Origin of the sequence: Pseudalkalibacillus sp. R45, from assembly GCF_052246725.1 — a bacterium.
Classification (GTDB): Bacteria; Bacillota; Bacilli; order Bacillales; family Fictibacillaceae; genus Pseudalkalibacillus.
In genome coordinates this window covers 171,777-402,462 of record NZ_JBQQCL010000001.1, presented here as the reverse complement: position 1 = coordinate 402,462, position 230,686 = coordinate 171,777, and the positions used below count along the sequence as shown (strand labels likewise).

The 230,686-nt window shown below is 41.5% G+C and carries 246 protein-coding genes, 1 tRNA gene, 5 pseudogenes and 4 riboswitches (2 of these 256 only partly in view); of the genes and pseudogenes, 189 read left to right on the top strand and 63 right to left on the bottom strand.

Annotated elements, in window-relative coordinates; all coding sequences use genetic code 11:
* A protein-coding gene (locus tag ACTWQL_RS02135; protein WP_443140780.1) for an aldehyde dehydrogenase crosses the window boundary here: on the top strand, positions 1–461 show its final stretch. The gene continues 910 nt to the left of window position 1, outside the view; the window shows 461 of its 1,371 coding nt (coding positions 911–1,371); the start codon falls outside the window, past its left edge; the stop codon is at positions 459–461.
* 243 nt (positions 462–704) lie between these two features.
* Here ACTWQL_RS02135 and ACTWQL_RS02130 read toward each other — a convergent pair whose 3' ends face one another.
* Complete coding sequence (locus tag ACTWQL_RS02130; protein WP_443140779.1) at positions 705–1,052, bottom strand: SgrR family transcriptional regulator; 348 nt, start codon at positions 1,050–1,052, stop codon at positions 705–707.
* Positions 1,053–1,171: 119 nt separating this feature from the next.
* Here ACTWQL_RS02130 and opp3b point away from each other — a divergent pair, with 119 nt between their 5' ends.
* Positions 1,172–2,098, top strand: coding sequence for an oligopeptide ABC transporter permease (gene opp3b / locus ACTWQL_RS02125; protein WP_443140778.1), 927 nt, complete (start codon positions 1,172–1,174; stop codon positions 2,096–2,098).
* An 80-nt stretch (positions 2,099–2,178) separates the two neighbouring features.
* Here the strand turns inward: opp3b and ACTWQL_RS02120 are convergent, their stop codons facing one another.
* Complete coding sequence (locus tag ACTWQL_RS02120) at positions 2,179–2,340, bottom strand: hypothetical protein (RefSeq protein ID WP_443140777.1); 162 nt, start codon at positions 2,338–2,340, stop codon at positions 2,179–2,181.
* Positions 2,341–2,477: 137 nt separating this feature from the next.
* Between ACTWQL_RS02120 and ACTWQL_RS02115 the strand changes: the two genes are divergently transcribed.
* Positions 2,478–3,353, top strand: coding sequence for a hypothetical protein (locus tag ACTWQL_RS02115; protein WP_443140776.1), 876 nt, complete (start codon positions 2,478–2,480; stop codon positions 3,351–3,353).
* An 8-nt stretch (positions 3,354–3,361) separates the two neighbouring features.
* Here ACTWQL_RS02115 and ACTWQL_RS02110 read toward each other — a convergent pair whose 3' ends face one another.
* Positions 3,362–3,646 carry a hypothetical protein gene (locus ACTWQL_RS02110; protein ID WP_443140775.1) on the bottom strand — a complete coding sequence of 95 codons (285 nt, stop codon included), beginning with the start codon at positions 3,644–3,646 and terminating at the stop codon, positions 3,362–3,364.
* A 260-nt stretch (positions 3,647–3,906) separates the two neighbouring features.
* Positions 3,907–5,409 (bottom strand): cardiolipin synthase, encoded by a 1,503-nt coding sequence (gene cls / locus ACTWQL_RS02105; RefSeq protein WP_443140774.1) that lies wholly within the window; start codon positions 5,407–5,409, stop codon positions 3,907–3,909.
* A gap of 243 nt (positions 5,410–5,652) precedes the next feature.
* Between cls and ACTWQL_RS02100 the strand changes: the two genes are divergently transcribed.
* Together ACTWQL_RS02100 and ACTWQL_RS02095 are read left to right on the top strand one after the other, a co-directional pair.
* Positions 5,653–5,808, top strand: coding sequence for a hypothetical protein (locus ACTWQL_RS02100; protein ID WP_443140773.1), 156 nt, complete (start codon positions 5,653–5,655; stop codon positions 5,806–5,808).
* Between the two features lie 16 nt (positions 5,809–5,824).
* Entirely contained in the window at positions 5,825–6,886 is a 1,062-nt protein-coding gene (locus tag ACTWQL_RS02095) for an HD-GYP domain-containing protein (RefSeq protein WP_443140772.1), read from the top strand.
* Positions 6,887–7,127: 241 nt separating this feature from the next.
* On the opposite strand, the gene ACTWQL_RS02090 is transcribed toward ACTWQL_RS02095, so the two are convergent.
* On the bottom strand, positions 7,128–7,550 hold the full coding sequence (locus ACTWQL_RS02090; protein ID WP_443140771.1) for a CBS domain-containing protein: 423 nt from the start codon (positions 7,548–7,550) through the stop codon (positions 7,128–7,130).
* 182 nt (positions 7,551–7,732) lie between these two features.
* Here ACTWQL_RS02090 and ACTWQL_RS02085 point away from each other — a divergent pair, with 182 nt between their 5' ends.
* The gene (locus tag ACTWQL_RS02085; protein ID WP_443140770.1) at positions 7,733–8,158 is read left to right on the top strand and encodes a MarR family winged helix-turn-helix transcriptional regulator; all 426 of its coding nucleotides are present in this window, start codon (positions 7,733–7,735) and stop codon (positions 8,156–8,158) included.
* 157 nt (positions 8,159–8,315) lie between these two features.
* On the top strand, positions 8,316–9,914 hold the full coding sequence (locus ACTWQL_RS02080) for a DHA2 family efflux MFS transporter permease subunit (RefSeq protein WP_443140769.1): 1,599 nt from the start codon (positions 8,316–8,318) through the stop codon (positions 9,912–9,914).
* A gap of 142 nt (positions 9,915–10,056) precedes the next feature.
* Here ACTWQL_RS02080 and ACTWQL_RS02075 read toward each other — a convergent pair whose 3' ends face one another.
* Positions 10,057–10,512 (bottom strand): hypothetical protein, encoded by a 456-nt coding sequence (locus tag ACTWQL_RS02075; RefSeq protein ID WP_221566729.1) that lies wholly within the window; start codon positions 10,510–10,512, stop codon positions 10,057–10,059.
* Between the two features lie 192 nt (positions 10,513–10,704).
* Here ACTWQL_RS02075 and ACTWQL_RS02070 point away from each other — a divergent pair, with 192 nt between their 5' ends.
* The 10 genes from ACTWQL_RS02070 (at position 10,705) to ACTWQL_RS02025 (ending at position 18,515) form a co-directional block, all read left to right on the top strand.
* The gene (locus tag ACTWQL_RS02070; protein WP_443140768.1) at positions 10,705–11,397 is read left to right on the top strand and encodes a phosphatase PAP2 family protein; all 693 of its coding nucleotides are present in this window, start codon (positions 10,705–10,707) and stop codon (positions 11,395–11,397) included.
* Positions 11,398–11,402: 5 nt separating this feature from the next.
* Positions 11,403–11,936, top strand: a complete 534-nt coding sequence (locus tag ACTWQL_RS02065) for a GNAT family N-acetyltransferase (RefSeq protein WP_443140767.1) — start codon at positions 11,403–11,405, stop codon at positions 11,934–11,936.
* Positions 11,937–12,179: 243 nt separating this feature from the next.
* Positions 12,180–13,022: an alpha/beta fold hydrolase gene (locus tag ACTWQL_RS02060; RefSeq protein WP_443140766.1), complete on the top strand. Its 843-nt coding sequence runs from the start codon at positions 12,180–12,182 to the stop codon at positions 13,020–13,022.
* A gap of 202 nt (positions 13,023–13,224) precedes the next feature.
* Positions 13,225–13,371 (top strand): hypothetical protein, encoded by a 147-nt coding sequence (locus ACTWQL_RS02055; RefSeq protein WP_443140765.1) that lies wholly within the window; start codon positions 13,225–13,227, stop codon positions 13,369–13,371.
* A 128-nt stretch (positions 13,372–13,499) separates the two neighbouring features.
* Complete coding sequence (locus tag ACTWQL_RS02050) at positions 13,500–14,075, top strand: copper resistance CopC family protein (protein ID WP_443140764.1); 576 nt, start codon at positions 13,500–13,502, stop codon at positions 14,073–14,075.
* Positions 14,072–15,154 (top strand): copper resistance D family protein, encoded by a 1,083-nt coding sequence (locus tag ACTWQL_RS02045; RefSeq protein WP_443140763.1) that lies wholly within the window; start codon positions 14,072–14,074, stop codon positions 15,152–15,154. Before ACTWQL_RS02050 ends, ACTWQL_RS02045 begins: the two co-directional genes overlap by 4 nt.
* Positions 15,155–15,291: 137 nt before the next feature.
* On the top strand, positions 15,292–15,846 hold the full coding sequence (locus ACTWQL_RS02040; RefSeq protein WP_443140762.1) for an NADPH-dependent FMN reductase: 555 nt from the start codon (positions 15,292–15,294) through the stop codon (positions 15,844–15,846).
* A 105-nt stretch (positions 15,847–15,951) separates the two neighbouring features.
* The gene (locus ACTWQL_RS02035; RefSeq protein ID WP_443140761.1) at positions 15,952–17,556 is read left to right on the top strand and encodes a sensor histidine kinase; all 1,605 of its coding nucleotides are present in this window, start codon (positions 15,952–15,954) and stop codon (positions 17,554–17,556) included.
* Positions 17,546–18,196, top strand: coding sequence for a response regulator (locus tag ACTWQL_RS02030; RefSeq protein ID WP_443140760.1), 651 nt, complete (start codon positions 17,546–17,548; stop codon positions 18,194–18,196). Before ACTWQL_RS02035 ends, ACTWQL_RS02030 begins: the two co-directional genes overlap by 11 nt.
* A 67-nt stretch (positions 18,197–18,263) precedes the next feature.
* A complete protein-coding gene (locus ACTWQL_RS02025; protein ID WP_443141445.1) occupies positions 18,264–18,515 on the top strand; it encodes a YusU family protein in 252 nt (83 codons plus the stop codon).
* A gap of 153 nt (positions 18,516–18,668) precedes the next feature.
* Here ACTWQL_RS02025 and ACTWQL_RS02020 read toward each other — a convergent pair whose 3' ends face one another.
* The 4 genes from ACTWQL_RS02020 to ACTWQL_RS02005 form a co-directional block, all read right to left on the bottom strand.
* Entirely contained in the window at positions 18,669–18,995 is a 327-nt protein-coding gene (locus tag ACTWQL_RS02020) for a spore coat protein (protein ID WP_443140759.1), read from the bottom strand.
* A gap of 12 nt (positions 18,996–19,007) precedes the next feature.
* Positions 19,008–19,289: a hypothetical protein gene (locus ACTWQL_RS02015; RefSeq protein WP_443140758.1), complete on the bottom strand. Its 282-nt coding sequence runs from the start codon at positions 19,287–19,289 to the stop codon at positions 19,008–19,010.
* Between the two features lie 97 nt (positions 19,290–19,386).
* Positions 19,387–19,548 (bottom strand): hypothetical protein, encoded by a 162-nt coding sequence (locus ACTWQL_RS02010; protein WP_443140757.1) that lies wholly within the window; start codon positions 19,546–19,548, stop codon positions 19,387–19,389.
* Between the two features lie 168 nt (positions 19,549–19,716).
* Complete coding sequence (locus tag ACTWQL_RS02005; protein WP_443140756.1) at positions 19,717–20,169, bottom strand: helix-turn-helix domain-containing protein; 453 nt, start codon at positions 20,167–20,169, stop codon at positions 19,717–19,719.
* A gap of 209 nt (positions 20,170–20,378) precedes the next feature.
* Between ACTWQL_RS02005 and ACTWQL_RS02000 the strand changes: the two genes are divergently transcribed.
* The 5 genes from ACTWQL_RS02000 (at position 20,379) to ACTWQL_RS01980 (ending at position 27,874) form a co-directional block, all read left to right on the top strand.
* Positions 20,379–21,296 (top strand): proline dehydrogenase family protein, encoded by a 918-nt coding sequence (locus ACTWQL_RS02000; protein ID WP_443140755.1) that lies wholly within the window; start codon positions 20,379–20,381, stop codon positions 21,294–21,296.
* Between the two features lie 326 nt (positions 21,297–21,622).
* Entirely contained in the window at positions 21,623–22,120 is a 498-nt protein-coding gene (locus tag ACTWQL_RS01995; protein ID WP_443140754.1) for a DinB family protein, read from the top strand.
* A gap of 363 nt (positions 22,121–22,483) precedes the next feature.
* The gene (locus ACTWQL_RS01990; RefSeq protein ID WP_443140753.1) at positions 22,484–24,880 is read left to right on the top strand and encodes a 3-hydroxyacyl-CoA dehydrogenase NAD-binding domain-containing protein; all 2,397 of its coding nucleotides are present in this window, start codon (positions 22,484–22,486) and stop codon (positions 24,878–24,880) included.
* 12 nt (positions 24,881–24,892) lie between these two features.
* A complete protein-coding gene (locus ACTWQL_RS01985) occupies positions 24,893–26,074 on the top strand; it encodes an acetyl-CoA C-acetyltransferase (RefSeq protein ID WP_443140752.1) in 1,182 nt (393 codons plus the stop codon).
* Between the two features lie 15 nt (positions 26,075–26,089).
* Positions 26,090–27,874 carry an acyl-CoA dehydrogenase family protein gene (locus ACTWQL_RS01980; protein WP_443140751.1) on the top strand — a complete coding sequence of 595 codons (1,785 nt, stop codon included), beginning with the start codon at positions 26,090–26,092 and terminating at the stop codon, positions 27,872–27,874.
* Positions 27,875–28,007: 133 nt separating this feature from the next.
* Here ACTWQL_RS01980 and ACTWQL_RS01975 read toward each other — a convergent pair whose 3' ends face one another.
* Positions 28,008–28,661: a LysE family translocator gene (locus ACTWQL_RS01975; RefSeq protein WP_443140750.1), complete on the bottom strand. Its 654-nt coding sequence runs from the start codon at positions 28,659–28,661 to the stop codon at positions 28,008–28,010.
* Positions 28,662–28,914: 253 nt separating this feature from the next.
* Here ACTWQL_RS01975 and ACTWQL_RS01970 point away from each other — a divergent pair, with 253 nt between their 5' ends.
* The 9 genes from ACTWQL_RS01970 to ACTWQL_RS01930 all read left to right on the top strand — a co-directional run bounded on the left by ACTWQL_RS01970 (position 28,915) and on the right by ACTWQL_RS01930 (position 35,245).
* Positions 28,915–29,271 carry an arsenate reductase family protein gene (locus tag ACTWQL_RS01970; RefSeq protein WP_443140749.1) on the top strand — a complete coding sequence of 119 codons (357 nt, stop codon included), beginning with the start codon at positions 28,915–28,917 and terminating at the stop codon, positions 29,269–29,271.
* Positions 29,272–29,365: 94 nt separating this feature from the next.
* Positions 29,366–29,749, top strand: a complete 384-nt coding sequence (gene gcvH, locus ACTWQL_RS01965) for a glycine cleavage system protein GcvH (protein ID WP_443140748.1) — start codon at positions 29,366–29,368, stop codon at positions 29,747–29,749.
* Positions 29,750–29,922: 173 nt separating this feature from the next.
* Positions 29,923–30,165, top strand: a complete 243-nt coding sequence (locus tag ACTWQL_RS01960; protein WP_443140747.1) for a YusG family protein — start codon at positions 29,923–29,925, stop codon at positions 30,163–30,165.
* Between the two features lie 198 nt (positions 30,166–30,363).
* Positions 30,364–30,723: a toprim domain-containing protein gene (locus ACTWQL_RS01955; RefSeq protein WP_443140746.1), complete on the top strand. Its 360-nt coding sequence runs from the start codon at positions 30,364–30,366 to the stop codon at positions 30,721–30,723.
* On the top strand, positions 30,720–31,793 hold the full coding sequence (locus ACTWQL_RS01950; RefSeq protein WP_443140745.1) for a PQQ-dependent sugar dehydrogenase: 1,074 nt from the start codon (positions 30,720–30,722) through the stop codon (positions 31,791–31,793). Before ACTWQL_RS01955 ends, ACTWQL_RS01950 begins: the two co-directional genes overlap by 4 nt.
* Positions 31,794–31,819: 26 nt before the next feature.
* Positions 31,820–32,143 carry a thioredoxin family protein gene (locus ACTWQL_RS01945; RefSeq protein WP_443140744.1) on the top strand — a complete coding sequence of 108 codons (324 nt, stop codon included), beginning with the start codon at positions 31,820–31,822 and terminating at the stop codon, positions 32,141–32,143.
* Between the two features lie 379 nt (positions 32,144–32,522).
* A complete protein-coding gene (gene sigI / locus ACTWQL_RS01940; RefSeq protein WP_443140743.1) occupies positions 32,523–33,293 on the top strand; it encodes an RNA polymerase sigma-I factor in 771 nt (256 codons plus the stop codon).
* A gap of 27 nt (positions 33,294–33,320) precedes the next feature.
* Positions 33,321–34,670, top strand: a complete 1,350-nt coding sequence (locus ACTWQL_RS01935; protein WP_443140742.1) for an anti-sigma factor domain-containing protein — start codon at positions 33,321–33,323, stop codon at positions 34,668–34,670.
* A 221-nt stretch (positions 34,671–34,891) separates the two neighbouring features.
* Entirely contained in the window at positions 34,892–35,245 is a 354-nt protein-coding gene (locus ACTWQL_RS01930) for a hypothetical protein (protein WP_443140741.1), read from the top strand.
* Here the strand turns inward: ACTWQL_RS01930 and ACTWQL_RS01925 are convergent.
* The gene (locus tag ACTWQL_RS01925) at positions 35,216–35,638 is read right to left on the bottom strand and encodes a TlpA disulfide reductase family protein (protein WP_443140740.1); all 423 of its coding nucleotides are present in this window, start codon (positions 35,636–35,638) and stop codon (positions 35,216–35,218) included. The two genes, ACTWQL_RS01930 and ACTWQL_RS01925, sit on opposite strands and share 30 nt — an antisense overlap.
* A gap of 214 nt (positions 35,639–35,852) precedes the next feature.
* A riboswitch (SAM riboswitch) is annotated at positions 35,853–35,966 on the top strand.
* Between the two features lie 109 nt (positions 35,967–36,075).
* Between ACTWQL_RS01925 and ACTWQL_RS01920 the strand changes: the two genes are divergently transcribed.
* The 18 genes and pseudogenes from ACTWQL_RS01920 to ACTWQL_RS01835 form a co-directional block, all read left to right on the top strand.
* Complete coding sequence (locus ACTWQL_RS01920; protein WP_443140739.1) at positions 36,076–37,116, top strand: methionine ABC transporter ATP-binding protein; 1,041 nt, start codon at positions 36,076–36,078, stop codon at positions 37,114–37,116.
* Complete coding sequence (locus ACTWQL_RS01915) at positions 37,094–37,762, top strand: methionine ABC transporter permease (RefSeq protein ID WP_443140738.1); 669 nt, start codon at positions 37,094–37,096, stop codon at positions 37,760–37,762. Before ACTWQL_RS01920 ends, ACTWQL_RS01915 begins: the two co-directional genes overlap by 23 nt.
* Positions 37,763–37,779: 17 nt before the next feature.
* Positions 37,780–38,601, top strand: coding sequence for a MetQ/NlpA family ABC transporter substrate-binding protein (locus tag ACTWQL_RS01910; RefSeq protein ID WP_443140737.1), 822 nt, complete (start codon positions 37,780–37,782; stop codon positions 38,599–38,601).
* Positions 38,602–39,235: 634 nt separating this feature from the next.
* Positions 39,236–39,562, top strand: coding sequence for a carboxymuconolactone decarboxylase family protein (locus ACTWQL_RS01905; protein WP_443141444.1), 327 nt, complete (start codon positions 39,236–39,238; stop codon positions 39,560–39,562).
* A gap of 235 nt (positions 39,563–39,797) precedes the next feature.
* Entirely contained in the window at positions 39,798–39,953 is a 156-nt protein-coding gene (locus ACTWQL_RS01900; protein ID WP_443140736.1) for a hypothetical protein, read from the top strand.
* A gap of 516 nt (positions 39,954–40,469) precedes the next feature.
* A complete protein-coding gene (sufC, locus tag ACTWQL_RS01895; RefSeq protein WP_443140735.1) occupies positions 40,470–41,258 on the top strand; it encodes a Fe-S cluster assembly ATPase SufC in 789 nt (262 codons plus the stop codon).
* A gap of 19 nt (positions 41,259–41,277) precedes the next feature.
* Positions 41,278–42,597, top strand: a complete 1,320-nt coding sequence (gene sufD, locus ACTWQL_RS01890; RefSeq protein ID WP_443140734.1) for a Fe-S cluster assembly protein SufD — start codon at positions 41,278–41,280, stop codon at positions 42,595–42,597.
* Positions 42,594–43,814 (top strand): cysteine desulfurase, encoded by a 1,221-nt coding sequence (locus tag ACTWQL_RS01885; RefSeq protein WP_443140733.1) that lies wholly within the window; start codon positions 42,594–42,596, stop codon positions 43,812–43,814. The genes sufD and ACTWQL_RS01885 overlap by 4 nt, the downstream gene beginning before the upstream one ends.
* Positions 43,804–44,244 (top strand): Fe-S cluster assembly sulfur transfer protein SufU, encoded by a 441-nt coding sequence (sufU, locus tag ACTWQL_RS01880; protein WP_443140732.1) that lies wholly within the window; start codon positions 43,804–43,806, stop codon positions 44,242–44,244. The genes ACTWQL_RS01885 and sufU overlap by 11 nt, the downstream gene beginning before the upstream one ends.
* A gap of 109 nt (positions 44,245–44,353) precedes the next feature.
* Positions 44,354–45,751 carry a Fe-S cluster assembly protein SufB gene (gene sufB / locus ACTWQL_RS01875; protein WP_443140731.1) on the top strand — a complete coding sequence of 466 codons (1,398 nt, stop codon included), beginning with the start codon at positions 44,354–44,356 and terminating at the stop codon, positions 45,749–45,751.
* An 891-nt stretch (positions 45,752–46,642) separates the two neighbouring features.
* On the top strand, positions 46,643–47,218 hold the full coding sequence (locus ACTWQL_RS01870) for a dihydrofolate reductase family protein (RefSeq protein ID WP_443140730.1): 576 nt from the start codon (positions 46,643–46,645) through the stop codon (positions 47,216–47,218).
* Positions 47,219–47,577: 359 nt separating this feature from the next.
* The gene (locus tag ACTWQL_RS01865) at positions 47,578–48,480 is read left to right on the top strand and encodes a helix-turn-helix domain-containing protein (RefSeq protein ID WP_443140729.1); all 903 of its coding nucleotides are present in this window, start codon (positions 47,578–47,580) and stop codon (positions 48,478–48,480) included.
* A gap of 16 nt (positions 48,481–48,496) precedes the next feature.
* The gene (locus ACTWQL_RS01860) at positions 48,497–49,069 is read left to right on the top strand and encodes a dihydrofolate reductase family protein (RefSeq protein WP_443140728.1); all 573 of its coding nucleotides are present in this window, start codon (positions 48,497–48,499) and stop codon (positions 49,067–49,069) included.
* A 308-nt stretch (positions 49,070–49,377) separates the two neighbouring features.
* Positions 49,378–50,505 (top strand): beta-propeller fold lactonase family protein, encoded by a 1,128-nt coding sequence (locus ACTWQL_RS01855; RefSeq protein ID WP_443140727.1) that lies wholly within the window; start codon positions 49,378–49,380, stop codon positions 50,503–50,505.
* A gap of 104 nt (positions 50,506–50,609) precedes the next feature.
* Positions 50,610–50,849 carry a peroxidase gene (locus tag ACTWQL_RS01850; RefSeq protein ID WP_443140726.1) on the top strand — a complete coding sequence of 80 codons (240 nt, stop codon included), beginning with the start codon at positions 50,610–50,612 and terminating at the stop codon, positions 50,847–50,849.
* Positions 50,850–51,134 (top strand): carboxymuconolactone decarboxylase family protein, encoded by a 285-nt coding sequence (locus ACTWQL_RS01845; RefSeq protein ID WP_443140725.1) that lies wholly within the window; start codon positions 50,850–50,852, stop codon positions 51,132–51,134.
* Between the two features lie 340 nt (positions 51,135–51,474).
* Positions 51,475–51,678: a hypothetical protein gene (locus ACTWQL_RS01840; protein ID WP_443140724.1), complete on the top strand. Its 204-nt coding sequence runs from the start codon at positions 51,475–51,477 to the stop codon at positions 51,676–51,678.
* 21 nt (positions 51,679–51,699) lie between these two features.
* Positions 51,700–51,951 (top strand): annotated as a pseudogene (locus tag ACTWQL_RS01835) (OsmC family protein); the annotation flags it as partial.
* A 248-nt stretch (positions 51,952–52,199) separates the two neighbouring features.
* Here ACTWQL_RS01835 and ACTWQL_RS01830 read toward each other — a convergent pair.
* Both ACTWQL_RS01830 and ACTWQL_RS01825 read right to left on the bottom strand, forming a co-directional pair.
* Positions 52,200–52,490: a CD3324 family protein gene (locus ACTWQL_RS01830; RefSeq protein WP_443140723.1), complete on the bottom strand. Its 291-nt coding sequence runs from the start codon at positions 52,488–52,490 to the stop codon at positions 52,200–52,202.
* Positions 52,491–52,926: 436 nt separating this feature from the next.
* Positions 52,927–53,868 carry a transporter substrate-binding domain-containing protein gene (locus ACTWQL_RS01825; RefSeq protein WP_443140722.1) on the bottom strand — a complete coding sequence of 314 codons (942 nt, stop codon included), beginning with the start codon at positions 53,866–53,868 and terminating at the stop codon, positions 52,927–52,929.
* Between the two features lie 314 nt (positions 53,869–54,182).
* On the opposite strand from ACTWQL_RS01825, the gene dctP reads away from it, so the two are divergent.
* From dctP to ACTWQL_RS01775, 10 genes and pseudogenes are all read left to right on the top strand, one after another.
* Positions 54,183–55,202 carry a TRAP transporter substrate-binding protein DctP gene (dctP, locus tag ACTWQL_RS01820; RefSeq protein WP_443140721.1) on the top strand — a complete coding sequence of 340 codons (1,020 nt, stop codon included), beginning with the start codon at positions 54,183–54,185 and terminating at the stop codon, positions 55,200–55,202.
* Between the two features lie 81 nt (positions 55,203–55,283).
* Positions 55,284–55,751 (top strand): TRAP transporter small permease, encoded by a 468-nt coding sequence (locus ACTWQL_RS01815; RefSeq protein WP_443140720.1) that lies wholly within the window; start codon positions 55,284–55,286, stop codon positions 55,749–55,751.
* Positions 55,752–55,771: 20 nt separating this feature from the next.
* The gene (locus tag ACTWQL_RS01810) at positions 55,772–57,046 is read left to right on the top strand and encodes a TRAP transporter large permease (RefSeq protein WP_443140719.1); all 1,275 of its coding nucleotides are present in this window, start codon (positions 55,772–55,774) and stop codon (positions 57,044–57,046) included.
* A 126-nt stretch (positions 57,047–57,172) separates the two neighbouring features.
* Positions 57,173–58,717 (top strand): class I adenylate-forming enzyme family protein, encoded by a 1,545-nt coding sequence (locus tag ACTWQL_RS01805; RefSeq protein WP_443140718.1) that lies wholly within the window; start codon positions 57,173–57,175, stop codon positions 58,715–58,717.
* A 20-nt stretch (positions 58,718–58,737) separates the two neighbouring features.
* The gene (locus tag ACTWQL_RS01800; protein WP_443140717.1) at positions 58,738–59,397 is read left to right on the top strand and encodes a TetR/AcrR family transcriptional regulator; all 660 of its coding nucleotides are present in this window, start codon (positions 58,738–58,740) and stop codon (positions 59,395–59,397) included.
* Positions 59,394–60,572: a thiolase family protein gene (locus tag ACTWQL_RS01795; RefSeq protein ID WP_443140716.1), complete on the top strand. Its 1,179-nt coding sequence runs from the start codon at positions 59,394–59,396 to the stop codon at positions 60,570–60,572. Before ACTWQL_RS01800 ends, ACTWQL_RS01795 begins: the two co-directional genes overlap by 4 nt.
* 91 nt (positions 60,573–60,663) lie before the next feature.
* Positions 60,664–61,429: pseudogene (gene fabG, locus ACTWQL_RS01790) on the top strand (3-oxoacyl-ACP reductase FabG).
* A 191-nt stretch (positions 61,430–61,620) separates the two neighbouring features.
* Entirely contained in the window at positions 61,621–61,818 is a 198-nt protein-coding gene (locus ACTWQL_RS01785) for a small, acid-soluble spore protein, alpha/beta type (RefSeq protein WP_443140715.1), read from the top strand.
* A gap of 155 nt (positions 61,819–61,973) precedes the next feature.
* Positions 61,974–62,095, top strand: a riboswitch (SAM riboswitch).
* A gap of 121 nt (positions 62,096–62,216) precedes the next feature.
* On the top strand, positions 62,217–62,687 hold the full coding sequence (gene msrA, locus ACTWQL_RS01780; protein WP_443140714.1) for a peptide-methionine (S)-S-oxide reductase MsrA: 471 nt from the start codon (positions 62,217–62,219) through the stop codon (positions 62,685–62,687).
* Positions 62,688–62,809: 122 nt separating this feature from the next.
* On the top strand, positions 62,810–64,042 hold the full coding sequence (locus tag ACTWQL_RS01775; protein WP_443140713.1) for an SGNH/GDSL hydrolase family protein: 1,233 nt from the start codon (positions 62,810–62,812) through the stop codon (positions 64,040–64,042).
* 143 nt (positions 64,043–64,185) lie between these two features.
* Here ACTWQL_RS01775 and ACTWQL_RS01770 read toward each other — a convergent pair whose 3' ends face one another.
* Together ACTWQL_RS01770 and ACTWQL_RS01765 are read right to left on the bottom strand one after the other, a co-directional pair.
* A complete protein-coding gene (locus tag ACTWQL_RS01770) occupies positions 64,186–64,431 on the bottom strand; it encodes a hypothetical protein (RefSeq protein ID WP_443140712.1) in 246 nt (81 codons plus the stop codon).
* A gap of 28 nt (positions 64,432–64,459) precedes the next feature.
* A complete protein-coding gene (locus ACTWQL_RS01765) occupies positions 64,460–64,714 on the bottom strand; it encodes a hypothetical protein (RefSeq protein WP_443140711.1) in 255 nt (84 codons plus the stop codon).
* 181 nt (positions 64,715–64,895) lie between these two features.
* On the opposite strand from ACTWQL_RS01765, the gene ACTWQL_RS01760 reads away from it, so the two are divergent.
* From ACTWQL_RS01760 to ACTWQL_RS01730, 7 genes are all read left to right on the top strand, one after another.
* Positions 64,896–65,741: a DUF72 domain-containing protein gene (locus ACTWQL_RS01760; RefSeq protein WP_443140710.1), complete on the top strand. Its 846-nt coding sequence runs from the start codon at positions 64,896–64,898 to the stop codon at positions 65,739–65,741.
* Positions 65,742–65,783: 42 nt separating this feature from the next.
* Positions 65,784–67,181: a bifunctional metallophosphatase/5'-nucleotidase gene (locus ACTWQL_RS01755; RefSeq protein WP_443140709.1), complete on the top strand. Its 1,398-nt coding sequence runs from the start codon at positions 65,784–65,786 to the stop codon at positions 67,179–67,181.
* A 67-nt stretch (positions 67,182–67,248) separates the two neighbouring features.
* Complete coding sequence (locus tag ACTWQL_RS01750; protein ID WP_443140708.1) at positions 67,249–67,557, top strand: YunC family protein; 309 nt, start codon at positions 67,249–67,251, stop codon at positions 67,555–67,557.
* A gap of 71 nt (positions 67,558–67,628) precedes the next feature.
* Positions 67,629–68,474 (top strand): sporulation protein YunB, encoded by an 846-nt coding sequence (gene yunB, locus ACTWQL_RS01745; protein WP_443140707.1) that lies wholly within the window; start codon positions 67,629–67,631, stop codon positions 68,472–68,474.
* A gap of 89 nt (positions 68,475–68,563) precedes the next feature.
* Positions 68,564–68,749: riboswitch (Lysine riboswitch) on the top strand.
* 107 nt (positions 68,750–68,856) lie between these two features.
* Entirely contained in the window at positions 68,857–70,437 is a 1,581-nt protein-coding gene (locus tag ACTWQL_RS01740; RefSeq protein ID WP_443140706.1) for a Na+/H+ antiporter NhaC family protein, read from the top strand.
* Between the two features lie 835 nt (positions 70,438–71,272).
* A complete protein-coding gene (locus tag ACTWQL_RS01735; protein WP_443140705.1) occupies positions 71,273–72,796 on the top strand; it encodes a sodium-dependent transporter in 1,524 nt (507 codons plus the stop codon).
* Positions 72,797–72,901, top strand: a complete 105-nt coding sequence (locus tag ACTWQL_RS01730; protein WP_443140704.1) for a methionine/alanine import family NSS transporter small subunit — start codon at positions 72,797–72,799, stop codon at positions 72,899–72,901. It abuts the gene before it with no gap.
* A 140-nt stretch (positions 72,902–73,041) separates the two neighbouring features.
* On the opposite strand, the gene ACTWQL_RS01725 is transcribed toward ACTWQL_RS01730, so the two are convergent.
* Positions 73,042–74,028 (bottom strand): M23 family metallopeptidase, encoded by a 987-nt coding sequence (locus tag ACTWQL_RS01725; protein WP_443140703.1) that lies wholly within the window; start codon positions 74,026–74,028, stop codon positions 73,042–73,044.
* Between the two features lie 217 nt (positions 74,029–74,245).
* Between ACTWQL_RS01725 and lipA the strand changes: the two genes are divergently transcribed.
* On the top strand, positions 74,246–75,145 hold the full coding sequence (gene lipA / locus ACTWQL_RS01720) for a lipoyl synthase (protein ID WP_443140702.1): 900 nt from the start codon (positions 74,246–74,248) through the stop codon (positions 75,143–75,145).
* Between the two features lie 487 nt (positions 75,146–75,632).
* Here lipA and ACTWQL_RS01715 read toward each other — a convergent pair whose 3' ends face one another.
* Positions 75,633–76,247 carry a YhcN/YlaJ family sporulation lipoprotein gene (locus ACTWQL_RS01715; RefSeq protein WP_443140701.1) on the bottom strand — a complete coding sequence of 205 codons (615 nt, stop codon included), beginning with the start codon at positions 76,245–76,247 and terminating at the stop codon, positions 75,633–75,635.
* A gap of 109 nt (positions 76,248–76,356) precedes the next feature.
* Here ACTWQL_RS01715 and ACTWQL_RS01710 point away from each other — a divergent pair.
* Positions 76,357–76,632, top strand: a pseudogene (locus tag ACTWQL_RS01710) (YutD family protein); the annotation flags it as partial.
* Positions 76,633–76,714: 82 nt separating this feature from the next.
* On the opposite strand, the gene ACTWQL_RS01705 reads toward ACTWQL_RS01710, so the two are convergent.
* Positions 76,715–76,954 carry a hypothetical protein gene (locus ACTWQL_RS01705; RefSeq protein WP_443141443.1) on the bottom strand — a complete coding sequence of 80 codons (240 nt, stop codon included), beginning with the start codon at positions 76,952–76,954 and terminating at the stop codon, positions 76,715–76,717.
* A gap of 285 nt (positions 76,955–77,239) precedes the next feature.
* Here ACTWQL_RS01705 and ACTWQL_RS01700 point away from each other — a divergent pair, with 285 nt between their 5' ends.
* Entirely contained in the window at positions 77,240–77,509 is a 270-nt protein-coding gene (locus ACTWQL_RS01700; protein ID WP_443140700.1) for a hypothetical protein, read from the top strand.
* Between the two features lie 165 nt (positions 77,510–77,674).
* The gene (gene tnpB / locus ACTWQL_RS01695) at positions 77,675–78,793 is read left to right on the top strand and encodes an IS200/IS605 family element RNA-guided endonuclease TnpB (RefSeq protein WP_443140699.1); all 1,119 of its coding nucleotides are present in this window, start codon (positions 77,675–77,677) and stop codon (positions 78,791–78,793) included.
* A gap of 80 nt (positions 78,794–78,873) precedes the next feature.
* Here tnpB and ACTWQL_RS01690 read toward each other — a convergent pair whose 3' ends face one another.
* Positions 78,874–79,146 (bottom strand): DUF3055 domain-containing protein, encoded by a 273-nt coding sequence (locus ACTWQL_RS01690; RefSeq protein WP_443140698.1) that lies wholly within the window; start codon positions 79,144–79,146, stop codon positions 78,874–78,876.
* 13 nt (positions 79,147–79,159) lie between these two features.
* Complete coding sequence (gene glpX / locus ACTWQL_RS01685) at positions 79,160–80,128, bottom strand: class II fructose-bisphosphatase (protein WP_443140697.1); 969 nt, start codon at positions 80,126–80,128, stop codon at positions 79,160–79,162.
* Between the two features lie 190 nt (positions 80,129–80,318).
* Between glpX and ACTWQL_RS01680 the strand changes: the two genes are divergently transcribed.
* The 4 genes from ACTWQL_RS01680 to ACTWQL_RS01665 all read left to right on the top strand — a co-directional run bounded on the left by ACTWQL_RS01680 (position 80,319) and on the right by ACTWQL_RS01665 (position 83,731).
* Positions 80,319–81,602 carry an EAL domain-containing protein gene (locus tag ACTWQL_RS01680; protein WP_443140696.1) on the top strand — a complete coding sequence of 428 codons (1,284 nt, stop codon included), beginning with the start codon at positions 80,319–80,321 and terminating at the stop codon, positions 81,600–81,602.
* A 24-nt stretch (positions 81,603–81,626) separates the two neighbouring features.
* Positions 81,627–82,073 carry a DUF86 domain-containing protein gene (locus ACTWQL_RS01675; protein WP_443140695.1) on the top strand — a complete coding sequence of 149 codons (447 nt, stop codon included), beginning with the start codon at positions 81,627–81,629 and terminating at the stop codon, positions 82,071–82,073.
* Between the two features lie 410 nt (positions 82,074–82,483).
* Positions 82,484–82,639, top strand: coding sequence for a hypothetical protein (locus ACTWQL_RS01670; RefSeq protein ID WP_443140694.1), 156 nt, complete (start codon positions 82,484–82,486; stop codon positions 82,637–82,639).
* Between the two features lie 324 nt (positions 82,640–82,963).
* Positions 82,964–83,731: a TIGR01457 family HAD-type hydrolase gene (locus tag ACTWQL_RS01665; protein WP_443140693.1), complete on the top strand. Its 768-nt coding sequence runs from the start codon at positions 82,964–82,966 to the stop codon at positions 83,729–83,731.
* 35 nt (positions 83,732–83,766) lie between these two features.
* Here ACTWQL_RS01665 and ACTWQL_RS01660 read toward each other — a convergent pair whose 3' ends face one another.
* Positions 83,767–84,273 (bottom strand): phosphatidylglycerophosphatase A family protein, encoded by a 507-nt coding sequence (locus tag ACTWQL_RS01660; RefSeq protein WP_443140692.1) that lies wholly within the window; start codon positions 84,271–84,273, stop codon positions 83,767–83,769.
* 327 nt (positions 84,274–84,600) lie between these two features.
* On the opposite strand from ACTWQL_RS01660, the gene yutH reads away from it, so the two are divergent.
* Together yutH and ACTWQL_RS01650 are read left to right on the top strand one after the other, a co-directional pair.
* Complete coding sequence (gene yutH, locus ACTWQL_RS01655) at positions 84,601–85,620, top strand: spore coat putative kinase YutH (protein WP_443140691.1); 1,020 nt, start codon at positions 84,601–84,603, stop codon at positions 85,618–85,620.
* A gap of 111 nt (positions 85,621–85,731) precedes the next feature.
* Positions 85,732–86,712, top strand: a complete 981-nt coding sequence (locus tag ACTWQL_RS01650) for a 2-hydroxyacid dehydrogenase (protein ID WP_443140690.1) — start codon at positions 85,732–85,734, stop codon at positions 86,710–86,712.
* Positions 86,713–86,766: 54 nt separating this feature from the next.
* Here the strand turns inward: ACTWQL_RS01650 and ACTWQL_RS01645 are convergent, their stop codons facing one another.
* From ACTWQL_RS01645 to ACTWQL_RS01630, 4 genes and pseudogenes are all read right to left on the bottom strand, one after another.
* Positions 86,767–86,922 (bottom strand): hypothetical protein, encoded by a 156-nt coding sequence (locus tag ACTWQL_RS01645; protein WP_443140689.1) that lies wholly within the window; start codon positions 86,920–86,922, stop codon positions 86,767–86,769.
* A gap of 395 nt (positions 86,923–87,317) precedes the next feature.
* Entirely contained in the window at positions 87,318–87,539 is a 222-nt protein-coding gene (locus tag ACTWQL_RS01640; protein ID WP_221566648.1) for a NifU family protein, read from the bottom strand.
* Positions 87,540–87,824: 285 nt separating this feature from the next.
* Positions 87,825–88,889 carry an NAD(P)/FAD-dependent oxidoreductase gene (locus tag ACTWQL_RS01635; protein ID WP_443141442.1) on the bottom strand — a complete coding sequence of 355 codons (1,065 nt, stop codon included), beginning with the start codon at positions 88,887–88,889 and terminating at the stop codon, positions 87,825–87,827.
* 411 nt (positions 88,890–89,300) lie between these two features.
* Positions 89,301–89,474 (bottom strand): annotated as a pseudogene (locus ACTWQL_RS01630) (TetR/AcrR family transcriptional regulator); the annotation flags it as partial.
* 193 nt (positions 89,475–89,667) lie between these two features.
* Here ACTWQL_RS01630 and ACTWQL_RS01625 point away from each other — a divergent pair.
* The 6 genes from ACTWQL_RS01625 to erpA all read left to right on the top strand — a co-directional run bounded on the left by ACTWQL_RS01625 (position 89,668) and on the right by erpA (position 93,690).
* Positions 89,668–89,904 (top strand): YuzB family protein, encoded by a 237-nt coding sequence (locus tag ACTWQL_RS01625; RefSeq protein WP_221566647.1) that lies wholly within the window; start codon positions 89,668–89,670, stop codon positions 89,902–89,904.
* Positions 89,905–90,292: 388 nt separating this feature from the next.
* The gene (locus ACTWQL_RS01620) at positions 90,293–91,510 is read left to right on the top strand and encodes a NupC/NupG family nucleoside CNT transporter (RefSeq protein WP_443140688.1); all 1,218 of its coding nucleotides are present in this window, start codon (positions 90,293–90,295) and stop codon (positions 91,508–91,510) included.
* Positions 91,511–91,888: 378 nt separating this feature from the next.
* The gene (locus tag ACTWQL_RS01615; RefSeq protein ID WP_221566645.1) at positions 91,889–92,119 is read left to right on the top strand and encodes a hypothetical protein; all 231 of its coding nucleotides are present in this window, start codon (positions 91,889–91,891) and stop codon (positions 92,117–92,119) included.
* A 15-nt stretch (positions 92,120–92,134) separates the two neighbouring features.
* On the top strand, positions 92,135–93,034 hold the full coding sequence (gene dapF / locus ACTWQL_RS01610; protein WP_443140687.1) for a diaminopimelate epimerase: 900 nt from the start codon (positions 92,135–92,137) through the stop codon (positions 93,032–93,034).
* Between the two features lie 48 nt (positions 93,035–93,082).
* Complete coding sequence (locus ACTWQL_RS01605) at positions 93,083–93,259, top strand: aspartyl-phosphate phosphatase Spo0E family protein (protein ID WP_261130455.1); 177 nt, start codon at positions 93,083–93,085, stop codon at positions 93,257–93,259.
* A gap of 77 nt (positions 93,260–93,336) precedes the next feature.
* Positions 93,337–93,690: an iron-sulfur cluster insertion protein ErpA gene (gene erpA / locus ACTWQL_RS01600; protein ID WP_443140686.1), complete on the top strand. Its 354-nt coding sequence runs from the start codon at positions 93,337–93,339 to the stop codon at positions 93,688–93,690.
* 858 nt (positions 93,691–94,548) lie between these two features.
* On the opposite strand, the gene ACTWQL_RS01595 is transcribed toward erpA, so the two are convergent.
* Positions 94,549–95,541: an NAD(P)/FAD-dependent oxidoreductase gene (locus ACTWQL_RS01595; protein WP_443140685.1), complete on the bottom strand. Its 993-nt coding sequence runs from the start codon at positions 95,539–95,541 to the stop codon at positions 94,549–94,551.
* 281 nt (positions 95,542–95,822) lie between these two features.
* On the opposite strand from ACTWQL_RS01595, the gene ACTWQL_RS01590 reads away from it, so the two are divergent.
* The 5 genes from ACTWQL_RS01590 (at position 95,823) to ACTWQL_RS01570 (ending at position 99,415) form a co-directional block, all read left to right on the top strand.
* Positions 95,823–97,022, top strand: a complete 1,200-nt coding sequence (locus ACTWQL_RS01590; RefSeq protein ID WP_443140684.1) for an NAD(P)/FAD-dependent oxidoreductase — start codon at positions 95,823–95,825, stop codon at positions 97,020–97,022.
* Between the two features lie 158 nt (positions 97,023–97,180).
* Positions 97,181–97,666, top strand: coding sequence for an NUDIX domain-containing protein (locus tag ACTWQL_RS01585; RefSeq protein ID WP_443140683.1), 486 nt, complete (start codon positions 97,181–97,183; stop codon positions 97,664–97,666).
* A 138-nt stretch (positions 97,667–97,804) separates the two neighbouring features.
* Entirely contained in the window at positions 97,805–97,942 is a 138-nt protein-coding gene (locus tag ACTWQL_RS01580; protein ID WP_221566639.1) for a YuiA family protein, read from the top strand.
* Positions 97,943–98,059: 117 nt separating this feature from the next.
* The gene (locus tag ACTWQL_RS01575) at positions 98,060–98,383 is read left to right on the top strand and encodes a YuiB family protein (RefSeq protein WP_443140682.1); all 324 of its coding nucleotides are present in this window, start codon (positions 98,060–98,062) and stop codon (positions 98,381–98,383) included.
* A 336-nt stretch (positions 98,384–98,719) separates the two neighbouring features.
* On the top strand, positions 98,720–99,415 hold the full coding sequence (locus ACTWQL_RS01570) for a 3D domain-containing protein (protein ID WP_443140681.1): 696 nt from the start codon (positions 98,720–98,722) through the stop codon (positions 99,413–99,415).
* Between the two features lie 185 nt (positions 99,416–99,600).
* On the opposite strand, the gene ACTWQL_RS01565 is transcribed toward ACTWQL_RS01570, so the two are convergent.
* Together ACTWQL_RS01565 and ACTWQL_RS01560 are read right to left on the bottom strand one after the other, a co-directional pair.
* Positions 99,601–100,422 (bottom strand): cobalamin-binding protein, encoded by an 822-nt coding sequence (locus ACTWQL_RS01565; protein WP_443141441.1) that lies wholly within the window; start codon positions 100,420–100,422, stop codon positions 99,601–99,603.
* A 12-nt stretch (positions 100,423–100,434) separates the two neighbouring features.
* The gene (locus ACTWQL_RS01560; protein ID WP_443140680.1) at positions 100,435–100,905 is read right to left on the bottom strand and encodes a divergent PAP2 family protein; all 471 of its coding nucleotides are present in this window, start codon (positions 100,903–100,905) and stop codon (positions 100,435–100,437) included.
* A 130-nt stretch (positions 100,906–101,035) separates the two neighbouring features.
* Between ACTWQL_RS01560 and ACTWQL_RS01555 the strand changes: the two genes are divergently transcribed.
* From ACTWQL_RS01555 to ACTWQL_RS01535, 5 genes are all read left to right on the top strand, one after another.
* Positions 101,036–101,413 carry a DUF309 domain-containing protein gene (locus ACTWQL_RS01555; RefSeq protein ID WP_443140679.1) on the top strand — a complete coding sequence of 126 codons (378 nt, stop codon included), beginning with the start codon at positions 101,036–101,038 and terminating at the stop codon, positions 101,411–101,413.
* Between the two features lie 57 nt (positions 101,414–101,470).
* Positions 101,471–102,967: a leucyl aminopeptidase gene (locus tag ACTWQL_RS01550; RefSeq protein WP_443140678.1), complete on the top strand. Its 1,497-nt coding sequence runs from the start codon at positions 101,471–101,473 to the stop codon at positions 102,965–102,967.
* 165 nt (positions 102,968–103,132) lie between these two features.
* Positions 103,133–104,455: a Na+/H+ antiporter family protein gene (locus tag ACTWQL_RS01545; RefSeq protein ID WP_443140677.1), complete on the top strand. Its 1,323-nt coding sequence runs from the start codon at positions 103,133–103,135 to the stop codon at positions 104,453–104,455.
* 264 nt (positions 104,456–104,719) lie between these two features.
* On the top strand, positions 104,720–105,316 hold the full coding sequence (locus ACTWQL_RS01540; RefSeq protein ID WP_443140676.1) for a sulfite oxidase-like oxidoreductase: 597 nt from the start codon (positions 104,720–104,722) through the stop codon (positions 105,314–105,316).
* A 15-nt stretch (positions 105,317–105,331) separates the two neighbouring features.
* Positions 105,332–105,796, top strand: coding sequence for a hypothetical protein (locus ACTWQL_RS01535; protein WP_443140675.1), 465 nt, complete (start codon positions 105,332–105,334; stop codon positions 105,794–105,796).
* Positions 105,797–106,078: 282 nt separating this feature from the next.
* On the opposite strand, the gene ACTWQL_RS01530 is transcribed toward ACTWQL_RS01535, so the two are convergent.
* From ACTWQL_RS01530 to ACTWQL_RS01520, 3 genes are all read right to left on the bottom strand, one after another.
* The gene (locus ACTWQL_RS01530) at positions 106,079–107,101 is read right to left on the bottom strand and encodes a C40 family peptidase (protein WP_443140674.1); all 1,023 of its coding nucleotides are present in this window, start codon (positions 107,099–107,101) and stop codon (positions 106,079–106,081) included.
* A gap of 46 nt (positions 107,102–107,147) precedes the next feature.
* Positions 107,148–108,314 carry a DUF819 family protein gene (locus ACTWQL_RS01525; protein ID WP_443140673.1) on the bottom strand — a complete coding sequence of 389 codons (1,167 nt, stop codon included), beginning with the start codon at positions 108,312–108,314 and terminating at the stop codon, positions 107,148–107,150.
* A gap of 102 nt (positions 108,315–108,416) precedes the next feature.
* Complete coding sequence (locus ACTWQL_RS01520; protein ID WP_443140672.1) at positions 108,417–108,734, bottom strand: DUF3870 domain-containing protein; 318 nt, start codon at positions 108,732–108,734, stop codon at positions 108,417–108,419.
* Positions 108,735–109,087: 353 nt separating this feature from the next.
* Here ACTWQL_RS01520 and ACTWQL_RS01515 point away from each other — a divergent pair, with 353 nt between their 5' ends.
* On the top strand, positions 109,088–109,909 hold the full coding sequence (locus tag ACTWQL_RS01515; protein WP_443140671.1) for an SRPBCC domain-containing protein: 822 nt from the start codon (positions 109,088–109,090) through the stop codon (positions 109,907–109,909).
* 51 nt (positions 109,910–109,960) lie between these two features.
* Here the strand turns inward: ACTWQL_RS01515 and ACTWQL_RS01510 are convergent, their stop codons facing one another.
* Positions 109,961–111,118: a CapA family protein gene (locus ACTWQL_RS01510; protein ID WP_443140670.1), complete on the bottom strand. Its 1,158-nt coding sequence runs from the start codon at positions 111,116–111,118 to the stop codon at positions 109,961–109,963.
* Positions 111,119–111,232: 114 nt separating this feature from the next.
* Here ACTWQL_RS01510 and ACTWQL_RS01505 point away from each other — a divergent pair, with 114 nt between their 5' ends.
* Together ACTWQL_RS01505 and ACTWQL_RS01500 are read left to right on the top strand one after the other, a co-directional pair.
* Positions 111,233–111,514 (top strand): hypothetical protein, encoded by a 282-nt coding sequence (locus ACTWQL_RS01505; RefSeq protein WP_443140669.1) that lies wholly within the window; start codon positions 111,233–111,235, stop codon positions 111,512–111,514.
* A 319-nt stretch (positions 111,515–111,833) separates the two neighbouring features.
* A complete protein-coding gene (locus ACTWQL_RS01500) occupies positions 111,834–111,980 on the top strand; it encodes a hypothetical protein (protein WP_443140668.1) in 147 nt (48 codons plus the stop codon).
* Positions 111,981–112,233: 253 nt separating this feature from the next.
* Here the strand turns inward: ACTWQL_RS01500 and ACTWQL_RS01495 are convergent, their stop codons facing one another.
* Entirely contained in the window at positions 112,234–113,103 is an 870-nt protein-coding gene (locus tag ACTWQL_RS01495; protein WP_443140667.1) for an alpha/beta fold hydrolase, read from the bottom strand.
* A gap of 198 nt (positions 113,104–113,301) precedes the next feature.
* On the opposite strand from ACTWQL_RS01495, the gene ACTWQL_RS01490 reads away from it, so the two are divergent.
* The 5 genes from ACTWQL_RS01490 (at position 113,302) to yugI (ending at position 118,528) form a co-directional block, all read left to right on the top strand.
* Positions 113,302–113,694, top strand: coding sequence for a hypothetical protein (locus ACTWQL_RS01490; RefSeq protein ID WP_443140666.1), 393 nt, complete (start codon positions 113,302–113,304; stop codon positions 113,692–113,694).
* Between the two features lie 153 nt (positions 113,695–113,847).
* Positions 113,848–114,129: a hypothetical protein gene (locus ACTWQL_RS01485; RefSeq protein ID WP_221566624.1), complete on the top strand. Its 282-nt coding sequence runs from the start codon at positions 113,848–113,850 to the stop codon at positions 114,127–114,129.
* A 75-nt stretch (positions 114,130–114,204) separates the two neighbouring features.
* Entirely contained in the window at positions 114,205–115,602 is a 1,398-nt protein-coding gene (locus ACTWQL_RS01480; protein ID WP_443140665.1) for a class II fumarate hydratase, read from the top strand.
* A 466-nt stretch (positions 115,603–116,068) separates the two neighbouring features.
* On the top strand, positions 116,069–117,982 hold the full coding sequence (asnB, locus tag ACTWQL_RS01475) for an asparagine synthase (glutamine-hydrolyzing) (protein ID WP_443140664.1): 1,914 nt from the start codon (positions 116,069–116,071) through the stop codon (positions 117,980–117,982).
* 150 nt (positions 117,983–118,132) lie between these two features.
* Positions 118,133–118,528, top strand: a complete 396-nt coding sequence (gene yugI, locus ACTWQL_RS01470; RefSeq protein WP_261130484.1) for a S1 domain-containing post-transcriptional regulator GSP13 — start codon at positions 118,133–118,135, stop codon at positions 118,526–118,528.
* A gap of 44 nt (positions 118,529–118,572) precedes the next feature.
* Here the strand turns inward: yugI and ACTWQL_RS01465 are convergent, their stop codons facing one another.
* A complete protein-coding gene (locus tag ACTWQL_RS01465) occupies positions 118,573–118,803 on the bottom strand; it encodes a DUF378 domain-containing protein (RefSeq protein ID WP_221566620.1) in 231 nt (76 codons plus the stop codon).
* A gap of 421 nt (positions 118,804–119,224) precedes the next feature.
* On the opposite strand from ACTWQL_RS01465, the gene ACTWQL_RS01460 reads away from it, so the two are divergent.
* From ACTWQL_RS01460 to ACTWQL_RS01440, 5 genes are all read left to right on the top strand, one after another.
* Positions 119,225–120,388 (top strand): iron-containing alcohol dehydrogenase, encoded by a 1,164-nt coding sequence (locus tag ACTWQL_RS01460; RefSeq protein ID WP_443140663.1) that lies wholly within the window; start codon positions 119,225–119,227, stop codon positions 120,386–120,388.
* A gap of 163 nt (positions 120,389–120,551) precedes the next feature.
* Positions 120,552–122,198 (top strand): SLC13 family permease, encoded by a 1,647-nt coding sequence (locus ACTWQL_RS01455; protein WP_443140662.1) that lies wholly within the window; start codon positions 120,552–120,554, stop codon positions 122,196–122,198.
* Between the two features lie 645 nt (positions 122,199–122,843).
* Positions 122,844–124,037: an MFS transporter gene (locus ACTWQL_RS01450; RefSeq protein WP_443140661.1), complete on the top strand. Its 1,194-nt coding sequence runs from the start codon at positions 122,844–122,846 to the stop codon at positions 124,035–124,037.
* A 99-nt stretch (positions 124,038–124,136) separates the two neighbouring features.
* Positions 124,137–125,489, top strand: coding sequence for a glucose-6-phosphate isomerase (locus tag ACTWQL_RS01445; protein WP_443140660.1), 1,353 nt, complete (start codon positions 124,137–124,139; stop codon positions 125,487–125,489).
* A 648-nt stretch (positions 125,490–126,137) separates the two neighbouring features.
* Positions 126,138–126,542: a YugN-like family protein gene (locus ACTWQL_RS01440; protein ID WP_443140659.1), complete on the top strand. Its 405-nt coding sequence runs from the start codon at positions 126,138–126,140 to the stop codon at positions 126,540–126,542.
* Here the strand turns inward: ACTWQL_RS01440 and ACTWQL_RS01435 are convergent.
* Positions 126,539–127,294 (bottom strand): ion channel, encoded by a 756-nt coding sequence (locus ACTWQL_RS01435; RefSeq protein WP_443140658.1) that lies wholly within the window; start codon positions 127,292–127,294, stop codon positions 126,539–126,541. The genes ACTWQL_RS01440 and ACTWQL_RS01435 overlap by 4 nt on opposite strands.
* A gap of 86 nt (positions 127,295–127,380) precedes the next feature.
* On the opposite strand from ACTWQL_RS01435, the gene ACTWQL_RS01430 reads away from it, so the two are divergent.
* From ACTWQL_RS01430 to ACTWQL_RS01350, 17 genes are all read left to right on the top strand, one after another.
* Entirely contained in the window at positions 127,381–127,689 is a 309-nt protein-coding gene (locus tag ACTWQL_RS01430; RefSeq protein ID WP_443140657.1) for a YggT family protein, read from the top strand.
* A 72-nt stretch (positions 127,690–127,761) separates the two neighbouring features.
* Complete coding sequence (gene chbG, locus ACTWQL_RS01425; RefSeq protein ID WP_443140656.1) at positions 127,762–128,469, top strand: chitin disaccharide deacetylase; 708 nt, start codon at positions 127,762–127,764, stop codon at positions 128,467–128,469.
* A gap of 60 nt (positions 128,470–128,529) precedes the next feature.
* Positions 128,530–128,602 (top strand) — tRNA-Ala (locus tag ACTWQL_RS01420).
* 233 nt (positions 128,603–128,835) lie between these two features.
* Positions 128,836–129,093 carry a hypothetical protein gene (locus ACTWQL_RS01415; protein WP_443140655.1) on the top strand — a complete coding sequence of 86 codons (258 nt, stop codon included), beginning with the start codon at positions 128,836–128,838 and terminating at the stop codon, positions 129,091–129,093.
* A 236-nt stretch (positions 129,094–129,329) separates the two neighbouring features.
* The gene (locus tag ACTWQL_RS01410) at positions 129,330–131,126 is read left to right on the top strand and encodes a GmrSD restriction endonuclease domain-containing protein (protein WP_443140654.1); all 1,797 of its coding nucleotides are present in this window, start codon (positions 129,330–129,332) and stop codon (positions 131,124–131,126) included.
* A 125-nt stretch (positions 131,127–131,251) separates the two neighbouring features.
* On the top strand, positions 131,252–132,313 hold the full coding sequence (locus ACTWQL_RS01405) for a hypothetical protein (protein WP_443140653.1): 1,062 nt from the start codon (positions 131,252–131,254) through the stop codon (positions 132,311–132,313).
* A gap of 42 nt (positions 132,314–132,355) precedes the next feature.
* Positions 132,356–132,961, top strand: a complete 606-nt coding sequence (locus tag ACTWQL_RS01400; protein WP_443140652.1) for a hypothetical protein — start codon at positions 132,356–132,358, stop codon at positions 132,959–132,961.
* Between the two features lie 688 nt (positions 132,962–133,649).
* Positions 133,650–133,802 carry a hypothetical protein gene (locus ACTWQL_RS01395; protein WP_443140651.1) on the top strand — a complete coding sequence of 51 codons (153 nt, stop codon included), beginning with the start codon at positions 133,650–133,652 and terminating at the stop codon, positions 133,800–133,802.
* A 13-nt stretch (positions 133,803–133,815) separates the two neighbouring features.
* Positions 133,816–134,283 (top strand): cytochrome c oxidase subunit II, encoded by a 468-nt coding sequence (locus ACTWQL_RS01390; RefSeq protein ID WP_443140650.1) that lies wholly within the window; start codon positions 133,816–133,818, stop codon positions 134,281–134,283.
* An 11-nt stretch (positions 134,284–134,294) separates the two neighbouring features.
* The gene (locus ACTWQL_RS01385; protein ID WP_443140649.1) at positions 134,295–135,980 is read left to right on the top strand and encodes a cbb3-type cytochrome c oxidase subunit I; all 1,686 of its coding nucleotides are present in this window, start codon (positions 134,295–134,297) and stop codon (positions 135,978–135,980) included.
* Positions 135,981–136,079: 99 nt separating this feature from the next.
* The gene (locus tag ACTWQL_RS01380; RefSeq protein ID WP_443140648.1) at positions 136,080–136,715 is read left to right on the top strand and encodes an SCO family protein; all 636 of its coding nucleotides are present in this window, start codon (positions 136,080–136,082) and stop codon (positions 136,713–136,715) included.
* Positions 136,716–136,718: 3 nt separating this feature from the next.
* Positions 136,719–137,276 (top strand): hypothetical protein, encoded by a 558-nt coding sequence (locus ACTWQL_RS01375; RefSeq protein WP_443140647.1) that lies wholly within the window; start codon positions 136,719–136,721, stop codon positions 137,274–137,276.
* A 46-nt stretch (positions 137,277–137,322) separates the two neighbouring features.
* The gene (gene cyoE, locus ACTWQL_RS01370) at positions 137,323–138,255 is read left to right on the top strand and encodes a heme o synthase (protein WP_443140646.1); all 933 of its coding nucleotides are present in this window, start codon (positions 137,323–137,325) and stop codon (positions 138,253–138,255) included.
* Between the two features lie 647 nt (positions 138,256–138,902).
* Positions 138,903–139,373, top strand: coding sequence for a hypothetical protein (locus ACTWQL_RS01365; protein ID WP_443140645.1), 471 nt, complete (start codon positions 138,903–138,905; stop codon positions 139,371–139,373).
* Complete coding sequence (locus ACTWQL_RS01360) at positions 139,297–139,827, top strand: ABC transporter permease subunit (RefSeq protein ID WP_443140644.1); 531 nt, start codon at positions 139,297–139,299, stop codon at positions 139,825–139,827. The genes ACTWQL_RS01365 and ACTWQL_RS01360 overlap by 77 nt, the downstream gene beginning before the upstream one ends.
* A gap of 13 nt (positions 139,828–139,840) precedes the next feature.
* Positions 139,841–140,044, top strand: coding sequence for a hypothetical protein (locus ACTWQL_RS01355; RefSeq protein ID WP_443140643.1), 204 nt, complete (start codon positions 139,841–139,843; stop codon positions 140,042–140,044).
* On the top strand, positions 140,044–140,730 hold the full coding sequence (locus ACTWQL_RS01350) for an ABC transporter permease subunit (RefSeq protein WP_443140642.1): 687 nt from the start codon (positions 140,044–140,046) through the stop codon (positions 140,728–140,730). The genes ACTWQL_RS01355 and ACTWQL_RS01350 overlap by 1 nt, the downstream gene beginning before the upstream one ends.
* A 39-nt stretch (positions 140,731–140,769) precedes the next feature.
* On the opposite strand, the gene ACTWQL_RS01345 is transcribed toward ACTWQL_RS01350, so the two are convergent.
* Positions 140,770–142,869, bottom strand: a complete 2,100-nt coding sequence (locus ACTWQL_RS01345) for a YhgE/Pip domain-containing protein (protein WP_443140641.1) — start codon at positions 142,867–142,869, stop codon at positions 140,770–140,772.
* 380 nt (positions 142,870–143,249) lie between these two features.
* Between ACTWQL_RS01345 and ACTWQL_RS01340 the strand changes: the two genes are divergently transcribed.
* The 8 genes from ACTWQL_RS01340 (at position 143,250) to ACTWQL_RS01305 (ending at position 150,553) form a co-directional block, all read left to right on the top strand.
* Positions 143,250–144,161 carry a helix-turn-helix transcriptional regulator gene (locus ACTWQL_RS01340; RefSeq protein WP_443140640.1) on the top strand — a complete coding sequence of 304 codons (912 nt, stop codon included), beginning with the start codon at positions 143,250–143,252 and terminating at the stop codon, positions 144,159–144,161.
* 72 nt (positions 144,162–144,233) lie between these two features.
* The gene (locus ACTWQL_RS01335; RefSeq protein ID WP_443140639.1) at positions 144,234–144,497 is read left to right on the top strand and encodes a zinc ribbon domain-containing protein; all 264 of its coding nucleotides are present in this window, start codon (positions 144,234–144,236) and stop codon (positions 144,495–144,497) included.
* Between the two features lie 12 nt (positions 144,498–144,509).
* Positions 144,510–145,133, top strand: a complete 624-nt coding sequence (locus ACTWQL_RS01330) for a hypothetical protein (RefSeq protein WP_443140638.1) — start codon at positions 144,510–144,512, stop codon at positions 145,131–145,133.
* Positions 145,134–145,314: 181 nt separating this feature from the next.
* The gene (locus ACTWQL_RS01325; protein ID WP_443140637.1) at positions 145,315–146,193 is read left to right on the top strand and encodes an RCC1 domain-containing protein; all 879 of its coding nucleotides are present in this window, start codon (positions 145,315–145,317) and stop codon (positions 146,191–146,193) included.
* Positions 146,194–146,544: 351 nt separating this feature from the next.
* On the top strand, positions 146,545–148,656 hold the full coding sequence (gene recQ / locus ACTWQL_RS01320) for a DNA helicase RecQ (protein WP_443141440.1): 2,112 nt from the start codon (positions 146,545–146,547) through the stop codon (positions 148,654–148,656).
* Positions 148,657–148,921: 265 nt separating this feature from the next.
* Entirely contained in the window at positions 148,922–149,347 is a 426-nt protein-coding gene (locus ACTWQL_RS01315) for a DMT family transporter (protein ID WP_443140636.1), read from the top strand.
* 18 nt (positions 149,348–149,365) lie between these two features.
* Complete coding sequence (locus ACTWQL_RS01310) at positions 149,366–150,064, top strand: Crp/Fnr family transcriptional regulator (protein WP_443140635.1); 699 nt, start codon at positions 149,366–149,368, stop codon at positions 150,062–150,064.
* A 21-nt stretch (positions 150,065–150,085) separates the two neighbouring features.
* Positions 150,086–150,553 (top strand): DMT family transporter, encoded by a 468-nt coding sequence (locus ACTWQL_RS01305; RefSeq protein ID WP_443140634.1) that lies wholly within the window; start codon positions 150,086–150,088, stop codon positions 150,551–150,553.
* 434 nt (positions 150,554–150,987) lie between these two features.
* Here the strand turns inward: ACTWQL_RS01305 and ACTWQL_RS01300 are convergent, their stop codons facing one another.
* The 6 genes from ACTWQL_RS01300 to ACTWQL_RS01275 form a co-directional block, all read right to left on the bottom strand.
* On the bottom strand, positions 150,988–151,710 hold the full coding sequence (locus tag ACTWQL_RS01300) for a hypothetical protein (protein WP_443140633.1): 723 nt from the start codon (positions 151,708–151,710) through the stop codon (positions 150,988–150,990).
* Positions 151,691–152,224 (bottom strand): RNA polymerase sigma factor, encoded by a 534-nt coding sequence (locus ACTWQL_RS01295; RefSeq protein ID WP_443140632.1) that lies wholly within the window; start codon positions 152,222–152,224, stop codon positions 151,691–151,693. The genes ACTWQL_RS01300 and ACTWQL_RS01295 overlap by 20 nt, the downstream gene beginning before the upstream one ends.
* A gap of 518 nt (positions 152,225–152,742) precedes the next feature.
* Positions 152,743–153,141: a VOC family protein gene (locus tag ACTWQL_RS01290; protein ID WP_443140631.1), complete on the bottom strand. Its 399-nt coding sequence runs from the start codon at positions 153,139–153,141 to the stop codon at positions 152,743–152,745.
* A gap of 57 nt (positions 153,142–153,198) precedes the next feature.
* Positions 153,199–153,396 carry a hypothetical protein gene (locus ACTWQL_RS01285; protein ID WP_443140630.1) on the bottom strand — a complete coding sequence of 66 codons (198 nt, stop codon included), beginning with the start codon at positions 153,394–153,396 and terminating at the stop codon, positions 153,199–153,201.
* Positions 153,386–153,880 (bottom strand): GerAB/ArcD/ProY family transporter, encoded by a 495-nt coding sequence (locus tag ACTWQL_RS01280; RefSeq protein WP_443140629.1) that lies wholly within the window; start codon positions 153,878–153,880, stop codon positions 153,386–153,388. The genes ACTWQL_RS01285 and ACTWQL_RS01280 overlap by 11 nt, the downstream gene beginning before the upstream one ends.
* Before the next feature lies 1 nt (position 153,881).
* Positions 153,882–154,631, bottom strand: coding sequence for a spore germination protein (locus tag ACTWQL_RS01275; RefSeq protein WP_443140628.1), 750 nt, complete (start codon positions 154,629–154,631; stop codon positions 153,882–153,884).
* Between the two features lie 283 nt (positions 154,632–154,914).
* Between ACTWQL_RS01275 and ACTWQL_RS01270 the strand changes: the two genes are divergently transcribed.
* The 4 genes from ACTWQL_RS01270 to ACTWQL_RS01255 all read left to right on the top strand — a co-directional run bounded on the left by ACTWQL_RS01270 (position 154,915) and on the right by ACTWQL_RS01255 (position 156,378).
* Positions 154,915–155,322: a RidA family protein gene (locus ACTWQL_RS01270; RefSeq protein ID WP_443140627.1), complete on the top strand. Its 408-nt coding sequence runs from the start codon at positions 154,915–154,917 to the stop codon at positions 155,320–155,322.
* 94 nt (positions 155,323–155,416) lie between these two features.
* Positions 155,417–155,857 (top strand): AAA family ATPase, encoded by a 441-nt coding sequence (locus ACTWQL_RS01265; protein ID WP_443140626.1) that lies wholly within the window; start codon positions 155,417–155,419, stop codon positions 155,855–155,857.
* 118 nt (positions 155,858–155,975) lie between these two features.
* On the top strand, positions 155,976–156,239 hold the full coding sequence (locus tag ACTWQL_RS01260) for a class I SAM-dependent methyltransferase (protein ID WP_443140625.1): 264 nt from the start codon (positions 155,976–155,978) through the stop codon (positions 156,237–156,239).
* Positions 156,223–156,378 carry a class I SAM-dependent methyltransferase gene (locus tag ACTWQL_RS01255; protein WP_443141439.1) on the top strand — a complete coding sequence of 52 codons (156 nt, stop codon included), beginning with the start codon at positions 156,223–156,225 and terminating at the stop codon, positions 156,376–156,378. Before ACTWQL_RS01260 ends, ACTWQL_RS01255 begins: the two co-directional genes overlap by 17 nt.
* A gap of 121 nt (positions 156,379–156,499) precedes the next feature.
* On the opposite strand, the gene pdxR is transcribed toward ACTWQL_RS01255, so the two are convergent.
* Positions 156,500–157,906, bottom strand: a complete 1,407-nt coding sequence (pdxR, locus tag ACTWQL_RS01250) for a MocR-like pyridoxine biosynthesis transcription factor PdxR (RefSeq protein WP_443140624.1) — start codon at positions 157,904–157,906, stop codon at positions 156,500–156,502.
* A gap of 110 nt (positions 157,907–158,016) precedes the next feature.
* Here pdxR and ACTWQL_RS01245 point away from each other — a divergent pair, with 110 nt between their 5' ends.
* Positions 158,017–158,763, top strand: a complete 747-nt coding sequence (locus ACTWQL_RS01245) for an aspartate/glutamate racemase family protein (protein WP_443140623.1) — start codon at positions 158,017–158,019, stop codon at positions 158,761–158,763.
* A 329-nt stretch (positions 158,764–159,092) separates the two neighbouring features.
* A riboswitch (TPP riboswitch) is annotated at positions 159,093–159,205 on the bottom strand.
* A gap of 205 nt (positions 159,206–159,410) precedes the next feature.
* On the opposite strand, the gene ACTWQL_RS01240 is transcribed toward ACTWQL_RS01245, so the two are convergent.
* The 3 genes and pseudogenes from ACTWQL_RS01240 to ACTWQL_RS01230 form a co-directional block, all read right to left on the bottom strand.
* Positions 159,411–160,682: a PucR family transcriptional regulator gene (locus tag ACTWQL_RS01240; RefSeq protein WP_443140622.1), complete on the bottom strand. Its 1,272-nt coding sequence runs from the start codon at positions 160,680–160,682 to the stop codon at positions 159,411–159,413.
* A 127-nt stretch (positions 160,683–160,809) separates the two neighbouring features.
* A complete protein-coding gene (gene pruA / locus ACTWQL_RS01235; protein ID WP_443140621.1) occupies positions 160,810–162,357 on the bottom strand; it encodes an L-glutamate gamma-semialdehyde dehydrogenase in 1,548 nt (515 codons plus the stop codon).
* Positions 162,358–162,379: 22 nt separating this feature from the next.
* Positions 162,380–163,293 (bottom strand): annotated as a pseudogene (locus ACTWQL_RS01230) (proline dehydrogenase family protein).
* Between the two features lie 773 nt (positions 163,294–164,066).
* Between ACTWQL_RS01230 and ACTWQL_RS01225 the strand changes: the two are divergent.
* Complete coding sequence (locus ACTWQL_RS01225) at positions 164,067–164,570, top strand: GNAT family N-acetyltransferase (protein WP_443140620.1); 504 nt, start codon at positions 164,067–164,069, stop codon at positions 164,568–164,570.
* Positions 164,571–165,265: 695 nt separating this feature from the next.
* On the opposite strand, the gene ACTWQL_RS01220 is transcribed toward ACTWQL_RS01225, so the two are convergent.
* The 4 genes from ACTWQL_RS01220 to ACTWQL_RS01205 form a co-directional block, all read right to left on the bottom strand.
* A complete protein-coding gene (locus ACTWQL_RS01220) occupies positions 165,266–166,585 on the bottom strand; it encodes a condensation domain-containing protein (protein WP_443140619.1) in 1,320 nt (439 codons plus the stop codon).
* A 15-nt stretch (positions 166,586–166,600) separates the two neighbouring features.
* Positions 166,601–166,957: a GIY-YIG nuclease family protein gene (locus tag ACTWQL_RS01215; protein ID WP_443140618.1), complete on the bottom strand. Its 357-nt coding sequence runs from the start codon at positions 166,955–166,957 to the stop codon at positions 166,601–166,603.
* A 24-nt stretch (positions 166,958–166,981) separates the two neighbouring features.
* Positions 166,982–167,728, bottom strand: a complete 747-nt coding sequence (locus ACTWQL_RS01210) for a DUF2087 domain-containing protein (RefSeq protein WP_443140617.1) — start codon at positions 167,726–167,728, stop codon at positions 166,982–166,984.
* Between the two features lie 640 nt (positions 167,729–168,368).
* A complete protein-coding gene (locus tag ACTWQL_RS01205) occupies positions 168,369–168,701 on the bottom strand; it encodes a winged helix-turn-helix transcriptional regulator (protein ID WP_443140616.1) in 333 nt (110 codons plus the stop codon).
* Positions 168,702–168,821: 120 nt separating this feature from the next.
* On the opposite strand from ACTWQL_RS01205, the gene ACTWQL_RS01200 reads away from it, so the two are divergent.
* The 6 genes from ACTWQL_RS01200 to ACTWQL_RS01175 all read left to right on the top strand — a co-directional run bounded on the left by ACTWQL_RS01200 (position 168,822) and on the right by ACTWQL_RS01175 (position 172,190).
* Positions 168,822–169,268: a DUF4267 domain-containing protein gene (locus ACTWQL_RS01200; protein ID WP_443140615.1), complete on the top strand. Its 447-nt coding sequence runs from the start codon at positions 168,822–168,824 to the stop codon at positions 169,266–169,268.
* Positions 169,269–169,309: 41 nt separating this feature from the next.
* On the top strand, positions 169,310–169,756 hold the full coding sequence (locus ACTWQL_RS01195) for a DUF2269 family protein (protein ID WP_443140614.1): 447 nt from the start codon (positions 169,310–169,312) through the stop codon (positions 169,754–169,756).
* 24 nt (positions 169,757–169,780) lie between these two features.
* The gene (locus ACTWQL_RS01190; RefSeq protein ID WP_443140613.1) at positions 169,781–170,383 is read left to right on the top strand and encodes a class I SAM-dependent methyltransferase; all 603 of its coding nucleotides are present in this window, start codon (positions 169,781–169,783) and stop codon (positions 170,381–170,383) included.
* 211 nt (positions 170,384–170,594) lie between these two features.
* Positions 170,595–170,909 carry an ArsR/SmtB family transcription factor gene (locus ACTWQL_RS01185; RefSeq protein WP_408008397.1) on the top strand — a complete coding sequence of 105 codons (315 nt, stop codon included), beginning with the start codon at positions 170,595–170,597 and terminating at the stop codon, positions 170,907–170,909.
* A 115-nt stretch (positions 170,910–171,024) separates the two neighbouring features.
* The gene (locus ACTWQL_RS01180; protein ID WP_443140612.1) at positions 171,025–171,600 is read left to right on the top strand and encodes an NAD(P)H oxidoreductase; all 576 of its coding nucleotides are present in this window, start codon (positions 171,025–171,027) and stop codon (positions 171,598–171,600) included.
* 212 nt (positions 171,601–171,812) lie between these two features.
* Positions 171,813–172,190, top strand: coding sequence for an SH3 domain-containing protein (locus tag ACTWQL_RS01175; RefSeq protein ID WP_443140611.1), 378 nt, complete (start codon positions 171,813–171,815; stop codon positions 172,188–172,190).
* Positions 172,191–172,734: 544 nt separating this feature from the next.
* Here ACTWQL_RS01175 and ACTWQL_RS01170 read toward each other — a convergent pair.
* A complete protein-coding gene (locus tag ACTWQL_RS01170; protein ID WP_443140610.1) occupies positions 172,735–173,169 on the bottom strand; it encodes a DMT family transporter in 435 nt (144 codons plus the stop codon).
* Positions 173,170–173,722: 553 nt separating this feature from the next.
* Here ACTWQL_RS01170 and ACTWQL_RS01165 point away from each other — a divergent pair.
* From ACTWQL_RS01165 to ACTWQL_RS01100, 14 genes are all read left to right on the top strand, one after another.
* A complete protein-coding gene (locus ACTWQL_RS01165; RefSeq protein ID WP_443140609.1) occupies positions 173,723–174,613 on the top strand; it encodes a nitrilase-related carbon-nitrogen hydrolase in 891 nt (296 codons plus the stop codon).
* Between the two features lie 99 nt (positions 174,614–174,712).
* Positions 174,713–176,080, top strand: coding sequence for an NAD(P)-dependent oxidoreductase (locus ACTWQL_RS01160; protein WP_443140608.1), 1,368 nt, complete (start codon positions 174,713–174,715; stop codon positions 176,078–176,080).
* A gap of 40 nt (positions 176,081–176,120) precedes the next feature.
* Positions 176,121–177,407 carry an NAD-dependent dihydropyrimidine dehydrogenase subunit PreA gene (gene preA / locus ACTWQL_RS01155; RefSeq protein ID WP_443140607.1) on the top strand — a complete coding sequence of 429 codons (1,287 nt, stop codon included), beginning with the start codon at positions 176,121–176,123 and terminating at the stop codon, positions 177,405–177,407.
* Between the two features lie 255 nt (positions 177,408–177,662).
* Positions 177,663–179,078, top strand: a complete 1,416-nt coding sequence (gene hydA / locus ACTWQL_RS01150; protein WP_443140606.1) for a dihydropyrimidinase — start codon at positions 177,663–177,665, stop codon at positions 179,076–179,078.
* A 159-nt stretch (positions 179,079–179,237) separates the two neighbouring features.
* The gene (locus ACTWQL_RS01145; RefSeq protein WP_443140605.1) at positions 179,238–180,698 is read left to right on the top strand and encodes an NCS1 family transporter; all 1,461 of its coding nucleotides are present in this window, start codon (positions 179,238–179,240) and stop codon (positions 180,696–180,698) included.
* A gap of 58 nt (positions 180,699–180,756) precedes the next feature.
* Positions 180,757–180,969, top strand: a complete 213-nt coding sequence (locus ACTWQL_RS01140) for a hypothetical protein (protein WP_443140604.1) — start codon at positions 180,757–180,759, stop codon at positions 180,967–180,969.
* Between the two features lie 150 nt (positions 180,970–181,119).
* Positions 181,120–181,356, top strand: a complete 237-nt coding sequence (locus ACTWQL_RS01135) for a hypothetical protein (RefSeq protein WP_221566581.1) — start codon at positions 181,120–181,122, stop codon at positions 181,354–181,356.
* Positions 181,357–181,421: 65 nt separating this feature from the next.
* Positions 181,422–183,044 carry a PucR family transcriptional regulator gene (locus tag ACTWQL_RS01130; protein WP_443140603.1) on the top strand — a complete coding sequence of 541 codons (1,623 nt, stop codon included), beginning with the start codon at positions 181,422–181,424 and terminating at the stop codon, positions 183,042–183,044.
* A gap of 117 nt (positions 183,045–183,161) precedes the next feature.
* Positions 183,162–184,628: a CoA-acylating methylmalonate-semialdehyde dehydrogenase gene (locus ACTWQL_RS01125; RefSeq protein ID WP_443140602.1), complete on the top strand. Its 1,467-nt coding sequence runs from the start codon at positions 183,162–183,164 to the stop codon at positions 184,626–184,628.
* Between the two features lie 17 nt (positions 184,629–184,645).
* Positions 184,646–186,007 carry an aspartate aminotransferase family protein gene (locus ACTWQL_RS01120; protein ID WP_443140601.1) on the top strand — a complete coding sequence of 454 codons (1,362 nt, stop codon included), beginning with the start codon at positions 184,646–184,648 and terminating at the stop codon, positions 186,005–186,007.
* A gap of 485 nt (positions 186,008–186,492) precedes the next feature.
* Complete coding sequence (locus ACTWQL_RS01115; protein ID WP_443140600.1) at positions 186,493–187,794, top strand: lysine N(6)-hydroxylase/L-ornithine N(5)-oxygenase family protein; 1,302 nt, start codon at positions 186,493–186,495, stop codon at positions 187,792–187,794.
* Between the two features lie 159 nt (positions 187,795–187,953).
* A complete protein-coding gene (locus tag ACTWQL_RS01110; RefSeq protein ID WP_443140599.1) occupies positions 187,954–188,430 on the top strand; it encodes a hypothetical protein in 477 nt (158 codons plus the stop codon).
* On the top strand, positions 188,423–188,926 hold the full coding sequence (locus ACTWQL_RS01105; RefSeq protein ID WP_443140598.1) for a hypothetical protein: 504 nt from the start codon (positions 188,423–188,425) through the stop codon (positions 188,924–188,926). The genes ACTWQL_RS01110 and ACTWQL_RS01105 overlap by 8 nt, the downstream gene beginning before the upstream one ends.
* 42 nt (positions 188,927–188,968) lie before the next feature.
* Entirely contained in the window at positions 188,969–189,178 is a 210-nt protein-coding gene (locus ACTWQL_RS01100; RefSeq protein WP_443140597.1) for a hypothetical protein, read from the top strand.
* Between the two features lie 61 nt (positions 189,179–189,239).
* On the opposite strand, the gene ACTWQL_RS01095 is transcribed toward ACTWQL_RS01100, so the two are convergent.
* The gene (locus tag ACTWQL_RS01095) at positions 189,240–189,458 is read right to left on the bottom strand and encodes a hypothetical protein (RefSeq protein WP_443140596.1); all 219 of its coding nucleotides are present in this window, start codon (positions 189,456–189,458) and stop codon (positions 189,240–189,242) included.
* A 105-nt stretch (positions 189,459–189,563) separates the two neighbouring features.
* Between ACTWQL_RS01095 and ACTWQL_RS01090 the strand changes: the two genes are divergently transcribed.
* Entirely contained in the window at positions 189,564–190,196 is a 633-nt protein-coding gene (locus ACTWQL_RS01090; RefSeq protein ID WP_443140595.1) for a TVP38/TMEM64 family protein, read from the top strand.
* A gap of 35 nt (positions 190,197–190,231) precedes the next feature.
* Complete coding sequence (locus tag ACTWQL_RS01085) at positions 190,232–191,068, top strand: deoxyribonuclease IV (protein WP_443141438.1); 837 nt, start codon at positions 190,232–190,234, stop codon at positions 191,066–191,068.
* A 24-nt stretch (positions 191,069–191,092) separates the two neighbouring features.
* Here ACTWQL_RS01085 and ACTWQL_RS01080 read toward each other — a convergent pair whose 3' ends face one another.
* On the bottom strand, positions 191,093–191,245 hold the full coding sequence (locus ACTWQL_RS01080; RefSeq protein ID WP_443140594.1) for a hypothetical protein: 153 nt from the start codon (positions 191,243–191,245) through the stop codon (positions 191,093–191,095).
* A 274-nt stretch (positions 191,246–191,519) separates the two neighbouring features.
* Between ACTWQL_RS01080 and ACTWQL_RS01075 the strand changes: the two genes are divergently transcribed.
* The 3 genes from ACTWQL_RS01075 to ACTWQL_RS01065 are packed head-to-tail and all read left to right on the top strand — an operon-like array spanning position 191,520 to position 194,107.
* Positions 191,520–192,536: an ABC transporter substrate-binding protein gene (locus tag ACTWQL_RS01075; protein WP_443140593.1), complete on the top strand. Its 1,017-nt coding sequence runs from the start codon at positions 191,520–191,522 to the stop codon at positions 192,534–192,536.
* Between the two features lie 18 nt (positions 192,537–192,554).
* A complete protein-coding gene (locus tag ACTWQL_RS01070; protein WP_443140592.1) occupies positions 192,555–193,373 on the top strand; it encodes an ABC transporter permease in 819 nt (272 codons plus the stop codon).
* Entirely contained in the window at positions 193,370–194,107 is a 738-nt protein-coding gene (locus ACTWQL_RS01065) for an ABC transporter ATP-binding protein (protein WP_443140591.1), read from the top strand. The genes ACTWQL_RS01070 and ACTWQL_RS01065 overlap by 4 nt, the downstream gene beginning before the upstream one ends.
* 122 nt (positions 194,108–194,229) lie before the next feature.
* Here ACTWQL_RS01065 and ACTWQL_RS01060 read toward each other — a convergent pair whose 3' ends face one another.
* Positions 194,230–195,597: a DUF2254 domain-containing protein gene (locus tag ACTWQL_RS01060; protein ID WP_443140590.1), complete on the bottom strand. Its 1,368-nt coding sequence runs from the start codon at positions 195,595–195,597 to the stop codon at positions 194,230–194,232.
* 172 nt (positions 195,598–195,769) lie between these two features.
* Here ACTWQL_RS01060 and ACTWQL_RS01055 point away from each other — a divergent pair, with 172 nt between their 5' ends.
* Positions 195,770–196,072 carry a hypothetical protein gene (locus ACTWQL_RS01055; RefSeq protein WP_443140589.1) on the top strand — a complete coding sequence of 101 codons (303 nt, stop codon included), beginning with the start codon at positions 195,770–195,772 and terminating at the stop codon, positions 196,070–196,072.
* 94 nt (positions 196,073–196,166) lie between these two features.
* Here ACTWQL_RS01055 and ACTWQL_RS01050 read toward each other — a convergent pair whose 3' ends face one another.
* Both ACTWQL_RS01050 and ACTWQL_RS01045 read right to left on the bottom strand, forming a co-directional pair.
* The gene (locus tag ACTWQL_RS01050; RefSeq protein WP_443140588.1) at positions 196,167–196,889 is read right to left on the bottom strand and encodes a 3-ketoacyl-ACP reductase; all 723 of its coding nucleotides are present in this window, start codon (positions 196,887–196,889) and stop codon (positions 196,167–196,169) included.
* A 285-nt stretch (positions 196,890–197,174) separates the two neighbouring features.
* Positions 197,175–197,825: a TetR/AcrR family transcriptional regulator gene (locus ACTWQL_RS01045; protein ID WP_443140587.1), complete on the bottom strand. Its 651-nt coding sequence runs from the start codon at positions 197,823–197,825 to the stop codon at positions 197,175–197,177.
* Positions 197,826–197,962: 137 nt separating this feature from the next.
* On the opposite strand from ACTWQL_RS01045, the gene kynU reads away from it, so the two are divergent.
* The 5 genes from kynU (at position 197,963) to ACTWQL_RS01020 (ending at position 201,557) form a co-directional block, all read left to right on the top strand.
* Positions 197,963–199,249 (top strand): kynureninase, encoded by a 1,287-nt coding sequence (gene kynU, locus ACTWQL_RS01040; protein WP_443140586.1) that lies wholly within the window; start codon positions 197,963–197,965, stop codon positions 199,247–199,249.
* Between the two features lie 30 nt (positions 199,250–199,279).
* A complete protein-coding gene (gene kynA, locus ACTWQL_RS01035) occupies positions 199,280–200,134 on the top strand; it encodes a tryptophan 2,3-dioxygenase (RefSeq protein ID WP_443140585.1) in 855 nt (284 codons plus the stop codon).
* 367 nt (positions 200,135–200,501) lie between these two features.
* Positions 200,502–200,708 carry a helix-turn-helix transcriptional regulator gene (locus ACTWQL_RS01030; RefSeq protein ID WP_443140584.1) on the top strand — a complete coding sequence of 69 codons (207 nt, stop codon included), beginning with the start codon at positions 200,502–200,504 and terminating at the stop codon, positions 200,706–200,708.
* On the top strand, positions 200,705–201,175 hold the full coding sequence (locus tag ACTWQL_RS01025) for a hypothetical protein (protein WP_443140583.1): 471 nt from the start codon (positions 200,705–200,707) through the stop codon (positions 201,173–201,175). The genes ACTWQL_RS01030 and ACTWQL_RS01025 overlap by 4 nt, the downstream gene beginning before the upstream one ends.
* A 46-nt stretch (positions 201,176–201,221) precedes the next feature.
* Positions 201,222–201,557, top strand: coding sequence for a L,D-transpeptidase (locus ACTWQL_RS01020; protein WP_443140582.1), 336 nt, complete (start codon positions 201,222–201,224; stop codon positions 201,555–201,557).
* A gap of 149 nt (positions 201,558–201,706) precedes the next feature.
* On the opposite strand, the gene ACTWQL_RS01015 is transcribed toward ACTWQL_RS01020, so the two are convergent.
* The 4 genes from ACTWQL_RS01015 to ACTWQL_RS01000 all read right to left on the bottom strand — a co-directional run bounded on the left by ACTWQL_RS01015 (position 201,707) and on the right by ACTWQL_RS01000 (position 204,599).
* A complete protein-coding gene (locus ACTWQL_RS01015; RefSeq protein WP_443140581.1) occupies positions 201,707–202,504 on the bottom strand; it encodes a VLRF1 family aeRF1-type release factor in 798 nt (265 codons plus the stop codon).
* Between the two features lie 157 nt (positions 202,505–202,661).
* On the bottom strand, positions 202,662–203,240 hold the full coding sequence (locus ACTWQL_RS01010; protein ID WP_443140580.1) for a GNAT family N-acetyltransferase: 579 nt from the start codon (positions 203,238–203,240) through the stop codon (positions 202,662–202,664).
* A 347-nt stretch (positions 203,241–203,587) separates the two neighbouring features.
* Positions 203,588–203,875, bottom strand: a complete 288-nt coding sequence (locus tag ACTWQL_RS01005) for a hypothetical protein (protein WP_443140579.1) — start codon at positions 203,873–203,875, stop codon at positions 203,588–203,590.
* A 10-nt stretch (positions 203,876–203,885) separates the two neighbouring features.
* A complete protein-coding gene (locus ACTWQL_RS01000; protein WP_443140578.1) occupies positions 203,886–204,599 on the bottom strand; it encodes a nucleotidyltransferase domain-containing protein in 714 nt (237 codons plus the stop codon).
* 184 nt (positions 204,600–204,783) lie between these two features.
* On the opposite strand from ACTWQL_RS01000, the gene ACTWQL_RS00995 reads away from it, so the two are divergent.
* The gene (locus tag ACTWQL_RS00995; protein ID WP_443140577.1) at positions 204,784–205,170 is read left to right on the top strand and encodes a VOC family protein; all 387 of its coding nucleotides are present in this window, start codon (positions 204,784–204,786) and stop codon (positions 205,168–205,170) included.
* Positions 205,171–205,259: 89 nt separating this feature from the next.
* Positions 205,260–206,942, top strand: a complete 1,683-nt coding sequence (locus ACTWQL_RS00990; protein ID WP_443140576.1) for an acyl-CoA dehydrogenase family protein — start codon at positions 205,260–205,262, stop codon at positions 206,940–206,942.
* Between the two features lie 143 nt (positions 206,943–207,085).
* Here ACTWQL_RS00990 and ACTWQL_RS00985 read toward each other — a convergent pair whose 3' ends face one another.
* A complete protein-coding gene (locus tag ACTWQL_RS00985; protein ID WP_443140575.1) occupies positions 207,086–207,427 on the bottom strand; it encodes a hypothetical protein in 342 nt (113 codons plus the stop codon).
* Between the two features lie 307 nt (positions 207,428–207,734).
* Between ACTWQL_RS00985 and ACTWQL_RS00980 the strand changes: the two genes are divergently transcribed.
* The 11 genes from ACTWQL_RS00980 to ACTWQL_RS00930 all read left to right on the top strand — a co-directional run bounded on the left by ACTWQL_RS00980 (position 207,735) and on the right by ACTWQL_RS00930 (position 220,599).
* Entirely contained in the window at positions 207,735–209,303 is a 1,569-nt protein-coding gene (locus ACTWQL_RS00980) for a fatty acid--CoA ligase (protein ID WP_443140574.1), read from the top strand.
* A gap of 23 nt (positions 209,304–209,326) precedes the next feature.
* Positions 209,327–210,472: an acyl-CoA dehydrogenase family protein gene (locus ACTWQL_RS00975; protein ID WP_443140573.1), complete on the top strand. Its 1,146-nt coding sequence runs from the start codon at positions 209,327–209,329 to the stop codon at positions 210,470–210,472.
* Positions 210,473–210,569: 97 nt separating this feature from the next.
* Entirely contained in the window at positions 210,570–212,195 is a 1,626-nt protein-coding gene (locus ACTWQL_RS00970) for a long-chain fatty acid--CoA ligase (RefSeq protein ID WP_443141437.1), read from the top strand.
* Between the two features lie 14 nt (positions 212,196–212,209).
* Positions 212,210–213,754 carry a class I adenylate-forming enzyme family protein gene (locus ACTWQL_RS00965; protein ID WP_443140572.1) on the top strand — a complete coding sequence of 515 codons (1,545 nt, stop codon included), beginning with the start codon at positions 212,210–212,212 and terminating at the stop codon, positions 213,752–213,754.
* Entirely contained in the window at positions 213,751–214,602 is an 852-nt protein-coding gene (locus ACTWQL_RS00960; RefSeq protein WP_443140571.1) for a 3-hydroxyacyl-CoA dehydrogenase family protein, read from the top strand. Before ACTWQL_RS00965 ends, ACTWQL_RS00960 begins: the two co-directional genes overlap by 4 nt.
* A 27-nt stretch (positions 214,603–214,629) precedes the next feature.
* A complete protein-coding gene (locus tag ACTWQL_RS00955; protein ID WP_443140570.1) occupies positions 214,630–215,781 on the top strand; it encodes a thiolase family protein in 1,152 nt (383 codons plus the stop codon).
* A 105-nt stretch (positions 215,782–215,886) separates the two neighbouring features.
* Positions 215,887–216,657, top strand: a complete 771-nt coding sequence (locus ACTWQL_RS00950) for an enoyl-CoA hydratase-related protein (protein WP_443140569.1) — start codon at positions 215,887–215,889, stop codon at positions 216,655–216,657.
* 203 nt (positions 216,658–216,860) lie between these two features.
* Positions 216,861–218,297 carry an alanine/glycine:cation symporter family protein gene (locus ACTWQL_RS00945; RefSeq protein ID WP_443140568.1) on the top strand — a complete coding sequence of 479 codons (1,437 nt, stop codon included), beginning with the start codon at positions 216,861–216,863 and terminating at the stop codon, positions 218,295–218,297.
* A 250-nt stretch (positions 218,298–218,547) separates the two neighbouring features.
* A complete protein-coding gene (locus ACTWQL_RS00940; protein WP_443140567.1) occupies positions 218,548–218,901 on the top strand; it encodes a hypothetical protein in 354 nt (117 codons plus the stop codon).
* Between the two features lie 259 nt (positions 218,902–219,160).
* Complete coding sequence (locus tag ACTWQL_RS00935) at positions 219,161–219,286, top strand: hypothetical protein (RefSeq protein WP_443140566.1); 126 nt, start codon at positions 219,161–219,163, stop codon at positions 219,284–219,286.
* An 89-nt stretch (positions 219,287–219,375) separates the two neighbouring features.
* Positions 219,376–220,599: an MFS transporter gene (locus ACTWQL_RS00930; RefSeq protein ID WP_443140565.1), complete on the top strand. Its 1,224-nt coding sequence runs from the start codon at positions 219,376–219,378 to the stop codon at positions 220,597–220,599.
* A 49-nt stretch (positions 220,600–220,648) separates the two neighbouring features.
* On the opposite strand, the gene safA is transcribed toward ACTWQL_RS00930, so the two are convergent.
* Positions 220,649–221,272, bottom strand: a complete 624-nt coding sequence (safA, locus tag ACTWQL_RS00925; protein WP_443140564.1) for a SafA/ExsA family spore coat assembly protein — start codon at positions 221,270–221,272, stop codon at positions 220,649–220,651.
* A gap of 534 nt (positions 221,273–221,806) precedes the next feature.
* Here safA and ACTWQL_RS00920 point away from each other — a divergent pair.
* From ACTWQL_RS00920 to ACTWQL_RS00880, 9 genes are all read left to right on the top strand, one after another.
* A complete protein-coding gene (locus tag ACTWQL_RS00920; RefSeq protein WP_443140563.1) occupies positions 221,807–222,532 on the top strand; it encodes a GntR family transcriptional regulator in 726 nt (241 codons plus the stop codon).
* A gap of 79 nt (positions 222,533–222,611) precedes the next feature.
* Positions 222,612–223,250 carry an ECF transporter S component gene (locus tag ACTWQL_RS00915; RefSeq protein WP_443140562.1) on the top strand — a complete coding sequence of 213 codons (639 nt, stop codon included), beginning with the start codon at positions 222,612–222,614 and terminating at the stop codon, positions 223,248–223,250.
* Positions 223,228–224,967, top strand: coding sequence for an ABC transporter ATP-binding protein (locus tag ACTWQL_RS00910; RefSeq protein ID WP_443140561.1), 1,740 nt, complete (start codon positions 223,228–223,230; stop codon positions 224,965–224,967). Before ACTWQL_RS00915 ends, ACTWQL_RS00910 begins: the two co-directional genes overlap by 23 nt.
* Positions 224,964–225,734 (top strand): energy-coupling factor transporter transmembrane component T family protein, encoded by a 771-nt coding sequence (locus ACTWQL_RS00905; RefSeq protein ID WP_443140560.1) that lies wholly within the window; start codon positions 224,964–224,966, stop codon positions 225,732–225,734. The genes ACTWQL_RS00910 and ACTWQL_RS00905 overlap by 4 nt, the downstream gene beginning before the upstream one ends.
* Before the next feature lie 16 nt (positions 225,735–225,750).
* Positions 225,751–226,542 (top strand): 2-phosphosulfolactate phosphatase, encoded by a 792-nt coding sequence (locus ACTWQL_RS00900; RefSeq protein ID WP_443140559.1) that lies wholly within the window; start codon positions 225,751–225,753, stop codon positions 226,540–226,542.
* Complete coding sequence (locus tag ACTWQL_RS00895; RefSeq protein ID WP_443140558.1) at positions 226,539–227,393, top strand: nucleoside phosphorylase; 855 nt, start codon at positions 226,539–226,541, stop codon at positions 227,391–227,393. The genes ACTWQL_RS00900 and ACTWQL_RS00895 overlap by 4 nt, the downstream gene beginning before the upstream one ends.
* A 13-nt stretch (positions 227,394–227,406) precedes the next feature.
* On the top strand, positions 227,407–228,858 hold the full coding sequence (locus tag ACTWQL_RS00890) for an NAD-dependent succinate-semialdehyde dehydrogenase (protein ID WP_443140557.1): 1,452 nt from the start codon (positions 227,407–227,409) through the stop codon (positions 228,856–228,858).
* Positions 228,859–228,874: 16 nt separating this feature from the next.
* A complete protein-coding gene (locus ACTWQL_RS00885) occupies positions 228,875–230,137 on the top strand; it encodes a lactate racemase domain-containing protein (protein ID WP_443140556.1) in 1,263 nt (420 codons plus the stop codon).
* Positions 230,134–230,686 carry the 5' portion of a dihydroxy-acid dehydratase gene (locus ACTWQL_RS00880; protein WP_443140555.1) on the top strand. 1,184 nt of this gene lie beyond the right edge of the window, so only the first 553 of its 1,737 coding nucleotides appear in the window; it begins with the start codon at positions 230,134–230,136; its stop codon lies off the right edge, out of view. Before ACTWQL_RS00885 ends, ACTWQL_RS00880 begins: the two co-directional genes overlap by 4 nt.

Here is a 230,686-nt window from a genome sequence, read left to right as displayed (position 1 = left end):
TCACAGGTGGTAAGAAAGATGAGGGTTCTTTGTCGATCGAACCGACGTTGATCGATCAAGTAGGGTGGTCTGATCCGGTTATGCAAGAAGAAATATTCGGTCCTATCTTACCGGTTATGGAATATGATTCGATTGATCAAGTCATCCATGACGTCCGTAAATATCCGAAACCCTTAGCGCTTTATTTGTTTTCAGAATCAGTTGAACAGCAAAGGCATGTCATGGATAGCTTAACTTTTGGAGGGGGTTGTATCAACGACACGTTGGTTCATGTCGCATCACCTTATTTACCATTCGGCGGTGTTGGGGAAAGTGGAACTGGCAGTTATCATGGTAAAGCAAGTTTTGATGCTTTTTCTCATCAAAAAAGTATTGTCAAACAGACGAACCGATTTGACATTAACTTTCGGTACCCATCGCACAAATATGGGCTTAAAATCATGAAAAAGGTGTTGAAATAAATCAAAAAACGTTCGCAATTCTCATGTGATGGACCTAACGTTAAAGGATCGACTCAAATTGTTCCATCCGAACATTTGAGTTTTTTATTTAAAGAAAGTATGGAATACTTTCTTCAGTATAAGTGAACAAGCTGGCGGCTTCGGAAGCAATACACCGCACGAAGGAAAAGTAATTGCTTTTTCGAGGAACTAATGGCTCAGCCTACGCCTAGGCTTGTCTTTTCCAAGTTTTCTTTATTGGGCTTATAAAGATGGGTCAGACAGCCAGTCCACAAAGTTTTCTTTGACCTCAGGGGCATGTGTATGGATGACTGTGAACGCTTCCTGAATTTTTTTCTTCCGCACATGTTCTTTCGCTATACCGATTACGACATCATTTTTGCAGTATAAGAGTCGTAACTTAGATAGGTTTCCACGACCGATTCCTGGATTCCATTCAATGAATTTTTGTTTATGTAATTCTCGGACGATTTTCTTCGCATAACGAGTTGTAATTTTCCACTCATCTGCTAGACGCTTTAAAGGAACTTCAACTAATTCTTCAGCTGAGAAAAGATCGCATAGCTGCAAATAATATGTTCCGTATTTCATCACGGCACCTCCTCGAAAAAGGGGAACAACTCCCAACAAAATTTTCACTTTTTTCCATATTCTACTTTCCATTATACTTTAAAATATCAAAAAAGTCAGAAAAAGATGGGGTTGTTTCAATGAAAACATATTTTTTAAAGCGGATCTTGTATTTACTCATCACTTTATTCGTCATTGCTTCTGCAACGTTTTTCTTGATGAAACTGATGCCAGGTTCACCTTTAAGCAATCAGGCGAAGTTGACTGCTGAACAAGAGGCGATCATTCTTGAAAAATATAATCTGAATGATCCTGTTCCTTTGCAGTATGTGAAGTACATGACAAATCTTGTGCAGGGAGATCTCGGTATTTCTTTTCAATTTGAAGGGAGAAAAGTCACCGATTTGATCGTTCAAAGAATCGGCCCTTCTGCTCAGCTTGGATTCCAGTCGATGATCTTCGGCAGTTTGATTGGGATGGTCCTCGGAATCATTGCAGCAGTCCGGCATAATTCCTATTTAGACTACTCGTCGACCTTATTGTCAGTAATCGGTATCTCCATTCCAAGTTTCGTTTTTGCGGGCTTACTTCAATACTATGTAGGAGTTAAACTACAATGGCTACCAGTGGCGTTTTGGGAAGGTTTCGAGTATACGCTTCTCCCTACAATAGCGCTGATGATCTTTCCGATGGCAGTAACAGCGAGATTCATGAGGACGGAACTTTTGGAAGTGTTGGGTCAGGATTATATTGTGTTGGCAAAGGCGAAAGGGATCAGTTCAGCTAACGTAGTTGTGTTCCATGCAGTTCGTAATGCGCTTATCCCGCTCATTACCGTTCTTGGGCCAATGCTGGTTGGAATTATGACAGGAACCCTTGTCATTGAACGGATTTTTTCTGTACCGGGACTTGGGGAACAGTTTGTACGATCGATTACTATGAACGATTACCCGGTAATTATGGGTACCACATTGTTCTATTCCTTTTTATTCATAGCAATGATCTTGATTGTGGATTTTGCATATGGATTGATAGACCCAAGGATTAGACTTGGGGATAAAAGCTAATCATTTTTAGGGGCTTCCAAAAGTAAACCAGACCCTCATGTAAATAGGCGAGTCAGGCACTTATTGGAAAGCCCCTCTTATTAACCCTGAGCTTGTTCAGCTTGTAGGTTTTCCTCGTCAGAAACGTGTTGGACAAGATCCCCATCTCGTTCTTCGTCTACACCAGGGTGTTCGGTGTGTTCTTCGATTTCTTTTATATAAGGGTGCTCGATTTCCATCAATCGTTTTTTCTTGTTATTCATTTTCATCACTCCTTATTATGATTAGCATTCCCCTCTAGATGGTACTTCTGATACTGGTAGATCAAATCCTCAGAGTACAAATATTACCTGTTATAGAGTGAAATGGTTCCAAGCCACAATAATAAAGGAACGAAATAATGATGAACGGAGAACTTGAAATGAGACGAAACTTTCTAATGGTTGTTGTTTGTGGACTGTTCACGAGTCTTTTTCCAATGGAAGAGATCTATGCTAAAGGAATCAAAGTTGAGAATCTGCCATCGATTTTCGATGATGGTACTCATTTGCCGGAAAGGATTGAGTGGAAGACATGGGAAGAAACAGATGCGATTTTTCCGAGAAAAAGTACCTTTGAAGTTGTTGACATGGAAACAGGATTGTTTTTCACAGTACAAAGGAGGGCTGGGGAACATCATGCCGATGTCCAACCGCTTACTAAAACAGATACTGCAATCATGAAACAGATTTATGATGGAAAATGGAGCTGGAAACGGAGAGCAATCTTCATTCGAAACGGTTCAGAGATGATCCCAGCCTCTATGCATGGGATGCCTCATGGTGCAGGCGCGTTGGCAAATAATTTTCCAGGTCATTTCTGCATTCATCTTCCGAACAGTACAACACATAAATCCAAGAAAGAAGATCCATCACATCAACTGATGATATTAAAAGCTTCAGGAAAACTGGACAGTTATATTGAAAAAGCGACAAGCGATGAATTGGCAACCATTTTCATCCATGCTGTCAATCAGGAGGATTTTAAGATCATCAACCAAACAGTTAGCCATCCTGTTAAAAAGAGCAAGGTGGAAAAGTTATTCTTTGTACATCCAAATAAACCATTATCCGAAAAAGAACCCTCCACTTTACTTGTGACCGAATACTCCGTTGAAGTATTGACAAGTGGTAGAAGAGGGCTGGATAAACATTATGCTGTCATGAGGTTAGAAAGAGATAGTTTGACGAGTCGCTGGACTGTGGATATTGATACTTTGCTTAAAGATGAAAAGTAATCGGCGGGTCACCAGGTTAAGACAAAGCTTAATGCGATGAAACCGAATGTAAAAAGGAAAACCGCCAAAATTGAACAGATCAACGTAAAAGACCACCACGGGATTGAACTCATCAGCTTTTCTTCCACAGTGAAAAATACGGATGCTAAATGGTCACGGAACCTCGTTTCCTCTGCTTCTTCACGTAACGTTTCTTTTTCCTTCTCTACTAATCGAAAAAGAACACCAGGGCTTGCCGCAACTAGCGTACCAATAACCCAAAAACCAATCGGAAAAATCCATCCCATAGCCATATATCCTCCAATACAATCGTCTTTCGATTAGTATGTACGGAATGGATTTTTTCATAATAAACGGTTTTACTCTCTATTACCTTCTTGTCTCGAAGGAGGCTTAGCTTTTGTACAAATACAGCGTTGATTGGGACAGAGGACGGCGGAATTCTCTTTCTGGTGTCCCAAAACAGCTCAATTCTGGACACGCTCATTCCCGACACTAACGCCATAATAAATCAATACACAAAAAAAGACCGACCCTAAAGTCAGCCTGATATTTAAAGAACCGGAGAAAACAATCTACTGAAAGATTCTTTCGTCCTGAGGAACAGCCCCCGTTTTTTATGGGTTTCCATATTCACTTCCAAACTGTCATTAAGATCCTCTTCATACTGTGAAACGAGTGTTTCAATTGTCGGGGTGCGGAACATGAACACATTGACTTCAAAATTAAGATGGAAGCTACGTAAGTCTACGTTCGCTGTTCCAAGAGTAGCATAATTCCCATCGACGATGATCGTTTTTTGATGGTGGAATCCCTTCTGATACAAATAAATTTTAACCCCATACCGCAAAAGCTCACTGAAATAGGAACGCGTTGCATATTGCGTTAAAAAGCTATCGTTCGTCTCAGGAACCATCAATCTGACATCGATTCCCTTAATAGCGGCGATGAGAAGGGCGGTACGAATCTCCTTACTCGGTATGAAATAAGGTGTTGTGATCCATACAGATTGTTGCGCAAAAGTGATCATGCTGTAGTATAAATAGCTCATCACGCCTTGGGAAGTGTCGGGTCCACTCGGAACGACCTGGACTCCGCCGCTTTCTTCACTAGCGTCCATCGCCAAATAGCGTTCTACAAATAACGATTCATCATTGACATAACTCCAATCCAGAAGAAAGACACGTTGCAAATCCCGTAACGCTTCCCCTTTTACAATGAGATGGGTGTCACGCCAGTATCCGAATTTCTCGTCTTTTCCCAGATATTCATTCCCTACATTCAACCCTCCCACAAAACCGATATGATTATCGATAACCACGATTTTCCGGTGGTTCCTGAAATTGAATTTTTGATTGAAAAATCCTTTCCTGATCGGAAGGAAGCTATGAACCTGTACCCCAGCCTCTTTCATCCGGGAGACATCACGATCTGAAATCTTGAGGCTACCGATCCCGTCATAAATGAAGCGGACTTCAACTCCATCAGCAGCTTTCTCACACAAGACATCTATGATCTGTCTTCCGATCTCATCTGAACGAAAAATATAATATTCCATATGGATGTAATCTTTCGCATTCCTCAGTTCAGATAACAAACGGGGGAATTTTTCATCACCATTACGAAGTACTTCTGTATAGGAATGAAAACTGATGGTCTGATCACTTAGAGTAGTGATCAGTTTGGAGAATTCCCTTTCTGATTCATGCAGGTGTGTCCATCTTTCAGAGGTTTTGTTTTCAATCTGCATCTTTTGAGCTTGTTTGTAGTTATCCAACCGTTTTTCCTTGAATAAATGCCCTTTTACTTCAAGCTGACCTGAATAAATGAAAAAAATGTACCCAATGATCGGGATGAAGAGAATCGCATACATCCATAAGAGGGTTTTATATGGAGAACGGTTTTCAAGCATCAACACATAACAGACCGATAATGCGATACTCAGATAAACGATCCCAGCCATAAGTTTAAGGTCTGCCGGCTGCTTTGCCGATATGATGATTCCGACACAAATGATCATGATAAGGCATAAAAAAAATTGTCTGATACGTTTCATTAAAACTTTCCTCTCAAAGTGAATATTCTTTATAGTACCCTTAAAAATACGTGTAGAAACGATGAGGTTAAAAGAAGATAGAAGATAACCGATATTAATTGTATAATAAAAACATAATTAACATTTAAAAGAAAGACTGTTTTCGAAAAACTTTGTTGCTCTTGAAAGTCGTTGATTTCCGCTCCAGGATGCTCGCTTTCCGCGGGGCGTGCGGGGAGCCCACTCGTCACCTTGCGACATTGAATGGTCTCACCTGTCCCGCTGATCCCGCAGGAGTCTCGCACCTTGCTCTCCAATCAACTTGCACAAGGTGAGTTACTAAAAATGACTCAAAAGCAACATCTTTTAGAAAACAACCAAAAGAAAATATTGATATGTACTCGGTCAGAACAGATTTAGACATGGGGGATGTCTAATGAATCAAAAATGCCTTCAAGTAGGAAAGCGAATAAAAGCGGATATCTATTCAAAAAAAGGGGTTCTTCTGTTGAAAGAAGGGACTCTATTGAAACATGGCCAAATTGAGATGTTGAAAAAATATGATTGGTACTTTGATGGAGAGCGTGCATCTGCCTTTAAAGTTGATCCGGTATCACCTGAACACTTAATTAGCTCTACCAATACGTATATTCAGGAATTGTATAATCAAACGGTAATGAGAATCCGGGAATTCTTCTCTGATGTGCTTTTAGGGAAGGACACGAATACGAAGACGATGTTTGATCAGTTTTCCGTTATATTGGAAGAAGTTTTGAAAGATGAAGAACAGGCTGTGTCCCTTATTTATGAAGTCAAGGATTATGATGAAGTAACGTATCGTCATAGTGTGAATGTCGGATTGGTTGCAAGCTTGATCGGTAAGGTATTGAATTTGCCTTCTGAAGAAATTTTGCTGCTGGGTAAAATGGGTGTCCTCCATGATATCGGAAAGATGAAAGTGCACCAATCAATTGTACAAAAACCAGAACGTCTCAATGATGAAGAATATGAAGCAATCAAATTACATACTACATACGGATATGAACTACTTTGTAGCATCCCTCATCTAGAAAAGATGGTCCCGCTCGGCGCACTGGCCCATCACGAACGTTTGAATGGGACAGGTTACCCCGAAGGCCGTACGGCAGATGAAATACCGTTTTTGATTCAAGTTCTATCGATTGCTGATATCTATGATGCGATTTGTACAGAACGGAGTTACCATAAAGGAAAGTCCACTTTTATAGCCATCGAACAATTGAGTAAAGAAGCTGAGGCAGGAAAGATAAACCGAACAGTCGTTAAAGAATTTGTACGGTACTTGATGAAGCTTTATGTGGGGAAGAGGGTCGTCCTTAATACAGGTGAAGAAGGCATCGTCGCTTTCATTCCATTTACAGAACCACAACGACCGCTTCTCAAAGCACGTTCAGGGTATCTTGATCTTCAGAAAGTGACGACGTTATCGATCGTAGACTTTGCTGGGGAAAGGATATAAAACAGGCTGACACTTTTGTGTCAGCCTGTTTTGCACTTGAAGAAAGTATAAAAGATTGTTCCGTTGACGTAATGTCTAGCTCCATCCCAACCACTTGGATCATTTCAGACCTCCTGTGGCGGCGACACATTGATTTCCATCTGAAGCGTAAGCCCAAGCAGAACCAAGTCATTGTTTGGTTCGAGCCTCTTCGTTGGACTTCCAGTGACCTTCGTGGCTGAACGGGCGATTACGCTTTTCTTTATGCTTCGTTTTTCTCCCATATCACACTTGCACAATACTTGATGATATCCCTGCGCCGGATGATCCCGATGAAATGTCCATCGTCATCCGTAATTGGAATGAAGTTCTGATCAGTAGCCAGTGTAATCAGATCTACCATATTCGCATTGATGGAAATCGGAATGTTTTTGACTCGCATAGGTACATCTTTCAATTTGATCTTTTGTACTTCATCATAATCCTCTTCTGCATCAAGATCTTCTTTCAGCTTCCATAGAAGATCTCCTTCTGTCAAAGTGCCTGAATATTTACCTTCATCATCAACAAGCGGGACAGATGTATATTTGTGATAAGACATCTTTTCTAATGCTTGCCGAATGGTCGACTCAGGATTCAAATATTTCACTTCACTTTTCGGCAGTAAGTAAAAGCCAATATTCATATGACTCTTCCTTTCAAACAGAACTCCATATACAGTATAGTATAAATTCTTCTGAATTGATAATGTGAAGCTATGAATAGTCAAAATAATGCATACACAATTTTACGAGAGTTTAAATTTGTGCCTATATTTGATATACTTAATAAGGTTAACTAAACGTATAGATTGTTAGGTGTAGTTTAATGGATAATCGACAGCAATTGATAGGGGAACTGGAGAAAAGTTTCCGTACGACATTCCGGATGTTCCGGAAAGAAATTAACAATCTTTTCGGTGATGAATGTACATCCACTGAATTTACTTACTTGAAATTCATCATGGGAAAGAATGAAGTCATGAGTTCAATGCTTTCTCAAGAATTCAATGTGGCTACAAGTCATATAACGGCGGTCACGGATCGACTTGTTAAACGGGATTTAGTCAGAAGGAAACGAGCCGAAAATGATCGTAGAGTGATTTACCTCAGTCTTACCGACAAAGGGGAGGAGCTCGTGAATTTCCTTGAGAAGAAAAAGCATACGTATATGGAAGAAAAGTTCAAGAACCTATCAGATGATGAAATGAAAACCCTGGTAGAGCTTTTTTCGAAAATAACGGCGTCTTCTTGAAAAATTCTAACAACGATTTTTTGGCATACAATTTTAATAACCTATATGATAGTGTATTCAAAAATTATGAAAACATGGGTAAGCACCAGGTTTTCTTTTTCGGACAATAATTCATGAAGTGAACTATTCATCTAATGAAAGTTAGGGGAAACGAAATATGGAACATTTACCAATCAAACAAAAAATAACGATTATGGTAGCGGTCTTGGCCTCAATGTTATTTGCTGCGCTGAACCAGACGATCGTAGGCACAGCGTTGCCGATCATTGTTTCTGACCTAGGTGGTATGAACTATTTTAGTTGGATCTTTACGATTTATATGCTGGCCTCAAGCGTAACGGCGATCCTGGTAGGAAGATTGTCTGATATGTATGGTCGGAAACCGTTCATACTGATCGGTCTTGGTTTGTTCATTGTGGCTAGTTTCTTCTGTGGAACAGCCGATACGATGGTGGAACTCATCCTTTATAGAGGCTTTCAAGGTTTAGCCGGCGGGATGATCTTTTCAACAGCCTTCGCTTCGATCGGTGATTTGTTTTCACCACGTGAGCGTGGCCGCTGGCAGGGATTGATGGCCGCAGTTTTCGGACTTTCAAGCGTGTTCGGTCCAACGCTCGGCGGTTACATCGTCGATCATTTTGCATGGAAATGGATTTTCTGGATCTTCCTCCCTGTTGGATTTGTCGCGTTCATTTTGATCATGCGATTATTTCCGAGTGTGCCGCGTAAAGAACATGGAAGAATTGATTATTTCGGATCAGTCTTTCTTGCGGCGACGATTATTCCGATGTTGCTTGCATTCTCATGGGCTGGCAACCAGTATGCCTGGGGTTCCTTCCAGGTAAACGGGTTATTTGCGCTCTCCATCGTGGCTTTACTGGCATTTTTATATACAGAACGGAAGGTAACCAATCCTGTCCTGCCATTGAGTCTATTCGGCAATAGTGTCTTTACGATATCCAATATCATCGGCCTTTTGATTGGAATGGCGATGTTCGGGGCAATCATGTATATGCCATTTTTCATTCAAGGCGTGATTGGGACATCAGCGACGAAAACCGGATTCATCATGATGTCGATGATGCTCAGTATGGTCCTATCAAGTACGATTGTCGGTCAATTGATCACCAAAACTGGTAAATATAAAAAAATGGCTATCTTCGGGCTTACAATGATGGGAATCGGAATCTTCTCGCTAACAACGTTGAACACCGATAGTACCAATATCGATGCAATTTATCGCCTGATGATCATCGGCCTTGGTTTGGGCTGCAGTTTTCCGATTTTCAACATTACAATCCAGAATGCGGTCGCTTATAAATATCTAGGTGTCGCAACCTCTTCTGTACAGTTGTTCCGACAGCTCGGAGGTACCATTGGTGTATCTGTAATGGGTGCCATTATGAATATGATCATGAGCGCTAAGATGGATACAACCACAACCAAATCAGGATTACAAAGTGGCATGGAAAAAGCAGCCGACCCAAAAGTACTAATGGACCCCGAACAACTTCAGACATTCAAAGAACAAGTGCCGGCTGAACAGGAGGACATGTTGAATCAGGTCATCAGTGCAATGCGCAATACATTAAGTGATGCTTTAGGCGGCGCATTCCTATTCGGCGTTTTCACAATGGTTCTGGCAGTGATCCTCGTATTGTTTTTGAAAGAAGTGAGGTTGAAGACATCCAATCAGGAAGATGAGGATGAAGAAAATATCATTCAGGTGGAAGAGAAGAAACGTTCAACCGTATAAATCATGTGGGGCTGACATCATGTCATCCCCTTTTTTTACACATAAAAGAAAGTACAAATACTTTCTTCAGTATCAGCGCAACTAAGGCTCAGCCAACACTAAGGCTGGGCTTTGCCAAGTTTTCTTTCCGATTTCGAAAATATCATTTTATAATTCGAATTTCCCTGTTTTTCCTCCAAAAACACAGGAAAGTTGACGATAATAACAGTAGAGCAGGTATCGTATAGAAATAACTGACGCTTAGCAATCCCCAAATCGAGCAAATGGCAATACAGATTGCGAATTTCCGGGTTTGATAATCAACAAGGTTCAAGCAAAAATAAGCGGCGAATGACGCGAGGACACCAGAGAAACTCCCGATGATCGCACTATCCATCTCTTGGACGGATTCGAAGATATACTCGAACAATACGAAATAGAGGCAAGAGGAGAAGAATCCAATCAAGCTGCCAATGAACACAAGTTTATACTCGACATCTCTAGTTGGTTTGCTCAAAATACGTTTGCGCGGCTTTTCCAAAAACCTCTTCAAATAACCACCCCAAATGTTAGGAACAAGAATTTGTTTTTCTGTGATGTTGTTATTTCTTGATGCCAATTTGAAATTCCTTCTTGAAAACCGAAAATGGAAATTTTTTCTGTTATCCGTTTTAATAACAATTTTAGAGAGCACCTTACGTTTTCATTTCCATGATTGATTTTCATGATAAAATACTAATATTTAAGAATGTGGCGTCTTATGCAAAATTACAATTAAATAAGTAATTGGGTGGAGGAAAGGGATGATGGGATGATCGATCTGAATACAACAAAAACGAAAAAAGCATTAGAGAAAATCAGTCTAGAACTGATGATCGGCATTATTGCTGCTTTGGCATTACTAGGGGTTTTCGCCAAACTAACCGATGAACTTCTGGAAAATGAATTGAAGGGATTTGACACGTTTATTTCGAATATTGTCTATAACCTTCAAACACCCTGGCTGACAGATATCATGATTTTCATGACCCATGCAGGGGATACGTATACATATGTGTTTTTGGTGATAATCGTCCTTATTATTCTCTTAAGGAAGAGTCTTAAATGGGAGGCGCTTGTTCTGCTGATCACCATTCTTGGCTCGTGGGGGATGAATACGTTTCTAAAAGGTTCCTTTGAAAGGGAAAGACCAAGATTGGAACACCTGGTAGAAGTAGGCGGCTACAGCTTTCCGAGTGGTCATGCGATGGTTTCGATCGCTGCTTATGGGATTATGGCGCATTTATTGATTCAGTATTTGCGCAAGAGTGGGAAGCCGTATTGGCCTATCGTCCTGTTGGCAGGATTATGGATTTTTCTGATTGGTTTTTCTAGAATCTATTTACATGTCCACTATCCTAGTGATGTGATTGCTGGTTTTTCAGCAGGGGGAGTTTGGCTTTTGGCTTGCATGTATGCCCTATCATTATTGAATCGATCCGGTGGACACAGAAAGGTGAATTGATGACAATGGAAGCATTTCCGGAATTGAGTACAGATCGATTGCATTTGAAAGAAATTAAAGACGAACACGCAGGAATTCTATTTGATCTTTTTACAAATAAAGAGGTCTTGAAATATTATGGATCAGATCCGATGGATAATATTTCTGAAGCACAGGAATTGATTCAAAAATTCCGTGTCGGCTTGAAGCATAATACGGTCATCCGTTGGGGGATATTCTTGAAATCAGAGGGAAAGCTCATTGGGACATGTGGTTTTCATAATTGGAACCACCGCTATTACAGAGCCGAAATCGGTTATGAGCTATCTCCGGAATATTGGGGCCAAGCGTATATGAGAGAAGCGCTTGAAGCCATTACTGAGTATGGATTCAACGAACTGAACCTCCATCGGGTAGGGGCACTGATCTCCCCTCATAATAATGCTTCCTTAAGTTTGATCGAAAAATTAGGCTTTGAAAGAGAAGGTATTTTGAAGGATTATGCCTATAGTGGCAAAGGCTTCATCGATCTGACGATGTATGCGAAAATCAAAACTTAATTAGAACGAATGGGACTGGTCTAACCTACTACATGATGGAAGGCCAGTTTTTTATGTAATTTTGTTGCGGAAAGCGAGTATATTTCCAAACTCCAAAACAACAATCTATGCTTAAAACAGCATTTCAATATACGTTCAATAGATTGGGTGAAATTTCATGGAAGATCTAAAATCAGATGTTTTGGATCATCAAAAAAGGGAAATTTCTTCCTAGTAGGACATTTGAATTAGGGGAGTGATGAGTTGAGTACATGGAAAACACAATTAATTCAAACGGATCGTGGAACATTTGAAATTTTTACTAAAGGTGATGGAATCCCGGTATGTATCACCCATCTTTATTCAGAATTCAATGAAACCGGGGACCATTTTGCAAATATATTCTCAACACGATATCAGGCTATTTTGGTGAACCTGCGTGGTACGGGTCGTTCAACTGGGTATAAAAACATCGATGAACTTTCGATGTTTGAGACGGTTAAAGACCTCGAGGCTGTGAAGGAGGCGCTTGGATTTAAAAAGTGGGCTTTCGCAGGCCACTCAACTGGCGGTATGCTCGGTCTCCTTTACGGATTGGAGTTTCCAGATTCAATAGACCGTTTGATTGTTGTCGGAAGTGCAGCGAGTGGTGATTATGCCTCGAAAAAGAGAAGTATCTACAACTCGGAACATCCAAAGTTTAATAAAATGCAAGAATTGATAAGTCGATTGAAATCCAATTGCTTGCACCCTGATGAACGCAAGTTGCTTTCACGTGAACGGACGAAGCTTTCATTGAATGAACCAGAAAAGTATGAAAGTTATTTTTCAGCAGATATTTTTAAAAAGATGGCGGCATCCCGATTAGACTACTTTGGCGAGTATGATTTTCCGAATTTTGATTTGAGAGATAAGTTGAAGGATATCAAGGTTCCTACGTTGATTATTTGTGGTGAACACGATGTGCAATGTCCGATCGAATGTTCAGAAGAAATAGATGAAGGACTGAAAGGTTCCACATTTTTACGATTCCAGTATAGCAACCATTATCCTTTCTTAGAAGAACAAGAGAGATTCCAGCTTGCTGTCCGGGCGTTTTTAGCATGACACGATAAAAATAGAAGGCTGTTTTCGGAAACTTTGTTACTCTTGCACTTAAAGAAAGTATAAAATACTTTCTTCAGTATAAGGGCAACTAAGGCTCGACCTACAAAAGGCTTGGTCTCGCCAAGTTTTCTTTAAAAGTCGTTGATTTCCGCTCCAGGATGCTCGCTTTCCGCGGGGCGTGCACTCTCGCCTTGCAACATTGATGGTCTCACCTGTCCCCCTGATCCCGCAGGACAAGGAAAGCTTCAGCAGCGTTACATCGCCCGAAGAAAATGCGATTTTCATTTTGGAGGATTCCCGCACCTTGCTCTCCAATCAAGTTGCACAAGGTGGTTCTTTTCAAAAATAACTCAAAAACAACAATCTTTAAGAAAAGAGCCGAATAGAAAAAGGTAACGAAGTGTGAACAGAGTAGAAACAGAAGTGCACAGGTGGTAAGATGGATTCGATAGTTGAAAAGAAAGGATCGAACCTCTTATGCGGAAATATATAATCATCTGTTTCGTGATCTTATTCACAATATTGTACAACCCATCATTTTCTAATGCCCATTCGTCTCTTCAAGGGACGTCTCCTGAAGATGGAGAAACCGTGAAGCATCCGCTGGACATCATTACATTCAAGTTCAGTTCTGAAATAAAAGAAGGTAGTAAATTCACACTTACTAATCAAGATGGAAAATCTATTGAAATACAATCAATCGATCTAAAGGATAATGTCATGCTCGGTCAGCTTTCCGAGCCTCTGCCAACTGGAACGTATACCGTTTCTTATAAGATCATTTCGCAAGATTCACACGTTGTGGAGGACGATTTCACTTTTTCAGTAGAAACAGAAGAATCGACCGAAAACACGGATGAAAATCCATCAACAGGTGAAGACCAGGAGCCGTCTGAAAAAAATCAGCCAGATGAAAAGGCAGCTGATAACGAAACGCCTAAAGGCAAAGTAGAAAATGGTCTTTCACCAGTAGTCATTGGAATTGCTGCTATCACGATCGTCTGTGGTGTTGGGGTCATTTGGTGGCTCTTAAGGAAGAAGGCAGTAAAATGATCATATTTTTCAAAGGTATTTTGTACGTAGCATTTTCACTGCTCATAGGCGGTATGCTACTTGAGTCGATTCCAAAAAAACACAAGCCGAAAGTGGCCGTTTCAAAAGAGCTGTTACTATGGGTCATTGCATCCATCCCGATCCTTATGTTCATCCAGCTCTTACAAATCATCCAGTATCTGTCTGAAAGTATTGGGTATCTGGAGACATTCACTTCGGTTCTATTTACCTTCAGTATCGGGAAAGCCTGGCTAGCAAGCCTTTTGATCGCAGGTGTGCTATTCCTGCTCGTCTATAAAAACAACCTGAAAGACATGACGTTTTATGCGAGACTTGGTTTGTTCTTAAGTATTGTACTGGCTAGTTCATATTCATTTGCAAGTCATGCCGCCTCTCTTTACCCTGTTATCGGGTTCATTGCGCACTTCTTACATGTGGCAGCAATTGCTGGATGGATCGGCGTTCTTCTTTACGTTGCTTGGAGCTCTGAGCGCGATTCGGACTGGGCTCCATTTCTGAACTGGTTTACACCATTTTCTATTGGCGCTGTACTGATTTTGACCGGAGGCGGGCTATTGATGAATGAAATCGTAGCCCCGCAATATGTGGATTCATGGATTTTGCCATATGGGCAGGCGTTAGTGATCAAACATTTGTTGTTAATCCCTGTACTCATATATGCATGTGTGCACGGTTTTTATCTGAAAAAAATGATTCGCCGGAAAGGAAGTCAGCATGTAAAACGTTCGCTCCAGGGTGAAGCGATTCTTGTGATTTTCGTATTTTCGGTGACCGCATATTTGTCCCAGCAGGTACCTCCCCATGAAGTCTGGCGGACGATGCTTCAGGAGCAGCCTTCTCCGTTATTCTTGTATTTTTTCGATGGTACGATCGATCCGAAGTCAGTGATTTCTTTCTCCATGACGAATGGAGTGCTGCTATGGGCTTTAGGGGGAATTGTCATGCTGCTGGTAACTTTGTTTAGCATCATCAGGCAATTTCCAGTGATCGTAAGCGTTGTGCTTGGTCTAGGCACTTCTGGCTTGTTTTATCTTGCCCTGATGTCAGGTGTTGTTTAAAGTACAACTATAGTCGTAGAAATTGTAGAAAAATCATACATCCTATTGATGAGATGGATTTCATTCCTTTATCGGACGTCGTAACATGTCGTTTTGAATATACTTGAGATGAATACTACTATAAAGGCGTGGTTTTAATGAATATCTTAGTAATCAATGGCAGTCCAATGGAAAAATCGAGGACACGTGGAATCGCAAAGATTGTAAAAGAATTGTTAGAGGAAAAGGGAGTTACGGTAAGCTACTATGATCTCGGAACGGATAAGCTCCCGCTGTTTCCTGGTGATCAAGACAATGATGAACATGAATCCCTACAGAAGCTTTACCGAGCAGCTCAAGAGGCTGAAGGGTTCTTTATCACATCTCCAGAATATCATAATGGAATGAGCGGGGTATTGAAAAACGCATTAGATTTCCTCGGCGGAAGCCATTTTAAGCATAAACCTGCGGCTATTGCTGCAGCTTCTGGTGGAAGCAAGGGAGGCATCAACGCATTGAACAATATGAGGACTGTCCTAAGAGGACTTTACGCAATCGTACTCCCGGATCAATTCGTTTCAGATCCTTATTGTTATGATGCAGAATATTCGCTGGTTGATCGTGAAGCAGTAGAGCGGTTGCAGACGATTACCGACCTCCTTGTTGATTTGACAGAAAAACTTGATGTTAAGCAGGAACAGAACATCCAATAGCAAAATATATAAGTGTGGTTCAAAATGTAAGTAAATCCGTCTTTTTATGGTAGGCATAAATCGGCGGATTTTCATATGTCTGATGGAAGAAATGGAGAGGGGACCATGTCGAGAGTCCATACGCTGAAAGTAATCGCAGAAACGTTGAATCAATCCAATGACTTGAAGGAAATGCTTCAATCCGTATTGGAAAAACTCCTTGAAGTGACGGGGTTATCCACAGGATGGATCTTTCTAACAAGCAAAGAACCGACTTATACATTCGTCGCAGATGTCAACTTGCCGCCAGCTTTGTCCTGGGAAGGGAAAAAGCCGATGTGTGAGGGTGGTTGTTGGTGTTTGGATAAGGTTTGGGATGGCCGTTTGCAGAAGGCGGTCAATATCATCAATTGCAAACGTATTGAAGATGCGATCGATTACGATTGGGGAGATACGAAGGGGATTACACATCATGCAACAGTCCCGCTCATTGCTGGCGGTGAGAAATTCGGGTTATTGAATGTGGCTGAACCAGGGAAAAATGAGTTTACAGAAGACGAGTTGGATCTGCTGCAGTCTGTGTCATTTCAAATCGGAACAGCGATCAAAAGGACGAAATTGTATGAAGCCCAGCAAAAAAAGGCGGAGCAATATGCGAAACTTGATGAAATCAGCCGCTCGATATGGAAAATGAATGATATCCATCACCTGCCTCAATGCACGGTCGAAAATATCGGTCGATTGTTCAACCTGGATGCACTGGTTTTTTTCATAAGAGAGGAAAATATTCTTGCCTTACGAGGGACTTATTTTCAAAATGTATCTCAAAAAATACATAAACGTTTCCCGATTGCTCCTGATGGTGATCTAACAGCAACACTTTCCAATCAGACCGTCCAACAGGAACTAAGTCACTACGGAATATCAATGGAAAAGTCTTTTCTCATACCGTTATTGATAGGGGAAGAGTGGATTGGTTGTCTCATCGGTCATCAAAATTCAGAACAATCGGAAGAGATTGATCAAGATGTACTTCGTGCCCTGGGAGATCACCTTTCACTCGTCTTGGAAAAAGCACGTCTGTTCGAAAAAAGCCGTGAATTGGCATTGATTGAAGAACGGAATCGTTTAGCCCGAGATTTACATGACTCTGTGAACCAAAAACTGTTTTCCTTAAGTTTGACTGCGCGGGGATTGAAAGAATATGTAAAACAGTTATCTGATAATGAAATGGTTACTGAGTCGTTGAGTGAAATGCAAGCTTTATCCCAAGAAGTTGTAGGAGAAATGAGGACGATGATCTGGCAGTTGAAGCCTGCTGGTTTGGAAGAAGGGGTGATTGTTTCCCTCAAAAAATACGGCGAATCATTAGGACTGAATGTGACCGAAGAAATCAAAGGAGTCGGGAATATACCGAGAATGATTGAAGAAACATTGTGGCGTGTCGGTCAGGAAGCGTTGAATAATGTCCATAAGCATGCGAGGACACAGGATGTCCATCTGTTTTTAAGCAGGAAAAAAGATGAAGTTATCCTCCGCGTCCAAGATGAAGGCTGTGGGTTTACTATACGTGATGATCACGAAAGCTGGTCATTCGGCCTCTCAAGTATGAAAGAGCGGACGGAAATCATGGGCGGTACGATGAAAATCGAAAGCAAGCCTGAAGAAGGGACGACAGTCGCAGTACGTTTTCAAATCAAGCAGGAAAGAGGGGGTTATGATGGGGATTAAAGTATTGTTAGTGGATGACCATCTCATGGTATTGAAGGGCTTGCGGTTCTTTCTCGGAACCCAATCTGAAATCGATCTGGTAGGAGAGGCGTCGAACGGTGAAGAGGCGATCCGTCAGGTTAAAGCGCTACAGCCTGATGTCGTATTGATGGATTTGACAATGCCAGTGATGGATGGAATTGAAGCGACAAAACGAATTAAAAATGAGCACCCGAACATGAAAATCATTGTCCTGACTAGTTTTTCAGATCAAGATCATGTCGTTCCTGCACTACAGGCTGGAGCAGATGGATACCAACTAAAAGATATTGAGCCGGATGAACTCGTAAAATCGATCAAAGCGGTATATGCTGGTGAAACACACCTGCATCCAACTGCCACCTCGCAACTGCTGAGCCATGTTTCAAATGGAACCAAGACGAACGAAGCAGAAAAAAGCTTCAACCAGCTGACTGCCAGGGAAAAAGATGTGCTTCGCCAGATCACACTTGGACGCAACAACAAAGAAATATCCACTGAGCTGTTCATAACTGAAAAAACAGTAAAAACCCATGTGAGCAATATTCTCGGCAAGTTAGGCTTGCATGATCGGACCCAAGCCGCCATTTTAGCGATGAAGAACAAGTGGTTCGATGCTTGAGGCATTTTAACATTAGGAGTGCCTTATGATAGAATACCAACAAACGTTAGAGGACGGTGATTGGATAATGGAACAAAAACTGAGGGAACAGTTTGATGGTCTGCTAACCAAATATACTGATTTGCTTTTAGGCGAAACGGATGATGAATTGAAAGAGAAGGTGCAGATGTGGGCGTTGTATACGTATATGTCAAAATCGATGCCCCCTCTGGTAAAGCACTGGAATGAACAATATCCAGATGCGAAAGAAGGTATGAAAGAACTCATCCAGGAAATTCGGGAGCGGAACGAACAATATCGGAATGAGCAGAATAATTAATTTAAAGAAGAGGGTTGTCCAAAAAGTGTCTGACACTTTTCTTAGGACAGCCCTCTTTTAATCTTTACATTTAAAGAAAGTATAAATACTTTCTTCAATATAAGGGCAACTAAGGCTAAGCCTGCGCTAAGGCTTGGCTTAGCCAAGTTTTCTTTATTGCATTGTCGTGCCTCCGCCAGGGAGTTGGTTTTTGTAACCCGAAAACTGTTGGTAATCCTGTTGAAGCTTTTGAGGCTGCGCTTGTTCAAATGTGTACCAGCCTTTTTGGAACATCACATTAAACAGGTTGCGCTGGCAATCTTGCGTCTCTTTCGCAATCGAGGAAATATCTTGATAAAGCGCTTGATGACTCGCTTCATTCATTGCAGTTGAATATGCGTCTGTCATATATTTTTCAGTTGCCAACACGTCATTGATAAAATCACGGTCATTCATTTCAGGCGTTTTCGGGACATTTGATTCTGGATTTTGAATATTCATCTTACACCCTCCTTATTGCGTCATGTTCTGGTTTTGAGTCTGATCGTTCAAATGGCTTTGAAGATGCTGCAAAAGCTGATCATAGTGGCGCGTATGCATTTGAGCAGCCTGTTGAATCGCAGCTTTGACTTCCTGGTCCTGACACTGCTTAGCAAAATAGCTGCATTTTTTTGCAGCAAGCAGGTTCCAGCTCATCATGTCTGTAATGTATAGCTGATCTTTTCCAGTTATGACACGCGGGGGCTGTGGCATAAACCCTTGTTGGTTCTGAGGGTGTTGTTGATGTTGTGGCATTGGGTTCCCTCCTCATTTTTACATTATGTCGAGGATAGGTTTCCACAATGACCGATACTTATTCAAAGGCTCTTTTCTAAAAGATGTTGCTTTTGAGTTATTTTTTAAAAATCACCTTGTGCAAGTTGATTGAAGAGCAAGGTGCGAGACTCCTCGAAAAAGAAATCACATTTTCTTCGTGCGATGTAACGCTGCCGAAGCTTTCCTTGTCCTGTGGGATCAGCGTGCCTACTACCTGAATAATCTCCTCGCAAGGCATGCGACGAGAAAGCTCGCTTCGACAGGACTTTCTTGTAGACGCAGGAGCACAGCAAGGCGACGAGTGGGCTCACCGCACGCCCCGCGGAAAGCGAGCATCCTGGAGCGGAAATCAACGACTTTCAAGACCAACAATGTTTGCGAAAACAACCTATACAAATGATGGGTATCACGAATTAACGAGTTCATCCAGACGTTCATAAGCTTCATCGACATCAAATGAACTATACCAGCGGTGATTATCAGCATCCAAAATCCTGTAATGTTTACTAATCAAATTTTGCTGCAACTTGAAACCATTCTCCTGCTTTACATCCTTCCACCATACTCTACCGCCCATTGTCTGTTCTTTCGGTCGATCAATCCCCTGGTGAGCGAGAATTTCTGCGATTTCAACAGGGTCTCCGCCTAATGCTGTTTTCAATATTTCACTGTTCCGGAACAGAGCCGCCACTGCTGCTACTGTCGTCCAGTTCGCATGTGTCCTTTGCTTTTCAATTTGTAAAAGTGTTTTTTTAGAAATCCCCAATGTGGATGCCATTTTATCCTGGGTGTATCCATGTTCGATACGGATTAGCTTCAATTTGGAAGACACGATTTCAATCATCTGATCCATATTCATTTGGTATTTTTCTCTCCTAAAATGGTTTTGTGTAATTTTACACCTTTTCAAGAATAATTACAATTTTAAAGTAGAAAAAATTAAATTTTGAAAAAAGTAAAAATGTTGTCGAAAAAATGTTAAAATACTGTTGGGTTTAGTCAAAACAGTTTTAGTTCATATATAGTGTACAACCTTTTGTATCCGTTTTCAGTATAGGGGGATTTTTTATGGAAAAGATATTGAAAAATTTCTTTTTGTTCATGGGTAAAAATAAAGTGGCGACAAAGATGGCGAAGAAATACGGTCTCCGATTTGGGGCAGGACGTTTTGTCGCTGGTGCCTCATTACAAAGTTCCTTGAATGTCATCCAAAAGCTTAATCAAGAAGGGCTATACGTTACCATCGATCACCTTGGTGAATTTGTCGATAATGAGCATGAAGCAAAAGAGATGACAGATCACTGTATCGAAGCGATCGAATCGATAGCGAAAGAAAATCTGAACTCACAGCTATCGTTGAAATTGACTTCAATGGGATTAGATATCAGTCGTGAATTGGTTTTAAAAAACATGAAGCGGATAATGGAAGCCGCGGATAAGAATGATGTTTTCGTCACGATCGATATGGAGGACGAAGCGCGCTGCCAGGCTACACTTGATATCTTTAAAGAATTGAAAACACAATATGAAAATATCGGCACTGTATTGCAGTCTTATCTATATAGAACAGTTGAAGATATTCAAGATCTCGATTCACTAAGCCCTAACTTGCGGCTGGTTAAGGGTGCTTATAAGGAATCTCCTTCTGTCGCTTTTCCAGAGAAAAAAGATGTGGATGAGAATTTCAAGAAAATCATCAAAATGCATCTATTGAACGGAAACTATACTGCAATCGCCACTCATGACGATGAAATCATCTCTTATACGAAAGAAATTGTAAAAGAGCATAACATTCCGAATGATCAATTTGAGTTCCAAATGCTATTCGGAATCCGGATCGATGCTCAACGACAACTGCGGGATGAAGGGTATAAAATGCGTGTCTATGTCCCGTACGGAAATGACTGGTATGGCTACTTCATGCGACGTCTTGCAGAACGACCAGCAAACGTAGCATTCGTATTGAAAGGTGTACTCGGAAAATAAAATTTGTGGAAACAGGCGTATGACGTCTGTTTCTTTTTTTTGCTTTGGCTTGATGTTGATTTAGGACAACTTCGGACAGCAGCAAGCAAAAAAGCAGTGCCCCTGTCCCAAAAAGAGCGGAATCGGGACAACAGATAGAGAATAAAATGTAGCACTATCTTAAAAACAGTAATACCAAGAAGGTTGAACACTACTGCTGTAAAAAATAAATAACACAACCTCCACCCAAACCAGCATATTATGAAAAAAATAAAGGGAATTCGCAACGGGTTTGTCGAACATTGATTTAAGAAGAGTCATTTTATAGTTTTCGAGGAGGGATGAACGTGTCCGTTTTTGATGAAGGCAGAAAAGAATTGATGGCAACAATTGATGAAATTCCAGATGAACAAGGTCAAGCTCGTATTTCAATTGATTCATGGTCTGTTTTAGAGGTATTGGAACACTTAGTTTTGATTGAACATGTCATTACCAAGCAAAGTGAATACTTGATCTGTCATGGAGAAGACACAGAAACGCCCGACCACCCAGTATATCGTTCGGCAAAAAGGTATCCCGTTGTGGATGCACCTGAGTATGTACGACCCATCGGACGTTATAAATCAAAGGATGAAGCAAAAATTGCCCTGCAACAATCAAGAAATAAGCTCATTCAGGTGTTAGAAGAAGTAGATGATCCTTCATTGCTTGAGAAAAGAGCTTTTTCACACCCGATTTTCGGGCCAATGAAGTTATCGCAGTGGATCGATTTCATTGGCTATCACGAAAGACGGCACACCGATCAAATCAAAGAAATCCTTAAAATGCATCGTCCATCGGCTTGAAGTACTTGTAGAATAAAAATAAGACGCAATCATAAAAATTTTCTGAAATTTGTGTTGCGTAATGGGTCAAAATTTCTTATAGTATTTATAGAGGAGGTTCAAAAAGTCACCAAATAATGAACGGCGAATTTCGGCGTTACTCGGTTTTACCGGTCCTCACGTATTATATTATACGCTCCGGTCCTCAAAAACCATCGTGCCTAGAACTTCTTGTTCCTTATTCGTCACCTTTTTGAACTTTATTTTAAGGGAGGTTCAAAAAGTCACTACTCTATTTCCGGCTTTTTGAACATATATTTGGTTTATGCTCTATTTTTTGCTTAAAAAATGAATGAGTATTCATTCATATGAAGGAGGTTCATCATGTCATATCAGATTCGTAAGGTGGCTGTCATCGGCTCAGGTGTAATGGGTTCAGGAATAGCTGCTCATTTAGCTAACGTAGGTATCCCGAGTATTTTACTGGATATCGTACCGAGAGAGCTTACCGAAAAGGAAGAAGCAAAGGGGCTTACTTTAGAGCACCCGCAAGTGAGGAACAAATTGGCTGAAACAGCTAGACAAAAATTGTTGAAGCACAAGCCGGCACCACTTAGCTCAAAGGATCACCTTGAGATGATCGAGGTGGGGAATTTAGAGGACGATCTTGAAAAGCTTGGTGAAGTGGATTGGATTATTGAGGTCGTTGTAGAAAACTTGACTATCAAAAAGAAGGTTTTTGAACAAATCGAGCAGCATCGGAAACCTGGAACGATTGTAAGTTCCAATACATCAGGTATCTCGATCAATGCGATGGCAGAAGGAAGAAGTGAAGATTTTAAAGCACACTTCCTCGGCACGCACTTTTTCAACCCGCCGCGTTACTTAAAACTTTTAGAGGTCATTCCGACAAGTGCTACGAAACCTGAAGTGCTTGAGTTCATCAATCAGTTTGGGGAAGAGGTGCTCGGTAAGGGAGTCGTTGAAGCGAAGGATACTCCGAACTTCATCGCAAACCGGATCGGAACATATGGATTGTTGGTTACCGTTCAAGAAATGCTGAAAAACGGCTACTCAGTAGGGGAAGTCGATTCGGTGACAGGGCCAGCGATCGGTCGTCCGAAGAGTGCTACATTCCGTACCTTGGATGTCGTCGGGCTCGACACCTTCATCCACGTTGCTAAGAACGTATATGATCAGGTGGAAGGGGAAGAGAAAGCTGTTTTTGAAGTTCCAGCGTTCATGCAGAAGATGAATGAAAAAGGCTGGATCGGCAGCAAGAACGGGCAAGGATTTTACTTAAAGAAAAAAGTCGATGGGAAGAGCGAGATTCTTGAGCTTGATCCTGAAACTCTTGAATATGGTCCGCGTAAAAAGTTGAAAACAGCATCCACTGAGACTAGCAAACAGGCAAAGACTTTACCGGATAAAATGAAAGCGCTTGTATATGCAGACGATCGTGCTGGAAAGCTGATCTGGTCGATTTTAAAACCAGTTCTACTCTATTCTGCGGAAAAAGCTTATGAGATTGCTGATGATATCAAAGCGATCGATGACGCAATGAAATGGGGATTTGGCTGGGAACTGGGTCCATTCGAAACATGGGATGCGATCGGAGTTGAAAAGTCAGTCGAACGCATGAAAGCAGAAGGGGAAACCATCCCGCCATGGGTTACTGACATGCTTGAATCAGGCAAAAAAGAATTTTATCAGCAAAAAGGAATAGATCTTGAATTTTATAATAAAGGCGAGTACAAACAGGCCAATGAAAATAGTAAAATCATCCGTTTGAGCCGCCTTAAGAATGAAAATCGCGTCATCAAGAAAAACACAGGTGCTAGTCTGATTGATTTGGGTGACGGAGTTGCTTTATTGGAATTCCATTCACAAAACAATTCAATCGGCCCGGATATCATCCAGATGATCCATCATGCGATTGATGAAGTGGAAAAGAACTACAAAGGACTTGTCATTGGAAACCAGGGGAAGAACTTCTGTGTTGGGGCTAACCTGATGCTGATCATGATGGAAGCGCAGGATGATAATTTCTTTGAACTTGATTTTATGGTCCGACAATTCCAACAAACGATGGCTCGAGTACGTTATAGTGCGAAACCAGTTGTCGTCGCTCCTTTTAACATGACACTTGGAGGAGGAACAGAGGTATCACTTCCTGCAGCAGGTCTTCAAGCATCCTTTGAAACGTATATGGGTCTTGTTGAAGTGGGAGTCGGGATCATACCTGGCGGCGGTGGAAACAAGGAATTGTACACTCGCCTGTTAGAGCAAGTTCCGAAAGATATTAAACCTGACCTTCAAAAACTGGCGATTCAAACATTCGAATCGATTGCGATGGCGAAGGTTTCAACCTCAGCTCATGAAGCGAAGGAAGCTGGATTTTTACGACCACAGGACGGGATCAGTGTCAACGCGGATCACCTGATCTATGACGCGAAACAACAAGTCCTTTCCTTATATAACAGAGGGTACCGCCCGCCTCAACGTAAAAAGATCCCAGTAGCTGGGGAAGCCGGATACGCAACGATGCTACTCGGTGCGCAGACGATGAAATTCGGCAATATGATTTCAGATCATGATTTAAAAATCGCTAAAAAATTAGCCTATGTCATTGCTGGAGGTAAAGTACCTGAGGGCACACTCGTTGATGAACAATACTTATTGGACCTTGAGCGCGAAGCATTCTTGAGTCTTGCAGGGGAACCGCTGACACAACAACGTATGCAGCATATGCTCGTAAAAGGAAAACCACTACGCAACTAAGGAGGGGTGAAGATGCAAGAAGCAGTAATTGTTGCAGGTGCAAGAACACCTGTCGGAAAAGCGAAAAGAGGAACACTTGCCAATGTAAGGCCGGATGATCTGGGTGCATTGACAGTAAAAGAGACATTGAAACGAGCTGGTGGCTATGATGGCCTAATCGATGATTTGATCATCGGATGTTCGATTCCAGAGGCAGAGCAAGGGATGAACATGGCTCGTTTGATCGGCGGTCTCGCAGGATTACCGGATAATGTACCGGCCATCACAATCAACCGATATTGCTCCTCCGGGTTGCAAAGTATCGCCTATGGAGCTGAGCGGATTATGCTCGGTCATGCTGAAGCGATCATTGCTGGCGGGGCTGAATCAATGAGTCTTGTCCCAGTTCCAGGTCATGTTGTTAAGCCGAATGCTGCGCTTCTCGATTCAAGGCCTGAATATTATATGGGAATGGGCTATACAGCAGAAGAGGTTGCAAACCGATTCGGCATCACTAGAGAAGATCAGGATCAATTTGCATTACGGAGTCATCAGAAGGCTGCAAAAGCCATTCAGGAAGGTAAATTTAAAGATGAAACCGTACCAGTAGAAGTGCCGAAACGCTGGGTCGATGAAAACAATAAATTGCAAGAAAAATTGACAACATTTTCAACAGATGAAGGAGTCCGGGCGGATACCACACTTGAAGTGCTCGGGAAACTAAGACCTGCCTTCTCTCCAAAGGGAAGCGTAACGGCAGGAAACTCTTCCCAGATGAGTGACGGTGCAGCTTCCGTCCTTGTCATGGATCGTGAAAAAGCTGAAGCGGAAGGATTGAAACCGATTTTGAAGTTCCGGTCATTCGCTGTTGCTGGTGTCGCACCTGAAATCATGGGCGTCGGACCAGTTGAAGCTATTCCAAAAGCATTGAAGCTTGCGGGACTTGAGCAATCCGACATTGGTTTGTTCGAGCTGAATGAAGCTTTTGCATCGCAATCATTGCAGGTCATCCGCCAGCTAGGGCTTGATGAAGAAAAAGTCAACGTCAACGGCGGCGCGATCGCATTAGGTCATCCACTTGGCTGCAGTGGTGCAAAACTGACATTAACGCTAATGCACGAGATGATACGAAGAAACGAGCAGTTCGGAGTAGTCACAATGTGTATCGGCGGAGGTATGGGAGCCGCTGGAGTATTCGAGTTGATCCAATCATAAAAGGAGGTAGAAGGTATGTCTAGCAGTGTAGAAAAAGCAGCAAAAGGTGGAAGCTTCCTGATAGAAGAAGTAGAAGCGCAGAGTGTATTTACACCAGAGGATTTCAACGAAGAACAGGTTTTGATGGGGAAGACAACAGAAGATTTTGTCGTAAAAGAAGTCGTTCCGCAACTTGAAAAGATTGAAAACCATCAGTTCGATATTTCAAGGGACTTACTGACAAAAGCAGGAGAGTTAGGGCTTCTAGGGGCCGATGTTCCTGAGGAATACGGTGGTCTGGCTCTCGATAAAATCAGTTCCTCACTTATCACTGAGAAGTTTTCAAGAGCACGTTCATTTTCATTAAGCTATGGTGCGCACGTCGGGATCGGTTCCTTGCCAATCGTTTTGTTCGGGAATGAAGAGCAGAAGCAACAGTATTTACCTGACCTTGCCACAGGAAAACGCATCGCAGCATATGCATTGACTGAGCCAGGTTCTGGTTCAGATGCACTAGGTGCAAAAACGGTCGCGAAGCTGAATGATACTGGAACTCATTATGTGTTGAATGGTGAGAAACAATGGATCACGAACTCAGCGTTTGCAGATGTTTTCGTGGTTTATGCCAAAATCGATGGCGAACATTTTTCAGCATTCATTGTAGAGCGTGATTTTGAAGGTGTATCTACAGGGCCAGAGGAAAAGAAGATGGGAATCAAAGGCTCATCTACACGTACGCTCATTCTAGATGATGCATTAGTACCGAAAGAAAATCTGCTCGGTGAAGCTGGCCGAGGACATGTGATCGCGTTCAATATTTTGAATATCGGTCGGTATAAACTTGCGGTTGGCTGTGTAGGGGCAGCTAAACGCGCGCTTGAAGTATCGATCAAATATGCAAATGAACGCCAACAGTTCAAGCAGCCGATCTCGCGCTTCACGCTCATCCAGGAGAAGCTTGCGACTATGGCTGCAAAGACGTACGCCTCAGAAAGTTCCGTCTATCGGACAGTCGGAATGTATGAAAACCGTCTTGGCGATTTGTCAGCTGAAGAGCAGAAAGACGGCTCTCTACTTGCTAAAGGAATTGCGGAGTATGCGATCGAGTGTTCACTGAATAAAGTGTTCGCTTCAGAAGTATTGGACCATGTCGTCGATGAAGCAGTTCAAATCCATGGTGGATATGGTTTTATGTCCGAATATGAAGTTGAAAACATGTACCGGGACTCAAGGATCAATCGTATTTTTGAAGGAACGAATGAAATCAACCGTTTATTGGTGCCAGGTACACTTCTCCGTAAAGCGATGAAAGGTGAATTGCCACTCCTTCAAAAAGCGACAGAGCTTCAAAATGAGCTGATGATGCTAATGCCAGAGGAGCTTGGTGATGAACCGCTCGCTCAAGAAAAACAATTTGTGAAAAATGCGAAGAAGATTTTCTTGATGATTGCTGGTCTTGCTGTCCAAAAATATGGCGAAAAGCTCGAACATGAACAAGAAATTCTTTCAAATGTCGCGGATATCGTAAGTGAGGCGTATGCCATTGAATCCGTCGTGCTGAGGACTGAAAAAGCGATCCAAAAACACGGCGCAGAAAAAGCGGCACAAAAAATTCGTCTCACAGAAATCTATTGTCAGGAAGCCTTTGAGCGGATTGAGTCCCATGCGAAGGAATCAATCGTCACAATCGAAGACGGCGATCAACTTCGTATGATGCTTTCTGCTCTCAAGAAATTGACTCGTTACACACCGATCAATGTTGTCAAGAAGAAGCGTGAAGTTGCTGGTGTCTTATTGAATGAAGGTAAATACGTCGTTTAGATCAACGTGTAATTAGTAAACACTAATACTCTCTTTTCCAGATAAAAACACACTCTCTTAAAAGAGGTCTCCAATGCTGATGGGGACCTTTTTTACATTCCGGCAAATTTAATGAAGGAGATCAAGTTCGGCTTCAAGAAATGATTATGTACAGTAGTTCGCTAAGTCCTATATAACCGAACTTCAGGCCATATCCGATCAATACGAGACTGGCAAAGATATTGATACCCCTCATGACACGCGTGTTCATCAATAGTCTTCCGAAGTGTACAGTAAATGCGAGGTTCAGGTTCCATAAACCGATTCCAAGCAAAACGAGACTGCATAAAAAGAAAGATTGTAAATGATTGTTCTGATGCAGTGCACGATTCAGGACGGAGCCATAAATCCCGAGCCAGAAAAGTAAATTCATTGGATTGGAAGCGGCGATGGTTACTCCCGTCAAATAGGAACGTGTGCCAATACCAGCCGGAATGGAAGCCGAAGCTTTTGAAGTTTCCATTGCTTGTGAGGTAGCTCGAAGGTTTGTCCAACCTGAATATAATAGGATGAAACAGCCTAATAATGTCAGTATGATTTTCACCCATGCAAGAGACATGATTTTGGAAAGTCCGAAAAACATGAGCGCCATAAGAGTAAGATCGGAGGAGATTCCGCCCGCTCCAACAAGAAAAGCTGGCCAAAACCCATACTGGAGCCCTCTTTTGATGATTTCGACGTTGATGGGGCCGACCGGAGCTGCGATAGAAAGACCTAATAGGATGTAACCAGAAACAGTGGCGAGCATCTGCATTCTCCTTCAACAAGCTTGTCATATACTATTTAATGAAGGTAAGAAAGCACATAGAACTCGAAAAATGAAACAAGCTATGCAGAGCTTCATTAACACAAAATGGTTTTGCAGATGGTTCACCCTTAATTGCAACTAAATTAAATTTCGGTAATAAGCCTTTATACGTTTGTCAGGCAATAGGTTGTGATAAAATAGAATGGAACCTCATTCAGAAAATACAGAATTTGTTGAGTAAGGAGTGTCCCAATTGTCGCTAACAGTTTATGAGTATCCAAGCTGTTCAACTTGTAAGAAGGCAAAGAAATGGCTGGATGAAAATGGTGTTGCTTACGAGGATGTACATATTGTCGAAAACACCCCATCAAAAGAAGAGTTAACCTCTCTTTACGAAAAGAGCGGACTGGAGCTGAAGAAGTTCTTCAATACGAGTGGAAAGAAATACCGCGAACTCGGCATGAAGGATCGAATGAAAAATTCTTCAGAAGAAGAACTACTGGAACTGCTTGCATCAGATGGCATGTTGATCAAGCGTCCGATTGTAACAGACGGAAAAACCGTAACAATTGGCTTTAAAGAGGATCAGTTTGAACAAACGTGGAAATAGAACAGATTGCGAAAGCATACTGTTTTATATTACTATTACATTAGAATCATTTTAAGAAACTAAACTTTAATGAGAAACTTATGGAGGGATAAGAATGGAATATCCAAAGGAATTACGTTATTCAGAAGAACATGAATGGGTAAGAGTTGAAGGAAACAAAGCTTATATTGGAATCACCGCTTTTGCGCAAGATGAGCTTGGTGATATCGTATTCGTTGAACTTCCAGAAGTAGACGATGATATCAAAGTGGACGAGCCATTCGGAAGCGTTGAATCTGTTAAGACTGTATCTGAATTATACGCTCCAGTAAGCGGAAAAGTATTAGAAGTAAATGAAGATCTTGAAGATAATCCTGAGTTTGTCAATGAATCACCGTATGAGAAAGCATGGATGATCGTTGTTGAGCTTTCTAATGAGTCAGAGCTAGAGAAATTGATGTCTGCGGATGATTATCAAAAGATGGTAAGTGAAGAGTAAGATTTTCAATAAACACAGTGACAGGACATAAAACAGAACATCAAAGTGATTCATCTGCTTCTAAGTTGGTTATTCTATTACTACCATGAAAAAGGTTGTTCAAAAATCATCATAAATGAGATGTTGCCGATTTGCCTTTTTTGAACACAAATCTTTAGAAGGGTGTGATCTTGATGGACCAAGATATTCGTAAAACAGATATTACGAATAAGGTTTATGGCAAGATGGACCAGGGTTCTATGTCTCTGTACTTGAACAAAGATAAGATAGGTAAAATCACGTTCACTAATCAGGGTAATCTGTATGAGATGGGGGAAGGTTTTGAGTTTGATTCTGACAAGATCTATCGTCATGATTCAAACCCGCCTGCTCGAAATCAACAGCTTGTAGATGATTGTGAATTTGGTTGGTGCTAAGCAGCGGTCCAGTGTGATCCGCTGCTTTTTTCTTTTTTAACTAGGCTCTATTAGAAATAGTAACTTATAAGGAAAGAATTACGGACAGGAGAGGCGTTATCTGTAACAAAAAACGTCTTTTAGAATTTTAACGGACACCAGTGCCGTATATATTAAAAATGTGTGGTTAACAAGATAAGAAAACAGGTGGGAACGATAATGGATACAGATAAGAAAGTGCTGATCGTCGAGGGGAAAACCGACCGTGAAAAGGTACGTAAACTATTGGATGAACCAGTGGAAATCATTTGTACGCATGGGACGATAAGTTTTACAAAACTCGAAGAACTTATTGAATCCATAGAGCATCGAGATATTTATATCCTCGTTGATGAAGATGATGCTGGGCATAAGCTGAGGAAAATTTTAAAAAGGGAACTCCCGAATGCAAGACATTTGTACACCCAAAGCATCTATAAAGAGGTAGCGGAGACCCCGCATATGTACCTCGCTAAAATTCTCTTAAACGCTAATTTTGAAATCAACCGCAGCTATCTGTTGAATGGAGGTGCGACATGAAGAAACTCCTTTTACCTGCCCTGCTTATATTAATGATGACCGGCTGTTTTGAAAATGAAAAGACGCCTCCTGACGAAAAGAATTCCAAATCTCAACCCGTCAATCAAAATCAAGATATTCAAACGTTAGCAACAGAACTAGAGGTTCCATGGCAAATTAATATCGTGGAAAACACTGTCTACTATCTTTCAGGGCGTCCTGGTGAAATCATGAGCATTTCAGAAGGCACGAAACAAAATCAAACCGTAGAAGTATCGAAAGAGATCGTTTCACGCACGGAAAGTGGATTGCTTGGATTTTATATTATAGAGGGAAGTCAGCCCTTAGAGGCTTATCTATATCATACATATCAAGAAGATGGGCGACTTCTGAATCGAGTGGTGAAGGTCCAAAAAGATGAAGTTATTTGGAAAGAGACCGATATACTGATTGAAGGAATCCCTGGTGGACCGATTCATAACGGGGGACGTTTAGCAGCCGGACCTGACGAAAAACTGTATATAACAACAGGTGACGCAGGTGAACCGGACCTTGCCCAAGACGAGGATAGTTTAGCAGGTAAGATATTACGACTGAACTTGGACGGAACCATCCCAGACGAAAACCCGTTCAATGATTCACCTGTTTATTCATATGGACACAGGAATCCTCAAGGGATAGGTTGGACAAAAGACGGTAAGATGTACAGTTCTGAACATGGCTCAACCGATCGTGATGAAATCAACGAAATTGTGGCTGGAGGAAATTATGGATGGCCGGTCATCAGAGGGGATGAAGAACACGAAGGAATGATCAAGCCGATTTTTCATTCTGGAGATGGTACATGGGCTCCATCTGGTCTAGCGATATCTGATTCCAAGATTTATGTGGCGTTTTTAGCTGGAAAACAGATCAGGGAGTTTGATTTGAATAATAACACCAGCCGGACATTCACTGAGGGGTATGGGAGAATGAGAGATATCGAAATCGTCGACGGATCCCTATACGCCATTACCAACAATACGGATGGAAGAGGTAATCCTAAACCGGAAGATGACCGTCTATTAAAATTCCCGCTTGATAATGAGTAAGCACAAAGGAAGGAACTTGGAAGGGCATGATACAAGAAGTAAACCAGCAACAATTGATCCAACGAATATTCAAAAGGGAACGGGCAGTGATCTTTTTCCACACACCGCTGTGCGGCACTTGTAAACTTGCCAATCAAATGTTGGAGATTGCATTAGCAGTGTTTACCGATCAAGAAAAACCTGAGGTCCTCTCCGGAAATATCAATCAAATGCCAACGACAGCAAAGCAATGGAAGGTCAAAAGTGTCCCTTGTCTTGCGTTTTTAGAGGATGGGAAACTGGTTAAAATGCTTTATTCGTTCCGTTCTGTCGATCATATTTATGGAGAAATAAAAAAATTTTATAAATAAAAGCGATTTTTTAGTGGATATTTTTTCCTAATATATTTCAAAATGGCACTTTTCACTAAAATCTTTCTTTGTGGTAAAAAAATCTTAGAAAACGCTTTCCCGCTAATAATGCAAACATTTGTCGAATTAAGACAGAGGAACTTGTAAAAGTTTGAAAATTTAGTCAAGTCAGTCAGAATAAAATTATGTTACAATTGTTAAAGTGCTTGTAACATTGTTATCAAATTGTATCCTCCAAACGTCTAAAATAATGATATAAATGAGTTATGGATTCTTTATCCTTTGCATAAAAAATTCTAACTTTTGATATATATTCCGTTTGGACATCCTCAATAATTTTTAAGTTTAAAAACTTGTCCGTAGTGAGGTGGATACAATAATGACATCTATGAACATGAATTTAGTAATGAAACCAAAATTCAATAAGCCAGTGGCAAACAAAGCAGTTACTATAGAAGATAAGGTGAAAAGAATTACACGCGGAGATGAGGACCTCCGTAATGAACTACTTGAAAATTATCAACCATTCATCAAAAAAGTAACGTCTAAAGTTTGTAACCAGTATATTGACCAATCTCGTGACGAATATAGTATTGGATTGACAGCATTCAACGAAGCGATCAATCAATATCAAGAAGGACAAGGAAGCCGTTTCTTGACATTTGCGGACATGGTCATCCGTAGACGTGTAATTGATTTTATCCGTAAAGAAGCACGACAGAACAGGTATGTCTTCCTAGAACCTGAAGAAACCGATGAAGAAGGCCGTGTTGAAGATAGTTTTGCCGAACAGCAAGCTGCAATCAGCCACTATGATCAGCAATTGCAAGTCGAAAACCGTGTCTATGAAATTGAAGAATATCAACAATTGCTCAAAGGGTACGGCATTACGTTCAAAGTGTTGAGCAAAAACTGCCCTAAGCATATTGATGCGCGTGAAAACGCGAAGCAAATTGCGCAGCTATTAGCTGAAAACGAGAAATTGGCAGCCTATTTGACAGAGAAGAAACAACTGCCGATAAAAGATTTATTAAATATGGTCTCTTGCAGTCGTAAAACGATTGAACGTAATCGAAAGTATATAATAGCGATTGCATTGATTTACATTGGAGGGTACACATCGCTTAGATCGTACATTGAGCCCTCCTGATATCCTATGGAAGGGAGGGACCAATGAGTGAAACGCGGCTTGATTATGGAAGTATCGAAGCGGAAAGCTGTGATTTTGACTAAAGATGGCAGTTTTGAACGTGTTCGGTTGAAAAAAGGAGAACAACCTGAGGTTGGACAGGAGTATATATGTCCACCCGAAATTTCTGATGCATTTTTTCAGCCTAGAAAAACATTGTTGCCTTCATTTTCACTATCCCTTGTAGCAATCATTGTGTTCGTATTGGTTGCAAGCGGGATGCCATTTGGCACGAACAAGGCCTCTGCTGCTGCTTATGTAAGTTTTGATATAAACCCGAGCATTGAAGTGGCAGTTGATAATGATATGAATGTCATCAAAGTCCGTGCTTTAAACGAAGATGCAAAAAAACTGCTTGAAGGTTCAAACGAATATAAAGACTCATCTTTATTGGTATTTTCCGATTCATTATTCAAAACCTTGAAAGAATCAGGTTATTTCGATACGTATGAAGACCTGTTGATCACGTCAACGATTGACGATGAATATATATCAGATGAAATGCGTAAACGCTTAAATAAGTCAATTGAAAGACTTAAAGCGAGTAAATATATTGAGAATACGGGAATCGTTCTATCACTAAGAGAAACAACGGAAGCGACCAGAAAGCTTGCGGAAGAAAATGGTTTGTCCATGGGTAAATATCTGGTATTTGAAGACATTTCTGATATTGATGAAACATTCACCCTCGACCAAGCAAGCGGACTTTCTTATTCTGCAATGAATAAGTACATGGCTAAGGCGCAAGTTGGTTTAGACGAAGATAAAGGTGTTGTACCTGCTAATAAAGGTCCTCAACAGGATAATATTCGTAAACTAAACCAGATGAAGAAAGAAGACCTCAACGAAGAAAATAACGGGGCGAATCCTGCTGAGCCGGAGGTACCTGATACAAATGAAACCGGAACTGCAGCGAGTGGTGATGTCAAAGATGATGTCGCAGATAAAGTTAAGACGGCAGTTGAAAACCCTGATGAAAAAGAAGAAGAAAAGGCAGCTGCAAGTGAACCTGTTTCCGAACCAGTAGAGAAAGCAAAAAATGCAACTACAGCCCCTGCTAAGGATCAGACAGATAAGGAAGATAAGGACAGCCGAAGCGATTCGGATCAAGATAAAACGTCTAAAAAGAGCGATGAAGAAAATGATTTGCAGGTTAAAATCAAATTGGATCTGCATGGCATAGATGCGGATGAATTGACCCCTCAGGAATTGAAACTACTTGAGAACCTGCAAATCAACATATTCCGTGCTCAAGACAATGGAAAATCAAAAATGAAAAAGCACTCACACCCCCATCAAGATAATCACGGAAAAGGAAGTCATGGTAAAAAGCCATGACGATTTGTGGTGTTTTTGTACATAATAGATAGACTACGACAGTGCCAGACAAACTCAGATTCAGTGAGTGTCTGGCGCTTTTTGTATTGAAGCGGATATCGTCAACTGAAAATATCGAATTCTGATGGAGAAACTGTCGAAGGATTATAAAAGGACAATCGCTTTCCCCCATAGAAATTTATCATTAGATCCAATCGCTATGTAAAAGTGAGGAGAGGAATATGCATATAAACGGTATCGTTGATTTGTTTTCAAAAAGATTTGAGGAACAATCTTATTTGTCACCGTTTTTTCGATTGAATGATTATGTCGTCTCTCTTGCTGATGGGGAAGAGTGTGTTTCGATGCATTTACGTAAGCGTTCGTGTAAAGTGATCATGAAAGAAGAGGTCGATCAGCATACCATCAGGATCAATGGCCGGATGAACGTACTGCAATCCCTGGTGGAAGGCAAACAGAAACTGACAGAGCTGATCGCTAAGGGAGAGATTGAAACAAATGCGTCCTACCGTACAATCCTGAAGCTTGAATCCATCTTCTACTTACTAGGAAAGCAAACGAGAGATGCCGTATAAGATGTCCTGAAAAGAATCTTGATCTGTATACCGTGCTAGCTCTTCATGATTTTGATCTAGAAGAATCGTAGTGGGAACGGACCTGCATTCGAATTGATCATAAACTTTAGTCCCTTCATCAAGAAGGATGGGGACGGTAAGATTATTCTTTTGGATAAATTGATCCCTCTTTTCTAAAGAACCTTCTCTGCCGATGACGTTGACCGTCAATACGGTAATTTCATCGTTGTTCATCGATTTATAGAATTGTTCAAGAAGAGGTAATTCCCTCATACAATCAGGACACCATGCTACCCAAAATTGAATGATGACAGGTTTGCCCGCAAAGTCTGATAGGTTGACGTTCTGATTTGTTTTGTATTCCTCAAGAGTGAATGAAGTGATAGTGTTCATTTGTTCCTAAACTCCTTTATCGGTCAAATTCCATACCACTATATTGAAATTAACACATGTCGATATCGAGTGCGAACTGACACGTTTTCGTCACAAAAATTCAGTGAGAATGTTGAAGAGAATATTATTTTGTTGACACTTAAAAATATCCCGTGCTACAATGCATTCATGCTTGAATAAAGTAAAGCGATAAAACATATCGGATATATATCTAATCTTATCGAGAGCGGCGGAGGGACTGGCCCTGTGAAGCCCGGCAACCAGTAAACCGGACATGGTTTAAGAAGGTGCCAAATCCTGCAAAGTGTAATGCTTTGGAAGATGAGATGGAGAGACTGAACATTCAGCCTTTCTGCTCATTTTCAGAGCGGAAAGGTTTTTTGCATTTACAGACAGCACTTTTGCAGTGGATAAGAGAAAGAAAGGGCTGAATCATCATGATTACTTTGAAAGACATAAAGAAAGTTTTTTATACAAAAGATGGAGTCGTCAATGCTGTGGACGGCGTCAATCTGAATGTTGAAAAAGGTGAAATATTCGGCGTTATTGGATACAGCGGTGCAGGGAAGAGCACGCTGATTCGTATGCTCAATATGCTGGAGAAACCGACTGAGGGTTCAGTCGATATAAACGGCAAGTCATTGACTAATTTCAATAACAAGCAGCTGAGGATTGCTAGACAAAATATTGGAATGATTTTTCAGCATTTCAATCTGCTCTGGTCACGCACTGTCCGTGAAAATATAGCCTTTCCCTTAGAGATTGCTGGGGTAAGTAAGGTGGAACGTGTGAAGCGAGTCGATGAATTGATCGATCTTGTTGGGTTGTCCGGGAGAGGAGATTCCTACCCTTCACAGCTAAGTGGTGGACAAAAACAGCGTGTAGGGATTGCAAGAGCATTAGCGAACAATCCAGATGTTTTGCTTTGTGACGAAGCGACATCCGCATTGGATCCGAAAACGACCGACTCGATCTTGAACCTTCTTGTCGATATCAACCAAAAACTTGGTTTGACGATCGTGCTGATTACGCATGAGATGCATGTCATCCGAAAGATCTGTAACCGTGTATCAGTAATGGAGGACGGTCGAGTTGTCGAAGAAGGCCATGTCCTGGATGTGTTCAAGACGCCGAAGAGGACAATAACACAGGACTTCGTTAAACAGGTGACAGAACCGGAAGAAACGGATGAAACAATCCAGCATCTGATTCAAAAAGGAGACCATTCTAAGGTCGTTAAACTTACTTTCGTAGGGGGGACAGCTGGACGACCGCTCATAAGTGATCTCATCAGAAAGTTTGAAGTTGATGTTAACATCCTTCAAGGCAAGATTTCACAAACAAGAGATGGGGCATATGGAACATTATTCATCAAAATTGATGGAAAGCCTGACACAGTGAAGGAAGCCATCTATTTTATTCAACAACAAGAAGTGGAAGTCGAGGTGATCACAGATGTTGACAACAATGTTTCCTAACGTTGATTGGGAGGATATGTGGGAAGCTACTGTTGAGACCCTTTATATGACAGTAATTTCAGTAGGTGCTACATTCATCCTTGGAATCATATTAGGCTTATTATTGTTCCTTACAGGAAAGAGGAACCTTTGGCAGAACAAAGCGATTCATTCAGTAATCGCTGGATTCGTAAACATATTCAGATCCATCCCATTCATTATTTTGATCATCCTTTTAGTACCTTTTACAACATGGTTGATCGGTACAATGCTTGGCGCGAATGCCGCATTGCCAGCTCTGATAATCGGGGCTGCCCCATTCTATGCAAGGATGGTTGAAATCGCATTGCGGGAGATCGATAAAGGCGTCATAGAAGCTGCAAAATCGATGGGAGCTACAGACGGGCAGATCATATACAAGGTACTTTTACCTGAATCATTGCCGGCACTGATCTCGGGTATCACAGTGACAGCAATCGCCTTGATTTCATACATCGCGATGGCCGGTGTAGTCGGTGCAGGCGGTTTAGGGACGCTTGCATATTTGGATGGTTTCCAGCGTTATCAGAATGACGTGACATTCGTGGCGACCGTAATCATTTTAATCATCGTCTTCATCATTCAGTGGATAGGCGATTTCTTAACACAACAAACAGATAAACGATAATTTGGAGGGATAACAACATGAAAAAACTCATTACACTTTTAACAACTGTACTTATCATTTCCGTATTGGCGGCTTGTGGTAAAGGTGGTTCAGGCGGAGATGAGAAAGAACTTGTCGTCGGTGCATCGAACGTACCACATGCTGAAATTCTTGAGGAAGCGCAGCCGATCCTTGAGGAGAAAGGCATCAAGCTTGAAATCGAAAAGCTTCAAGACTATGTGACACCGAACCAAATGCTTGCTGCTGGAGAATTGGATGCAAACTTCTTCCAACACGTACCTTATATGGAATCACAAATGAAAGATAACAAAAGCTATGATTTTGAAAACGCAGGTGGGGTGCACATCGAACCAATGGGTGTATATTCGCAGGATTATAAAAGCTTAGATGAGCTTCCTAAAAAAGGAACGATCATCATGAGCAACTCTGTCGGAGAGCACGGCCGTATTCTCAGCTTGCTTGAAAAAGAAGGTCTGATCAAGCTGAAAGAAGGCGTTGATAAAGCAGATGCAACTGTTAAAGACATTGCTGAAAACCCAAAAGAAATCAACTTCAAGACTGATGTGGAAGCAGGATTGCTGCCGAAAATCTATAAAAACGGTGAAGGGGACGCAGTTGTCATCAACACAAACTATGCGATTGATGCAGGGCTTAATCCGCAAAAAGATGCGATTGCTCTCGAAGGATCCGACTCTGAATATGTAAACATCGTCGCAGTAAACAAAGGCGATAAAGATGACAAGAAGATCAAAACACTTGTAGAAGTGCTGCAATCTAAAGAAATACAGGACTTCATTAAAAAAGAATATAAAGGCGCAGTCGTTCCTGTAAACGAATAATGTGTATCAGAGTGCTGACATAAGTCGGCACTCTTTTTTACTTTTAAAGAAAGTATAAATACTTTCTTCAATATAAGGGCAACTAAGGCTCAGCCTGCGCTAAGGCTAGGCTTGGCCAAGTTTTCTTTGTGTGGAACTAACTTTGATTACTCTAGATCTTCTTAGGGTCGTCGGTTTGGTGACCATGAAAACGCGGAAAATTGGACTTGATGTACTCAGCGAGGGTTCCTGAGTACATGAAAACACGGAAAATTGGATTTAATGTACTCAGCCAGGGTCCCTGAGTACATGAAAGCACAGAAAATTGAATTTGATGTGCTCAGCCAGGGTCCCTGAGTACATGAAAACGCAGAAAATTGGTTTTGATGTACTCAGCCAGGGTTTCTGAGTACATGAAAGCACAGAAAATTGGATTTGATGTACTCAGCGAGGGTTCCTGAGTACATGAAAACACGAAAAACCGATTGATCGTGCTGTTAACTGGAGCTTGCATGGAACGATTTCTCGCGGATATCTTTTTACGAGAAGAATCATACTAACTAATGATGATTTTAACGTATGAGGAGTGATCGAATTGAATCAAAATGGAAACCAACAAGAACAACAACCAGGCAGTCCTACAGAAGCTGCTTTAATGGATTACAAAGAAGGCTTAGGGATCTTCACTGAAAAAATGCCGGATCTTGCAAGAAAGTACAATGCATTTACTGAATCTTGTTTTAAAGCCGGCAAGTTGAGCAAAAAGGAAAAACAGTTGATTGCACTGGGCATCAGTATTTACTCCCAGGATGAGTATTGCATCATCTACCATACAAAAGGGTGTCTAGATCAAGGTTGCAGTGAACAGGAAATTTTAGAAGCGGTAGGTGTTTGTGCAGCATTCGGTGGTGGAGCAGCTATGAGTCAGTCTGTAACCCTCGTGCAAGAAGCGATTACGGATTTGAATCAGATGAAACACTAAGAACGAAACCGAGGAATATCGAGGAAATCAGATGTATGAGGGGCAATTATAGAAATAGGGACCCTAATGTGACACCACTCCTTCTTAAGGTTTCTTAGGAGAAATAATCATTCTATATCATATTTGGGGTTTTAGCTTCATATTGGTAGGGTATAGAGTGTAGTGAAAAAATAATTCATAAACTTGAAAGGATTGATTCATTATCCACCCTATTGACACTAACCATACTGGTGAAATGGAAAAGGCCATGCATCAGGCACATGGTATAGGTTATGCTGAGTATGATCGCAACCTAGAAGAACGATTAAAAATCGAACGTAAGAGAGAGCAGGAGTACAAAGTAAGTCAACAAATGCTCAACGAATTTACGGGTAAAGTCAATAAGTCTTAATGATGATCAACAATCAAGAAACACTGCAATAACAATAAACAAAGCGTATATATCAAGGACCTTATCGAATACTGATAAGGTCCTTTCGTTGCATTTAAAGAAAGTATAAAATACTTTCTTTAATATAAGCGCAGCTAAAGCTCAGCCTGCGCCAAAAGGCTTGGCTTTGCCAAGCTTTCTTTAGTTATCAGACCATTTTTCAGCCTCTGAAAAGAAGAAGTTGATTTCAATAAGAATGCTTTATTCTCAATTAGCATGTAAAAAAACTTATATTTTCAATATCTGTATTGAGAATTATTTTAATTTGTTATAAAATTAGAATGATGTTAAAGTAAAGTTGGCAACGCCGAGCAGAGAAGGCGACGGAAGAGCCATAGTTGACCTTATATCGAAGAAAATTGCAGTTTTCTTCAAGTGAAAATAGAAAAAATCACGATTATTTCATTTTTATGTTGTTTTTCGTTACAATGTAGAATGGAGTAGTGATTAGAAATATGAAATTGGAGGGTAATATTCATGACTGCACCAAATCTAAAGATTGAGAATCTACACGTTTCCATTGAAGGAAAAGAGATCATCAAAGGCCTAAGCCTTGAAATAAACGGTGGAGAAATCCATGCAGTAATGGGACCAAACGGAACAGGAAAATCAACATTAGCATCTGCACTAATGGGACACCCGAAGTATGAAATTACAGAGGGAACTGTCACATTGGACGGTAAAGATGTTCTTGAAATGGAAGTTGACGAACGAGCAAAAGCAGGTCTTTTCCTCGCGATGCAATATCCAAGTGAGATCAGCGGTGTCACGAACGCAGACTTCCTACGTTCCTCAATCAACGCTCGTCGTGAAGAAGGTAAAGAAATTTCATTGATGAAGTTCATCCGTAAAATGGACAGTAAAATGGAACTTCTTGATATGGATGAGTCTTTCTCACAGCGTTACTTGAACGAAGGGTTCTCTGGCGGGGAGAAAAAACGTAACGAAATTCTTCAACTATTGATGCTCGAGCCGAAGATCGCAATTCTTGACGAAATCGACTCTGGTCTTGATATCGATGCATTGAAGGTCGTTTCTAAGGGTGTCAATGATATGCGTAACCCTGAATTCGGCGGTTTGATCATTACGCACTATCAACGTCTATTGAACTACATCACACCAGATAAAGTTCACGTAATCATGCAAGGACGTATTGTGAAATCTGGTGGACCTGAGCTTGCTCAACGTCTTGAAGCAGAAGGGTATGACTGGATTAAAGATGAACTAGGAATTGAAGACGAAACTGTCGAAACAGAACAAGCATAGGCTTTGAAGGAGGATTTATATGTCAGTGGAAACGAACGAAACGAAGATTGCCTTCGATCAATCATATGTAAGCGACTTTTCCAAACAACGAGATGAACCAGAATGGCTGAAAAACCTTCGTCTTCGTGGATTGGAACTGGCTGAAAGCCTGCCGATGCCGAAGCCGGAGAAAACGAAAATCGACAACTGGAACTTCACAACTTTCCAACACGAAGTGAAGGCTGCGAAATTCGATAAGGCAGACGACTTTCCTGAACATATTTTAGAACTTATCGGGAAAGAAGATCGTACGGATAACTTCCTTATCCAACGAAACTCGACTCCTGCATTTCAACAGCTCTCACAAGAACTGAAAGACAAAGGGGTCATTTTTACAGATATCGCTACAGCAGTCCATGAGCACAGCGATCTTGTGGAAAAATACTTTATGAACAAAGTAGTTAAGATCGATGAGCATCGTTTGACTTCTTTGCATGCTGCACTTCTTAACGGTGGTGTTTTCGTATACGTTCCGAAAAACGTTGAAATCGATGTACCGTTACAGTCTGTTTTCTGGCAAGAGGATGCAGAAGCGTCATTGTTCAATCATGTTTTAGTCGTAGCTGAAGATAACAGTTCTGTCACGTATGTTGAAAACTACCTTTCTCATGGAACAGATGAAGAGTCTGTTGCCAACATCGTAGCAGAAGTATATGCTGGCCCAAATGCACGTGTTCAATTCGGAGCGGTAGATAACTTCTCTAAAGGAATGACAACCTATGTGAACCGTCGAGGACATGTTGAACGTGACGGAAAAATCGAATGGGCACTTGGTCAAATGAATGATGGCAATACGATTTCTGATAACACGACCAATCTGGTGGGTGATGGATCTGTAGCAGATACGAAGACCGTTTCCATCGGACGTGGAAATCAAAAGCAGAACTTCGTCATCCGTGTCAATCAGTGGGGTAAACAATCAGACGCACAACTGCTAGCGCACGCGGTCATGAAGGACAATGCAAGTTCCATCTTTAACGGAATTGCAAAAATCGAGCATGGAGCGACAAAAGCGAACAGTGAACAGACTGAACGTGTTCTGATGCTAAGTGAAAAAGCACGTGGAGATGCGAACCCGATCCTTCTCATCGACGAAGATGATGTTACCGCTGGTCACGCTGCATCAGTTGGACGCATGGATCCGATCCAAATGTTCTACTTGATGAGCCGTGGTATTTCCAAACAAGAAGCAGAACGTCTTGTTATCCACGGATTCCTTGCACCAGTCGTCAACCAATTACCTATCGAAGGTGTAAAGAAGATGTTAACTGGTGTAATCGAAGGGAAAGTCAATAAATGATTTCAAAAGAGATTCGCAAACAGTTCCCCATCCTTGATCAAGAAGTGAATGGGAAGCCACTCGTCTACCTGGATAGCGCAGCGACATCTCAAAAACCGATTTCGGTGATTGAAACACTTGACCATTATTATAAAAACGACAACTCGAACGTGCACCGTGGTGTGCATACGTTAGGGACACGGGCTACTGACGGCTATGAAGGTGCCCGCGAAAAAGTCCGACGCTTCATCAATGCTTCTTCAACTGACGAAATCGTGTTTGTCCGTGGTACAACGACAGCCATCAATACGATTGCTTCCAGCTATGGGAAAGCGAACGTCGGCGAAGGGGATGAAATCGTCATCACGCCAATGGAACACCACAGCAACATCATTCCGTGGCAGCAGCTGGCGAAAGCAACAGGCGCGACATTAAAATACATTCCTTTACAAGAGGATGGAACGATTGATTTAAGTGCTGTTGAAAATACAATTACAGAACATACTAAGATTGTATCGATCATGCACGTTTCAAATGTTCTAGGTACGATCAATCCGATCAAGGAAATCACAAAGATCGCTCATAAAAATGGAGCAGTCATGGTAGTGGATGGTGCTCAAGCAGCTCCGCACATGCATGTTGATGTCCGTGACTTAGATTGTGATTTCTACGCTTTCTCAGCCCATAAAATGTGCGGTCCGACCGGTATCGGTGTCATGTATGGCAAGAAAAAGCTATTAGAAAATATGGAGCCTGTCGAATTCGGTGGAGAGATGATTGACTTTGTCGGTTTGTATGAATCCACTTGGAAGGATCTTCCTTGGAAGTTTGAAGGCGGAACTCCGATCATTGCTGGAGCCATCGGGCTTGGTGCAGCAATTGATTTCTTAGAGCAAATCGGACGCAAAGAGATTGAGAAAATGGAGCATGAACTCGTAGACTATGCGATGGAACGTATGTCAGACGTTGAAGGGTTGAAGATATTCGGACCTCAACATCGAGCAGGACTGGTGACATTCAACATTGATGATGTGCATCCTCATGATGTAGCTACAGTATTGGATGCAGAAGGAATTGCTGTACGTGCGGGTCACCATTGTGCACAACCGTTGATGAAATGGTTGGATGTGACAGCAACTGCCAGAGCAAGCTTTTACATTTACAATACGAAAGAAGATGTTGATGCACTAGTAGATGGATTAAAGACTACAAAGGAGTATTTTGGTCATGTCTTCTAATTTGGATCAACTATATCGTCAGGTCATCATGGATCATTACAAGAACCCGCGTAACAAGGGAGAACTTGATGATGGTGCATTGACCTTCAACTTAAATAACCCGACATGTGGCGACCGGATCAAAGTGTCAATGGAAGTCGAAGATGGGAAAATCAATGAGGCCAAGTTTGACGGTGAAGGGTGCTCGATCAGCCTTGCCTCGGCATCAATGATGACCGAAACCATCAAAGGACTCCCTGTAGAAGATGCCCTTAAGCTGTCAAATATCTTTTCAGAAATGATGCTTGGAAAAGATTACGATGAAGGCGATTTGGATCTTGGAGATCTTGAGGCCCTTCAAGGCGTTTCAAAGTTTCCTGCACGTATTAAATGTGCGACACTTGCATGGAAAGCATTAGAAAAGGGAGTCAACCAAAAAGGAGAAGAGTAATACTCCTGCTTGGTTGTCAGAAGCACTCATCCGATTTACAATAGAAGTATGGAATGAATGACAAAGGTTTCGGTTTTTGTGTATGTATCCTTTAAGGAGGGATTAAACGATGGCTAAGAAAATGCCAGAGATCGGTGAATATAAATACGGTTTTAAAGATAAGGACGTCTCGATCTTCAGATCCAAGCGTGGATTGACGAAAGAAATCGTTGAAGAAATTTCACGTATGAAAGAAGAACCTAAATGGATGCTGGATTTCCGTTTAAAATCACTAGAACATTTCTATAGCGTGCCAATGCCTCAATGGGGCGGTAACTTGAAAGAATTGAACTTCGATGACATTACGTATTACGTAAAACCGTCTGAGAAGTCTGAGCGTTCATGGGATGAAGTACCTGAAGAAATCAAGCGTACGTTTGATAAGCTCGGTATCCCTGAAGCAGAACAAAAATATCTAGCGGGTGTATCTGCCCAATACGAATCTGAAGTTGTCTATCACAACATGCAGGAAGACCTTGAGGACATGGGGATTATTTTCAAGGACACAGATACAGCGCTTAAAGAAAACGAAGACCTCTTCAAAGAGCATTTTGGTAAAACAATACCACCGACAGACAACAAATTCGCAGCATTGAACTCTGCGGTATGGTCTGGTGGCTCGTTCATCTATGTGCCAAAAGGAATCAAGTGTGATACGCCATTACAAGCGTATTTCCGTATCAACTCTGAAAACATGGGGCAATTTGAGCGTACGTTGATCATTGCTGACGAAGATTCATCTGTACACTATGTTGAAGGTTGTACGGCACCTGTTTATACAACAAACTCCCTGCACAGCGCGGTTGTTGAAATCGTCGTCAAGAAAAACGCGTATTGCCGTTATACGACGATCCAAAACTGGGCGAACAACGTATTCAACCTGGTAACGAAGCGTGCAGTAGCAGAAGAAAATGCAACGATGGAATGGATTGATGGTAACATCGGTTCCAAATTGACGATGAAGTATCCAGCTGTCATCTTGAAAGGTGAGGGCGCTCGTGGAATGACACTATCGATCGCACTTGCTGGTAAAGGACAGCACCAGGATGCAGGAGCGAAAATGATCCACATGGCTCCGAACACATCTTCAACGATCGTTTCCAAGTCCATCTCTAAAGGTGGAGGTAAGGTAACGTATCGTGGTATCGTACACTTCGGACGTAAAGCATCTGGCGCACGATCGAATGTCGAGTGTGACACGTTGATCATGGATAACGAATCGACTTCTGATACAATTCCATACAACGAGATCCTGAACGAAAACATTTCACTCGAGCACGAGGCGAAAGTTTCGAAGGTATCCGAAGAGCAGCTCTTCTATCTTATGAGCCGCGGAATTTCAGAAGAAGAAGCGACAGAAATGATTGTAATGGGCTTCATCGAGCCATTTACGAAAGAACTTCCAATGGAATATGCAGTCGAAATGAACCGCCTGATCAAGTTCGAAATGGAAGGTTCAATCGGTTAACACCCTATAAACCTTGGTATAACAACGATTATACCGAGGTTTATTTTTTGGATTTTTGCGGCGTGCCGATTTTGTGCCGATTCAAATTTATAAAAAAAAATTAATGTCGTATGACGTTATTCAATACCTTGTATCTTTATTCATTCACACAAAAAATTCTCCACTATTGAAATCGCTCTACTCTAAGTACCTTACATTAAAAGACAGGCCTGTTTTACATGCTAACGGGTTCTCTTGAAGTACATACAGAATAATTCATACATCAAAACGCAGGCGATTTCACACAAGAAATCAAATGCGTCTTTTCTTGTTTTAAATGGAGTTTGATTGAAAAAGGCACACTTGAAATCACACCCCGATTCCAAGCGTAAGAAATAATTTATGTTTGGGGTGTGATTTGCTTTTTGATTTAGATGTTAATATCAAGAAACAATAGAAAAATATGTTAAAGTATAATATAAATGAAGGTTGATCGTTATTTAGCAAAAGGGCAGGATTGTGGAATAACAGACACTGGATTATCTCTGTTAATTAAAGAAAAATTAAGTTAGAATAGATCTAATATTAAGACAATTTGGTTAGTGGGGTGTGGGTATGATGGAAGGGTATTTTGGACGAGACAATTTATGGGTATATAGATGTTTTAACAATGTTGGATTCTTTGTTGCAAGACTTTCCAATTGGATATGTTTGCTACGCCTAAGTCTCCACCTTGTAGAAAACAGGGTATTGCAAAGAAGCCATTTGGTCTTAAAGCTTTCTTGATTAGACCTATGTAGTTCATTATACGGTGAGGAGCAATATGGCGAAAGCAACCTAAATCATAAACAACGTCATATGACCCTCTTCAATATCTAATTCAAAAATTTTATGAACAAAGGAGAACGGAAAATGAGAAAGCTCGTTCTATTTCTGCACGCATCACTTGACGGTTTTGTAGAAGGACCGAACGGTGAAATGGACATTGGCTGGGTTTCCTACGATGCTGATTTGGAGAAACACGCGAAAGAAATTCTGAGTACTGCCGACACTGTTATTTGGGGACGTGGGACTTATCAGATGATGTACAATTACTGGCCATCTGTGCCTTCGAACCCAACAGCTTCGCAGCATGAACGGGATCATGCTGAGTGGATCGAAAAGACATCCAAAATCGTTTTTTCCACGACGCTGGAGAAAGTCGAATGGAAAAATTCCAGACTGGTGAAAGAAGATGTCGAGAAAGAGATCAAGAACCTCAAACAGCAGCCAGGCAAGGATATGGTCATCCTCGGCAGTCCTAGGTTCGCACACTACCTTATGCAGCTTGATTTAATAGATGAGTATAAAATTACGGTTTCACCCGTCCTGATTGGCAACGGGTTGCCGTTATTCCAAGGTCTCAAGGAGAAGATCAATCTTAAACTTATCGAAAACAAGACATTTGATTCTGGAGCCATAGGCCTCGTTTACCAGACGGTTAGATAACCTTGTCTCCTAAAGTAGGTTACGCTAACCGGATTACGTTAACACAATAAAAGCAGCGGCAGTCTAGATCTTTCGAGTTCCTAGTCCGTCACTGCTTTTTTTACGAGTCAGTCTAATTCAGTTTGTCGGGTGATCATGTCGTTAAGATTGGATCTTCCACAAACGGGGGCACTTCCTGAATAAGCAACTGAATCCATGGATACTCATGAGTTGAGCAGGATAACTGAAGGAGGGTTTTTTGGTAACCAATAATACGAAGCCGGCTAAAGAAATGCCCTATTCAATATTGTATGATAAGTATGGGGATGAGAGAGGATTGCTGCCATTATGACAACTACTCTTAGAGGATTTAACGGGTTATGAGAACTATAAACTTTACGGTTTTGCCGCCACCAAAAGTATTAAGACGCGATATAGAATGCTTTCGGATAGCCTCGCATACGGGGAGTGAAGCACTTGATGTTAAAGTGTGTCCGAATGGTCTTCCTGGTATTGTGTTCCAGCTTTCTACCGATGGTTCAACTGCTATAGATAGTATTACGACCCGCTCGGCACAAGTCTCGAATATCCCCAAATTGTTTCTACATGGACAAGGTTCGGAACCTAGTGTTATGCACTTCAGAAACAAGCCGTACACGACAATACAAGTGGTCTTCAAGTCTCATGCGCTCTATACCTTGTTTGGTATGGATGCATCCTCGCTTAACCAAGGTTTTCTAATACCCGATCAATTTGGCGCAAAAGAGCTTGAGAAACAGCTTATAGCTACCAGAATAAATGCCGAGCGAATTACTATGGTCGGAGAATTCCTGATCACAAAGCTGGAGCAAACGGATAAAAGAGATGAACTCATTGAGCAAGCTTTGGGTTTTATTCGTTTGCACATTTCAACGGTCAAAGTGAAAGATTTATTATCGGCATTTCATATTTCGGAGCGTCAATTCCAGAAGCGCTTTGCCCGAGTCGTTGGTATGCCGCCCCAGTTGTACATTCGAGTAAAGCGAGTGAATGAGGCGCTACGGATGATGAATACGGTGCAATACGAACGATTTTCAGATATCGCTTATGCGCTTAACTATTACGATCAATCGCATTTTATCCGGGACATCAAAGCGTTTTCCTGGGTTACGCCGATAAGCATTTCGAGTAAGGTAAGAGAATTCCAAAGCGATGAGCCGGGTCATCGTATTTATAGCAATTATGACGGCTTTATACAATTTTATATCACTCTTTCCGATTATAATGGGTTTGTAAAAACATAAAGGAAGGAGCAATACGATGCGTAAAGTCAAAATGATTAACCGAGTTTCAATTGATGGTTATTTTGCCAGTCTCAACGAAATGACTGGAGGTATGGATTGGTTTGTCCTAGACAACGACGTCGATAAAACGACTCACGAGATGGTGAAGGCAGATACGCTCATAGTAGGCAAGAATACTTTTGAGTTATTCGAGGCTTCATGGCCGCCTGTTTTGCGAGACCCGAACGCCCCTAAAGAAATGAAGGCATTGGCACAAGAACTGACTGACATGAGAAAAATTGTCTTCTCGGAAACGATGAAGAAGTCTCATTGGGAGAACACTGAATTTTTTAGTGGCGATCTAACAGAAGTTGTGATAAAGCTTAAGCAAGAAGAAGGAACTGACATTCTCATCATGGGTAGCGGTACCGTCGTGCAGCAACTTACTAATGCTTGCCTAATAGATGAGTATGTGTTCATTATGACACCAGTCATCGCTAGCAGAGGAAAGCCACTATTTAAAGAGGTTGATCAAAATGAACTTACGTTTCTCAAAGCCAAGAGCTTTGTTTCTGGCAACGTACTGCTGCACTACGCTGCTGCTGAATAGTTCAAGGTATGCTGGTATATTCTCGCGTGTGGTAGCCGAGTATTAGGAAACAGACAATAACTTTGATTTCTGCATAAAGGATCGTCTACCAACTGTATTTATTCCACAAGGGGGCATTTCTAGAATAAGAAATGCGCTCTTTTATTATGTATAGGGCCAGATTGTTGAAGGTTTAAAGAGAAAATTTTAATCATATGGAAATTTTGTTAGCGGGATCCATACATAAGTTTTAGGCATGTTTGTCCAAACGAATTATGTAACTAAACCATAAAATAAAATATATATTTTTATACGAAAGGGGGTTCAGTATGGATTATAACTCCAAAGATCATCATTCCTGCATCTGTCGTGTGTTTAAAAAACTTCAACCACAACAATCATTAACAATTTTATTCAAAGGGGCATCTACACCAGTTTTGATTTCTTTTATTTCGTTCAATCGATCAACAGGGTGTGTTAAAGCATATGGTGCGGATGGTCGAACCATTATATTTAGTTGTAATGATGTAACAGCGGTAGGATTTCCCCCTTCTATCACTTGCAATGTCCTTTCCTATGTTGCAAATAATTCAGATGGTACCATTTCAGTGATCAATACTTCAACAAATATTGTCATCGATACTATAACCATTGGTAATCTGCCAACTGGTATAGCGATTGCACCCAATGGTACGCGAGTGTATGTTTCAACAGCCGGTAATGATTCGGTATCAGTGATCGATACTGCTAACAATATGGTGATTGATACGATCATGGTCGGAGATGGACCAGTAGAAGTAGCAGTCAATCCTAGTAGTACAAGAGTTTACGTAAGTAACAATAATGTAGATTCGGTTTCAGTTATTGATACAACCACAAATATGGTGATTGCCACCATCATGGTAGGGGATGGTCCACAAGGCATAACGTTTACACCAGATGGTACATTAGCCTATGTAGCAAATGCTAATGATGATACGGTTTCAGTGATTAATACCTCCACGAATGTTGTGGTCGACAGCATAATGGTCGGGGATGGGCCACAATTTATAGCTTTTACACCAGATGGAACACGCGCTTATGTCACTAATTTGATAGGTAATACCGTTTCAGTCATTGATACTACCACAAACATGGTTGTTGATACGATCACAGTAGGAAATAGACCGATCGGGATTGCAATCACACCAGATGGGACTAGAGCTTATGTCACCAATAATATGAATGATTCTGTATCTGTAATAAACACTTCCACGAACATGGTGATTGATACCTTCATGGTAGGGGATGGTCCACAAGAAGGAATAAGCTTCACGCCAGATGGGACTAGATTATATGTCTCGAATGGTAATGTAAATACCGTTTCAGTTATTAATCCAGACACAAATATGGTGATTGATACAATTACTGTTGGGAACCGTCCATTTGATTTAACCATAGGCACTGTGTGTCAATAATAATACAACTTTTGTCACTCGTTTAATAAAATAGCAATATAAACTTAGTGAAGAAATTCATTATCTGCATTATTATTTGATATATAGTAAGGGAGGAATGCAAAATGGCTGCTCGAATCAAGGTAATTGAATATGAAGAAGCAGAAGGGAAATTGAAGGAACTATATGAACGGTTTAATGGTCAAATGGCTAATATATTAAGAGTGCATTCTCTGAACCCTAAATCGTTAGAAACGCATTTGGAATATTATAAAGTGATCATGTTCGGAAAATCACCGTTGCCAAGAAAGTTACGTGAAATGATTGCGACAGTAGTTTCAGCAAGGAATGAATGTTTTTACTGAATGGAACATCATGGGGCGGCGCTCCATTTGTTGGTGAAAGACGAAAGATTTGTTGAACAGTTGAAGAAAGACTATAAACATACAAACATAACAGAAAAAGAAGAAGCTATTTTAGATTATGCTGTAAAGCTGACAAAGAAACCAAGCAGCGTTCAGGATGAAGATGTACAAAACTTGAGAGACAAAGGTTGTACCGATCAGGAAATCCTTGATGTATGCCAGATAACCTCCTATTTTAATTTTGTAAATCGTATGGCGGAAGGGCTTGGCGTACAACTTGAATAATTAAATACTAAAAAGAACTGACATATATTGTAAGTTCTTTTTGTTGAGTTAATCGTTTTTGCCTCCATTAATCGTTGAAAGGTTGTAAAAACCTCAAGGACCAGAAACAGGCACCTTACCTTACGATGGCGGAAGGTTAATATTTGCCTTGCTTACATTTGATAAAGACGTGTCAAAGCTTTCTTGTTGCGCAGGATGATGGTTTATTCCCCTTTTGTCGTATTCCATTAGGAGGATATTGAAGGATGGACATAACTGCATGGTTTGAATGGGAGCGTCAAAGGTAAATGATATAAGTGTATCTTAGTAACAACTAAACAAAATTCAATTATGTAAAGGAGTGAAAAAATTGAGTAAACCCATTGAAATTTCTAAAATCAAAGTTTTTCAGGATGAACGACCGAATCGACGTGCTTATATCGCTGATTTCGAACAGCCAGTCCAATACGGGGTCCACGGTGGTGTGAAAGAATTCTATAAGGCTGTTCCTGAAACAGAACACCCTTCAACCCTTGACCATATTGTATCTGCTGCAGGCGGTTGACTTACGGGTACACTTTCAGGTGCGCTGGAAGCGCGCCAAATACCAACCTTCCCAAATAAGTTACAAGGTCATTTTGAAGGTATTATCGAAGCTCCAGATGGGGTCTTGAAAATCACTAAAATACACTGTCACTATAAGCTTGAAATTCCAAAAGGAAAAAGAGAAAGCGCTGAACGGGCATTAGCCATTTTCGAAAAAGGCTGTCCGGTTGCACAAACCTTAAAAGGCTGTGTCCAATTCCAACATGAATGGGAAATCATCGAGTCAGAGTGATTTACCAATCTTCTTTTATATCGTTGGTCCAACCGTTAAAGAAATAAGTGGTTTGATTATCATTAAAGCAGTTGTATTTGACGCATACGGTACATTATTTGATGTGCATTCGGTCAGTAAAGAATGCATGCCAAGTGTGCCGACTTAGATAATGGTTATTTATAAAGCGACAAGAAGAGGACCTGGTTTCCAGGTCCTCTTCTTTCCGTCTTCTTTCCTTAACTACACATTTCAATATCAAATTTAGTCTAACTTTTTGATTTGTTATATGAAGCACGTGTTTTATAAATAATCTTGCGGATGCTTTCAATGGATAAGTTGAACTTTTGTTCCAAATCTTCAAATGACCAACCATCTTTATAGAATTGATAGATCTCTTTGTTTCGTCGAGCAAGTAATTGACGTGAACCGTTCATCTCTCCCCACCTAGCCCGCATATTATTCTTCTTGGGGATATAAATCAACTCACCTTGAATATGTTTTTGCACTTCTTTTAGCAAGCTAGGAGGGAACACCTCTTTCCCGTTTTTGTATTCCAAAATTGACGTCCTCCTTATAGGTAGGGTGTACGTGAATATACAATTTCACAATTTTCATCGCTTTGTGCATCTCCTTTCACTTGTAATTGAATATAAGAATTACAAAAATGTAACGTAATTACATTTATTTCTAGTATAAGTGGGTTTTAAGTTTATTTAAAGTCGAAATTTTCGAAATATTAAAGGGCCGCGAATAGCGGCCCTGTACTATGAGGTTTCCGACTAAGCGGAAACCACCTCAATTTTTGTGATCAACTTCAATCAGCCTCCTTTCGCATTATTTTCGGATCCGATACTTCTATTTACGCATACAATCAGCAATACATACAAGTGACGAAATAATTATAGTTGTTTTTTACCTAAATGAATTCCTTATTGTTTGTTGAAAAAGCTAATTAGGATAGATGGTTTAATTTGCTGGGTAGGGTTTTCAAAATTATTCCTCGCCATATATCCATTCTTTTTTTAGGCGGTCGAATTCACCGTGTAGCTCCATTTCTTCCATCCAGAGGTTTACCCAGCTTTGGAAGGTCGGATCGTTTCGGTGCATAAGATAGCCTTTTTGGCTTTTCGTAAATGTGTTATCGGTCAGGGCAGCATATAGTCTTTCGTCTTTACTTGCATAGTAAATCGCTTCAACTCTGTCGGTGATCATGACATCGACTTCGCCTTTTGCGACCATTGGAGGGATATCAAGGTTGTTTTCAATGACGACCACATTCGCTTGTTTGATATTGGCATCCACAAACTTTTGGTTCGTTCCGCCTGGGTTCACACCAATTGTTACATCAGGCTGATCGATATCCTCTAAGCTTTGGAAACGTTCTTTATCTTCCTCATGGATCAATGGTGATTTTCCATCGTCTAGATAAGGATGGCTCAAGTGAGCTGTTTTTTGGCGATCGGTATTTCGACTGATTCCACCGACAGCGATATCAAACTTGTCATCTAGAAGATCCTCCATTAATGTCGGCCAGGAGGTTCGAACAAACTCAACGTCTACTCCCAAATCTTTAGCCATCATTTTGGCAGCATCGATATCAAGACCTTCATATTCGTTTGTTTCCTCGTTAAAGTATGTGAATGGTTTATAATCACCAGTGGTTCCTACCCGTATGACTCCCTTTTTCTGAATCCGATCCAGTCTCGACTGCATGACAAATTTGTTTTTACTTTTATGTATGTCTGATCCTGATGCCTGAGCAGCCTGTTCTACTGGGATATAGGATTTACCATTCACATCCAAGGTTGCGATCGTCTGACCATTCCATTCAAGCAGATCGCCTTTTTTCGCCTCCGCGAGCGAAAAATTCAATCCAGAAACTAAAAGTACACCCGTCAAAACAACAATCAAAATTTTACTCCATGAATACTTCAAAGTTTTCCCTCCTATTCAAATGATTGAAGCCTAGTATATGGAGATTTAAACCGTTAATCAAACAATTAGTCTGAAAATTCTAATAAACGGTTCTTTAGTAACAAGCAATTAATTTTATGTATAAATGAATAGTGAATAAGTCATCAGAATTCCCAGAAAGAATGTCTAAATTATCAAGTTAGATCGTGATAACTCTATAAAGTGTGTAAAAAAGTGAATCGATTATCAATATTTTAAATTATGTGAATATTCATTGACTCAGTAGACAAACTAGTATATTCTATCCATAGACATTATGGAATTGAGGGGATTTTATGGTAAAAAGAAAAGGGGTAATTTTATTCGCAGTTTTCGCTCTGATGATGGGAGTTATCGTAGGATGCAGTTCGGAAACTGAAGGAAACGTCAGTGATGGCGAAAATGAAAGCGTAACCATTAAAGTGGGACATATCGCTCCTGATGAGCATTCTTATACAAAAGGACTCGAACAGTTTGCGAAAGCAGTTGAAAAAGAAACAGATGGAAAAGTTAAATTCGAAATCTATGGCGGCGGTCAGCTTGGCGGAGAACGTGAAGTCGTGGAACAGGTTCAGTTGGGTACCCTTGATATGACACTCGTAACTGCAGGTCCTGTCGGAAATTTCGTAGACAAATTCTCAGTGCTGGAAATGCCGTTCTTGTTCAGAGATATCGATCATGTATATAAGACATTAGATGGTGAGATCGGGAAAGAACTGATGGATTTGATTGATGAACAAGGGTTCAAGACATTAGGCCTTTGGGAAAATGGCTTCAGACATTTGACCACTAAAGAACAGCAGATCAAGTCACCAGATGACACAAAAGGGCTGAAGATGCGTACGGTTGAGAACGACATATATGTGGGAACGTACCAATCTATAGGAGCAGATGCTACACCAATCGCTTTCCCAGAAGTGTATACTTCCCTACAGCAAGGGGTTGTAGATGGAATGGATGTCAGCTATGGTGTTATGCATTCAACAAAAATGTATGAAGTTCAAGAAAATTTGAGTGAAGTAGGAATTTACTATGCTTCAGCACCATTGCTAATTAACCAGGCGAAATTCGAATCGCTCTCGGAAGATGTTCAGAAAGTGCTAGTTGAAAAAGGAAATGAATTCACAGATATCCAAAGAAAGATCAATCAAGACATGGAAGATGAACAAAAGAAGGATCTAAAGGATAAAGGCATCGAAATCGTCGAGAAGAGCGATGTCGATATTGAAGCATTCGAAAAAGCTGTTGAACCTGTTTATCAGAAAAATGAAGATCGTTTTGGAGATTTAGTAGAAAGAATCCGCTCAATTAAATAATCGGATTCATGCGATAGAATACACGGGACAAAGAAAGTGTGGAAAACGCGCTTTCTTTGTTTTTATAAGGAGTCATGAAACATGTGGAAGTCGATGTTACATAGAGTCAACAGAGCAACTGAAAATGTAGCAGCTTTATTTCTATTTATAATGGTTTTGCTTGTCTTTTTAAAGGTAGTGACAAGGGTACTGATCCAATCATCCTTTCCGTGGACAGAAGAATTGTCACGCTACTTCATGATTTGGATCACTTTTCTAGGGGCTTCAATTGCTTTTAAATATGCAGCTCATATAGGTGTCGACTTTATTGTTGATAAACTACCGAGTGGATTAAAGGTGGTTTTTCAGGTAATTGCGGCAGCAGCATGTCTGATTTTCTTTGTCCTGTTAATCGTTAAAGGATATGAGTTGATTGGAAGATCGATGATCCAAAAGTCACCGGCTTTGAACCTGCCGATGGGCTATGTGTATGCAGTTATCCCAATAAGCGGAATCTTGATGTCAATCAATCTAGTGGATTCGACCATTAAGAGAGTACGAATGAGATAAACAGAAAGAAGTGAACGAACTTGGCAATCTTATTGTTTACAATACTGATCGGATTAATTATTATAAACGTCCCGATTGCAATCGCGCTCGGACTGGCATCAGTGGTAGTCCTTTACCTTGCAACTGGTATGCCGCTTATTATTTTACCGCAAAAAATGTTTGCCTCATTAGATTCTTTTCCTCTGATGGCGGCTCCATTTTTCATTTTAGCTGGAAAACTCATGGAGCATGGTGGGATCTCTGAAAGACTGATTGAGTTTGCGAAGAGTCTTGTCGGCCAATTAAAGGGAGGACTCGCCCATGTCTCCATCGTTGCTTGTGTGTTTTTTGCGGCTATTTCAGGGTCTGCAACAGCAACGACTGCAGCCGTCGGAGGGATTTTGATTCCTGCAATGGTGAAGGCGGGGTATGACCGTAATTTTTCAACGGCTGTCCAAGCTGTTGGTGGTACAACTGGCATCATCATTCCGCCAAGTGTCCCATTGGTCTTGTACGGAGTCTCAGCAAGTGCGTCAGTCAGCAGTCTTTTTATCGCTGGTATTTTGCCAGGAATTCTGATTGGCGTTTCCTTGATGATAGTAGCTTATATCATCTCCATCATAAAAGGATATGGAGCAAATGCAGAAGGATTCAGCGTAAGAAAAATAGGAGGTACGTTTAAAAATGCCCTTTTAGCACTGTTGATGCCTGTCATCATCCTGGGTGGAATATACGGTGGTATCTTCACACCAACTGAAGCCTCCGTTGTCGCTGTTGTTTATGGCCTGGTCATCGGAATTTTTGTTTACAAACAAATTACTTGGAGCAAGTTGAGGGAAATTCTTGTTTCCTCTGTCGTGATTACCTCCACGATCTTATTCATCATCGGGACAGCATCATTATTCGGAATGGTGTTGACGAGAGAAAGGGTTCCACAAAATATTGCTGAAATGTTCATGGCATCAGATTTATCACCAATTATGATTTTGCTTCTCGTTAATTTGTTTCTTTTGCTCGTCGGCACATTCATGGAAACCATCGCGGCAATCATTATCCTTACACCGATTTTGTTACCTGTCATGACGAGTATCGGTGTAGATCCGATTCATTTTGGTATCATCATGGTTGCGAACCTGGCGATTGGATTGGTGACACCACCTGTTGGTATAGCCCTGTTTGTTGGTGCACAGATTGGAAAGACAAAATTTGAACCGCTTGTTAAAGCTGTTCTTCCATTCCTGATCATGATGCTTGTCGATATCCTGCTTATCACTTTCATTCCTCAATTAACACTTGTCGATTTTGTCACACCATAAGTGCAAGACAGTTTGTAGAAAAATCAGCCTAGAGAAAACATAAAGTTTCAAATTGGAAAAGAGTTCTTCAGAGAAATGTCGGGAGGATTCTTTTCCAAATTAGTGATGAAAACGGAGGTTGATTTTATGGAGCATTCTATCTTAAGTACTTTTCCTACAGAAGTGAGCAAAAAATTCCCACAAAAAACGGCACTCTATTTTTATGGAAAAGAAATATCATATGAAGAGTTTAATAGCATGGTTGGAAGGTTGGCAAAAGGTTTAGAGGAGAAGTTCGGAGTAAAATCTGGTGATGTCCTTGCCATTCAAATTACCAATACAGTCGAATACGTCTATGTCTTATTTGCATGTTGGAGATTGGGAGCATCGCTGACTCCAATCAATCCTTCATTGAAAGCGGAAGAGATCAGATACCAACTGGAGCATTCGCGAGCAAAATGCTACTTTTACCAGGATGACATCGAGCAAAAAGCAGAAGAAGCTGTAGAGAGCATAAAAGGGGAGATTGTGTCCATCCGGATAAGTCAATCTCCTGCGATTACCAAGGGTGATTGGAATCTACCAGATGTTTTCTCAAATAACGGATTAGACATGAGAAACGTTGCACACGAAGAGGCCGGCTTGATCATTTATACCTCTGGGACAACAGGTAAACCAAAAGGTGTGCTATTAACCCATTCGAATATTATTGAAATGAGCAAAATGTCGATAAAATCATTCGATCTTACAGCAAATGACCGCTCTTTCTTAATATTACCGCTTTTCCATGTGAACGCCATTATATTTACCTTGACATCCGTGTTGATGCAAGGGGGTAGTGTCATCATCCGGAAGAAGTTTGTTTCCGACGAATTCTTGCCTGCAGTTGATCGATATAAACCCACTTTCACTTCAGGTGTACCGACGGTCTATCGTTATCTAGCAGACTTGCCGGAAGGAATTGAGCATCAATATGATATGTCATCCATGCGGTTTGGTATTTGTGGTGCTGCTCCTGTTTCAATTAGTCTGTTTGAACAGTTCGAGTCTCGTTTCCCATTTAAGCTTATCGAAGGCTGGGGGCTTTCAGAAGGAACATGTGCATCCACGTTGAACCCACTTGATGGTAAAAGGAAGGTTGGTTCAATCGGGATACCGTTGGATAAACAATCCCTGAAGGTCGTTGATGAATCAGGTGAGACGTTGCCGACTGGTGAGTATGGTGAACTGATGGTTAAAGGACCGAATGTTATGAAAGGTTACTTCCGAAATGAAGACGAAACAAGGAAAGTTTTGAAGGAAGGCTGGTTATCTACAGGAGATATCGGTTATCAGGATGAGGATGGTTACTTTTACATAGTCGATCGGAAAAAGGACATGGTCATCAGGGGAGGAATGAACATCTATCCCAAACAAATCGAAGAGGTGATCTTCCAGCTGTCAGACGTTTTAGAGACAGCTGTAATAGGAATTCCTGATGATGTGTATGGTGAGGAAGTAGTCGCTTATGTGGCCCTCAAGGAAGGTTCTATTTTGACATCGGATTTGATTATTAAACATTGTCAGAGAAAAATGGCGAATTACAGATGTCCGAAAGAAGTACACATTATCGATGAAATACCTAAAAATTCAGTAGGGAAAGTGACCAAAGGCGTACTTCGATCTTTGCATTCACCATCCTTGAAACGTTAAGAAGAAAGGATGCATATTCAATGAATAAAAAAGAAATAAAGTACGGTCTTATATTGGATGCTGCAAAAAGTGTCTTTGCTGAAATGGGCTACCACAAAGCGTCGGTGTCAAGAATTGCAAAGAAGGCGGGTATCGGCGATGGGACAGTCTATCTGTATTTTTCCAATAAAGAAGATGTGTTAAAAAAGCTGTTCCATAATACGATTTACAACGAATTTTCCCCAAATGTAGAGAGCTTGATGGAAGGCATCGAGGACCCACGGGTGAAATTATATGAACTTGTCCGTAATCATCTTCATTATTTTGGGAATGACTATGCGCTTTCAAAAGTCATCCAGATTGAGGCAAGGCAATCCAGTTCAGAAATTAGAGAAGCGATGAAAGCGGGAATCAAACGTTATTTCCTATTGATTGAATCGATAATTGAAGATGGCCAAAAGAAGGATGTTTACCGGAAGGATATTTCTAAAAAGACGGCTAGACAGGTTATTTTCGGCTCCTTGGATGAGGTTGTTACGTGCTGGGTGCTTTCAAGCAAGTCTTATCTATTAAGTTCCAAAGTGGATGAAGTATATCGGATTCTCCTGACGGCTATCTATAATTTCTCTTTTATTGAAAACTTGCCATGGACCTTGCAACCTAAGCAATTCTCAGAAACACAAGTGGAGGATATAAAATGAAGGAAGTTGTTATCGTAAATGCAACACGTACCCCAATAGGAAAGCTGAATGGAACCCTAAAAGATGTCTCAGCAAAAGATCTTGCAAAGGCAGTAATGAAATCAACTCAGGCAACAACAGAATTAGATCTCTCTTATCTCGATGAAATCATAGTAGGAAATGTGGATGCTCCGTCCAATACTCCGAACATTGGACGGATCGCTGCACTTGAACTAGGCTGGCCAAAAGAAATCCCTTCCTATATGGTTGGGCAAAATTGTGCATCAAGCCTTCAGGCATTGATGAATGGTATACAATCCATCCAATCTGGCAATGCTCAGGTAAATCTAATAGTAGGTACGGAAAATATGAGTCAAATCCCTTATGTATTAAGGGGAGCAAGAGAAGGGTATAAAATGGGGAATCGCCTAATGACGGATAGTTTACTTGAAATGTTGGTAGACCCCGTTGAAAAGATTTCGATGGGTGAGACCGCAGAAATATTAGCAGAGGAGTTTAAGATAAGTCGCACGAAACAAGACGAGTATGCGTTGGAAAGTAATAAAAGAGCATGGATCGCAAGAGATGAAAGTATAGTCGAGCAAGAACTCACACCCATAGCAGTGAAAGATAAGAATGGATTAGAAAAGGAGATCAAACAAGATGAGTTGTTCTCCCGTGATCTTACACTTGAACAGCTTTCAAAATTGAGACCAGCTTTTAGAAGGAACGGAACTGTTACTCCTGGAAACGCTTGTGGTATGAATGATGGAGCAGCCGCAGTTTTATTGATGAGCAAAGAAAAGGCAGAAGAACTTGGTTATCGACCATTAGCAATAATAAGATCGTTTGCTTCTGTAGGGGTGGAACCTAAACGAATGGGATTAGGTCCTGTTAAAGCGATCCCTAAGGCATTAGAGAATGGGCAATTAGGCATAGGAGACATCGATTTATTTGAAGTAAACGAAGCTTTTGCCGTTCAAACGTTAGCATGTGTTCAGGAGTTAGGTATATCACAGGACAAGCTTAATCCCATGGGTGGAGCGATTGCACTAGGTCACCCTGTGGGGGCGACAGGAGTACGACTTATGGTCACCTTATTAAATGGACTTCGTACATATGACAAGAGGTATGGTGTAGCATCATTATGTGTAGGTGGAGGATTAGGCGGGGCAGTCGTTATAGAAAGGGTCTAGCAGAAGTTGATGTAGATTGGTTTAGAAAAAATTCTTGAAGCGAAATTTGCGACACGAGGTGGAAGAGAATAATAAATCTGGAGGAATAGACATGGCTGGGAGATTTGAAGGGAAAACCGTTTTTATAACGGGGGGCTGCCGTGGAATTGGAAAAGAAATAGGACTACAGTTTGCGGCTGAAGGAGCAAAAGTTGCAATAATAGATGTGAATGAAAAAGCATTAGAGGAAACAGTTACGAAATATAATGAAAAAGGGTATGACATTTATACGAAAGTGGTTAATGTTATTGAAGCCGCAAGAAGTAGAAGAAGCAATGAAAGAAGTTTCGGATCGATATGGAACAGTAGATATACTTGTCAATAATGCTGGTATCGTTCGTGATAATATGTTATACAAAATGACGGATTTAGATTGGACAACTGTGATCAATGTCCATTTGCGAGGTTCTTTCAATGCTGCTCGTGCAGCCCAGAAATATATGGTCAAAAATCAATATGGACGTATTATCAACATTTCTTCGACTTCTGCACTCGGGAACCGAGGTCAAGCGAATTACGCAACCGCTAAAGCAGGTTTGTTAGGTTTTACGAAAACGTTGGCGATTGAATTAGGAAAATTCGGTATCACAGTAAATGCTGTCGCACCTGGTTTCATCGAAACAGAAATGACAAAAGAAACTGCAGAACGACTAGGTATTCGTTTTGAACAATTTGTAGAAGCTAGTGTTGAGCGTATACCTGTAGGTCGTGTAGGAAAACCAGAGGATATCGCAAATGCTGTAACGTTTTTTGCAGATGAAAGATCTTCTTTTGTGAATGGTCAGGTGTTGTTTGTAGCTGGTGGACCAAAGAATTAATTCATATATTTTAGAATATAAAAAATGAGTGTGATTATCCATAAGCTGTAAATATCAATCAAAGACGTGCATGCACAGTTTCCAGAATTTTAAGATACAGGAAAGATTTCATTTAATCAGAACCTGAAGTGGAGGTTAAATTAAAGGTGAGTAATTAGGATTACTCAAATAATCGTGTGGAGTGATGGATCATGGCTCGAAACAAACTTTTGGTACCTGGTGCGAAAAATGCTATGGAGCAGCTGAAAGAAGAAACCGCCAATGAAATGGGGATTCAACCTGGTGCAGATACTACCTCACGTGAAAATGGTGCTGTCGGCGGTCAAATGACTAAACGTCTAGTCGGGATGGCCGAACAGCAATTAAGCAACAATAAACAACAGCAATAGTTTTATGAAAGAGGCCGTTTTACCGGTCTCTTTTAGGTTAATGCCGTTACAAAAAACGTTGCCATTACATAAACTGAATAAATACAAAAATCTTGCTTTACTTCGTCATTTAAACGTGTTAAGATGATAATCAAAATAAAATGAATAATGAAAACTTCTTATCCAGAGAGGCGGAGGGACTGGCCCTTTGATGCCCGGCAACCATCGAATCAATCGCTTGATTGAGGAGAACGGTGCCAATTCCTGTAGGATGGTTAAACATCCTAGAAGATGAGAGGATCGTTACGAATAGATACGACCCTTTTCTTACTGGATGAGAAAAGGGTTTTTTCGTTGCAATGGATACCAGCGAAAAGCTCTCGATAGAAGTTTCGTTATTTTGAAAGGACAGATGAGACATGGAAACAGCTATTTTTGGAGCTGGATGCTTTTGGGGTGTTGAAGCATTCTTTGAAAAATTTGAAGGTGTTGTTTCAACACGCGTAGGTTATATTGGAGGCACTGTCGAAAACCCGACATATGAACAAGTGAAGACTGGAGATTCAGGACATGCGGAGGCAGTCAAGATCCAATATGATCCTGCCTTGATTTCATATAATGAACTACTCAATACATTCTTTGAAGTACATGACCCGACCACACGGAATAGGCAAGGTATTGATATTGGACATCAATATCGTTCAGTCATTTTTTATACAAATCACAATCAAAAAGATATAGCCGAAGAGAAGATCAAAGTATTGACGGAAAAAGCTGTATTCAAGCTTCCGATCGTGACTGAAGTTGAAAAAGCTCCTACCTTCTATGACGCTGAGGAATATCATCAGAAGTATTTACAGAAGAATGGAGCCGTCGCTTGTGGTATGTAAGATTGGATAAGAATGGCATATATATTAACCTTGTTTCACTATCCCCAACAACGGGTAGATTGATGTCGAATAATCTCTTCTAGGAGTATGAAACGACATCATTAAGAGGGGCAAGGTTTTTTATGTTACGTTTACAATACTTTATTCTCGCAACTGGAATCATCATTTTCCTTTCATTATGTATTGCTGCGTTTGATGTTGACTCTTCAAATGGAAGCAAGCAGGGTAAAGGAGATTGGGTTGGTGCTTGGACGGCAAGTATGCAACAACCTGGGAAAGACGGCGTGTCGAAGCAAGGTTTTGAAGATCAGACAATCCGGATGATCATCAATCCGAATATGGATGGTAAAAAGTTGAGGATCCGAATGGCAAATACGTTTGGTTCGGATCCGCTGACGATTGAAGAGGTACATGTTGCGCGTGTGAAAAATGGCGCAGAGACCGTATCTGAATCCGATAAGCAAGTCACTTTTGAAGGAGATCAAAAGGTAACAATTCCTGCTGGGAAAAGGACATTTAGCGACCCTATCCCGTTTAAAGTGAAAAGTGATGAAAAACTGGCTGTAAGTATTTATGTTAAGGAGAAGTCAGGACCAGCAACCTGGCACCCCCGTTCGATGCAGACAAACTATATCTCAGAACCGGGTAACCATGCGTCAAATACGGATGATAAGGCGTTTAAGAAAAAAGAAGAGTCCTGGTTCTGGTTGGACGGTATTGATGTCATACCCGATGCAAAGGTTGATGGTTCCGTTGTTGTCTTAGGAAGTTCTATCGCGAATGGCAATCATTCTAAAATGGATGCAGACCATCGGTGGCCCGATTTTTTAGCCAAAAGGTTCAATGAAGAATCAGAAACGAAGATGTCTGTCCTGAATGCAGGGGTTTCTGCTAATCATTTGATTAATAGTTCTTCTGATAAAGGAGAGAATGCGTTTGCGAGACTTGAGCAGGACGTGTTCAGCCAAACGGGAGTCAAGGCAGTGATTTTGAATCAGGGCCTGAATGACATAAGACATCATCCAGAGTATGATTCAGATAAAATCATCGGAAGAATGCAGGAAATAATTGATGCTTCTCATGATAAAGGCTTAAAAATTTATGGCGGGACGTTGACCCCTTTTAAGGGCTCAGGAATGTACACACCAGAAAAGGAAAACACCCGTAAGGAAGTCAATGAGTGGATCCGGAACAGTGGAGAGTTTGATGGCGTCATCGATTTTGACAAAGCACTAAGAGACTCAGACGATCCAGCACGCTACAATCCGAAATATGATGCGGGTGATCATCTCCATCCGAATGACGTTGGATATGAGGTAATGGCTGAGACTATAGACCTTTCAATGTTTGAATAGATATACTTAGCTAACACTCAGCAAACATAAAGGTGGTTAGAATAAGTTTTTTATATTTATATAATAACGAAGACGGGGCCTCAATTCCGTCTTCTTTTTGTTTAATTGAAAAAAATATATAAGTTATGATCCAGATCGTATTGTCACCCATTTTGTACTATTTTGACACCAACAACCTTCTTGCAATCGACAATAACAGGATTATTAACTTCAAATCTATTCAAGGTCACACAACAGTTTTTTGGATTGAAACTAACAAAGGTAAACTCTTCATCTTCAAAATATTGATCTGAATTTTGAACTACAAAAGAAATAATTTCCCCCGGCTTCAAGCCTTTAAAAATCTCACAAATACAACAATCACAAATATCATTTTTAGGTCTATCCATATCTATCATCTCCCAAAGATTTGAAGTTTTAGGCTATACCTGTTCCAATTTCAACTGCTACTAGCCTTTCGCAATTAAATATGACAACGTTGTTATCAGTATCGCGCAATGTAACACAACAAGTTTTCTCATCAAAGCTAATAAATTGAAATTCTTCTTCATCCCCAGGTTCGATAAAGTTTGGTCCTACAGCTAATTGGACAATTGTACCTTTTCTCAACTTTGAAAACAATTCACAAAAACATCCATTGCATCTTTTACATCTTTGATTACTTTTATTCATGAAGATCCCTCCCTTTAAAGTAACTATATGTAGAATTTTTTATAATATAAGTTTTGGGATAAAGGAATGAGTACTATTAAAACCACAGGAATAACTTTTACATTCAAATACTTGCACTTTTCACAAGGACAAATCAAAATATAAAGTATCAACAATCGTTATAGGAAAGGAATTCATTCAAATGATTGAGATTGGCCTGACTGGGTGGGGTGACCATGACTCCCTCTATCCTGCAGATATTAGATCAAATGAAAAGTTGCAGACTTACAGCAGTTTCTTCCCGACAGTCGAGATCGATTCGTCGTTTTACGCTGTCCAGCCAGTGAGGAACTACGAAAAATGGGTGAAGGAAACGCCAGAGCGTTTTTCATTCGTCGTTAAAGCGTACCAGGGGATGACCGGACACTCAAGAGGCGACATCCCTTTTTCAAGTGAAGAAGAGATGTACCGTTTATATAAAGAGTCGATCAAACCCTTGCAAGCTGCGGACAAACTGAAAATGGTCCTTTTCCAATATCCGCCCTGGTTTGACTGCAATCGGGAGAACGTCGATTTACTGAGGCAGACAAAAGAACGGATGGAAGATATCCCGGTGGCGCTTGAATTCCGGCACCAATCCTGGTTTCATCCTTCTTTCAAGGACCGGACGTTGGCGTTCATGAAAGAAAAGGGTTGGATCCACAGCATTTGTGATGAACCGCAATCTGGAGCAGGATCCATACCGACTATACTTGAACCAACACATCCAGAGCATACGTTGGTCCGCTTCCATGGCCGGAATGTTCATGGCTGGCAGAAGAAAGGGAATCCGAACTGGCGGGATGTACGATATCTTTATCGTTACAATGAGGAAGAGCTCATAGAATGGAAAGAGAAGCTTTTACAGCTTGAAAAGCCAGGGCATGAGGTGACTGCCTTGTTCAATAACAATTCTGGTGGAGATGCAGCAGATAATGCAAGGCAAATGGTCGAACTGCTAGGTATCGATTACGAGGGACTCGCACCTCGACAGCTTGACCTCTTTTAACTAGACAAAAACAGAGATTAGAAATAGACAGGAGATGATACAATGAGCATTCAAAAGCTCCATCTGTATCATGTGAATGATCTACATAGCCATCTTGAACAATGGCCGAGAATCATGGGGTTCTTGAAGGATCAGCAACGGGCACACGAAGAGAAAGATGAACTGTTTTTACGGTTCGATATTGGAGACCATGCGGATCGTTTTCATCCGATTACAGAAGGAACAGCTGGCCAGGGAAATGTTAGATTGATGAATGAGGCAGATTTTCTAAATGCAACGATCGGCAATAATGAAGGAATCACGTTTTCTAAGGAACAACTGGATCATCTATATGATGAAGCAAACTTTCAGGTACTTGTTGCGAATCTAAAAGAAAAAAACGGACAGCAGCCGAAATGGGCAAAACCGTACCAAATCCATACCCTGCAAAATGGCTTGAAAATCGGTGTGGTCGGCGTGACTGCTCCGTTTAAAGCCTATTACAATCAGCTTGGCTGGGAGATTCAGGATCCTTATGAAGCACTCATTGAATCCGTAAAAGAAATCCGGAATCAGGTCGATATCCTTATTCTGCTTTCACATCTTGGATTAGAAGCGGATAAACAGATTTCAACTGAAATGGATGACATTGATATCATTTTAGGCGCACATACGCATCATGTCCTTCCAAATGGTTTGCATGCTAACGATACGACCATTGGGCAAGCAGGGAAATTCGGTGTATACATCGGCCACATGGAACTCGAATGGAACGAGGATATTCAAAAAATTGATCATGTAAAAGCACGATGCATAGACCTGCAAGAGTATGAGACTGATACGAATAGTGAACAGCTTCTTGCTCAATTGAGCGAACAAGCCAATGAATGTTTATCTGAGGTCGTGACGGAACTAGATCGCCCGCTCGATTTGGAGTGGTTCGGACCTTCTGCTTTTACTAGTTTATTAGCTGAAGCAATCAGAGAATGGTGTGATTCGGAAATCAGCATGATCAATGCAGGATTGTTGCTGGAACCATTAAAAGCAGGACCTGTTACGAAAGGAGATCTCCATCGTGTGTGTCCCCATCCAATCAATCCATGTAAAATCTTGCTGAAAGGCGAATACTTGAAAGAAATGATTCATCATGCGATGACGAAGGAATTGGAACAGCGCGTAGTCAAAGGCCTGGGATTCCGCGGGAAAGTGATGGGACGGATGATATTCGATGGTGTTGAAATCATGGGTAAAGACATGGCTGATGGCGAGTACCACGTAAAAAGCATCTCAATAAATGGGCAACCTTTGGATCCAGAAAAAATATACGTCATTGGTGCCATTGATATGTTTACCTTCGGTCGTTTGCTTCCATCTGTCCATTATGCCGAGGAAAAAATCTTCTACTTGCCGGAGATGCTGAGGGATGTCCTTGCTTGGAAGTTAAAAACCTTTGAAAGATAGGCACTACGCCAACACGCTTTGTACTACTATGACATATTGATAGTATAGAAAAGGAGCGTGAGAAAAGATGATTACGGTCACTCCTATCGAAATCGATGGGCATCTGTTTACAGGCGTGACAGTGGCATTACCGAAAACCAACTTCATGTCGATCAGCAATGACAAAGGATATATCATGTGTGGTGCACTAGATGTGGCGTTGCTGAATGAAAAATTGGCTGAGCGGAAAATAATCGCAGGGCGGGCTGTAGGTGTACGAACCCTCGATCAGCTATTGGAAGCTCCGTTAGAGTCCGTTACGTTAGAAGCCGAAGCAATTGGTATCACTAAAGGTACAAGTGGACGGGATGCGCTGCTTAAAATGGCTAAGTTATGATTCTGTCCAAATTAATAGCTATACAACCCCCAATCATTGCATACATATAGCAATAGATAGGGGGTATTTTTATGTGGAGAATACGGAGGCGTCCCCGAAAACGACCTCTTCCATTTCAATATGTCTTCATCATATCGTTCATCATATTCACTTTACTAACCGCACAGGCATTGTGGCTTGTAGATAAAGGAATCGAGCCTACACTCATGCAGATTGCAGAGACAGAGACCGCAGATATGGCGCAACTTGCAATCCAAAGTGCTGTTAAAAACAGGATTGTAGATGCTGGTAAAACGGACGGTCTCATTAATGTCACCTTAGATAATGAAGGCAAGGTTGCATTGGTAGGTACGGATCCAAAGGTCGTTAATGAGGTTCAATCTCTTGCAACAGCTAATGTTCAATCTTTACTCGAACAGATTGAACAAGGGAAAAAGCCGGATTTTGCAAACTTTGCTGGTATTGAAGTCAACAGAGAAGATGAATTTTCTAACGGCATTTTCACTGAAATCCCCCTAGGTCGAGCGACGGATAATGCTCTACTTGCCAACCTCGGACCAAGTATACCGGTGCGTTTCCGAGTCATCGGAAGTGTGGAATCAAGCTGGAATGAATCAACAGAGAATGCAGGCATCAATACGATTCATTTACGGGGATGGATCGAAGTCATCGTAAGGACCCAAATTGTTGTTCCGTTTGAAACAAAAGAAAGAGTGATTAAAACGAATGTCATGTTAGTTTCTCAATTAATACCTCAGGATGTGCCGTATTACTACCATAAAGGGGATGGCAGCTCAGGTGCTCAGCCAGTCATACCAATCAATCCGCAGATCGATATCGAAAACAAGAACAATGATGATAATAACCAAGAAAACAGTAATGAAGCAGAAAAGAAAAAAGAAGAGAACACCAATTGATTTTATACGACTCCTCACAACCCTTGTATTTTTATAGCTAATCATTTAAAATATTTAATGGCGCAAAAAATATCATAGACCTTATCATCAGATGAGGTAGTGGAGCAAAGAACATCAGTACAATGATGCGAGAAAGACATCGATGACCATCACTGGAAAGGGTTATTTGCCGAAGCAGTACACTTTTGTCGAAAGGTTTACTGTTGGGGTTGCATCTAATAGGTGTAGCACTGTCACTATCCGGGAAGATTGGATAGTGGAGAACTACGTGATCGATGGGGGATAACTGTTACTTACAAGGTAACGATAGGTTATTTTCTATCTATCGTTGCCTTTTTTTATTTCATCCATCGATTAATTAATAGGAGGAGAACATTATTCAATGGAAAATACAATTTATTCTTTGATTCCACCGTTACTTGCATTACTTATGGTGGCCTTGACGAGAAAGGTGTTGTTGTCACTTGGGACAGGCATCCTCGTCGGAGCATTCATGCTCAACAACTTTGATATATTGGCGAGTTTCACCCAAATCTTCGAAATCGTACGTGATCTTTTCATCACGCAGAATGATGCAGGCGCATGGGAAGTGAACACGTGGAATGTATTCATCCTTTTATTCTTATTAATTCTTGGCATCATGACATCATTAATTGCGATTGCTGGGGGAAGCCGTGCCTTTGGTGAATGGGCGATTAAAAAGGTGAAGACCCGTGTTGGCGCTCAAATCTTGACGATCGTTCTGGGTATCATCATTTTCATTGACGATTACTTCAATTCTCTAGCAGTTGGGAATGTAAGTCGTCCATTGACGGACCGCCATCGTATTTCTAGAGCAAAGCTTGCGTATTATATCGATTCGACCGCTGCGCCTGTCTGTGTCATTTCACCTGTTTCAAGCTGGGGCGCGTATATCATCGGTTTGATTGGTGGTATTCTTGCCACTCATGAAGTAGCTGGAATAGGCGCGCTGGAAGCCTTTGTGAAAATGATTCCGATGAATATTTATGCACTTTCAGCACTGTTGCTTGTGTTTGCAACAGCGTTATGGAATATCAACTTGTTCTCAATGAAGGCACATGAAGAAAGGGCGATCAATGAAGGACAAGTATTAAACCCGGATAACAAAGCGGTGCCTGGTCAACAGATTGGGTTGCCTGAGAGCGATAAAGGAAAAGTAGGGGATCTGATCTGGCCGATCGTTGCGTTGATTGTTGGGACAGTCGCTGCAATGCTTTATACCGGTGCCCAAGCAACTGAAGGAAATGTCACCTTACTTTCCATGTTTGAAAATACCGATGTTGCGAAATCACTTGTTTACGGCGGATTGTTCGGATTAGCTGTCACGATTGTTCTTTTCTTGATGAAAAAATTGCCTGGAAAGCATTTCGGAACAGGTATTTGGAAGGGAATCCAATCCATGCTTCCAGCTATCTACATTCTGATTTTTGCTTGGGTAATCATTGCCATCATCGATGAAATCGGAACAGGAAAATATTTAGCTGGGATTGTAGATGACAACATTAATATTGCGTTCCTGCCTGTATTGTTGTTCTTGATCTCTGGAATCATGGCTTTTGCTACAGGTACTTCGTGGGGGACGTTTGGTGTCATGCTTCCGATAGCTGGAGAAATTGCAGCAGCGACTGACATTAGTTATATCCTTCCTGTACTGGCGGCAGTTCTTGCAGGATCCGTTTTCGGTGACCATTGTTCACCAATATCCGATACGACGATCCTTTCATCAACGGGAGCGGGAAGCAACCATATCGATCATGTGATGACCCAATTGCCATATGCGCTATTGGCTGCTGTCATCAGTTCGGTCGGATTCCTTATTATTGGTTTTACACAAAGCGTCACGTTGTCACTGCTGGTATCACTTGTGCTCGTGATCATTGTGGCTTTCATATTGAAGAAGATGAACTTCACAAGTATCGAATCACCGCGAGAACAAAACTAATTGATTTATCTTAAAAAGCTGACTCGAATGGGTCAGCTTTTTTGTTGTGAAGAAAAAGTGTGGACGAAGGTGACTAATTGGGACAGGAGGCAGTGGAAAAAGCAAAAACCTGTCCCGTAACGCTGTAATACGGGACAGGAACGAGAGGAAAGAGCATAGAGCTGTTCCGTAACGATGTTATACGGGACAGGGGCCAAAGGAAAAAGCGAAGAGCTGTCCCGTAACAGTACAATACGGGACAGGAGCTAGAGGAAAAAACGAAAGTCTGTCCCGAAACAGGTCAATACGGGACAGGAGGCAGAGGAAAAAGCGAAGAGCTGTCCCGTAACAGTACAATACGGGACAGGAGCTAGAGGAAAAAACGAAAGTCTGTCCCGAAACAGGTCAATACGGGACAGGAGGCAGAGGAATAAGCGACCCCCTGTCCCAAAACAGGTCAATATGGGACAGGAACAGACGAAAAGAGCGTGCGCCTGTCCGAAATGATCGATTAGCGATCTAAAACAAGCGATAGTACCATTGACTCCAGTCCTTCTCCACGATAATCTTACGGGTAGAAATCCAATCAGTCATAACTCCAACTCTGAGAAAACAGCGGATAACCGAGAACCCCCACCTCAGGAAAAGAATATTTTATGAAAAAAATGTAATAATATGTAGTATATTTATACCAAAACTGCAAATCTTCTATATAGACATTTATCACTAATTTTTTTGAAAATTCTTTGACATGTCTCTATTAAAACAGCTATACTATAATCGAAATAGTCAGAAAAAACTAAAGTTTTCAACTGTCGACTTTAGTAACAAAACATTAGAGAATGGGGGAGTAATAATGGAGAACAGAGCACAGTGGGGCACTAGAGCAGGATTTATTTTAGCAGCTGTCGGATCCGCAATCGGCCTCGGAAACATATGGCGATTCCCTGCGGTAGCTTATGACAACGGTGGAGGAGCTTTCTTTATTCCGTATTTGATCGCATTACTAACTGCCGGGATTCCGTTATTAGTAATGGAATTTACCATGGGTCACAAGTACCGGGGATCTGCACCGCTTACCTACCACCGTATGAATAAAAAGTCTGAGTGGATTGGTTGGTGGCAAGTCTTTATTTCGTTTGTCATTTCTACTTATTATGCAGTCATCATTGCATGGGCTATTTCATATTCGATTTTTGCCTTGAACCTTAAATGGGGCGAGGACACAGAAGGTTTCTTGTTTTCGGAGTACTTGAATCTAAGTGCACCGGGTGAAGTAGGAAGCTTGGTACCAGGGGTATTCATTCCATTATTAATCGTTTGGGTTATTACACTGAGTGTACTTTTTAAAGGTGTTAAAAAAGGTATTGAAGTAGCAAATAAGATTTTCATACCAGCACTTGTCATCTTATTCTTGATCATCGTTATTCGGGCAGTCACATTACCTGGTGCTGCGACCGGTTTAGAAGCTTTCTTTAAACCGAACTTTGATGCGATTTGGGATGGGAAGGTCTGGGTTGCGGCTTATGGGCAGATATTCTTCAGTTTATCAATTGCATTTGCAATCATGATTACTTACTCGAGTTACTTGCCGAAAAAGTCCGATATTACGAATAATGCATTCATCACAGGATTCAGTAACTCAGGATTTGAGCTTTTAGCAGGTATTGGAGTCTTTAGTGCTCTTGGATTCATGGCAGTATCAGCTAACGTGCCAGTGGATGAAGTTGTCGCTGGAGGAGTGGGTCTTGCATTCGTGGTCTTCCCGCAAATCATTAACCAATTCCCAGCGCTTAATGAATTATTCGGGTTCTTATTCTTTGCGTCATTAGTCCTTGCGGGTCTATCTTCATTGATTTCAATTGTGGAAACTTATGTGGCTGGTATCTCAGAGAAGTTTGGAACTTCACGTACAAAGGCTGTATTTGTCGGTGGAGGTGTTGCAGCACTAGTCTCAATCCTATTTGCTACACAAGGCGGCTTGTTCTTCCTGGATGCTGCAGACTACTTCATCAACCAATTCGGTATTGCTCTTGTTGGTTTAGTTGAAGTAATCGCAGTTGCATGGTTCTTGAAGAAACTTACAGATTTCCAAGGACATTCGAATGGAATTTCAGATATACGCCTTGGTGGATGGTGGAAAATATGTCTAGGTATCATTACGCCGGTCATCCTTGGTTACATGATGTTCCAACTATTCAAACAAAACTTGATGAGGGAATTTCCAACGGAGACCGGGAACTACGAAGGGTATTCAAACTTCTTCATCTTCTATTCCGGATGGGCTGTTGCAATCGGAGCTGTAGTCGTTGGAATTCTCTTCTCCTTGAAGAAGTGGAATAGTAATACTTCTCTTGAGTCAGAAAAGGAGGTTAACTAAATGTCTGGTGGAGCAATTACAATGATGGTCATCGGAATGGTTGTCCTTTGGGGAGGTTTAGCTGCAAGCATTGCAAATGCGGTGAGAACGTCTAAGCAAAAATAAAACGAAAAAAAGATGGGCTGGAAATGATTCAGCTCATCTTTTTTTTCACTTAAAGAAAGTATAATCACTTTCTTCAGTATAAGTGCAACTATGGCTCAGCCTTCGCCAAGGCTTGTCTTTGCCAAGTTTTCTTTAGTGGTTTATTTTTTATTACGGTCTTGCCGTTCCCACGCTTTGAGGTAGGGATACGGGTCGAATGACCATTCGTTATAACCATTGTCACGATACATACCATAATGAAGATGCGGAGGAAATTTACCAGCTGTCCCTGGTGGTCCATATCCAGAGCTCCCAACGTAACCAATCGTTTGGCCTGGCTTGACCACAGAGCCTTTCCCAATACCCTTTTCGAACCCTTTCAGATGCGCGTAATAATGGTAGACGTTGTTCAAGTCACGAATCCCGACACGCCACCCTCCAAAACGATTCCACCCTGCGATTTCCACTATGCCATAAGTCGTTGCTCTTACAGGTACACCGTAGTCCGCAAAAATATCAGTTCCTTCATGGATGCGAAGTCCACCAAATCCCCGGCGATCTCCCCAGGTGTTCCGGAAGCTATAGTTAGCCCTGATTGGAACAGGAAATGCACGCTCGTAAAGACTCAAGGTTTGGTACTCACGGTAAACCTTCGCAATTCCCATGATGATGTCGACGGTTTTATCACGATGATAGTGATCCCATAAACCGATTTTAATGTTTTCTTCATCAAAACCGTATGCCTGAAGGTAATGAGCAAATGTATATAACACATCCTCATCATTATTTCGATCTGCTTTTCCATCGTTATTTCCATCAAGTCCTACGCCGCCGAATAATGAAATGGTCGATGCATTTGTATCATCCAAATTCGGGTTTAATGGTCCTACCCATTGTATTGGTGAATAGTAAATACCGATCAATCCTTCTTCTTCTGGAAGGTCTTTTTGGGCACGCCTGATGGATCGTTCATATTGATCGATCGCCCCCAAATAATACCATGGAATGGAGGTGAGTGCCTCCATTTTATGATAAAGCGCGTAACGCCCCACATCTTCTTTCTGATATGTCTTTTTTGCTTCAGCTATTTCAGTTGTTCCAATGTTTACACCTATTATGAAAATGACTAACAATACAATTTTTTTCATACAGGGAATTCAGTCCTTTCCTGTATCTTTTCATAATGTTAGTTTGTATTGAATTAGGCAAATAATGATTATCAAATGTTGGAAAACCAGACATATGCTCGGATAATGGAACTTGAAGCAACAATATGATACAGTAGAAACGTATTAGATTAACGCATCAGAGTAAGAGTCACTCAATGCCGGAATCTTAAACTAATCCAATACTGGAGTGAGTTAGATGGCGAAAAAAGAAGAACATATTCGAAAGCCCGAATGGCTTAAGATCAAATTAAATACAAATGAAAACTACACCGGTCTTAAAAAGATGATGCGCGAGAAGAACTTACATACGGTTTGTGAAGAAGCGCGTTGCCCGAACATCCACGAGTGCTGGGCGGTTCGTAAAACAGCTACATTCATGATTCTTGGTGATGTATGTACACGTGCTTGCCGTTTTTGTGCCGTCAAGACTGGTTTGCCCAATGAACTGGATTTACAAGAACCAGAACGTGTCGCTGAGTCTGTTAAATTGATGGGACTCAAGCATGCTGTCATCACAGCGGTTGCTCGTGACGATTTGAAGGATGGCGGTTCAGGAGTCTATGCTGAAACGGTACGTGCTGTACGCCGTGCAAATCCTTTCTGTACAGTTGAAGTACTTCCATCTGACATGATGGGGAAATATGAAAACTTGAAGACGCTGATGGATGCTCGTCCTGACATCCTGAATCATAATATTGAAACTGTTGAAAGATTGACACCAAGGGTCCGTGCACGTGCCACATACGAACGTTCTCTTGAATTCTTGCATCGAGCGAAAGAAATGCAACCGGATATTCCCACAAAATCAAGCATCATGGTTGGACTAGGGGAAACGAAGGAAGAAATCATTCAAACGATGGACGATCTTCGTGTCAACAACGTTGATATCATGACGATCGGACAATATCTGCAACCGTCTAAAAAGCACTTGAAAGTTCAGAAGTATTATCACCCGGATGAGTTTGCGGAGCTTAAAGAAATTGCGATGTCAAAAGGCTTCAGCCATTGCGAATCCGGTCCATTAGTACGGTCATCTTACCATGCAGATGAGCAAGTCAACGCAGCATCGAAACAACGTCAACAAGAAGCAAAGTAAATACAAAGTTAAAAGAGGTCGATTCGTGATGGAAGTAACTTCCCTTGGGTCGATCTCTTTTTCGTATTTAAAGAAAGTAAAAATACTTTCTTCAATATAAGGGTAACTAAGGCTCAGCCTGCGCTAAGGCTTGGCTTAGCCAAGTTTTCTTTATTAGATGATAGCTTTTTTCATATGCGTATATTTTTGATTTTGGTTTTAATACGGTAAGAAACTGGCATTTTCATAACGTCAATTTAGCGTTTTTGAATTTATACGGACAGAATGAGGGCTTTTCGTGCCGTCAAATCAGCATTTCTGAGTTTATACGGTAAGAAAGAGGCCTTTTCGTTACGCCAATTCAGGTTTTCTGTATTTATACGGACAGATAGGCGCTCATTTTATGTGTAGACCTGTTTTTAATACGGGATGTCCGGAATAGTTACTACTCCTTGCGAAACTATCTGCACAATACAAAAGCGACCCGCATCAATTCGGGTCACTTTTTTTATTTCATCCCTTCTGACATTCCTTTGCCTTCCAATTCACCATCTTTGTTAGGGTCTGTGTATCCCTGTGGTGATTTTTTCATTTCCTTGATCAGACCATCGATACTACGTTTAACGTTTGTTGAAGTCTCATCCATATTTTTATAACGTTCAATGTATTCAAATAGGGTTGTATCATCTGAAACATAAACATGGAACCATCTAGGAACAACCGACATTGCAGATCTTTTCACCATATCAGCTGTTTTTTCCCGATCATCCGTTTCTGCGTCATAAACGATAAGTACTTTGTCGCTAGTTACGAGTGTAGCTGAATCTCTCACAACTCGATTCTGCATGATCATTCTCGAAATGGTATTGGAAAGCTGTTTTTTGTCAAGCTGTGGCCCTCCGCCAAAGTTACGGCGGTCATCAGACGGGCTCTGGATTCGAGTATAGCCGAAATCATCCGTTGCTTCTTGTGGGGTTTTTCCCGGTGTTCCAGCACGGTCTTTAACGTCCAACGTCGGATTCATTCCGTTTCCGTTTGCACCGTCGTAATCTCCTTTATCCATTCCGCAAGCAGGTAAGAAAAGTATTGTAAATGTGAGACCAGCAATAATGAATTTTTTCATTCACTGTTCACCTCCTACCTATAGATTTTGCTGTAACTTTTATGGTTATACTGACAGAACTTGTACATCTACCCATAAATCGTGATAAAATAGAAATGTGAATGGAGTGATGAGATTGGTTTGCGTAAATGGAATCAATTATGAGGTCATAGAGGATTTTCGGGATGGATGGAACGAGGAAGAATTTGCATCCAGATATAGCGAAATTTTACATAAATATGATTATATCGTAGGGGACTGGGGTTACAACCAGTTACGCTTACGTGGATTTTTTGACGATCAAAATGACAAGGCGAATTACGAAACGAAATTCAGTACAGTACCGGAGTACCTCTTGGAGTTCTGTAACTTTGGCTGTCCTTATTTTATCGTGAAAAAAATCAAAACGAACGAGTCTAAAAAAGAGTCGAAAAAACCCTCCAACAAAAGAGAGACGAGTAAAGCAGAAAAAGGGAACTGACGCAATGTCAGTCCCTTTTTTCATAGTCCATATAAGGAGGTTCTTCTTCACGATTAGGATCACTGTGCACTGGATGAGCACCGGGATATTGTCGTGGAATGTCCTGGTGCATCGTCTTGTTCTCATAGTTGAAGGCACTATAATAACGCTGGTCTTCATCAAATGGCGTCGACTTGCCCAGTTTTGCATTGATTGGAGAGCCATAAGGACCCTCCGGTAAGTCCTCAGGTAAGACGAAATTATGCATCGTCTCGACGTTAGAGAAATCCGTGTATATTTCATTCTCTTTCCGATAACCTTTTCTTCTTGCCAAAGGACACCACTCCTTCTAGGCTTTGGATAGGTGATACTATCCATTATTATATTGCCCTGGAAGCGTGGTTATTACTGAAGTTAAATGCTTACAATACATTAAAGAAAAGAAGGCTGTTTTCGCAAACTTTGTTGCGCTTGAGAGTCGTTGATTTCCGCTCCAGGATGCTCGCTTTCCGCGAGGCGTGCGGTGAGCCCACTCGTCGCCTTGCGACATTGAATGGTCTCACCTGTCCCACTCATCCCGCAGGACAAGGAAAGCTTCAGCAGCGTTACATCGCACGAAGAAAATGCGATTTTCATTTTCGAGGAGTCTCGCACCTTGCTCTCCAATCAACTTGCACAAGGTGATTTTTTAAAAATGACTCAAAAGCAACAATCTGTTAGAAAAGAGCAAAAACCACTGGCGGACCAGTGGTTTCCCTATACATTTTATCAAGCAGGCGAGAAAACCCCATCCTCAAGGAAAGGGAAGGGCATAGCCCAATGAGTAGGGTGGGGATGAATCGCCTTCGGACAAGGGATGGATCTTACCATCTCAATTGTCCGACTCATGATCTGTCTAATTTTTTTGGAATCGTTCCTTTTTTCAATCTCTAAAATGAAATCTTATGATATAATAGGAACAAACGTTTGGTTTCGGGAGGTGGAATCCATGTTGGTTCATAGAGCCTATAAATTTCGACTCTATCCAACCAAAGAACAAGATATTCGAATCGCGAAGACAATCGGCTGCAGTCGTTTTGTATTTAATCACTTTTTGGCACGATGGAATACCACCTACCATGAAAAAGGGAAAGGATTGACCTATCCTACTTGTTCGAAGCAATTAACGCAACTGAAAAAGGAATTACGATGGCTGAACGAAGTAGACAGTGTTGCCCTTCAATCTTCCTTGAGGAACCTTGCGGATTCCTTTTCACGATTCTTCAAGAAACAAAACAACCCTCCCCGATTCAAGTCTAAAAAGAATAAGGTCCAATCCTATACCACCAGATATACAAACGGAAATATTGCAATTGTTGGAAACAAAATCAAATTGCCCAAACTGGGACTCGTCAAATTTGCCAAGAGTCGTGTGGTTAAAGGACGGATCCTCAATGCCACAATCAGACGAAACCCGAGTGGCACCTATTTTGTGTCCATTTTGGTTGAAACAGAAGTATGCGATGGACCTAAAACCCACTCGTCAGTGGGGATTGATGTCGGACTAAAGGACTTTGCCATTTTGTCAGACGGAACGGTGTATGGGAACCCTACGTTTTTTCGAACCTTAGAAAAGAAACTGGTGAAAGCACAACAAGTCCTATCCAGACGTCAAAAAGGGTCTTCTAATTGGCATAAGCAACGGATTAAAATTGCCCGAATGCACGAGAAAATTGCAAATGCGCGAAACGATTACTTGCATAAAATCTCTACCCATATTGTCAAAAACCACGACCTTATTGGTATGGAAGATTTGCAGGTATCCCATATGCTAAAGAACCACAACCTCGCCAAAGCCATAAGTGAAGTGAGTTGGTCAACATTCCGTTCCATGCTTGAATACAAAGCAAAGTGGTACGGCAAACAGATCGTGGTGGTATCCAAGACGTTTCCTTCCAGTCAACTTTGTTCCCATTGTGGCTACCGTCATAAAGACGTTAAGAATCTTGCATTACGTGAGTGGGACTGCCCAAAATGCACGATGCATCATGATCGAGATCTTAACGCAAGTAGGAATCTTCGTAAGGAAGCATTACGATTAACCGCAGGAACTTCGGGGATAGCCTAATCCACAACCGGCGGTTACGCTGGTGTTCTTAGGAATCCCCCACTTCAAGCCACTCGCAAGAGTGCTAAGTGGCGGGTAGTTCAAGAAAGGACCTCTTCTTCTAAAAATTCCCGTAGTTCTTGTGCATCTTCCTCATTCAAGCTGAACGCATGCTCCAAATAACCCGGTTCTTCTAAATCGTCTTGTCCGATGATGGCGAAACGGCCACCCTGGATGTCCAAAATAAGCGGTTTTCCATAATGACGATCCGTTTTCGTAATCGCAAGATCGAACCGTTGATTTTCCCCCATGAAGCTTACAAATCGTGTTTTCGTTTCTTCAACATCATCGTATAAAAAGAATCGTTCCGTCATCTGTATACAACTCCTATTCCATTACTAGGTTCGGCTTGTGATCTAAGTGGTGCTGTGCTTTGATCGAGCGGATCGTCTTTGTCTTGGCTCTCATGACGAGTGAATCTGTTTCGACATAGTCGCCTGAGAGGAAACGGACGCCTTCCAAAAGCTCACCGCTGCTTACTCCTGTTGCTGCAAAGATTGCATCGTCTCCTCGGACAAGGTCATCCAAGTGTAAGAGTTGAGTTGGATCTTCTAGTCCCATGCGGATGCATCGTTCACGTTCTTCATCATTGTATGGAACGAGTCGTGCTTGCATATCTCCGCCAAGGCACTTGATTGCGGCTGCAGAAATGACGCCTTCTGGTGCGCCTCCTGTTCCAATAAAAAGGTCGATCCCAGTATTAGGTAGAGCTGCAGCGATGGCAGCACCGACATCTCCGTCTCCGAAAAGTTTGACGCGTGCACCTTTTTGACGGATGCGCTCAACGAGTTCTTCATGTCTTGGCCGTTCCTGGATGATGACGGTGAAATCATGCAGTCTCTTGTCATTCGCCTCTGCAACGACATCGATAATTTTTTCAATCGGGTCTGACAAGCTTACTTTTCCTGCAGCAGCTTTACCGACAACAAGCTTTTCCATATACATATCAGGTGCATGCAACAAGCTGCCCCGGTCCGCTATAGCAATGACCGCCATGGCATTCGGATGTCCTTTTGCGACAATATTCGTCCCTTCCAAAGGATCAACAGCGATATCGACTTCCGGGCCATGGCCGGTACCGACTTCTTCACCTATATAAAGCATCGGTGCTTCATCAAGTTCACCCTCGCCGATGACGACTGTCCCTTTGAGGTTCACTGAATCAAACATTGCCCTCATGGCTGTAGTAGCAGCATGGTCTGCTTCATTTTTCAAGCCTCGTCCCATCCATTGTGCCGAAGCGATTGCAGCTGACTCTGTTACACGTACAATTTCTAAAGCTAATTCACGATCCATCGTCGTCCCCCTGTTTTTTATATTAATGTCCTAATAATGAATCTCCTAGGACAAACATTCGTATGACATATTGCTCTTATTATGATAACAAGGAATTGTCGAATAGAAAAATATTTCATCGAAAGTTAGAATTTTCTAATATTTGTGGTACACTAAAAGGACTATGGTGCAACCTCTGAGGTGATAAATTTTGCATAATCAACATAAGGACTGGCTTCTATTTTGGAAGCACCTATTTGCTGCGAACCAAAGTTTACGGTTTTTTCCACCACACTTCTGGTTGCGTAATCCTGTTACACCGATCTTAAAAAAATCATACCGCAGCAATCGTACGCATGTCGTCGTTGTTTTCGATGTGCAAACCTATAAGCATCAAATTGAACAGTTTGGATTGACTTATGTCCAACAGTTTGAGAAAGATGTGAGACGGTGGTTCAAAAAGGTTGTTTGTGAAACGGTGAAGGATGATGAAATCCTATTCTTGCAGCAATATTGGGGAGACGATATTGTACTGCTTCTATCGATACAGCAAGATAGAAATGTCATCCATGTAATCGAGAAATACATAGAAAATATCAAAGCGAATATCAATGAACATTTTTTTGCGTACAAAAAAGAGGACGAAGAAAGCTTCCAAACCGGTTATATGGTGATGGATGCACATACCGATCACCCGTTCCAATCGTTTTTGAATGCGTATCAAAAAGCGCTGGTAATGGCGAAGAAAGGTGTCGGCGCAAAACATAATCATATGGTTCATGCGATTAAAGAAATCATTCAAAAAGAAAATATAACCTTATACTCGCAGCCGATCGTCAATGTCCATGAATTAGATGTGATGGCCTGGGAGGTTTTGACCAGAGGTCCGGAAAACACGGTCTATGAACATCCATTACAGCTTTTCAGTATGGCGAGGCAGACAAATATGCTCTACCCATTAGAAATGCTGGTTATCAAAAAAGCCCTTCAAAAAATGAGGGGAGAGGATGCGATTTTCATCAATGTGACACCGCAAACGATCGCGCATGAACATTTTATCGACGATGTGGATGACATTTTACAAGACCATTTACATATTGATCCCTCCCAAATTGTTTTTGAGATTACAGAGAGTGAATCGGTTCAACGCTATACGCATCTTACACAGACGATCGATCATCTTCACAAACGTAAAATTAGGATTGCCTTGGATGATACTGGTGCTGGTTATGCGAGTTTAAACTCGATTTCTTTCCTGCGCCCTGATATTATAAAAGTAGATCGTTCATTGATTGAAAACATCAATGGAAATAAGCTGAAGGAGTCTATGCTGCAAGGGCTGATCCATATTGCAAGGGAAGCGAACGCACAAGTTGTAGCAGAGGGGATTGAGACAGCAGAAGAAGCCTCCGTCATGAAACGCAATGGTGTTCATATGGTGCAAGGCTTCTTTTACGCCCGTCCAAGATTGATTCCAACTCCATCAGCGGGTTAATGCTTTTAGAAGTCAGGTGATAGGATGTATTTTGTCGATCGGAAAAAGATTGAAGAACTGTTGCGTTTTATGAGCCAGCGTCTTGATGTGCTCGAAACGGAAGAGTTTGGTGAAACAATGAAAGATCAGATGGCGTTAGAGCGTCTTGGGCACATGGTGATTGAAACCATCATAGATGTTGGAAATAAGACGATTGATGGTTTTATCATGCGTGATCCAGGAAGTTACGAGGACATCATTGACATTTTAGAGGATGAAAAAGTGGTCCCAAGTCAGAATGCGGTAGGGTTGAAACAAGTGATCGCTCTACGTAAAATGCTTGTACAGACTTATACAGAAGTCGATCATAAGCATGTAAAGGATGTACTGAAGGCTAATTTACATGCTTTGCACGCCTTTCCTGAGCAAGTTCGGACCTATTTGACAGAAGAATTGGGTCCTGTATCGGCATTTTTACCAGAAGAGGAATAACATCATGATCTAAGCTGCCTGCGAGAGGCGGCTTTTTTGTTGTAGTGATATAAGAAAAGATACAAGCTCCTGACTTTAAATAGTGTACTTTAACATGTTTTTATGCAAGAATTAGAAAGTTTCAACCTTTTTTACCAAGGCTGTTTTCGCAAACTTTGTTGCTCTTGCACTTAAAGAAAGTATAAAATGCTTTCTTCAGTATAAGGGCAACTAAGGCTCGACCTACAAAAGGCTTGGTCTCGCCAAGTTTTCTTTAAAAGTCGTTGAATTCCGCTCCAGGATGCTCGCATTCCGCGGGGCGTGCGGTGAGCTCACTCGTTGCCTTGCGACCTCAGGAGTCTCCTTTTCAAGGAAGCATTTGTGCTCCTGCGTCTACAAGAAAGTCCTGTCGAAGTGAGCTTCCTCGTCGCATGCCTTGCGAGGAGATTATTCAGGTAGTAGGCACGCTGATTCCGCAGGACAAGGAAAGCTCCGGCAGCGTTACATCGCACGAAGAAAATGCGATTTTCATTTTCGAGGAGTCTCACACCTTGCTCTCCAATCAACTTGCACAAGGTGTTTTATAAAACTAACCCAAATGCTACAATCTTTTAGAAAAGAGCCTTTAACCAAAATGAACGAAATAATTAAGCGGATAGTCATGAAAACACCATGATTAACCCACATACGTCTAAAAATACTCTTATAAGTCTAAAAAATTTCAAATGCATCTAAAAATTTCGAAATAACTCTAAAAACCTACTATATATGTCTAAAAACACTCTCCGTAAGTCTAAAAGCGAAAGCGGGGATATTCCATCAGAAATTCGTCAAACAACATCTCTTCATCCTTTCCGTGGTATCCTACACTTAATACGAAAATTTAATTGCATTTGAGGAAGTGGAATGACATGAAATATGAAGGTTATTTGATTGATTTGGACGGTACGATGTACAAAGGGAAAGAAGGGATTGCAGAAGCTGTAGAATTTGTGAAGAAGCTTGAAAGAGAGGGCATCCCATACTTGTTCATTACGAATAATTCGGCGAGCACTCGTCAACAAGTGACGGACAAGCTTTTAAACTTCGGTGTTCCTGCATCGCCAGAGCATGTCTTTACATCATCTATGGCTACTGCTGAATATATGAAACAGGATCAACAAGGGAATCGTGTATATATGATTGGTGAAGAGGGGCTTCGAGCTCCGATTGAAGCCAATGGATTTGAAATTGTAGAAAACGATGTTGATTATGTCGTTATGGGGATCGATCGTAGTCTTACCTATCAAAAATTGGAGCAGGCATGCCTGGAAGTGAGGAATGGTGCACGTTTTCTATCGACCAATAAAGACGTAGCTTTTCCGACTGATCGCGGTCTTGTTCCGGGGAATGGGGCATTGACCTCAGTTGTTGCCGTTTCAACTGGTATCGATCCAACCTTTATTGGAAAGCCCGAACCGATCATCATGGACCTGGCGATGACAAAGATGGGCTTGCCGAAGGAAAAAATACTTATGGTCGGGGATAATTATTCCACTGATATTTTAGCGGGAATGCGCGCAGGAGTCGATACACTTTTGGTCTATACTGGGGTCACGACCAGTATCGAGGACATCCCACCTAAAGAAAGACCAACGCATACGATTGATTCCTTGCATTTATGGGATATCCAATTATGAGGAAGGCTTACAAAGGGGAGTCCATTTTCGAGTGCCTACTCCGTATTTGCGGCTCTATGTGCCAATCGGCTCGAGGCAGCAGCTGCTATTGCACCGACGATATCATCTAAAAACGTATTGCATTTTCCAGTCGTTTTATCATTGAGCACACGTAAAATACCAGGTTTCTGTTTATCAATGTATCCATAATTCGTAAATCCGATGGATCCATATATGTTCACAATGGAAAGGGCGATGACTTCATCAACGCCATATAGTCCTTCATCTTTTTTGAGAATATCGAGTAAAGGTTCTTCCAGCTTATTATTTTCAGCTAAAACATCGAGTTGGATTCCGGTTAAAATTGCATTTTGTACTTCACGCTTGGCAAGTACCCGATCAACATTATATTTGCAGGTTTCAATATCGAGATCGGTATGATATTGGCTTTGCAGAAGATATACGAGTTCTGCAATATCGCTTTCGGTGACTCCACGGTCCCGCAGCCATTTACGGGCTTTGATCTCGACTTCGCTTTGTTTTTCTGGTTTGTTTTCGTCCATTGTCTAATCCCCAATCTAAGATTTGTTCGTTATCATTGCTCCAGCCCGAATGACGTTAAGGCTCTACCAAGATTTCTTACACTTGAAGTTCAGTACAAGTGCACAAGCTGGTCGCTTCGGAAGCAATACACCGCACGAAGGAAAAGCAATTGCTTTTTCGAGGAGCTAATGGCTCAGCCTACTCCTAAGGCTTGGCTTTGCCAAGTTTTCTTAGTATATGGTGTTTAGGTTATGTTATGAACAAATTCAAAAATTGCGAGTAAAAAGATAAACACTCCACCCATCTGTTTCATAAACTATTTATACATGGGAGGGGAGTGAAAGCATTTGTTAGAGCGCGAAATATATCACCACTATAATTTATATGTCGATCAAAGAACTCGTATTGGGGGATATGAGGGATTTCGTGCACATGATCGCTATTATGTGTTGGTTCCGATGATGGATGGTAATTACCTGATGTTGCAAGATATGCAGACCATCATGAATTATTTAAATCAAAAGGGAGAAAAGGATTTGCCTGCCTGGGTGACGAACCAAAGGGGAAGAGTGGTTTCTCGAGTCGAAGGCCAGGATATGATTCTCTTTGAACTCCCGAGGTTCGAACGGTCGGAACGTGGATCGATCGGCCAACAGTTAGGAAAATTCCATAAGGCCGGCGAAAACTTTCCGGTGATGAATGAAGAACTGATCCGCTACAACCAGTGGATCGATCTCTGGACATCCCGGCTTGATCAATTGAAAGAGAATTACCACTCAATCAGTCAAAACGGACCGTCGAGTGAGTTCGACTTTCTATTTTACGAATCGTTTCCTTACTATGAAGGATTGACGGAAAATGCGATTCAATATATTGTCGATTATGAGTATGATCGGAACGGAAAAGAAGAAGGAACGTATACGATCACCCATGAACGATTCCATTCAGGGTCCTGGATTCCGATCAAACAAAACGATAATCTATTCATGAAGTTGCCTCTTAACCTGGTTGTGGATCATCCTGTTCGTGATGTCGCAGAATATGTACGTCATCTGGTCACCCAACAAGCAAAAGGGGATGTGATTTCCGGATTCCTTAGTGATTATACGGAGGAAAAGCCATTAACTAGAGGAGGATGGCGCCTTTTATATGGTCGTTTACTATATCCAGCGACGTATTTTGATGTTGTGGAAACCTATTATAATGCGACCAGATCTCATGAGAGAGATGGCCTGGTGAATCATCTCAAGTATGTCTTATCACTTGAGGAAAATCACGAATCCTTCATGAAGAATTTCTTTAATATCAGTGGACTTCCACGTGATGTCGTTCAATTCGAGCCAGTTGGATGGTTGTCGAAGTCATAAGAGCAGGAGGGGGCTTTTACGTAAGTGTGTTGACAAGTGAGGAGCTTGTAAGGCACTTATTAGCGCCTTCCGATACATATTGACCAATAGATCAAGGAGAGTGAAACGAAAATGGACAACCCTTCTGTTTTCATTACTAGAAAAGTACCTGAAGATACGATTGCACCGCTGCGTGAAGTTGCAGATGTGAAAATGTGGGATTATGAAGACACACCTGTACCAAGAGAGATTTTATTAGAGGAAGCAGAAACGGCAACAGCCCTTTATACAATCCTTTCTGATAAAATCGATCGTGAATTGTTTGAGCGTGCAAAGCATTTGAAAGTCGTCGGAAACCTTGCTGTCGGTTATGATAACGTGGATGTCGGGGCAGCTACTGAACACGGAGTTATTGTCTGTAACACACCGGATGTATTGACCGATACGACGGCAGATCTCGCTTTCGCCCTCCTGATGGCCACTGCTCGCCGGATACCAGAAGCAGAACACTATATCAAAGAGGGAAAGTGGGGAAATTGGAGTCCGTTGTTACTAGCGGGTCAGGATGTTCATCATAAAACCATTGGGATCGTTGGGATGGGGCGGATTGGAGAAACAGTAGCAAAAAGGGCTACCGGTTTTGAAATGGAGATTTTATATCATAATCGATCACATAATGAAAAAGCAGAAAAGGAACTGGGAGCAACATACGCTTCTTTTGATGAAATTCTGGAACGTGCAGATTTTGTTCTGAATTTGACGCCGTTGACTTCCGAAACAGAAGGGATGTTCAATCGGGACGTTTTCAGCAAAATGAAAAAGAATGCGATTTTTCTCAACGTAGGTAGAGGTGGTGCCGTCGTTGAAGAAGATCTTGTGGCGGCAATCGAACAGGGAGACATAGCTGGTGCTGGCTTAGATGTGTTTCAGAAAGAACCGATTCCTGAAGACCATCCGTTGGTGCAACAGCCAAATGTCGTCTGCCTGCCGCATATCGGAAGCGCAAGTGTAGAAACAAGAAAAGCGATGTGCAGCATGACAGCGAGGAATATCAGGAATGTCTTGAATGGAGAAAAGCCCGAAGCTGCGGTAAATTGGGATGAAATCAAATAGAAAGGTGTTTTAGTAAGGCTCTTTTCTAAAAGATTGTTGCTTTTGAGTCATTTTTTAAAAAACACCTTGTGCAAGTTGATTGGAGAGCAAGGTGCGAGACTCCTCGAAAATGAAAATCGCATTTTCTTCGTGCGATGTAACGCTTCCGAAGCTTTCCTTGTCCTCCGGGATCAGCGTGCCTACTACCTGAATAATCTCCTCGCAAGGCATGCGACGAGGAAGCTCGCTTCGACAGGACTTTCTTGTAGACGCAGGAGCACAAATGCTTCCTTGATAAGGAGACTCCTGAGGTCGCAAGGCGACGAGTGGGCTCACCGCACGCCCCGCAGAAAGCGAGCATCCTGGAGTGGAAATCAACGACTTTTAAAGAAAACTTGGCGAGACCAAGCCTTTTGTAGGTCGAGCCTTAGTTGCCCTTATACTGAAGACAGCATTTTATACTTTCTTTAAGTGCAATAGCAACAACGATTGCGAAAACAGCCTTTAGTAAAGAGTACTACTTTATTAAAAAAGCAAATAGAAAAAAGAGCGGATCTCGATGGTCCGCTCTTCCAATTTATACCACGATCACTCAGCCAGGCGAAAAAAGTCCAGCTTCGTCAATTTTAAAATACTTGTTCTAATTCCGTTACCCCAGGTACTTCCTCAAGCAATGCACGCTCGATACCTGCTTTCAATGTAATCGTTGAACTTGGGCAGCTTCCGCATGCTCCCATCAATCGAACCTTTACAATCCCGTCTTCGATATCTACTAGCTCAACGTCTCCACCATCACGAAGCAGGAAAGGTCGTAATTTATCAAGTACCTCTTCGACTTGTTCACGCATAAATATCTACCCCTTTCTTATTCTTTATTATAATCATTTTTATGAAAAAATGCTATTGTAAAAAGCTGTTTACCTACATTATTTATCTTATCACATAACAAAAGCGTATGAAATAAGACGTAAGAAGGTTTTTAGCTTAATCTGAAGATTGCTCTTACTTTTCTCAATTACATGAACCTAAATAATAATCAAGCTGAAAAATATACGTGTAAAAAAATGCAAATTAAAGAGAAGCTGTCCCTTAAGAAAGTGTCAGGCACTTATGGGACAGCCCCTATTGAAGATTTAGTTCGTGTGGTATTTGTACATCCATAGGATTCCGGATTTCAGAAGTCGTGGAACTCGGCCAGTAAGGGCTGTTCCTTTCATCATGCCGAAGCCATGCTTTTTCCCAAGTGAACCGAGAACACCTTTCAACTTGATTTTAGGGAGATCCTCAAGCGGTTCATCCTTCCAAAGCTTCAACAGCACCTCAACGATTTGATCTCCTTGTCCTTCAGCAAGTTGAGCACTTGGTGCATGAGGGAGGCTTGCGCAATCACCGACGACAAAAACATGCTGGTCGTCTGGGAGATGGTGATGAGGCGATAAGACGATACGTCCAGACTCGTCTTTTTCAACATCCATTTCTCGAACAACCCGGTTCGGCTGGATCCCTGCAGTCCAAACAATCGCGTCACAAGGAATCGCTTCATCGTTGTTATAGAGCATGTTCGGCTCAACACGTGTAATGTTGGATCTGTTGACGACCTCGACGCCATGATCGATGAACCACTTTTGTACATAATTACTCAGTCGTTTCGGAAAAGCGGAAAGAATCGTTTCACCGCGGTCGAATAGCTTGATCGATAAATCTGGACGGCTTTCACGAAATTCACTGGCCAGTTCCACACCGCTCAAGCCAGCACCGACTACACCAACAACAGCCTTCGGGGGCAGGTTATTCAACTTCTGATAAGTTTCACGTGATTTATCGATGGTCTGTATGCTTAACGTATGTTCAGGTGCACCTGGGACCCCGTGATACTTGTCTTCACAGCCCAGGCCGATGATCAAATCATCATATTCTAGAGGTTCGTCATTTTCGAAATTGATTTTTTTATTGTCGAGGTCGATGTCGGTAACCTCTCCATATTTGACGATGACGCGTGAATCATCTGGGAAACTCACACGTAAGTGATGATCGGAAATGGTTCCGGCAGCTAGCGCGTAATATTCCGTTTTTAAACAATGATATGGCAGACGATCCACCAAGGTAATTTGTATGTCTTCTGGAAGGTCGGAATCAAGTAATCCATGGATTATCTTCATACCGCCATATCCAGCACCTAAGATGACAAGCTTTTTCATTCTGTCATTTCCCCTTTTTTCGTAAAATCCTTGTATGCTGACTTCCAATAATGTCATGATCCGATGAATCAAAGCGTCCTTCGTGTCATCGCTGTGTGATGTCGACAAAACATAATGGAAATGGCTGTTGCAAACATGTGCACAAGTAGTCAAATCGATATGTGAACTCAACTCACCTCTTATGCTTCCTCTATTTAAAATCGTCATCCAGTACTTGATCAAAGGGCTTTTATCGGTAATGACCGTCGCCCAAAGATCCCTCGTAAAATCCGAATCGAGATCATAGTACGTTAATAGATGACGGACCAATACTTCCATTTGCTTTTGGAAGGGTTGTGAAAGAATATACCCTTTTCCTAAGAAAATACTCAATGTATGTAAGCGTTCTTCGGCAAAATGTTGCATTAAATCCTCTTTGGAAGGGAAATAATTGAAAAACGTACCTTTTGCAATATTTGCTCTTTCAGTGATTTCCTTGACGCTTGTATGAGCATATCCTTTTTCATAGAAAAGTTCCAACGCAGCTTTGACGATATTTTCTTCAGTGAAATTTCGTTTTTTGTTGCGGTTCACTTCAAGCTGCATCTCCTTTTACACATTTAAAAAACTGAAGTGTTTTTTCTCAGTTCCATCAATAAATGACCGTGGTCATCTGTAGTATAACGAAATTGTGATAAATCTACAATAATCATATGTAAAATAATGTTGTTAAGCCAGGTATGTTGACGGAAAACAGTGTAAGGATGTAGGATAAGGATGGAAAGAAAGGTGGTTGAAAATGAGACCAATCATCGAATTCTGCGTAAGCAATTTGGCTAACGGATCCCAACAAGCAAGAGAAATTCTTGAACGTGATCCGAACCTCGATGTAATTGAATATGGTTGTCTCGGAAACTGTGGACAATGCTTTCGATCACCGTACGCTTTAGTGAACGGTGAATATGTTCCTGGTGAAACACCTGAGGAACTTGTCGACAACGTTTATCAATATTTAGAAGAAAACCCGATGTTCTAAGGGTAGTATAGATAAACCGGAAAAGATCTCTTTCATATGAAGAGGTCTTTTCTTTATGGTTCGGTTTTCCCGCAGGAGTGTCGCGAATTTCCCTTCCTATAGAACAAAAGTTAAACCTATCTTTTATAAGTAGTAAAGCAAGACTAAAAGAAGAGAAGTATTACGAAATAATATGGATAGATATGGAGATGCGGGGGAATCTACATAAAAAGAAGGCACATGAAAATTTTGGAGTGTGTGGAACAATTCTGAAAATAAATTTAACCCTTGTAATTTTGTCGAATTCTGTTACATTATTAATGTTGAAACGTTAGATGTCAGACAACATACCTTGACGCAAAAAGAAAGCGTTTTCGGATTTTTACAATACATTAGGGGAGTGAACATTATGCAATATGCATGGGGGATCGGTGGTATTTTAGCGATCTTGCTGATTGCGTTTCTTGTGTCGAATAACAAGAGGAAAATTCGACTAAGAACCGTATTAGGTGGTTTAGCGATCCAAATCGGATTCGCACTTATTGTTATGAAATGGAATGCTGGTAAAGCAGCATTGCAAAAAGTCTCAATGGTTGTTCAAAACATTGTGAACAACGCAAACGAAGGAATCAAATTCCTTTTTGGAGGACTCGTTGCTGAAGACAGCGGTCTTGGATTTATTTTCGCGTTCCAAGTATTGACGATCATTATTTTCTTCTCATCTTTAATCGCAGTATTGTACTATCTAGGAATCATGCAATGGGTTATCCGTTTAATTGGTGGAGCTATTTCTTACCTATTAGGTACAAGTAAAGCAGAGTCACTTTCTGCAACAGCAAACATTTTCGTTGGACAAACAGAAGCACCATTGGTTGTTCGACCGTACTTGCCACGAATGACTCAATCTGAGCTATTTGCGGTAATGGTCGGGGGACTGGCGTCAGTCGCTGGTTCTGTATTGATCGGGTACAGCTTGCTTGGTGTACCACTTGAATATCTTTTAGCTGCAAGTTTCATGGCTGCACCAGCAGGTCTGGTCATGGCGAAAATCGTTTTGCCTGAAACAGAGGTTTCTGAAACAACAGATGAAATCAAGATGGAAAAGGACCTTGAAGCAGTCAACGTCATCGATGCAGCGGCTCGCGGAGCTTCCGATGGATTGAAGCTTGCATTGAACGTTGGGGCAATGTTGCTTGCATTCATCGCGTTGATCGCAATGATTAACGGTCTTCTTGGCTGGGTAGGCGGATTCTTCAACTATGATCAGCTATCTCTTGAATTGATCCTTGGTTATGTATTCGCGCCATTTGCATTTATCGTTGGGGTACCATGGGATGAGGCAGTACGTGCAGGTAACTTCATTGGACAAAAGCTTGTATTGAATGAATTTGTTGCATACTCTGCATTCGCACCTGAAATTGGTGAACTTAGTGATAAAACGGTAGCTGTTGTCAGTTTCGCACTTTGTGGATTTGCGAACTTATCGTCTCTTGCAATTCTTCTTGGTGGTCTTGGTGGTATTGCGCCAAACCGTCGTCCAGACATCGCGAAACTTGGAGTCAAGGCAATCATTGCTGGTTCACTTGCAAACATGTTGAGTGCAGCAATCGCTGGTATGTTGATCTAATTTAAAAAGTTTGGTGGATAGTCCTTCGCTTCGTGCGGGGGGCTATTTTTGAATTTTAAGACGGTCGGAATTTCGGTTTTAGACATTTAGCTGTTGGTTTTAGACTTCTTTTCGGATTTTTAGACTTTTTTTCATTTTTTTAGACTTATCCTGAAATTTTCAGACGTACAACACGAATTTTTAGACATAACCAATCCAAATTTTTGTAATCAGTAAGAGATACCCGTTTTCCTCCATTTCTTCATCTCAGTAAATGTCATCTATAAAGGTTTTAGATAGTAAAAAGTGATGTTTTTTTTAACAGTAGGAACTATTCATTGTCATTCATCAAAAAGCTGATTATACTAAAAAAACAAAGGGAAAAGCAGGGGGAAACGTATGTCTTCTTTCAGATACACATGGCCGTATGAACGGATGATGAAAGATATATATATCCAGCAATGTCCGTATTGCGGCAAGGAAAACATTTTGACGAATTTAAAAGAAGAAGACCTTCAGAACGCTAAGGAAGGCTTTCGAACATATTTGATCATGCCATGTTGTCATTCGAAAATGACGATTTTAAGGGCAGATGAAGATTATTTTTGGACGACAGAACAACTGCGATGATGGAGGAAGTGAATTATGGACCAGTTTAACTTCACTAAAATGCACGGACTAGGGAATAATTACATCTATGTAAATCTATTTGAAGAATCACCTCCAGAGGACCAGCTTTCTTCTATCGCTATTTCTGTTTCGAACCGGCATACAGGAATCGGTTCCGATGGTCTAATCCTGATCGGTCCATCTGATCGAGCAGATGTACTTATGCGGATTTTCAATAATGATGGTTCTGAAGCGAAAAACTGTGGAAACGGATTGCGCTGTGTTGCGAAATACGCCTATGAACATGAACTTATCACAGGTGTGGAGTTCTCAATCGAAACCCTTGGCGGAATTGTACAAGCACAGGTTCATCCTGAAGGACGAGAAGTTCACCAGGTGACAATCAACATGGGGGAACCACGATTGAAGCGCGCTGATCTTCCAATGATAGGCCAGGGAAGACCTGATGATGTGGTTTTAAAGGAAAAGATCGAGGTTGAGGATCATCACCTTGAAATGACAGGGGTTTCAATGGGGAATCCTCATGCCGTCTTTTTTATTGATGAGATAGAAGCCGCACCAGTTTTAAGCATTGGACCGGTCCTAGAAAAAGCGAAGAATTTTCCAGAAGGTGTTAATGTTGAGTTTGTCGAAATAGTTGATGAAAAAGAAATGCATTTTCGTGTTTGGGAAAGAGGCTCTGGTGTCACACAGGCATGTGGAACAGGAGCTTGTGCAGCAGTTGTTGCTGCGGTCATGAATGGAAAGGCACAGCGAAATGAAGAAGTAGTCGTCCATTTAGCAGGCGGAGATTTATATGTAACATGGACTGAAAGCGGTGAGGTCTTGATGACAGGGCCGGCCGTCACCATTTGTGAAGGAACGTACTATTATGATGGTAAGAACTTGAAAAAGCACAAAGACAGTACGATATAACTTTAAGGTACACCTTTCATCTAGTGTGTATTATAGGGGTGGTGGCGAATGGTTAAGACATCCAAATTGACTCTGTTCAAAAAATATAATGAGCAAATTGAATGCTTGCGTAGTGAAATGATCCGTACCGCTCGTGTATTAGGTTTGAATCATCCGAAAGTATTGTATTATAGCCAGGAAATCGATCGCAGGCATAATGACTTGATTCGGTTGAAGGAAGACTGAATAACGAGCCTGGATGGTTGAGGTTCTAAAGGTTGCGCTGTATACTAGAAGATAGAGATATGAAAGGAGTGATCCTGATGATTATAATCACAGAAGCTGCTGCAAATCAAATTAAACAAATGATGGCTGCTGAAGAAGGAGATAACCTTTATCTGCGTGTTGGCATACAAGGTGGAGGATGCAGTGGCCTTTCATATGGCATGGGATTTGATAGTGACGTTCAAGAATCGGATACGACATTTGAACAGAATGGCATAGGTGTAGTTGTTGATGCAGATAGTAAAAAGGCTTTGGAAGGCACAACAATTGATTACAAGCAAAACATGATGGGTGGCGGTTTCACGATCGACAACCCGAATGCAATCGCTTCATGCGGTTGCGGTTCATCATTCAAAACCGCAACGAACGAGGGAACACCGGAAGAATGCTAATATAGTATTAACGAGCTGGCACCAATAGAGTGTCAGCTTTTTTGTTTTTGGGTGGAGAAATTTTCGTTTTCGGACAGCAGTCCCAAATCGCCTTGTTAAGGGACAGCACCGCGCGTTTTTCACCTGCTTGTGTCCCATATAACCATCTTAAGGGACAGCACCGCGCGTTTTTCACCTGCTTGTGTCCCATATCGCCTTGTTTAGGGACAGTACCGCGCGTTTTTCACCTGCTTGTGTCCCATATAACCATGTTAAGGGACAGCGCCGCGCGTTTTTCACCTGCTTGTGTCCCATATAACCTTGTTTAGGGACAGTACCGCGCGTTTTTCACCTGCTTGTGTCCCATATAACCATGTTAAGGGACAACTTCATGCTTTTTTCACCTGCACCTGTCCCGAATAACGTTAAAATGATCAATATTAAATTAGCGGAGAGCTTCATTAGTGTATTTCCAATTCTGTAATAAAAATCAGACGGTTTCGGTCATACTAACAGTAAAAAGGAGATGACTGGAACAGTGGTTGAAAAGGCAGATGACAAATCGACACGAGATAAGAAAATCATGAATGCGAACTATATGGTATACGGCTTCATTTTAGGCATCCCCTTCTTGGGGTTACTCATATTTCTGATGTACTACTTACTGTAGAAGAGGCGGTGCCAGGTACACTTAGAAAAGCCAAGCGCAGCAAGGGTTCCAAATCGGTGCCAGGTACACTTTGAAAAGCCAAGCGCAGCAAGGGTTTGAAAATGGTGCCTGGCACCGTGGAAAAACAGCGCTATATCAACGTTTATTTTTGGTGCCTGGTACACACCAATCAAAAAAAGACTTCGGCTCGATGGCCGAAGTCTTTTGGCTTAAAATAGACTTGTACTGTGCATTGGTTGTACTTTTGCGTTTGGATCGATGTAGGCTTTTGCGTTGTTAATCGCGGTTGGCGCTTCACCGAATCCTGTTGCGATCAATTTCACTTTCCCGTCGTAAGTACAAATGTCTCCGGCTGCGTAGATGCCAGGTACATTCGTTTCCATACGGGAGTTCACTATAATGGAATTCTTTTGGATTTCAAGTCCCCATTCTTTAATTGGTCCGAGTGAAGAGATGAAACCATAGTTTACAATGAGTGAATCACATTCGATCACTTCTTCGTTGTCGCCTTTACTTTCTTTTAAAATCACTTTGTTGACGCCATGATCGTCCCCGATGATTTCTTTGACTTGATATGGTGTCTTGATCTGGATTTTTGAATTCATAAGCTGTTCAACACTGTGCTCATGTGCTCTGAACTTATCCCTGCGGTGAGTCAATGTTACCTCTTGTGCGATTGGTTCAAGCATGTTCGCCCAATCGACTGCGGAATCTCCACCGCCGCAAACGACAACTTTTTGTCCAGCGAATGCATTGAGATCGTTGACGAAGTAGTGAAGGTTTTTCCCCTCGTAGCTTTTTGCATTGTCATGCTCCAAGCGTCGTGGTTGGAAAGCTCCTACTCCAGCCGTGATAATCACAGCTTTTGAATAATGGACCTCTTTGTCAGTTGTAAGCTTGAAGTTGTTATCGTCCATTCTTTCAACCTTTTGCACAGATTGCTCTAATGCAACGGACGGGTTGAACTGAAAAGCTTGTTCTTTCAAATTATCCACTAGATCTTGTGCGAGAACCTTCGGGAATCCTGCAACATCATATATGTATTTTTCAGGATAAAGCGCCGATAATTGGCCCCCCAACTGAGGCATACTTTCGATGATTTTTACCTTTAGCTGTCTCATGCCCCCGTAAAATGCGGTGAATAACCCTGTCGGCCCTCCACCTATGATCGTCACGTCATAGACATCATGTTGCTCGGTCATATCATTCTACACCCCCAGTTTTCTATTTGTACCCATTATAACCCTTAATAAACGATTTAGAAAAGGGAAAAACTGTGTAATAGGTATGTTCGTAAAAAAGTTCACAGTTATGGGTTGAAAAAAATTTTGAAAAGGTCTAAGATTGACCATGGGACAAATACGGATAAATTGTGACATTTTGCGTAATAGTACGTGAAAAACGTAACAAACTTTTCGAACTAATCTATAAATATTATGATTGTCCAAGATTTTTTAACTAATAAAAAGAGGTGGATGAGAAAATGAGTAGACCAAAGATCGTCATTCTAGGCGCTGGATATGGCGGAATAATGACTGCAACTCGTCTCACAAAAGAACTTGGGATGAACGAAGCGGAAATCACATTAGTAAACAAACATAATTATCATTATCAAACCACTTGGCTGCACGAACCTGCGGCAGGTACTCTACACCACGATCGTACGCGTATGCCGATCAAGGACGTCATTGACACGAACCGTATCAACTTCGTTCAAGATACAGTCGTATCAATCGACGACAACGCAAAAACTGTCAAGTTGGAAAACGGAGAGCTTACTTACGACTATCTCGTAATCGGCCTTGGTTTTGAGTCTGAAACATTCGGAATTCCAGGAGTAAAAGATCACGCGTTCAACATCCGCAGCGTCAATACGGTCCGTAAAATCCGTGAGCACATCGATTATCTTTTCGCTAGCTATAACAACGAGCCGAATCCATCAGACAGCATGCTGACAATCGTTGTAGCAGGTGCTGGATTCACTGGAATCGAGTTCATTGGTGAAATGGCAGATCGTATTCCTGAACTTTGCGCAGAGTTCGACGTACCTCGTGAAAAAGTTCGTTTGATTTGTGCTGAAGCAGCGCCAACAGTACTCCCAGGCTTTGATGAAGAGCTTGTCGAGTACGCTGTGAACCTTCTTGAAAGCAAAGGTGTCGAGTTCATGCTTGGAACACCGATTAAAGAAGTGACAGAAGACGGTGTTGTTTTAGAAGAGGAAGAAATCAAAGCTGATACAATCGTCTGGACGACTGGTATCCGTGGTAACTCCATTGTTGAAAACTCTGGTTTTGAAACGATGCGCGGCCGAATTAAAGTAGAAGGTGATCTTCGCGCGCCTGGTAAAGACCACGTCTTCATCGTTGGTGATTGCGCATTGATCATCAATGAGGAAATCAACCGTCCATACCCGCCGACTGCACAAATTGCGATCCAACAAGCCTTTACGGTTGCTCGTAACTTGAAAGCACTCATCAATGGCGGCAAGACAGAAACCTTCGTACCAGAAATCAAAGGTACTGTCGCTTCATTAGGTAAAGGAGAAGCGATCGGTAAAGTCGGTAACAAGAAGCTTTACGGAGCAACTGCTGCTGCGATGAAGAAAATCATCGACAACCGTTACCTGTTCTTGTTAGGCGGAGTTCCACTCGTTGTGAAAAAAGGTAAACTTAAATTATTCTAAGATTTGATACAATGAAGAGCGAGGCTGAATGAATCAGCATCGCTCTTTTTTTATTGCATTTTATTGCAAGTAAATATTTCCTTCAGTTCCAAGTTTTCTATATCTGAATTTGTGCAAAAGATTTTAAATACATATAAAAAGGGAAGGGGAGGTATGTCGTGAAACGAAAAAAAGAGAACGTGTGGCTGGCAGTTGCAGGTATCGTCAAAAGGAATGATCAATGGTTGGTCGTAAAAAAGAAATATGGTGGGCTGAAAGGGAAATGGTCTTTCCCAGCTGGTTTCGTCGATGAAGGGGAAACGATGGATGAAGCGGTTAAACGAGAAATTTTAGAAGAGACCGGGATTGAAGCTGGGATTACAGGGGTCCTCGGCATCCGATCAGGCGTCATCAAGGAACGAATCAGTGATAATATGATCATTTTTGAACTGACTGCAGTTGGTGGGATATTAAAGGCTCAAGACAGTGAAATTGCAGAAGCAGCCTTCCGCTCTACACATGAGTTATTGAACGATCCTGATTCGTCCCTCATGATTCACTTTTTTCTTGATAAAAACAACGCTTCCAGCGGTTTTTCGACACATGATCTGAATCCTGGAAGCGAATTTGGTTATACAAACTATAAAATCTTCAATTTACCTTAAAAAGTCCGAAAAACATAAATATAGAGAGGAAAAAACCGTTGTATACGTTTACATGACGGCATATAGACAAATATCAGATTTTTCAAAAAACTTATAGGATGTTATATTATCTGAAAATTTAAAAAAGAGGTGACATCCATGAAAAAAGATCAAAAGAACCGAAACCCTCAATCTGCAACATGTCAATATTGCAAAGGAATCGGTTACTTCCAACTATTGCTTGGCGGGTCAGAAACTTGTGATCATTGCGGCGGTAGTGGACGAAAGCACAATTAAGAGTTATGACAGGTTTTTGAACATGAGTCATTTTATTTAATGGACCCCTTTCGCTAGCATTGACTCGATAGGTTTATATACAGTAAACTAGTCAATGGATATAAAGGGGTGACCATTATGCCGTTAACTATTCCAACACTGATCATTTCCATGCTTTTGTTTATGATTTTGTTTTTTGGAATCGGCTTTCTGCTCAATATGCTTCTGAGAATGACTTGGGTCATGGCTGTCATTTACCCGATCGTCGTCATCACGATCGTTGATGATGTAAGGTTGACAGAGTATTTTACTGCACCAGGCTCGTCATTCCCTGAATTGATGAATAGCATTGTACACTTGCACTTTTCTGATTTATTAGTTTTATTATTCGGTTTATTAGGTGCTATTCTCTCTGGTGTATCAATCAAAATGCTCAGAGTCAGAGGCTATCAAATGTTCTAGAATGTCATAATTTCATATGAAATACAAGGGACTGACCCATCCATCGAATAAAACACGATGTCTGGGTGAGTCCCTTTCTTTGTTCGTTCTCGTACCAGGTACCCCCAAAGAAGCCTTGCGGGAGAAGGACTTTGAAAGCGTGCCAGGCACCAAAAATAAAGCCCGCTATATCAACGTTTTTGAAACGGTGCCTGGCACCGATTGGGAAGCCTTGGTACCATTGACTTCTGTTTCGGTGCCAGGCACACAATCTAATTGAATTTTCTGACCATTCATTCCTCTCATGAATACTTTCTGGTTTTTTTGGAAAGGATTAGGCGTGAGAGGAGTGAAGAGATGCAGTTTGCAAAAACAATCCTGAAACGCACTCTTATGTCCTGCTTATTCATCCTGGCGCTATTCACGACGATCAGTAAATTCTCTGGGGTAGAGGCTTCTGGGTTAATGGCTTTGACAAATCAAAGAGAAATCTCTATCAATCTTGACGCAATGGATCATCTGAAAAAGAAGACTGCGCTGATGTTCAAATCGCTGTTCAATACAAAAACACCTTTGTTGTTGGCGAATGAAGTCATTGCAAAAGAAAATCCATTAGCTGAAATGGTAGATACAGAGCACTATCCTAAAGTAGAAGTTGTGGCGACCGGTTACACTGCTGGTGTCGAATCGACTGGTAAGACGGAAGCCCATCCAGCCTATGGCATAACAAAGTCCGGCGTAAAAGTACGCCGTGATCTCTATTCTACGATTGCAGCCGATACGTCTGTTTTTCCAATCGGCAGTATCCTGTTTATTCCGGGTTATGGATACGGAGTGGTTGCCGATACGGGCTCTGCCATAAAAAATAAGAAGATTGATCTTTATTACAAAGAAGTCAAGGATGTTTATGAAAAGTGGGGAAAAAAGAAGGTAGAAGTCTTTCTCATCAAAAAAGGGAATGGCTCGTTGACAGAGCAGGAGCTTACTGAATTGAACGAACAAGAATCGATGCAAGTCTTCCGTCAGCAAATGTTTCCACCAAAAGATACTTAACATGACAAAAGCACATAATAAAAAGAGGACCGCCCAGACATCCATTTGTAGATGTCCGAAAGGTGGTCCTTTCCGTTTTACGGTCTAGAGTGTTTAAAGACGAGTTCGGCAGACGTAACGACAAAACTCCTTCATTCCACAAATGAGCACAAACCTCAACTCCAACGCAAATCAAAAACTTCTAATCAAATCAACTTCAACAATGGATCGCCTTGTTCCTCGCTATAAGCAGGGTAGTGCTCGGGATGGATGATGGAGGCTATTTTTTGCAATCCGATCAATAGACGTGGAGAGGGCCTGCAAAAATAAGGCTCTTCCAGGACATGAACGTTCTTCGCTTTCATCGCGTTCATGTCGTTCCAGCCTGGTCGCTTTTCCAAAATAGCTGGATTCACTTTCTTTGTCTGTACACCTACCCACACAAGGCAGATGTGATCAGGTTCTTTATTTCGTACGGTTTCCCAATCCGTCTGATAGCTTGCTGTGTCTTGATCGGCGAAGCAGTTGACAGCTCCAGCCAGTTCACTTATTTCTGTCAGCCAATTGGTCTTCCCCGGCGTGAAAACAGGTTTCGGCCACCATTCCCAATACAATTCCGGCTTCTTATCAATTTTTTCAGTGATATGGCAATACTTCTCTATCAGCTCACGATAATGTTCAACGATCTTCTGAGCACGTTCTTCGATTCCTGCTAATTTTCCTAAAGTAATAAGGTCCGATGCAATCTCTTCCAACGAATTCGGGTTGAAGACATGAAAAGTGAGGTTCCGTTCCTTCAATCGCTCAATGTTTTTTTCCATACCAGGTACACTTAAAGAGGCAAGAACGAGGTCTGGTTTCAGTGCTTCCACTCGATCAATATCGATATCAAGGTCCGGACCTAATCTGGGGAGCTTGTCGATCTCTGCGGGCCAATCGGAATAATCATCCACTCCGACAAGAGAAGAGGTCAATCCGAGATAAGCAGCTAATTCTGTATTACTTGGACAAATGGATATAATGCGGATCGTGCACACCCCCTAATGGACAAAACCGTAATAAATTCCAAAACCTAACCCAATCCCAAGAATTGCCCCGAAAAAAACTTCACTTGGGCGATGGCCGAGCAATTCTTTCAACTCTCTCCGTTTTTCTTCTTCATTCTTATTAGGCCAATTCTTAATTTCAGTCGTTAGATGTTGGAAATCGCGTACCAGTTGATTCAGGACAATCGCTTGCTCTCCAGCTTGCCAGCGGACACCTTTCGCATCATACATGACGATGACGCTGAACACGACCGTGACAGCAAACAGAGTGGAGTCGACGCCTTCAACCAATCCAATTGAAGTCGCTAGACATGTAACCCCGCTCGAATGTGAACTCGGCATCCCCCCAGTGCTGAAAAAGAGATTCCATTCAAATTTTCTAGTTGAAATATACATGATCGGAATTTTGATTGCTTGTGCGAACAAAATTGCAAAAATTGCGCTCCATAATGGATAATTCGTCAATAGTCCCTCCAAGAATGCAACGTCCTTTCTCTATTACAAGTAGTTTAAGTTTATCATATCCTCTATGTAATGATTACCCGGATTTTACGACAGATATGCACGTGGTATGATGAAGGAAGGAGGAGAGGACATGGATTATCCGTTTGAATACTACCAATTCTTCATAAAGTTCAATGAAGGCGATTATTATACATGTCATGATCTTCTTGAGGAGATTTGGATGACAGATAAGCAGAATCTGTTTTTGAAAGGTCTGCTTCAAATGTCAGTCGCGATTTACCACTACGAGTATGGTAATGTAAAAGGTGCAAGGTTGATGTTCCAGCGTGCATTGGAATGTTTTGAGCCTTATCCGAATATCTATTGGGGACTGGATACAGCGGAACTATCCAACTTTGTAAAAGAATGCTTGGAACGATTGCCGGGACTTGATACCGTGCCTTATGATGAGGTTGAGGAACTCCCCGATCTACCGGATATTTATTTGTATTTAAAAGAAGATGTTTAGGTAATCGAAATATTTCGATATAATGTAAAATATAAAGAAATCAATAGGGGGAATTAGATGTTTACTGTTAAAAATGGGGTTAATCTTAGGGAAGGATTACATACGTTAGTCGTAGGAATATTTTCAGATGATAAGAAACCAACAGGCATTACAAAAGAAATCGATGATGCACTCAATGGTCATATCACTGAACTTTTCAAATGCGAAGAGCTTTCAGCAAAACCAAAAAAAGTGACACGAGTACATACGTTAGGCGTGCTTGGCGTCAAAAGTATCTATTTTGTTGGACTAGGGCAGAAAAGAGACCTTACATACCGTACTGTTCGTGATGCGTTCGGCGGAGCTGCAAAGGAACTTAAGAGCAGCAAACAAGAGGATATCGCGGTTGCATTGGATTCATTCCGATCAGATCTCGACTTCAAGCAAACCGCACACGCGCTGGCAGAAGCGTTCATCCTTGCGACGTACCAATTTGAGGATTATAAAGAAAAGAAAGAAAACAAACGTTACGAATTGAAGGCAATCACTGTCTATTCTGAAGAAGATGCAAACGCTGTCAATCATGCGTTAAAAACGGGTGAAGCGTATGCCATGGGGACAAATGTCGCACGTGATCTTGTCAATACGCCTGGAAACTTGCTGACACCTACAGATCTTGCAGAGCAAGCCGTCAATATCGCGAAAAAATATGATTTCGAATATGACGTTTTGGAACGCGAAGATATGAAGGAGCTCGGGATGGGTGCCCTGCTTGCAGTAAGCCAGGGTTCAGAGCAAGACCCGAAAATGATTGTCGTCAAATATAAAGCGAAAGAGGCATGGCAGGACGTCCTTACTTTTGTCGGAAAAGGTCTTACCTTCGATGCCGGCGGGTATTCCATCAAACCTGCTCTTAACATGCACGAAATGAAATCGGATATGGGTGGAAGTGCTGCTGTACTTGGTGCGATGGAAGCGGTTGGCCGTTTGAAGCCTGACGTGAATATCATGTTTGTCATTCCATCCAGTGAAAACTTGATCAACGGAGCGGCAATGAAACCAGGGGATGTCATCACATCCATGAGCGGTAAAACCATCGAAGTGACAAACACTGACGCTGAAGGTCGTTTGATTTTGGCTGATGCCTTAACATATGCAAAAGAACTGGGAGCGTCCTATCTTGTTGATTTAGCGACACTGACTGGCGGCGTTGTTGTTGCGTTCGGTGATATTGCATCGGGTGTCATGACAAACGATGAAGAATTTTTCGCGAAGTTTGAGCAATCTGCAGAAGAAGCCGGCGAGTATGCGTGGCGTTTACCGATGTTCGGTCCTTATAAAAAAATCCTAAGAAAAAGTGATGTCGCTGATTTCGTCAACTCAGCCGGAAAACTTGCACATCCGATCCAGGGCGGAGTCTTCCTTTCTGAGTTTGTTGGGGACACACCCTGGCTGCACCTCGATATTGCAGGAACAGCATACAGCAACAAGACAACCGAACTCGGGCCAAAAGGCGCAACTGGTGTCATGACCCGCTCCATCGTAAAACTGATTGAAAAATTCGAAACGAAATAAGAAACCGAAGAAGCTCTCCGGCACCCTGCTGGAGAGTTTTTAATTGGCAAATATCTTTAAGAGTGGTGTGCACGTGTTGACACTCCTGAAAATTCATGTTAGATTGTGTAGGGTTTTAATACATTAGTGATTTATCGAGATAAAGGATTTTTGGAGGTCAACAACATGAATGCTGTCATAATTGCTGTACTCGTCATGCTTATTCTCAGCTTGATGCGCGTACAGGTTGTATTAGCACTTGCCATTGGTGCATTTACAGGAGGAATCGTCGGGGGATTAGGCGTCAACGAGACGCTCACTGTTTTTACAGAGGGATTGGGCAACAACGCCACAATCGCACTCAGTTATGCACTTCTAGGAGCATTTGCATTAGGACTATCAAAAACTGGGCTGCCGGAAGTGCTTGTTTCCGGAGCACTTAAAGTGACACAAAAACAAGGCGATACAAGAAAACAAGCGTTATCGAAAGCCCTTTTGCTTTTTATCATCGTAACCATTTCTATCTTTTCACAAAACTTGATACCGATCCATATTGCGTTTATTCCGATTCTGATTCCGCCATTGTTGTTGATTTTCAACGAGCTTAGAATGGATAGAAGAGCGCTTGCTTCATCCATCACGTTCGGATTGACGGCGCCATACATTTTACTGCCGGTCGGATTCGGACTGATCTTCCACCAAATCATCCAGGAAGAAATGGAGAAAAGCGGATTGGCTGTAGAGATGGCGATGATTCCGAAAGCGATGAGTCTTCCTGTCATCGGGATGGTGATCGGTTTGCTTATTGCCTTATTCGTCTCTTACAGAAAACCTCGGACTTATGAAAACAAAGATATTGCAAGTGAAAGCGAAGATATTGCCGTCGAGTTTTCAAAAAGATCGCTCACATTTGCAGTCATCGCGATCATTGCGACAGTTGTCGTGCAAATACTTACAGAATCGATGATCATGGGAGCACTAACTGGTATCATCCTTTTATTCTTTGCAGGCTCCTTTTCCATTCGAGAATCGGACGTCATTTTTACAGATGGAATGAAAATGATGGCGTTCATTGGATTTGTCATGATTACGGCTGCGGGCTTTGCTGAGGTTATGCGGAAGACAGGGGATATCGAAAAACTCGTAGAGAGCGCGTCTGCGGTGTTTGCCGGGAATCAGGTTCTAGCAGCGCTCGTAATGCTTCTCGTCGGCTTGCTCGTGACGATGGGGATCGGCTCATCCTTTGCGACCATTCCGATCATCGCAACGATTTTTGTCCCGTTTGCACAGGAACTGGGCTTCAGTCCGCTGGCGATCGTTGCACTTGTAGGGACAGCCGGTGCACTGGGGGATGCGGGTTCCCCGGCTTCGGATAGTACACTCGGACCAACTGCCGGGCTTAACGCCGACGGTCAGCATAATCACATCTGGGATACGTGCGTACCGACATTCCTTCACTACAACATTCCTCTTGTCTTGTTCGGGTGGATTGCTGCAATCATCTTTTAGCTTATTGAGACCTCTTTTGCAGGAGGTCTTTTTTTGCATTTGAAGAAGGTATAATAAATACTTTCTAAAAGTGGCGGTAAAGGCTCAGCTTGTGCTAGGGTTTATCAAGTTTTCTATATGGGTGAAGAATTGTGAGCGTATTAGGGAATAATGAAAGTAATGTTATCACGACATAAATTTGAAAAAACACGACGAAGTGCTGTGAAATATCGCGCCAGCATCAAAAATGATCACGACAATCTTAATTGGAAAAGGTGATTGCATATGTATTTCGGAAAAGAAAAAGAGCAGGGAAAAGACGAGCGAGTGCCGCCGAATCAAATCGTTACGAAAAAATGGCCGGTACTTCATTACGGGGATGTTCCATATTACGAGGATTTGAATGTATGGGATCTCAGGATATTTGGGCTGGTAGAGGAAGAGGTTCGTCTGTCTTATGATGATGTGATGGAATTGCCTTCTACTAAGCTGAAAAATGATATCCACTGTGTGACTGGGTGGTCAAGACTGGATAATCAATGGGAAGGAATTCCGACAAAAGCTTTATTGGAGAAGGTGAATGTCCTCACTGAAGCGAATTATGTAATAATTCATGCAGAAGAAGATTGGACAACGAATCTCCCTTTAGAGGACTTTTTAAAAGACACAAGCCTTCTAGCCCACACACATGATGGGAAGCCACTGACGCCAGAACATGGATTCCCGCTCCGCGCGGTCATTCCACATCTCTATTTTTGGAAGAGCGCAAAATGGATCCGCGGGATTGAATTCATAGCTGAGAACAAGCCAGGGTTCTGGGAACGGAATGGTTATCATATGCAGGGCAGTCCATGGAAGGAAGAGAGGTTCAGTTGGGACTAATTCTAGGAGGGTGTTATGGAAAAGACGGAATTACATAAGTTCCACCGTAAGAATGCTGTCGAGCTGTTCAACAAAGTCTGGGATCTTATTGAAAAAGAAGATCGGAGTGCTGAAGAGGAGCTGGAAATGATTCACGCGGCCCATACTTCACGCCACCATTGGGGGATTGTTGGGGAGCCACTCAATTTTGCCAGAGGAGAATGGCAGATTTCGAGGGTGTATGCGATTTTGAATGTCGCAGATCGCGCCTATTACCATGCTCAAAAAAGTTTGGACTACTGCTTGGAAAACACTATCGGGGATTTTGATCTCGCCTATGCATATGAAGCGCTGGCACGTGCAGCCTATGTAGGCGGGCATCAGGAAAAGTACAAGGAATACATGGAGCTCGCAATAGACGCCAGCGAAGCAATCAAAGGGGAGAAAGACAAGGAGATCTTCGAGAGGGACCTGAAATCACTAACCGCAGCCACTTCCTAATCGTAGTCAGGCAGGTGAAAGATCTCATCATTTTGTAAACAGCAATTATATAGAATAAAAGGAAGCAACCGAAGGGCAAAGACAGCCCCCCGGTTGCTCTTTTTAATTAAATCATTACCCCTGTACCAGGCACCGAATGAGACCCCTTGGGAGAGTAAGGCTTCAAAATGGTGCCAGGCACCGAATAGGACCCCTTGGGAGAGTAGGGCTCAAAAATGGTGCCAGGCACCGAATGAGACTCCTTGGGAGAGTAAGGCTCAAAAATGGTGCCTGGCACGGGTGCTAGTCGAGGTATCTTCTTGCGCCGGCGTATTCTTCTCCGTAGCCGGGTGCGTCGTAGTCATCAATTTTGACAGTGGTGCTGGAGTTCGGCGAGTGGATCATCTTCCCGTCACCGATGTACATACCGACATGATGGACACGACCTTCTCCGTTATCATAAGCGAAGAAAATCAGATCTCCTTTTTGAAGGTCTTCCTCGGCGACTGGTGTGCCATGTGTCGCTTGGACAGAGGAATCACGTGGGATGATGATGCCGTTTGTTTTATAAACGGTATGGGTGAACCCTGAGCAGTCAAATCCGAATCCTGACATACCTGCCCATAGATAAGGGAGTCCAAGAAACTTTTCTGCGGTTGCAAGAACATCGTCAGCTGTTGGGCTCGGCATATCACTTTTAGACTCATAAACCTCGACCTTTTCTGATGGCAACCATTTCGCTCCATCACTCGGCGTCATTACCAAGATCATCTCACCAGCATCTTTCAAGACAGGCAGCCTTGTGTTCATGCTGATTTCCATGAATTCAGATGTTGCTTTTTTATCTTCATATAACCACGCAGTAGGTTCCTTAACGATGGCAAATGGCTTCCAATCGACCAACTTTCCGAATCCAACACCTTCAGTAAGTTGATCTTTAGGCATCCAGCCAGGATAGCCCTCATCGTTTCTTGGTGTAGGTTGTTCATGTGCTGCAACTTTTACCCAATCGCCTTGTTCTTCTAAAATCGTAACTTTAGATCCTAGTAAGGCTTGAGTTTCGAGGTTTCCAACCAGCCAGAGTTTTTCCTCATACGTCATCGAACTTGTCCATTCACGAAGATCGACTGGATTGGTCGCAGACGGTTCATCCACCGGACGTAAGAGATCAGGTGCTACCCAAAGTGTAGCCGCAGCGACATCAACATAAGCTGTTTCTTCAGTCTGAGAATCCGTTAAATCCTTTGCACTAACCGCTTCCAGTGAAAAAGCAGCAACAAGAACAAGAGAGAGAAAACCAACCAACCATTTTTTCAAAAGTTCCATAGAAATCCCCTTTCATTTTTTAATTAAAAACATCAAGAATTCAAAATCAGAGGGCAGACAATATGTTTGCTGTCAAAATCCCAAAGTACGTTCCTAGTAAGCTTCCAAGAACAGCCATCAAGATCCCGATCGGAATTAGAGATCGATGGAAAGCACCAGCTAATATCGGAGCGGATGCGACCCCGCCGATGTTGGCAAGAGAGGCAACCCCCATGGTGAAAAGGTCAAGCTTGAAGAGTTTTGCGAGAAGGAACATGACAATTCCATGGAAAAACAAAATCATGAACCCTGAAATGATATAGACCGGCGCCTGGAAAAGCTGTGAAAAATCAGCGTGTGAGGCGATCAACGCAATGACGATATACAACATCACTTTCGAAAGCTCCAATGAGCCAGGGACTCTCGCCACCTTCGTCATCGCAAGCACAATTCCAACGACAGAAGCAAAAATGATCGTCCACGTCGTACTATTTACGGCTGTACCTAGCTCTGGCAGGCTGTTACCGATTTTCGTCCCTAACGCAGAAATAAAGATTGCAAGCGCAAGAAGGCTAAGCATTTCCACAAACCCGATCCTTGCACCTTCATTTTCTTCCTCTGCAGCTGAAAGTTCAGCAGAGACCTGATCAAGGTATGTTGTATTTGTTTTGGTCCAGCGGTTGAACTTATCGGCAAAAGGGACAAGCCAAAACATGAACATTACCCAGAATGAATAGTTCACGGTATCCATGATCAGCGCGTAGCCAAAAATATTTTCAGGCACAGTGAGGATGTCCTGAAGAATCACCATGTTTGCGGAGCCGCCTGTCCAGCTCGCGCTTAACGCAGCAAAGGCTTTCCAAGTATCCGTTGCATAGAATCCTTTCAACAAAAGGTATGTAAGTGTGAATCCAATAACGATACTTATCGATGCTGCAAAAAAAGCCCCCAACATTTTAGGTCCTAGCCGGATGATTTTACGTAAGTCACAATGCAAAAGCATCAGCATCAACATCGCTGGCAACAGGACACCTCTGACAGTTCCATACGCGGTATCATTAGACTCGGAATCGGCAAAAACCCCGAATGTTTGAAGCAACGCACATACAAGATAAATCAATACGATTCCAGGGACATACTTGAAAAATTTAGAGCGGCTTCTTTTTTCCGAAATAGCGATGACTGCCGTAATGACCAGCAACACACTGACATACATGATCCCATCCTGAATCATTCCACTTTCAACTCCTTTTCAGTTTGTAAACAAAAAAACAGCTAATCGACGATATGACTCAGTCGATTAGCTGGATTTCCCCTAAGTGACCAGGAGAAGCAACTATACTTCAACGATTTGTTGATATTTGATACTCGCATTTTTGAACGCAACGACCAGCGCTTTTTGCGAGGAACCGAAATAGCGGGTCTCGATCTCAGTGGTAACATTCTCAGTATCGTTGATCGATTGACCGATAAATAAAGATTTGACGAATTTCTCTGTGAGTGAGATGGTCGCTGAACAATCGGCATCCATAATCAATCCACTTTTCCGATCGATGACAAGGCCGATAAAGAAGGCATTGAATTTCTGGGTGATGGGATTGTTGGAACTGGTTTTCGCGTCCCCGATTATGTAAATGGTATTTTTGCTATACATGCTATTCCTCCTGGGATCAAACCGCTGATATCATGAGAGATGTCCGTCGGTGAAACGAACAGTCATCAAAATAGGCACTTTGAACCTACAGCAATATTGTAATATAGCGAATGAATATTCTCAATATTTAATCTATTTTATGGTGGAAAAATAGTCCATTGTCATCAATTAACCAAAATCAGACCAAAGGGCTATTCTTCCAACTTCTACTTGAAAATTCACTTCTCTCTAGGAGAGATACCTGCTGTGGGTTCGGCTGGTTCTTCTATAAAGGTTTGACATATTAAAAAGATAATGTTACTCTTTAGTCACATCAAATATGTTACTTATAGGTCACATATAGAAAGGAGGTGTTGAAGATTAATGAAAAGACGGATGAGCTTTCGACCACATTCAAAGCATTAAGCCATCCCATCAGAAGGAAAATTTTGGACTTTCTCAATAATGGTCCATTGTCTACAGGAGACCTGGATGAAAAGTTTCCAGATGTAACCCGATATGCGGTGATGAAACATCTTAGTATGCTTGAAAGCGCAAAACTGATTACAATCAGAAGAGTCGGCAGAGTACGAATGAATTATTTGAACGCTGTTCCGCTGCGACAAATTTATGATCGATGGGTGAACAAATACGAAGGTCGAAATGCTAGTTCCCTTATAACACTAAAAGAAAAGATTGAACAAAATCCAAGGAGGAATGAAAAAATGGAAAACGGACTTAAGCAAGATTCATTTCAAATCGAACAGGAAATTTCTATCAAAGCGCCTCGAGGCCAAGTTTACAAAGCTCTTACAGAAGATATTGATCAATGGTGGGCATACCGGCTCAGCGGTTCAGCAAAATCCACATTGACATTCCAACCAACTGTCGGGGGTCGTTTTTTGGAAACATGGAGCAATGATGAAGGTGCACTTTGGGGTGTCGTTACGTATGTGAACGCTCCGGAAGAAATCCGGTTGAACGGACTTTTAGGTATGAGAGGTGCTGTTAATAGTGCATATGCTTATACACTAGAGGAAAATGGTGATGAAACAATCTTGAAGCTTTCCCACCATGCAAGTGGTTTGTTAGATCCAGAATGGAAACAGATGCATGACAGCGGATGGCAAGAACTTCTCGGAAAGTTCCTGAAAGAATATGTTGAACACGGGAAAAAACCTGAACAATCTCAATAAAGAAATGAAAGGTGGTCATCACTCCGTAAGTGTGACCGCCTTTTACTACCTTCATTTTTCAATGAATGTCATCTCAGGAATCCATTGGGACATATGTTGTTTGATTTCCGTATAGGTTTGCTGATGATCCACGAGTTGGAACATCGGCTGGATCGTATATTGACGATCGACCCACGTAGGGAGGAAAGCCGGCTCTTCAAGAGATATTTCTACCTCGTCACCCTTCACAACTTTTTCCGCTTTGATTTGGACGATGCCGCCGATATCTTTATAATCTCTCCGCTGACCGGATAGGAAGTTCCCTAATGAATAGATGACAAAGGTACGGCTGCCATCCGGGTTATCGATCCATGCAGCAGGTTGGAGCACATGTGGATGGTGTCCGATGATAATGTCAGCCCCTGCTGCTGCGGCTTCATTAGCAAGAAGCTTCTGTTGTTCATTTGGCAACCGCTCATATTCATTTCCGAAATGAAGGCTCAGCACAACGACATCCGATACCCGCTTTGCTTCTTTAATCTCACTTTTAATCAAATCGATATCAATCAAGTTCACTAGGTGCGGTTTCGATTCCGGTACAGGAATTCCATTCGTTCCATATGTGTAGCTTAGAAACGAAAAAGTGATATCGTTGCGTTCAATCAGCCGCAGATTCGTACGGTCTTCTTCAGAACGATACGACCCTGTGTATTCCACACCGATGTCATCCCAGTGATTCAAGGCGTTTAGAATTGCATCTTCCCCACGATCAAGGGTATGATTATTAGCGATTGTAACGAGATCGACCCCCGATTCCTTCAATGTTGTACCGATTTCAAAAGGACTGTTGAATCTTGGATAGGTTGAAACACCAATATCACTTCCACCGATCATCGTTTCCTGATTCGCTATCGTAATATCTGCACTTACCAGATATGGTTTAACAAGTTTGAACATTGGAGTAAAGTCGTAACCGCCATCACTGGTCTTAGCTTGATTATAAACGTAATCATGTATTAAAATATCACCGACTGCCATTAATGACGCAGTGGTGGTGATCTCTTCAGGTTCAGGTTCTGGCACATTCTGTTCAGCTGTTTCTGTATGTTGTGGTTCAGCCTTAGAAGGTGCCTCCGTTTCAGCGTTCAAGAAAAATTCGGAATTTAAAAAGAACACAAAGAGTAAAGCAAAGGAAACGACAAATAAAGAGATTGCCGTGACTTTTTTCATAAACAAACCCCCTTTACTACTATTTTAGTACTTTTATTGAAACAAGCCATGACTGGTTTTGACGAAAAAAGTCGAACTTTAGACTTAAATAATTAATTATGAGGAGTACTACATATGATTCAATACGGTTTAGGAGAATATTCACATTGGGTATTTTCAGATGTGCACGTAGATTTGATGGAAGAAGACAGATGGAAAAATCTCCATCTTTCGTTTGAACTAGAAAAAGGTGAGATTCCGGAAGGATTGACGGACCCTTCTCTGTTAGTGGTCATTGACCAGGGGACGGTAATGGAAATCGTCCTGCAAAATGAGGGCTGTGATTCGGAATACAAGCTAACGGATATGGAAAAAGAACAGTTGATCACTTTGTTGAAGGATAAAAAATTAATCTGAAAAAGAAAGGGCTGTCCATTTTAGATGGATAGCCCATTTTTATAAAGGCTGTTTTCGCAAACTTTGTTGCTCTTGCACTTAAAGAAAGTATAAAATACTTTCTTCAGTATAAGGGCAACTAAGGCTCGACCTACAAAAGGCTTGGTCTCGCCAAGTTTTCTTTAAAAGTCGGTGTTTTCCGCTCCAGGATGCTCGCTTTCCGCGGGGGCATGCGGTGAGCCCACTCGTCGCCTTGCGACCTCAGGAGTCTCCTTTTCAAGGAAGCATTTGTGCTCCTGCGTCTACAAGAAAGTCCTGTCGAAGCGAGCTTCCTCGTCGCATGCCTTGCGAGGAGATTATTCAGGTAGTAGGCACGCTGGTCCCGCAGGACAAGGAAAGCTTCGGCAGCGTTACAACGCACGAAGAAAATGCGGAGGAGTTTCGCACCTTGCTCTCTCCAATCAACTTGCACAAGATGAGTTATTAAAAATGACTCAAAAGCAACAATCTTTTAGAACAGAGCCTTTATAAAAAGACATTAGCGGACACCACAGCCGTTATTTTGACAAAAAGGCGGGATGGAATCGTTTAGCGGACATGAGAGCTCTTATTTGAGGCAAAACTCTCGGATTTTGGAGGTTTTGATCCAATTAAGGTCTCTGGTGTCCGCTAAATCCTGCCTCAAAATAAGGCGGTCGTCCCAAAATATTAGGTCCATATCCCTCAGTAATTGACACTTTTCACATTTGTTTCAGTTTTGCGATGTCTAAAAACCCGCAAATTTCTTCGCTGATTTCCTCTGGAATTTCTTCCGGGAGCAAATGGCCAGCATTTTCATACACTTTCAATTTTGCATTCGGCAAATCGTCGACCATCCTTTCTCCAACAGGAAGCGGAATCACCTGATCGTATTTTCCCCACAGTAATAAGACAGGATGATTCACTTGTTGCAATTCTTCTGGTTGCATGTCACCTTCACGATGTCTTAAGACCCGTATCAGTGCATGGAATGTTTCTTTATCATTGAATGGCTGGGCATACCCATTTATCAAATCATCATCGACCAACGACGGATTATGGACGACCGTCAGCAGGTTTTCACGTACCCCTTTTTTACTGATCCAATGCTTGATGACATATACGAAAAACGGCAGGTAGGAGCACCGTACGATAAAACGGCTTGGACGCTTCAAATAACCAGAACAGCCGAGCAGAATCAGCTTTTTGATTTTGTCAGGAACGATCCGAGAAGCATGCATCGCAACCTGTCCTCCCATAGAATGCCCAATAACATACGCATTCTCGATGTTCATATTTTCAATAAAGTCAGCGATAAGCTGCCCGTAATTTTTTAAGGAGTACATGAATTTTCTGGACTTTTCACTCTGTCCAAAACCAGGTAGATCAATCGCGAAGATATGAAAATGTTCTTTTAATAATGGTATGAGCCTGCGGAAACTGAAACAGGAACTTAAGAATCCGTGAATCAGAATTACAACAGGAGTATCCGGTTTCCCATGTGGATAATGTTCATAATATATATTGATATCCTGAAGCCGCATCTGCTTTGCAGGATTTATTTCCTCGGTCGTAGATGCTATCATCTCCATTTTTTCACCCCAAACATCTGGTTTTTTATATTAGTTTTTCCTTTAAACGCAACCTCATGTAGATCAAAAAATGACAAAAAAAGAGGCCAAGCATGGACAAACGTCTGAAAAAAGGGCTCTTTTTCGAGCATATATTCCTTCCGTTTTTTGGTTCAAGTACATATTTTATTATGAAGAAATATAAGGAGGTTTAGGGGAATGCCTCAGTATTACGATAACGATGAATATGATTTCGAATCAAATGTATCGGATGACCGTCCTGGCTGTTATCCGAAACCATATTGTCCACCACCTTGTCCACCGCAGCAACCACAACAGGTAGCCGGCGCACAGACACAGCCGCAACAAAGCCCGCTGTTATGTGTCCCTGTCGGTGCAGCAAATAATATGGTTGCTGGAATCCAAACCCAGCAGCAGCCAGGCATGGTAGCAGGTGCACAATCGCCTTATGGCGGAGCCCCTTTTTATCCACAATATCCATTTTACGGGGGATTCGGCTATGGTATTGGTTGGATCTGGGCTGTAGTCGTCATAGTGGTAATTCTACTCATTATATGTGGATGCTGGTGGTGGTTCGGAGGTTGGCGTTAGACGATCTGACAATGAAGAAAGGGCTTGGCGTTATTCAAGCTCTTTTCTTTAGGTCAGATTCAATTCGTACAAGCGGGCGATAGCCTTTAATCGTTGAAATTCACAATATTTGGGTAAACTGTTACATAATTCACTAATATTTGGAGGTATAGCATGCACTCACGTCAAACAGTCATTTACATTTGTGAAGAATATCCAAGTGGCAATCGATATTATTATAAAAGGGAATTGATCACACATGATTCTTGGATGAATCCAAAATCATTGGAATGGTCAGCACCGCGTCCGATTTCAGAGAGGACCTTTTATGAAAGAGCAAGGGCAGGATACCGGACAGAATACCGTAAAATCAACAAACCGGTCGCAAAAGTCTATCAGTTCCCTCCACAAGACAACAGATGCTATCCATTTTATCCAAGAATGAGATGGCGATGAGCCACATCATCTGGAAATTAAATGGGTTTAAAAAGAATGAAGTGTGGAACATAACATAGTAGCACACTAACAGGGATGGGAGCTGAAAACTTGGAAAATCATCGTATAGCAAAAGATACATTAGGCGAAATCAAAGTTCCGAAAGATGCTTATTATGGCGCACAAACCCAAAGAGCTGTGGAAAACTTCCCAATCAGTGGGCTGAGATTGCCAAGAGCTTTTATCCGTGCACAGGCAATCATCAAACGATCCGCTGCAGTCGCTAACCGAGACACAGGCCAGATTGAAGAGAAAAAAGCGAATGCCATCATACAAGCAGCGGAAGAAGTGATGGAAGGAAAGCTTGATGAACAATTTGTTGTCGATGCTTATCAAGCTGGAGCTGGAACGTCCCAGAACATGAACGCGAATGAAGTCATTGCTTCAAGAGCCAGTGAAATATTGGGCGGGGAACGTGGCGATTGGACAAAGGTCCATCCGAATGATGACGTCAATATGGCTCAATCGACGAATGATACGATCCACGTTGCCATCAATATTGCTGTTGCAGAAGAACTGCATCGCCAGTTATACCCAGCTCTTGAAAAAACGATTCAAGCATTAGAAGAGAAGGCAGAGGAATTCCAACCGTATATCAAATCCGGACGTACTCATTTACAGGATGCCGTGCCGATGCGCTTGGGACAATCGTTCGATGGATATGCCCAGAGCATTAAGAACGCTTATGACGCTGTAAAATTAGCCGAACCGTTTCTTTACGAAATCGGTCTTGGCGGAAATGCCGTCGGTACTGGAATCAATTCACATCCTGAATATAGTGACAGGGCGATCAAGGCTGTAGCAGAAAGTACAGGCTTGGGCTTCAAACAGCCGAAAAACCGATTCAGTTTCATGCAGAACACAGGTGCAGCGATTCGCGTCAGTCACGCCTTGAAGGAGATCGCGATCCATTTGATCAAAGTTTCAAGTGACCTCCGATTGTTAAGTTCAGGACCGAGAACTGGAATCGCCGAGTTGAACTTACCACCTGTACAACCCGGTTCATCAATCATGCCAGGAAAAGTGAACCCGGTCATACCTGAAAACCTTTATATGATCTGTTCGCAAGTGATAGGTAATGATACGTGCGTTTCAACTGCCGGAATAGGAAGCCAGTTGGAAATCAATCCAATGATGCCGATCATCGGGTACAATGTCCTGCAATCGATCACCATTTTATCAACGGGGATGGATACATTCACTGAACGTTGCATTAAAGGAATCGAACCGAATGAAAGCAGAATGAGCGAATTGATGGAAAATAGCTTAGCCTTGGCTACGGCACTTAATCCGAAGATCGGGTATGAAAAAGCTGCCGAAATTGCGAAAGAAAGCTTCCGAACTGGAAAAACGGTTCGAGAAATCATACTTGAAAGAGGGATCATGTCTGAAAAAGAAGCAGCGGACCTTCTCGATCCAGAAAATCTAGTGTAATGATCATACAAGTGGGATAGAAAATTATTGTGATATACATCCTGGGGCAGACATACGTCTGTCTCTTTTTTTCATTTAAAGAAAGTATAAATACTTTCTTCAATATAAGGACAACTAAGGCTCATCCTGCGCTAAAGCTTGGCTGTGCCAAGTTTTCTTTAACTTCATATGCGTCGATTCGATTTTATCGAGAAAATAAACCATCCAGCTTTTATATAAATAGTCTTCATTTTCACGGATTCTAAATCGAAATAAACATAATGCCAGCCTGTTTTTAAAAAAAATTTTGATAAACTTGTATTTTCGACAAACTTTTTACAAAATATATGGGTAATATAAGTACAATTGGTAAAAAATAAAATTTTTGTCTGAAACACATACAATTGTCACTCGTCTAATACAAAGTATAGGATTATAATGTTAAAGTATGGGTATTTTTAGTAATATTATGAAGGAGGCAAGTCAGATGTGTGGATTTGTCGGTTATGTCTCTGACCAACCAAGAGATGTCGATGCATGCGAACTAAGACCACTAAAAGGGATGACCAACCTCATCACTCATCGAGGTCCGGACGATGAAGGATTTTTTTATGATGATCATGTTCGGTTCGGATTCCGAAGACTGAGTATTATAGATATTGAAAGCGGCCATCAGCCTTTATCATATGAGGATGAGCGGTATTGGATCATCTTCAACGGAGAGATTTACAACTATGTTGAACTACGTGATTCGTTGATTGAAGAAGGATACGAATTCCAAACCCAATCAGATACTGAAGTCATTTTGGCCAACTATGTATTTAAAGGTACTGAATCCATAAAAGATTTACGCGGTATGTTCAGTTTTCTAATCTGGGACAAAAAGAATAAAGAACTGTTCGGCGGGCGAGATCCATTCGGAATTAAGCCGTTCTTTTACACAGAAAAGGGTGGGCACCTTTATTGTGCTTCTGAAAAGAAAAGTTTATCAGCCTTACATGAACAAGAAGAAGTCAATTTAGAGTCGCTTCACCACTATCTAACGTATCAATTCGTTCCTGAACCGGACACGATGTCGGTCGATGTACAAAAATTGATGCCTGGGCATTACTTTAAGAAGAAACCTGGCGAAAAAATGGAGATCCATTCCTACTGGAAGCCGACATTCAATGTGAAACATGCACCGATTGATCGTACCGTAGAAGATATTCGCAATGTGTTAAGAGATTCCGTCAAGGTACATATGCGTAGTGATGTGCCCGTAGGCAGTTTCTTATCAGGTGGTATTGATTCAAGTGCGATTGTTGCATTAGCTCGTGAAATTAATCCGAAAATCAAGACCTTCACAGTCGGTTTCGAACGTGCTGGATACAGCGAAATAGATGTTGCTGTATCGACTGCAGCGGCTTTGAATGTCGAGAACATCCATTATATCGTCAAACCTGAAGAATTTATTAGTGAGTTACCAAAAATAATCTGGCATATGGATGATCCAGTGGCAGATCCAGCAGCCGTGCCCCTGTATTTCGTTTCTCGTGAAGCGAGCAAGCATGTGAAAGTCGTCTTGTCAGGTGAAGGTGCAGATGAATTATTCGGCGGCTATACGATTTATAACGAACCGAACTCATTGAGAGGCTATCAAACCTTGCCATTGGGGCTACGGAAATGGTTGAAGAAACTTTCAGATATCCTGCCTGAAGGGACGAAAGGAAAAAGCTTCATCCAACGCGGCAGCATGTCGATGGAAGAACGTTATATCGGTAATGCGAAAATGTTCACTGAGCTTGAAAAAGAGTACTTGCTTAAATCGTATAACAAAGAATGGAATTATCAGAAAGTCACAGCACCGATCTACGAAAATGCGAAAGCGTATCATGACATCCACAAAATGCAGTATGTAGATATGCATACATGGCTGAGAGGCGATATCCTTGTCAAAGCGGATAAAATGACAATGGCAAACTCCCTCGAGCTACGGGTGCCATTCCTGGATAAAGAAGTCTTTCGGGTGGCATCACAAATCGCGCCTACAGAATCTGTGACCAACGGTACGACGAAATACGCATTCCGTGAAGCAATGAAAGGCATTGTCCCAGAATCGGTCCTTTATCGAAGGAAGTTAGGATTCCCTGTACCGATCCGTCATTGGTTGAAAAATGAACTCTATGACTGGGCGAGAACACTGATCAAAGAGAGTAAAACGGAGCAATATATCGATAAAAAAATCGTTTTGCGGATCCTAGATGAACATCGCACTGGAAAGCTGGACTATAGTCGTAAACTATGGACAGTCCTCATCTTCATGGTCTGGCACCAGATCTATATCGAGAACCTTTATGACTTCCACGGACATGTGCTAGAAGAAGATGAAATGTTCATAAGAAAAGCAGCAACAAGCTGATAAGCTTTAAATGATATTGGAAAAGTTGTGGAAAAAACCACTGTCATACCAGTGGTTTTTTCCCTTTAGAATCTTTTTTCAGTTTTTGTATTAAACGGTGTTGTATGTTATACTGTTAAAGTTAAAAAATTTGTAGGAGTTGTTACTTGTATGAAATACGAAGTTGGAAGCATAGTAGAGGGGAAAGTCACTGGGATCAAGCCGTTCGGTGCGTTTGTTGCCCTAGATGACCAGCATCAAGGTCTCGTTCATATTTCTGAGGTTTCTCACGATTACGTGAAAGATATAAATGATCACCTTTCTGTGGGAGATGCAGTGGAAGTGAAAGTTATGAACGTAGAAGAAAATAGCGGAAAGATCTCCCTCTCCATCCGCAAAACACAAGCTGCACCTGAGCCTAAGCAGCAACAGCGCCCGCGCCGTCCTAAGCGCCCAGCTCAAAACGATAACGCTCAAGGGTTCAACACTCTTGAAGATAAACTAAAGGTTTGGTTGAAAGAATCCAACGACCGCCAAGCGCAATTAAATAAGCGTTTGAAAAAATAAGCAAAAAGCAGCTAACAGAAATGTTAGCTGCTTTTTTTAGTGCTTTACGTCATTTCAGTTCTGTTTTCGCGTTCAAACTCTTCAGAAGGTCTGAACAACAAAGTCAGGCAATACAGTCCACTGAGACCGACTAATCCATACACGATACGTGAAAGGACAGAGTCTTGTCCACCGAATATCGCTGCCACTAAATCAAATTGGAAAAAGCCGATAAGTCCCCAGTTGATGGCACCAATAATCACTAAAGCTAACGCTGTACGTTGAAGTCCATTCATAATGCGTTATACCTCCTTCAATGTGGAAGAATTTACTTCTTTCTTATTTTGGAAAATAAAGCCTTACTTTATACATAAATTTTGTCGAAGGGATTAAAAACAGATTACTTTACTTGGAGAGAAAATTTTCGAGATAATATAAAGGTCCTTATATAACATGAAAGGCTCTGTTCGTTTATATTGTTGATTTCTGCGAAAATTCATTCCCTTTCCGCGGGTGATCCGCGAGCCTCCTCGCGGGTTCCTCGTTGTGGGGTCTCGCCTGGCTCGCTTTTCCCGCAGGAGTGTCACAAATTTGGATTATTAAATTAAGAGGTTGACGAAAAATTGTAAGGGAGTATATTTCCATCGTAATTTTGACAGGATTATGGAAGTGAAAAACTTTATAAAAAAATCTTAAATATAAAAGAGGAGGAGTAGTATGGAATCCTTTGAGTTCAGAAACCCGACCAAGTTGATTTTTGGAAAAGGGCAGATTGAGGCTCTGGAAAGAGAAATACCTCAATACGGTAAAAATGTGATGGTCGTATATGGCGGCGGAAGCATCAAACGGAATGGGTTATACGATCAGGTGTTGGAACGGCTATCAGCAATCGGTGCAAAGGTGACGGAATTATCCGGAGTTGAGCCGAATCCAAGGTTGACAACAGTACGTAAAGGAGTCGAGCTTGTCCGTGAAAATAATATCGACTTCTTACTCGCCGTTGGTGGAGGGAGTGTCATTGACTGTACGAAAGCGATAGCCGGCGGAGCCAAGTACGATGGTGATGTATGGGAGATGATCTCCAACCGAATTCGTGTAGAAGAAACCGTTCCATTCGGTACAGTGTTGACCCTAGCCGCAACAGGTTCAGAAATGAATTCTGGCGCTGTCATCACCAACTGGGAAACGAATGAGAAATATGGGTGGGGCAGCCCGGCGAACTTCCCGAAGTTTTCAATACTCGATCCAGTGAATACAATCTCTGTACCGCGTGACCAAACGGTTTACGGCATTGTTGACATGATGTCGCATGTGCTCGAGTCCTATTTCCACCCGGCTACCAATACAAAGCTTCAAGAGCGGATGGCTGAAGCGATTCTTATGACGGTCATCGAAACCGCACCAAAGCTGCTTGAAAACCTTGAAAGCTATGAGCACCGTGAAACGATTCTTTACAGTGGCACCATGGCATTGAACGGAATTTTACAGATGGGGGCTCGCGGAGATTGGGCGACACACAATATTGAACACGCTGTTTCAGCGGTTTATGATATACCGCATGCTGGAGGACTCGCGATTTTGTTCCCGAATTGGATGAAACACAATATCGAAGAGGCAGAGCGTAAGCTGAAACAATTGGCTGTACGTGTCTTTGCGGTCGATCCATCTGGTAAAAACGATCGTGAACTGGCGCTGGCTGCGATTGATGCAATTCAAGCATTCTGGACTTCACTCGGTGCACCTAGCCGTCTGGCGGATTATGACATCGATGGTTCCAAGCTTGATTTGATGGCTGATCGAGCAATGGCCCGCGGTGAGTTCGGAAACTTCCAGACCTTGAAAAAACCAGACGTAGAAAAGATCTTAGAAATGTCATTGTAAATGGTAAAAAAGGGAGAAACCGATCGGAATCTCCCTTTCCCCTTTTATTGGTAAAAAACAACAATAATGATCATTAACCTTTATGTTAAAAAGAAAGCGTTTTATCATGGGTGATGAGGGGAAAGTGAAATATGATCAAATTTAGGGATTAGGAGGGAATATGATGCAACAATCATTGTTACGGAATGTTTGGTCGACATTGTGGGATTGGCACCATCAAGCGAAGGATTTGATGAAGCTATCATCCACACAAAACGGCTCATCTACGACACAATCGAACTCGAAAAATAATAGTGCAAATTCATCCGGCCCTGGACCTGCATATGGGAAGCGTAAAGGAATTGGCCTCATTTTAGGACCATTACTTTTCATCGCCACCCTTTTATTCTTTAAACCGGAAGGCCTTTCTTCTGAGGGCTTGGCGATTCTGGCAAGTACACTCTGGATTGCAACCTGGTGGATCACTGAGGCGATCCCGATTCCAGCTACGTCCTTGCTGCCATTGATTTTATTCCCCTTGACTGGCGGGTTGAGCGGAGATATCACCGCCTCATCCTATGGCGATAATACGATTTTCCTATTCTTAGGCGGTTTCTTGATTGCTTTGACCATGCAAAAGTGGAACCTTCATAAACGAATCGCACTTTTCATCATATCCGCAATCGGTACAAGTACAGAACGGATCATCCTCGGTTTCATGGTGGCAACGGGTTTCCTTTCGATGTGGATTTCGAACACTGCCACAGCGATGATGATGGTACCGATTGGTATGGCCGTCATCTATCAAGTATCTGAACAATTGAAAAAAGAAGGGAATGTCGACACTGATGTAAAGAACTTCAATTTCGGTAAGGCGATCATGCTCGGTATTGCCTACTCTGCATCGATAGGAGGATTAGGAACGTTGATCGGGACACCTCCGAATACGATTTTCGCCGGAGTTGTCAAAAACTCATTCGGCATCGAAATTTCATTTGCCGGGTGGATGCTGTTTGGTGTGCCAATTGTGATTATCCTGATGGCAATTACGTGGTACTATCTGGTCAAGTTCGCATTTCCTATGAAAATTCGTGAGCTTCCTGGTGGCAAAGAAGTCATCAATAACGAAAAGAAGGCACTTGGCTTGATGGGATCTGAAGAAAAAGTCATAATGACTGTTTTTACATTGACTGCCCTTGCCTGGATTTCAAGGTCGTTCATCTTAGTTGATTTAAATGAAAACATCAACGATACGATCATTGCAATGACAGCAGCTATTATATTATTCATGATTCCTTCTGCAACAAAGAGGGGAGAATTCCTATTAGATTGGGAAACGGCAAAAGGTGTACCTTGGGGCATCCTCTTACTATTTGGTGGTGGACTCGCGATTGCCGCTGGATTCCAGGAGTCTGGTCTTGCTGAATGGTTCGGTACCCAATTGGCGGTATTAGAAGGTGTCAATCTGATCTTAATCATCGCAATCGTGACTGCTATGGTCATCTTCTTGACAGAAATCACGTCGAATACCGCGACAGCGACAATGATGTTCCCGATCATGGCTTCACTGGCTGCAGCTATTTCAGTGCATCCATATGTATTGATGATCGGAGCAGGACTAGCAGCCAGCTGTGCGTTCATGTTGCCGGTTGCGACTCCACCCAACGCCGTCGTGTTCGGTTCCGGATATTTGCGGATTCCAGACATGGCGCGAGCAGGATTGTGGCTTAACATCATCTCAATTGTTATCATTACTATAGCGATTTATTTGTATTTACCAGCAGTTTGGGGCATCGACATCACAAGCTTCCCAGACTCGTTTAGACAATAACCGGATTGAAAGGCGAGAGGAAAGGCACCTAACGCCTTTCTTCTTTTTTATTTCATTGGTTTAAAATTGTTGCGATATTCACTCCCGTTCTGGGTGCAAATCACTCATGGGCGTTGTTCGGACAATAGCTAGAGAAAAAAGCGAAGAGCTGTCCCGAAACTAGGTTGATACGGGACAGGAGGCAGAGGAAAAAGCGAAGATCTGTCCCGTAACAGGTCGATACGGGACAGGAGGCAGAGGAAAAAGCGAAGATCTGTCCCGTAACAGGTCGATACGGGACAGAAGCTAGAAGAAAAAGCGAAAGGCTGTCCCGTAACAGGTCAATACGGGACAGAAGCTAGAGGAAAAAGCGAAGAGCTGTCCCGTAACAGCACGATACGGGACAGGAGCAAGAGGAAAAAGCGAAAGACTGTCCCGTAACAGCACAATACGGGACAGGAGCAAGAGGAAAAAGCGAAATGCTGTCCCGTAACAGCACGATACGAGACAGGAGGTAGAGGAAAAAGCGAAATGCTGTCCCGTAACGGCATAATACGGGACAGGAGGTAGAGGAGAAGAGGCAGTCGCTGCCCCATTCCTCAATCAATTAAACGAATCTACCTAAAACACCCGAACCGAACTCGTAATAACAAGAGGATGGATACAATGGAACATCATGAAAAAGCACTGCCTTATACGAAGCAAAATCCAAAATTCTGGCGCATCATCCTTGCTCTTGCGGTTGCGTCCTTGCTTATTTTTTCGACGTTGTATGTGTTCCAGCCTTTACTGCCAGTTTTCGTAAAAGAATTCAATATCACGCCGACGTTCTCCAGCCTGTTGGTTTCGTCTTCGGTCATCACGATGATCATTGGCCTCTTTGTGCTTGGGTTCCTGGCTGATCGGTATGGTCGGCGTACGATCATGAACATCTCGCTCATCGTAACGGTCGCGACGTTATTTGCGATGCCATTTGCAACAGAGTTTTACCTCATCGTGGCGCTACGGTTTTTACAAGGATTCTTCATCGCCGGAATTCCAGCAGCTGCAATGGGTTATCTGGGGGACGAAATTGATCGGCGCCACTTGAGCCTTGCGATGACTTTTTATATTGCGAGCAATGCATTAGGAGGGATGGGAGGAAGGGTCTTCGCGGGTTATTTCACAGACCTGTTCAGCTGGCAGACCACACTGCTAAGCCTCTCCGGCTTTGGGGTAGTCGTTATCGTGCTCTTTCTCATTTTACTGCCGGAAGAACGGCTATTTGAGCAGAAACCGGCTTCAATCAGCTCCGATCTCAAAGGAATGTTCGTTCATTTGACCGATATGCGTCTCATTCCTCTTTTCGTAATGGGGCTTCTCCTTCAAACGATGTTCACTGCGGTCTGGACGTATTTACCGTTCTATTTACATGGAGAACCGTTTAATTGGTCGCTAAAACTCATTTCATTCACGTATTTCGCTTATGCTTTAGGTGTCATCGCTCCTCCACTAGCAGGTCGGATCTCCCCTAGAATCGGACTTTCGAGTGTGTTATTCGGTGGGCTTGGTTTACTTGCAATTGGGATATGGTTGACCGCCATCCAATATGCTCCGTTCATTCTTATTGGACTCGGCATGATCTGTACTGGATTTTTCATTGCGCATTCGATGGCAGCTGCCCTTGTTGGCAGAACAGCGACACATCATAAAAGTGGTGCATCGAGCTTTTACCTGATCAATTATTACGTCGGGGTGGCGATCGGTAGTACAGCAGTTGGGAAGCTCTGGGATCATTTTGCCTGGATCGGAATTACCAGCACCAGTTTATTACTCCTGATCGTGGTCCTTTTCCTGCCAAAAATCAAACACCTGAAATAATTCGAAGTGTAATCGTTTACATTAAAGCTAGTGGTTGCGTTCAATTTTTTAATCCGATAAAGTGATAATGAAGAATGTAATAGAAGACGGAGGGATACCATGACATCTACAATTCGTTTTGATTATACAAAAGCTTTATCATTCATCGGTCAACATGAAATTGACCATCTTGCCGATCAAGTGAAAACCGCTCATGAAGCGTTACATAACGGGACTGGAGCGGGTAACGATTTTCTCGGTTGGGTCGATCTTCCGGAAAACTACGACTGCGAAGAGTTTTCACGTATCCAAAAAGCGGCTGAAAAGATCAAGTCTGATTCGGAAGTGCTTCTTGTTATCGGAATCGGCGGGTCTTATCTTGGTGCAAGAGCCGCAATCGAGATGCTGAACCATTCGTTCTACAACATGCTCAACAAAGAAAAACGCAATACCCCGCAAGTCATTTTTGTCGGACATCACATCAGTTCTACGTATGTACAAGATCTTTTCGATGTACTCGAGGACAAGGACGTCTCGATCAATGTCATCTCGAAGTCTGGTACGACGACAGAACCAGCGATCGCTTTCCGTATTTTCCGCAGCTTTTTAGAAGAGAAGTATGGAAAAGAAGAAGCGCGCAAACGCATTTACGCGACAACCGATCGTGAAAAAGGGGCGTTAAAAACGCTTGCCGATCAGGAAGGTTACGAATCGTTCATCATTCCAGACGATGTTGGTGGACGTTATTCCGTATTGACGGCAGTTGGACTTCTTCCGATCGCAGCAACAGGTGTCGATATCGAAGCGATGATGAAGGGTGCAGCGGATGCACGGAATGCGTATAACAACCCGAACCTCGCAGAAAACGAAGCCTATCAATATGCGGCTGTCCGAAATGCGCTATACAACAAAGGGAAGACGACCGAATTGATGGTCAATTACGAGCCTGCGCTTCATTATGTCGCAGAGTGGTGGAAGCAGCTTTACGGTGAAAGTGAAGGGAAAGACTATAAAGGGATCTTCCCAGCAGCAGCAGACTTTTCAACGGACCTTCATTCACTCGGCCAATATGTACAGGAAGGACGCCGCGATCTTTTCGAGACGATCCTGAACGTTGAAAAGGCTAAAAAAGAAGTGACGATCGAAGAGGACGAAGGAAACCTTGACAAGCTGAACTACCTTGCAGGAAAAACGATGGACTTTGTCAACACGAAGGCGTATGAAGGCACATTGCTTGCGCATACCGATGGAGGTGTTCCGAACCTCGTGCTGAACATTCCGGAATTGAACGCTTATAACTTTGGTTACCTGGTGTATTTCTTTGAAAAAGCATGTGCGATCAGCGGTTACCTCCTGGGAGTGAATCCGTTCGATCAACCAGGTGTCGAAGCATACAAGAAAAACATGTTCGCATTACTAGGAAAACCAGGATTTGAAGACTTGAAAGAAGAATTAGAAGGTCGATTGAAATAAACTTTCAAAAGGGAAGCTGGCTTTTAACGAAGTCAGCTTCTTTTTATGACCGTTTTAAAAGAAGGATTCAGAAGAAACTTCCATCATTTTATAAGGTGTATAAGTTAGTGGTTTGGATTTAATTTCCTATTTTTTGTGTATAATGTTTATAGGAACAATCGTATAGGCAGGGTGGACGGTCATATATCCCCTGGGAAAGGGGGTGGTGGCCGTGAATCACAGTAATTTTGACATAGCTACAGCTACGTTTATGATTCTGTTGATAACACTGGTGATTACTTTAATTGAACGAAAAAAGTAATCCACCCTGCCGGCAAGCTTGTGTGGATTACTTTCTCTGAGTCTTGACCGTCCTCTAACGGTCTATACGGTTGTTCCGCCCAGCTAATTATACAATAGCTGGTTTTTAGATTATGCGTTTTCTACTTATATTATAACCAAATATACATTAATAAACAAAATAATTAATAAAAAAATATCGATCAATTGAAGGCAACTTTGGATATTTCCAAGTTGCTTTTTTATATGGCTAAAAAAGTGAAGTTTAGGAAAAATCATATCACACCTTCAGATCCTGCCATATTTTTAATGAAAACGAAGGAGAGTGGTTACGATAATGGTATAGGTTTTCTGAAGGGAGAAACGACAATGATTGAAATCAAATCGAAATTAGATGGTGAGCAGTTTGAACTGAATGAGCTCGAATATACGTTGAAATCATTAGGGTATGATATCGGCGGCGGCTGGGATTACGATCACGGTGCGTTCGATTATAAGCTCGACGATGAACAAGGCTACATGTATCTCCGGATTCCGTTCCAGGCGATTAAAGGAGAACTCGATCGCAACGGATGCATCGTCAGTGTCGGAAACCCTTATCTGCTGCACCATGTCTATCAACGAGGTCTGGATGATAACGTAAGTGCCGGGAATGCCAATGCAACGTTGAACCAATTTTCTGAACCCCAAGATCCAGACGGTTCAATTGACGAAAAATGGATCGAGATTGGCGAAAAAATGGTCAGGGATCTAGAAGAACAGCTTCTCCGTTAACCAAGGTTTTCGAAAAAAGCTAAACTCACAATATTCGATGTGTGGATGATATGATCGGCACCAGCACGTTTCGCATTCTCATATTGTCCAGGCGTCAATATCTCTACAATCGTATGTGCTTTAGGGCAGATACCTTTTACTGCGAGCAGGGTTAGAATGGCATCCATGTCGGACTGTTCTTCACTGACCTGATTGTTTGCGGTCAATATCACTTTTTCAGCTTCTGCCACATTCGCTTTTTGCAGTGTCAGATCTTCAAAAGGCTTTCCATGGATAAAATGGATATTGCCATACTGATACGGATTTTCGTTAAGCGTACGATCGATGAGGACAAGTTTTTGTTCGGGATCCTGATTATGAATCTGCTCGATCAAATCCTTGGCCCGTTCGTTCCAACCGACGATTACGATCTGACCGCTTTTATCATAAGCAACATCACCCTTAATCAAAGAGGATTGACTCTTGATGGTAGCACCCGCAACCTGTGCAAAAAAATAGGTGAAGAAAGTTGTGCCAATCAGAATCAAGAATATCGTCATCATTTTTCCAAAAAGCGTTTTCGGCACAAGGTCGCCGTAACCGACCGTGGCAGCAGTGACGATTGCCCAATAAATCCCATCAAAAACAGACCTGAAATTAGTCGGTTCGAGGATTCGGATTGTAATACCGAAAAGAATCAGTACTGAAAAAACGATGATCAATAACCGTGCGATCGGCGGTAGACGTAGATATTGCAATGTGATCGATTTCATTTGATTCACCTATGGTCAAGTAGTGTCATTATCAGCAGTATAACCATATCTTAATTGTTAGAAACTTATAGAAAGGAGGAATGATGATGAAGCGACCTTTTGGCGTTTATTTAGTTAACTTGTTCATGGGTATTATTGAAGCACTCATCTTATTACGTATCGTTCTGAAGCTTTTCGGTGCCAATCCATATACACCATTTGTCCAATGGGTTTATAATTTGACGATCCCGTTATTATCACCTTTTCAGAATATCTTTCCGACACCTGTCATCCGTGGGCGTTATGAACTTGAATTGACGAGCATTTTTGCATTGATCGTCTATGCGTTCTTATCGTACTTCCTCGTTCAATTCATCCTGATGCTCAACTCAGGAAACAACGATCGACGGCGATAGATAAGACGGATTTCTTTATAAAAGTTGCAGCTCCACCTACAATGGAAGAAAAGAAGGACGGGGCGGATTGTCATGATCGAATTGATTGTAAACGCAGATGACTTCGGCTATTCAAGAGGCGTCAACCATGGAATCATCGATGCTTATAAATATGGAATCGTCAATGCAACGACTATGTTTGTCAACATGTCTGGCACAGAGCATGCAGTTGAATTAGCGAAAAACACCCCAAGATTACGGGTCGGCATCCATTTGACACTGACATGTGGAAAAGCAGTTGCTAAGGATGTCCCTGCTCTGACGGATGGTGACGGTCGATTGATCATGACGAGAGATCTTAATCAAGACCTATCTTCTAAGCTGCAAGATATTGAAAAAGAATGGGAAGCACAGATCGAGCGCTTCTATAGCCCAGGTTTGGAGCCAACGCACTTTGACAGTCACCACCACATGCACAAACACCCCCAACTGCTTCCGATCGTGAAAAAGCTATCCGAAAAATATGACCTTCCAGTACGGAATGTCTTTGAAGGAAAAGTACCAGGTTTAAAGGTGCTGACCGATGTTTTCTATAGTGACTTCATCCGAGATAATGTAAGGGAAGATTTTTTCGCTACTCTAACGGAAAAAGTAAAAGATGGTACGAGTGTGGAAGTCATGTGCCATCCAGCGTATATCGATCATGCGCTTAAAAATGGCTCATCCTATTGCGATAAACGAGCAGAAGAGTTAGAGATCCTTATTAAGACTAAATTAGATAAAAAATTTCATTTAGTATAGGATTGCGAGAAATAATAGGCATATGCTATACTTTTTTATGTTCGAACAAATTAATAACGTGGGGCATTAGCTCAGCTGGGAGAGCGCTTCGCTGGCAGCGAAGAGGTCAGCGGTTCGAGCCCGCTATGCTCCACTCACAAATCCATGAAGGTAACATGGGTTAATAAAAATATGCGCCATTTTGAGGCGTATATTTTATTTGTATTACAAACAATTTTATTCCTCTATTACCCTGTTTTATTTCTTTCAAGTTTAAATTCCAAGTTTAAGACATTATGATCGTACCACTTAATTTTTTATAATAGGAAAATATTATTTTTTGTTGAATATGTTATTAATCAAATATTACTTTTATGGAGGGATATTTTGAAATACATTGTTGGATTATCATTAATCTCTCTAATGTATTTGACCGGGTGTAGTGAGCCATATGCAGATCTAGAAGGGGAACAACTATTTGATTATTGGCAGAGTGAATGTGACGGAGAATGGGGAGATGAGAATAATCCATGTAGTAAAAAAGAGGTCTTTGAATATATAAAAAGGTTAAAAGGTAAAGATTATCAGCAAAAAGTTATCAAGGAAACTAATAATGAAGATTTTTGTTGGGAAATGATGTGTTAAGAAAAATTAGTTATTACTCTTTATATAAAGATAAAAGTAAATTGAGATTATGGAAGTCACTTCCTTTTCAGAAGTGTCTTTTTTGTGTCCGAATGTCTTTGATTTGCTAATAATGTAAAATAGATAGGTGTTTTTTCGTAAAGGAGAGAAATTAATAAGCTTACCTGATAAGTTAATGAAACGATATGTTAGAATATTAGCAACTATCAATATATACTCTCCAGGATGGTGAAATAATGTCAAATTATCAGGTGAACAATACCACAATAAATGCACTGATCAGCTGGATTGAGGAGGAAATTGTAGCAATTCCAGAAATTCAACGACCTTTTGTCTGGAAGCCTACAAAAGTAAGGAATTTAATAGATTCATTATATAATGATTATCCTGTCGGTTATATCATCACCTGGCAGAACCCAGATGCACGTTTGAAAGATGGTACAATATCTCATGGTAAAAAAATTCTAATAGATGGACAGCAACGTGTTACCGCAATTATGGCTGCAATTTCAGGAAAAGAGGTTGTAACGAAAGATTATAATAAACGAAAAATTAAAATAGCCTTTAATCCCATTGAGGAAGCTTTTGAGGTGGAAAATCCAGCTATTCGAAAAAATAAGAAATGGATACCAGACATCTCAGAAGTATTTAAACCAGGGTTTGATACGTTAGGTTTTATACAAAAATATTGTGATTTAAATCCTGAAATTGATATGAACGACCTTAATAGAATTTTACAAAAGCTGACTAGTATAAAATATAGTTCGATAGGCATTATTGAACTTTCTCATACTTTAGATATTGAAGTTGTTACAGAAATTTTTATTCGTATTAACTCAGCTGGAGTAAATCTAAGCCAAGCGGATTTTGCAATGTCTAAAATATCAGTTAATGATCAATATAAAGGACCACTTATTCGAAAGACAGTAGACTATTTCTGCCATTTAATTAAGAATCCATCCATTTATCAAAATATAATTGAAAACGATCAAGAGTTCTCGCAAACTACTGAACTACAAAAGATTAAGTGGGTAAAAGATTATAACACTAATATTTACGAACCAAGTTACTCAGATTTACTACGAGTTGCTTTTACTTTCAAATTTCTTAGGGGTAAAATATCAAACTTAGTTAGCTTATTATCTGGCCGTGACTTTGAAACAAGAGAATATAAAGAAGAGATAATAGAAAACTCTTTTGAAAGCTTACACGATGGTGTTTTAAAGTTTGTAAACGAAACTAACTTTAAACGGTTCATAATAATATTAAAATCAGCAGGGATTATCAATTCTAAGTTAGTTCGTTCACAAAACGCTTTGAATTTTGCCTATACACTATTTTTATTATTAAGAGATAAGAAGGTAAACGACTCAATTATTAATCAAGTTGTTCGGCGATGGTTAATTACTTCCATCTTGACAGAAAGGTATTCTGGTTCACCAGAATCTATGTTTGATTATGATATTAAAAGGTTTGTTGCTCACGATAATCCTATTGATTATGTCAAAAAAACAGAAGCAGGAGAGCTTTCTAATGCTTATTGGGAAAATATATTACCATCAAATCTAAATACCTCTGTAACAAGTAGTCCCTATTTTAATTTATATATTATTTCTCAAATTTACGATAAGGATTATGCCTTCTTATCTAAATCAATTACAGTTCAACAACTTATTGAAGAAAGAGGAGATGTGCATCATGTCTTCCCTAAAAAATACCTCCAAGCAAATGGATTTAACAATAGGGGACAATATAATCAAATTGCCAACTATGCTTATACTGAACAAGTGGTTAACTTAGCTGTCAGAGCGCAATCTCCTAAAGCGTATTTAACAAAGGTAAAAGAGCAGATAAAAGATTCGCAGATTCGAATTGGTGAAATAGATAACATGGATGATTTAGTTGAAAATTTTAAAATGAACTGCATTCCGCAATCCCTATTTGAAATGGAAGCTACAGATTATGAAAGGTTTCTTGAAGAGAGAAGAAGCCTAATTGTTGACAAAATACGTTCGTATTTTCATAAGCTTTAAATTTATAAAGTGAAATGAATCATTAAACGCTTCTATAAGCTGGTACTAAAGTGAGTACCAGCTTTCTTTTTTAAAAGAGGCTAACAATGTCTATAAAATTTTAAAATTTATGAAGGAGATATCAAATGTTATATAGAATTACAACATTTGGTGTTTTTTGTATTTTTTTAAAATTATTTGGAGGGATATTTTTTATGGCATTATTATATTACTCGAAGGTTAATGTAAATTCACACATACATGACATAGACAATGACAATAACAATATCACTATAGAAAGTATTATGGACAGATTATATATTGCACTTGATGACAAAAAAGAATTTATTAAAACCGAGGAAAATACTTTTACAGATGACAATGGAGAATTAAAAACGGTTATAAAAAAAGAAATTTATAATTTTTCTCAGGTAGAAAAAATAGAAACAGAAAATGAAAAGTATGTCACAGGTTGGCTTGTAAAAAGAAGCCCGGTATTTGCAGAGGAATTTGATATAGATAAAAGAGTTTCAAAAAAAGTAGTTCGAGAGAATGATTCAATCAGTACAATGTTTTACTTTGATTTAGAATCAGAGATAGTTTCATTCTATTCACGTTTAAAATTCGGTCACAACCAATTTAATGAAGGATTCGAAGGTCTTTTAGATTTATACATTCAAGAAATTGGTTTCAAAGTCATTTTAATTAAGAATCCTTTTTCCCTTAAAGAAATAATGAATATGTTACAAAAGGTAAACAAAATTGAAGCATCAATTATCCCGCCAAACGCGGTAAATAGAGAAGCTTTAAAGAATTTATTTGAAAAAGAAAATAAACAATTGGAACTAGGGAACATTACGAAAAAAACTATTTTTCTAGAAACACATAAAAAAAATGAAAGAGGAATGAATATTGATTCACCTTTAATTAGAGAAACTTTGGAAGTAAGTGAAGCTTATATGGAGTTTGGGTATAGTAGTATTGAATTAGAAGGTGTGACTAAAAATGGAAACCGTTATAAATATATTTCTGATAAAGATTCACCTTATCAAACAGATATCCCAGATGCAGTTAAAGAAGATAGAAATAATTTAATTGATTATGTTCAAGAAGGTATTAAAAGACTTTTAGCCAAATTCACAATAGAGAAGCTTAAAGCGAAAGATATTGTAAAATCTGAAAAACATACTGAGAATAAGGAAGAATAGATTAGATTATACAAAGTTAAATAAGATAGTAGGAGAAATATTATGGACAAACAATCGTTAGAATTTCATGATTTTAAATCTTTATATAAACTAACAAAGTCCATGCGTGAAAAGGGAGAATTAGAACCTATTCTTAATTTTAAGGAATTTGAGGTTTACTTTTCTTTAATCTGTTCTTTAATTTCGACCATAGTTATTTATTTCTTTGTTAACACAAACTTGGACAGTAATATTACTTTTATTGTTACAACAACTCAAAATATACTTTTATATACTATTGCTGGATTAATTGGAATGTTAGGATTTATTGTGAGTGGGTTAGCAATTGTTTCTGGAACTACGTCTTCTAAAGTTATTGAGATAATGATAAATAAAGAAAAATTCAACTATTTATTATCAGTATTATTTAGTTTTTTTTACATTGGGCTAATTATTGGTGTGCTAATTTTTGTAAATATAATACTTTATTTTATTATAGGAATAAACGCTAAGTTTAGTTTTCCTATTTATATTTTATTGGTTTTCATCATGTCCTATGGAGTGTTCTTTACACTGTTTTACATAGTATCATTACTAGGAACTTGCATAAACATTTTTATATTAAATTATATCTATTCAAAAGAAGATAAAAATGGTGAGGATATATAGCTTGTTTACGAAGAATTTTTAAAAAAGGATAGGGCATAGTTATCACAAACAGGTCTCTCAGCTGGGAGAGCGGGGTTAGTTCGCTGAAGCCAATAGGGCAGCGGTTCGATTTCGCTCTAGTTAGAGGGATATGGAAAATGGTGTATAACAACTTATCCATTGATGAGTTTTGATGATCGAATTGTTATTAGGTTTATTTCAGTATTGGAAAAAAAGAGATTTTTTTATTTTGGAAGGAAGATATTTTGGCGCGCTTAAGTTATGTAGTAAAGGTGTAACATCTTTAGAAATTAAGCAACGATGTTTAACTAAGGGTGCAAATTCGTATATGATATACTTGAGTCCAATCTTAACTTATTTCCGCTTATGTCAATAACCGCTCCAATAAAATGCCTATTTTGGACAGATGCCCACACTGCATACCCGAAACATTCGGACTATATTGTCCATAATTCATTTATTCTGGAGAATGTGTAGGTATCAATTATAGATAACCGTTCAGCTCCGTAAAAATTAGAATAGACTATATATAACGTACATTGAACACAAATAAACACAAAAGATTGACTGCAATTAGGCGGTCAATCTTTTTTTAGTGAAAAAATCCTCCCTTGTGACACACATCACAAAACCTTTTTCTTTTATCAATTAACATGAAGGTAAGAAGAGAGAGGGAGGGTGATTTTTGGTGGGTTTGCCTAAGGGTAGCAGTGAACGTGAGCAAAAGGTTGATGAAGCGCAAGAATCGAAAATTGGAACGTGGATCTCCGTTGGCGTGGTTGGTGGGGTTATTCTTCTCACTTATTTTGTACTATATGGCTTATATATGGCGAGGGTATAGGAGGGGAAAAAAGATGAAGATGCATCTTGATGAAAAGATCTGGCTTACCGTAAGTTTTGGAATCATTATGGTATTTATGCTGATCACAGGTTATCAGACATTTGCGTTGGAGATGGGGCTGCCGAGTCATAAGGAAACGATCGATCCTCAGAAAGTCGAACAGACTGCACCTTTTGATCAGCCGGGTGTCAAAAAGATAGGGGAGAACGAATATGAAGTGGTTATGACGATGGAAATATTCAGCTTCAATCCGGGAGACATCGAAATACCTGCTGGATCGACCGTGCATTTCACTCTTACTTCAAAAGATGTGGTCCATGGATTCCAGGTGGCGAATACAAACATCAATGCGATGGTCATGCCGGGACATATTCAGAAAATCACGCAAAAATTCGATGAACCTGGAGATTACTTGGTCCTATGTAATGAATACTGTGGTGCTGGTCACCATGCGATGAGTACGACAATCAAGGTGAAATAGGGGGGAGAAAGATGGATCCAGCAGTATCAACAACATCACCATTCAGACAAAAAGCAAACCGGGTACTTGGCGTGAATTTGGATGATGCTAAAATCACGAAATCGTATTTAACTGTCGCCTTTCTAGCCTTGCTCCTTGGCGGGGTTTTAGGACTATTACAAGGATTGAATCGGGCTGGGTTATTACAGCTGCCGACTTGGATCAATTATTATCAAATCTTGACTGCACACGGCGTCCTATTAGTGGTCGTACTATCAGCATTCTTTACGATCGGTTATTTTTACGCTGGACTTTCACATACGTTGGGCGGACTTCTTCCGAAAGTACGAAGGATGGCGTGGATCGGTTTTTGGATGAAAATCGTCGGGTTTGTCATTGCCGTCATCCCGATTTTGATGAATAATGCATCGGTCATGTATACGTTCTATCCTCCGATGGCCGCTTCACCTTATTTTTATATCGGTTTAGTGTTCATTGTATTGGGCGTCTGGATGTGTGCGTTCGGTGCCTTCATCAATGTCGCTGATTGGAGAAAGAACAACAAAGGAAAGCATCTGCCAATCTTTTCGTATTTTGCAACAGGTGTTTTCGTCCTCTTATTTTTCGGCAGTATTCCAGTCGCGATCGAAGTGCTGACGATCATCCCGTGGTCATTCGGTTGGGTGGAGACGATCAATGTCATGGTTGCACGGACGTTGTTCTGGGCTTTCGGCCATACACTCGTCAACATTTGGTATTTGACCGCCATTTCTGCCTGGTATGTGATTGTACCGAAGATCATCGGCGGACGAAGATTCAGTGATACGTTGACCCGTGTTGTCATTATCGCCCTGGTCGTCATGAATATCACCGGAGGATTCCACCATCAGATCATCGATCCGGGAATTTCCGAGTCCGTCAAGTTCATGCATGTATTCATGAGCTTAGCGATCGGCTTCCCATCATTGATGACGGCTTATGCGATGTTCCGTGTCTTTGAACGGACGGCAAGAAAACAAGGCGGTAAAGGAAAAGTCGCATGGTATAAAAAACTGCCGTGGGGGGATGTCCGTTTCTTGGCGCCATTCATTGCGATGGTTGCCTTCTTACCAGGCGGAGCAGGGGGAATCGTCCAAAGCACGAACCAATTGGACCAGGTTGTCCATAATACGATGTGGATCGTCGGACATTTCCATTTGACGGTCGGAACGTCAGTCGTCCTCACTTTTTTCGGTATCACTTATTGGTTGGTTCCATACATTTCAAAACGTGTCTTGACGCCTAAGATCAATAAACTAGGTGTCATCCAAACCATCATCTGGACAGTCGGGATGCTCTTCATGTCAGGATCCATGCATTACGTCGGATTGCTTGGGTCTCCGAGAAGAACAGCGTATTCCACCTATGGAGACCATGCAACGGCGTTAGGCTGGGACCCCTATTTCTTCCTGCTTGCAATAGGCGGTACGTTGTTGATGATCGGTGTTATCATCCAGGTCTATGCCGTGTTCCATCTCATGTTCTTTGCACCGAAGGGAGAAACGGAATTCCCGATTGCGGAAGAAGAGGACAATGCAAGCAAGACACCATATTGGACAGAACGCTGGGGTGTTTGGATCGTCATGATGCTGATGCTGGTTGCTATGGCCTATGTGATTCCATTGGTCGACTTTATCGTAAATGCACCGCCAGGATCACCGCCATTCAGAACGTGGTGATCGCAGGCTGATAAAGAGATAGCCAGATGATGTGCTATCTCTTTCCTTCATATATCAGGTTTTCTACTCACACAGCAAACGGATCGGGAAGTGATTTCCATGATTAGAAAAAAGCCGCATACCATTATAGCCAGTGTCCTTGTTATGTTGTTCGGGTTCACCCTGTTCCATATCGGCACAGATGGTTTCACAGCTTATACTGCAGAAACCGCAAGAGCATCACAGCTCATCGAGGAAAAACCTGAATTTCCAGATGTGATGTTTGAGGATAGCGAAGGACGGACGTATTCCATTTCAGAGTTTGAAGACAAATACGTATTCATGACATTCATCTATACGTCCTGCACAAGTGTCTGTTATATATTGGAGCGGAACATGGCTCAAGTTTATGATTTGCTGCCACGTGAATCTATTGGAAAAGACATCGTGTTTTTAAGTGTCAGTTTCGATCCGAGTAAGGATGATCCAGCCACCTTGAATAAGTATAAAGACTATTTCAATAGTGATGGCGAGACATGGAGGATGGCAAGAATTCCGGATCAAGCTCAATTAGATGCTTTGTTGGAAAGGTTCGGTGTAATCGTCATACCTGATGGAAACGGAAATTATAGCCACAATTCAGCCTTTTATCTAGTGGATAAACAAAGACGATTGGTTGATGTGATGGATTTTACGAAGGTAGATGAAGCGGCCGATACAATCGTCACGATTCTGGAAAAAGAAGAGGGGGAATAAGCGATGAACCAATTTTTCTATGGCCTATTGCTGTATATCGCATTGATGCTCCCTCCTGTAGTAAATTTGATGGAATCGATCATGATTGTCCATATGCATATGCAAATGCCGATGCTGGTGATCGCAGGATTTTTGATGGCACGCTTATTTCAAAAACGATTTCCTCGATTCTTTCAAAAATGGAATCAAAACGGAGTACCGGGCATTCTATTATTTATGATCATCATGGTCTATTGGATGATCCCCCGCACGATGGATGAGGCATTGACGATACAGAGTGTGGAAGTATTCAAGTTTATCAGTTTACCATTCTTAGCTGGTGTTCCGTTGAGGGATAGTTGGAAAAAGCTGAGCGCCTTCGGCAGAAACAGCATCATCGTCAGTTTTACGATCATGTTCTTCGGAATGGGCTGGTTATATATCGAATCACCAGAGCAGCTGTGCAACAACTACCTTTTGATTGAGCAAATCACGCTCGGGTGGGGGTTTGTGACGTTGGCAATTTGTTTCGTAATCTATTTGGTTTACTTCTATTTCATTGATCATTCACAATATAGTTAAGGAGTGTTTTCGATATTATCAATCCTAATGGAGGGGAGGTATTGAAATGCGTGAAGATCTCATCCTTTCTGAAAAAGAAGCAGTGAAAGCGGACCGATCCACTGAACGCCGTATCCCTGGAATCATTGCTGATATTAAGTCACTTCTTAAAGGTCTCGTTTTAGTCTCGAATGTCTTGCCGGTTTTTACTGGACTTTGGTTGGCCTTGTATTTTACCAATGCTTCTTTTGCAGCCCATTGGGAGGTTTTCCTGCTGACGATCATCGGAAGTACGCTGGTGATGGCAGGCGCGCTAATTCTGAATAACTGGTACGACGCTGACATTGATGCAAAAATGGCACGAACGAGAAAACGTCCGACCGTGACAGGCAATTTTCCCCTTCAAGTCGTCATGGCGATGGGGATTGGTTTAAGCATCCTTGGATTTATCTTTCTCTTTTTTACCACGATCGAAGCGACTGTTTACGCACTCATAGGCTGGTTCACGTATGTTGTCCTGTATACGATGTGGTCGAAACGGAGATATACATGGAATACCGTGATTGGAAGTGTCTCAGGGGCAGTAACGCCGTTAATTGGATGGGCAGCCATCGCACCTGTTTTTCACACTGTCCCGATTGTCCTGTTTCTGATCCTGTTCATCTGGCAGATGCCGCATACGTTTGCGATCGCCATCAAATACTGCGACGAATATAAGGCTGCAGGGGTCAAGATGCTCCCGGTTGTACACGGAGTTGAAAGGACGAAGCGACAAATGGTTGTCTATATCGCCTGCTTGCTCCCATTATCCTTCTTTTTGGGGCAACTAGGTACGCCATTCCTTATCATCGCCACACTGATGAATGTTGGCTGGCTCGCTTTAGGAATCAGCGGTCTCTTTACGAAAAATGATCTGAAATGGGCACGCTGGAATTTCATCTATTCCGTGAACTATATAACGCTTTTGTTTTTCATGATGGTGTTGGTGACTCTCGTTTAGGAAATATTGTGGAAAAATAGCTATAAAACCCTTAAACAAGGGTTTTATTTTTCGGGAAATATGTTGGTTTGTCATTTTAATTGTAATTTCGTGTAAAATCATGGAATCCCTTTAGCCTCTAGTGAAGTAGCATCAGCAGCTGACAGACTAAACCAATTCACCCACCAACTTTAAAGAGAGCTGAGGATGTGATTGTGTGTGAAAGACAAAGATCAAGGACTCAGAAGTAGGTTCTGGGGATGTGATGGAGAGGGAAAAACAAAGATCAAGCACTCAAAAGTAGGTTCTGGAGGTGTGATGGAGCGGGAAAAACAAAGATCAAGCACTCAGAATTAGGCTCTGAGGGTGTGATGGAGCGGGAAAAACAAAGATCAAGCACTCAGAATTAGGCTCTGAGGGTGTGATGGAGCGGGAAAAATAAAGATCAAGCACTCAGAAGAAGGTTCTGAGGGTGTGATGGAGCGGGAAAAACAAAGATCAAGCACTCAGAAGAACACAAAAAAGCACTATGGCCTTGAGCTGTAGTGCTTTTTGAAACTTTTATTCTATTGAGCTAGCATTCAAATTCTCCTTCTGGGAGGGATTGGAAAGGTTTTGTCTAACTAATAGAGTTAATGTTGTCAATGTTTGGATTAAAGGAGAAGAGGATGCGGTTATTTGTAGAATTGGGGAAATCACTGTTATTGAATGTCTTTGTCTTGCTCGCTCTTGTACTGATTGTTTTGTTTCCCCGTGATTTGACGATTGTGGATCGGGGGGCTGCGCTCGGCATCGATATGCAATTCGAATATCATTTTCAATTTGAAGAGTACAAAGAGAACATCGTCGGCTACCTGGAAACAGTATTTATCGATGGAAGCCTGGGCGAATCGTTGACTGGGGTGCCGGTTGGGGAGCTGCTTGTCGAATATGTGCCGCGGAGTATGCTCGTCATTTGTACCGCATTCATCCTTTGTATCTTATTCGGTGTTCTAAAGGGCATTTACGATTATAAAGCGTCTCTAAAAAAAACACAGGTTCCTTGGCCAGGGATTCACTTCTTTGCTGCTATCGATTCCAGACTTTTTCTTGATCATTTGTTTGCAGTGGTTGGTCATCTTTTACATTCCCTGGATTGATTTCTTCGGTTATGAACAATGGTATAGCTTCATTCTGCCATCCATCCTTGTGTCTATTTACCCGATGATGTACATTGCGAGAATCACTTCTGTCGCAATCTCCAACCAGGAATTTGAACCATACATACAAGTAGCGAGAGCTAAAGGCTTTACGAGGAAAATCGTCCTTTATAAACATACATTGAAAAATTGCTGGGACACAATATTGAGCCATTTTTCTTCCGTCATGCTTTATATCCTGTCCAACCTGTTGATTGTGGAATACTTGCTTGATTATAAAGGAGCAGCTTATCGGTTATTCAAAGCTTTCCATTATACGAACAGCATTTCTGTTGGCTATCAAGCCGATTTTGAAGCGGAGTTGATCATCGGGCTTTCTGTTTGTTTCATGCTGGTTGTCTTATTTTCGCAATGGATCAGTAAAATCACAAAATATTATGTGGATCCACGTTAGTGCAGGGGGATATATGGCTAAAAATACATCACTTTGGATAGGAAGCTTTTTCATATTCTTTTTTATAGTATTGATATTGTTCGGTCCATACCTTCCATTTGTCGATTCAAATCTGGAAGAGGAGATCGTCCGAATGGAGGACGGAAAGATCGAGACACCGCCTTATCCACCTTCAAAAGAAATCCGTTTGGTTCCGATGGAAGAGGGAAAGATCTAATGAGTATGATCGTGATGGGGACGAAGGACACGATGCTCATCATCTTTTGGATTACAATCATCCGATATTTGATCGCTGTTCCGTTAGGTATGCTGGCATCATCGAATAAAGGCACTGCACATTATATTGTAAACGGGTGGAATCAATTGTTTTCCGCTATACCGACCCTTTTTTCCGCGATCATCTTGATGAATTTGCCATTTTTGATTTTCAGCGAAAGTCGTTTGGAATGGTCGATTGTCTTGTTAGCTATCATTGAAATCGGTAGGGTAGCAACGGTTGTTCAGCAACAAGCACATACCCTTTCCAAGCGCCTTTTTGTCGAAGCAGGGGTCACTTTAGGGTTCAGCCCATTTCAAAATTATCGCCGGAACTACATACCGAATTTGCTGCCTGAACTTGTCGTCATGTTTTTCACCGATTTAGGAAGGGCCGCGTTGTTGATTGGGCAACTGGGTATGCTCAGCATCTTCATTTCACAGGCCTGGGTCCAAACCGGTTTTACAAGGGGCGTGATTCAAAATACAAGTTTGAATTGGGCAACCCTGCTCGGAAGCACGAGGGTTGATTTGTTGACAGCACCATGGATTCCATTGTTTTCAGCGGGTGCGATTACGCTGGCCATCATCACTTTCAATATGCTCGGTGAAGGATTGAGGAAGGTATTTGATCGACGCATTTCATAAAAAAGGACAGAACCAACATCGGTTCTGTCCCTCAATGCCTCACATTGCAGCTTCGACGTTCTGTTTTTGTGATTTTTTCATGAAGATGAACACTGTCACGGATAAGAGGGCAAAGAGAATCAGATAAGCGAACAGGATCGACATGTTTGTCACCGCTGCTCCCCAATCATCCAATGTAATGACCGATTTGAAACCGGCAATTGAATAGGTGAATGGTAAGAAATCACTCAAGGCCCGTAGATTTTCCGGTAGCATTTCTCTCGGCAGATTCGCTCCTGTTATTGAAAGCTGCAGAATCACAAAAGCGAGGGCGATGAATCGTCCGATGTTCCCAGCTGCTGCAGCAAGGAACAGCACGATGGCCGAAAAGACGATACTGACGACAACCGTGAACAAAACGAGTCCAAGCGGATTAGCAACATTCAATTTTAGTATGAAAAACACAGTCATCAGCAGTAAAACAGCTTGGAAAAGTGACAGTATTGTCAGGTTCATGAACTTGACGGCAAACCAACTGATGCTTGAAACCTCTTCAGGTCTTTTGAAATTGATGAACATCGACATGATCAGGATTCCAACAAATAGACCTAATGTAAGAACATATGGTGCCGTTGAGTCACGATAATACTCATAATTGTTGACCTTATCACTAGCAAGTTCGACAGGGGAGGAGAACATCTTGGCGTTTTCTTCACCCGTGTTCAAACCACTCGTTTTATCAGCGCCTTCCTCTAAACCGGAAGCGAGTTCTTCGCTGCCATCATCGACTTTTCCAGCCCCATCCTCGAGCTTCGCCGCTCCATTGGCCAGTTTCTTCCATCCTTCATCTACAGCAGCATTTCCTTCAGCAATACGTCCAGCACCATTATCAAGTTTTGAAACCCCGGTGATCAGTTCTTGCCACCCAGTTTCAACCTTGGCGTTCCCATCAGCAATCTGCCCTGCGCCATTTTCTAATTTTTTCTGGCCGGCTACGAGTTGATTCAATCCGTCATGAAGCTGGACCGTCCCAGGGACGACTTTATTATCAATCCCATCTGCAACCTTTACGGCTCCATCGCTTAGCTTACCGGATTTGGTTGTTAAGCTCTCCAGTCCAGCAGCTAATTTCTCAGCACCTGCGATGATTTGATCGTAAGACTCTGCATATGGAGGTAGCTTGGTTGACGGATTTGCATCTCCAAATTTTTTCAACCCTTGTTCCAGCTCTTTTGCACCAGAAGCCAGTTTACCAGCGCCATCTTCAAGACGGATCGTCCCATCGGCAACGCCTCTGGCACCGGGAGCTAGATCATTCGCTACACCGTTCTTGAGATCCTCGCTTCCGGTCTCAGCTTTTTGCAATCCGGCCAATAGCTGTTTTGACCCATCATGCAATTCTTGAGAACCATCCGCTAGCTTTGAGATGTCACTAGATTTTCCTTCCAATTTACTTAATAGAAGCCCTGTTCCGTCTTTCAATTCTTGTGTACCATTCGCTAGTTTTGTAATATCCGATTGTTTGGAAGTAACGGAGGTTAAAAGCTCCTCTGTACCATTATGTAGCTGAGTCGTTCCGTCCGATAGCCGGGCAGATCCGTCAGCAGCTTTTCCGAACCCATCGGAAACATCATCTAAACTGGAAAAAACCTTTGAGGTGTAAGTTTGAGTAATCGTATTGGCAAGTTGTTCACGGATCCTTTGGGTGGCTGTTTCAGTGACTTTAGAAGCAAGGAAGTTCATCCCCTCATTTTGGATGTATTCAAGCTCCAGTTTCCTTGGATCTGGTTCCATGACGGTGGTCACACGTTGGGATAAGTCTTCAGGAATGATGATTGCCATATAGTAGTCATTCTTCTGAAGACCTCTCATAGCATCGGTTGAACTGACAAATTCCCAGCCTAAGTCTTTTCCTTCTTTCATGTTCGCTACTAACTGGTCTCCAACATTGATCGGTTCACCCTCAGAGATTGCACCGTGATCGTTGTTGACGACAGCAACAGGCAGATTATCGAGGTTGTCATAGGGACCCCAGGTAGCTGAAAGAAGTACGCCCCCATAAACGACAGGCACTAGTAAAGCAGCAATGACGGAAACTAGAATCCCCTTGTGAGCGGCAATTTTCGAAAACTCAGCGGAAAGTAATTTGAATATATTCATTCCGATACCTCCAATGTGTAGTAAACGCTTCCAAAGAAATGAATGAGTACCCATTCATTTTTTGTTAATAATCATAATATTCTAAAAAAATAAAAGTTTCTAGTCCTTGCGCGATAATCACACACATCGTACTAGCATCCTTACAACGAAAGTAGTATTGGAGAATATTTTTATAATTACAGATGCCCACGTGTTTAAAAGGCTGCAAATGAATAACCCTTACAATTTATGTTAAAATCAGAATTTGTCCAGCAGTGGGTGAAGGATAAAAATATATTGCTTTTTTGACCGAATAACGCTTGTCACCCAAAGAAAATAGGATTGATGGTAAAATATAGTTGACGAACAGAAGAGAAAAATAGTCAACGAGGTGTTCAATCATGAAAACAGAGAGATTGCTGGCAATCATCATCAAACTATTAAACAGAAAGAAAATGACCGCAAAAGAGCTTGCTGACTATTTCGAAGTTTCAATTCGGACGATACAAAGGGATATTGAAGCAATCGAGCTTGCAGGAATTCCGATCGTGTCTGAAAAAGGTTTCAATGGCGGATATCGTATATTGGATACTTATAAACTCAACAACAACTATTTCAATGATGTGGAACATGAACTGCTTATGACAGCATTGGACGGTGTCTATCAAACTTATGATGACAAGAATTTGAAGAATATCATCGAAAAACTATCAACGATTAAAATGAATCAGCCATCAGATGACCATCAATCTCTCATTCTCGATTTCAGTGATTGGAGCCCCACCTCGCTGCGGAAGGAAAAAGTAGATACGATCAGGAAAGCGATTGACAAACGGAAGTCGGTTTCATTTGACTATATCGACATCAATGGGAATGTCACATCAAGGGAAATAGAACCTGTTTCGCTCATTCTCAAGATCAATAAGTGGTATGTGTATGCGTATTGTCTTCTTCGCCAAGAATGTCGACTTTTCAAATTGGGAAGGATGAGAGAGGTTTGGATGACAGAACGATATATAGATGCTAAGAGAGCTATTGATCCTTTTACATACAGTCATGAGGAGCGTCCCAAGGTCGATATCCGTCTGAAGTTCAAAAGGCAAGCCTTGAATCAACTTGAAGATTATTTTGAAATCGATCAGTTGGAATTCCAGAAGGATGGATCGATCTTTGTAAGCGAATCGTACCCGGAAGATGAATGGGTCTATGGCATGATTCTCCGCTTTGGCGACCAGGTGGAGGTCATTGAACCGGAGCACATCCGAACGATCATTAAAGAGCGTGCGGAAAAAATCATGAAAAAATATTCCTAATTACGACACTATGCTGTCATATTTCCTCCCCTATACTGACCATAGAGTTTAAACTATAAGGAGGAATTGAACATGAACAGTACAGTATGCCAAAGCTGCGCCATGCCAATGGAAAATGAGAAAATGATGGGGAAGAATTCGGATGGAACAAGGAATGAGGAGTATTGTGTCTATTGTTATGAGGACGGGAAGTTCACAGCTTCTGTATCTATGAATGAAATGGTTGAAATTTGTGTGCCCCATCTAGTGGAAGACGGTATGAAGGAAAATGAAGCGAGAGAAACGATGAAGGATGTACTACCTAAGCTTAAAAGATGGGCAATGACTTCAAAATAATGAGGGATGCATATGCAAGTCAAAGAACGACTATCCACGAGTCTAGGGCGTACGGATCAAGAACCGAATATTCAGCTCGCACAAGATCTCGTTCAAAACAAAGATAAGGCAGGAGTTGAAATTGTCATCCACCTCTTGGATAGTAAAGATAAAAATCTTCAATCCGATGCCATTAAAGTCGCATATGAAGTCGGAACCAGGAATCCGGAGCTTCTCAGGGGATATACCTTACATTTCATCGATTTATTGAAAAGCAGGCATAATCGCATGGTGTGGGGTGGGATGACAGCTTTAGCTACGATTGCAGTACATGAGGCAAAGGAAATATCCGGGCATCTTGACACGATCCTTTCTACGATGAAAAACGGCTCTGTCATCACAGTGGATCAAGGTGTCAAAGTCCTTGCTGGTGTGGCTTCAGTCAATGATAACTTAAATAATGAAATCTTTCCTTACTTGCTTGAACACCTTCAGAACTGCCGGACGAAAGAAATTCCTCAGCATGCTGAAAGCACACTTATTGCAATAAACACACGCAACAAAGAAGCATTTCTTGAGGTATTGAAGGAGAGAGAACAATATTTGACCCCACCTCAGCTGAAAAGAGTGAAAAAGATTTATAAAACACTGGATTAAAATACGGAAATGGCGGTGCATGAACCATGTGCCGCCATTTTTGTAGAATTAATATTGAACTTTCGATGTGGATTGCTGTGAAGTTTATTTGAATAAGAACAAGAGCTGGTCATATTTAGTAATCGTAAAGTTACATATACTTGGCAAACTGCAAGGTTGCTTAAATACAAGGAGGTAATACATGGATTGCATACTAAAGGTGAATCGGTTGCCTAAGGAGACGATAGCGGCGGGGCGTCGTCATACCGTTGGACTTAAGTCTGACGGAACGGTGACAGCCGTAGGTGACAATAGATATGGCCAATGTGATGTAAGTGACTGGTGCAATATTGTCGAGATCACGGCAGGTAATGTTCATATGGCGACGAACACGGGTAATGTCCATACAATCGGCCTTAAATCTGACAATACTGTGGTAGCTGTGGGTTGGAATAAGCACGGCCAATGCGATGTAAGCGGCTGGCGCGATATTGTAGCGGTTTCGGCGGGTTGGCGTCGTACAATAGGGCTTAAATCGGACGGAACGGTGATAGCAGTTGGGCGAAACAATGATGGTGAATGCAATGTAGGCGACTGGCATGATATTGTGGAGGTCGCTGTGGGTGACTGGCATACAATCGGTCTTAAATTGGACGGAACCGTGTCGGCAGTGGGTAATAATCGGCTTGACCAATGCAATGTAAGCAGCTGGAGCGACATAGCAGCGATTGCTGCGGGTTATCTTCATACAATTGGTCTTAAATCAGACGGAACGGTGACGGCTGTGGGTTTTAATAAACGTGACCAATGCGTTGTAAGTGGCTGGCGCGATATTGTGGCGATAGCGGCAGGTAGTAACCATACCATCGGCCTTAAATCGGACGGTACTGTGTCGGCTGTGGGTTGGAATGAGTATGGCCAATGTAATGTAGGTGATTGGCGTGATATTGTGGCGATAGCGGCGGGTTGTGCCCATACTGTAGGGCTAAAATCGGACGGCACGGTGGTAGCTGTGGGCGATAATGAATATGGTCAATGTGATATAAGTGGCTGGAGTGGCATCCAAGTGCCCGGTATTTAGTTTTTAATATCACAAGCCAGAGAATCACTGAACTATTTAGTGAGTATTGCATCACTTGAACAAACGTTGGCGAGCATACAGTTCTGAAGGAGGATTTCTTAGAAATTAAATAAATATTTGTTCGACAAAATGACAAGATTGTCCGATAAGTGTCTGACTCTCTCTAAACTTAACAACATTTTGAAAAAAGGCGTGTTTTTGAAACGAAATGTTGTGTTGGAGAGGTCTGACACTTTTTTTTGGGCAAGTCACTTTTTTCAATATTTATCAATCAACATATAAGTGGTACCCTTATAATCAGAGGAATAATCGGAGGAGGATTAATACGTTTTGATACATAAAGCCAAAGAGATGCTAGAGAAGTTTTACGGTTATTCATCGTTCCGAGCAGGGCAGGAAAGAGCGATCCAATCGGTTTTGAATGGGGAAGACACCCTGTGCGTTATGCCGACTGGCGGGGGGAAATCGGTTTGTTATCAGATTCCGGCGCTTGTATTTGAGGGAACGACGGTCGTCATTTCTCCATTGATTTCTTTAATGAAAGATCAGGTAGATGCATTGGTTCATTTAGGTATTTCCGCTACCTTCATCAACAGCTCACTCACAGGATTAGAAACGCGGGAGCGAATTGAGAAGGCGAAAAGCGGAGAATATAAGCTCTTATATATCGCTCCTGAAAGGCTGGAATCCTATGATTTTATGGGATTATTAAAAGAGTTGCATATTCCTTTGATAGCAGTAGATGAAGCCCACTGTATCTCACAATGGGGTCATGATTTCAGACCAAGCTATAAGCGTATCCAGAGAATGATTGGCAGCCTATCGGAACGACCGACAGTATTAGCGTTAACAGCAACTGCGACCCCCAGGGTGCGTGAGGATATTTGTTTGTCGCTTGATATTGAGGAGAACAATACGGTTTTGACTGGTTTTGAGCGGGAAAATCTATCATTTTCAGTGATTAAGGGACAAGACAGGTTCAGATTTTTAAAAGATTTTCTTAAAAAGAATGAGAAAGAAGCGGGCATCATTTACGCAGCCACCCGAAAAACGGTCGATAAGCTGTATGAACAATTGAATAGAACTGGTATGAATGTTTCACGGTATCACGCAGGAATGAATGAAGAAGAGCGGATGGAACAGCAAGAACAGTTTCTGCAAGATCGATCGAGAGTGATGGTTGCCACCAATGCATTTGGTATGGGAATCGATAAATCCAATATCCGTTATGTCATCCATTTTCAGCTTCCGAAAAACATGGAAAGCTATTATCAGGAAGCAGGACGTGCCGGTCGCGACGGACTTCCAAGTGAATGTATCCTTCTGTATTCTTCCCAGGATGTTCAAGTACAGCGTTTTTTGATCGATCAGTCAAGTGAATCTGACCGAATGACGCAAGAACTCGAGAAGCTTCAGCTCATGGTGGATTATTGTCATACTGAAAGCTGTTTGCAAACATCGATCGTAAAATATTTCAGCAATGAAGAAATACCGGCATGCGGTCGGTGTGGCAATTGTACAGATTCACGGGATAGCGTAGATGTTACACGAGAAGCTCAAATTGTATTGTCTTGTATCGTGAGGATGGGGCAGAAGCGGTTCGGCAAGACAATCATCGCTCAAGTGTTGACCGGTTCTAAAAATAAAAAGGTGATGGAGTTGCGTCTGAACAAGCTTCCGACTTATGGAAAGATGAAAGAAAAGAGTATGAAAGAGGTGACGGACTTAATCGAGTTTTTCATCTCACAAGAACTGATTGCTGTCGAACACGGTACATTTCCTACCCTTTACGTAAAAGAAAAAGGGAAAGAGGTTCTCTTAGGAAAAGAAATCGTAAAGCGGAAAGAAGCCGTTCAAACGAAACAAGTGGCAGTCGATGATCCATTGTTCGAGGCACTTCGCCTTGTACGAAAAGGGATTGCAGAAAAAGAAAACGTTCCGCCTTTCGTAATTTTTGCAGACACGGCATTAAAAGATATGTGTATGAAACAGCCGCAGTCAGAAGCAGAATTTCTAGCGGTAACAGGGGTGGGGCAAAATAAACTCGAAAAGTATGGCACACAGTTCATAGAAGCGATCACGGAATTTTTGGTTCAAAACCCTGAGCGGAAAGAGGAAGCGGTAAAGGGAACAGACAGTAAGACGAAACCGAAAAAAGCCACACCAAACTCGCATATCGAGACGTATAAGTTATATAAAGAAGAGATGACAGTTGAAGAAATTGCAGAACATCGTGACCTCGCGGGGAGCACAGTGGAGAGCCATCTTATCCAGTGCATGCAAGAAGGAATGGATATTCATATGGAGGATATGATTCCAGAAGAATATGTCTTCGAAATTGAAAATGCCATCAGTCAAGCAGGCGGTGAAAAGTTAAAGCCGATAAAAGCACTGCTTCCTGATGAAGTGAGCTACTTTATGATCAAAGTCTATCTCCTACAACTTGAAAGACAAACGACATGATAATAAAGGGCTATGGTGAAAAACACCATAGCCCCTTTATGTAATTCATAAATGACTGATTTCTCTACTAGTGAGTGAGAAATCAGGTTTTTCCGAAAAAATCCAGTTTAACCTTATAAAGTTGGTTATGCTTTAAAATAAGTCTGTTTGCGGAGAACTTCGACGTTGTTTCCCCTCTATTTATAATTTGGGACATATGTCCTTCCCAGATGACTGGAGATATCTTTTAATAAGAGAGAAATTTAAATTATTGGGGAGAACAGACATGAAAGGAAGTTTATTTGCGTTTTTCGGTGGCGCTTTTATTACATTACAAAGTGTAGCCAATTCTCGTATAAGTCAAGATATAGGATCCTGGCAAACAGCGGCGATTACTCAATTGACAGGTTTTATCATGATTCTGCTGATCGTCTTATTCACAAGGAACCGAAAATGGAAAAAGTTCAAGCAAGTGAAACCCCTCTATTTGATAGGTGGATCTTTCGGAGCGATTGTTGTATTCAGTAATATCACGGCCATTCATCATATTGGTGTGACGCTCACCATTGCTGTATTGCTGATCGCCCAACTGAGCCTAACCTTTATCATCGACAGCAAAGGCTGGTTCGGTGTTGTGAAACAGAAGATGGGTCTCCCGCAATTTATCGGGATTGGTATGATGATAGCTGGTGTGGTGATTCTGAAGTTCTAGTAGTGGAGGTTAGATGAAATGAAAGAAATCCATAATCGGAAAGTACTTGAACAATATATACAATTCTATAACTTAGAGTCCATCTTTAATCCACAATTAATCCCACATATGTCTTTTTATAGATTCGAACAAGGTGAACTGATTGCTTCTCAAGGGGATCCGTCACAGTATCTCTATGTCCTTGTAAAAGGCAAAGTGAAAATTTTCACGACTACGGCTGAAGGTAAAGCCCTTATCCTGTCTTTCAAAACACCATTAGAATTAATCGGTGATATCGAATATGTACAAGGGATAGACTTCATCAATACGGTTGAGGCTGTATCGGATGTTGCCATGTTAGGCATCCATCACCAATGGTTAAAAAAGTTCGGACGTGAGGACGCATCTTTCCTGAACTTTCTCCTGGAGATTATCACGGAAAAGTTTTGTGTCAAATCCAATTCCTTGAGCTTCAATCTGCTATATCCAGTGGAAGTGCGATTAGCAAGCTATTTATTATCGATCTCCTATGATGAATCGGATATTCAATTAAATGGACAGTTAAGTGCACTAAGCCTAAAGGATACTGCAAATTTGATAGGAACGAGCTATCGACATCTAAATCGTGTTATCCAAAGCTTTGATGAGAAAGAACTTGTCGAGAGGAAAAAAGGATATCTCCTTGTTAAAGATCGAGAAGGGCTTAGGGAAATAGCAGGCCATAACATATATGAATAATTGAAAGGAGGTATGCAGGATATGGTTTCAGGACTATTAATGGCGATCACAGCAGGTTCACTTGTGAGCTTACAAAATATATTTAACAGCAAGGTAAATGAACGGGCGGATACATGGACAACGACCACTTTAGTTCTTGGATTAGGCGCCATCGCTTCCTTTTTGATCGGGCTTTTCGTTGAAGGTAAAGGAATGTTCAATTTTGCCAACATGGAACCTTGGTATTGGGTCAGCGGTTTAATCGGTATCGGAGTTGTGACATGTCTTGTACAAGGTGTCAAATGGCTTGGACCAACCTTTGCGATTTCAATTGTGTTGACGTCTCAGCTTGGATTTGCATTATTATGGGATTCACTTGGATGGTTTGGTCTCGAAAAGGTTCCATTTACGGCAAAGCAATTGATCGGTGTACTGGTGATCGTAGGGGGAATTGTAGTTTTCAAGTTCGGAGGAAGACATAAAGTCCTTCAAGATTCGAAAGCGGCATAAAAAGTAAATGGTGTTTCTGAATCAACTGAAGACTCCCGACTCGATGGATCATATGAGTCAGGAGTCTTTTTTTAACTAAGCTCTGTGTTTCTTCGAAGTGGATATTTAACGATTATCAACTATCAAATTGCAACACATAAAAAGAGGCTGGGACAATTGAACTTTGCTCAATAGAAAACCCGAACAATTTGTCCGGGTTTTTATTGAGCAATATATGAAGGGTTCCGCTTCGTCAACATCCTTCGCTTTCCGCGGGCACGGCCTCAGCCTCCTCAGAAAGCACAGACCGCTTTCTTGCGGGGTCTTCGACTCGTGCTGTTCCCGCAGGAGTCTACGGATGTTGCCTACGCTTTTCGTCTTTCATTTTATCCATATATTTTATTGTTCGTCTTTTCTGTTGGCAGTTATAGTTTTGTCCCAGCCCCTTCTCAAAATCATTCTTCTTCTACAATCTCGAAATTCTTCATCATTTCACTGAGTCGTACGCCGTGTCCTTCTTCTGCTTCGAGGAAGTAGCGTTGGTGGAAGATGTATGAACCGCCGTCTTCATCCGGGATGACATAGTATCGGTTGATGACGCTGTCCCAGTTGTTTCCGTCTAGTGTACGTGCGGTTTGGGAATCAATCGGATAATCCGTTTGTTCAAAGGTGAACCCGTGTTCTGCTTCCAATTGGCTGATTGTTTCTTCAACAGATTGCTCTTTTTTCCTGATGATTTTCATGAATACTTCAGGATATTGTTCTGGAAGTGGCTCTTTTGTTGTTATGATATCGTAATCTTCGTGTTTTTCCATCTTATAACGTTCTTCATCTACATAGATGACATATCCGTGTTCAAAACTGTCGTTTAGAGAAGCTGTTCCTTCTTCTTCAGTTCCCTCGATCGGGATTTCCACTTCTTTTTCTGGAGCGAACCATTCTTTCACTTTATCGACGAGAGCGTACCCTGGCGTTGTATTCAAAAGACCGATGGCGAGCAGTACAGCTGCTGCTACCGTTGCAGCAAATCCGATCCATCTTGATTTTTTCTTTTTTGGCTTGACGAAATCAAGCTGATCTTCAATCGCTTTCCATGTTTTTTCTTTTTCCAGTTCGTTTATTTCGTATTCCTGCTTCAATTTTGCCTCCAACATATCATCAAACTTGTTCTTGTCCATGGTAATCTCCCCTTAATTCTTCTCTCAGCAGCTTCCGAGCTTGAAAAAGCCTTGATTTCACAGCACCGATACTGATTTCAAGTACTGATGACATTTCTTTTTCGCTCAAGCCTTCCACATATTTCAGCACGAGTGCCTCTCGATGGTCTTCTTTCAATTTTTCCATCGCTTCATCAAGGATTTCATTATCAGTGGCAGGTTGAGTTGCCTTGTCCTCATAAGCGCTTTGTGGAACTTGATCGATATCGGTTTCAGGTTTACGTTTGCTGATCAAGCGTCGGACTTCGTTTGTCAAAATGCGATAGAACCAGGGTTTGAAAGGTTTAGAATCATCATAAGTATGAATGCCTTTGTAAACACGTATGAAGGTTTCCTGTACTGCATCTGAGGCGTCTGATTCGTTCTTCAACATCGACATCGACGCTCTCATTGCTGCTTGATAATACTCGTCGTATAAGGCTCGAAACGCTTTTTTGTCGCCCTTTTTTATCTTTTTTATCGTTTTTTTATCCAAGTGGGATCTCCCCTTTTTTCTTTCTCATATGTAATACCTTTGTACCATAGGAAAAGTTTTAAAAGCTATAAACTTTTTAACATTATTAGCTTTGTATTGTTTAATAAATGATTGGGAAAGTGTGATTTGCAACACTCTGGGGGATAATTGAACCTGGGATGACCTTTCAGTGAGAGGCTAACGGACACCAGAGCCGTTATCTGTGAACAAAACAGGTGAAATCCCACCTATTTTACGGAATAAGCATTCCTGATGTCCGTTAAGGTTAGAAGTGTATAGGGTTTTGACAAAATAAGGTCTCCTGTGTCCGTTATCGTTTCATTTGAAAAAAGCTTAATCAGGTAATGGCGAGGAAAAAGCGGTAATAGGTGGTGTAAAACTATGGCGTAAAAAAGTTTCCCCCGCGATCTACTATGTATAGAAAGCAGGGGAAATCCTGTGTAGTCCGGCACATGGGATAGATGCCAGACATAAGACATTACCCTTTTATATGACACTTAAAACCTTTTTTGACGTTTTTACTCGTGTTCTGTCGTAATTTGCCACGTAACACCGTATTGATCTTCAATTCGACCGAACATTGCTCCCCAGAATACCTTTTCAAATGGCATTAACACGTTCCCGCCGTCAGATAGTCCATCAAATGCTTCACGTGCTTCATCTTCTGATTTGTACTCAAGGACGAGATTCAAATTGCTTCCCTTGTGAACAGGTTCCCTAACAGCATCAGCCATAAAAAATGTTTGACCTGCAATCCGTAGAGTCAGATGCATCACTTTGTCAGCAATTTCTGGTGGAGAACCTGGTGCTTGGTCAAAGGTTTGAACATTTACAACTTCTCCTTTTAAAGCTTGAGCATAAAAGTCTGCTTGTCTTTTTGCATCTTTGCTGAATATGTAAGGATATAAGTTTGCCATTGATCCACTCTCCCTTGCTTTTATATAAAGTATAACAGAGCATCAGCATAAAGTTAGTTAGACAGTTCTATTATCTTTTTTAAAAAGACTGGTAACCGAGACAATTACCAACAATGGAATAAATGCCATGAAAAAGGCAAGCATCGATTCCATCATCCCACTTTCCCCGAGTTCCACGTCATTTCGGAACATCGTCAAAGAAAAGAGAAAGACGAGTAGGGCGTTCGGAAACACAAAGGCACGTTTATCTTTCAAACCGAATAGTTGCGTGGCTACTTCGTTGATGATTAAGAGCATCAGCGTGATTTTCATATGAGCCAAAAATGAGGGCTATTCCGAAAATCGACTCTACACGTTGGATGATTTCCCCGATCTCGATGATCCGAGCCGCTTCAAATATTGGAAACTTTTCATAAGATGTAATTGGACCGAAAATCATGATGGAAGCGATCATTGTCAGTGCTAATATTACGCCATTGATCAATAAGCCGAGAAACATCCACCTTTTGAAGGGGCGATTCTTTTCACGTCTTAGAAAAGGAAGGATCATCGCGAAATACATGATATCCATATATGGAAATCCGAACCCTACATATGCAGCGTGCAAGATCGGTTTCCAGCCTTCTGGAAGCACCGGTAATAAATATTGTGGGTGATAATGAGTCAAGTTCAAAAGTAGAATCAACAAAATGATCATGAATAATAAATAAAGAAGGGCATGGAACATCCGTGCAATCACTTCAATACCAGCCTTTACAGTAAGGCCAGCAAGATGTCTCGATGACTTCTTCTTGGTCGATCTCGTAGAATCTTTTTTCAAATTCTTCAAGTGTATCTTCTGGCACAGTGCCATCTAAATAGGCATAGGTGACATTGGTTTTTGTTTCATTGCCGAACTTCTTATTTTTAAATTTCAAATTCTTCGACTTTAGCCTGGAGCGGATCATGCCGATGTTCTTGGTCAAATTTTCAATTGTACCTTCGCGAGGTCCAACTACAGCAACTTCATTCTGAGGCTCTCCAACGGATCGTTTTTCAACAGCAAAGGCGTCATAGGTCAAGACCTTGTGCCAATGATCAAAGAGAATGACGAAGTGGCCTTCGAGTATTTTATCTGTCATTTTTTCGAGTGTATCTACGACTTTTACTGCACGGGAAGTCACGCCGTAATGTGTGAAAAATTCTTTGACCTTAGAGATGTCAACCTCTTTTGCAGGACCAACTTCATGGGTGACAAGAACTTGCATGACTTCTTTCAAAAGGTTCGCTTTTTCATTTTGGACGATCGTTTCACAAAAGACGACCACTGCATGCGCCTTATAATCTTCACTGAATTGATATGAATGGTAGATGACGTCATAACAATCAGAAAAGATTTCTTTGAGCGACTGTTCATTTTGTTTCAAATCTGAAGAAAGGAGGGTCTTTTTCTGATCTTGTTTTTCATTTGTTTGTTTATTTTCACGTCTCTTTCTGATTTTCAAACTCATATGAAGGTCCCCTTAGTGAAAATAGGTTTCCATTTAGTTTGCCAAATATTGTTATCGATATGCATAGATGTGGGTTTGTCTAAAAGACTCTGACTCTTTATCTGGCAGCTATGCTTTATCTGTTGATCTTCAATGAGTGTCAGTTGGAGATTTAACAAGAAGTATTCTACTTAAGGTACATCTAATGGTGTAAGAAGGAGATGTAAAAAACTTATCGAAGTATTATCGAATAAATAATATAGCATCTAATTTGTGGATATGTATTACAACAAGGAGGAAATAAATGAATAATAAAATATCATTCATTCATTCAACAAATTTAGCTCAAGTTGATTATGCATACGCCAGTCGCGTACCTTCGGGAATGGAGTTACTATTTCTAGCAGGAGCCTGTCCTCTTAATAGAGACGGAGAAGTACTTAATTTAAGTGATTATAAGCTTCAAGCTAAATTATGTGTTGAGAATTTGAAAGAAGCATTGAAAGAGTGTGGTGCTTCATTGAATGACGTTGTATATACCAGGGTTCTTGTAGCATCTCAAAACCAATCAGATCTGGTAACAGCATGGGAAACAATAAGAAATGAGTTTGGAGATCATGATGTTCCAAGCACCTTATCTGGAGTTACCGTATTAGGCTATGCAAATCAATTGGTGGAAATCGAAGCTGTAGCAGCATTAGAAAAACGTTGAATATGACTATGAATATTTAGATTTCATCCGTGATAATTAAAAGAATAAGTGTTGTGAAAGATTGGAGCTGAGTACTATCGCGACACTTCATATAATGGTTGGTCTCCCGTGTAGTGGTAAAACCACGCTTGCATGTAAACTTGAAAAGAAGTATTCTGCACTTCGACTAACTCCTGATGAATGGCATATTCGCTTGTTTGGACAAGATATGGTTGAAAAGGAACATGATGCTAGACACGATTTAGTCGAAAGTCTACTTTGGGATGTTGCTGCTAGAGTTTTATCTATTGGCGCTGATGTTATTTTAGACTTTGGGTTTTGGGGGCGTAGTGAACGAGATGATTTTCGATCACGAGCAGCAGAATTAGGTGCTGACTTTAAAATCCATTATTTAAATGTACCTGAAGAGATCCTTTTAAAACGTCTTGCAAAAAGAAATACTCAACTTCCACAATATGCATTTCCACTAACTGAAGATATGCTTAAAGAATGGATACAGTCGTTTGAACCTCCTTTTCAAGAAGAACTTGAATAATCTATTTTTAACGAACGAATTTTTTCTTCAGTAAGTTTTGAAAAATTTTCGAAGGATACTCATAGGTACAAAGGACATAAGATTAGTATTCGAATCAGGAAACGGAGGGTTATTAGGGATGGTTGCTTTGTACGATCATATTGGTTTAAATTATGACACCACCCGTAAAGCTGATTCTGAGATTACCAGACGATTAAGAAATCATTTGCAAGTACCAAATGGAAGTAAAGTACTTGATATTGCTTGTGGAACAGGTAATTATACTGTTGCTCTAGAAAATACAGGTTTGAATATGACTGGCTGTGATCTGTCGTATGAAATGCTTCAGCAAGCAATAAGCCAAATCAAAAACTATAAATTAGGAAATCGCCGATGCGGGTAAACTATCCTTCAAGAATAACGCCTTTGATGGAATCGCCTGCACCTTATCCATTCACCATTTCAATAATTTAATAGCTCCATTTCACGAAGCTTTCAGAGTTTTAGAAAAAGGGAGACTGGTCATTTTTACTTCTTGTTAATGAAGTTATTTGAAGCAATTATGGCCGGAATGTGGAAGATTATCATCTATTCCAAGTTGATTCTTTATTCTTACGCCTCTGTTTTAGGGTTTCATAGGCGAAAGATCAAATTGTATTTCCCTTAAAGGTTCTCTAAAACAGTCTTTAGGCGTGAAACCCCTTCTTCTATTAAATCTTCGGTTAGACTACCATATCCCATAACAATCTTATTTTTATGTTTCCTTTTTGAAATGGTATATGGTTCTATTGGATAGATGATTACGCCTTGGTCTTTTATACGATTGACCAATTTTTCAGTGAAATCAACTCCCTCCAATTCCAATACTAAATGCATTCCAGCTGCTTTACCATGGATTTTGAAATGACTAAAGTGTTTGCTGATTGAACGGACCATTGCTTCCCTTCTCTGTTTATAGATGCTTTTCATCCTTCTAACATGCCGATCCAGATAGCCCTCCTTAATGAAATGAGCTAAAACCATCTGATCAATCGTACCGGTATGTCTATCCTGATACCATTTTTTTTGTCGGAATTGTTCCACGAGATGCCAGGGCAACACCATATATCCGATTCTGAGGGAAGGAGATAAGATTTTACTGAATGTTCCGACATACATGACGTTATCAGGATCTAACCCTTGCATAGAAGCGACAGGAATTCCATCATAAGTAAACTCGCTGTCATAATCATCCTCAACAATGTAAGCATTATGTTCTCTCGCATATTCAATCAATTGGATTCTTCTCTGGATAGGTAAGGTGCCACCTAATGGAAATTGATGGGATGGAACTACGAATATGAAGCTGGGATCATGATTGGTTGGCATGCATTCGGTCATTATCCCTTTGTCATCTACCGGTACTGACAAAACATCCGCCCCGGCGTTTTTAAAGATAGGAAGCATCTCATCAGCGATTGGATCCTCGATGATAACTTTTTTGTTATGAGTCGTCAGGAACTTTGTGATCAAATAAAGACCTTGTGTCGCCCCTGATGTAATGATGATTTGTTCAGGATGGCATTTTACGCCTCTAACTCTTGAAAGATAACGGCTTAAAACATTTCTTAGTTCGAAGATCCCTTGGGAAGGGTTATACCCAAATAAACCATCCTCTGAATGTAAACAAACTTCCTTGGTAAGATTCCCCCAGACGCTTCTTGGGAAATAGTCCATGGCAGGGTTGCTTGCTTTAAAGTCGATGGCATCAACCGATGGAAGGGGATTCGAAACATGGTTTTGATCTTCTAATTCCAATGGTTGCTTTGTTTTTTTTACCAATAACGAAGAACCTTGGGATACATAAGTTCCAGACCCAGGTCTGACTTCTATATATCCTTCGATCACTAATTGGTCATACGCTTCTAAGACAACATTCCGTGACACACCGATATTATTTGCAAGTTCCCTGGAAGAAGGAAGTCGTTCCCCGGCTTGGAATTCATTGTTCAATATTCTGTTACTTATTTGATCATAGACCTGTTGGGGTAGTGTCTTATCAGAAAATCGATTGACAGAGAAATTCAGCAAAGAAAGTCCTCCTAATCAGAATTGGTACTATGAAATTGATGTTAAAGTGGTTCTGTTACATACCAGTATATCATGTTATCCTTCTCATAAAGTCAATTGGAGGTACAGTGATGAAAACAATAGGTTTAATTGGCGGTTTAAGCTGGGAGTCTACTTCGGAATATTATCGGATCATCAATGAACAAGTGAGATCGGAATTGGGAGGGGTACACTCAGCAAAGTGCCTGCTCTATTCATTTGATTTTGAGGAGATTGTCCAACTGCAAAAATCCGGGGCATGGGACTTGGCTACGGACAAAATGATCCATGCTGCGGTTACGTTAGAAAGAGCAGGCGCTGACTTGATTTTGATATGTACCAATACCATGCATAAGATGGCAGGAGAAGTACAGAGCAATCTATCTGTTCCTTTATTGCATATCGTTGATACAACGGCCTCTAAGATAAAAGAAGCTGGTCTAGACTGTGTCGGGTTATTAGGAACAAAATATACAATGGATAACAACTTTTATAAAGATCGTTTCCAACTGAAACACAATATACAAGTGATCACCCCCAACGAAGAGGATCAAGAAATCGTCCACGATGTGATTTTTAATGAACTATGCCAAGGAAAAATGATTCCAAACTCGAAGGAACGATATCTTGATGTGATTGAACGACTAAGAGAGAAGGGGGCTCAAGGTGTTATTCTTGGTTGTACAGAAATACCACTCCTGGTCAAACAGAAAGACACAGGCATGAAACTGTTCGATACTACATTCATACATGCAAAAACTGCAGTAGAGCTCGCAATGGAAGAGGACAATAATAAGAAAAAAGATATTCCTGTAATGAAGGAAATTATTAAAAGCTGATAGAAAAATAAGAGACACCATGATGAAAAAAACATTTCCATCATGTCAAGTTACACAGGTAGTAAGAAAGTTTACGTACAAGGTTCAAAACCTGATATCAAGTTCCGATGCGAGAAATAGAATTGAGTCCGTGGTTCTTTTGGCGAAGCCGAAAAACTGCCAATAGGTGTCTATGCAATGAAGTTGTTGGCATTATCAATCTTTCCTTCTTAAGATTTGAAAGGACGAGATCCCGAACAAGCCCAACTTTATGGGAAGCTGAACATAAAAAAGCCGGATCCAAAAAGGTTGGACCCGGCTTCATATGTAGAAGTATCATCTTAATAAAAAGAGGTTATATCTAACTTCCCCTCGCTCGTATGATCCAGATCAGGTCCAAAAGGTCAAGAAACTTACGTGTTTCTCTCTCAGACCCAACAATTGGACTCCCCTAGTTACTTCTATTAAATTTGATTTCTAATTTAATATAATGGCTTTGTTAATCTTCGCTGTTGATTTTTTAACAAAATTCACGACACTCATTCGGGAACAGCGAGCTGGTTGAGACCTCGCAATGAACTGTGTAAATTCGTGAGGAGGCTCACGGTTCGCCCTCGGAAAGGGAGTGAATTTCGCAGGAATCAACAATAAAAAATCTATGCTTTTGATCAAATTTCTTTTACAGCACCTTTATACCGTTGGTAGTAAGCTTCGACATTGTTGAGTAATAATAATTCAGTATATAGGTAGACTTTCATGTTGAAGTCGTTGAAATCGATATTCGTTAGTTCTTGTATTTTTTTCATCCGGTAATTCAAGGTGTTCGGATGGATGAACAATTCATTAGCGGTCTGCTTACCTTTTCCGTCATTAGCTAAATACACTTCAAGCGTTCGAAGCAGATCCGTCTGTTTTTCTGCATCATTCTTAATCAATGATAATAAATCATCACTATAGTAATCTTTAGAACTGTTCTTTTCATAGAGAGTGGCTAAGTAACGATATATTCCTAGATGCGCGAATTCCCGTGGCATCGATTCAGGACGAGGACTGATAAAGTTTGCCGTTTCAATGACCTCAAGGGCTTCTAGAAAACTTTTTCTCAAATGATACAATGAGGTGTATTCTTTTCCGACCCCGATCAAAAAGTTATAAAATTTTTCTTCCCCTGTTTCGTCCTTGACCTTTTCAATCATGCTCCTGGCTAATTCCAGTGAAGAAAACTTCTTGTCTGATTTCCCATAGAGGACCGCTATTACCTGGTATTCCGTTTTCAAAGTATAAATTTGTGAATGAATATAAGAATTGTGGACCATTTTTTCAAGAAGATCGAGCATTGATTTATACGGAGATGCTGTTATAGAAAAAACGACGACAGAAAACCGTTCTGGTAAAGTGAGTTTGGCCAATGATGCATCATGGCGTAATTGACTTTCACTTCCATATTCGTGATGAAGCAACTGCCACCAAATTTCCTCTTTTCTACCCTTTTTGGCATTATCCTCTGAATAAACATCATTGATCAAATGACCAAGGTGAGGGGAGATCTCTTCCAGGAAGGCAAGATCATCACTTTGTAAAAGTTGATCGGATTCCTGGATCCAAATATATCCCATGGTATTTCCAAGGTACTTGGCTGCAATTACAACACGTTGGTGGAATCCTAACTCCTCCATAGAATGGACACGTATCGGGTCAGAATGTTTCTCAAGGCGGTGAACAATTCCTTCTTTCTTCAATCGATCAATAATGAAGATTGGACATTTCTTCGAAAGGATTGTCTTCTGCTGTGTTAGATCGAATTGATCGAATGAGGAACTGTAAGAAATCAATTCAAAATTTTTATTTTCAATAATCACAGGGTTACCTAGCTTTGAGCTGATCAGTTCCGTTGCTTTATGTATATCTTCTGCTTGGAGGATCAATTCTTTTATTTCCATAGGAATCCTTACCTTTCCGTGGGGGCTATTATACCTTATTATAGCGGGTTATTTCGGAATGAAAAGGGAAAAGCTCCCCCGGTTGATGGGAGAGCTTAGTTAGATGATCCTAGAAAATGGGGTTGGATTAATATTTTTCCGAAATTGTCTTGGCTAGCATATGAAGGGCCAAGTAATCTGGTCCGCCTGCTTTAGAATCGGTGCCTGACATTTTAAATCCTCCGAATGGTTGGTAGCCAACAATGGCACCTGTGCAATTGCGGTTGAAGTATAGGTTACCTACATGGAAATCGTATTTTGCTTTTTCAAGGTGTTCCCGGTTATCAGAGATGACCGCTCCTGTTAATCCATATTCAGTATTGTTGGCAATCTCAATCGCCTCATCGAAATTTTTCGCTTTTGTAAAGCAGACGACAGGACCGAATATTTCCTCCTGTTGCATACGGGAATTAGCGTCGAGATCAGCAAAAATAGTAGGTTCGATAAAGTAGCCTTCAGAATCATCACCTTTACCACCTGTAATAAGGCGTCCTTCTTCTTTCCCGATTTCGATATAACTCATCACTTTGTCAAAGGCACTTTGATCGACCACCGGTCCCATATAAACATTTTGCTCTGAAGCATTTCCAACGGTCAATTCTTCAGTGCGTTTCTTTACCATCTCGAGCAATTCGTCATAGACATCTTCATGGACGACAGCACGTGAACCTGATGAACATTTTTGCCCGGAAAAGCCAAAGGCAGATACAACGATGGCTTCAGCAGCTGTTTCTAAGTTGGATTTGTTATCAACGACAACTGTATCCTTACCGCCCATTTCAGCAATCACTTGTTTCAAATGATTCTGACCTTCCTGGATTTCAGCAGCACGCTTGATGATACGAGTTCCAGTTGCGCGTGAACCTGTAAAGGAAATAAGGGAGGTTTTCGGATGATCGACAAGGTAATCACCAACTTCTCCTCCGCTTCCAGGTACGAAGTTCAAGACGCCTTTCGGAAGGCCAGCTTCTTCTAGAACCTCGACGAATTTGGCTGCGATTACTGGACTGTTGCTGGCAGGCTTCAGTACGACTGTACTCCCTGTTACAAGCGGTGCGACAGTAGTACCCGCCATGATAGCTAGAGCCAAGTTCCAAGGTGGTATAACGACAGCTACACCAGTTGGCGTATAAATGTAGCGGTTCTGTTCACCCGGACGGCTTTCGACTGGTTTACCTTCTTTCAATTCAATCATTTGGCGGCCGTAATATTCTAAGAAATCGATCGCTTCTGCTGTGTCTGCATCCGCTTCTTTCCATGGTTTACCTACTTCGTAAACCAAATACGCGGAAAATTCATGCTTACGTCGTCTAATGATGCTTGCTGCACGGAAAAGTAATTCGGCACGTGCTCTTTCATCCCATTTTCTCCAACTTTTAAAAGCTTCTGAAGCGGATTCCACAGCTTGATCAGCAATCTCTTGATTCGCTTTTGAGACATGACCCACAACTTGTTTTGTATTGGCCGGGTTTCTAGAAACAATTTGTTCTTCGGTACGTATTCTTTCACCGTTTACAAGTAAATCGTGGTTTTGACCCAATTCATCTTTTACTTTCCGTAAAGCCTCTTCAAAAGCTTTTTTATTCTCCTCTAGTGTGAAATCAGTAAATGGTTCATGTTTATATGGTGTTACCATAATGAAATTCTCCTTTCAATTTTTATTTGCTGAAAATTCCTTTGATTGCAAACGCAATATTCTCAGGTCTTTCAGCTAAACGTCTCATGAAATAGCCGTACCAATCTTCCCCATAAGGCAGATAAACACGGACTGTATATCCTTCTTTGACAAGGTCAGTCTGCATTTGACTTCTCATTCCATAGAGCATTTGAAACTCGAAACGGTCTCTTGGGATTTCGTGTTCTTCCACCAACTCTTTGGTGTAATCGATCATGGCATCATCATGGCTAGCAACAGCAGTGTAATGCCCATTCAAGAGATTTTTCTTGATGAGCCTTTTTAAATTTTCATCAACATTCGCTTCTCAGGAAAAGCCACTTTACTGGGTTCCTTATAAGCTCCCTTTACAAGTCTGAGATAGGGGGCATAACTTTGAAGAGCATCTACATCCTCATTTGATCGATAGAGATAGGATTGAATTACAGTTCCCAGATTCCTGCATTTCTGTTTTAATATCTTATAAATCTCAAGAGTTGCATGGCATCTAGAGGAATCCTCCATGTCAATGGTCACCGTGATTCCATTTTCCTCTGCCTTTGACAAAATCAGTTCCATGTTTTCCATAACCAGTTCATGACTGATATCCAGACCCAATGATGTCAGTTTCACAGAGACCTCAGAATCGAGTTGATGATGAGTAATAGAACAAATACTCTGGAGACACTCCTGCGTATGTTTTTTTGCCTCATCGACGGAATTGACGAATTCCCCTAAGTGATCGACTGTAACTTGAAATCCATCAAGGTTCAGTTGTTTGATCAAAGGAATTGCATGAGAGAAAGTTTCTCCCCCAATAATCTTGTCAGCCCCGAATCTTGCTCCCCAACGTTTTGCTAATCGATCTAATACCTTGTTATTGGAGAGATACAAGAAGCGTTTACTTATGACCTCCAAGCTCACCACACCTTCCTTATTCAACACTTTTCCCTGCTGTCAGGGGAAGGTAAACGACGAAATCCGTTTAACTATTTGATTGTTAAGAAAATTATATCGATGATGATCAGGTCGAGACAACGTGCTCACAACACAATATTTTCAGTGCCGTTTTATGATTAACACACAAAAGGAAGGAAATAACGTCGAATAGGAGGTGTTAAGGGAGTAACAACAAATGAACTTTGTTCAAAAGAAACCCCGAACAATTTGTTAACGGGTTTACTTCATAGGTGCAAACAAGTAAATATCAAATCAAAACGCACTGGAGTTTTTTCACAACGAAATTCACAGTGCGTTTTTTATTGTAAATCAAGACTTCCTGAAGATTAATTACTAAATAACATATGAATTCACATGCCATTTTACAAGTGTGAAATAAATATTGGAGAGTTGTGAATTTAGGTGTGATTTGTGTTCCGATTTTGTATGCGTTTTCGAAGGACACTAGAAAAATATGTTAAAATATAGTTGTGAAACATTGATGTTAGGTATTCGAACGGGCAGTTATCTGGAATAAGAGGTTCCTAAAATTAATCCATAATAGGGGTCAGATTGTAAAATAAGAGATTTTGCTTTGTATCAAAATGAAAAATAAAATTGTTGTATGAAACAACTATGTAACTACTGATAGTGTAAAATAAAATGCGAAAATGTGAGGCGTGTATGATTTGTAAGGCGGGGCTTAGAAAAGTAAATTTGAAAAACTATGAGACGAGGAGCGTGTTTTTGCGATGAAAGCTAATTTTAAACCTATGGAGTTTGAGATGGAAACCGATCGACTGTCACTGAGTATGTGGAGGGAATCAGATGCATCCTGGTATAGGGAACTTGTTGCGGAACGTGGCCAGGATATGCCCACTCCCAATGTTGCTCGTGACAAAGTCATCAGTTTACGTAATAAAGCATTGGAAAATGGTATCGCTCCACTCACCATTCGTCGCCGAGATGAAGGAGATAATATTGGGTACTGCGGATTGGTTATTGGTCGTTCTACACTTGAAGAGCCAGAGATCGCCTACGAGCTGTTCCGTAGGGTACATGGAAATGGTTATGCGACTGAAGCGGCTTCCGTTGTCCTGGATGGTGCAATTGCCACCGGACGCCACCGGCTCTGGTCAACAGTACGCTCCTGGAATGTTGCATCCCTTCGAGTACTTGAAAAAATAGGATTTAAGCGGGACCACAGCACGTGGGACGAGCGCGGCGAAATCGTTTGGAATGTTCGTGATCTTTAGATGGTTTGGTCAGCACTTTGTGTCTGCACAAACTGGCGTTCGGTTTTCTAATAATTGTTGGTTTTACATTAAAAGGTTTAGTTGAATTAATCGTTAACTATTTTAGTCAGCAATGGTTAAGTTATTCCTCCTGTATAGGGCGCGATTCAAGAATAAGGAATTGTGTCTATTGTTCAGTAATAGGGGGCTTTAATTGAATAAGTAATATAAAGAAATGGGCTTAGAGGAGAATCTCCTCTAAGCCTTTGTAATGTGAATTATACTGTGAATCATTAAACGTATTCAACAAACGGAGTTTTCTAGAGTAAGAGATTCTTATATTTAATCCACAAAATGGCCTTTAATGGAACAAGTTTGGAGATTTATTTAATTAGATTGTAATGAAATATTCATCATGCTTAAATATGAAGGATTCACTGAAGAAGAAACAGCGAAGGGATTTCAACAAAGAGCGCTCTCTTTGATCAAGAGAAGCTCTTTGTTGAAAAAATGATGTTCGCCACAAATTAATTGTTATAATTTATGTGTTGATGCAAAATGAAAAGGACAGTATCCAATTTCAGTGTTTTTAATACGTTCAAGATTTAACCATGAAACTAGTTTATGAATTGCTATATCAGTAAAAGACCATTTCGTGTATTCGGTTGCCAAAAAGTCCTCATCTGATAACTCTATTAAAAATTTTCTCCCACCTATTAGTTTATGATTTTTAATAGCTTATTAACCAAACTTTCTAAAAATTGATCTACTTCTTCTTTTGGTGTAGCCGGCGTATGATAACCAATCGTAAATGTAAGTCTTTCATTATAAGAACTTGCCCCCATTGTAAAGAATGGTGCATACATAATAGGTGATGTCATATACCCGTCCTCTGCTTGAATTTCACCAAATTTAATAGGTTCATCTGCTATCACCCCGATATTTGTTAGTAACGGCAACGCCATCCCCATCTGTAAAGCCTGTTCGTATTGCTGCTTATACATTTCCTTCACCGCAGATAGCTTCATACCTGCCAGTAGCTCCATTCCTGCGGCTGAAGAAAGACCCGGATTTTGAGACTTTATTTTATCCATTGATTGTTTGACTCGAACGAGAGTCTGATTAAATGTTTCATCAGCTTCCATTTTAATCACTGGCATTTCCATACCGGATAAGTTGCAGATAGCACCAGTTGTATGATTAGGAAGATATCGACGTAAATCAATTGTTAAACCGATCATTTTTTCTGCGGTGCGAGGTTCTGCATATACAGTAAAACTTGATAAAGTTCGGAAATAAGCAGTCATAATGACATCATTCAAGCTAGCCTGTTGTGCTTTTGTCCATTGGATTAGCCGAAGAGTATGCTCATGGCTCATCCGCCGTACGGACATTTGTGGGTATGCGTTTTTGTTCGGCTGAGATGGAAAAGACCATAGTGATGCCTTTTGTTCTTGGCTAGGACGATACGCACTTTTTATGTCTGATATGCCAGCATATTTGAATACAGGTGCTTGCTCACGAAAACTCTCTTTCGCCTCATTATATTCCTTGATAATTTTATACTTAGATTGACCCATGGAAAGTTGGGTATAAACAGTTCCCAGCAAATTAATATATTCCTTGACTCCTGCACCATCTGAACATAGATGGGACAATTTCACAACTAAGATATCTGTTGTAATGCCTCGTAATAATTTTGTTTGAACCATGGGCCCCTGTATACGATCTCCAGATTTCTGAATAAAATCTATTGCCATCATTTCAACTTCTTGATCATTTCCTTCTGCAAAAAGACAAATGGAAGAATTAGTACTAGGTGAATGTTCCTCCCAGTAAGGAATATCATTTTCGACAAAACGGCTGTTCAAAACTGGCTGCAGTTGTAACGTTATCCTTACTGATTGTTCAAGTATTTTCTCTGATATACCTACAGGAAAATAAAGAACTGCATTAATTTGTTGATCTGCAGAATAAAGACCTAATAAATAATTCATTCTATCTTGAGGTGTTACTGAATACTTTCTTTGTTCCATAATTTTGTCTCCTTATTAAGACTGTTTTTGGTGATAACCACGTTCTCCATATGGTTGTAACTTTTCTAGCCATTTTTCTTCAAGAGCGAGTAGTGCCTCTTTTTCGTTAAAATAGGGTTCAACATTCTTTTTCACTTTTTCTAGTATGTCAATCATGAAAGCATCTTTTCCGTACTGGTTCCATTCCTTTTGTAGCTCTTTGTTAGTGGTATACCCATTTGTTTCAAGCATAAATTTTATTCCATTTAAATTTTTAAAGTTTTTCGTGCTTCCAACCAATATTTTATTGTTATACGTATTCTTTATCTGATAAATTCCTGCTTCAACAGATGTTTCCTTAAATTGTTGTTTCAGCTCTTTTTTGCGATCCATATTTTTTCACCTACTGTTCTTTATTTACTTTTTTAACCAATAATTACTCCCATCAGGTTTACGATCTAAAAATCCATATTCAACCAAATATCTTCTTATTAGAACATAATCCTCATAAAAACCTTTTAAAATTTGATTTAATTCTTTTTCATCATAGTGGTAATCCGTTTTTAAATGGCTGGTAATTTCTCTAAGAATTACAAGTCTTTGTTTTTCCTTTTTGGGAAACTTAGTTAATAATCCTTGGGAAAAGTATTTATTAACAATTTGAGCTTGTTCATCTTGAGTAATGTTATATCTTTCATCTACCATTGTGGCTGTTTTATGCACTGGTACAAAGGCTGGCTCATATTTATCCTTTTCTTTCAGTAATTCCATCATAGCTAAAAAGGTTTTTGCCTGACGTTCCTTTTCTTTTAGAGCAAATCGATGATGACGAATAGTAGAGGCACTTCCAATGCCTAGTTCTTTTTGAATTTCTTTGTCATTTTTCCCCTGATAAAAAAGGGATAATAGTTTCTTTTGATGTTCAGTAAGACCCGTAAGTTTCTTGTCCATGAAAACTAGATATTCAAATACGGATTGGTGGGTACTTTCAATATGAATACGTATATATCTTTCGGCTTCGTAAAGTCTATTTCCGTAAGGATAAACAATCTCTTTTTCTATTCTTTCCCCACATAAAAGACAAGTAAATGAACGACTGTCTTGAATATACCCACTTTTCAACTCTTCCAAAGAGGCACTCCAAAAAATATTTGATATTTCCATTGGTATAAACACTTCCTATCGTTTTCAAATAAAACAAACAAAAATTAATTTCGTTTGTATATCTATAAACAAATTACAATAATATTTAGTGTCAGTCAAGGGTAAATCCAACAAATTATTTTTATATCAGTTTATAAGCAAACAATAACATATTACGTTTAAAAATATTAACGATGAATTGTAAGCGTGATTTTATACTTTTTTAATGGGAGACCATTGAACTTTTTAGTAATTTATTACCTATGAATATGGTCACTCGAGTGATGTCACATGTAAAATAATACAAAAAATATTAATTTGATATAATTTGTGAAACTTGTAATTAAATTTACATGGGCATCTTTAATAAGACCCTCCACAATTAGTCGCAATTCTAAAGATTATCCTCGTTGTTCAATTATTTGGAACTAATTGAATAAGTATATAAAGAAAAGGCTTAGAGGTAAATTTCCTCTAAGCCTTTTTTAATGTGAATTATACTGTGAATAATTAAACGAATACTATGTGATTTACCTTGTGCTTGTGATTTGGTCTGCGTTGCTTTTTGCACGTCACAAGTAAACCCTTACCAAGAGAGATGACGGGTTTTACCTGAGTGGTTTTCATTAAAGCGCGAAAGAAAGGTAGAAAAGAACCGGCTTTAAGACGCTGGTTCTTTTCGTTTTCGCTCATTGTGATTTTCTCCCCAAGCACACATGACTTCTGCTACAGGGATCAATGTTTTACCATATTCACTATATGAGTATTCTACTTTTGGAGGGACGATTGGGTATACCGTTCGTTCAATCACGCCTTCTTTTTCTAACTCTCGGAGATGTTGGGTAAGCATTTTTTGAGAGACATTAGGTATGAGCTTTTCCAAATCGTTGAATCGCCTAGTCGATTCCATCAAATGCCATAAAATAACCGGCTTCCATTTGCCGCCCATAACATGAATGACTGTTTCGATTGGACATTCGCGCTGATGTATCATTGATAAATCAGTCCCTTACTTTTAAGTAGGTGTATTACTTTAAAGTGCGTTCTTAACAGAATTTTATTACCGATATACAATTAAGTCAATAAATATAGAGGTGGAAAGGGAGAAAGACAAATGAGTAAATTATATTGGGGACCAAGGTCATTAACATTTTGGTTGGTAGGTGTTGTCACGCTGTTGATGTTGTTTTTAGGAGTAAAAGGCTTTATCCAGCCAGAAGCCGCAATTCGGGGGTTTGGTATACCGTTGCATGACACTGCTGATAGATATCTTGTTCTTATAAAGGCAGATCGTGATTTGTTTATTGGTATCCTCCTACTAGTCATGATGGTATTTCGTATGAGAAAAGCATTACTTGTTTTTATGTTAACGGCAGTCTTAGTGCCTATAGTAGATGCAATATTGGTATTAACGCATGCAGTAGATAAAACACCTTCTTGGATTCATATTGCTACTGTGATATATGTATTTGTTGTAGGTTGGATGTTATATCGAGAAGAACACCGATCTAAAGAAGCATGGCTTTCTAGTAAGTCAGAAGACGTACCGGAAATTCTTTAACAGAATGATAAACCTAGTCATTTAAATTGGAGGGTTTACCTATGTATATTTACCTTTTGTTCATCCATATCCTCTCTGCTGTAACTGCTATCGTCGCAGTTATTAGCTACCCATTGATTATGAGTTCCGTCCGTACGGTGGGGCAGGCTAAATTTGGATTAAAACTTTTGAAAAAAATCGGGGTCTTACCAAAAATCGGAGGCACTATGTTGTTTGTTACCGGACTTGCGCTGGGATTCCAACACACTTATCTTTTTAAGGAGCCGTGGTATTGGCTCTCAATTGCGATTTTCTTCGTCATTCTGGTCATCCTAGCCGTTCTGCTCCCCTCCGGCATTAAGCAACAGCTTTCACTGCTGCAGCAAACACAAGGTGATACACTGCCTGACTCATACCGGCGCAGCCGAAGACGCTCTTTATGGTTAGAGGGGGTTGCCAATTTATCTGTTTTTATCTCAATTTTTTTGATGGTGTTTAAGCCGCTTTAAGAATTAAACTTTGAGGAGGGAGATATGTTAATGAACAATAGTGATTGGGACAATGAATATATCAGTGGCGGTTTTCAGTATAAATGGGATATTCCGTACCCTTCGCAAGAGTTGGTTGCTTTTGTTGCCACTATAAACTTTCCAGTGGAGACAGTGGCTTTGGATATTGGCTGTGGAGCAGGTCGAGAAGCGGTTTTTCTTGCACAACAGGGTTTAAATACGATTGGGGTGGATCTTAGTGCAGAAGCCCTCAAGATTGCTGCTGAACGGGCTAAGGAGGCAGGGGTACAAGTTGACTGGCGTCAAGGGAATGTCTTAAATTTACCGGTTGAAGACCACTCCGTAGACTTTGTAAATGATCGCGGGACTTTTCATGTAATTGTCGAAGAGGAACGAGATAAATTTGCACGAGAGATTGCCCGTATCCTTAAACCCGATGGAATGATGTTACTCAGAGGGTGTCGTGATCCAAAAGAGGGGGGGAATCATGTCGCTGTGACGGAACAATCAATCGATCAATACTTTAGTAAATATCTTAATCGTGGAAAAGTGCTCCCGATTCAGATTGTTGATTTTAGCCAAGAAGGGATGAAAGGAAACATAGTGATACTAAAGAAAAGAAAGTAAAGAGGTAGTGAACCTGGGGAAGATAAGTAGGTATGAAGATTTATAGTTCCAGAACAGGCGCAATTCAAAAATATTGGATTACGTCCTTTTCTCCGTTAAAGGGGGCATTTCTGGAATAAGAAGGCGTCCATTTTTATATACGGCTGTTAAAAGGAGTAACTTTTAAAATTTTTACATTGACATATCGGGAAAAGTCGATTAGTTTAAAAGTATGAAGTATATCGATATTTTTAAATCCCTATCAAATGAAACACGCATAGAAATATTGAGATGGTTGAAAGAACCAAAAAAACACTTTGACAATCCCCCGGGCAAAGATCCAAAAAATATTGATGAAAAAGGTGGCGTATGCGTAGGTGTTATTCAAAAGAAAGCACAATTGTCACAATCAACGACATCTCAATATCTAGCTATGATGCAGAAGGCTGGCTTGTTAAAATCTGAACGACACGGAAAATGGACTTACTACCGAAGAAATGAAAAAACGATTCAAGATGTATCCGTATACTTAAAAGAAAAACTTTAATTGGTTTTTCTTACCCATATATATCGAGATTTCCCGATATATAAATATGTTTTTGAGTTAGTCTAAAAACTAACAATTTATTATGGAAAAAAACTAAAGGAAAGAAGGGATCATAGTGAAGGTACTAACAGTTGTTACTCATCCTAGAGAGAACTCCTTGACTTTTAAAGTTGCTGGTCATTTCGTCGAAGGCCTTAAAAAAGCTGGTCACGAAACAGAGGTATTAGATCTATATCGTAGCGGTTTCAATCCAGTACTTTGGGAAGAGGATGAACCTGATTGGTCAAACGAGGTTCAACAATACTCTTCGGAGGTTGAGACCGAAATGGAACGCATGAAAAGACATGATGCCCTAGCTTTTATATTTCCACTCTGGTGGTGGAGCATGCCCGCCTTACTAAAAGGGTATATAGATCGCGTTTGGAACTACGGGTATGCTTACGGACCAGGAAAGCTTAAGCATGAAAAAGTGTTATGGCTAAGCCTGGCCGGTGCGCCAATTGAGCGTTTTGAGAAGAGGCAGTACGATAAGATGATGTCAAGATATTTCAATGTTGGTTTGGCGGATTATTGCGGGATCCAAAATTCGCAATTCGAACTATTATATGAAACCATAAATTTAAAGCCCGGATATATGAAAGAGTGGTTGACTCGAGCTTATACTCTAGGACTGCACTACGCCAAATATTAAGTCTTGAGGTTTTCTTAATTGCGACTATGTGACCTTTCCGCTAAAGCTAGGGTTAAGTTGTTATTCAAGAATCGGGGGCACTTCAGGAATAAGAAGGCGTTAGTTTTACATATATGGGCCATATCCTAGAATAACCGATTGTGCAAACTATCAAATTATTATTATTAAGTTAGAGGCAGTTTATAAGATTTAGACAATGGAGGGAGTCAATTATGAATAAAAAAAATGATAATGAGGTTTTCATAGTAGCAAAGGAACATTTAAGTAATCACCCTAACCCGATTAAACTTTTCAAGGGACAATCCGTTTTTGTTGGAGAAAAATATAATGAAAATGAAGATTGGGATAACTGGATTTATTGCTATACAACGGATAAAAGTTTAGAGGGCTGGGTTCCTGATCAAATAATAGAGAATGATGGAAAACAGGGAGTGATTTTAGAAGATTATATAGCAAGAGAATTGGATGTAAAAGTTGGAGAGAAGCTCTTAAAACAAAAAGAGCTTAATGGCTGGTTTTGGGTTAAGAACCTAGGTACATCTGAAGAAGGCTGGGTACCGAAAGAAAATGTTAAGAAACAAAAGTCCTAATAGACTTTAACATAAACCATCAAAAAGAGATATTGAATGGTCGGAAGATGATCTAAAAAAGTCGTATAAAAGAATGGGCTTAGAGGAAATTTTCCTCTAAGCCTTTTTTTGTGATTTATACTGTGAATCCTTAAATACCTTATACGTAATTTTGCTTGTGATTTGGTCTGCGTTTTTGTGTTTTGCACCTCACAAGTGAACCCGTTAACAATTTGTCTAGGGTTTCTTTAGTGAACAATAAATGAAGGTACCGCTTTGTCAACATCCTTCACTTTCCGCGGGCACGGCCTCAGCCTCCTCAGAAAGTACAGACCGCTTTCTTCCGGGGTCTTCGACTCGTGCTGTTCCCGCAGGAGTCTACGGATGTTGCCTACGCTTTTCGTCTTTCATTATATCGAAAATATTTTATTTTTCGTCTTTTCTGTTGACGGTTATAGTTTTGTCCCAGCCTCTTTCTTGTGGTTATTCATATGCGAAACTGTCTGTTAGACTATGAATTCTGTTTTTGTACCTCAAAACGGAACCTGTTAATAAATTGGTCCCCTTATTTTCTCGTAAACAGATAAAGTGCGGTGATCAGGAAACAAAATCCTAGAATCCGTTTTCCGTCAATTGGAATTTGTTTCATGCCAAGCCAGCCGAAGTGATCGATGACGGAACTCGTGATAAGTTGTGCTGCAATGACAGATATGAGGGAAGCGGCAACGCCGATTTTCGGAACAGCCAATACCATTGCAAACACATAAAAAGCACCAAGAACACCGCCGATCAGCTGCCATCGGGGCACAGCGATTGCTTGCAAGATGTTTCCTTTTCCAAAAAAGATCATCATAAGAAACAAGGTGACCGTTCCAATAAGAAAAGACAGAAATGCACCTTCAATGACCCCGACCTGTTTTCCAAGACCACCATTTACACCAGCTTGAACAGCAACTGCAATTCCACCGATGAACACGATTATGACCATCATCAAATTCATTAGGTATGCAACACCTTTTCCATCAAATTTGAACGTAAACGGAAGACTGTATTCGAATGCTATATTGGACACTTTTAAACTAAACTTTAACATAAAGTAAAAAGTTACGGAATTTATTTTAAGAAAATTACAAAAACGACAAAAAAACAGTTTTTTTCTTCGATCATTCTACAATCTTCTTAAAAAACATATGATATGTTTTTACTCTAACAGCTTGTTTTTCAAATATAGGTTAAAGGAGGGGCTGACGTTCTTCTGAAAAATTTCTTGTCAATCCAACTCATATTTTCCTCAGAAAAACCTCTAAAATAAGTGAACTGCGCTGATGTTCCACCTGCATTTTTGAAAGACCCAACCTCACGAGTTTTTACACATCTTTACACTTTGAACAAAAATGAAGTCTGATGTTTTGACGTTTTGTCAAATGAAAACCTTCTTTCGACACCGTAAAATAAACTTAAGATTCAAACAATTCAGTCAAATTTTCTTGAAGTCGTTGTTCCTTTTGCTTGTGCTACATACAAGATCAAAAGAATTGAAGGAGGAAATGTAGATGTCTGATTTAGTGAAAATTGGTCTGATCCAAGCAATTCATGATGTGGATGGGAATGAGCCAGTAGCCGTCCATAAGGAAAAATCAATTGAAAAACATGTCAAGCTTGTAAGAGAAGCAGCAGAGAAGGGTGCACAGATTATTTGTCTACAAGAAATTTTCTATGGACCTTATTTTTGTGCAGAGCAAAATTCAAAATGGTATGACTCTGCTGAAGAGATTCCGAATGGACCAACTACAACACAGTTTCAGGCGCTTGCCCGCGAACTTGGTGTCGTTATCATCTTACCAATCTATGAACGTGAAGGAATCGCAACCTACTATAATACAGCAGCCGTCATCGATGCGGATGGCTCTTATCTCGGAAAATACCGCAAACAGCATATTCCGCATGTAAAGGTTGGCGACGAGGGCTGTGGTTTTTGGGAGAAATATTACTTTAAGCCAGGGAATCTAGGTTATCCGGTATTTGATACAGCTTTTGCTAAAGTAGGCGTATATATCTGTTACGATCGTCATTTCCCAGAGGGTGCTAGATTACTAGGTTTGAGAGGAGCAGAAGTCGTCTTTAATCCTTCCGCAACTGTCGCGGGCCTTTCAGAGTACTTATGGAAGCTGGAGCAGCCTGCACATGCAGTTGCCAACGGCTACTATTTGGGAGCGATCAACCGAGTCGGCACAGAAGGACCGTGGAACATGGGTGAATTCTATGGCCAATCCTATCTAGTAGATCCTCGAGGAAATTTCGTATCAATGGGAAGCCGTGACCAGGACGAGGTCATCATTGGTGAAATGAATAAGAAAATGATCCGTGAAGTACGTGATGTATGGCAGTTCTATCGTGATCGCAGACCTGAAACCTATGGCGAAATGACATCGCTGCTACCGTAAACGGCAAATAAGGTGACTTATGACTTTACACCAGGGTTTTAGTCACCTTTATTCATGTGTTTTGAAAACAAACTAACAACTCCAAAAGGGGGCTTTGACGTGGGGAAATCTGAAAAGCTGCATATTTCACTGACAGAACTTCCGAAAAACTTTCAAGAAGTCCATCCAGCACTATCCGAACGTGAAGCGGTTGAAGAAGCAAACCGGTGTCTTTATTGCTATGATGCACCCTGTATACAGGCATGTCCCACCGGCATTGACATTCCAACGTTTATTAAAAAAATCGCATCTGGAAATGTAAAAGGTTCTGCAAAGACGATCATGACAGCGAACCCAGTCGGTGCGAGCTGCGCGCGTGTCTGTCCGACAGAAGAATTATGTGAAGGGGCTTGTGTCCTCAATCATTCCACTAAGCCGATCATGATTGGTGACTTGCAACGCTATGCCACGGATTGGGCAATCAAGAACGATCAGGTGTTATTCCAAAAAGGTCAAAGCAATGGAAAATCGGTTGCCATTGTCGGAGGTGGTCCTGCTGGTCTATCAGCAGCACGTGAGCTGGCATTGCTGGGATACGATGTGACGATTTTTGAAGCATCACCGACAGCAGGAGGCTTGAATACATACGGAATCGTATCCTTCCGCCTGCCGCAAGAAATCTCGTATTGGGAAGTCGATCAAGTTAAAGGTCTTGATGTAAAGATCCGGACCAATACAGCAGTAGGAAGGGATATTTCTGCGGATGAAATGTTGGATGCTTTCGATCATGTTGTTTTAGCAGCTGGCATGGGTCATGTGCCGGATCTCGGAATTGATGGGGAGGAGTTGGAAGGTGTTCATGACGCAATTGAGTTCGTCAAAGACACGAAAACGAAATCTCTATCCAATGCTCTTGTCGGAAAGAACGTGGTCGTCATTGGTGCAGGGAACACTGCAATCGATGGTGCGACTTGTTCAGTCCGTCTAGGTGCCGGCAATGTAAAAATCCTTTATCGACGAACACAAGATGAGATGAGTGCTTATGATTTCGAATACGAATTTGCTAAGCAGGATGGTGTAGAATTCCGCTGGTTGACGCAGCCTGTCAAAATCCATGGAGATGAAAAGGGGCGTGTCAAAGCGATCGAATGCATCAAAATGGAACTCGGAATACCCGGAGCAGATGGTAGAAGGCGTCCGGTCCCGGTCGAAGGATCCAATTTCACTTTACCTGTCGATGCTGTTATCAAAGCGATTGGTCAAACGAGACACCAAAGTTTGATCGATCAGTTCAATCTTGAACATATCGATGGTGTCGTACAAGTTTCAGAGTCTTATCGTACCTCGAATCCGAAGGTGTTTGCCTGCGGCGATATCGTTTTTGGAAAAGGAAAAGGAGAAGCGATGGTCGTCACTGCTGCCCAACAAGGGAAAAAAGCAGCTTACGCAATCCACAAGTTATATAAAGAAGAAACAGTGACAGCATAGGAACTGCTACGGAGAACATAGAAGAAAGGGGAGTAATAGAATGGCAGATTTAAGGACGAACCTGGCTGGAATTGAATCACCGAACCCATTTTGGCTCGCATCAGCACCTCCGACGAACTCAGGTTACCAGGTACAGAGAGCGTTTGAAGCGGGATGGGGTGGAGCTGTTTGGAAGACTCTTGGAGACCCGATCTTGAACGTTTCTTCCCGTTTTGCTGCAGTCAGCTTCAACGGACAACGTGTCGCCGGATTCAACAATATCGAGTTGATCACAGACCGTCCGCTTGAAGTGAACCTTCAGGAAATCTATGAAACAAAAAAACGCTTTCCGAACCATACCGTTGTCGCTTCCCTGATGGTCGAACCACAACAAGAGAAGTGGCATGAAATCGTGAAGAAGGTAGAAGAAGTCGGAGTAGATGGTCTTGAGTTGAATTTCGGATGTCCTCACGGTATGGCAGAGAGAGGGATGGGATCCGCTTCAGGGCAGGTTCCTGAACTTGTTGAGAAACAGACCTACTGGGCAAAAGAAGCCGCACAGACACCGGTCATTGTCAAACTGACGCCTAACATCACGGATATCACTGCGACGGCTGAAGCGGCTGCCCGTGGTGGTGCCGATGCGATCAGCATGATCAACACGATCAATAGTTTAGCAGGTGTGGATTTGGATTCATGGAATACGATCCCGCATGTTGGTGGAAAAGGAGCGCATGGCGGTTATTGTGGACCGGCAGTAAAACCGATTGCTTTGAATATGGTCGGAGAATGTGCGCGCAGCCCAAGAATCAATGTACCGATTTCAGGCATGGGTGGCGTTTCGAATTGGCAGAATGCGGTCGAGTTCATGCTGATGGGGGCTTCTAACGTACAAGTTTGTACAGCTGCCATGCATCATGGGTTCCGTATCGTAGAGGATATGATCGATGGGTTGAACAACTACCTTGATGAAAAAGGGATTGCTTCTGTACAGGAGATTGTAGGGAAGTCAGTTCCGAAGTATTCGGATTGGGGCAACCTTGACCTCAATTATAAAATCGTAGCCCGTATCAACAACGATGTTTGTATCAACTGTAACAAGTGCCACATTGCTTGTGAGGATACATCGCATCAGTGTATCGATATGCTGAAGGACGGACATGGTAATTCCTATTTGGAAGTACGTGAAGAGGATTGTGTCGGTTGTAATCTTTGTTCAATCGTCTGTCCTGTCGATGGAGCGATCGATATGGTTGAGGTTTCTAGTGAGCACCAGCCGATGACCTGGAATGACCGGCAGGCAACTTTAGGGGCACTACGGAGCCAGAGTGCCGATCCTATTAAATAAAGGCTCTTTTCTAAAAGATTGTTGCTTTTGAGTCATTTTTTTAATAAACACCTTGTACAAGTTGATTGGAGAGCAAGGTGCGAGACTCCTGCGGGATCAGCGGGACAGGTGAGACCATTCAATGTCGCAAGGCGACGAGTGGGCTCACCGCACGCCCCGCGGAAAGCGAGCATCCTGGAGCGGAAATCAACGACTTTCAAGAGCAACAACGTTTGCGAAACAAACTAATAAAAAAAGTCTGGAGGAGATTTGGTCGTGAAAAAAATCATTCAGAACGGAACGATTGTCACAGCTTCGGATACGTATAGTGCTGATATTTTAATAGAAAACGAGCGGATTATCGCAATAGGTGAAAACCTCGATGACCAGGGTGCAGAAAAAATTGATGCGAAAGGGTGCTATGTCTTCCCTGGGGGAATCGATCCTCATACACACTTGGAGATGCCATTCGGAGGAACAGTATCCAAGGATGACTTTGAAACAGGGACCATTGCGGCAGCTTTCGGGGGTACCACGACGGTGATCGACTTTTGCTTAACCAATAAAGGGGAACCTCTCCAGAATGCGATTGATGTATGGCATGCAAAATCGAAAGATAAAGCCGTAATCGATTACAGCTTCCACTTGATGATTTCGGAATTGAACGAAGATGTGCTCAATCAATTGCCTCAAATCATGGATAAAGAAGGAATCACTTCTTTCAAAGTGTTCATGGCCTACAAAAATGTGTTCCAGGCTGATGATGAAACACTGTTCAAAACGCTTATCATGGCTAAAGAACAAGGCGGTCTTGTCATGGTCCATGCGGAAAACGGAGATGTCATCGATTACCTTGTGAAGGAAGCGTTGGAAAAAGGGCAGACTGACCCGATTTACCATGCGTTGACACGCCCGCCAGAGGTGGAAGGAGAAGCGACTGGAAGAGCTGCTCAACTGACTGGTCTGACGAAGTCGCAGTTGTATGTCGTTCATGTTTCATGTGCAGATGCTGTTGAGAAGATTGCAGAAGCAAGAAATAAAGGATTCGATGTGTGGGGGGAAACATGCCCACAATACTTGACGCTTGATCAAACTTACCTTGAAAAACCTGATTTTGAAGGGGCTAAGTACGTTTGGTCCCCGCCGCTACGTGAAAAATGGAACCAGAATGTCCTTTGGAATGCGTTGAAAAACGGTCAACTGCAAACATTAGGATCAGATCAATGTTCCTTTGATTTCAAAGGACAAAAAGATTTAGGGAAAGGTGATTTCTCTAAGATTCCGAATGGCGGGCCAATGATAGAAGATCGTGTCAGCATTCTATTTTCTGAAGGAGTAAAAAAAGGCAGGATTACGTTGAACCAATTCGTCGATATCATGTCGACACGAATTGCGAAACTGTTCGGATTGTTCCCGAAGAAAGGAACGATCACAGTCGGCGCGGACGCAGATATCGTGATTTTCGACCCGAATGTCGAACGTACGATTTCAGCAAAAGCGCATCATATGGCGGTCGATTACAATGCGTTTGAAGGAATGAAAGTCACGGGAGAAGCAGTATCCGTCCTTTCACGTGGGGAGTTCGTCATTCGTGATAAGCAGTTTGTCGGTAAGCCTGGAACCGGTAATTATCTGAAACGCGCTCGTTATAACCAGTTGTTAAAGCCAGTTGATGAAAAACTGACAATCTAGTGTCTCAGCTGCCATTGTTCCCGGTTCTGATTCCCATGGAAACTGGGGACGATGGTGGTTTCAAACATAAAGTGCTAAGGAGGTTACGAGGCAGCATATTATGAAACCACCATGATTCACACCAATTGCACTATTTAAAGGGTATGAGGAGTGATTGTAATGAAAAAACAGGAAAGTTATTTGAAATCTCCTGACCTGCTGCCAATCAGTCAGGACGGGAGAAAGATTACAACACTGGGTTTTTCCTTCATGTGGGTTGGTATGGTTGTTGTACTTGCGACATTTGCAATTGGTGGAGCAGGGGTCATGTCGCTGCCTTTACCTCTCGTCGTATTGGCAACCCTCATTGGATCGATTGCGATCGGACTTTTCATTTCATTGATTGCAGATATAGGGATTGAACACGGTGTGTCGTTTCCGGTCTATATGCGTGCTCCGTTTGGAACAATCGGGACACATATCCCTTCCATCGTCCGTGGAGTAGCTGCATCCATGTGGTTCGGGATCAATACGTATTTTGGGGCAACAGCGATGAACGGTATTTTGAATATGTTATGGGGATTCGATAACTGGCTTGCATGTTTCTTTGTTTTCGCATTCTTGCAGTTGTTGAATACAGCATTAGGAATCAAAGCGGTCGAGCGGTTCGCCGATATGGCAGCACCGACGATCATCCTCATTTCAATCTGGATGTATCTTGAATTATCGGGTACCGCCGCAGCCGAAGGTAGAAACGTATGGTCTTGGGCTGAAAACCCTGTGACAGGCGGAGCAGCGTTTACTGCATTTTTAGTCGTCATCTTCAGTAACATGGGCTTTTGGGCTACACTCTCTGCTGATATTCCATCCATTTCACGCTTCATTAAAGCACCAAAGTTTGAGCATAATTGGTTCAAACGGAACAAAGGTGCCATTGTCGGTAGTTTGATCGCTCTGCCGTTGACTCAAACCTTCATGATCATCATCGGTGCGGTCGCTTATATCGCTGTTCAAAACTATGACCCTGTCCTTGCTCTTCAAGAAACAGCCACTGGACTCGTGCTGGCAATTCTATTGCTGATGATTGTCCTCGCCCAATGGTCAACGAATATTTCAGCGAATATCGTTCCTGCAGCGACGATCTTCTCGAATGTTGGAGGACCTAAATTTCCGTTTTGGGCGGGTGTATTTGCTGCAGGTGTCGTCGGTACAGTCGTTCAACCGTGGAGCCTGTTTGGGGTCATCATTCCAGTATTGCTTATCGTAGGGGGCATCCTATCAGCTATCGTCGGGATATTATTCGCTGATTATTATTTGCTGAGGAAACGCCGTGTGAACGTCTATGATTTATATAAAACAGATGGACAGTTCAAATACGCTGGCGGAGTAAACGTGGCAGGCTTTATTGCATGGGTCATCGGAGCTGTCGTATCTTACTTCTTCCCGAATTACTCCTTCTTGATCGGATTCGTATTAGGAGCGGCTTGTTACTATTTACTTTGTAAGTACTGGTATTTCCAAAAATACAAACAAGCTGAAATTGAAGATCCGAGTGATGAGAAGTTTCTCGGCATTACAGTTGGCCGTGACTGGAACCTTGATGATGAAAATGAGCCTGTTGAGTTGAAGGACGCAAAGTGATTTGATACATCCAGGTTATGAAAGAAAAAAGGAGACATTGATACAGAGGAGGTTCTATATGTCAGATTATCAGGAATATCTTCTAGAACGGGAGAAAATCGATCATATGCTTGAGAAAGGATATGCCATAAAAGACGTTCAGGAAAACTTAAGTGGAGCTTTCCTGACGTTTGTAAAGCTTGGAGAAGAAGCCGAAACACTTCATATCAAAACAGCTGATGCTCGAAAATACTTTTCCAATCTGATATTTCAGCAACGCCAAAACGTTTGATCCTTTAAAAAGAGGCTTTGTTTAACTGTTTCTTTTTGCAGAATTCACTCCCTATCCGCGGGCGAGCCGCAGGAGTGTCGCGAATTCGCTTAAAGAAACGTTCTACTCAACGTTAAAATTGAACAAAGCAAAAATGAGAGGAGATCTTCAATGGAATTTTCACTGAAGTGCAAAGAAAGCATGTTTCCATGTGAAGTGACGATTGATGAGGACAACGGACGTTATATGCTAAGAAAAGCGGATTCCAGCGGGGAGTTTTTCAATACACCTCAGGAATTAGCAGACTGGGTATTCAGGAATTGGCGTTCAGATGATTTTGATGAACAAGAATCTTATCAGCGTATGCTTCGGACATTGGAAAAGTATTTGCCGATGAGCAGCTCATAAGAATTCTTGACACTTTTCGAAATTTCCACTATGACAACGATGTTCACAGATCGGAGTGTCCAAACTTGCAACATCATTCGAGTTTAGCTGTAAAAGATATTTTAAGCAGGAAGCACTTTGAGAAAACGGAAGTGATTGCAGGAAGTGAAGGGCTGACCCGACAGGTGAAATGGGTTCATGTCGTGGAGGTTCCGAACATACGGAAGCTGTTGAACGGCAATGAACTCATTCTATCGACGGGTGTCGTCTGGAAAGACAATGACGCTTTACTGATAGACTTTCTTGAACAACTGATCGATTGTGGTGCGGCTGGTCTTTGTATCGAAATCGGGACTTATACCGAAACGATTTCTGAAGAAGTAATCAAGCTGGCCGACCACCATCGTTTTCCAATCATCTTATTTTTAGAGGAAGTCCAGTTCGTCAACATCACGCAAGATATCCATGTCCAGTTGATTAATCAGCACTATCAGATGATTCAGGATCTCGAGGAATATTCACAAAAATTGAACCAAAAATTACTGACGATCGAAAATAGTCTAGAAATGCTCAAATTGATGAATGAGTATACAGGCTTGCAAGTGTTGATGAAAACAACGAACGATGAGGATGTGTACGTGCCTGAATTGAATGGAGATGACCAGGGTTCCCTTCTTACATACATTGATCAGTCAGGTGATTCTCCTTTTATCAGCCACCGGCACGTACCTGTGATGGAACAAGAATACGGAGAAATTTTCATTGTTTCAAAGGAACGGGAGATCAATGAGTTCGATCTGCTTATTCTTGATCGGACAACGACGGTCCTAGCCCAACTATTTCTTCGCGAAATGTATGTTGAAGAGAGACGTCGGACGGAAAAGAATGAATGGATCAACAATTGGCTCGATGGAGAACACAATGAACAAGAAACCTCAGAGAACCTGATTTATTATGAAGGAAAGATGAATGTCCTGGGCGGTACAGTAGCGATATGTAAACTGCCGTCCGCAACGTCTAGCTCAGATATCACTTATCTGAATCTCTTCATCAGGGCTATTTTTGAACAACAAGGTTTCCACCTGATCGCTACGGAAAAGCATGGGTATACGGTGTATATCCTGCTTAATAAACGTGGAGCTGGTTCTTGGAAACAGCGACTAGGCAAAGGAATGCAAAGGGTGTTCCATACGGAATTTCTGAAAAAACATGCTTGTCAAATTAAGAGTATAGCTGTGGGGCAATATACCGAGTCGTTAAGTGATATCGGGAGAAGCTATGAGACGGCTGTCGAAACGATCAAGCTACAAAGGAATTTACTGCCTGAACAATTCTGCAACTATTATGAAGACTTACATATGTACAGGGTAATCAGTTTGGTCAAAACACAGAAAGAGTTCCAGAACATGATCAACGAATACTTGAATCCTGTCATCGAATACGATCAGAAATACAACGGCAAGCTCTTGCAGACATTGAGGACCTACCTAGCCTGCAGCGGCTCTAAAAAGGAAACCGCAGAACAGCTATTCATCGTACGACAAACGTTATATTATCGCCTTGAAAAACTCGAAAAGCTGTTGGGTGATGATTTCATGTCTAATCCTGAGAAACGAATGGCGATCGAATTCATGCTATTTGCCCATAATTACCTGAATGCTTCAGGAAGTGTCCAAAATGTAAAATCGGACAAGCCTGTTTTGACGTAGTCTGTACAATTGTGTCGGTTAGAAGGAAGGATTTTTTGACATTGTGTCTAATGTAACACCATATAGAATCATAGATAATGTAAAGAGATCGACTAATACGAAGGAGGCGCATTCAAGATGACGGTAACAAAGAGCGATACGAAAATTTTGAAAAACTATATCAATGGACAATGGGTAGCCTCGAATAGCACAGAAGATTTAGAGGTGCCAAACCCTGCAACGAATGAAGTCCTGGCACGCGTTCCGATCTCAACGAAAGAGGATTTGGATAAGGCGGTCCAGGCTGCACATACCGCATTTCAATCATGGAAAAATGTACCGGTGCCAAAACGAGCACGTGTCATGTACAAATTCCATCACCTCGTAACTGAAAATCATGAAGAGCTTGCTAAGTTAGTTGTTCAAGAGAATGGTAAAGCGTATAAAGAAGCATACGGTGAAATCCAGCGTGGTATCGAATGTATTGAGTTTGCAGCAGGAGCTCCTACGCATTTGATGGGTGAAACGCTATCGAATATCGCTGAGGATATCGATTCTGAAATGTTCCGCTATCCTTTAGGCGTTGTAGGTGGAATCACACCGTTCAATTTTCCGATGATGGTGCCGTTATGGATGTTCCCTTTAGCGATCGTCTGCGGAAATACATTCGTACTGAAACCTTCAGAGCGTACACCGATTTTAGCGAACCGTTTGGCAGATCTATTGACGGAAGCTGGGCTGCCTGAAGGTGTCTTCAATATCGTCCATGGGGCGCATGATGTCGTGAATGGTTTACTTGAGCACCCTGAAGTCAAAGCAATTTCATTCGTTGGTTCTCAGCCTGTAGCCAAATATGTGTATGAAAAGGCTGCTCAAAACGGTAAGCGGGTGCAGGCATTGTCTGGAGCGAAAAATCACCATGTCGTAATGCCAGATGCAGATATGGATAAAGCGGTACAAAACGTCATCAGTTCAACATTCGGAAGTGCAGGACAACGCTGTATGGCCTGTAGTGCTGTTGTTGTCGTCGGTGATAATGATAAATTTGTGGAAGCTCTCCGTAAAAAAGCTGATGAACTGACGATCGGTGACGGTCTGGATGAAGAAGTCCTTTTGACACCTGTGATCCGTGAATCCCACCGTGAAAAAGTGCTCGGTTATATTGAAAAAGGAATCGAAGAAGGCGCTGACTTGATTCGAGATGGACGTCGTGAAATGTCAGACATGAACGGTGGAAACTTCTTAGGAGCGACAATCTTTGACCATGTAACGCCGGACATGACGATTGCAAAAGATGAGATCTTTGCTCCTGTATTGAGCCTGCTTCGAGCCGAAAATTTAAATGAGGGATTGGAACACATCAGAAAGTCTCGTTATGGAAATGGTGCGACCCTATATACGAAAAACGCGCAAGCTGTCCGTCAGTTTAGAGAAGAAGCAGATGCAGGTATGCTCGGAATCAACGTAGGTGTACCGGCGACAATGGCTTTCTTTCCGTTCTCTGGTTGGAAAGATTCATTCTACGGTGATCTCCATGTTAATGGTAAAGACGGAATCAACTTCTACACTCGGAAAAAAATGATCACTTCACGCTTTGACTACTAAAAAAAGGAGGAAGAATGATGGCCCATCAAGTTGATCAATCACAGGATATTCTGAAAAAGGATGACCAGTACGTCTGGCATTCGATGAAGCCTTATAATCCGAATGCAACGATGGTTGTATCAAGTTCAAAGGGAGCATGGGTGACGGATCACAACGATGAGAAATACCTGGATGCTATGGCTGGATTGTGGTGTGTGAATGTCGGATATGGCAGAGAAGAGCTTGCAGATGCCGCTTATGAACAGCTGAAAGAAATGGCATATTTCCCGTTGACTCACAGTCATCAGCCTGCAATCAAACTCGCGGAAAAGCTGAATGAGATGCTTGGCGGTGACTATGTCATCTTCTTTTCCAATAGTGGTTCGGAAGCCAATGAAACAGCATTCAAGATCGCAAGACAGTATCACCAACAGCGCGGTGATCATAATCGTTATAAAATCGTATCCCGTTATCGTGCCTATCATGGAAATACGATGGGATCCCTTGCTGCGACCGGTCAAGCGCAACGAAAGTATAAATATGAACCTTTAGCTTCCGGCTTTCTTCACGTATCCCCGCCGGACACATACAGGATGAAAGATGCGGATGTAGAGAATGCGCATGACATGGCCTGTGTTCAAGAAGTCGACCGGACGATGACCTGGGAGTTGAGCGAAACGGTCGCTGCAATGATCATGGAGCCAATCATCACAGGTGGAGGAATTCTAATGCCTCCTGATGGTTATATGAAAGCCGTCAAGGAAATTTGTGAAAAGCATGGGGCATTACTGATTGTTGATGAAGTTATCTGTGGCTTCGGAAGGACAGGTAAACCATTTGGATTCCAGAACTATGATGTCAAGCCTGATATTGTCACGATGGCTAAAGGGATCACATCAGCCTATCTGCCTTTGTCTGCAACTGCAGTGAAAAAAGAAATCTATGAAGAATTTAAAGGCAGTGAAGAGTATGATTTCTTCCGGCATGTCAATACGTTCGGAGGAAGCCCTGCTTCTTGCGCCGTGGCACTGAAAAACCTTGAAATCATGGAAGATGAAAAGCTCTTCGATCGTTCAAAGGAATTAGGGGATCGCCTCAAGAATGAGCTGCAGACCCGACTTCAAAACCATCCATATGTGGGGGATGTACGTGGAAAAGGACTCTTGATCGGTATTGAGCTTGTAAAAGATAAATCAACGAAAGAACCTTTAGAAACGAGCAGGTTGAATGAGGTAATGGCGACTTGTAAGAAGAATAAACTGCTTATCGGGAAAAACGGTGTGACCGTCGCTGGCTACAATAACGTATTGAGTCTGTCGCCACCGTTGAACCTTGAAGATAGTGACTTGGACTTCATCGTCAAGACACTGACAGACGCATTGGATGAACTGACCAAATAGGTCGAGATGATGTTAACGGACACAGGAGACCTTATTTGAGGTAAATGATCCTGTTTTTGCAAACTACCGGACACCAGAAACCTTATTTTCTGATTTTCAGGGGAAAACAGCTGCATTTACTACAAATAACGGCCCTGGTGTCCGCTAAATTTCTGAAATAGCTCTTTTCGTCAAAAATAGCGTCTCTGATGTCCGCTAAGTCACCATGTTTATAGAAACCTACGGAGAATCTTCAATTCTTCGTAGGTTTTTTTGCATTTAAAGAAAGTATGAATACTTTCTTAAATATAAGGACAACTAAGCCTGCGTTAAGGCTTGGCTTTACCAAGTTTACTTTATTGCTAAGATTTTTTAGAATGGATATCTTGTTTAGAACCGCTATGTTTGGCGCAACTTAATAAAAGTCCCACAATAGGTGATCGGTGTATTCTTTCTTCTTTTTCCCTTATAATAGAACAAGATTTTAAATTGAGGTGGTAGTACTGATGAATGACCATGTATATGATTTATTAGGAGTAGGGATAGGACCTTTCAACTTAAGTCTGGCAGCATTAATAGATGATCGAACTGAAATTGATGCGCTTTTCTTCGAGCAAAAGCCGCAGTTCGATTGGCATCCAGGAATGTTGATTGTAGGTACGAGACTTCAAGTGCCATTCATGGCTGATCTTGTTACTTTAGCTGATCCGACAAGCCGATACAGCTTCTTGAATTATTTATCGAAAGAAAATCGCTTGTATCCATTTTATTTTTTACAACGATTAGACATCCCGAGAAGAGAATATAACGATTATTGCCAATGGGTTGCGAATGAATTGAAAAATTGCCGATTTGGAAAGAAAGTTACTGAATTGGATTATGATGATAATGAAGAGTTGTATTTGGTTACTGTATTGGATGTACATACAGAAGAAACAACCGTTTATAAAAGTAAGAACCTTGTCCTAGGTACAGGTGGTATCCCTGCGATTCCGAAGGCTTTTCGAGGGTATCCAGAACAGGATGTTTTTCACACGGCTCAATATCTCAGTCGCCAGGATCGATGCAGAGAAGCGAATTCGATTACTGTCATCGGATCAGGACAAAGTGCTGCTGAAGTATTCAGAGAGCTATTGAAAGACCACATGGAACATGAGTATCGTCTGAATTGGGTTACACGATCACAAAGCTTTTTGACGATGGAAGAATCGAAATTGAGTGTAGAGCAGTTCTCTCCGGATTACGTGAATTATTTCTATGAATTCCCTCAGGAGAAAAAGGATGAAATCTTCGGCTCACAAGATTTATTGTATAAGGGGATCAGTTCACATACCGTGACAGATATCTATAATCTTCTTTATGAAAATACCGTTTCACGCAGGAAAATGAAAGTTGGCATACAGGCCTTGACTGAAGTGAATGGTATAGAAGAAAAAGACGGGAAGTACGAGCTTCAATGTCATCAATGGCAACAGGGGAAAGATTTCAAAATTGAAAGTGAAGTCGTTATCATCGGAACGGGATATCGACCGAATGTTCCAGCCTTCATCAATGGTTTGAAGCCCTATATTTCATGGGATGACCAGGGGAGATATGAAGTCGAGTCGGATTACCGTCTTTGTGTCTCGATCCCTAATCAAATCTATGTCCATAGCGGAATTTCCCATTCGCATGGTGTAGGCTCGACGAACTTAGGATTAGCGGTCCATCGGAACAAAGTTATTATCAATCATCTGACAGGTGAAGATGTATTCCCGATGTATGAAAAACACGTCTTCCAGAACTTTGACGCAGACAAGTTTCAATAAGATATCATGAAGAAGAGCACCATGTTTTGTCCAATCAACGACAAAATATGGTGTTTATTCATTAGGAACAGAAATCAACAATTTTATATAACAACCTTTATATAAAGCCTTAATTTTGGGTAATTTAAGAGAAATGATTTGATAGCAGGTGATTTTCCCATGACCTTGGTCGTTTATTCATCGGTCATCTTGCTTTTTCTTCTTTATTTCTGTACTACTAACCATCCGCTTCATCTATTCGAAATTCTGTTTGTATGGTTCATGATCATTTTTTCACATGAGAACTTTCTTGCCTTATTTTCATTGAATTTAAAATGGATCGAACCATCGGAGGAACCTCAAATGATCACCTCGATAGTGATCAGCAGGCTTTTCTTTACCCCTGCCATCATCATTTGGAGCATAGGTCGCTTCTATCGAATCAGATTAAAGTCAGCAAAAGGTGGTTTTCTATTATTGATTTTAGGCCTGCTAGTTGGACTTGACTATGCAGGAGATTATTTTGGGTTATATACATTCGAAGGAATGAAAGTTTGGGCGGTTATTTTAGAGTGGTCTACAATACTGTTATTGGCGTTTTTAATGCAGCTGGGATATAGAAAATTAATGAGAATAGGCGGGCATTTCAATGCTTAGGATGCCACAAACGTTCGACCATAATGAATGGATCATTCTTTCAACTCTCGTCATTGCCTATCTGGCAATCATTCTAATACGTAAAAGATTTCCTGTTCGCATCACTTTCCTTGTACTTGCTGCTAGTATGGTTGTGGCAAAAGGAACGAATCACATACTAGGTGCACCACCGCTTGATTTATACGACTTCAATGATACTTCTGAATTTGAGGTCTTCGATTTTTTGATTTGGTTCACGTATCCTCCATTCGGTTATTTTTTTGTTTACCTATATGATAGATGGAATCTAAAAGGCTTGTGGACATTTTTTTACATTGTAATCTGGACAGCATTTGCTGTTTTTTATGAATGGATGACCCTTCAAGCACATGTATTTACCTATAAAGGATGGAAACTCGAGTATTCCATCTCTGTTTACTTGATTGTCTTAAGCGGTTATATCTTGTTTTTTAAATTTATCAAAAGTTACGATCAAAGAACGAGATCTAAACATTAGACCAAGAATTAATAATGAAGTAATACACAAGCTAAATATGAGGTGAGTAAATTGAAAAAGGACCCTGAAAAGAATCGGAATCATGAAAATAGCAGTGGCAAACTAAGTATTCGCACAGGCCTGGAGTCTGACCGCCCATTGGACTCAGAGGAGAGGTTTCCTGGAGATTCTATTGATGAACATAAAGAATTGGAATCCGCAAATGAGTATTTTGCTGAAAAGGAAATCTCACAATCAAACAATAATTCTTGAAAATACAGAGGGTTGACCCAATAGTGGCTGGATCAACCCTTTCCAATTATTGAAGTGACTTTTATTCGATTTCATCATCTCTCATCAGCTTTTCAAACTCTTTCATGTCTTCATTCGGCTTTGATTGTGACAGGTGGAAAGGATTTTGTTCTTGTTGATTTTCAGAGGCAAAATAGATCCCCATTTGACCACCTTCTTGTGCAGAATCGTTAATGATACTTTCTCTTTTTCCATCAGCATGAGTGGATGAATTTTGATGTGGTTGCGTTTTCCTTGGCATTTTGTCGATCATCTCCTTGTTTTTATGATGACTGACATAACTCTGAACTATTCTAAATAACTGAATTGGAAAAAGAAAGATAAATCAGGACATGGAGTTTTTGTTATGAAAAAATGGTGGATCCTTGTTGTTTATCTGATCGTGGTTATAGTCGTTTATTTGAATAAAGAATTCTTATGGGAATGGATTCAGGATAGTGACTTGGCCGATTTGCCTTACATGTTCTTGCTTTCCGCTTTTATAGCTACTGTACCCGTCGTGCCGTTCACAGTATTCGCCGGTTTAATGGGAGCAAAATATGGTACCTCTATCGGGCTTTTGATCAACTGGTGGGGTGGAGTCACGGCATCAATCATTTACTTTTTGCTAGCCAGGCACATGTTCGCTGGATTTTTCGAAAATTACATCAAGCAATTCAGTGGCATACATAGATTCAATTATATGATTGAAAAGAATGCCTTCATCGCAATTCTTTTTTCAAGATTAGTTCCGGTCATCCCACCGCCGGTCGTGAATATCTATTCAGGTTTGACGAAAATTTCTTTTTGGATTTACCTTACTGCCTCCGCAATCGGAAAACTACCTCCTATGTTCATTTTTGCGTATGGTGGGGATCACATTTTCTCCTCCTGGAGGCTAACTGTTGCTGGATTGAGCGCTTATGTACTTTTCCTGCTAATCGTTTTCCTTATTTACCGGATTTGGGTAAGAAATAAAACAAAAAGAAGGTTGGCTTGAAGTCTGAACCATCAACAAAGGAGCTGGATGAAGCTATGAAATTTGGCTGCCATGTAAGTATTAGAGAGGGCTATACGGGTGCCGCAAAACATGCTTTTAAAATCGGCGCGCAGGCATTTCAATATTTCCCTAAAAACCCTAGAAGCTTATCCGTAAAGGAATTTGATCGGGAAGATGCAAAACGTTGTAAAGCATTCTGTCAGGAACATTCCCTAGTATCAGTGGCACATACTCCTTACCCAACAAGCTTGACTCCTTCATCTGAAAAAAAGGAATTGGTCATCGATTCGGTATTGAATGATTTAGAAATTGCAAATACGTGCGGGTCTACTGGAGTTGTCGTTCATTTTGGCAGCAGAATCAGTGAAACAGATCCCCTTGCTAGTTACCATTTGATGATCGATATGCTGAACACAATCCTCGAACAGTGGAATGGAGAATGTAAAATCCTGCTCGAAAATAATGCTGGAAAACCTGGAGCGATGGGAACGACATTCGAAGAGCTTGTGCAAGTAAAAAAACTCACAAGCTTTCCAGAAAAGATTGGGTATTGTTTCGATACATGTCATGCTTTTTCAAGCGGACTCTGGAGCGGGGAAAACAATGAGGAGCTTTGGGAAAAGGGGGTGGAACTGGGCTATTTACAAGACCTAGAGGTTGTTCATTTGAATAATTCCAAATATCCGTTAAGTTCAGGAAAAGATCGTCATGCGAATATTTTAAAGGGAGGGTATATTGAAGAAAGATATTTCGAACGCTTATTTGAAACGCGTTATCTATCGGAGGTTCCATATATTCTAGAAACCCCTTCTGATTCAGGCATATCCCATGAAGAAGAAATCAAAATGCTGAAGCAAAAAATGGGAAAGTAGTTTTGCCTTTCCCTTTAGTGATCCTTATTTTTTAGAGGTATCTTTTGATTCTTGGCCTTTGTCCTTATTTGGATCCACATTTCGATAAAATTGAGTGATTCCAATGGCACTGAACAAGAAAAAAATCAGTCCTCCGAAAATGGAACCGAACCACATTACACGATTTTCACGACTCATGTCATCACCTCATGTTTTATGGTACCCACTACGCACAGAATCATGAAAAAACTTTCCCATACCATTTTCAATAGAAACACTGGGGAAAATGTTCAAAAAAAGCCTGGAAATGTACATAACCTGCGGAAATAGCGAGCCGCATAGTGAGACCCCGCAGCTCCACTAAAAGATCCCCCTAAAAGAACATCAAGCTATTTCAAAATACCCATTGACTTTGGACGATCGTTAAACATATAATATTCCTATCTTTTTACTCGGAATTGGATGGGGAGGAATGATTTTGAAATTGAAAAAGATGTTGTTAAGCATTCCATTGGTTGCGCTACTTGTGGTTGCTGCAGCCTGTGGGAATACCGATAAGAGCAATGGCGGGAAGAATTCAAATAAGTTAACGATCGGTTATGTCAATGTCATGGACGATGCACCTGCAATGCTTGCTGAAGATGCAGGGTTGTATGAAAAGCACGGTTTAGATGTTGAACTGAAGCTTTTTGGAAGCGGTACAGATCTTATAAAAGGGATCGTCAATGGTGAACTCGATGCTGGTGTGCTTGGTGCAACCAATGCTGTCTCCTGGGCATCAAAAGGGGCGGATCTAAAGATTGTTGGCGGAGCGCAAATGGGATATCACAGTATTTTAGCTCGCGAAGACAGTGGAATCAAATCTGTTGAAGATTTAAAAGGAAAAAACCTTGCGTCTCAAAAACAAGGAAGTACGGCTGATATTGTTTTGAATGGGGTCACGTTCAAGGAAGCGGGTTTGAAGCGGAGTGACGTGAACATGAATTATGTGTCCCCTACAGTCGCTGTCCAATCGTTACAATCAGGGAAAGTAGATGCTGCCTTTTTATTTGAACCTTATGATCGTATTGCAAGGTTACAAGGGGACCTGGAAGAAATCTACGAAATCGGGGAAGTTTGGCCGTTTCCATGTATGGTGGTCATAACCTCGGGTGAAGAGATGGAAAACAATAAGGACAACGTTTATAAAGTACTTGATGCACAAAAAGAAGCGATTGAAATGCTTGAAAGCGACCCAGAAAAATCAGCTGAGTATATTTACAAACGCTTTTCTGAAGGGGACACATTCGAGTCTTCCGATGGAGAAGTTGCTGCAGTGGATGTCATAGAAGAAGCGATCAAAGCACAAACATTCAATTGGAAGCTGACAGCTGAAAATGTAAAACAAATTCAAGATGTAACAGATCTGATGGTGGAACAGGGTGTAATGGATGAAAAGTTCAAGGTAGAAGAGATCATCGATTTGGCCTGGCAGAAGGAACAGGAGTAAGAGGCAGGAGGAGTTACAGTGAAATCTGACCCAATAATAAAAAACAAAAGTAAATCCTTCATCCCTTTACAGCCTTTCGGAAATACATTACCTTATATTGCCGCGGTGGGGAGTCTTTTACTGATTTGGCAGATTACCGCTTGGATTTTACCTGAATTTTTGATGCCGGATGTACTCAATGGGTTGGAGAGGTTCATCGGGAACTTTTCCAATCCGGATTTCATCCATGGATTACAGAGCAGTTTATACAGATTGGCATGGGGTTACCCGGTCGCATGCTTGTTAGGCGCAATTCTCGGATTATTGGGTGGTGTTTCGAAGACTTTCTCAGTCTACTTGAAAAGTGTCATTTCGATTTTACAATCCATTCCTCCGATTACATGGGTACCTTTTTTCGTCGTTTTGATTGGATTCGGCGACCTTCCGATCATTTTTGTCATCACGATCGCAAGTTTCTTTCCGATGGCCCTCTCTGTTTTGAATGCAACAGAAGGGGTGAATCGGACACACCTGGAGCTTGCACGTGTGATGGGTGCGAAAAAAAGACAATTGATCACAAAGGTCTATGCCCCGGAAACCTTACCGGCGTTTGTCACAGGTGCACAAGTGGCGTTCGGGAATGCTTGGCGCTCATTGATTGCTGCTGAAATGGTCGGTGGAGCATCAGCAGGTCTTGGCTGGTCGATCAGTTATGCAGGTGAGATTGCGGATATGGAAGGTGTATTGGCCAGCATAGTTACAATTGGAACAATCGCGATTATCCTTGATCATGTAGTCCTTAACGGAATCAAGAGAAGACTGTTGAAATGGCGTTATGCAGGCGGGGATGAAAAATGATGAAGACATTAGAGTTGAAAAATGTAAATAAAACATATGGAAGCCTGACTGTTCTTGAAGATCTTAGCTTGGACGTCGAAAAAGGAGAATTCGTTGCGCTCGTTGGTCCGTCTGGGTGTGGTAAAAGTACTGCGCTCAGAATGCTGGCTGGTTTGGAACAGCCGTCTTCCGGTGAAGTCTCAGCCAACGGAAATGCAATTAAAGAACCGGATTCGAATCGGGTCATGATTTTTCAGGAACATGCTCTTTATCCATGGAGAACCATCGAAGATAATGTCGGGCTTGGCTTGGAGTTGGCCAATGTCTCCAAAAAAGAACGCCGTGAACGTATCCATAAAGTACTGAGTAAGGTAGGCTTGGAGAATTTTAAAACATATTACCCACATCAACTGTCCGGAGGCATGAAACAACGTGCATCCATCGCGAGGGCACTAGTCATGGATCCTGAAGTTCTTTTATTGGATGAACCCTATGGCGCATTGGATGCCATCACAAGACTTACCATGCAGAATGAATTGATCAAATTATGGCAGGATTCCAACCAGACAATGGTGTTGATTACACATGATATTGATGAAGCTTTATATTTGGCAGACAGGGTTTTTGTCCTAAGCTCACGTCCCGGAAAAGTTGTAAAAGAAGTCCGTAATGCGATGCCGCGTCCTCGGGACCGGAACAGCACGCCATTTGTTAACCTGCGACAGGAAGTCATGAATAGTCTGGACATCACATGAAAAAGGTGCAGTTACTTGGTAACTGCACCTTTTACATTTAAAGAAAGCATAAAATTCTTTCTTCATTATAAGCGCAACTAAGGCTCAGCCTGCGCTACAGCTTGCCAAAGCCCGAATTTTCTTTATGTTTCCATAAGATATTCTTGTTCGATTTTCCGATATTCATTTTCCCGATTGGTTGCTGTTGCTAGATTGGAAAGTTGATGTAACAGGTATTTTCGATCGAGATGATAGATTTCATGTTTGGCGATGCCTTTTGCGGTTTGTACGGCAAAGTTCCATAAATCATCATGAAATTGTTCATCCATTGATTGTGCCATTGTTGTAAGAGCAGTAATGATATCCGTAATGATGATCCAGTTTTCATCGGCGTAATGCCTGATATACCCGAATCCTCTATACAAGTAGAATTCAAAATCTTCTTCTTTCAATATTACCCGGATATTTTTTTCTTCATCCACTAAAAAGGGGGAAAAACGGGTCAGTTTTGCTATGGTCTGAAGTAGTTCAGACATTTGGTGAACCGTATTTGCTGCTGTTTTCGGGTCGTTATTACCGAGGGCTTTAATGGCAATCTCGGACAATTTATTCACTCCGAATTCAAGATCCTGGATTTCCGTTTGTTTGTGGCCGATTTCGAGCGTGTTCAAATACTTCAGTTCATTGATTGCCGTATCTTTTTCCTTCCAGTAGGTGAGGAGTGGTGCACCAGCCAAAACATGCTGACCTACGCCGTATTCAAAACGTACAATGAGATTGTCTTTTTTCGTTAGTTCAATCAATTTTGAAAAATCGACGAGTTGGATATAACCAGATTCCTTCGAAACAATCACATGGCCATCTTTTGGGTATTCTTTATCATCCATTTTCATATCTTCAGTAATTCGATAGGGTTCGATCTCTTTTAATAATGAAAATGTAATGATTTTTTTAGAGATATTTTTCATGTTATAGGTTATGTTATGGACTTGCATCCATGTTGTCACATGATTGATGAAATAAATGAATGTAACTGCCGTGAAGAAAGCCAAAAAGACTGTTGTGATCGGTACAGCAAAATATTGTTCATTGTTGTTATTACTAATAAACAAGAAGACCAAAAGAACATAAATGAAGCTTCCGTTGAAAATTCCCAGTACATGCTGGGTTTTCTTATCGGCTACGAAATTCAATAACATTCTAGGCGAAAATTGACCACTGAAGGTTGTGAGTACAACCAAAAGGGAGTTGAACGTGAATGCACTTAGTGTCAGAATCCCGCCGATCAATGTACTGACGAGCATCCTAGTCAACTGAGCTTGGGAATTGAATCTGGCATTTACATATTTGCTCAGATCAAACCCAAGGTCAAGATAGAGGGTCAGTAATGCTAAACAAATGGAAAGCAATATATAGATTCCTGGTGTGTACCAGATTGTTGTCCTTATTTCTTGCCAACGCTGCCTTTTGGACATCTTTTTGTACTTCATCATCGATTCGGGTAGTTTCACTTGGTGGACACACCTGCCTTGACAAAATGTAGTAAGCTCCTTTATTTACTACCCGACTTGTTTGGAAACTATGCATGGAATTTGATGATAGAAGGAGATTTCGAGGATTGGAAGGGTATGTAAACAGTTGTAAAGAATAAAACATAGAGGACGAAGGTTTCAAGGAGGTATAATGATTTCTAATTTATCAGTTAGTAGCAGGGTGTTGATTATACTGGGGTATGGAATTTTAGCTTTGTATTTAGTGGAGATCATAGGTGAGATATCTCCTCTGATTGAAGGTGTATACGTTTCACTTGGAATTCAATGGCGATATCCGATCATCTTTGCATTAATTGCATTCATTTTTGCTTATCTTATCGATAAAAGAGCTAAGAAACCCGTAGTTTTAGGCATTGCAGGTATTTTCGGACTTCTTCTATTTTTCATTATCGTTTATTTATATGTCCTCTTTTCAATGATGGTTAGGGGATAGGATTCACTGGGATCTGTGGAAAGATACAATTCGTGTTACTTAATCTAATTAAAAAACGCTCAGAGCTGAAAAAGTCTGAGCGTTTATTCGTCTATTAAAATGGGTTCGTCGCCCATTGTAGGGACTGCTTGATAAAAATACGGGGATGTAATTTCAATTGAGAAACCATGTGTTCCGCTAGATCCTCTGGCTGCATGTATTTCTCTTTGTCAGCTTCATCAAGTTCATCTCCAAAGGTCAGCTCTGTAGCCACTAGGCTTGGGTTCAGTGTCATGACCCTTATATTATTTTTCCGAACTTCCTGCATCAACGCTTCCGTCATGCCTTGAACCGCAAACTTCGATCCACTGTAAGCCGTACTTTTCGCTGTGCCTTTCAACCCGCTGCTGGATGAAATATTGATGATATCTCCTCTGTTTTTCTTGATTAACTGAGGGAGAACAGCACGCGTTACATGGTATGTTCCAAACACGTTCACTTCAAATGTTCTCTTCCAATCTTCGGGTTCGATTTCCAAAAATGAACCGTACGTTCCGATACCAGCGTTGTTAATCAGGATATCAGTCGGTCCTAGTTCATTTTCCAGTTTAGAGATTGCCTTTTCCACTTGTTCCATATCCGCGATATCAGCTACCGCGACACTGGCTTTCACACCTAGTGATCTTGCTTCTTCTGCAACTTTTTCTAATGTGCTTTCAGTACGAGCTAGTAAGCCGACATGAACGCCTTCACGTGCAAGTTCTAATGCCGTCGCTTTTCCGATACCTCGAGCCGCCCCTGTAATATAAGCCGTTTTGCCTTCAATCGATTTTGCCATTATTGATCATCCTTTCTATTGGAAAATCTATGGCAAGTGTACGGTTACTAGTCAGGATAAGCAAATGTTATACCTGTTCGCCGGGGGTGGTGTAAAAAGTAACCTTTGGCCGGAATATGCATAAAAGCGGCCGGATTATGCCTGATTCCCGCCGGATTACGTATCAAACTGGCGGGATTAACATCCAAACCCGCCGGAATAACGTAGAATTCTTTATTTACACCAAGTTTTATTTACATTTAAAGAAAGTATAACTACTTTTTTCAATATAAGGGCAACTAAGGCTCAGCCTTCGCTAAAGCTTGGCTTTGCCAAGTTTTCTTTATATAATCCTCTCACATACATCGTGGATAAGTTATAAACGATGTCCTTCACTGATGCTTGATTTTCTCCGCGGACGATTTCCCATAGATACATTTCATTTGAAAAGAACCAGCCTCTTGCGACCAGGTGGGGATCGACATCCTTCCTGGCTAAACCTTGTTGTTGCGTATAGGAGATGTCTTTCCTGATCCCTTTTATGAAACGCTCCCGGATTTCTTTCCACTTACTTTGGACAGCGGGTGATGAACCAATTGCCTCTTCAACGACTTTTAAAATCTGATCCTCTTTTTGCGCCATTTCGAGGAAAAGATGCGTTTGCTTTTCAATGAGCTGTTTTGCATCTTCCACTGAAGAGGGTTGGAAAGGAAGCTCGGCAATTTCATGGAACTTCTGCATGACATCGTCTATGAGCTCAATGAGGATGTCATCTTTGTTTTTAAAGTGAACATACGCGGTTCCGTAACCAGTATCCGCTTTTTTAATGATTTGTGTGATCGTAGTCTTTTGAAAGCCTTGCTCGATAAAAATGAGTTGCGCTGCTTCCAGTAGGTTTTTCCGTGTCTGGATTGAGCGTTGCTGGCGGGTGGTAAGCTCCTGATTCTTTGAGTTCATGGGATTCCGTCCTTTTATTTGATGTGCTTTCATTTTAATGATGAGGCGATGCAATGTCAATGACATGATGTCATTGACACTTTGTCAGTGAGGAAGGTATAGTTAAATTAATAACCTATTGAAGGAGTCGATATCCCATGGGCAATCAGTCACTTGATCCCTCTTTAGACTATGCAAAAAAGCTTGACGAACAAGATGAACTTTCATCTTTTCGAGAAGAGTTTTACGTTAAGGATGATACGATTTATTTTATTGGGAATTCGCTCGGACTTTTATCGAAGCGTTCTGAAATTGCACTTTCTAAAATAATGGAATCATGGAAGGAATACGGGATTGATGGTTGGACCGAAGGGGAACATCCCTGGTTTTACATGTCTGAGAAACTAGGTGAAATGTCAGCACCGCTTGTTGGTGGAAAGCCTGAAGAAGTAATTGCAACAGGTTCGACGACAGTCAACCTTCACCAGTTGGTTTCCACGTTTTATCACCCGAAAGGAAAGAAGACGAAAATTTTAGCGGATGAACTGACATTTCCGTCTGATATATTCGCACTCCAAAGTCAATTGAAATTGAAGGGTTACAATCCAGAGGAACATCTTATCCGTGTGAAAAGTCGTAATGGAAGAGTCGTAGAAGAAGATGACATCATTGAAGCAATGACGGATGAAGTCGCCTTGATCATGCTCCCGAGCGTCATGTATCGGAGCGGGCAAGTGCTTGATATGAAGCGTTTGACAGAAGAGGCGCATAAACGCGGCATCATCATTGGATTTGACCTCTGTCACTCGATCGGTGCGATGCCTCATGCTTTAAATGATTGGGGAGCGGACTTTGCTTTCTGGTGCAACTATAAATACGTCAATGCTGGACCGGGAAGTGTTGCGGGGATTTTTGTGAATGAAAAGCATATCGGAACAACTCCTGGACTTGCTGGATGGTTCAGCTCAGATAAAAACAAACAGTTCGATATGGACCATCAGTTGACACCGGCACAATCGGCAGGCGCATTCCAAATCGGAACACCGCATATGCTCAGCCTGGCACCGTTGATGGGCTCGTTGGAAATTTTCCAGGAGGCTGGTATTGAAAAGCTCCGAAAAAAGTCACTGCAATTGACGCAATACATGATGGATTTGATCAGGCATGAATTAGCGGACCATGGTTTTGAAATCGGGAATCCTTTGGAAGACCATAGAAGAGGTGGTCATGTGTACCTTGAACACCCTGAAGCCGCACGTATCTGTAAAGCACTGAAAATGAATAAAGTGATGCCTGATTTCCGTAATCCGAATGGCATCCGGCTGACTCCAGCAGCCTTGTACAATACTTTTGAAGAGGTATGGCAGGCAGTACAGACATTGAAACGGATCATGGATGATGAAGAATACAAGCAATTTGAAAATAAACGCGGCGTTGTAGCGTAATCGCACCTGACAAGAAAGTGAGTGATGAAAATGGGGAACTATCATGAAGAAGGTAAAGGGAAATACGTATCGGAAAAGGGGATACACACTGATTTTGATAACAATATGACGTATGGAGAATATTTGCAGCTTGATCGTCTTCTCTCCAGTCAAACAAGACTATCCGGCCATCACGACGAGATGTTGTTCATCGTCATCCACCAGGTCAGTGAGTTATGGATGAAAATGATCTTGCATGAGCTTAATGCAGCGATCGATTCGCTCCGTAAAGGGGAATTGCAGCCAGCGTTCAAAATGCTTGCTCGTGTCTCGAAGGTCCAGTCACAAATCATCCAGGCTTGGGATGTATTGTCCACGCTTACACCAAGTGAATATTTGGAGTTCCGCGACAGCCTTGGACAAGCGTCTGGCTTCCAATCCTACCAATATCGCATGATCGAATTCGCACTCGGTTATAAAACTCCGCATGTGCTGCGAATCTATCAGAAGGATCCAGAACTTCATGCGCGATTGAAGGAAGCATATGAAGCACCGAGCATATATGATGCGGCAATCCAAGAACTTGCGAATGCCGGTTTTGACATCAATCCGGAGCTCTTGAAGCGTGATTTCTCTGTAACATATGAAGGTGATCCTACTGTAAAAGCGGCGTGGGTTGAAGTTTACCGAAACGTCGAGCAGTATTGGAACTTGTATCAGTTGGCTGAGAAATTAGTCGATATTGAAGATTGGCTCCAGCAATGGCGATTCCGTCATATGAAAACAGTGGAACGGATCATCGGTCATAAAATGGGAACTGGCGGCTCGTCCGGCGTGTCTTACCTGAAGAAAGTACTGGACCACCGATTCTTCCCGGAATTATGGGATATCAGAACTGAGTTGTAAAGTTAAAATCTTGAAAGACCTGCCATTGTAAGAGAGGTGGGTCTTTTTTGCGTTTAAAGAAAGTATAAATACTTTCTTCAATATAAGGGCAACTAAAGCTCAGCCTGCACTATGGTTTGGCTTTACACTTTACGCTTTTTGGGCTTTTTTACACTTTTGGCCGGATTCAGATCAAAACCCGCCGGAATAAGCTCGAAACCCGCCGAATTATGCTCCAAAGCCGCCGGAATAAGCTCCGAACCCGCCGGATTATATCTCAAAACGGCCGGAATAACATAGAACAAAAACATATATGTAAAGTTAAGTTGACAAAATGTTAAGTTAACTATACACTATGATTATCAAATATAAGAAAAGATGGTATATGATGACAATTTCGAATCGAGTTAGGGAACTTAGAGCGAGATGCAATGTCACACAGTCCGATCTGGCTGAAGCGGTTGGTGTGACGAGGCAGACGATTGCAGCCCTGGAGAAAGGGAGTTATATTCCCTCGTTGCTTCTAGCTATGCAAATCTCGAAATATTTCAAACAACCGATAGAAGAGATCTTTTTTGAGGAGGAAGAGGCATGAAAGTTTGGCAGAATGCAATCTTGACAACGATTGTCATCGTTTTGTTCGGCTGGGGAATGGTCGCTTTATACGATGCACAAGTGCAGTTTGCAGAGGTCGTGAAAAATCCTGAGCCACCATGGGAAATCACAATGTCTATAACCCCAATTATTGCAGCGATTATAATTGGTGGACTACTGACGTTCATTTCTTACAAAGTGAATAAGGAGAAGTATAAGTCGTGGAAACAAGCATTGTTTTTACCACCAGAACTTGAAGAAGCGGATGAACGGGAGAAACATATCACAGGGAAAGCTTGCCGAAATTCTTATCTTGCAATGTGGATCGGCACTCCTGTCGTTACTGGGTTGATGCTCTTTTACCCATTTATCGCGAGCGCTGTGCCATATTATCCAATCATCATTATATTGATCATGCCCCTAATCCAAATTTTCACGTATGTCATTTCAGTTAATAAAAGTTATTGAAGGTATCGCCCCCACATATAAATAGGAAAAACAGGGAGGGGGACATATGGCTTACTGGATTGACGTCAATTTAACCAAACATCAGCTTAAGTTGTTTGACAACCGGACACTGATCAAGACATATCCCATTGGGGTCGGGAAAATGTTGACACCTACACCAACTGGCGAATATACAATCATCAACAAGGATCCCAACCCTGGTGGTCCTTACGGTTCGATGTGGATGGGGTTGTCCAGACCTCATTATGGTATACACGGTACGAACGATCCATCCTCCATCGGTAAGGATGTTTCCAAGGGCTGTATCCGCATGCATAATAAAGATGTCAATGAATTGTCCAGTATAGTCCCGATTGGAACGAACGTCTGGATCCATAGATAAAAGCGCAGACCCTATAAGGGAACTGCGCTTCATTTACATTTGAGGAAAGTAATGATTACTTTCTTCAATATAAGTTTGACTAAGGCTGGGCTTTGCCAGGTTTGCTATATTGTAAGCTCGATACACCAAGGGGGAGGTCAGTGTTGAGCTTAACCAGCAATTACTTGATCGATGATTTTTGATGGTTCCATTCTGCTTGGGTTTTTACCAGTCTTTTTCGTTTCTTTAATAGAAAGATAGTTTTCAAATTCATTCAAGTAGCCTTTTTCACCCATCAAATAGGTATCCTGCCATTTATTCTTCTTCGCTCTTTTGGCCACTTTATTACTCAAGTTCTTCAGCCAACGCTGCTGATTGGCTTCAAAGCGCTCCTGGAATTCATCCTTTTTATTTGTATTTGCACCTGTTATGGCAGCATCAAATGGACCTTGATGTTCCCGCCAATCCTCTGTGTCAGGATCGAAGGTATAGTGGTATTCATCGACAAGGACGCCCATTTCTGTTTCCAACACCGTTGCATCTTCTTTGTTGATGACGATGATACCGCTATATGGATAGTTGCTCTGTAAATTTTCAAGTTGATCCAGAACCGGTTCATCCTCCCAATGGAAGGAGGTTTCGATCGGAACCTGCAGATCTTCCATGACCCAAAGCTTTTCATCCGGTGTCGCAAACATGACAAGACTTCTTTTCAGCTCCCGTTCACGCCCCGTGACAGTTTTATATACCTTTTCTTTTAAGTTTCTATAACCTTTCAATTCATCGTGATTACCCATCTCTTCGATGTATTCCTCAAATTTGTTCAGACCGTTTTTCAATTTGATCTTCCATTCGCCGCCTTGTTGGTCAGCGCTGCTCCGGTCTGTATTTAAGTACATGGAAAGAATTTTTTGTGAGCCATCTGCTCTTTGTTGTTTTAATTCGTTAAGCTTTTCGGAGAATCTCATTGAGTAAAGCCTCCTATCTTAATAATTGAATCTACTAATCTGTTTCCGATTTGAACTAGTTTAAAACGTAGAAATTTCAGTAGTGCGAGGGGCGGAAGGCTTCATGATTGATGTAGTGGGAGTTTTGAAATAGAAAAAAATAACACCAATCAAGGTGTTATTTCAGTAGAAGCAGATGCAATTGTTGCCATTCTTCTCTTAAGATCCCCATTTTAATAGAATCGTAATATTCACCATCGACGATCCTTGCTTTTCGGATACGACCTTCTTCGATCATTCCTATTTTTCTAGCTAATTTCATCATTCTGATATTACCCGACCATGTGGAAATTCCCACTCTTACAACATCCATGTGTTCAAAAATATAGTCAGTCCAAAGCTTAAAAGCCTCTGTACCATAGCCCCCTGACCAATAATTCGAGTCAAAAATGACAATACCGTTAGAGAGCCAGTTGGTGACTTCATCTTCCCAATACCAGTTGACCGTCCCGATCAATTTATTGTCTGTTTCAATAATAAGGATTTGTCTCGGTTGATCTGTCGCTGTTATTTCAAGAGCTTTTTGGAACCCTGCTATGAACTCTTCCTTCGTCAATTCCGGTAATTTATAATAAGGACCATTCCATTTCAAATGTTCACGATCATCCGCTTCATATTTCCAATAATAGAGATCCAACACATCATCTAAAGTCAAATCCCGTAAAATAACCTTTTCTCCTGCAATATGTATCGTCATTCGTAATTCCTCCGAACTTTTTTGTTTTACGCAAACTTTGTTGCTCTTGCACTTAAAGAAAGTATAAAATACTTTCTTCAGTATAAGGGCAACTAAGGCTCGACCTACAAAAGGCTTGGTCTCGCCAAGTTTTCTTTAAAAGTCGTTGATTTCCGCTCCAGGATGCTCGCTTTCCGCGGGGCGTGCGGTGAGCCCACTCGTCGCTTTGCGACATTGAATGGTCTCACCTGTCCCGCTGATCCCGCTGGAGTCTCGCACCTAGCTCTCCAATCAACTGCACAAGGTGGTTTTTTAAAAATGACTCAGAAGCAACAATCTTTTCGAAAAGAGACTTGTTTTAAATATATTTAATTAAAAGGTTCCAACCACCATGGATAATCATATTGACCTTCTGAAATTTGATGAAACTTCCCCATAAAACCTAGATGGACAATACCATAATCACCCATCGAGCTCATCGGTGCATAGGTAGAAAACAGGAAAAAATTTATCCTTTCAATATCTACATTTGTAGGCACTTGTGTTCTGGTTAGTTCGTTGTTGAAAAGTAGATAGTCCTTTTGGGTAGGATTTGTAAGGATGGAAATAACAATAATAAGTATAATTAATCCCGTAAAGAGATAGCTTACTTTCATTTGTATCACCTCATCTTTTTCCCATAGAAAAACCCTTAAATAATCGGCCGCCAAAGGGTTGCAATATTTCATCGACCAGTTTGATCACTTTATTTTTATCGTCATGTTTATAAAAAGAATCGAATGCTTCAATAAACTGTGCAGTGAAGGTAGGGTCATATTGTTCCAAAGCACGTACGATCCATTTCGAAGAGCCTATCCACTTACGGTTGGTCCTCAACACGAATTCACTCACCAATTCAGCTAATGTGTTTGCGATGAAGATTTCTTCTGGTCTATTTGAACTGCCGATGAAATCATCCAGGGTATCTGTAATGAAATAACGTTTTAACCTGATCGTTTCAGTAGACCATACTTCCGGTCCATCATCTAACATCTCTTTAGCTTCTTTTTTGATCGGGTCTATGATTTCTTCACCTTCTAAAATGATCCCTTCAGAAATCATCCTTTGTATGGAAGGCCGAGCCCGTTCATAGTCACTTTTAAAAACCTGTTTATAAGATGAAAAGTTGTGTACGAACACTTCAATCGGCCAACCAAGTGCAAGGAATGATTCGCGGTAAGAGGAAGGGACACTGCAATCGAATATGACGATATCCAGATCAGATGTAGCTGTCGCTTCACCACGGATGACACTACCAGCTAAGAGAGCGGCATCGCACCCTTGAAAATACATGTTGATGAACTGTGTTGCTGCTTTCAAAGGTTCTTTTCTCTCACACATTTTATATCTTCCTCCAATTTAAATGAATTAATAGATTACATACGATCTGAATAATCTATCCGAACACACTTTTTTGCTGCGTAGACTTTACGCAGTTTTTTTGAAAAATAAATGTAAAATAATAGCAGATAACTTGTTAGTCTATTATAATTGAAGATAACGATGAATGAGAAGAGGGATTGTCGTGAAAAAGACAGAAAAACATAAGCTCAGTGAAATTGGTCAAGTAAATCTGAACGTAAAAGACGTACAAAAAGCAGTCACTTTCTATCAAGAGGTCCTTGGACTACCTTTCTTGTTTGCGATGGAAAACATGGCATTCTTCAACTGCAATGGTGTTAGGTTGATGCTTTCGGTACCGGAAAATGAAAGTTTCGATCACCGTGGATCTGTGATCTATTTCAAGACAGATGATATCCATAAAACGTACGAACAATTTATAGAAGACGATGTTTCATTTATTGATGAACCTCACATGATCGCAGATATGGGTGACCATGAACTCTGGATGTGTTTCTTCAAAGATTTGGACGACAATACACTCGCTATCATGAGTGAGATTTCCAAATAAGTAGACTTCGTTTCTTATATTTAGTTGACCAAAATGGCCGGAAACTATATAATGACTTCTGAATATTCAGAAAATAAAGAGGTGATGGAATGAACTTCTTTCGTGAAGATCCAAACCTTCAATTCGTATTGAATCATTATTTCAAGGAAGATATGAAAGAGTGGGCCTTTCAACAGCTGGAACGATTTGGAGAACGGTGTGGTACAGAAATTGATGAACGTGCGAGGCATACCGATCGAGAAGGACAGCCGAAGTTGATCAAATATGACCGGTTTGGTGAAGATGTTTCCCATGTCTGGCTTAATGATGGCTATAAACAGACGATTGAAGAAACCTATAACACTGGCATTGTCGGATATGTCCATAAAGAAATTCCTGAACTGAACAGACACGGTGATTATTTATATTCCTATGCTCAAGGATACCTATTATCCCAGTCCGAACCTGGATTCTATTGTCCTGTGACACTCACGATGGCTACAGCTTATCTGTTGGATCAATATGCGAATGAAAAGCTGAAGGAGAAGTATCTGCCTCACGTCCTATCCACTGGTGAAACAGAATTGTATGAAGGTGCTACTTTCTTGACTGAACGCCAGGGCGGATCCGATGTGGGAGCGAATGAAACGGTAGCGGTCAAAGAAAAAGAGTACTACAGATTGACTGGTGAAAAATATTTTGCAAGCAACGCAGGTGCCTGTGGTGTTGTAACCGTTCTTGCCAGAATAGAAGGGGCTCCACGGGGCACGAAAGGTTTGAGCTTATTTCTGGTACCGTGGAAAAATGAAGATGGTTCTTTGAACAATATCAAAATCAGAAGATTGAAAGATAAACTTGGCGTACGGGCAGTCCCTTCGGCAGAAGTAGAGTTTGAGAATTCGAAAGCTTACTTGATTGGGGATTCAAAACGCGGATTTTATTACATGATGGAAGCTTTGAACTTGTCGAGGGTCTGTAATGCGATCGCTTCAGTTGGAATTATGCAGAGGGCATATCTCGAAGCGAAACAATACGCACATCAACGCGAGGCATTCGGGAATACACTATCAAACTACCCGATGATTCAAGAAACCTTGGTTAATCTGGCTACGCGGCAGGAGGTTCAACTCGGAGGATTGTTCCGTTTAATTTCCTTGTTTGATAGAGTCATGAGAACCGGTAAAGATGTAACCGAGCAAGTAAAAGTACTTCATCGACTTTTGATCGCTATTGTCAAGATGCGAACGGCGGAAGAAGCAGTTACTTTCTCTCATGAAGCAATAGAAATGCATGGAGGAAATGGGTATATTGAGGATTTCGTGACCCCGCGTTTGTTAAGAGATGCGCAAGTATTGACGGTCTGGGAAGGGACAGCGAACATCCTTGGCCTTGAGGTTCTCAGGTTGATGAACCGCTATCAAGGTGCTCAACTCTTTTTAGACTATATCGAAAAAGAGTTGAGTGCTTTAACTGAAGAAGTAAAAGCGTATCAGAGACCAGTTGATGAAGGTTTGAAAGAATTGAGAGAGTTGATTCAGCATGCTGCTACTGTTGATGAAAAACGACAAACCTATTATGCAAAAAAGATCGCCAATCTAATGGCAGATGTCTATTTCAGTGTGAGTGCATTACGTGAAGCTGACATTGGCGGGGAAAGGAAACAGTTAGTCGCGAGGCAATACTGCAAGCAGATTTGGGAGCATCGTCAACTCGATCGAGAAGTATTGCCCGTTCAATTCTTCGATGTTTTCATGAATCCGGCATCTAAACCGACGAAACGATCGAAAGTTTGAAAGCGGAAAATATGGTTTTAGACTTAATTTCAGATTTTTAGACCTATCCTGAAATTTTTAGACTTAACGCCATTAACCCTGCTTAGAAATGGGCGTACGCATAAAAACAGACAGCCTTTTCATCAAAGGTCTGTCTGTTCTTTCTAGCAAGGCATCGTCTCTTGTTTGTTTTTACGTAGTTCATCAAGTCTGTCCCAGATTTCCATGAACCATTCTCTATCTTTTGTTAGAAGGGCAACGTCAATGAGGTTCTCAAGGAAGACCTCTTGATCATCGATTGTCGCTGTCAATGGATTGATTCGGTGAATGAAAGTTTCGATGTTTTTTCCTAGAATTTTTTTATTGTCAGATTGAGTAACTGTGATTTTTACTGTTCCGTTTGCAGGATGAATAGAATGAATAAATCCTTGAATCATCTCATCATTGATCGTTTTCCCCTTAACCCAGTCTCCATTATGGAAAACAGGTAGCTTTAGGCTACTCATTTCTGATTCCTCCTATCCATTGGTTAAATTTTTTATGATTGGTTTTGTAGTTCAAAAGCCAGTCTTTTAAATGATTTGCAGAGTATTTAGTGCTGTGTTTACTAAGGTATTACCCCGTTTTTTCGACAATTAATCCTTTTTCACTTAATTTTTTCCTGTCAGTTGTATGAAAATTCAAAAAACAGTAGGAAATAGCTGAATAACAACGAAATCATTATAAGGTGAAAAGTATAGTGAAAAGGAGGAACGTCGGGGCTGCAAAGGTGCTGAGGATAAAGTTTGATCGAAAAAGAGGAGGAACGAGTATATGTATGTTACGATTGGCAAACTATTTGATTTGACTGTACAAAAGTTTCCGAATAAAGAAGCCCTTGTAGACGCTGCTACCAACCAACGTTGGACATACCGGGAATGGAATGAAAACGTAAATCGACTCGCAAATGCATTTATTGAATCGGGCGTCCGTAAAGGCGATCGAGTTTCAACTTTCTTGTTCAATACGACTGAGCTTGCGACCGTATTTTTTGCATGTGCAAAAATTGGAGCCGTCTTGAATCCTATCAATTTCCGTCTGAAAGCTCAAGAGGTTGCTTATATCATTGATGATGCGGAGCCGTCTGTCTTTTTGTTTGAAGAAATGCTTGAGCCGCATATTGCATCCATTCAAGAACAAATACCGGAAACCTCCTTCTGGTGTATCAGTAAAGATTGTCCACCATACGCAATCAGTTATCATGACAGAGTCCGAGAAGCTTCGACAAAAGAACCCGATGTTGATGTTAGGGAAAATGACCTATATGCCATCATGTATACGAGTGGAACGACAGGACGACCAAAAGGGGTCATGCATCGTCACAGGGATATGGTCGAACAAAGTCTGGCATGCGCTGCAGTTAAAAAGTTGACTGAAAATGATCGCGGCCTTGTAGCGGCTCCTATGTTCCATTGTGCTGAGCTCCATTGTTGTTTCCTTCCACGAGTCCATGTCGGCGCAACGAATGTCATCATCCATCATTTTGATCCTCAACAAGTTCTTCAAGTCATCGATCATGAAAAAATTTCAGTGTTTTTTGGAGCACCGACAATGTGGAATATGATGCTCCAACAAGACCTCTCCGCTTATGATATCAGCAGCTTACGTCTTGGTTTATATGGTGCCGCTCCAATGGCTCCTGCTCTCGTCAGAGCTTGTAAAGAAAAATTAGGTGTTGATCTCATACAAGCATATGGCATGACGGAGATGGGACCAGCAATTACATTTTTATCTGAAGATGAGCAGCTGTCAAAAGCAGGATCAGCCGGGCGGGCTTGTTTGAACCATGAAGTCAGGGTGGTCCGCCCAAATGAGCATGGACCATCAGACCCAGCAGATATACTTCCGCCAGGGGAAGTCGGTGAAATCATCGTCCGTGGCCCGAGTATGATGATGGGGTACTTTAACAGGGAGGATGCGACTGAAAATGCAATGTACAAGGGCTGGTACCATTCCGGCGACCTTGGTTATATGGATGAAGAAGGCTATCTTTATGTAGCTGATCGTGTGGATGACATGATTATAACGGGTGGTGAGAACGTCTATCCGCGAGAGATTGAAGATGTCTTGTATGAACATGAAGGCGTTCTGGATGTAGCTGTTCTTGGGACACCTGATGATAAATGGGGAGAAATTGTAACCGCTATCATTGTGAAAAAGGATGAAGGACTGACGGAGGAAGACCTTGATCAATTCTGTAAATCTAGTGAAACACTTGCAGATTTCAAACGTCCGAGAAACTACATTTTTATAGGCGAATTACCTCGGAATGCAAGCGGTAAGATCCAAAAGTTTTTGCTTAGAAAACAATACAAACGAGATGCAGAAACACAAATGCCATAGAACGCATGAAAAGGGGGATGGGAATGACAGCGAGGTATTTACAAGAAGAACACAATATTTTCCGCGAAGCATTTCGGAAATTTCTTCAAAAGGAAGCGTATCCTCATTACGAGCAATGGGAAAAGGACCGGCTCATACCGAGACGTTTTTGGGAGAAGATGGGGGAGAAAGGATTTCTATGTCCATGTGTGGATGAGGCATATGGGGGCTTGAATGCTGATTTTGCTTATTCAGTGGTCATTTTAGAGGAATTGGAGCGGGTTGGTTCGAGCCTGGTCGGTATTGGCCTCCATAACGATATCGTCATTCCTTATATAGAGGAATACGGAACCGAAGAACAAAAGAAACGCTGGCTGCCAAAGTGTATATCCGGTGAAGTGATTACAGCGATCGCGATGACAGAGCCAGGTGCTGGGTCGGATCTAGCCGGAATTCGAATGACAGCCCAAAAAGATGGTGACCACTATCTATTAAATGGTGAAAAAACGTTCATTACCAATGGGATCCATGCAGACCTTGTCGTGGTTGTTTGTAAGACAGATACAAAAGCTACTCCTGCTTACAAAGGGATAAGCTTAGTCGTAGTGGAGCGGGACACCCCTGGATTCAAGCGGGGGAAGAAGCTTGATAAAGTCGGTCTCCACAGTCAGGATACGGCAGAATTGATTTTTGAGGATGCAAAAGTTCCGGTTGGCAATTTGCTCGGTGAAGAAGGGAAGGGGTTCTATCATCTGATGCAGCAGCTTCAGCAGGAACGGTTGGTGGTTGCGATCGCAGCTGTTATCGCCGCAGAAGAAATGCTCAAACAAACGGTAGAATATGTGAAAAATAGACAAGCATTCGGTAAAAAAATCAGTGATTTCCAATCCGTCCAGTTTCGCTTGGCGGAAATGGCAACTGAGGTCGAGATTGGAAGGACATTCTTGGACGATCTTATCGATCAGCATATACAGAAAAAGAACGTCGTCAAGAAGGTTTCGATGGCCAAATATTGGACCACCGAGATGGCTCGGAAGGTAGCTACACAATGTATGCAGCTGCATGGCGGCTATGGATATATGGAAGAATACGAGATTGCAAGAAGATATCGGGACATACCGGTGGCATCCATATACGCAGGAACGAACGAAATCATGAAAACCATCATCGTAAAAGAAATGGGGTTATAGAATTGCCCCCCTATTAAGGAAAATGGGAAAACGCGGACAGGGTAGGCAGAATCGTTTATTAAAATAGTGTCGCTCTGACCACTTAAGGGAGGAATTTATAATGATGAACATTCCATTGACTGTACCAGCGATGCTAGAACATGCAGAGAAGTATTTCTCACATAAGGAAATACATTCAAGGACTGCAACGAGTTTCTACAATTTGACTTATGGGGGATTGGCGAATGATACAAGAAGATTATCAAGTGCGCTGACTAAAATAGGACTCCGGAAAGGGGACAGGATCGGAACATTTGCATGGAACCATCACCGCCATCTTACCGCCTATTTCGGAATCCCGGGCATGGGAGGCGTCATGCATACAATCAATATCAGGCTTTCTGCTGAGCATATTTCCTATATCATCAACCATGCTGAAGACAAGGCATTGTTTATCGATGCTGAATTGGTTCCGATCATTGAAAAAATCCAGCACGAACTGAAGACTGTACAGACCTATATCATCATGACAGATGACGATACTCTACCCGAAACAACACTTCATAACGTCTATCATTTTGAAAAGCTCCTCGACGAAGGGGACGAACATTTTGAATTCGTGAAAGATATTGATGAAAATGATCCAGCAGGCATGTGTTTCACTTCAGCGACCACAGGTAATCCGAAGGGAGTCGTCTATTCTCATCGGGGGATCGTCCTCCATTCCATGTCTCTCGGTCTTGCAGATAGTGCTGCTATATCCGAATCCGATGTGATGATGCCTGTCGTTCCGATGTTCCACGTGAATGCATGGGGTCTGCCTTTTGCGTCTGTATGGTTCGGAGCCGAGCAAGTCCTGCCTGGACCAATGCCCACCCCTGCTGTTTTAGCTGAATTGATTGAGCACCATCGCGTAACGTTGACGGCGGGTGTACCGACCATCTGGATCGCTCTTCTGAAAGAACTTGAAAATGGAAGCTATGATACGAGCAGTTTAAGGGCGATTCTATGTGGTGGATCCGCCGCCCCTAAATCGATGATCCAAACATTTGAGAAGAAATACAATATCCCATTCCTTCACGCTTATGGCATGACGGAGACCAGTCCTCTTGTAACGGTATCACGTCTTAAAAGCCATCAAAAGGCTTACCCAGAAGAAGCACGTCTTGATTTTCGAAGTAAGCAAGGATATGCCGTACCTGGTGTCGAGATGAAAGTCATTGGTAAAGACGGTGAAGTGAAATGGAACGAAAAAGAAATGGGTGAGCTGCTGCTGCGCGGAAACTGGGTAGCGGATGAATATTATAAAGATGATCGTACCAAAGAAGCGTTCCGGGATGGTTGGTTACACACAGGTGATGTTGTTACGGTCGATCCAGAAGGAAACATCAAGATCATGGATCGCACTAAGGATCTCATCAAGAGCGGAGGGGAATGGATTTCTTCTGTCGATCTGGAAAATGCATTAATGGCACATGAAGCTGTATTTGAGGCGACTGTCATTGCTGTACCACATAGTGAATGGCAGGAACGGCCCCTTGCCTGTGTCGTTCTGAAAGATGGAATGAAAGATAAAGTGACGAAAGAAGAGCTGATGGATTTCCTACGTCCACAATTTGTGAAATGGTGGTTACCGGATGATATCGTCTTCCTCGAAGAAATACCGAAAACCTCTGTCGGTAAATTTTTAAAACGTGCATTGCGTGACCAGTTGAAAGATTATTTGCAAACAACATCTAAATAAAGGAGGGAAAAGTTATGAATCTAGGATTATCGCTTTCTCGGAATGCAACGAGGCTACCGAACAAAGAAGCTATCGTCTGTGAAGGGCGTTCTTTTACTTACAGTGAACTGAATCGTGAGGTTAACCGTCTTGCAAACGGCTTGATTGCAAGAGGGCTTTCAAAAGGTGATAAAGTCGCGATGATGATGAAAAACTCAGATCAGTTCGTGATCGTCTTTTACGCTCTTATGAAGGCTGGTGCCGTGGCAGTACCAATCAACTTCAGGCTGACTGCTTCTGAAGTTGAGTATCTCCTCAATGATTCAGATGCGAAAATGGTTGTCTTTGATGAAGAGTTTGCTGAGGTCATACACAGGGCTTGTAAGGAAGCGCCTAAGGTCGAACAACAGATTTGCACGGGTAAAAAAGCGTTTACGGATCAGTTTCTTATGGACGGAATCCTATCCTCTGATGATCTCAATCCAGAAGTTGAAGTTTTAGAATCAGATGATTGTGAAATCCTTTATACATCTGGGACGACAGGGAGGCCGAAAGGTGCACTCTTCGACCATCATCGTGTCTTTCATGTCGGAATCAACCTGACAGCAATGATGGGTTTGACTGTGGAAGATCGGGTCATCCATATCGCGCCGCTCTATCATTGTGCCCAGCTGAATTTGTTCATGGTACTCAGTACATTTTTAGGATGTACACAGGTGATCTATAGGGATTTCGATCCGGTGCAGACCTTGAAAGCATTTGAAGAACACAGAATTACAGTGTTTTTCGGGGTGCCGACGATGTATAACTTTTTCCTCCAGGTTCCGAATGGCAAGGAATTCGATCTCTCTTCCGTTCGTAAATGTGCGTATGGAGCAGCACCGATGCCTCTTTCCTTATTAGAGAAAAGCATGGAGCTGTTCGGCCACAAACAGTTTTATAACTTATGCGGGTTGACAGAAGGAGGTCCTGGAGGTGTTTGTCTCACACCAAGCCGCCATCTCGATAAAATTGGAGCAGGAGGTACCCCGATTCCGAATACCGAGGTGCGAGTGGTTGATGAGACTGGAGAAGATGTAGCGACTGGTCAAGTAGGGGAGTTCATCATCCGTGGTGAGACGGTAATGAAGAAGTACTACAATAAACCGGAAGAAACACAGAAAACACTTCGTGATGGATGGCTTTATACAGGAGATCTGGCGACGATGGATGAAGAAGGATACATTACATTGGTCGATCGTAAGAAGGATATGATCATCTCCGGGGGTGAAAACGTCTATTCAACAGAGGTGGAACAAGCGATTTATGCGCATTCGAGTGTGCTTGAAACAGCGGTTATCGGTGTACCTCACGAAGTATGGGGTGAAACCGTCGCTGCCGTCATCGTCCCCAAAAAAGAGGCAAGAATCGATCCAGAGGAAATCAAGGCATTTTGCCGTGAAAAGCTAGCAGGTTATAAAATGCCGCGCTTGATTTACCAAATGGAGCAATTACCAAGGAATGCATCTGGGAAAGTTCTGAAGTTCCAATTGAGAAAACATTATATCGACCAACAGGCAAAGGAGAATGTACAGACATGATCAAACAAGTAGGGGTCATTGGTACAGGGCTGATGGGAAATGGAATCGCCCAAGCCATGGCTATGAAAGGCAAAAGAGTCATCATGCAGGACATTACCGAAGAAGCACTGAATAAAGGAATGGACAAAATCCAGAAAAGTCTAGGACGATTGCAGAAAGCAGGTCATCTAGCTACACAGGATGTCGAGAACACCATTGCGAATATTTCTACCTCTCTTGAGCTCCATGTTGCGTGTACGGAAAGTGATCTGATCATTGAGGCTGTGCCGGAAAATTTGGATTTGAAAAAAAGCGTCTTCAAACAACTTGACGAGATGGCACCTGAAAAAGCGATCCTTGCAACCAATACATCAGAACTCAGCGTAACAGCGATCGCGTCTGTAACCAAGCGGCCTGAACAAGTGATCGGCATGCATTGGTTCAACCCGCCTCCGATTATGAAACTGATTGAAATTGTCAAAGGGATCGATACGTCAGACGAGACTGTCAAAGCGATCGAACAAGTTTCTGAAGAAGTCGGTAAAGAGACAGTACTCGTAAAGGATGCCCAAGGGTTCGTTACAACACGGGCACTGTCCGCGCATATGATCGAGTGTATGCGTATCTATGAGGAAGGTGTTGCTTCTATTGAAGACATCGATAAAGCGATCCGTCTCGGATTGAATTATCCGATGGGACCCTTGGAACTTGCTGATTATGTCGGCTTGGATACGATGATGTTCGTATGTGAGGGCATGATGGATGCGTATGGAGATCGTTTCCGCTCGCCACAAATTCTAAGAAAGCTCGTTGAGGCAGGACATTACGGTGTCAAAACAGGACGTGGATTTTACAAATACGATAAATAAACATTCAGCAGAGTGGAGGGAACATACATGAATAGAGAAGTTGTGATTGTGGAAGCAGTTCGTACTGCCGTCGGTAAACGGAAAGGGGTCTTCAGGAACACCCATCCCATTCATTTGGCTGGGGCGGTTTTGGATGAAGTGACGAAAAAAGCGAAAATCGAAAAGCAACTAATTGAGGATATTGTAATGGGATGCGTGACGCCACATTCTGAACAAGGTTTCAATATTGGCCGCCTTGCAGCACTCGATTCCGGATTTCCTGTGGAAGTACCGTCTGTCCAAATCAACCGCATGTGCGGCTCCGGCCAGCAGGCTCTGCATTTTGCTGCTCAAGAAATTTTAGCTGGGGATATGGACATTACGATTGCCGCAGGTGTCGAAAATATGACGATGGTTCCGATCCTGAGTGATGGAAATGAACGGACGATTCCGAATTCATTGAAAGAAAAATATAATTTTGTTCATCAAGGGGTTTCCGCAGAACTGATTGCTGATAAATATGATATGACCAGAGAAGAACTGGACCGATACGCGTATGAAAGCCACAGAAGGGCCCTACATGCCCAAAAGGAAGGACGCTTTGATCGTGAAATCCTTGCCGTCAATGGTGAAGATCCGGATGGAAATCCGATTTCAGTTTATAAGGATGAAGGACCGCGGAAGGATACGTCCCTTGAAGCTCTTGCAAGTCTTAAACCTGTCTTCAAGCCAGATGGTGTCGTCACTGCTGGGAATGCGAGCCAGATGAGTGATGGGGCTGCGGCTGTGCTTTTAATGGAAAAGAAGAAAGCCGAATCGATGGGGTTGAAACCGCGTGCAAAAATCATCGAGCGTGTAGTTGTGGGTTCAGACCCGACTCTAATGCTGGATGGCGTTATTCCAGCGACCAGAAAGGTGTTGGATAGAGCAGGGCTTTCAATCAACGATATGGACCGTGTTGAAATCAACGAAGCTTTTGCCCCTGTTGTGCTGGCATGGGAAAAAGAAATCGGTGGTTCGCTTGATCGAGTGAATGTAAATGGAGGCGCAATCGCATTAGGCCATCCATTAGGTGCGACAGGAGCGAAGCTGATTACAACTTTGCTGCATGAACTCGAACGGATTGACGGGAAATATGGCTTATTAACCATATGTATCGGACATGGTATGGCCACCGCTGCAATCATCGAACGTCTATGACTAAATAATAAATAGCTGTTTTTCGAAATGTTGAAATAACAATCTAACTGAAAACAGTCATCCATGATAACAACGAGTTTGATGAAAATGGAGAGGAGACCATATATGACTGCTACAAGTTCTAGTCAACCGATTCGAATGGAAATCAACGATCAGGTCGCACATATTGAGTTGAACCGTCCGCAAGTTTTGAACGCGATGAATGTTGAATTGATTGAGCACTTTATTGAAACGCTTGATTCCATTACTGAAAGTAACGCGAACATTGTCATTTTGTCTGGAGCAGGTCCGGGGTTTTCTTCCGGTGGAGATATTACTTCGATGACTGAGGATATTTCAGAAACCCGTTTCAATGAAATCATGGATCAGGTAAAAGAAATGATTTTGAAAATATATACGTTGCCTAAAATCGTCATCTCGGCTGTTCATGGTCCAGCTGCTGGCCTCGGGTTCAGTCTTGCCCTTGCGTCTGATTACATTATCGCTTCAGAGGACGCGAGCTTTGGTTTGAATTTTATCAAAGTGGGACTTGTCGCTGATGGCGGTTGTCATTATCTATTGAAAAAAAAGCTTGGTGACCAAAAGGCGAAGCAAGCGATATGGAACGGTCAGACATTCAACGCAGAGGAAGCGTTTCAGCTCGGGTTGATCGACAAAGTCGTCAGCGATCAACCTTTCTCACATGCTGAAGAAATTGCAAAACAATTTTTGAACCAGCCGATTGAAGCATTGATCGAGACGAAAATGATCTTGAATGCACTGGATCTGCCGGAACTGACGAACACCATGGAATTGGAAAATGAGGCACAAGGAAGAATGAGGAAAGCACCGGAACATCAAAGACGCATCAAGGCTTTCTTGCAGCGCTATTCATGAGTTGGAATAAAAAAAGAGGCTGTCCAAGAAAACTTATTGGACAACCTTTTTTCACTTAGGTAGTTATTCTTGACCTGAAAAAGGGTATTGCCAAAATATAGCATGCGTTTTCGTATTACCAACAGCATCCAATGACAGGCTGTATCGGGTGTAATACAATAGGGAACAGTATGCGTAAAATTTATACATAAGAGGTGATACGTTTGTCTTGGTTAGAAACCATTATCGGATGGGGAAATGATATTTTATGGACATATGTTTTGATTGCACTATTACTCATTCTTGGTATTTATTTCTCCATCCGCACGAAATTCGTACAATTCACCATGATCAAGGACATGGTCAAGCTCTTAGGGGAAGGTGCGACCCTTTCAAAGGATAAGAAGAAACGTGGTGTATCTTCCTTCCAGGCTTTTAGTATCAGTACCGCGTCTCGTGTTGGTACGGGTAATCTGGCTGGTGTAGCGTTAGCGATTTCCCTGGGTGGTCCTGGAGCAGTTTTCTGGATGTGGATGATCGCTTTGATTGGTGCGGCGACTGCTTTTGTAGAAAGTACGCTCGCCCAAATCTATAAAGTGAAAGACGACTTCGGTTTCAGAGGCGGACCTGCATACTATATGGAAAAAGGTCTGAATAAACGTTGGATGGGCGTCCTGTTTGCGGTCCTTATCACATTTACTTTCGGCTTGGTATTCAACTCGGTTCAGGCCAACACAATTTCATTGGCATTTGAAAATTCATTCGGTCTTAGCCGTGTGGTCTTTGGAATAATACTCAGTACAATCGTCGCGATCATCATCTTTGGCGGAATCAAGCGGATTGCCCGTGTGGCAGAAGCGATCGTACCTGTGATGGCGATTTTATACTTACTTTTAGCTATTTATGTTTTAATTGTGAACATAACTGAACTTCCATCAGTTGTTGCCTTGATTGTAAAAAGTGCATTCGGTTTGGAGGAAGCAATTGGTGGCGGACTTGGTGCAGCACTAATGAATGGTATCAAACGCGGGTTGTTCTCGAATGAAGCCGGTATGGGTAGTGCGCCGAACGCAGCAGCTACGGCAAACGTATCACACCCTGCCAAACAAGGCTTGATCCAGACGTTGAGTGTTTTTACAGATACGTTATTGATTTGTACGGCAACTGCGATGATGATCATTCTTTCTGGTCAATATACAGGTTCAGAAGATGGCATCCAGCTGACACAACAAGCTCTGACCTACCATGTCGGTGATTGGGCTTCGTTCTTGGTGGCAGTCTTCATCTTCCTGTTTGCGTTCAGTTCAGTTGTAGGGAACTACTATTATGGTGAAACGAACATCGAATTTATCAATCCTGAGAAAAAAGGATGGATTTTCATTTACCGATTGGCAGTCGTAGGGATGGTCATGTTCGGTTCTGTAGCACAGCTTGCAATTGTCTGGAGCCTCGCTGATCTGTTCATGGCTACGATGGCACTCGTCAACTTAATAGCCATTGCCATGCTCGGGAAAATTGCGTTCAATGCCTTACAAGATTATGTTACACAAAAACGTACAGGAAAGAATCCAACTTTCAATCCGAGGACAATCGGATTGAAGAATACAGAGATCTGGGACGAAGAACGTGAATATCACGAAAATATGGCAAAAGAGCAATGAGAAGTATAAGATGGTAGCTGGCCGACAACGGTTCGGCCAGCTTTTCGATTTTGAAGCATGAGAGGTTAACTCGGGCGATTTGGGACGTATTCCGGCAGATATCCTTGATAATCCGGCGGCTTTTCGTAATAATTCCGGCCATTTATAATGGGAATCCGGCCGAACAGTTCTTTTGTACTACTCAAGCAGCCGTCAAATCATAAGAATGTTTATAGAAAGATCTTTTGAGGTGCGAACGGAGGGAACAGCAATGAAAAACAAAGCACAACAAATCAGGATTAATCAGTACATGGAGACTTTCAATGATAAACGCGATTATGTAACATGCCATCATATCAGCAGAGAAATGTTGATGGAAGGGGATAACAAGGTACTTGCAAAATGCCTTGCTACACTTTCTGCGCTCATGGAACAGGCAGATAAAAAGAAATGGGCAGGGTATAACAAGCTCCATAAAACCTTCCTGAAACAATTAGATGAAATCGATGACTTTCCTTTTGATGAAGAGGATTTGAAGATGCAATTACAGCATTTGGATGAACAGGTCAATTATAACCTTGAGGAACCTGTTAAACCGATCCAGTTGACGATTACAGACAGTTGAACCTTTCTAAGATATAAAAAAGAATAGTTGAGAAACAACGAGGCTGCCTAATAGTATAGGGACAGTCTCTTTTTTTACTCTCTTTATCTAAGGCTGTATTCGGCAAACTTTGCTGCTCTTGCACTTAAAGAAAGTATAAAATACTTTCTTCAGTATAAGGGCAACTAAGGCTCGACCTACAAAAGGCATGGTCTCGCCAAGTTTTCTTTAAAAGTCGTTGATTTCCGCTACAGGATGCTCGTTTTCCGCGGGGTGTGCGGTGAACCCACAGGACAAGGAAAGCTTCGGCAGCGTTACAACGCACGAAGAAAATGTGATTTTCATTTTCGAGGAGTCTCGCATCTTGCTCTCCACTCAACTTGCACAGGGTGTTTTTAAAAAATGACTCAAAAGCAACAATCTTTTAGAAAAGAGTCTTAACTAAAAAGTGGTATGCTATTTACATATCGATAAAAGAGGAAAGAAGGAAAGCCTATGGCGGTCGAGACAGTGAAGACTTCTGTACAAAAACCTGCAGCGACGGTTTATTCAATACTATTCATGATAAGCTTTGTCCACTTGCTTAATGATTCGATGCAAGCGGTCATTCCAGCAATTTTTCCTATATTGGAGCGTTCTATGGGGCTATCGTTCACACAGTTAGGATGGATTGCTTTTACACTGAATATGACATCATCAGTGATGCAGCCAGTGGTCGGATGGTATACGGACCGTTCGACTTCTCCATATCTATTGCCCTTGGGAATGTGTGCGAGCTTAGCTGGTATGCTTGGAATTGCATTTGCAGATTCATTCGCATTCATCATTTTATCTGTCATCGGAATCGGACTTGGTTCAGCGGTTTTCCATCCCGAAGGTTCACGGGTTGCTTATATGGCAGCAGGAAACAGGAGAGGACTTGCGCAATCGATCTATCAAGTGGGAGGGAATACAGGTACTTCTCTCGCCCCAATCATGACAGCTCTTGTCTTTGTACCGCTTGGACAATTTGGTGCGGTATGGTTCACTTCGTTTGCGGCAGTTGCAATTTTCGTCTTGTTTTATGTATCTGGATGGTACAGCAAACAGTTGGTGAATTTTCCTAGAGTGTCAAAAACCAACCAAAAGAAAAACATCCAGGTTAAACGGAAAAAGAAAGTCGTTTTCGCAATGATAATCTTGATATTCCTTGTGTTTGCCCGATCATGGTATTTTTCAGGAATCGGAAATTATTATCAATTTTATTTGATTGACGATTATGGATTGTCAATCAGGCAAGCGCAAATCTATCTGTTCATTTTCTTGGCAGCGGGGGTTCTGGGAACCTTTTTGGGAGGTCCATTAGCTGATAGGCTAGGTAAGCGGAACATGATTTTCTGGTCATTAGCTGGGACTGCGCCTCTTGCTCTACTATTGCCGCATGTAGGATTGCTTATGGTTATTCCGCTTTTCTTTTTGATCGGCTTCATCCTCAATACGAGTTTTTCCGTAACGGTTGTCTATGCACAGGAACTTGTGCCAGGACGGATCGGGATGGTTTCAGGACTTATCGTGGGACTCGCTTTTGGTATGGGGGCTTTAGGATCTGTGTTGCTTGGTAAAATGGCTGATGTAACGAGCATCTCTTTTACAATGTGGGCGATCAGCTTCTTGCCATTGCTCGGATTGTTCACAATGCTGCTTCCTAAAGATGAAACGTTGGAAAAATGGGCTGAATAGGTCAGTGAGAATATGTAAAAAAGCCACCTCTGAGTAGGTGGCTTTCTCTTTAACGAGTGATGAACATTTGGGTCCAATAATGACCGTAGCTACCTCCTTTTGCATATCCGACCCCGATTTCCTTGTAGTTGCTTGAAAGTATGTTTTTACGATGACCATCGCTGTTCATCCAAGCGTTCATGACTGCCTGTGCAGTCGTTTGTCCTGCTGCGATATTTTCACCTGCTGTTCGATAGGAGATACCGAAGTCTCTCATCATTTGAAAAGGACTTCCGTATGTTGGAGATGTGTGGCTGAAATAATTGTTTTGGAGCATATCCTTCGATTTATATCTAGCGACACGTGATAATTCCCAATTTGCTTTTAACGGATGTAAACCATGTTTGGCTCTCTCCTGGTTGACGAGATCGACAACCTGAGCTTCAACAGATTTTACCCCATTGATCGTAGGGATGTTCAACCGTTGTCCCGGATAAATCAAATTAGGATTATTGATGTGTGTATTCGCATTGATGACTTCAGAAACTCCAATTTTATATCGCATGGCGATTTTCCACATTGTATCTCCATATTGAACAGTGTGCGAAGTAGCAGCAGATGCTTCGTGATTAAATCCCGTGACTAGAGTGACGGACAACAAAAGAGTGAGGCAAATCTTCGTAATCGCTTTCATACTAAAAGTATTACAAATCCTCGTAAACAATGAAACCGGTAAATTATTCCTAAGATTAACAGATTAGTAGACAATTTACTTTCGCAAAATTAAGGACATGAGAGACGTTATTTTTGTTAATAGTGGTGTTTCAGCAGTTTTAACGGACATGAGAGACTCTATCTATGAACAAAACATGGGATTTTCGATGTTTTTAACGAAATAAGGTTCCTGGTGTCCGTTAATCTCAAAAACATATGCAAAAAGGACTAAATAAGGTCTCCTGTGTCTGTTAACAGTCGCCTAAAATAAACCTCCGAAAATCAGCGGCACTTCAGAGTCTGCAAAAAGGCAGGAGGTTTGTGATCGCCAGGAATAGAGAGAGTTTCGTGAAAATCAGTTGTAAAACTCACAATACTCCTTTCGTACTAGTTTTCTAAAAATTTAAAAGATTACAAAGATAAGTGTTGTAATCGTTCGAAAATTATGAATATAATACTTGTAGGACGACCAACGTAGGAGGTTGTTCCAATTTACATAAAGTGGTGATGATTGATGAAGTTGGCAAACAGATCCTTGTATCTTCAAGCCAGAGACATGATTTATGAATTGATCAACGACAACTTAGAACCAATGGACAAGATTCCTTCCGAGCAAAAGTTATCCAATCAACTAGGAGTAAGCAGAAATACAATCCGCGAGGCGATTCGAACTTTAGAGCAGGAAGGATTTTTATTTAGTAGACAAGGTGTAGGGACCTTTGTGATCGGCTCGAAAAGCAGCTTGAAAACCAACATATCCACCCTGGAAAGTTCGACGAACATCATTAAAGCCCACGGGTACAATCCTGGCACTAAGAATGTAATATCCGAGGTTCAATCAGCTACCTCAGAAAGGAAGAAGATTCTTTCACTGAGAAAAGATCAGAATGAAATATTTTATATCGAACGTGTACGTACTGCAAATGAGGACCCAGTTGTGTACGTAGAAGATTACATTCCGTATCGGTTAGGGATGGAACATGAATATCAAGAAATCTATTATGAATCCTTGCTGGAATTCCTTGAAAACTTTGATCTTAATGTGTCTTTTTCGGTATGTTCCATAAAAGCAGTTATCAGTGATGAGAAAATCGCTTCTAAACTTCAACTGTCGGAACAAAGCGCATTGCTTCTTCTGAAACAAACGCACTACTCCAATACTGGAATCCCTGTCTTATATTCGGACAGTTACTATTTAAGCGACAATTTCGAGTTCAATGTCATTCGTAAAAGAGGCTAGAGGAGGTGCACTACTACCTAAACAGTCGGACAAGTTTTTGGGTTTAAATTAGGGTTTGAAAAAAAGGGAGGAAACGTAAATGACAAAAGCGGTAGAAGCGGTTAAAAACAGCCGTAAAATGAAAGGGCTTACAACGGTTGATATCGTATTGATGGCGATCTTGGCTATTGTGAATGGAGTAGCACTTACTTATTTGGCGATGTTGAATCAGCTGCTCACTGCATTGGGAGGACCGATTCTGACATCAATCACTCTAGGACTTTATAGTATTTCGGGAGTCTTAGCGGCGTACATTATCAGAAAACCAGGGGCTGCCTTCTTTACACTGACTCTTGCAGGGGTTGTACAAATCATATCCGGAAATCCAAATGGCTTGATCTCTATTACGGCAGCTGTGACAGATGGATTAGGTGTCGAGCTTGGGTTTATGATGTTTCGGTATAAGCGTTGGGATTGGTTGAGCACAGGCGTAGCAGGATTACTAGCCGTTCCACTTTGGTTCATCATCGCGGCATTCTGGTTCGGATACTACAAATGGGGTATCACGATTCTACTCATTGCTTTCGCCGTCCGTTGTGTAAGCGGTGTCATTTTATCAGGGTGGTTGAGTAAGTTGATTGGTGATCTCCTAGTGCGTACAGATATCTTAAAAGGATTCAATATCCATAAGCAGCAAAAGAAAGAGGTGGATGTAGGTGAAAACCATCATTCAGCTTAAAGACGTTACCTATATCTATGAGGATGAAACGGAGCCAGTCTTAGAGGATTGTTCTCTCGAAATCAATGAAGGTGAATTTGTTCTTATCGTCGGTCCAAGCGGATGTGGAAAAAGTACCCTATGCCAAACGTTCAACGGCATCATTCCGAATGTGATGGAAGGCAGGATCGGTGGAGAGATCATTGTTGAGGAGAAAAATGTATTAGAACTTGAATTGAAAGATTTATCAACGAGCATGGGTCTTGTCTTCCAAGACCCCGATGCTCAGCTTTGTAACATTTACGTTGAAGATGAAGTCGCTTTTGCACCTGAAAATTTGAAGGTGGATCCTGTAGAAATCCGCGGTCGTATTCAGAATTGTCTCGAGAAAGTGGGGATGACCGGTTTTGAACAGCGAAAAGTATTTGAACTTTCAGGGGGACAAAAGCAAAAGGTTGGAATCGCTTCGGTATTGGCGATGGAACCTCAGATCCTTGTACTGGATAATGCAACAGCAAATCTAGATCCACAGGCGACGAAAGACATTTTCGATCTTCTTCAAATCCTGCATAAGGAGTTCGGGCATACAATTATCGTCGTTGAAAACAAAATTGATGACATCATGCATCTGGTGGATCGGGTGCTCGTCATGGATGAAGGGAGAATCATCCAATCGGGTACGCCGCAGGATGTATTAGAAACATCAATCGATACATTGACAGAAATGGGGGTTTGGGTTCCGGAAATCTCTGAGCTTGCAATCCAGCTTAAGGATAGGGGGATGAGCTTCAATCGTTTTCCGATCTCCGTCGAGGATGCTGTACTTGAGTTAAAGGATAAGTGGCGGCCAGCGAATTCGATGAAATCAGAATCGGAAGTTCTTTCTGGGATTCAACCTGAGGCACTTTCTGTAAAGGGATTGGACTATCATTACCCAAATGGAACACAAGCCTTGAAGGATGTCAGTTTTTCGATTAAGAAAGGTGACTTTGTGACCATCCTTGGTACGAACGGATCTGGCAAAACGACACTCGTCAAACACCTGATGGGCATCATCCGGCCTCCGAAAGGCAAGGTTTTCTTGAAAGGAGAAGACACATTTAAACGTGATCTCCTCTCAATGACAGAGGATATCGGATATGTATTCCAAAACCCTGAGCACCAATTTGTTTCAGACAACGTTTTCGAGGAAGCGATCTATAGTTTGAAAGTGAAGCATGGTATTGAAGGGGACGATCCGCTGCCGGAAGAGATCATCGAGCAAGGGACGAAAGCGTTGAAGGAAATCAATCTTTACGACCAAAAGGATAAACATCCATTCATGCTGAGCGGAGGGGAAAAGCGTCGATTAAGTGTCATTGCTTCACTGATCTTAGGCCAGGATATCGTCATTCTTGATGAACCCACTACAGGTCAGGACTATGCGAGTGCAACGAAACTGCTGGAACTTTGTAAAAACCTTCAAGCACAAGGGAAAACGGTGATCATGATCACACATGACATTCGATTAGTTTGTAAGTGGGCCGATTCTGCATTGGTTATGCATCAAGGGGAACTTATCTATGACGGTGATGTGAAGAGGCTATTCATGAATGAGGAAGTCTTGAAGAAAGCTTCCTTGATCGAACCACCAATTTCACAATTAGCCAAGCAGTTGTACCCAACCAATATGGATGAAGCGGTCATCACGATCGATGAATTTCTACAAACGGAAGAGAGGGTGAAGCAGGTCTTATGAGCTTAGCATTCCAATTTCATGAAAAGAAGTCATTCATGCATTCTCTTGACCCTGTCACTAAACTGATTTGGATGGTGTGCATCTCGATTCTCGTATTCATCTATGAAACAGCAATCCCTCAATTGATATTGTTCGTAGCAATCATAAGTGTTGCCCTGGTTTTAGCTAAGTTGAGCTTGAAGTTCGTGTTTCGTGGCATTTGGATCATGTTGTTGTTCAGTATCGGATTTTTCATCTTGCAGGTGTTACTGGTCCCTGGCCAAACCGTCTTATTCGAACTTGGTCCCGTCAACATCTATTCTGAATCCGTGGATTTCGCGCTAGCCATTACAGTCCGGATCTTGACGATTTTCACTACTTCACTCATCTTCGTGGCGACAAGTGATCCGAGGGATATTGTCATTTCTTTAACGCAAAAATTGAAAGTCCCGTACCGTTATGCGTATTCGATTTTCGTAGCGCTGCGCTTTGTCCCTACACTCGAACAGGAGGCGCGTGTTATTGAAGCAGCCCAGACCATTCGTGGTGTTGGAAAACAAAAAGGTTTAAAAAACAAAGCTGAAAACTTGAAGAGATTCACCCTTCCACTCTTGATGGGGGCGATCCGACGTGTTCGGACAACCGCTAATACGATGGAAGCAAAAGGATACGGTGCCTATCAGGACCGTACGTATATCAGAACCATCAACTACAATGCTAAAGGAATTGCTTTTGGGTTTGTATGGTGCGCACTTACTTGTTACCTGTTATTTCTAAAACTTATCTGAAGGAGGGGACAAATGAATGGAAGAGTTGAAATTTGAAGTGGCTTACATGCCAAAAGAAGTGAAAGAAGATACCCCACAAGTTTGTGTCCTCGTTGATGTCCTAAGGGCTACTACAGCCATGATCACAATGCTTGATAAAGGATGCTCTGAAATCATTTTGACAGATGACGAAAGGAAAACGTTAGGAGGTCTACAAGGCTTTCTTAATCAAGAGACACTTGTCTGCGCTGAAGATCTTTATGGGAATGTCTCTGAACATGCACAGTTCAGTCCTTCTTTAATTTCGATCAACAATATGGATCTGAAAGAAAAACGGGTTGTCCTGAAAACGACAAATGGGACACTCGCGGGGTTATCACTCTGGAATTCCGGTAACGAGCACATCCTTGTCGGTTCATTGAGAAACGCCAAAGCAGTCATGGAAAAAGCGGTCAAGATGGCCGATGAGCTCGGGACAGGGGTCGTCATCGTATGTGCTGGTCGGGAGAATGGCCAAATTGCTGCATTGGATGATGCTTATACAGCTGGAGTCCTGCTGGATTATGGCAGGCAAGCTGCCACTGCTTTGAAGCGGATTCCACTCTTTAAGGATTCCGCAAAAATCAGCACTCATCTCTTATCAAACTACCAGGATACCATCCATGCATTTGGAGATTCCGGCAGCGGTGAAACGATGCGGAGGATTGGTTGTGAAGAAGATATCAAACTATGTGCAGAAGAGAATCTATCAAACTTGGCACCCGTACTAGAATTTACAGAAGATAGCAGTATAGTAGTTAAAAATATCAATGAGGTGATCTACAAATGACAAATTGGAAATCAAACGCATCTAAACCTGTAATGGACGAAGGATTACAATATCATATCCGTTGTAAACAAGGAGATGTTGAGAAATATGTATTGTTGCCGGGTGACCCTGATCGTGTCGATATGATCGGTGAGGAATGGACAGAGTCTCGAAAAATTGCAAACTATCGAGAGCATCGAACATTCAGTGGAAAAATAGGAGAGGTCGGCATCACAGCCTGTTCTACAGGAGCAGGAGGCGGCTCTACTGCAAGTGCATTTGAAGAATTGGCTGCATTAGGCGGGGACACGTTTTTGCGAGTAGGCACGACAGCAGCGATACAGGAACATATTAATCCTGGAGATGTAATCATTTCGTCAGGGGCAGTTCGTCATGATGGAACAAGCCAATTTTACGTCGATGATCGCTATCCGGCGAGTGCACATTATGAAGCAACGGCAGCACTTGTTGAAGCGGCAGAACGATTGGGCTATACATATCACGTCGGGGTTTCCTGTTCGACTGCATCCTGGTATTGCGGACAAGGAAGAACAGGCTTCAAAGGCTATGAACAGTCGTTTTTTAAAGAAAAAGTACAAGATTTGAACAAAGCAGGGGTGTTGAACTTCGAAATGGAAGCGGCGACGATTTTTACCCTCGCTGGATTATATGGCTTACGAGCAGGGTCGGTATGTACCGTTGTTGCGAACCGGATTCGTGATGAATTCTCATACGGCGGCGTTGAAAAGAGTATAAGAGTCGCTAACCTTGCTGTACAAATCCTCGCAGAGTGGGATGAATTGAAAAAGGATCGCCAAAAAGATTACTGGTTCCCTTCCATGGCGGAAAAAGACCCAGCATTAAACGGATAAGGAGGAATGATCCATGCTAGTAGATACAGTTAAAGGAATGTATATCAACGGAGAATGGGTCCAAGCAGAATCGGGCTCGATGCTTGAAGTTTTCAATCCTGCGACAAGAGAAAAAATTACAGAAATTCCTTCCGGAGGCAAGAAAGAAGCAGATGAAGCCATCCGGTCAGCAAACGCCGCTTTCGAATCCTGGTCGGAGTTGACGGCAAGGGAACGATCGAACTACCTATACAAGGCTTATCATCTCATGCTTGAACGAAAAGAAAAACTAGCTTCCATATTGACAGAAGAACAAGGTAAACCATTGAAAGAAGCAAGAGGCGAGATTGAATTTGCAGCGAGTTTCTTGCTCTGGTACGCAGAGGAGGCGAACCGGGTCTATGGCGAAATGATCCCTTCCTCGAAAAAGAACAAGCGACTTTGGGTCGTACCGAAGCCGATTGGTGTTGTGGCCGCGATCACCCCATGGAATTTCCCTGCTGCCATGATTACGAGGAAAGTAGGTCCAGCGTTGGCTGCAGGATGTCCAGTCGTCCTGAAGCCTGCCGAGCAGACCCCGCTTAGCGCAATCGAAATTGTGAAAATCTTCGAAGAGGTAGGACTTCCGAAAGGAGTACTGAATCTTGTCGTCGGGGATCCCGTCGAAATTGGAAAAGAAATCATGGATAGCTCTGATGTACGGCTGGTGACGTTCACGGGATCGACCGAAGTCGGTAAACTCTTGATGGAAGGCAGTGCTCAAACGGTTAAAAAGCTCGCGCTTGAGCTTGGTGGCCATGCACCGTTGCTAGTCTTTGAAGATGCTGACTTGGATCTTGCTGTCGACCAGGCGATCGCAAGTAAGTATCGGAATTGCGGTCAAACGTGTATATGTACGAATCGACTTTATGTGCATTCAGATGTAAAGGATCAATTCCTCGAAAAGCTTGAAGCAAAAGTACGAGAACTCCGAATCGGAAACGGATCCGATGAAACAGTGGATATAGGACCCCTGATTGATGACAGCGGGTTGAATAAGGTGAAAGACCAAGTAGAGGATGCAGTCTCTAAAGGTGCTGAACTTATGACGGGTGGAAAGCAATGGGATGGACCAGGAGGTTATTTCTTTGAACCGACGATATTGGCAAACGTAACCGACGATATGAAGATCATGTCGCAAGAGACATTCGGGCCAGTCGTACCGATCCAAACCTTTGATCGTGATGAAGAGGCGATTGCAGCAGCAAATAATACGAATTATGGCTTAGCTTCTTTCCTTTTTACAAACAACCTTAACAGAGCAATCAAGGTCATGGAGAAACTCGATTACGGCATCATCGGCATTAATGATGTCTTCCCGGGCACAGCTGAAGCTCCATTTGGTGGGATAAAGGAATCCGGTCTTGGAAAAGAAGGCGGTCATGAAGGAATCAAGGAATATTTAGAAATGAAATACGTATCCCTGGCGGTTTCAGACAAGCTTTGATTAAGGAGTCAAGATAATGGATTTTCCTAAAGTGGTTATGGTGAAGCAACGCTTTCCAGTTGGAAAGATTGAGGACATAAAGGCACATCTCACAGCGGAGCTGGAAAATCAGCTCCATTCTGTGAAAAAAGGGGCTTCGATTGCAATTACTGTAGGAAGCCGCGGGATCTCCAACAGGGTTCTCATCGTCCGAACGATTGTCGATCATTTGAAAAAACAAGGTGCAAAACCATTCATCATTGGTGCGATGGGAAGTCATGGCGGGGGTACCCCCGAAGGGCAGATGGATGTCTTGCAAAGTCTTGGTTTTACAGAGGACACAATGGGCTGTCCGGTCCGTACTTCTTCAACAGTCGTGGAAGTCGGAGAAACGGAGAGCGGGTTCACGCTTTATTGTGATACCCATGCCTGGGAATCCGATGGAATCATCATCCTGAATCGTGTAAAGCTCCATACCGCATTTCGCGGACCGAACGAGAGTGGATTATTGAAAATGATCACCGTTGGACTTGGAAAGGCGAAAGGTGCCAATCAATTACATCGCCAGGGCCCTCCGAACATGTCAAAAACGGTTCAAGAAGTTGGGCAAGGAATGATTGAGACGGGAAAAATCCTCGCAGGAATTGCGATTGTCGAAAACAGCTTTGATGAGACTGCTATTCTTGAGGTCATCAAACCGCAATCGATTCTCGACAGGGAACAGGAGTTGCTGCTTCGATCGAAAGAATATTTTCCGCGGATTCCGATCGGACAATTGGATTTATTGGTTGTTAAAAAGATGGGGAAGAATTTCAGCGGTACAGGAATGGATACGAATGTTCTCGGACGGACAAAGATCTTCGGCGTACCTGAACCTGAATCGCCGTCTTATAAAAGAATCGGTGTGTTGAATTTGGATGATTCCTCACATGGGAATGCGACTGGAATCGGACTAGCAGACTTCACAACAGAACGATTGTTTCAGAAACTGGATCGTCAAAAGACGTACCTGAATTGTTTGACGAGTACGTATGTACAACGCGCAATGATTCCGATGGTTTTGAATACTGATCAAGAGCTTGTGAAAACAGCAATTGATAGTTTAGCAGTTGATGATCCGACCTCATTACGAATGGCAATTATTGAAAATACGTTGGAACTCGAAAGGCTCTACCTCTCTGAAAATCTCATAGAGGAAGCAGGCGAACAGGTGGAGGTTCTTTCTAGTCCAGAACCAATACCATTTACGAAAGACGGGGAATTGGAATATTTCTCAGAAGGTGCAGGTGGTCACAAATGACAAAGTCACAAACTTCATACGGTGATGCAGGTTTCAGCCAGTTTATCCGAATGGCGTTCAGCCGCCATTTAGGACATGATCGGGAAGATTATGAAAAACCGGTCATCGGTATTTGCAATACATTTAGTGAAATTAACAGATGCCATAGTCATGTGAAACCGATGGTAGAAGCGATCAAGCGGGGTGTCATCCTTGAGGGAGGTACCCCCCTTGAATTCCCCACGATTTCTGTAGGTGAAATGTTCACAAGTCCTACAACAATGCTTTATCGGAATCTCGTTGCGATGGACACAGAAGAAATGATCACAGCTCAACCGATCGATGGGACTGTCATGATTGGCGGATGCGATAAAATGGCGCCTGCCCAATTGATGGGGGCAGCAAGTGCGGACAAGCCTGCAATCCTTTTCACAGGAGGTCCGATGAACAATGGTGAGTATAAAGGAAAGACACTTGGGGCTTGTTCGGATTGCCGTTTCTTCTGGCAGGAATATAAAGCCGGAACAGTGGACGAAGAAGAACTCAATGCAATCAATGAAAGACTTGCGC

Bases quoted from the DNA above. Each gene is read 5' to 3' on its own strand.
- ACTWQL_RS02130 (WP_443140779.1), bottom strand. From the start codon at position 1,052: ATGAAATACGGAACATATTATTTGCAGCTATGCGATCTTTTCTCAGCT.
- opp3b (WP_443140778.1), top strand. From the start codon at position 1,172: ATGAAAACATATTTTTTAAAGCGGATCTTGTATTTACTCATCACTTTA.
- ACTWQL_RS02120 (WP_443140777.1), bottom strand. From the start codon at position 2,340: ATGAATAACAAGAAAAAACGATTGATGGAAATCGAGCACCCTTATATA.
- ACTWQL_RS02115 (WP_443140776.1), top strand. From the start codon at position 2,478: ATGATGAACGGAGAACTTGAAATGAGACGAAACTTTCTAATGGTTGTT.
- ACTWQL_RS02110 (WP_443140775.1), bottom strand. From the start codon at position 3,646: ATGGCTATGGGATGGATTTTTCCGATTGGTTTTTGGGTTATTGGTACG.
- cls (WP_443140774.1), bottom strand. From the start codon at position 5,409: ATGAAACGTATCAGACAATTTTTTTTATGCCTTATCATGATCATTTGT.
- ACTWQL_RS02100 (WP_443140773.1), top strand. From the start codon at position 5,653: ATGGTCTCACCTGTCCCGCTGATCCCGCAGGAGTCTCGCACCTTGCTC.
- ACTWQL_RS02095 (WP_443140772.1), top strand. From the start codon at position 5,825: ATGAATCAAAAATGCCTTCAAGTAGGAAAGCGAATAAAAGCGGATATC.
- ACTWQL_RS02090 (WP_443140771.1), bottom strand. From the start codon at position 7,550: ATGAATATTGGCTTTTACTTACTGCCGAAAAGTGAAGTGAAATATTTG.
- ACTWQL_RS02085 (WP_443140770.1), top strand. From the start codon at position 7,733: ATGGATAATCGACAGCAATTGATAGGGGAACTGGAGAAAAGTTTCCGT.
- ACTWQL_RS02080 (WP_443140769.1), top strand. From the start codon at position 8,316: ATGGAACATTTACCAATCAAACAAAAAATAACGATTATGGTAGCGGTC.
- ACTWQL_RS02070 (WP_443140768.1), top strand. From the start codon at position 10,705: ATGATCGATCTGAATACAACAAAAACGAAAAAAGCATTAGAGAAAATC.
- ACTWQL_RS02065 (WP_443140767.1), top strand. From the start codon at position 11,403: ATGGAAGCATTTCCGGAATTGAGTACAGATCGATTGCATTTGAAAGAA.
- ACTWQL_RS02055 (WP_443140765.1), top strand. From the start codon at position 13,225: ATGGTCTCACCTGTCCCCCTGATCCCGCAGGACAAGGAAAGCTTCAGC.
- ACTWQL_RS02050 (WP_443140764.1), top strand. From the start codon at position 13,500: ATGCGGAAATATATAATCATCTGTTTCGTGATCTTATTCACAATATTG.
- ACTWQL_RS02045 (WP_443140763.1), top strand. From the start codon at position 14,072: ATGATCATATTTTTCAAAGGTATTTTGTACGTAGCATTTTCACTGCTC.
- ACTWQL_RS02040 (WP_443140762.1), top strand. From the start codon at position 15,292: ATGAATATCTTAGTAATCAATGGCAGTCCAATGGAAAAATCGAGGACA.
- ACTWQL_RS02035 (WP_443140761.1), top strand. From the start codon at position 15,952: ATGTCGAGAGTCCATACGCTGAAAGTAATCGCAGAAACGTTGAATCAA.
- ACTWQL_RS02030 (WP_443140760.1), top strand. From the start codon at position 17,546: ATGGGGATTAAAGTATTGTTAGTGGATGACCATCTCATGGTATTGAAG.
- ACTWQL_RS02025 (WP_443141445.1), top strand. From the start codon at position 18,264: ATGGAACAAAAACTGAGGGAACAGTTTGATGGTCTGCTAACCAAATAT.
- ACTWQL_RS02020 (WP_443140759.1), bottom strand. From the start codon at position 18,995: ATGAATATTCAAAATCCAGAATCAAATGTCCCGAAAACGCCTGAAATG.
- ACTWQL_RS02015 (WP_443140758.1), bottom strand. From the start codon at position 19,289: ATGCCACAACATCAACAACACCCTCAGAACCAACAAGGGTTTATGCCA.
- ACTWQL_RS02010 (WP_443140757.1), bottom strand. From the start codon at position 19,548: ATGCCTTGCGAGGAGATTATTCAGGTAGTAGGCACGCTGATCCCACAG.
- ACTWQL_RS02005 (WP_443140756.1), bottom strand. From the start codon at position 20,169: ATGAATATGGATCAGATGATTGAAATCGTGTCTTCCAAATTGAAGCTA.
- ACTWQL_RS02000 (WP_443140755.1), top strand. From the start codon at position 20,379: ATGGAAAAGATATTGAAAAATTTCTTTTTGTTCATGGGTAAAAATAAA.
- ACTWQL_RS01990 (WP_443140753.1), top strand. From the start codon at position 22,484: ATGTCATATCAGATTCGTAAGGTGGCTGTCATCGGCTCAGGTGTAATG.
- ACTWQL_RS01985 (WP_443140752.1), top strand. From the start codon at position 24,893: ATGCAAGAAGCAGTAATTGTTGCAGGTGCAAGAACACCTGTCGGAAAA.
- ACTWQL_RS01980 (WP_443140751.1), top strand. From the start codon at position 26,090: ATGTCTAGCAGTGTAGAAAAAGCAGCAAAAGGTGGAAGCTTCCTGATA.
- ACTWQL_RS01975 (WP_443140750.1), bottom strand. From the start codon at position 28,661: ATGCTCGCCACTGTTTCTGGTTACATCCTATTAGGTCTTTCTATCGCA.
- gcvH (WP_443140748.1), top strand. From the start codon at position 29,366: ATGGAATATCCAAAGGAATTACGTTATTCAGAAGAACATGAATGGGTA.
- ACTWQL_RS01960 (WP_443140747.1), top strand. From the start codon at position 29,923: ATGGACCAAGATATTCGTAAAACAGATATTACGAATAAGGTTTATGGC.
- ACTWQL_RS01955 (WP_443140746.1), top strand. From the start codon at position 30,364: ATGGATACAGATAAGAAAGTGCTGATCGTCGAGGGGAAAACCGACCGT.
- ACTWQL_RS01950 (WP_443140745.1), top strand. From the start codon at position 30,720: ATGAAGAAACTCCTTTTACCTGCCCTGCTTATATTAATGATGACCGGC.
- ACTWQL_RS01945 (WP_443140744.1), top strand. From the start codon at position 31,820: ATGATACAAGAAGTAAACCAGCAACAATTGATCCAACGAATATTCAAA.
- sigI (WP_443140743.1), top strand. From the start codon at position 32,523: ATGACATCTATGAACATGAATTTAGTAATGAAACCAAAATTCAATAAG.
- ACTWQL_RS01930 (WP_443140741.1), top strand. From the start codon at position 34,892: ATGCATATAAACGGTATCGTTGATTTGTTTTCAAAAAGATTTGAGGAA.
- ACTWQL_RS01925 (WP_443140740.1), bottom strand. From the start codon at position 35,638: ATGAACACTATCACTTCATTCACTCTTGAGGAATACAAAACAAATCAG.
- ACTWQL_RS01920 (WP_443140739.1), top strand. From the start codon at position 36,076: ATGATTACTTTGAAAGACATAAAGAAAGTTTTTTATACAAAAGATGGA.
- ACTWQL_RS01915 (WP_443140738.1), top strand. From the start codon at position 37,094: ATGTTGACAACAATGTTTCCTAACGTTGATTGGGAGGATATGTGGGAA.
- ACTWQL_RS01910 (WP_443140737.1), top strand. From the start codon at position 37,780: ATGAAAAAACTCATTACACTTTTAACAACTGTACTTATCATTTCCGTA.
- ACTWQL_RS01905 (WP_443141444.1), top strand. From the start codon at position 39,236: ATGGATTACAAAGAAGGCTTAGGGATCTTCACTGAAAAAATGCCGGAT.
- ACTWQL_RS01900 (WP_443140736.1), top strand. From the start codon at position 39,798: ATGGAAAAGGCCATGCATCAGGCACATGGTATAGGTTATGCTGAGTAT.
- sufC (WP_443140735.1), top strand. From the start codon at position 40,470: ATGACTGCACCAAATCTAAAGATTGAGAATCTACACGTTTCCATTGAA.
- sufD (WP_443140734.1), top strand. From the start codon at position 41,278: ATGTCAGTGGAAACGAACGAAACGAAGATTGCCTTCGATCAATCATAT.
- ACTWQL_RS01885 (WP_443140733.1), top strand. From the start codon at position 42,594: ATGATTTCAAAAGAGATTCGCAAACAGTTCCCCATCCTTGATCAAGAA.
- sufU (WP_443140732.1), top strand. From the start codon at position 43,804: ATGTCTTCTAATTTGGATCAACTATATCGTCAGGTCATCATGGATCAT.
- sufB (WP_443140731.1), top strand. From the start codon at position 44,354: ATGGCTAAGAAAATGCCAGAGATCGGTGAATATAAATACGGTTTTAAA.
- ACTWQL_RS01870 (WP_443140730.1), top strand. From the start codon at position 46,643: ATGAGAAAGCTCGTTCTATTTCTGCACGCATCACTTGACGGTTTTGTA.
- ACTWQL_RS01865 (WP_443140729.1), top strand. From the start codon at position 47,578: ATGAGAACTATAAACTTTACGGTTTTGCCGCCACCAAAAGTATTAAGA.
- ACTWQL_RS01860 (WP_443140728.1), top strand. From the start codon at position 48,497: ATGCGTAAAGTCAAAATGATTAACCGAGTTTCAATTGATGGTTATTTT.
- ACTWQL_RS01855 (WP_443140727.1), top strand. From the start codon at position 49,378: ATGGATTATAACTCCAAAGATCATCATTCCTGCATCTGTCGTGTGTTT.
- ACTWQL_RS01850 (WP_443140726.1), top strand. From the start codon at position 50,610: ATGGCTGCTCGAATCAAGGTAATTGAATATGAAGAAGCAGAAGGGAAA.
- ACTWQL_RS01845 (WP_443140725.1), top strand. From the start codon at position 50,850: ATGGAACATCATGGGGCGGCGCTCCATTTGTTGGTGAAAGACGAAAGA.
- dctP (WP_443140721.1), top strand. From the start codon at position 54,183: ATGGTAAAAAGAAAAGGGGTAATTTTATTCGCAGTTTTCGCTCTGATG.
- ACTWQL_RS01815 (WP_443140720.1), top strand. From the start codon at position 55,284: ATGTGGAAGTCGATGTTACATAGAGTCAACAGAGCAACTGAAAATGTA.
- ACTWQL_RS01805 (WP_443140718.1), top strand. From the start codon at position 57,173: ATGGAGCATTCTATCTTAAGTACTTTTCCTACAGAAGTGAGCAAAAAA.
- ACTWQL_RS01800 (WP_443140717.1), top strand. From the start codon at position 58,738: ATGAATAAAAAAGAAATAAAGTACGGTCTTATATTGGATGCTGCAAAA.
- ACTWQL_RS01795 (WP_443140716.1), top strand. From the start codon at position 59,394: ATGAAGGAAGTTGTTATCGTAAATGCAACACGTACCCCAATAGGAAAG.
- ACTWQL_RS01785 (WP_443140715.1), top strand. From the start codon at position 61,621: ATGGCTCGAAACAAACTTTTGGTACCTGGTGCGAAAAATGCTATGGAG.
- msrA (WP_443140714.1), top strand. From the start codon at position 62,217: ATGGAAACAGCTATTTTTGGAGCTGGATGCTTTTGGGGTGTTGAAGCA.
- ACTWQL_RS01775 (WP_443140713.1), top strand. From the start codon at position 62,810: ATGTTACGTTTACAATACTTTATTCTCGCAACTGGAATCATCATTTTC.
- ACTWQL_RS01770 (WP_443140712.1), bottom strand. From the start codon at position 64,431: ATGGATAGACCTAAAAATGATATTTGTGATTGTTGTATTTGTGAGATT.
- ACTWQL_RS01765 (WP_443140711.1), bottom strand. From the start codon at position 64,714: ATGAATAAAAGTAATCAAAGATGTAAAAGATGCAATGGATGTTTTTGT.
- ACTWQL_RS01760 (WP_443140710.1), top strand. From the start codon at position 64,896: ATGATTGAGATTGGCCTGACTGGGTGGGGTGACCATGACTCCCTCTAT.
- ACTWQL_RS01755 (WP_443140709.1), top strand. From the start codon at position 65,784: ATGAGCATTCAAAAGCTCCATCTGTATCATGTGAATGATCTACATAGC.
- ACTWQL_RS01750 (WP_443140708.1), top strand. From the start codon at position 67,249: ATGATTACGGTCACTCCTATCGAAATCGATGGGCATCTGTTTACAGGC.
- yunB (WP_443140707.1), top strand. From the start codon at position 67,629: ATGTGGAGAATACGGAGGCGTCCCCGAAAACGACCTCTTCCATTTCAA.
- ACTWQL_RS01740 (WP_443140706.1), top strand. From the start codon at position 68,857: ATGGAAAATACAATTTATTCTTTGATTCCACCGTTACTTGCATTACTT.
- ACTWQL_RS01735 (WP_443140705.1), top strand. From the start codon at position 71,273: ATGGAGAACAGAGCACAGTGGGGCACTAGAGCAGGATTTATTTTAGCA.
- ACTWQL_RS01730 (WP_443140704.1), top strand. From the start codon at position 72,797: ATGTCTGGTGGAGCAATTACAATGATGGTCATCGGAATGGTTGTCCTT.
- ACTWQL_RS01725 (WP_443140703.1), bottom strand. From the start codon at position 74,028: ATGAAAAAAATTGTATTGTTAGTCATTTTCATAATAGGTGTAAACATT.
- lipA (WP_443140702.1), top strand. From the start codon at position 74,246: ATGGCGAAAAAAGAAGAACATATTCGAAAGCCCGAATGGCTTAAGATC.
- ACTWQL_RS01715 (WP_443140701.1), bottom strand. From the start codon at position 76,247: ATGAAAAAATTCATTATTGCTGGTCTCACATTTACAATACTTTTCTTA.
- ACTWQL_RS01705 (WP_443141443.1), bottom strand. From the start codon at position 76,954: ATGCATAATTTCGTCTTACCTGAGGACTTACCGGAGGGTCCTTATGGC.
- ACTWQL_RS01700 (WP_443140700.1), top strand. From the start codon at position 77,240: ATGGTCTCACCTGTCCCACTCATCCCGCAGGACAAGGAAAGCTTCAGC.
- tnpB (WP_443140699.1), top strand. From the start codon at position 77,675: ATGTTGGTTCATAGAGCCTATAAATTTCGACTCTATCCAACCAAAGAA.
- ACTWQL_RS01690 (WP_443140698.1), bottom strand. From the start codon at position 79,146: ATGACGGAACGATTCTTTTTATACGATGATGTTGAAGAAACGAAAACA.
- glpX (WP_443140697.1), bottom strand. From the start codon at position 80,128: ATGGATCGTGAATTAGCTTTAGAAATTGTACGTGTAACAGAGTCAGCT.
- ACTWQL_RS01675 (WP_443140695.1), top strand. From the start codon at position 81,627: ATGTATTTTGTCGATCGGAAAAAGATTGAAGAACTGTTGCGTTTTATG.
- ACTWQL_RS01670 (WP_443140694.1), top strand. From the start codon at position 82,484: ATGCCTTGCGAGGAGATTATTCAGGTAGTAGGCACGCTGATTCCGCAG.
- ACTWQL_RS01665 (WP_443140693.1), top strand. From the start codon at position 82,964: ATGAAATATGAAGGTTATTTGATTGATTTGGACGGTACGATGTACAAA.
- ACTWQL_RS01660 (WP_443140692.1), bottom strand. From the start codon at position 84,273: ATGGACGAAAACAAACCAGAAAAACAAAGCGAAGTCGAGATCAAAGCC.
- ACTWQL_RS01650 (WP_443140690.1), top strand. From the start codon at position 85,732: ATGGACAACCCTTCTGTTTTCATTACTAGAAAAGTACCTGAAGATACG.
- ACTWQL_RS01645 (WP_443140689.1), bottom strand. From the start codon at position 86,922: ATGCCTTGCGAGGAGATTATTCAGGTAGTAGGCACGCTGATCCCGGAG.
- ACTWQL_RS01640 (WP_221566648.1), bottom strand. From the start codon at position 87,539: ATGCGTGAACAAGTCGAAGAGGTACTTGATAAATTACGACCTTTCCTG.
- ACTWQL_RS01635 (WP_443141442.1), bottom strand. From the start codon at position 88,889: ATGAAAAAGCTTGTCATCTTAGGTGCTGGATATGGCGGTATGAAGATA.
- ACTWQL_RS01625 (WP_221566647.1), top strand. From the start codon at position 89,668: ATGAGACCAATCATCGAATTCTGCGTAAGCAATTTGGCTAACGGATCC.
- ACTWQL_RS01620 (WP_443140688.1), top strand. From the start codon at position 90,293: ATGCAATATGCATGGGGGATCGGTGGTATTTTAGCGATCTTGCTGATT.
- ACTWQL_RS01615 (WP_221566645.1), top strand. From the start codon at position 91,889: ATGTCTTCTTTCAGATACACATGGCCGTATGAACGGATGATGAAAGAT.
- dapF (WP_443140687.1), top strand. From the start codon at position 92,135: ATGGACCAGTTTAACTTCACTAAAATGCACGGACTAGGGAATAATTAC.
- ACTWQL_RS01605 (WP_261130455.1), top strand. From the start codon at position 93,083: ATGGTTAAGACATCCAAATTGACTCTGTTCAAAAAATATAATGAGCAA.
- erpA (WP_443140686.1), top strand. From the start codon at position 93,337: ATGATTATAATCACAGAAGCTGCTGCAAATCAAATTAAACAAATGATG.
- ACTWQL_RS01595 (WP_443140685.1), bottom strand. From the start codon at position 95,541: ATGACCGAGCAACATGATGTCTATGACGTGACGATCATAGGTGGAGGG.
- ACTWQL_RS01590 (WP_443140684.1), top strand. From the start codon at position 95,823: ATGAGTAGACCAAAGATCGTCATTCTAGGCGCTGGATATGGCGGAATA.
- ACTWQL_RS01580 (WP_221566639.1), top strand. From the start codon at position 97,805: ATGAAAAAAGATCAAAAGAACCGAAACCCTCAATCTGCAACATGTCAA.
- ACTWQL_RS01575 (WP_443140682.1), top strand. From the start codon at position 98,060: ATGCCGTTAACTATTCCAACACTGATCATTTCCATGCTTTTGTTTATG.
- ACTWQL_RS01570 (WP_443140681.1), top strand. From the start codon at position 98,720: ATGCAGTTTGCAAAAACAATCCTGAAACGCACTCTTATGTCCTGCTTA.
- ACTWQL_RS01555 (WP_443140679.1), top strand. From the start codon at position 101,036: ATGGATTATCCGTTTGAATACTACCAATTCTTCATAAAGTTCAATGAA.
- ACTWQL_RS01550 (WP_443140678.1), top strand. From the start codon at position 101,471: ATGTTTACTGTTAAAAATGGGGTTAATCTTAGGGAAGGATTACATACG.
- ACTWQL_RS01545 (WP_443140677.1), top strand. From the start codon at position 103,133: ATGAATGCTGTCATAATTGCTGTACTCGTCATGCTTATTCTCAGCTTG.
- ACTWQL_RS01540 (WP_443140676.1), top strand. From the start codon at position 104,720: ATGTATTTCGGAAAAGAAAAAGAGCAGGGAAAAGACGAGCGAGTGCCG.
- ACTWQL_RS01535 (WP_443140675.1), top strand. From the start codon at position 105,332: ATGGAAAAGACGGAATTACATAAGTTCCACCGTAAGAATGCTGTCGAG.
- ACTWQL_RS01530 (WP_443140674.1), bottom strand. From the start codon at position 107,101: ATGGAACTTTTGAAAAAATGGTTGGTTGGTTTTCTCTCTCTTGTTCTT.
- ACTWQL_RS01525 (WP_443140673.1), bottom strand. From the start codon at position 108,314: ATGATTCAGGATGGGATCATGTATGTCAGTGTGTTGCTGGTCATTACG.
- ACTWQL_RS01520 (WP_443140672.1), bottom strand. From the start codon at position 108,734: ATGTATAGCAAAAATACCATTTACATAATCGGGGACGCGAAAACCAGT.
- ACTWQL_RS01510 (WP_443140670.1), bottom strand. From the start codon at position 111,118: ATGAAAAAAGTCACGGCAATCTCTTTATTTGTCGTTTCCTTTGCTTTA.
- ACTWQL_RS01505 (WP_443140669.1), top strand. From the start codon at position 111,233: ATGATTCAATACGGTTTAGGAGAATATTCACATTGGGTATTTTCAGAT.
- ACTWQL_RS01500 (WP_443140668.1), top strand. From the start codon at position 111,834: ATGCCTTGCGAGGAGATTATTCAGGTAGTAGGCACGCTGGTCCCGCAG.
- ACTWQL_RS01495 (WP_443140667.1), bottom strand. From the start codon at position 113,103: ATGGAGATGATAGCATCTACGACCGAGGAAATAAATCCTGCAAAGCAG.
- ACTWQL_RS01490 (WP_443140666.1), top strand. From the start codon at position 113,302: ATGCCTCAGTATTACGATAACGATGAATATGATTTCGAATCAAATGTA.
- ACTWQL_RS01485 (WP_221566624.1), top strand. From the start codon at position 113,848: ATGCACTCACGTCAAACAGTCATTTACATTTGTGAAGAATATCCAAGT.
- ACTWQL_RS01480 (WP_443140665.1), top strand. From the start codon at position 114,205: ATGGGAGCTGAAAACTTGGAAAATCATCGTATAGCAAAAGATACATTA.
- asnB (WP_443140664.1), top strand. From the start codon at position 116,069: ATGTGTGGATTTGTCGGTTATGTCTCTGACCAACCAAGAGATGTCGAT.
- yugI (WP_261130484.1), top strand. From the start codon at position 118,133: ATGAAATACGAAGTTGGAAGCATAGTAGAGGGGAAAGTCACTGGGATC.
- ACTWQL_RS01465 (WP_221566620.1), bottom strand. From the start codon at position 118,803: ATGAATGGACTTCAACGTACAGCGTTAGCTTTAGTGATTATTGGTGCC.
- ACTWQL_RS01460 (WP_443140663.1), top strand. From the start codon at position 119,225: ATGGAATCCTTTGAGTTCAGAAACCCGACCAAGTTGATTTTTGGAAAA.
- ACTWQL_RS01455 (WP_443140662.1), top strand. From the start codon at position 120,552: ATGCAACAATCATTGTTACGGAATGTTTGGTCGACATTGTGGGATTGG.
- ACTWQL_RS01450 (WP_443140661.1), top strand. From the start codon at position 122,844: ATGGAACATCATGAAAAAGCACTGCCTTATACGAAGCAAAATCCAAAA.
- ACTWQL_RS01445 (WP_443140660.1), top strand. From the start codon at position 124,137: ATGACATCTACAATTCGTTTTGATTATACAAAAGCTTTATCATTCATC.
- ACTWQL_RS01440 (WP_443140659.1), top strand. From the start codon at position 126,138: ATGATTGAAATCAAATCGAAATTAGATGGTGAGCAGTTTGAACTGAAT.
- ACTWQL_RS01435 (WP_443140658.1), bottom strand. From the start codon at position 127,294: ATGAAATCGATCACATTGCAATATCTACGTCTACCGCCGATCGCACGG.
- ACTWQL_RS01430 (WP_443140657.1), top strand. From the start codon at position 127,381: ATGAAGCGACCTTTTGGCGTTTATTTAGTTAACTTGTTCATGGGTATT.
- chbG (WP_443140656.1), top strand. From the start codon at position 127,762: ATGATCGAATTGATTGTAAACGCAGATGACTTCGGCTATTCAAGAGGC.
- ACTWQL_RS01410 (WP_443140654.1), top strand. From the start codon at position 129,330: ATGTCAAATTATCAGGTGAACAATACCACAATAAATGCACTGATCAGC.
- ACTWQL_RS01405 (WP_443140653.1), top strand. From the start codon at position 131,252: ATGTTATATAGAATTACAACATTTGGTGTTTTTTGTATTTTTTTAAAA.
- ACTWQL_RS01400 (WP_443140652.1), top strand. From the start codon at position 132,356: ATGGACAAACAATCGTTAGAATTTCATGATTTTAAATCTTTATATAAA.
- ACTWQL_RS01390 (WP_443140650.1), top strand. From the start codon at position 133,816: ATGAAGATGCATCTTGATGAAAAGATCTGGCTTACCGTAAGTTTTGGA.
- ACTWQL_RS01385 (WP_443140649.1), top strand. From the start codon at position 134,295: ATGGATCCAGCAGTATCAACAACATCACCATTCAGACAAAAAGCAAAC.
- ACTWQL_RS01380 (WP_443140648.1), top strand. From the start codon at position 136,080: ATGATTAGAAAAAAGCCGCATACCATTATAGCCAGTGTCCTTGTTATG.
- ACTWQL_RS01375 (WP_443140647.1), top strand. From the start codon at position 136,719: ATGAACCAATTTTTCTATGGCCTATTGCTGTATATCGCATTGATGCTC.
- cyoE (WP_443140646.1), top strand. From the start codon at position 137,323: ATGCGTGAAGATCTCATCCTTTCTGAAAAAGAAGCAGTGAAAGCGGAC.
- ACTWQL_RS01365 (WP_443140645.1), top strand. From the start codon at position 138,903: ATGCGGTTATTTGTAGAATTGGGGAAATCACTGTTATTGAATGTCTTT.
- ACTWQL_RS01355 (WP_443140643.1), top strand. From the start codon at position 139,841: ATGGCTAAAAATACATCACTTTGGATAGGAAGCTTTTTCATATTCTTT.
- ACTWQL_RS01350 (WP_443140642.1), top strand. From the start codon at position 140,044: ATGAGTATGATCGTGATGGGGACGAAGGACACGATGCTCATCATCTTT.
- ACTWQL_RS01345 (WP_443140641.1), bottom strand. From the start codon at position 142,869: ATGAATATATTCAAATTACTTTCCGCTGAGTTTTCGAAAATTGCCGCT.
- ACTWQL_RS01340 (WP_443140640.1), top strand. From the start codon at position 143,250: ATGAAAACAGAGAGATTGCTGGCAATCATCATCAAACTATTAAACAGA.
- ACTWQL_RS01335 (WP_443140639.1), top strand. From the start codon at position 144,234: ATGAACAGTACAGTATGCCAAAGCTGCGCCATGCCAATGGAAAATGAG.
- ACTWQL_RS01330 (WP_443140638.1), top strand. From the start codon at position 144,510: ATGCAAGTCAAAGAACGACTATCCACGAGTCTAGGGCGTACGGATCAA.
- ACTWQL_RS01325 (WP_443140637.1), top strand. From the start codon at position 145,315: ATGGATTGCATACTAAAGGTGAATCGGTTGCCTAAGGAGACGATAGCG.
- recQ (WP_443141440.1), top strand. From the start codon at position 146,545: ATGCTAGAGAAGTTTTACGGTTATTCATCGTTCCGAGCAGGGCAGGAA.
- ACTWQL_RS01315 (WP_443140636.1), top strand. From the start codon at position 148,922: ATGAAAGGAAGTTTATTTGCGTTTTTCGGTGGCGCTTTTATTACATTA.
- ACTWQL_RS01310 (WP_443140635.1), top strand. From the start codon at position 149,366: ATGAAAGAAATCCATAATCGGAAAGTACTTGAACAATATATACAATTC.
- ACTWQL_RS01305 (WP_443140634.1), top strand. From the start codon at position 150,086: ATGGTTTCAGGACTATTAATGGCGATCACAGCAGGTTCACTTGTGAGC.
- ACTWQL_RS01300 (WP_443140633.1), bottom strand. From the start codon at position 151,710: ATGGACAAGAACAAGTTTGATGATATGTTGGAGGCAAAATTGAAGCAG.
- ACTWQL_RS01290 (WP_443140631.1), bottom strand. From the start codon at position 153,141: ATGGCAAACTTATATCCTTACATATTCAGCAAAGATGCAAAAAGACAA.
- ACTWQL_RS01275 (WP_443140628.1), bottom strand. From the start codon at position 154,631: ATGAGTTTGAAAATCAGAAAGAGACGTGAAAATAAACAAACAAATGAA.
- ACTWQL_RS01270 (WP_443140627.1), top strand. From the start codon at position 154,915: ATGAATAATAAAATATCATTCATTCATTCAACAAATTTAGCTCAAGTT.
- ACTWQL_RS01265 (WP_443140626.1), top strand. From the start codon at position 155,417: ATGGTTGGTCTCCCGTGTAGTGGTAAAACCACGCTTGCATGTAAACTT.
- ACTWQL_RS01260 (WP_443140625.1), top strand. From the start codon at position 155,976: ATGGTTGCTTTGTACGATCATATTGGTTTAAATTATGACACCACCCGT.
- ACTWQL_RS01245 (WP_443140623.1), top strand. From the start codon at position 158,017: ATGAAAACAATAGGTTTAATTGGCGGTTTAAGCTGGGAGTCTACTTCG.
- ACTWQL_RS01240 (WP_443140622.1), bottom strand. From the start codon at position 160,682: ATGGAAATAAAAGAATTGATCCTCCAAGCAGAAGATATACATAAAGCA.
- pruA (WP_443140621.1), bottom strand. From the start codon at position 162,357: ATGGTAACACCATATAAACATGAACCATTTACTGATTTCACACTAGAG.
- ACTWQL_RS01225 (WP_443140620.1), top strand. From the start codon at position 164,067: ATGAAAGCTAATTTTAAACCTATGGAGTTTGAGATGGAAACCGATCGA.
- ACTWQL_RS01220 (WP_443140619.1), bottom strand. From the start codon at position 166,585: ATGGAACAAAGAAAGTATTCAGTAACACCTCAAGATAGAATGAATTAT.
- ACTWQL_RS01215 (WP_443140618.1), bottom strand. From the start codon at position 166,957: ATGGATCGCAAAAAAGAGCTGAAACAACAATTTAAGGAAACATCTGTT.
- ACTWQL_RS01210 (WP_443140617.1), bottom strand. From the start codon at position 167,728: ATGGAAATATCAAATATTTTTTGGAGTGCCTCTTTGGAAGAGTTGAAA.
- ACTWQL_RS01205 (WP_443140616.1), bottom strand. From the start codon at position 168,701: ATGATACATCAGCGCGAATGTCCAATCGAAACAGTCATTCATGTTATG.
- ACTWQL_RS01200 (WP_443140615.1), top strand. From the start codon at position 168,822: ATGAGTAAATTATATTGGGGACCAAGGTCATTAACATTTTGGTTGGTA.
- ACTWQL_RS01195 (WP_443140614.1), top strand. From the start codon at position 169,310: ATGTATATTTACCTTTTGTTCATCCATATCCTCTCTGCTGTAACTGCT.
- ACTWQL_RS01190 (WP_443140613.1), top strand. From the start codon at position 169,781: ATGTTAATGAACAATAGTGATTGGGACAATGAATATATCAGTGGCGGT.
- ACTWQL_RS01185 (WP_408008397.1), top strand. From the start codon at position 170,595: ATGAAGTATATCGATATTTTTAAATCCCTATCAAATGAAACACGCATA.
- ACTWQL_RS01175 (WP_443140611.1), top strand. From the start codon at position 171,813: ATGAATAAAAAAAATGATAATGAGGTTTTCATAGTAGCAAAGGAACAT.
- ACTWQL_RS01170 (WP_443140610.1), bottom strand. From the start codon at position 173,169: ATGAATTTGATGATGGTCATAATCGTGTTCATCGGTGGAATTGCAGTT.
- ACTWQL_RS01165 (WP_443140609.1), top strand. From the start codon at position 173,723: ATGTCTGATTTAGTGAAAATTGGTCTGATCCAAGCAATTCATGATGTG.
- preA (WP_443140607.1), top strand. From the start codon at position 176,121: ATGGCAGATTTAAGGACGAACCTGGCTGGAATTGAATCACCGAACCCA.
- ACTWQL_RS01145 (WP_443140605.1), top strand. From the start codon at position 179,238: ATGAAAAAACAGGAAAGTTATTTGAAATCTCCTGACCTGCTGCCAATC.
- ACTWQL_RS01140 (WP_443140604.1), top strand. From the start codon at position 180,757: ATGTCAGATTATCAGGAATATCTTCTAGAACGGGAGAAAATCGATCAT.
- ACTWQL_RS01135 (WP_221566581.1), top strand. From the start codon at position 181,120: ATGGAATTTTCACTGAAGTGCAAAGAAAGCATGTTTCCATGTGAAGTG.
- ACTWQL_RS01125 (WP_443140602.1), top strand. From the start codon at position 183,162: ATGACGGTAACAAAGAGCGATACGAAAATTTTGAAAAACTATATCAAT.
- ACTWQL_RS01120 (WP_443140601.1), top strand. From the start codon at position 184,646: ATGGCCCATCAAGTTGATCAATCACAGGATATTCTGAAAAAGGATGAC.
- ACTWQL_RS01115 (WP_443140600.1), top strand. From the start codon at position 186,493: ATGAATGACCATGTATATGATTTATTAGGAGTAGGGATAGGACCTTTC.
- ACTWQL_RS01110 (WP_443140599.1), top strand. From the start codon at position 187,954: ATGACCTTGGTCGTTTATTCATCGGTCATCTTGCTTTTTCTTCTTTAT.
- ACTWQL_RS01105 (WP_443140598.1), top strand. From the start codon at position 188,423: ATGCTTAGGATGCCACAAACGTTCGACCATAATGAATGGATCATTCTT.
- ACTWQL_RS01095 (WP_443140596.1), bottom strand. From the start codon at position 189,458: ATGCCAAGGAAAACGCAACCACATCAAAATTCATCCACTCATGCTGAT.
- ACTWQL_RS01090 (WP_443140595.1), top strand. From the start codon at position 189,564: ATGAAAAAATGGTGGATCCTTGTTGTTTATCTGATCGTGGTTATAGTC.
- ACTWQL_RS01085 (WP_443141438.1), top strand. From the start codon at position 190,232: ATGAAATTTGGCTGCCATGTAAGTATTAGAGAGGGCTATACGGGTGCC.
- ACTWQL_RS01080 (WP_443140594.1), bottom strand. From the start codon at position 191,245: ATGAGTCGTGAAAATCGTGTAATGTGGTTCGGTTCCATTTTCGGAGGA.
- ACTWQL_RS01075 (WP_443140593.1), top strand. From the start codon at position 191,520: ATGATTTTGAAATTGAAAAAGATGTTGTTAAGCATTCCATTGGTTGCG.
- ACTWQL_RS01065 (WP_443140591.1), top strand. From the start codon at position 193,370: ATGATGAAGACATTAGAGTTGAAAAATGTAAATAAAACATATGGAAGC.
- ACTWQL_RS01055 (WP_443140589.1), top strand. From the start codon at position 195,770: ATGATTTCTAATTTATCAGTTAGTAGCAGGGTGTTGATTATACTGGGG.
- ACTWQL_RS01050 (WP_443140588.1), bottom strand. From the start codon at position 196,889: ATGGCAAAATCGATTGAAGGCAAAACGGCTTATATTACAGGGGCGGCT.
- ACTWQL_RS01045 (WP_443140587.1), bottom strand. From the start codon at position 197,825: ATGAACTCAAAGAATCAGGAGCTTACCACCCGCCAGCAACGCTCAATC.
- kynU (WP_443140586.1), top strand. From the start codon at position 197,963: ATGGGCAATCAGTCACTTGATCCCTCTTTAGACTATGCAAAAAAGCTT.
- kynA (WP_443140585.1), top strand. From the start codon at position 199,280: ATGGGGAACTATCATGAAGAAGGTAAAGGGAAATACGTATCGGAAAAG.
- ACTWQL_RS01030 (WP_443140584.1), top strand. From the start codon at position 200,502: ATGACAATTTCGAATCGAGTTAGGGAACTTAGAGCGAGATGCAATGTC.
- ACTWQL_RS01025 (WP_443140583.1), top strand. From the start codon at position 200,705: ATGAAAGTTTGGCAGAATGCAATCTTGACAACGATTGTCATCGTTTTG.
- ACTWQL_RS01020 (WP_443140582.1), top strand. From the start codon at position 201,222: ATGGCTTACTGGATTGACGTCAATTTAACCAAACATCAGCTTAAGTTG.
- ACTWQL_RS01015 (WP_443140581.1), bottom strand. From the start codon at position 202,504: ATGAGATTCTCCGAAAAGCTTAACGAATTAAAACAACAAAGAGCAGAT.
- ACTWQL_RS01010 (WP_443140580.1), bottom strand. From the start codon at position 203,240: ATGACGATACATATTGCAGGAGAAAAGGTTATTTTACGGGATTTGACT.
- ACTWQL_RS01005 (WP_443140579.1), bottom strand. From the start codon at position 203,875: ATGAAAGTAAGCTATCTCTTTACGGGATTAATTATACTTATTATTGTT.
- ACTWQL_RS01000 (WP_443140578.1), bottom strand. From the start codon at position 204,599: ATGTGTGAGAGAAAAGAACCTTTGAAAGCAGCAACACAGTTCATCAAC.
- ACTWQL_RS00990 (WP_443140576.1), top strand. From the start codon at position 205,260: ATGAACTTCTTTCGTGAAGATCCAAACCTTCAATTCGTATTGAATCAT.
- ACTWQL_RS00985 (WP_443140575.1), bottom strand. From the start codon at position 207,427: ATGAGTAGCCTAAAGCTACCTGTTTTCCATAATGGAGACTGGGTTAAG.
- ACTWQL_RS00980 (WP_443140574.1), top strand. From the start codon at position 207,735: ATGTATGTTACGATTGGCAAACTATTTGATTTGACTGTACAAAAGTTT.
- ACTWQL_RS00975 (WP_443140573.1), top strand. From the start codon at position 209,327: ATGACAGCGAGGTATTTACAAGAAGAACACAATATTTTCCGCGAAGCA.
- ACTWQL_RS00965 (WP_443140572.1), top strand. From the start codon at position 212,210: ATGAATCTAGGATTATCGCTTTCTCGGAATGCAACGAGGCTACCGAAC.
- ACTWQL_RS00960 (WP_443140571.1), top strand. From the start codon at position 213,751: ATGATCAAACAAGTAGGGGTCATTGGTACAGGGCTGATGGGAAATGGA.
- ACTWQL_RS00955 (WP_443140570.1), top strand. From the start codon at position 214,630: ATGAATAGAGAAGTTGTGATTGTGGAAGCAGTTCGTACTGCCGTCGGT.
- ACTWQL_RS00950 (WP_443140569.1), top strand. From the start codon at position 215,887: ATGACTGCTACAAGTTCTAGTCAACCGATTCGAATGGAAATCAACGAT.
- ACTWQL_RS00940 (WP_443140567.1), top strand. From the start codon at position 218,548: ATGAAAAACAAAGCACAACAAATCAGGATTAATCAGTACATGGAGACT.
- ACTWQL_RS00930 (WP_443140565.1), top strand. From the start codon at position 219,376: ATGGCGGTCGAGACAGTGAAGACTTCTGTACAAAAACCTGCAGCGACG.
- safA (WP_443140564.1), bottom strand. From the start codon at position 221,272: ATGAAAGCGATTACGAAGATTTGCCTCACTCTTTTGTTGTCCGTCACT.
- ACTWQL_RS00920 (WP_443140563.1), top strand. From the start codon at position 221,807: ATGAAGTTGGCAAACAGATCCTTGTATCTTCAAGCCAGAGACATGATT.
- ACTWQL_RS00915 (WP_443140562.1), top strand. From the start codon at position 222,612: ATGACAAAAGCGGTAGAAGCGGTTAAAAACAGCCGTAAAATGAAAGGG.
- ACTWQL_RS00905 (WP_443140560.1), top strand. From the start codon at position 224,964: ATGAGCTTAGCATTCCAATTTCATGAAAAGAAGTCATTCATGCATTCT.
- ACTWQL_RS00900 (WP_443140559.1), top strand. From the start codon at position 225,751: ATGGAAGAGTTGAAATTTGAAGTGGCTTACATGCCAAAAGAAGTGAAA.
- ACTWQL_RS00895 (WP_443140558.1), top strand. From the start codon at position 226,539: ATGACAAATTGGAAATCAAACGCATCTAAACCTGTAATGGACGAAGGA.
- ACTWQL_RS00890 (WP_443140557.1), top strand. From the start codon at position 227,407: ATGCTAGTAGATACAGTTAAAGGAATGTATATCAACGGAGAATGGGTC.
- ACTWQL_RS00885 (WP_443140556.1), top strand. From the start codon at position 228,875: ATGGATTTTCCTAAAGTGGTTATGGTGAAGCAACGCTTTCCAGTTGGA.